A 230,686-nucleotide genomic window follows, 5' to 3' on the forward strand; every position below is an offset into this window, starting at 1 on the left:
AGTCAAAACGGCCATTCCAGATGCCGATGAACAAGTACAAATCACCATCCAGCAAGCGCTACTTCAGCATTATGCCCGTATTAATGGTGACAACAGCCGTTTATTTGATGACTTACCTGAACTGTTGTCTTTATTTGATGCCCAATCGATTCCTTATGGTGTCGTGACCAATAAGCCAGCTCGATTTGCCAGGCCATTAGTGGAAAAGCTTGGTTTAACTCATAAATTGAAAACCATGATCAGTGGTGATAGCACCCGCCACTCTAAACCTCATACCGCACCAATGCTGTTAGCAGCACAACAAATTGCCATTGCTCCTCAAAGTATCTTATATCTAGGCGATGCCGAACGCGACTTAGTCGCCGCCCATAATGCCAGTATGTTAGGCGGCGTTGCTTTATGGGGTTATTTATCTGCGACAGATAAACCTGACACATGGCCAGCAGGCAGACAATTTGAACATGGTGCCTCACTAAAGCATTTCTTCACTGAGTAATGACACTATTTGGGCATCAAGTTAGCGGGATATTTTGGGTAAATGAACAAAGCATGAGTGAAGTTTAACGGGTCTTATTCGGCTTAAATGAACAGTTAACCGCCGCCAATTTCCACCCGATCAAAACCAACAAAAGATCAACCAATAAACAGTGCATTTTTTTTGATCGCTGTTTATTTTAGCGATCAAATCTTTCTCATTTGATGGATTAAAAAATATCATTTATCAAAAACTCTTTATGAATTTGGGCTCTAGGGTTAGTTGTCACTAACCCTGCCGTTTATCCTCAAGTTATCCACAAGAAGTTAATGAAATTGTGGCTTGCAATAAACCTCAAACCTCACTATCTTGTATCTTAGATTTTAAATAACACCATATCTTGTGTGTGGCTAACAATCAAAACACTACTCCACGACGTTCCAAAGGATGTAGCTGCTAACTGAACGTACTGGTGTTTAACTACCACGTTGTGAGTACATCAGGTTGATTGTTTTAACATGGAATTGTTTTGTAACTGGTTCGGATCGAATCAAGCAGCACTGCATCCAACAACAGATCACATGATTAGATATAGAACCAAGGCCTCTCTTCAATGAATAGCAATATGACAGTCACTAAACGCAGTGGCGAACGTGAATCTATCGATTTAGATAAAATTCATCGCGTGATCACTTGGGCAGCCAAGGGATTAAAAAACGTCTCAGTATCTGAAGTAGAACTTCGATCTCATCTGCAGTTTTTTGATGGCATTCCAACAGAAGCCATTCATGAAACGATCATCAAAGCCGCTGCTGACTTGATCTCTCCTGAGTCACCTGATTACCAATTTGTGGCTGCCCGCTTAGCGGTGTTCCATTTACGTAAAAAAGCATTTGGTCAATTTGAGCCACCAACATTATATGACCATGTCACCAAGTTAGTTGAAATTGGTAAATATGACATGCATATCATGGCTGACTACAGCCGTGAAGAATTAGACATCCTCGACACTTATATCGATCACTGGCGTGACTTGAACTTCTCTTATGCCGCGGTAAAGCAACTTGAAGGTAAATACCTAGTTCAAAACCGTGTAACGCATGAAGTGTACGAAAGCGCCCAGTTTTTATATATTTTAGTGGCTGCATGTTTGTTTGCCCGTTACCCAAAAGAAATCCGTTTGAAGTACATTAAAGACTTCTATGACGCGACGTCTCTGTTTAAGATTTCTTTACCAACGCCAATCATGGCCGGTGTGCGTACACCTACACGTCAGTTCAGCTCATGTGTGTTGATTGAGTGTGATGACAGCTTGGATTCAATCAATGCGACGGCATCGTCTATCGTTAAATACGTTAGCCAACGTGCTGGTATTGGTATTAACGCTGGTCGTATTCGAGCCCTTGGTAGCCCTATTCGTGGCGGTGAAGCTTTCCACACTGGTTGTTTACCTTTTTATAAGTATTTCCAAACTGCGGTGAAGTCTTGTTCTCAAGGCGGCGTACGTGGCGGCGCAGCAACCCTTTTCTATCCTTTATGGCATCTAGAAGTTGAATCGCTACTAGTCCTTAAAAACAACCGTGGTGTTGACGACAACCGTGTACGTCATCTTGACTACGGTGTGCAGTTAAACAAATTAATGTACCAACGTTTGATTAAAGGCGAATACATCAGTTTATTCAGCCCATCAGACGTGCCAGGTCTTTACGATGCATTCTTTGAAGATCAAGCTGAGTTTGAACGTTTATACCTTCAGTATGAGCAAGACAGCAATATCCGCAAAAAACAAATTAAAGCGGTTGAACTGTTTTCATTGATGATGCAAGAACGTGCTTCTACTGGCCGTATCTACATTCAAAACGTCGATCACTGTAATACTCACAGCCCGTTTGACTCTAAAGTTGCGCCAATTAAGCAATCTAACTTATGTTTAGAAATTGCTTTGCCAACTAAGCCACTGACTAATATTGATGATCCTGACGGTGAAATCGCGTTATGTACCTTGTCAGCACTTAACTTAGGCGCAATTAAAGATTTATCTGAACTTGAGCCATTAGCTGATTTAGCCGTACGTGCCCTAGATAACTTACTTGATTACCAAGATTACCCAATCAAAGCCGCGCAAACGAGTTCAATGAACCGTCGTACCTTAGGTATTGGTGTGATTAACTTTGCTAACTACTTAGCTAAAAACGGTAAAAAGTATTCAGACGGTTCAGCCAATAACTTAACTCATAAGACCTTTGAAGCAATTCAGTTTTATTTACTGAAAGCGTCAATGAACTTAGCTAAAGAGCAAGGTGCATGTCCGTTATTCCACGAGACTACGTATTCGAAAGGTATTTTACCTATCGATACTTACAAGCGTGATTTAGACAAGATTTGTGACGAGCCATTGCACATGGATTGGGAAAGCTTGCGTAGCGACATTAAGCAGTACGGTTTACGTAACTCAACCTTGTCTGCGCTAATGCCGTCTGAAACCTCATCGCAAATTTCAAATGCGACCAATGGTATCGAGCCTCCACGCGGCTTAATCAGCGTTAAAGCCAGTAAAGATGGTCAGTTAAAGCAAGTCGTTCCTGATTTTGAATTGCTCAAAGATAAGTACGAACTACTGTGGAATATGCCAAACAACGATGGTTATATCCAACTTGTTGGTTTAATGCAGAAGTTTATCGACCAAGCTATTTCGGCCAACACCAATTATGATCCTAGCCGTTTTGAAGGCGGTCGTGTACCGATGCAAACGTTGTTAAAAGACTTGTTAAGCGTATACAAACTGGGCATTAAAACATTGTATTATCATAATACTCGCGACGGTGCTTCGGATCAGTTTGACGACATTATTGCTGTCGAAGAAGAAGACGATGGCTGTGGTGGCGGTGCGTGTAAGATATAATCATCACTTTATCTATATTTAGCGGGGGCCTTCCCCGCTTTTTGAAAAATGCGTTTTCAGGACACCTAAATAATGGCTTACTCAACATTTTGTCAAACACCTAACGATTCGACTAAAGAACCGATGTTTTTCGGTCAATCGGTTAATGTGGCACGCTACGATCAACAGAAATATGAAGTCTTTGAAAAACTAATTGAAAAGCAATTATCGTTTTTCTGGCGTCCAGAAGAAGTTGATGTCAGCCGTGACAAAATTGATTTCGGTAATTTACCTGAACATGAACAACATATTTTCTTATCAAATCTGAAATACCAAACCTTGCTAGACTCAATTCAAGGCCGCTCGCCGAATGTGGCATTTTTGCCTTTGGTATCGCTACCTGAATTGGAAACGTGGATTGAAACATGGTCGTTTTCTGAAACCATTCACTCGCGTTCGTACACTCACATTATTCGGAATATTGTTAATAATCCATCTTTAGTATTTGACGATATTGTACAAAATGACGAAATCTTAAAGCGTGCCGGTGATATTGCCGCTTATTACGATGACTTGATTAACCTCACCCAGATTAATAACTTGCTAGGTGAAGGAACGCACATTATTAACGGTAAAGAAATCACCGTTAATTCACGTATTCTTAAAAAGTCATTATATTTGTGCATGATGTCAGTTAATGCCTTAGAAGCGATTCGCTTCTATGTCAGTTTTGCTTGTTCGTTTGCCTTTGCAGAGCGCCGTGTTATGGAAGGTAATGCTAAAATTATTCGCTTAATTGCCCGTGATGAAGCATTACACCTCAATAGTACACAACACATTTTAGCTCTGATGCAGGGTGGTAAAGACGACCCAGAAATGGGAGAAATTGCTGCTGAGTGTAAGCAAGAAGCGTATGACTTATTCGTCAAAGCGGCGGAACAAGAAAAAGAATGGGCCAAGTACTTATTCAAAGACGGTTCGATGATTGGCTTAAATGAACAGATTTTATGCCAGTACGTTGAGTTTATTACTAACCAACGGATGAAGTCAGTTCACTTACCTCAACCTTATGATGAACAATCGAATCCACTACCGTGGATGAAAAACTGGTTAGAAAGTGATGCAGTACAAGTTGCCCCACAAGAAGTAGAAGTATCATCTTATCTTGTTGGTCAAATTGATTCTTCTGTTGATGGCGATGAGTTTTTAGATTTTGACCTATAAAAAACTTTTCAAAAAAGCCCCAATTGTAAGCTTGAAAGGACAGCCGGTTATTTTATTTGACGGCCAACATTCAAGCTTATTAGAAGCGCTTGAGTCGAAAAAAGTGAAAGTGTTTTCAGAGTGTCGTAATGGATTTTGCGGCGCGTGTAAAACCACAGTGATATCAGGAGAAGTTAAATACTTCTCCGAGCCACTAGCTGAACTTAAATCAGATGAATGTCTGCCCTGTTGTTGTGTGCCTGAGGGGGATTTAAATCTCAAACTATCAACTGAAGGTGTGCAAGTGGTGGCTAAACGTCAATATGCCTCAACCAATGACACTCATAAGCAAACAACTGCGTTAACCCAACAATTACAGACTAACAGCCCTAAACTTGCCCACGAACGTTAACTTATTGTCCCGTTAACACCCTTCTAGATATTCAAAGCAATACTTAACAACACGCGTTTACCCGTCTCAATCTTAGTCACGCTATGCTCATATTTATCTGGACGAAATAAATACACTCGCCCCCATAAGTTCATGATGCATTTCGCACACAGAAACACCCCACCGACTTTAGGTTGCACAAGGACAAAATTGAGTTTGTAATAGCGGCCTTGTTGTACCGGATCGATATGGGCCATCACTCGGTGATGAGTATGGTAAGTCACCAGGTTTATCGACAATATCCGACTGCTAAAAATGGCTTTATTGATTACCTTGGCCATGGTATCTCCAATGGGAACATCAGCAGCAAATTATACCTATTCGATATAAATTTGTGGGCATATTCACCAGCCAAAATCATATAATATAGACGACAAGATTCCATCATGTTAGCCATCGAGCTTATGTCGCAGAGGTATCGTTAGATAGGTTGTAAAAAATGAAGTCTATTGAAGAGCTTACAGGGCTAATAGTAAGGTATCGGGAGCAATTGTTTAGTCATTATTGACTAGAGCTAATAATGGCTATGACGAGTGTGGATAATGGCTAATGTTAAAATAACTAGCATAAATAATGATGAGTCAGCCGCCCATAACGAGTAAATGAATTCACTATTGTGTCTATTCATTCATTGTAATCATATTGTGTGAACTAGCCTCATTGACGCGTCAATGAGGCTAGTGAATTAAACGGCTACTGAATTTGCTGCTTATCACGAGTTAAGGTTAACTCTCAGACATGGTATCGCAAGATGAAACATAACGATCAAGCTCAATAACCCCTTGCAAAATCATCCCATGATAATGGGCTTTTACCAGTTGATAATTCATACTTGGTGCAAAGTAATACGTCACCTCTTCGGCCCCAGTTTGCTCTACCGGAATAAGCTGTATCTCCCCCCAAGAGCCGATAGTGGTAATTAATTTGTCCTTCACATAAAACTGATAAGGTTCAATTGCATCTGAAGCTTGCCTAATTAACGCAAATTGACGTCGGCCGCCCAGCAAGTTTTCGCGGATTTGAATCGCTAAGGTGTCTACATCCCTTAATGGAATTTGGCTTGAGGTATAATTCTCAATATCGCCATCAATATCCACGCGTGACTCAAGGCCATTATTGTAAAAAGTGGCTTGCATGTCTCGAGAACGAAAACCAGTTACCTGTTGATGAAAACTATCAGTTAACCATTCATTACTGTTATTTGACCACGATAACTCAGTACGTTGTTGATATTGAGTACCTATCCCTAAAATACTGGCTTCACTCTTAGAGATGATAACAGCAGACTTACCCTGCCAGTTCTCAGTACGACTCATCTCACCTGTGTGAAGTCCACTGAGATAAATAGAGTAATTGAAGCTTCGCTGGCAACTTTGTGGGATGTCATTGGCCAAGACTCTATTACTTTGCAATAAGCCACTAACCAGACATACACTTATCAGTATTCTCGGGACTAGGACACCAGCTATCGCCAACGACCTGTTGTTACGACACCCGGTCATCATAAGTCTTATTCGCGACGTTAATATATTCAATCGTATCGCCTTAAAAAACTTCATTCACATTCAGGTAGAAGTTAGTTTCATTTTCACCAACACCTACGTCAAAACGTAAATTAATATTGTCTTTTATTTTAAATCTAAACCCTGTGCCATAGGCGGTTAATAGCGTATCGGTTAGTTCACTCACTTTAGGTGCGACACTGCCAACAGCGCCCCAAAATACCATGCCATAACGTTGAAATACTGGTAAGCGATATTCAACTTGTCCCATCATCATTTGCTCATCACGATATCGGCCTCTAATGTAGCCTCGCATCGCGTCAGAGCCACCAAGATCAGGTAATAGATTCCAAGGTACATCGCCACTGGTTAGATGACCTTGTACTTGCCAAGCGATTAAACCCGGTGTCGAGCCTAAATCAATATAATTAGCTAATTCAATATTATAAGTAGAAAACGAATCGAACTGGTCATTTTGATATAATCCAGCATCAACTTGAAATAACCAGCCTTTTGTTGCGTTTAAACGGTAATCTCTTGAATCATAAATACTGGTTACCACAACACCTGAGCTAAAATTGTCTGGCAAAAGAGTATTTGAATCCATTGGTGCTTCTGTTGCGACTAATTCTAAGCTGTCGGCCGTAGTATAAATAAAGTCAGCACCCACACCAATAAAATAGTTACTGGCAATTTCGGTCATCCAACGCGGCTTAAAGCTATACAGTTGTTCTTTAAATTCATGATGATTAAGATCTTGATCGCCTTGTTCAATCCCTATTCCATAATAAACAGCAGCTTCATTATGCAGTTCTAAGTCAAGCAACAACCGCTGCTTACCTTGATTTAAAAACGTCATATTTTCTACTGTGACGCCATAAGAATTGTTCACAGAAGCAAATGAATTCAACACCAATGATGAAGGCTGTTGTTCACTTGATGCATTATCAGTTTTGTATAACCCCACCATAAGTAAACCCACACCAAACTTTTTCTCTGGGGTGTAATATGCTGTAGGTAAATAACTCATATCAATAGCTTTAGTGTCATCGAATTCACCATCCGCGCCAAAAACCGACAAAATGTCATCAATCCATGTAGGTTGCATATCTTTGGGGGTTTCAAATAAAGGTTCAACTGCAGTGGCTGCGTTAGAAAAAACAAATAGTGCTAAAAGTAAGGTCCGTTTCATAAAAACTCTATTAAAATGTTGAAAAACTAAGTACGCATGATGACTTCCATGCCAAATTTTGGAATTGCTGTTCAATGAGTTAACTCGATAGCATTCAGTATAAATAGTTGTTATCGATAATAATCGATTCACATAGCGATCGATTCATATAGGCATCAAATAACAACTAAATCAGAACAGATTATCTTATTCATCGCTCAATATTTGCTGAAGAAAAACTTAAGCCTTACTGAAGCTCAACGTCATTAAATACTAAATAATGAATACACTGGACCATATACTGAGTTACACGCTGACATTTATACCTGACGTTAACTTAGGTATACAATCAGCAATCTTTTTATCTAAAGACGCAACTGATATTATTACGCGAAATAACGGCCGCTAATATAGCACGTTTAGCCGCTCTTTTTGGTGCTAGCTCAACATTTATCCTATCAGTATCTTTCGGTAAAAGGACCAGAATCGACTATATTTAGCTGTATGGCTACAGCATTTTTATCTAATAAACAAGAGTCTACGAAGCACAAATTTAGTACTATTGAGCCTCATTTAATCAGTAGCCCATCAGCAAGTAAAAATTATTTCCTTAGATATATCATCCAGCGCGCAAGTAAGGTATAACGACGCTATGAAAACGCCTATACGATTACAACCACTGGTTGACGATGGTCTCGTCGATGAAGTGATAAGCCAACTCATGAGTGGCAAAGAAGCTACGGTCTATATGATCAGATGTGGCGATGCGATTCGCTGCGCCAAAGTGTATAAGGAAGCCACTAAACGCAGTTTTAAAAAAGCAGCACAATATCAAGAAGGTCGAAAAACTAAAAACAGTCGTCGTGGTAGAGCCATGGAAAAGGGTTCTAAATACGGTCGTGAAGAACAAGAAAAAGCTTGGCAGAATGCCGAGGTCGACGCGTTATATAAATGCGCCGCAGCTAAAATTAGAGTACCAGTGCCTTATGGCTGCTTTGATGGGGTGCTATTGATGGAGTTGATCACCAATGTTCATGGTGATGTAGCGCCTCGATTAAATGACGTCACCCAGATGAGCGTAGAACAAGCACAAACACAGCATTACGTCATGATGGGTTATGTTGTACGGATGTTATGTGCAGGTATTGTTCATGGCGATTTATCAGAATTTAACGTGCTTGTAGATCAGAATGGACCGGTGATCATTGACCTGCCCCAAGCTGTTGATGCATCAGCAAACAATAATGCCAAAGCGATGTTATTTCGTGATGTGAATAATATGACAGACTATTATTCTCAATTTGCCCCAGAATTAGCAGCAACAAAATATGCTAAAGAAATGTGGGCCTTGTATGAACAAGGTGAATTAACGCCGGAAACACAATTGACCGGTTTGTTTGAAGAAGACACGACCGCTGCTGATGTCGATTCGGTATTAGAAGAAATCAACGCTGCATTTGAAGAAGCGCAAGAAAGACGCGAGCGCATGAGTGATGCAAACAACGACGAGTATTAAATCGATCGTTTATATACTCATGTGAACACCTAGGGAGGCTTACCGACAAATTATCGAATACTTGATCGAATAAATTGTCGGTAAGTCCCCTATTCAATTAGCCTTCCCCCCTTAATTAACGCCAAGCCAACCCGAGTTGACGGCTAATTACCCCTAGCGAATACCAAATTAGTACCAAATTAAGACGCTCATCTCAACTAAGCAAGTTGGTTAACCATAACCGCTGGCCGCCTAAACACTGCACTTTTAAGCGACGCTTGTTAACGCTATCGTGTGCAAAAGCAATCTCATTACTGGCTAAACGTCAATTTGTTCCTTTTTCCACATAGCCATGAGTAAACCGTTATGTTTGCTAAAAAGTAATATGATCAATTTACACACGTTAAATAACCTTGTTTTTTGAATGGATAAATAGGCGTATAATGATATTGAAAACTTAACAAGGAGAATATTATGAGTAGCTATGTTCTATCGGTATTACTAGTTTGTCTTACTATTTCTATGTCAGCTAATGCTATCGGAAATGAAAATGGAATGATGAGAATGTCTCAGATGCCTGCATTTTCCGATTTTGATACTAATCAAGACAAATTGATATCTGAAGAAGAGTTTGAGCGCTTTCAAAAAGCCAGGCAAGCATTGCGTGAATCTGAAGGTCGTCTATTAAAAAACTCATCGAATTGTGATGAAATGTTTGAGCGTATCGATTTGGATCACAATAAATTTATTGATGCTGAAGAATTTCAATCTCATCGGGAAATGATGAGAAATTCTAAATAATCTCAGTTTGGGATATCTACATAATCTCTGCTCGGGGTAGTAATCAACATCGCCATAGAGAGGTAATCAGCATCACCTCTCTTTTAAATACGCTGTAGCATAGCAAGCGACTTAGTTGTATCTACACCTGCAAGGTATAGCGCCATTTTTCCACACCATCACTAAGATTCAAATTACACATTACTCCTGCGCAGCAATAAGCTTACTTTTAAATACGCCATAAAAAGCAATACAAGCACCCGCAAAACCTAAAAACGAGCATATTAAGCGATAATCAGTGTTGTCGATGAAGAAGTTAGCCACACTGAATACCAACAAAATAAATAAACCAATATTTTTGGTCATCATCATTTTAGGCTCGAACATCAACCATTGCTCACATTTAGGGCACTGTGTTTCAACCCCATGTTTACCTTTACGGACTTGTTTAAGCGCTTTACGGGCAAAGATACCCTTACAACGAGGACACTCCATTTAACATTACCTTCAATAATTTTTAATCAATATAATACAATGAATTAACTCTGCATCAAAGTTTTCCTTGAACGCCAATACAGCAGTTCAAGCTAATGCCATTTAATCGCTTGCATCATTTGGAACGTTCGCTCAAAATAATAATTGAACGAATGTTATAGTTAGTTTATAGTAACTCATGGCTCACATTATGAGCGCGCAAAATCACTACAGATAAAGCTTATCGACAAGTATATCAAATGACAAAGAGCTTAAGCACTTGGCTCACAACCCAAATGGAACAATGAACATGCAAAAAATGATTGGATTTGATGTTTACGGCACATTAGTGGATCCTGTGGATATGGGCCAGCATCTGCAACAATTGATTGGCGACAAGGCACAAGAATTTGGTCAATTATGGCACGATAAAAAAGTCGAATATGCATTTCGTCGTGGCTTAATGCAACAATATGAAGATTTCGGTGTGTGTACTCAACAAGCTCTGCAATATTGTTTATCTGTTTTCAACGTCACACTGTAAAACAGCGAACAACAAGATTTACTGGCTAAATTTAGTCAACTCAAGGCCTTTGATGATGTCATTCCTGGACTAGCATTACTGCGCAATCAAGGTCATACCTTGGCCGCTTTTTCCAATGGACCTGAAGTGGCAGTTCGTACACTTATGCAAAACTCGGGCGTTTTACCTCAACTACATGACGTTATCAGTGTCGATGATCTAAAGACATTTAAACCTAACCCTGCTGTTTACGATTATTTAATGACTCGTACTCAATCTGACCTCAATCATTGTTGGATGGTGTCGAGCAATCCATGGGATGTCATTGGTGCGAAAGCCGCCGGACTGAATACAGCTTGGATCCAAAGAGATAGTAAAAAAATATTTGATCCTTGGGGCATTGAGCCTGACATCACCGTCGGTAATTTAATCGAATTAAGTGAACAGCTCGATTCCCTGTAATAACTAACATGCTGCATTTAAACAATAAAAGCATAACTCATACGCGTTGATGCTAATACATTAAAACTTTACACGCTACACTAACAACATTGTGCTAAGCGCATTATCAATTTACTTAACCTGCTAACAGGTTGCACGAGGATATTTTATGACTAACCAATATACCCCACCTAAAGTTTGGCAAAATAATACCAATGGCGCGAATAAGTGGGCAAACATTAATAGCCCAGACTCAGGTGCAAGATTTGATAAAGAGCTGCCTGTTGGAAAGCATGCTTTGCAACTCTACTCCCTTGGCACACCAAACGGGCAAAAAGTGACTATTCTGTTAGAAGAGCTACTGGCCTTAGGCATTAAAGAAGCTGAATACGATGCCTATCTGATTAACATCGGGGAAAAGGATCAATTTTCGTCAGGGTTCGTTGCCGTCAATCCAAACTCAAAAATACCCGCTTTATTGGATAAGTCAGCTGGTGAAGACGAAACCGTATTTGAATCTGCCTCAATTTTGGTTCATCTAGCAGAGAAGTTTAACCAATTCCTACCTAAGGATGGCAAAGCCAGAACACAAACATTTAACTGGTTGTTCTGGGCTCAAGGGTCAGCGCCGTTCCTCGGTGGTGGCTTCGGTCATTTCTATGCTTATGCCGATGAAAAACAGGAATATCCAATTAATCGCTTTGCTATGGAAGTTAAACGTCAGTTAGATGTGTTAGATAAACAACTGGCAAAAAACACCTTTATTGCTGGTGAAGAATATAGCATTGCAGACATTGCTATTTGGCCTTGGTATGGCAACTTAGTCTTGGGCAATTTATACGATGCAGCCGAATTCCTGGAAGTAGAGTCATATACCAATGTTGTTCGTTGGGCTAAATTGCTTGAAACTCGTGAAGGGGTTCAACGCGGTCGTATCATCAATCGCTCTTGGGGCGAAGAATGGGAACAAGTTCCTGAGCGTCATTGCGCAGAAGATATTGATAAGGTGCTTAAGTTGCGTCCTAGCACAGTAAAATAAGTCAGCCGCTAAAGTTTGGCGCGCTTGTATCCTGACTTATTTTATTGGGATACTAAAAAGCCTTCTGCATTACAGAAGGCTTTTTATATTGACATATCAGAGGCCGAAACAACGCAAATTGTGAACGTTATTTCAAGCCAGACGTCTGTGACAATTAAATACTCATCGCAAGTTCTGCACCCTGGCGGATAGCGCGTTTAGCATCTAATTCAGCCGCCACATCTACTCCACCAATTAAATGTACAGGTAATCCGCTGGCTTTCATTTCATCAACCAAACTGCGATTCGACGTTTGTCCGGCACACAACACCACGTTATCTACAGCAAGAATTTCAGATTGTTCACCGATTTTAATGTGCAGGCCTTGTTCATCAAACTTTTCGTAGCTTACGCCAGTTTTCATATGAACTTGATGTTGCTTCAACACACTGCGATGGATCCAGCCAGTAGTTTTACCCAAACCTTTGCCCATTTTGGTGGTTTTACGTTGCAGTAAATACACTTCACGACCTGGAACATGTTCGGCTTCTACAGTTAACCCGCCAGCATTCTGATAGGTTTTATCAATGCCCCACTGTTTTAACCATTTATCGGGTTGCAAAGTGCTCGATTCTAATTCGCATAAGAAATGCGCCATATCAAAACCAATACCGCCAGCACCAATCAATGCTACCGTTTTACCTATTTCAACTTGGCCGGTTAATACTTGTTGGTAATCGACCACTTTAGGATTATCAAAACCTGGTAATTCCAACGCTCGTGGCACCACACCTGCGGCGATGACCACTTCATCAAATTTCTCATTAGCTAACACTGCCGCATCCAATTTAGTGTTTAGACGCAGTTCAACGTTATGTAGCTTAATTTGGTTAATGAAATATCGAATAGTTTCATTGAACTCTTCTTTACCCGGAATTTTACGCGCTAAATTGAACTGACCACCCACTTCTGACTTGGCTTCAAACAATACCACTTCATGACCACGGGATGCTGCATATACAGAGAACGCCATTCCCGCAGGACCGGCGCCCATAACAGCGATACGTTTTTTACTGGTTGTTGGGGTAAAATTAATTTCGGTTTCATAACAAGCACGGGGATTAACCAAACAGGTTGCCCGCTTCATCGAAAAGGTGTGGTCCAAACAAGCTTGATTACAACCAATACAGGTATTAATCAATTCAGGGGTATTAGCTGCCGCTTTATTCACAAACTCAGCGTCGGCAAGAAATGGCCGGGCCATCGACACCATGTCAGCTTGCCCTGATGCAATAATCGACTCGCCAATTTCTGGAGTATTAATCCGGTTTGTAGCAATTAACGGCACCTTGACTTCTTTTTTGAGTTTTTCGGTGACCCAAGAAAATGCCCCACGCGGTACACTGGTCGAAATCGTCGGTACACGGGCTTCATGCCAACCAATACCGGTATTAATAATACTTACACCAGCTTGCTCAAGCGATTTTGCCAGCTGTACGACTTCGTCCCACGTTGAACCATTATCGACTAAATCGAGCATCGATAAACGGAACACAATAATAAAGTCACTGCCGACCTTCTGGCGAATAGCATTAACGATTTCAATCGGGAATTTAACCCGATTTTCATAACTGCCGCCCCATTCATCGTTACGTTTATTGGTGCGCGAACTGATGAATTGATTGATCAAATAGCCTTCAGACCCCATGACTTCAACGCCATCATAGCCGGCTTTTTTCGCCAATGCTGCGCTGGTAGCGTAGTCTTTAATCGTCGAGCGTACTTGACGAGCAGACATCGCAGAGGGAGTGAACGGGGTAATGGGCGATTTTACTTTGCTCGGCGCTAGGCTAAAAGGATGATAACTATAACGGCCAGCGTGTAAGATTTGCATACAGATTTTACCGCCCGCTTCATGCACGGCATCGGTAACAATTTTATGTTTACCCACCTGCCAAGAAAAGCTTAATTGACAGGCATGTGGCGCTAAACGGCCGCGTAAATTAGGGGCGATACCGCCGGTAACAATTAACCCTACGCCACCTTGAGCACGTTCTTTATAAAATGCTGCCAGTTTCTCAAATCCGCCTTTTTCTTCTTCTAAACCTGTGTGCATGGAGCCCATCAACACGCGGTTTTTCAGCTGTGTAAAGCCTAGATCTAAAGGTTCTAATAAGTGTGGAAACGACATTCAAACATCCTTTTTAAACAAGTGATTTAAACCAGCATACCCCGACAGTAAAGTTTGCTCAATCATTTAAACGCTCGTTTGTTAAAAACCTTTACAATTGAATTTCACATTTTTATTGATTTTCAGTTAGGATGACTACATTAGACTGATAAAGGAGTGGCAAATGTCCGCTAAACCCTCGTTTTTAAAAAGGATGTTTTTACTGTTATGGAATACAGTAAACGGTATCCGTAAGTTCATCATCAACGTAATATTTTTTGGTTTGTTGGCTGTCATCGCTGTGGTAGTTCTCAACAGCGAAGATGAAATTGTCGTCGAAGATCAATCAGCATTAGTGCTGAATTTGTCTGGGAGCATAGTGGACCAAAAACATTATGTAGACCCAATAGAAATGGCACTTAGCCAAGGGCAAGCGAATGATCCAGAAGGTGAAATTCTATTAGCTGACGTACTTTATACGATTAATAATGCGACTCAAGACGCCCGCATTACCAGTATCGTATTGGACTTAGCTGATCTTCGTGATGCCGGCATTAGTAAAATGACCGCCATTGGTGAAGCATTAACTCAGTTTAAAGCCGCCAATAAGTCAGTTATCGCAATGGCCAATGGTTATGATCAAAATCAATATTTTTTAGCCAGCTTTGCAGACAAAATATACCTTAATAACCAAGGTATGGTAGCGCTTGATGGCTTAAGCCGTTACCGCTTATATTACAAAGCAGCACTCGAAAAACTCAAAATTACCACTCACGTATTTCGAGTGGGAACGTTTAAGTCAGCTGTAGAGCCCTTTATTCGTGACGATATGTCTGATGCCGACAAAGTCGCCAGCAAAGAATTGTTAAATGATATTTGGCAAAGCTACTCGACTATTGTTGCCAGCAACCGTCAAATCGGTCCTGATCAATTAGTGTTAAGTACAGATGAGTATCTCGCTCAGCTTGATAAAGCTGAAGGTGACAGTGCTCAAATGGCTGTAAACATGAAATGGGTTGACGAACTCGTTTCGGCCGATGCATTCCGTGTCGCTATGATTGAACGTGTAGGCAGTGATAAAGAAGGTAAAAACTTTAAGCAAATTAGCTTTAATGATTACCGAGCGTTAACCGCACCAATGCCTAAATTTGTTCAACAAGACGCAGTGGCCGTTATCGTTGCTAAAGGCACGATTCTTAACGGTAAACAACCTGCCGGACAAATTGGTGGCGAAAGTACCTCTGCATTACTCATGAAAGCACGCTTTGACGATAAAGTGAAAGCCGTCGTACTTCGTGTTGACAGCCCTGGTGGTAGTGCATTTGCATCAGAGCAAATTCGTCAAGAAGTGTTAGCGCTGAAAGCTGCAGGTAAGCCTGTGGTTGTTAGCATGGGTAGCCTTGCTGCATCTGGCGGATATTGGATATCAGCCAGTGCCGACTATATTGTGGCTACGCCAACAACCCTAACAGGTTCAATCGGTATTTTCGGTATGTTCGCTACGTTTGAGCAAGCACTTAATCATTTTGGTGTAACCTCTGATGGTGTAGCTACATCTGATTGGGCAGGTTTATCGCCTGCACGTGAATTAAACCCACAAGTTGCCGCGGTAGTACAACGTCATATTGAACGGGGTTACAATGAGTTTATTTCTCTGGTAGCAAAAGAGCGTCATATGACGCTAGAGCAAGTAGATAATATTGCTCAAGGCCGTGTATGGACAGGTAAACGCGCACTCACCTTAGGCCTAGTTGATGAACTGGGTGATATGGATGTGGCATTAGCCAAAGCTGCTGATTTAGCGAAAATGGACAAGTTCGATGTTAAAGTGATTGAGCAAGAGCTTAGCGCTGAACAACAACTGATGCAGCAAATCATGGGCGCTACTGTGGCTTATGTTCCAGACAGTGTTCGTCAAACCAGTTTCATTGAGCGCTTTGCCAAGCAGTGGGCTGGCGCATTTGAAACATTGTCGATGTTTGATGACCCTAATCATGTCTATATGTATTGCGAAAACTGTAATTACTAATCACTCAAATGACCGCAATATGAAGATTATTCAAAAAAAGCCTGCTTAGCAGGCTTTTTTATTGGGGATCGATAAATAAACTCGTATAATACCAATTTCATTAATTATGTGCTCAATCAGAGTAACTCAGGTTTTTCAGTTTGAGGCGCATTGTTGAAAGAATGGTTGTTCCCTTGTAAAACAATGCAACAAATAAATGGAAAGCCTGAGTGGCTCCCAAGGGCGGGTTTCTGCACCTTTTATGCTGCTCAATATGATTTTGACGTACGACTGCAAGGATGCAGGAGATAGAGCAACGCAGGAGCTGTTGCCGAGAACAACTATGTCGGCAATCCTATTACTTGCCTAAAAGGCGCAGAACTCCCGCTGAATGACCAGATAATTATTGGAATTGGTATATTTGCGCAATCTGCAATCGCTGTTAAAGAAGAGCCTACATACATGACAAAACGTTCAATTTACGTTGCCTATACTGGCGGTACCATCGGGATGCAAAAGACCGCTAATGGTTTTGTGCCAGTATCAGGGTTCTTAACCGATTGTGTTCAGTCAATGCCCGAGTTTTACCATACTGAAATGCCAGAGTTTGTCATTCATGAATACAGCCCATTAATTGACTCATCCAATATGGCGCCGACAGACTGGCAAATGATAGCTAATGATATTCAAGCCAACTATGAAAAATACGACGGTTTCGTCATTTTACATGGAACAGATACCATGGCTTATACCGCTTCTGCATTGTCATTTATGCTGCAAGGTTTATCCAAGCCAGTTATCGTAACAGGTTCACAAATTCCGTTGGCGCAGTTACGTTCAGACGGTCAAACCAACTTGCTCAATTCGCTTTATATTGCGGCCAACTACCCAGTTGCAGAAGTCTGTTTATTTTTTAATAACAAACTGTTTCGTGGTAATCGCTCAACCAAAGCCCATGCAGACGGATTCGATGCGTTTGCATCGCCTAACTTCCCGATGTTGCTAGAAGCCGGCATTAAAATTAACCTCAAAGCGGGTAAAATAACGCAGCCAACGGGTGCCCCGTTAGAGGTTGTTACCATCAGTCCGCAACCTGTAGGTGTGGTAACGCTTTACCCTGGGATCTCCACAGATATTTTCAATAATATTTTACAGCAACCAGTAAAGGCGCTAATTTTATTGACCTTCGGTGTGGGAAATGCTCCACAAGATAAGAAACTACTGGATACACTTAAACAAGCCGATGAACGCGGTATTATCTTGGTGAACTTAACCCAGTGTTTCCAGGGTAAAGTCAATATGGGCGGTTATGCTACAGGTAATGCTTTAGCTCAAGCTGGAGTAATAAGTGGTGCTGATATGACCATTGAAGCGGCATTAGCCAAATTGCATTATTTGTTGTCTATAGGATTAACTCCAGCGCAAATTAAGCAACGTATGCAGGAAAATCTGATTGGTGAACTGACGACGGACTAGATTACGTTATTGATATTTATGTGGTTATTATCTTAACCACATAAAAGCTAAATAAAAATGCGAGCTCATTAGCTCGCATTTTTTGTCTTATAATATCCATTACTGATAACACATATTATTCAATTTCAGATGATTATAAATCAGCTTCTTTAAACTCGGCGATAGGATCGCCTTTAAATTGTTTTTTCAGCTCAGATTTGGACAGCTCATTAATATTACCACCCGCTGCGATAGTAAAATGTTCAGTTTGATGTAACTTACGCGCTTGATACAACATCACCACTTGTAAGGTCGACTCACGCTGTGGTTCTGTTAATACTGTGCCGTCATCCCACTTACCAAGCTCCGTTGCAGACAACAAGCGTAGGTATACTTCTCCAGGCATTTCATCAATGACTTTATTGATATCGTTCATACTGATTTCCGTTTATGTAACACTATTCTAACTCTGGTAACAAGATAACCCGTAAAGCCAATAACAAAACTTGCAATCGCGATATAAGAAGTTAGCCCTTGTGCAGGCTCTCCTCCCCAAAACCACACCACAACCCCTGCTATAAACAATGTCAAAAAGATAAAGCTTTGGGTCATTAAGCTATTTGAACGCTCAATGTGACTGATAATCGTTAATGACTGAGTATTACCAGTCAAGTCGGTTTTACAATGCTCACATTGCTTAGCCAGACTTGAAATTCGCTTTTGACATTTAGGGCATGCAACTAAGGCCATAATTTATTCTACCTGCTTGATCATCTGAAGATAAAAATTACTGCTTACAGTCGCGATTATAAATTATCAACCACAGCTAACATCGCAACTAATGACGCTTCACCTAAATATACGCAACGCTCTGGAGACCAGCCCACAAATGGGTCGGCTAAATTAGCATTGTCTTTAAATGGCATTTCTAACGTGTTCGATAAACAACTGAACGTATTGGCTACCCAGTTAGAACCCACGGTTAAATTCGCTTTACCTGGCTCATCTTTATCGTAACCAAACTCTGTTTGGAAATCAGCGCTGGCAATGGTCAATGCACTGAGAAATTGCTGTTGTAATTGAGCCATTTTATCGTTGTAGCTTGGCACCCCTTCACAACCGGCAAGGAACACATAAGGAAGACCTTCATCGCCGTGCACATCGTAAAATAAATCAACACCAGTTTGATGCATTTTATTAACGACATAATACACTTCAGGGCTTTTCTCTAAGCTCGGTGTTTGCCATTCGCGATTTAAGTTAGTACCTACAGCATTAGTACGTAAATGGCCGCGTGCGCTGCCATCTGGATTCATGTTAGGCACAATATAGAAATTGGCTTTGTCTAATAAGGCTTTTGAAGTTGGACAATCACTATCGAGTAATTGATTTAGCAAGCCTTCGACTAACCATTCAGCCATGGTTTCGCCTGGGTGTTGACGTGCAGTGATCCAAATATTCTTTTTATCTGGGTTAGCATCACCAATTTTAAGCAAAGTCATGTCGCGACCATCAAGCGTTAACCCAAGATGTTCAAGACTCACTGCTGGATGTAATTGCACTTCACTGATTAAATCTAAATGACGTTCGTAGCTGTACGGTGCAAAATAAGCAATTTGAATGGCTTCACAATCGAGCTCGGCTTGGATGGTTAATTTGCCATCGACATACTGAGTAGGTAATCGGAACCATGTTTGGCGATCATAACTGGCAACGGCTTGATACTCTTCCCAACCTATTGGGTAAGATGCACTACCGGCATTGAGAATATTAAGGGTATATGTCTGACCGACTTCCCCTTCTAAACGAAAGTTAAACCATTGATAAAACTCACCACCAAAATCGGGACGAATGGCGAGTTGTATATCATCATGTTTGTCTAGATTAATGACGTCAATATTGCCGCCGTCAAAGTTTGCTGTAATCCGCATTAGATTATCCTTTATTGCTTGCGCTTATTTTGGGCTTAATAACGATTGGTATTAGCCTTATTTTATGCGCCATAGCTTATCAAATGCGGCAATTGGTGTGAACCATTAAAAGCTAAAGCTGTAACCTTGACCGCGAACGGTATTAATTAGTTCGCGTGGTAAATTACGTTTGACTAATTTACGGCGAGTATTACTGATATGCATGTCTAAATTACGGTCAAAACGTCCAAGTTCTTTATGCAGCACTCGAAGTTGTAATTCTTCTTTAGTAACCACCTCGCCTTGCCTATCAAATAAATATTTGAATAATCGATATTCTGTTTGCGTCAACACGAGCGACTTATCGGCAAAGCTAATGGTATAGGAGGTATCATCAAAACCAATGCTGCCATTAACAGCATCGTTAATCGGTGCTTGGGTGCGTCGATGGAGTACATTAAGACGTAACTGCAATTCGCGGATATTAATCGGTCTAGTGAGGTAATCGTCGGCGCCTAACTCTAACGCATTAATACGCTCAAGCTCGCTGTTACTTTCTGCTAATACAATAATGGGGGTTCGGCTTTGTCGTGCGACCAGCAACCAAAATGAATCCATTTTGGGAACCGAAAAATCTAATAATATGGCTTCAAGCTGCAGAGTCTCCATTTGGATCAACGCATCAAAAGCATTATTAACCCAATGAACACTGTAGCCCTGCTCATTTAACTGTCGACCTACGTCACTTTTATCGGAAAGGGTATGTTCAATGAATAGGATATTCTTCATGCTCAGCTACTTAATGATAACGATTACCATTAAGATTATCATATTGATTTACCCAAAACCAGATTTAATCCACCCTGTGACCCTTTTCATTAACAAAAAAGGCCTGAAACTTCAGGCCTTGAGACATTTGTCACAATTATGAGTGAGACGTCATAGGTCTATTTATCTGTCATCAACTGCTTAATGAACTTAACTGGCGCACTACCGTAACTTAAAAACTGTTCATGGAACTGTTTCAAATCAAAGCTCTCACCTTGTTTAGCTTTAAGTTGTTCGCGGAAATCATAAATCTCACGGTAACCGGCGTAATAACTCGTCAGTTGAACTTGACTTAACGTGGCTCTGCGCCACTTCCCTTCAGCTTCAGCACGTTGTTGGAATGCTTCATTCTCCAGCAAGTCAATCACCTCTTGCTCGCCCATTCCATTGACTTGAATGCTGTAATCTAAAATAGTGTTACAAATAACCCGTAAATTCCATTTGTAATACATCAGCCACATTTCAGGTTCAAAATTACCATACCCTTCTTCCAACATCATTCGTTCGGTATACACAGCCCAACCTTCAATCATGGCACCATTACCAAATAAGCTTTTCACTAAACTAGGAGATTGGTTAGAAAAGACTAATTGCGTGTAATGCCCTGGGATAGCCTCATGAATATTCAGAACCTGTAAAATCCAGTGATTGTATTCACGTAAATAGCTCTCTGCCGACTCATCACTCATGTCATCAAGGGGTGAAACGTTGTAGTAAGTATTACCGCCTTTGTCATAAGGTCCTGGTGCACTGATAGACGCTCCGGCAAAACCGCGCATGTATTCAGGCGTTTCACGAACAATTAACGGCTTTTTAGGATCAAGCGTGACCAGTTGTTTGTCATTGACAAACTTAATCAGCTCTGGAATTTGCTTTCGCACTTCGGCTACAAAGTTTTCTCGTTTAACATGTTTGGTTGATAACACATCAATCAACTGGCGAATTGCTTGTCTCTCATCGTCTGGTTTTGGGGTATCGATATATTTTGACCAAATGGTATCGGTGATCTTAGCCATTTCTTGCTGAACATGATTTTTATCTGCCACAGCTTTGTCATATAACTGTTTAGCCGTCATACCAGACTGAATATCAAAGGCGAACTTTTCTTCGTATAAGGTTTCACCAATACGGAAATCGCGGCCTCCATTTTCGGTTAGCTTAGTTTCAAGCGAGGTTAACCACTCAATGTGCTGTTTAATTGCTGCAGTAGCGGCATCAAAACGCTCAGCAAATAACGCTTTCTGCTCTGCGCTTAAGCCTGAATCAGTGACTTGCTGGGCTAACTCGGCAGACAATACCGAAAATGCGCCTTGATTCTGCATAATGGCTAATTGGGTATGCTCAAGTGTCGGCTCACTAATATTATTTCGCGCGGCCTCATAATAGGCTGGCACATTTTCAAGACGTGCAATCACAGAGGTTAAGCGTTCATCTAACGGCGCAAAGTCTTCATTGATAATTTGCGCAAAACCACCGGCAACATTGTAATTTGACGGGTCCCATTGCCAACCTTTAAAGCGTGTAATTTCCCATTGCATTGACTCCACTAAATTACTCAGTAATTTATAATCAATTAACTCGTTAGCCGTTAGTGACTGCGGATCAAATTGGGCTAGCGCCGTTTGCTGTTGTTTAACAAATGCCAACGTTTTGTCGCGGCTTGCTTGATTTGGGATATCTAAATAGCCATCATTAACATGTTTGCCACTGTACAGCGCCCAGGTTGGTGATAATGCCCACAGCTCATCAATAAACTGTTGTGAATATTCGTTAAAGTTTAATGCTGCCGCAGCACTAGTTGTGCTAGCCTCAGCAGTAACGGCCTTGGTTTGTGGACTTTGCTTAACCGAGTCATCGCTACAACCTACCAATCCAGCCAAGGCAAAAGAAACCGCCAAAGCAAGTAAAGATTTTTTCATTAGTTATCCCTTACATTGTTATTATTTTTTAGTGTATATAAACTTATTTTTTGATGCATATCGCTTTCGTGCACAAAGATTTTTGTTGCGAAGATACGAATAAAAATTCATCTTACGACAATTATAATGAGTTAATCATGTTCGTCATTGTTTTGCATCAAGCAGACATCTTTTGTGACAGAAAAATCGCGAATAGGCCAACGACTTGTGACTTAAAAAAGTATTTTTTGTCTGGTGACCGTTCCAAAATAACTAACAGAGAACTTAACGATGCCCTTAACACATATCCGACTACTGCTTAATGGTAAAAAGGCCTCCAATGTCGACATAAGACAATCGGTTATCGCTTTGCGCGAGCAGGGCCATACGATTGACGTGCGAGTCTCTTGGGAAAGCGCTGATATGTTGCGTTTTATAACAGAAGCCATAGCCGATAATGTCGGCAGAGTCGTGATTGGCGGCGGAGATGGCTCGCTTAATGAGGCAGTAAATGCCCTGATGCAACAACCACAACAGGATCATAAGCTCGAAATAGCCGTGCTGCCATTAGGCACAGCAAATGACTTCGCCACAGCGTGCGGTATTAGCAATATTATTCAATCCACTCTGGAACTGGCAATTCATGGTGACAGCTACCCTATTGATATCATCCGGGCCAACAATAATTATTTTATTAATGCAGCAGTCGCCGGGTTTGGCGCGCAAGTCACCGCAGAAACCCCAACAGAATTAAAAGACTTTCTTGGCGGTGGAGCTTATACCTTAGTCGGATTGGCTAAAGCATTAGGCTTTAAGCCTTATCAAGGCAGTATTACCACCGATAAAGGAACGTTCAATGGTGATATTGTGGTGGGGGCCATTTGCAATAATAAGCAGGCTGGCGGTGGGCAAATGCTGGCACCCAATGCATTAATTGATGACGGTTTGATGGATATTACCCTGTTGAAGTCATTTTCAACCTTTGATATCCCGGTGGTGTTAGATGAAATACAAGCCATGAGTCATGAAGCTAAGTTTTGTTATCACTTTCAAACCCGTTGGTTAGAAATTGATTTTCCTATCAAGTTACCGCTTAATTTAGATGGCGAACCTTATCCAACCAAAAAAATGCGTTTTGAAGTTCTCCCAAAAGCCATTCAGTTTGTATTGCCGCCAAACTGCCCTTGCCTTGAACAATCCACACAAAAAAGCGGAATATAAATTCCGCTTTAATCACCAATACGATAACTGAGTTAATCGTTTACCTAATCAACTTAAATGTTCCAGGGATTAGGTTTGTTACCCTTAGGCGTAGTTGACGCTTTAGATGGTTTGGTTTTTCTAAAATCAGCAGAAGCTGTTTTCGACTTGCCCAAACTCAGCGTTGGTCGGTCTGTCGCTGATGTTGATTTATGCTGACGATTTTTAGGAATAAAATTCAACACCGAAATAGGAATAGGCTTAGATGGTTCAAACCCCGCTATTTCTTTACGTTCAATTAAATGCCCTAAACGGCTTTCAATCATACACAGGTTTTTAAAGTCATCATTGGACACAAAAGAAATAGCAACACCAGCAGCGCCCGCACGACCGGTACGACCAATACGATGAATATAGTCATCGGCCGGATAAGGTAAGTCATAATTAACAACACGCGATAAATCGTCAATATCAATACCGCGCGCCGCAATGCCGGTAGCCACAAGGTATTTAATGTTACCCGATTTAAAATCAGCTAAAATTTGTTCACGCACCGGCTGGCTTCGGCCACTGTGAATACACTCTGCAGCAATATCACGCTTTTCAAGCTGACTCACCAATTTGGCGGCACCTTGTTTGGTTTCGATAAAGATGAGTGCTTGGTTCCACTCTTCAGTTTTAATTAAATGACTTAATAAAGCTGATTTTTTATCTTTATCAACCGTCGTTAACCACTGCTCGATTTTCGGTGCTGAATCGCGATCAGCAATCACTGAAATTTCTACAGGACGTTTAATGGCCGTTTTCGCTAACGCACGCACTTGGTTTGATAACGTCGCAGAAAATAATAAACTCTGACGTTCAGAAGGTAATTTGTCGATGATTTTATTAATGTCTTCGATAAAGCCCATGTCGAGCATTCTATCGGCTTCATCAAGCACCAACACTTCAACTTCATCAAAGTGCACGGCACGTTGAGTATATAAGTCGAGTAAACGTCCCGGTGTTGCCACCAAAATATCAACACCATCGATTAAGGCTTGTTTTTGCGGCTTCTCATCAACTCCACCATAAATGGCAATAGAGGTTAATGATAAATGCTTGGCGTACTGCACTACGTTGGCGTGAACTTGCACTGCGAGTTCGCGAGTTGGGGTTAAAATCAACGCTCGAATACGTTTTGCACGCTGGATTTCAGTGTCGGCTAAGCGTTCTAATATTGGTAATACAAAACTTGCGGTTTTACCGGTACCAGTTTGCGCAGCGGCGAGCAGGTTCTTACCCTTTAAAATAACCGGAATAGTCTGTTGTTGAATAGGTGTAGGCTGACTGTATCCCACTTCATGTAGGGCATTGACAATCGTGTCGCGTAATCCAAGTGTCGAAAAAGGCATGAAAGTGGGTCTCAGTAGTAGAACAAGAATAAAGCATTATAGAGGCTACGCATAACAAGCGCTAACACCTCGTTAATATAAAGTCATATTAGACAACGGCGAGACGAAGCATCACTCAAATTGTCAGTATTGTATTAAAACACAAATGAAAAAAGACGTCCGAAGACGTCTTTTTTCATAATATGGCGGTGAGCGAGAGATTCGAACTCTCGTTAGGGATAAACCTAAACACACTTTCCAGGCGTGCGCCTTCAGCCACTCAGCCAGCTCACCAATTTGTGACTGACTTTTTATCCATACCATTAAAAGTCATCAGATAAAAAGGCAGTACTTAATATTTGATTCTATTGAGTGGAATAATTACCTCTCAATAATACAAAACCACTTAATACTAACCGCGGCAGTGCTAATCGAGGCGTACTTTACGCAAATGATGATAGCGGGTCAAGCTAAATAACCCCACTATCAAGCGTTTGCACAAATGCACAGCAACTAACAAGCTAACTAACCTATTAAGGTAGGGAAAAGTCCTTTAACACCTGCGGCAATCACTTCGATGCCTAAAGACAACATCAGTAGACCCATTAGACGGGTAATAACGTTAATGCCAGTTTTACCTAATAGTTTAAACAACATTGGCGCCATACGAAATAAACCCCAACTAACAAGGCCTAAGGTAATAATGGTTAAAAACATACCAATGTAGTTGGTTATTTGGTGATGCTCCGCCGCAAACACAATCACCGCACTAATGGCACCAGGACCAGCCATTAATGGCAAAGCTAATGGCACAACTGCAACAGATTCCATCCCTGAAGACTCACGGTCTTCTTCTTGGTTGCGTTTCACTTCACTGATTTTACCTTGCAACATAGACATCGCAATAATACAAATCAAGCTACCACCGGCAATACGAAAAGCCGATAATGAAATACTGAACATACTAAGAATGTAATGACCTGCTATTGCCGTCACCAATAGAATGATCACTACGGCCATATTTGCATCACGATTAGTATTTTGGCGATCAGCTTCAGTTTGATGGCTGGTTAAGCTCACAAATACAGGTAATAACCCTACTGGGTTAATGATGGCTAACAGTCCTAAAAAGAACTTGATATAAAGCATAAAATCCACTAACTACACCCTCTTGATATTACCTGATTTGAAGCTCGATTCTGAGGGCGCTAATGTAGCTGAAACATTGCCATTCCCCAAATGAAATTTTTTATATTTGATAGACCGTTTTACCATACAAAAACTAATGTCACGTCTATTATTTATGTTTTGATATCATATTGACAGTTTACGTAAACACGCATTTTTAGTTATTTTATTTCACCAGGCTGTTCTAATTAGCATCAATATGATGATTTAACCTACAGCAGGACTTAAAATCTTGTTTTCCTGTGGTTAACCTACATATTAATCAACAAAATAAGAATAGCCTTATGATGAAAAATACTAACGATAGCGGATTTTTTATTTCTCACAAAAGTGCTCGCTTTACTGGTCAGTTTATTTTCAACAGAATGTAGTTTTATTTTTATGAGTAAACAGTGTAGATATTGACTTGAGTATCATCTTGATTAATGAATAACTCATTGCCTCTGGTAAAACTGCGATTGGCTTGAGCCACAATATCCGAAGCCACAATATCCGAAGCTACAATAGCTTAGGAACAAAAAAGAGATGTTGCCAGTAGCAACATCTCTTTTAATTAACTTGTGAAGGTAAATCTGTGTTGAGGACTACGCCATTTTTTTAGTACTGGCTTTAACATGTCTTCTACAGAGAAAGTACAAACACTATTGCGCTGTCCAACGATCCATCCAGCCTAATACATTCTTGTACCATAGCTGTAAGTTATCTTGATTTAAAATCCAGTGATTCTCATCAGGAAATACCAATAGCTCAGAAGGAATACCTTTACGCTGCATAAAGGTAAATGCAGCAAGGCCTTGACCATAAGGAACACGGTAGTCTTTTTCACCATGGATGACGAGCATTGGTGTTTTCCAGTTTTCAACATAGTTTACTGGGTTAAACTTTTCATATAGTTCTTTGTTTTGATCGTATGGGCCACCGAATTCATATTCAGGGAACCACAATTCCTCTGTGACGTAATACATAGAACGCATATCAAACAAACCAGCATGGTCGACTAGACACTTGAAGCCATCGTTCCATTTGCCTTGGAACCAGTTCATCATATAGCCACCGTAGGAACCGCCCAGTGCACATGCATTATTAGCATCTAACCAAGGTTGCTGTGTGGTAACCGCTGCCATCCCTTTTTTAAGATCTTCAAGCGGTTTTCCGCCCCAATCCTTGCCAATAGAGTCAGTAAACGCTTGGCCATAACCAGTAGAACCATGGAAGTCGACCATCACGACGCCATAGCCTGCACCAGCCCATAATTGAGCATTCCAGCGGCTGCTAAAACTGTTACCAAATGAGCCTTGTGGACCGCCGTGTACAAGGTAAGCAATTGGGTATTTTTTACCTTCTTCATAGTTAACGGGTTTGATCCAATAGCCATGAACGGTTTCGTCATTCCAACCTTTAAAGTTGAACTGTTCAAAATCACCAAACTTAATGTCAGCTAATTTTTCACTGTTGACGTTGGTTAGCTGTTTCAGTTGCTCACCTTCTAGTGACACACTGAATAAATCGCCAGGTTCAACTAATGATGATTTCTTGAAAATAAGACGATTACTGGTCACAGCCACTAGGCTGTTACTACCTTGGTTGTAAATAGGACGAACATCACCAAACTGTGTGTTCACTTCAAAAATGGTCACTTGCCCAAGATCTTGTGCTGTCACATACAAAGTACGGCCATCGGCACTAAAGTTCAATGAACTCGCACTGCGATCCCACAATGGTGCAACTTCTTTTTCTTGGCCAGTAACATTGTCTCGTAACATAATACGGTAACGATCAGCTTCGTAACCCGCCTTGCTCATGGCTAAATAGGCAAGATAACGGCCATCTGCAGAGAACGTTGGCTGGGCATCCCATGCTTGGTTATCTGGGGTTAAGTTAACCGTTTCACCGCCAGCTACAGGCACTTGCCATAAATCGTAATTAGTTGTCCAAGCTTGATCGCGGCTCGGCGCTTTAGCGCTATAAACAACGTACTTACCGTCTGCAGTAAAAGTGACCTCTTCCATACCAGAAAATGGCTTAGGCGGTGTTTCAGTGTCACGGCCAGCTGTAACGTTTGTCGCGGTGGTAATTTTGTTGCCATTAAGCGAGGCGACAAACAAATGGTTACGTGCGTGGTCTTCCCACGTGTCCCAATGGCGTACCATCAACTGCTTGTATTCGCGGCCAGTGCTTTTACGTTCAGCTTCGGCAGTAAACTTGTCTTTTGAACAGGCTAAGTCTTTACACTCTGGAAATACCCGCAACGTCATAACGACTTGCTTACCGTCGTTAGACAATTTGTAGCCATTGATATCTAACGGTAAATCAGTAACCGCAATAGCCTCTCCACCATCAAGGGCCAATTGATACAATTGACTGGTACCAGAACGACTGGCGAGGAAATAAATAGATTTTCCATCTGGCGAAAAGCTGACATCGTGTTCAGTGCCTGCAGCCGAAGTAAGTTGCTTTGGCTTAGCATTTTTATCGTTCAAGTCGAGAAGATAAAGATCTGAGTTGCCCTCGCCTTTATCATCAACCACTTTTACGCCGTATACCATGGTTTTACCATCATTTGATACGGCTGCTGAATGCAACTTATTTAAGTTAACCAGTTGTTGAACATTAAAAGCTGCGGGCTCAGCCGCAGACACTGATGTTGCCATGCCAGCAGCAATCAGTGCGAATAATACAGAAGACTTTTTCATTGTTATCATGTCTCAGTTATTTAAGTAAAACGTATTACGTTTAGGCCGCAAAAACAGCCAATATCAAACGTAATCATAAAATGTATATTGCAGACTAACCAAAGCAAAACGCTCAGGCAACAAGCCTTTTGTAAAAAGCTGTAAACCCGAGCGTTTAATCACATTGACACTTATCGCTTATGTGTAAGCACAATGTTATCGATGGCTTACTTGTTAGCTTTGCTGTTAGCGATATTAATTTTCCAAATCGCTGGGCCAGTTTCGTGTGCATTAACACCATTGGTATCAACCGCCACGGTCACTGGCATGTCTTGCACATCAAATTCGTAAATCGCTTCCATGCCTAGATCTTCAAATGCGACAACACGTGATTTCTTAATCGCTTTAGACACTAGGTATGCCGCGCCGCCAACAGCCATTAAATACACTGCTTTGTGCTTTTTAATTGAAGCAACCGTTTCAGGGCCTCGCTCAGACTTACCAATCATGCCCATTAGGCCTGTTTGGTCTAACATCATGTCAGTGAACTTATCCATACGAGTTGCCGTTGTTGGGCCTGCAGGGCCAACCACTTCATCACCGACTGGATCGACTGGGCCAACGTAATAAATAAACTTACCGGTAAAATCGACACCGGCTGGTAAACCTTCACCTGACTCAAGTAACATTTGAATCCGCTTATGAGCAGCATCACGGCCAGTCAGCATTTTACCGTTGAGTAATAAGGTATCACCACTCTTCCAGGTTTCGATTTCAGCTTGGGTGACCGTATCTAAATTCACACGGTGAGTGTTTTCACCTGCTTCACGAGTAATTTCAGGCCAATCAGATAACGATGGTGGTACTAAATCGACTGGACCAGTGCCATCTAAATGGAAATGCACATGGCGCGTTGCTGCGCAGTTAGGGATCATCACGACCGGTTTAGACGCTGCATGAGTCGGTACAGATTTAATTTTAACATCTAATACTGTGGTTAATCCGCCCAACCCTTGAGCGCCTATGCCTAAATTATTTGCTCGTTCAAAAATGTCTAAACGAAGCTTTTCTTCTGTGGTCTCTGCACCACGAGCCATCAACTCATGAATATCAACAGGGTCCATTAATGATTCTTTGGCTAATACAGCCGCTTTTTCAGCGGTGCCGCCAATACCGATGCCTAACATACCCGGTGGACACCAACCCGCGCCCATTGTCGGTAATGTTTTTTCTACCCAAGCTGCGATATCGTCAGACGGGTTAAGCATGGCCATTTTTGATTTGTTTTCCGACCCACCACCTTTAGCGGCAATCATCACTTCTATTTGATTGCCAGCAACCATGTCAATGTGAACAACTGATGGTGTGTTGTCTTTAGTATTTTTACGCGCACCGGCAGGATCTGACACTATTGATGCACGTAATGGATTATCTGGATTGGTGTAAGCACGGCGTACACCTTCATCAACCATTTCTTGAACCGTCATGTCAGTTTTATCCCACTGAACAGACATACCAATTTTAACAAAGGTGGTGACAATTCCAGTGTCTTGGCATAAAGGGCGTTTGCCTTCGGCTGACATGCGCGAGTTAATCAGAATCTGAGCAATGGCGTCTTTAGCCGCAGTGCTTTCTTCACGTTCGTAAGCTTTGGTCATCGCATCAACAAAGTCTTTGGGATGGTAATACGAAATGTATTGCAAAGAATCAGCAATACTTTCAATGAAGTCAGCTTGTTTAATCACGACAGCTTGACTAGACATTGTAGAATGAGTTGTAGAGTGAGATGGGGTATTCGTCGACATATGGGGCGCTCCAGCAGCCATTGCGGCCTAACATGGTTATCGTTTTTATTAGAATCGATTTAATATTAACTATTAAGACCAATATGATACTCTTTCCATCCTTTTTGGGCTACATCACATTTTAGATAAGGGTTATCGATGTCTGCGCGGGCAAAAAACGCACTATTTATGCAAAAACTGGACTGGAAAATAGACACAAAGCAGCTATTTTCACTGGTAAGCCACCAGCCATGGGCGATACTACTCGACTCAGCCAATGCTCCGCACCAAGATGCCAAATTCGATATTATCGGTTTTAATCCTATTGCAACGTTAACTAGCAGCGATGGCGTCTGTCAATTTAGTAGCAAAGATCCAGCCATCGAAACACTCAACATTAAAATAGATAGCCACGCCAACCCTTTTAATACATTAGCGGAACTGCATGCGCGGTTATACCCGGTAGCGCAAGACAGCCAGCATGCATTTAGTGTCGGAGCCCTAGGCGCATTTGGATATGACCTTGGTCGAAACATTGAAACTTTGCCACAAATTGCCATTAAAGATATTCATCTTGATGATATGAATATCGGGTTTTATGATTTTTCTCTGGTTTACAGCTATAGCGATAAGTCTTGGTATGCTTATCATTATCAAGGTAAAATCGCATTGAATACTGAATTGAATTTAATTGAATCCAAAATAGAAAAATCAGCCAGTGACGCGATAACATCAAAGCCGTTTAGATTAGCTACTGCTTGGATTAATCAGATAGATAATCAACAGTATCAACATAAGTTTAATCAAGTGCAGCAGTATTTATTGAGTGGTGATTGTTATCAAATCAATTTAACCCAACGATTTGAAGCTCAATACCAAGGGGATGAATGGCAAGCTTATTGTGCTTTATCTCTGGCTAACAAAGCACCTTTTTCGGCATTTATGCGGGTAGATAATCACTGTATGTTATCTATCTCGCCAGAACGTTTTATTAAACTTAACGATCAATATATCGAAACTAAACCCATTAAAGGCACCATGCCGCGCCATCATGATCCCATTTTGGATCAACAAGCCGCTAGCGCATTAATTTCTTCCGAGAAAGACCGCGCCGAAAATGTGATGATTGTTGACCTGCTAAGAAACGATATCGGTAAAGTCGCCGCCCCAGGCTCAGTTAAGGTGCCTAGGTTATTCGCCATTGAAAGCTTCCCTGCTGTGCATCATCTAGTTAGTACGGTTACCGCCACACTTGCACCACACAAAACAGCATTCGATTTACTTAACGCCGCCTTTCCTGGAGGGTCAATTACCGGTGCACCAAAAATCCGCGCTATGGAAATCATTGAAGAATTAGAACCATCCAGACGTAATCTTTATTGCGGCAGCATCGGCTATATAAGCCAAAACGGAAACATGGACACCAGTATAACCATTCGTACTTTGGTCACTGAAAAAAACCACATTTACTGCTGGGCAGGTGGTGGTATTGTTGCCGACTCTAATGGTGCGGCGGAATATCAAGAAAGCTTTGATAAGGTTAGTAAAATACTACCTTTGTTGACGAGTTTGAATCAGTAATAAACAGCTATCGATAGACATTAAGTAGACAGACAATCCCGATTTGCATGAATGACGGTTATTCTTGACTTATCGAATCGTCAAATTGTCAAAGTACGGGAATATAAATGACCCAAGGGTGCACATCGCAATGGCTTGATTAGTTTAAAAATGAACTCGTGTCTAGCAAGATACATAAGGCATAAAACTCCTTTCAATCGATGTATACCAAGATCAGCTGATGCTTGATTTCTCTGTACTCGTGAACTTGATAACGAATAATCTCGAAACCAAGTTTACGCCAATATTGATAACAACTGATGGTAACTAACATTATTCCTAAGGTATTTCCCTACTCGCCAAACCAGTATTAGCGTCAGTATTCATGTGAGTTTATTTACATCTGTTGGTTTTCTTAAAACCTAATTATCTTTCAATACACACCCTTTAATACTGACTGAGCGACTCATTATTTTTCAGGTGTAACTTTAGGTTTCAAGTCATTTTCATTACAAGTTTTAAACTATTACTCATGATATTCACTCAAACTACCTTCAACCATGAACGATCGCTCAAATACATATTGAGCATTCGTTCAAAACCTGCTTAAATACGCTTCTTACTTACTAAGGAGTTCACATGATTAAATTTTATTTCCATCCAGGCCCTAACCCAATGAAAATTGCCTTGTTCCTCGAAGAAACAGGCCTTGAGTTTGAACTCGTGCCTGTGGATACCTTAAAAGGTGAGCAACATAGCGCTGAATTCAAAGCGATTAACCCAAACAGCAAAACACCCGCTATTGAAGACAACGGCGTAAGGGTATTTGATTCTAATGCTATTCTTTTATACCTTGCTGACAAAACAGGTCAATTAGCTGCAACCCCAGAAAATCGTGGTGAGCTTCTGTCGTGGTTAATGTTTGTCGCCACTGGTTTAGGCCCTTATTCTGGTCAATGTGTTCATTTCACTCACCATGCACCTGAGAAAATAGATTACGCAACAAACCGTTATCTACGTGAAACTCAACGTCATTACCAAGTACTTGACGCACATCTTAATAACCGTGAATTTATCGTGGGTGATGAATTGAGCATTGTCGATATCGCTGCATGGGGTTGGGTTGATAAAGTCGGCTATGTATTAGGTCAAGATGCCCTTGCCACTTACCCGAATATTCAACGCTGGTTTAACAGCATCAACAACCGTCCTGCTGTTGAACGCGCCAGAGACATGGGTAAAAGTATTCAATTTAAAGCAGAATTTGATGAAGACGCAAAACGTGCGTTTTTCCCACAAAATTATGCTGTCTAAGCAAAAGATATTTTGAACGCGTTATTTTAATCGCGTTATAAAAGGCTTGTGGATGATATCCATAAGCCTTTTTTGTATTTGCGTGTATAGCCACACTTTTGCTGTGACGCCACTATGCACGCTATAGGTTTCTATCTATACAACGTTTTTAAGTTTATATATAAAAGCTTCAAAATTGATCTACACGGTTTATAGGTTTGATATTTAACTACAACTGATTTTTTATAGGCTAATGATCGCGTTTAAGCATGTAGATTAAGCGTATAAATCATGAATACAATTTGTTATTTTTATCCACTTTAAGACGAATTTACTTGTTCTTGCGGCGGTATTTTTCTACTGTTATTGAAAATGATTATCAATGAGGTTACTCATGAATACCCATCTTCAACATCAAATCAACCAATGGCTCAATAACGATCCCGATCCACACACCCGCTCACAACTGCAAACATTAATTGATAACGGCAATGAAACCGAGCTAGCGGCGCGCTTTGCGGGTCGTTTAGCGTTTGGCACTGCAGGGCTAAGAGGTGAAGTGGGCGTTGGCCCTATGGCGATGAACCGTTTGGTTATCCGCCAAACCACTGTCGGTCTGGGAGCTTACTTACTCGAGCAAATCGACAATGCTGCCGAACGTGGTGTAGTAATAGGTTACGATGGACGTCATGATTCCTTTACCTTTGCCCATGATGCCGCAAGTGTATTAACCGCTATGGGCATTAACGTGCATTTAACCTATAAGGTAGCCGCCACGCCGTTAGTCGCTTTTGGAGTAAAACATCTTAACGCTGCGGCTGGCATTGTGGTTACCGCAAGCCATAACCCACCACAATACAATGGCTATAAAGTCTATTGGGAAAATGGCGCGCAAATTATTCCTCCTCACGACACAGGCATAGCAGCCCAAATTACTCGGGCTGCCACTCAGGCGATTCCCTTTTTAGCCTTAGATGACGCAATATCACAAGATAAGCTTACTTGGTTACAAGACGATTTCTATCAAGCCTATCGCCAAGGAATACGTGAAGCTAAAGAGCTGCAATACCACAGCGGACAAGACAAAGTCAGTTTAGCTTACACCGCAATGCACGGTGTTGGTGCCGACATGGCTGAAACGGTATTAAATGATGCTGGTTTTACCCAAGTGTATTCAGTGGCGGCTCAACGTGAACCTGATGGCGACTTTCCTACGGTAAACTTTCCAAATCCTGAAGAAAAAGGCGCAATGGATTTGGTGATTGCTGAAGCCAAAAAGCACAATGCTACACTCGCTTGTGCCAACGACCCTGATGCTGACCGCTTTGCTGTTGCCGCTCGCACTGAAAATGGCGACTACCAAATGCTGACAGGCGACCAAGTTGGAGTGTTATTTGGTCACTACTTACTCAGCCATGCACCTAAAAATAAGCAACTTACTGGCACTACTATCGTGTCCTCAAGCCTGTTGTCTAAAATTGCCACTGAGTTTGGTACCCAAAGCTATACCACTCTTACTGGCTTTAAGTGGTTAATGAATGTCGGTATTGCCAAGCACCAAGCTGACAATCAGTTCTTATTCGCTTATGAAGAGGCACTCGGTTACACCATTGGTAACTTAGTGTGGGATAAAGATGGATTATCGGCATTAGTGGCCTTTGCCCAACTGACTGCAGAACTTGCAGATAATGGACAAACCATTTGGAATAAACTCGAGCAGATTTATCGCCAACACGGATTTCACCTTAATAAACAAGTGAGTATTGCCCTTAATGCTGACACGCCAAATATTGGTGCCTATTTACGCGAACATCCACCCGTGAAAATTGGTGAGTATGCGGTGATCTCGACCGACGATTTAAAAAGTCTACAGCGAACTGACGCCGATGGCAGCAAACAAGCCATTGATTTACCTAGCAGCGATGTGTTGATTTATGCCTTAGAAGGTGGCGCTCGAGTCATTGTTCGCCCGTCGGGTACTGAACCTAAAATTAAATGTTATTACGAAGTGGTTGAAACCATGACAAGCTCAGACACTTGGGGATCTGCACAAGCTCGTGCAGAAGATGCCATGGCGAGCTTCATTACATCTCACCAAACGAGCTTACCCAGCTAACAGCTCATCAAGCGATTAAGTCTCATTAACAAAAGAATGTTAAACGCCTGTTACTATTAACAGGCGTTTGTTTATGCTTATAAGCAATTGTAATCACAATGGATGAGTTATAGCGTTTTACTAGATCAGAGTGTCATGAGATATGCCTGATTGAACTAACCAAGCCTATATTAAAGCGACCTATGTACCAGCGAAAATGATCTATAATGTTACAAAATTAATCATAACGTTATCGCAGGATTGCTAATGTATAAAAGTCTCGTATCTTTGGCCGTTATTGCCAGTATTTCAGCCCCAGTAGCAATCGCTGCAGAAGAAGGTGAAAACCTAGAGCGCATTCAGGTTATTGGATCGCGTATTGCCCTTCGTACCGCCACAGACAGTGCAACCCCTGTCGATATTATTACCTCAGAACAACTTGAAGCAACAGGCATCACCGAAACTGCTAAGGCATTGCAGTTTGCTGCGCCCAGCTACAGCTTTCCATTCTCGTCAATTACCGATGGAAGCGACGCGGTTCGCCCTGCAAGCTTACGAGGCATGTCACCTGATCACACTTTAGTGTTGGTAAATGGTAAGCGTCGCCACGGTTCAGCATTGGTTCACTTAGCTGGCACGTTAGGCAAAGGTTCATCTAACGTTGACCTTAATGCCATTCCAATGACAGCAATCAAGCGGATTGAAATTTTACGTGACGGTGCGTCAGCGCTATACGGATCTGATGCGATTGCAGGTGTAATCAACGTCGTACTGAAAGACAGCGACGAAGGTGGCAGCATTGCCGCCCAGGTAGGCCAAACCTACGAAGGCGACGGTGAACAAGTACGCTTAGGCATTAATCAAGGTTTTAGTTTTAGCCAAGACGGCTTTGTGAATGTGTCTTTAGAAGCACACCAGAAAAATTCAACTAACCGTGCAGGTCTCGATCCACGTCAGCAATATCCGACGCTCGCAGATGGTAGTCTTGATCCACGTGAAGCCACATTCGATCGTAAAAATCATCATGTTGGCGACAGTGATTATGACAACTACGGTTTATTTTTAAATGCTCAGCAAGGATTAGATACCAACGGTAAGCTTTATGCCTTTGGTGGTATTAGCAAACGCAGCTCAACTTCAGGCGCTTTTTATCGTCGTGCGTTGGATTCTCGTAACGTTATTGAAGTGTATCCAGATGGCTTTTTACCACAAATAAGCCCAGAAATTATCGATTACTCTTTAGTCACCGGTTATGAGTTTGAGTTGGGCCAATGGGAAATTGATTCATCAGTTGGTTTTGGTAGCAACAGCTTTGAATACAATGTTGAAAACAGCATTAATGCTTCGCTTGGCCCTAACAGCCCAACAAACTTTGATGCTGGTACGTTATCAACCAGTGAGCTGAATCTAAACTTAGATGCTTCAACCTACTACGATTTTGCCAATGACTCAGACTTACTCGTAGCAATGGGCATCACATGGCGCGAAAGTGGCTATCAAATTGAAGCTGGCCAAGAAGAATCGTATATCCAAGGCGATTACCAAGATAAATCAGGTGGTAGTCAGGGATTTGGTGGTTTCACTAAAGAATCTGAAGTAGATGAAGACCGCACAAACCTTGGTTTGTACATCGAACTTGAAAACCAACTTACCGATGACTTTTATTGGGCGGCAGCCGTTCGTTATGAAGACTATTCAGATTTCGGTGGCAATACCAGTTGGAAATTGTCTGGTCGATATGAGCTAACAGACAGTGTGGCACTTCGTTTAACCACCGACACTGGTTTCCGCGCGCCAAGTGTACAGCAGCTTTATTTTACCAACGTATCAACTTTCTTTGATCCAGATCCGGTCACTGGTGAGTTTATTCCTAGAGAGTCAGGTACTTTTAACCAGTTATCACCGGTTAGAGCAGAGCTAGGAATTCCTGATCTTAAAGCTGAAGTATCACACTCTTATAGTGCAGGTATTGTTTACACAGGCGACAATGGCTTTGCAGTGACATTAGATGCTTATGAAATCAATGTTGATGACAGAATCATTTTGTCAGGCTCTATCGACAAAGAAAGCTCACCTGCCATTGCTGCCATTCTTGAAGGCACCAATGCCGACTCGGCTCGTTTCTTTATGAATGCGGTTGATACTAAAACTCAAGGTGTAGACTTAGTTATCACTCAAGGTTTTGACCTTGGTGAATACGGCGATTTAAAAGCAAACCTTGCTTACTCATACAAAGAAACTGAAATTGAGTCAATTTCTTTGCCTTCGATCCTCAACGGATTAGAAGACGAACTATTTGATAATATTGAAGTCGTTCGCATGACGGAAGCTAATCCGAAAAATACCGCTAACATCGGTTTAACTCATCAATATGATGACTTCACCACTAACTTACGTTTCAGTTATTTCGGTGAATATACCGTGGGTTATTCATCTAGTGAAGTGGAATATGGTGCAAGATGGACCACAGATTTAAGTACTCGCTACCGTGCAACAGATAATCTTGCTGTTACGTTAGGGGTACAAAACCTGTTTGATACTTATCCAGAGAAACGCCCTGAGGATAATAATTTTAACGGCATATTTGTATACCCACTGACTAATACTCCATTTGGTTTTAACGGTGGCTACTATTACTTAGATCTACGCTACACCTACTAAATAATCTTTATTAGTAAGCATTAATCAGCCGATAACCGCGCTGAAAATAAAAAAGCCAATCATGTTTGATTGGCTTTTTTATTACCTCAAGCTGAACAGAGAACGATTGGTTAATAACATTGGCTTGAGTTGTCTTGCTAACGGACTAATCCTTATTGATCGTGTTTACTGACGATGTTTAATGATCATTAGCATTCGTGACATAGAGCTTTGCAAGATATTGCTTCGCGACATCGTCCCAGCTAAATCGCTGTTTGGCGGCATTGTGCTTCACCTGTTGCCAAGTATCGCTGCCATATAACTCGAACACTTGATTAACACGTTCAACCAGAGCTTGCGCTTGCGCTGCTAGCGTTTCACCATTAAACACCCAACCACTGACATTATCTATAATAGTGTCGTTCAATCCGCCCACGCCATGAACCAAACAAGGCTGCCCTTCCCGCATTGCCAGCATTTGACTTATTCCGCATGGCTCAAATGAACTTGGCATTAAAAATAAACTGCCCGATTGATAAAGTTGCTCAGATAATGCTTCATCATAACCGTGTAAAAACACAAAGTTATCATAACGCGCCGCTGTAGCCTGCAGTGCCTTAGCAATATGCAGATCACCGCTACCAAGCAACATAAACACCCCACTCGGTTGATGTCGCTTAAGCGATTCTACTATCACATCTAACACGGTTTTTGTGGTGGTTTGACCTTCTGCATCAATAAATGGTTGTAATAAAATTAACATTTTTTGTTCGGTTAAACGTCCAACAAAAGTCAACAGAAAACGGTCTGTATCGGGAACAACCTGACTGTTTTTTAGCAACTGGGTGTTGGCCAATAGTGCATGTTTATATTGGCTAATACGGGTGAGCGCAATCGAATCTATCACGTTGACATTAGCAACCTTAGCTTGCCATTTAATAAGGGTATTTTCAGCTTTAAGTAATAATGCCGCATAATCATGATGATGAGGTTCATCGGTGTTATTAACCTCATCATAAACGCAACCATTAATGATCCCGACTAACTTGCCTTGCTGACATTTAGCATTTAAGTCGTTCTCTAAACCTTCTCCACCAAAAAAACCTTTAATATAGTCAGATGGTATTAGCACTTCTCGAGCATAGGTCGGTGACACCAAATGCACTTTGTCACTCAGTACAATCCCCATTCTCATGGGATTGATGCAATTGTCATAACGAGGATCAAACAAGCTGTTATCCGCAATTGGATTTAACTTACCCATATATTGGGGAAACCAATGGCCGAATGAAGAATCATCTCCGGTAAAGGGGCGGATCCCTTGTAATGCCAAGTTGTGAATCGTAAATACACAAGGTAAAGCCTTTAAGACTGCAAATTCATCAACACAACTGCGAAGCATTGCCACCATGGCGGTGTGCCAGTCGTGAAGGTGTAACACATCAACACGCGGTAATACTCCTTGCACTAAACTAGTGGCAACACAGAGTGAGAACAAGGCAAACTTTGTCGCGTCTTCGGCAAAAGGTCTGTCGGCGGAACCGTCACAATAGACTTTACCGTGATGGTTAAATAACGGATGATCAAATAAATAAATTTGCGCTATTGAATCGTCAGCATCAGTTTTGCTGACCGCTGCTATGTCATCTTTGTTTTGTGGCCTAGGCATTCGATACACAGCTACAGTGTGGTGTTCACCAGCAAAGCACACCTCAATATCAACCATATGCATAGCATGATATCGCTGGGCCAAAAAACCATAATTTGGCATAGCAACATCGGCTATCACTTCACATATGGCTAATGCAGGGGGCAAATCGCGGATAACATCCGCCATGCCACCCACCTTAACGCCGTGCAGTGCATCGTTTTCTGCTGCCACCAGCAGTACTCGCTTTACACTATCTTGAGTCATTTACAGTCCTTATTCGTAGCCAACAGGTAAACCCAACATTTTCCGTGTTACTAAAGTAACGCCTTTTTCGGATACCCTAAAACCCTTAGCCCTATCGTGATCATGATTATAACCAATCACCATTCCTTCAGGGATGATACAACCTCGATCTAAAATGGCATTTTGGATTTTACAGTTCTTCAATACCACCACATCGGGTAATAAAACCGAGTCTTTTACAAACGAATAAGAACATACCCTCACTTCATCAAACAATACACAACGTTTAACTTTAGCACCTGAAATAATACAGCCACCGGAAACAATAGAGTCCACAGCCATACCGCGCCTATCATCATCATCAAACACAAATTTAGCGGGTGGTAACTGCTCTTGATAGGTCCAAATTGGCCACTTTGCATCATAAAGGTTGAGTGGCGGTGTGGGTAATAACAGTTCCATGTTTGCTTGAAAAAACGAATCTAATGTCCCAACATCACGCCAATATGAAGGTTGTCCAGCAACCGCACTGGAAAATGGAAATGCAAACACTTTGTGATTTTCAATAATGGCTGGAATGATGTCTTTGCCAAAGTCACGATCTGATTTTTCGTTATTGGCATCTTTTTTTAACTGTTCAAATAAAAACTTAGTGTTGAATACATAGTTGCCCATAGAAGCTAAACACATTGTTGGATCGCTTGGTATCGATTTAGGCTCAGCTGGTTTTTCTTCAAAGCCAATCACCCGATGATCGCTATCAACTTCCATTACCCCAAAAGCTCCAGCGGCTTCATCAATAGGTGTTTCTAAACAGCACACCGTCATTTCAGCACCTGATTCTGCATGGGCAGCTAACAAGCCGGCATAGTCCATACGATATATATGGTCACCAGATAGGATCATCACATATTTCGGAATTTCCTGTCTAATAATATCAATATTTTGGAATACGGCATCTGCAGTACCTTGATACCAGTTACCTGATGTTTGTTGAGAAGCCGGTAGTATTTCAACCGACTCCCCTAGCTCTTTTTTAAAATGTCCCCAGCCACGAGTAACATGACGAATTAATGAATGCGACTTATATTGTGTCACCACCCCCACGCGGCGTATTCCGGAGTTAATACAGTTTGATAATGGAAAATCAATAATGCGATATTTCCCCCCAAAATATAGTGCGGGCTTAGCGCGCCAATCGGTTAATTCGTACAAGCGTGAACCACGTCCACCCGCTAAAATCAACGCATAGGTATCACGGGTTAAATTACTAATATAACGAATATTACTCATAAGCAGACTCCATTTTGCTATTTAATATAGCCATTAAAAAATAAACATTGATACATGATTTATCTTATTTGTGGCATCACATCACTTTCCCTGTTTTACTTTTTCATCCAAATTTCGTCGCGGTAGCCCGCTATGGTGTTGTCGCTTGAAAAACGCCCGCTTGCAGCGGTATTTTTAATACTCATTTCTTGCCAACTATCTTGATCAAGATAGGTTTTTGCCACCAGCGCTTGTGCTTGGCAATAACTGTCAAAATCAGCGGCCGTCATCCATTGATCATTAGGGTCGATAATCGAGGCAATAATGCTGTCGAAAATCCCCGGTTCGACCAAATTAAAATGACCACTTTCTAACATATTCATCACCCCTTGAAAGGCTGGCGAATGATCAATAATGTGTTGAGGTTGGTAATCCATACGAGCTTGCGTTACTTGGCTAGCATTTAAGCCAAATAAGAAGAAGTTTTCATGGCCAACCTCTTCAAGCATTTCAATATTGGCACCATCTAATGTGCCAATGGTCAAGGCACCATTCATCATGAATTTCATGTTGCCTGTACCTGAGGCTTCTTTACCAGCTGTTGATATTTGCTCAGATAAATCAGTGCCCGGACAAATTTTCTCCATCGCACTGACGTTGTAGTTAGGTATAAATGCCATGCGTAAATATGGCGTAACAAGAGGATCTGAATTCACCATATGGGCTACATTATTGGCCAATTTAATAATCTGTTTTGCCATGGCATACCCAGGGGCTGCTTTTCCACCAATTAACACGCAACGCGGCACCATATCCTGCGTGTCTCCATTAAGAATACGGCGATATAAATGGATAACATGTAGGATATTCATCAATTGGCGCTTGTATTCGTGAATACGCTTAACTTGCACATCAAACATCATCTTAGGATCAAATTCGACGCCACACTGCTGTCTCATAAATTGGGTTAATGATTGTTTATTCTCAAATTTTACCTGGGCCCATTCTTTAACAAATGCTTTGTCACTAATACAATCATTTAGCCCCTTAAGCCGTGACAAATCCTTAATCCAATCATTGCCTAAACGACTACAAATCAACGAAGATAATTTAGGGTTACAAAATGCTAGCCAACGTCTAGGAGTTACACCGTTAGTTTTGTTATTAAACTTGTTAGGCCATAATTGATAGAAGTTATTAAATAACCCCTCTTTGAGTAACTGAGTATGTAACCCTGCCACACCATTAACAGAGAAACTGGCAACGATGGCTAAGTAGGCCATACGAACTTGCTGTTCTCCGCCCTCTTCAATAATTGACATCTCAGTCAGCTTTTGAATGTCACCAGGCCAATGATGTGCCACTAACTCTAAATACCGTGCATTAATCTCAAATATGATTTCGACAATACGAGGAAGCATATTTTTCATCATAGGAACTGACCAACGCTCTAATGCCTCTGGCAATAAAGTATGATTGGTATATGCCATCGACTGACTTGTAATTGCCCACGCAGCGTCCCAACTTAAGCCATATTGATCAAGCAACAATCGCATCAATTCTGGCACCGCAATGCTAGGATGTGTATCGTTAAGCTGCATTACGTTAAGCTCACTGAAGTGGCTAAAATCTTCACCAAACTTGTTCACATAACGGATTAATAGGTCCTGTAAACTGGCTGAAGATAAAAAATATTGTTGCTTCAGCCGTAACTCTTTACCATTAACGCTAGCGTCATTGGGATACAACACCATGGTAATTTGTTCAGCCAAGTTTTTAGTCGCTACTGCTTCTGCATAATCACCTTCGTTAAACTCTGCTAAATCGAAGTCATCATTGGCTTCCGCTTTCCACAAACGTAAGGTGTTAATACGATTATTTTTATAACCAGGAATAGGCATATCATATGGAATAGCTAATACTTTTTGAGTGTTAACCAAAACATGATGCCGATGTCCCTGCTTAAAAGAATGGGTTTCGGTATGACCATAAAAAGGGACAGAAACAATATGATTAGAAATTCGGACTTCCCAAGGATTACCATTTCGTAACCAACGATCGGGTCGCTCTACCTGATAACCATCTATTATTTTTTGTACAAACATGCCGTATTGATATCGGATACCATAACCTGTAACGGGTAAATCCAAACTAGCACAACTGTCGAGAAAACAAGCCGCTAAGCGTCCAAGTCCACCATTTCCTAACCCTGCATCATGCTCAACTTGTTCAATATGCTCTAAATTAGTGGCGTACTCTGTGAGTACTTGTTGAGCATCCTCGGTAATGTCTAAACTTAATAATGCATTGCCTAATGCTCGGCCCATCAGAAACTCTAATGACAAATAGGCCACTTGTTTTTGTTGATATTGATTATCCTTGAGCCGTGTTTGTCGCCAGTCATCAAGCATTTGTTCCTTAACGCTTTGTGCTAAGGCATTAAACAATTCATGTTTATCGTGATCGTCTCTACATAACTCGTAGCGCATATGTCTTGCTAATAAGGCTTTTAAGCTATCGCAAGGTTCTTCGTGAGAACAATCTTGTTCGTCTATTAATATCTCGGCAGTGACTTCAACTTTACTATTGGTTTTACTGATATTAGCACTGGCGTTATCTTTCGCTGTGGTCATCAATTGCTCCTTGTAAACTCGGTATGGAATAACATTAAACTACGACTCATTAAACTGACTTGCTGATCCTCATCCACTGAAGGCTCACTTTCTTGGGTATGTAATAAACAATGCCAATATCGAAGATGGGGTAATTGTGGCAGAGTAAAGGTATGCGCTAACTCGTCTGTATTAATCATCAATAACAATGCTTCTGTACTCTCAGCGACAGCGCCAACATCAGCATGAGCTAAATTTCCCGTTAAGATGACACTCAAAGTCCGGATTTGATACTCACCCCAATGGCATTTGTTCATCACCTCACCCTGGCGGTTAAACCATGCTAGACCATTATCGAATAGTGCTTCAGGTTTATGAATAAATGCTTGATGGCATAACATAGGAAAGCGTTTACGTAAGGTGATCAACTGAGCGGTAAAATTCACCAATGACCAATCTATTTGCTGCCAGTCGAACCAACCAATAGGATTGTCTTGGCAATAGGCATTGTTATTACCTTGCTGAGTTTGGCTAGATTCATCGCCGGCCAACAACATTGGCACCCCCTGAGACAATAACAAACACGTTAATAAGTTACGTTTTTGTCGGCTGCGGATTGCATTAATATCGACATCGTCGCACTCACCTTCTATGCCGTAATTGCTGCTACAGTTTTCTTGATGACCATCGCGATTTTCTTCACCGTTGGCCAAGTTATGACGATCACGGTAACTGACCAAATCATGCAAACTAAAACCATCATGGCTAGTAATAAAATTGATGCTGGCGGCAGGGCCACGACCGTTATGTTCGAAAAAATCGCTTGAACCGTGGAACCGCTTGGCAAACTCAGGTGATAAACCACTGTCGCCACGCCAGAATTTGCGCATAGCATCTCTATAACGGTCATTCCACTCACTGAATGCCACTGGGTAATTGCCTAACTGATACCCCCCTGGGCCGATATCCCACGGCTCAGCAATCAATTTGACTTTGCACAACACAGGATCTTGAGTGATGGCATCAAAAAAGCCACTTCCACGATCAAATCCATAAGCTTCTCGTCCAAGGCAACTGGCTAAATCAAATCTAAACCCATCAACGCCCATCACTTCTACCCAGTAGCGCAGCGAATCCATGACCAGCATCAGTACTTGGGGATGATTAAGATTGAAGGTATTGCCGCAGCCAGTATCATTAATGTTGAAACGTTTTTCATTGGGTAATAATCGATAGTAGCTGGCATTATCGATACCACGAAAACTGAAAGTGGGTCCCAAATGGTTTCCTTCGGCGGTATGGTTAAAAACCACATCGAGGATCACTTCAATCCCAGCAAGATGAAGTGTAGAAACCATTCGTCTGAATTCGCCAATATCTCCCTCATCCGATAAATAAGCAGAATGTGGAGCCATAAAAGCAATGCTGTTGTAACCCCAGTAATTAGTCAGGCCTTTTTGCACCAAAAAGGGTTCATCAAAAAAGCCATGCACGGGTAACAACTCTATGCAGGTAATCCCTAAGTTTTGTAAATAGTCGATTATCGGTTGGCTAGCTAACCCAGCAAACGTCCCTTGTTGGGACAATTGAATATTGGGGTGCTGTTGAGTAAAACCCTTTACATGAGTCTCGAATATGATGCTTCTAGCGAGACTAATATTAAGGGGTGCAATTGGAATATCGTTTACAAATCGACTGTCTGACACCATACATTTGGGCATGTATGGTGCGCTGTCTTGAGTATCAAATGACAAATCTTCATTTAAGGCATCAATGTCATAACCATAAATCGCAGAGTGGTATGTCACTTCCCCGACTAATCTTTTGGCGTAAGGATCGAGCAGAAATTTATGATGATTAAAACGGTGCCCGAGTTCAGGCTGGTAAGGCCCAAAAACTCGATAGCCATAAAGCAGTCCCGCTTTAGCACCCGATAAGTGGCAATGCCAAATTTGTCGTGTTTGATGCTGCATAATGTATTGCGCTATTTCAACACAGCCTGTGGAGTCAAAAATACACAGCACTACTTTTGTTGCATGCGCCGAAAATAACGAAAAATTCACCCCGTTATCATCGAGTGTTGCCCCTAGTGGATAAGGATAACCGCTGGTCATATCCATAACATGCCCTTGTAAAGTTGAAACCATTATTTCGTCACCCACTTATTGCGTAGGCTGATCTTGTTCGTCTAGTTCTGGAACCCAAATACTGCAACCCAACGGTGGTACTGTGATAACAATACTGTGTGACATGCCCTGCCATGGAGTAGCCTGAGCTTCACAGGGATTATCATTGACGACATCACCGCCACCATAGTGGCGATGGTCGCTGTTAAGCAATTCGCGATAGTTTTGCGCCGTGGGTACACCCACTCTGAAGTCGTAATAAACCTGTGGAGACATGTTGACCACAATCACCACATGTTGTTGCTTGTCCATTCCAAAACGACAAAACACCAAAATGTTATTGTCAGCATTGTTGCAGTCGAGCCATTGGAAACCGTCGCTATGATGATCGCGTTGATATAATGCAGGATATTGTTGATAGCATTGATTGAGATCGCGCACCCAATCTTGCACACCTTGATGTGGTGCATAGGTTAATAAATGCCAGTCTAGGCTCTGGTTATGGTTCCATTCGTTGCGCTGGGCAAATTCGTTACCCATAAACAATAATTTTTTGCCCGGATGAGTCCACATAAAGCCATAATAAGCACGTAATGTGGCGAACTTCTGCCAGTCATCACCCGGAATTTTATGCAGTAACGACCCCTTGCCGTGAACTACTTCATCGTGACTGAGTGACAAAATAAATTGTTCCGTAAAGGCATACACCAAGCTAAAAGTAAGTTCACCATGGTGATAACGCCTAAAAAGGGGATCGCAACTGATATAACGCAGAGTGTCGTTCATCCAGCCCATATTCCACTTAAAACCGAATCCTAAGCCATTATTGCTGGTGGCTTGCGTCACACCTGGCCATGCGGTGGACTCTTCAGCAATCATGTTAATGCCTGGGAAGCATTGGTACATGCGCGCATTTAATTCTTGTAGAAAGCTGATAGCTTCAAGGTTTTCACGACCGCCAAATTTATTTGGGATCCATTGATCCGCTCTTCTGCTGTAATCGAGGTAGAGCATAGACGACACAGCATCAAGCCTTAAGCCATCAAAATGAAATTCATCTAACCAGTAATGGGCATTACTGTATAAAAAACTGCGTACTTCTGCGCGGCCATAATTATAAATTAGTGTGTCCCAATCCGGTTGTTCGCCTTTGCGGGGATCATCATGTTCATACAAGCAACTACCGTCAAATCGCACCAAGCCATGAGGATCGCGAGGAAAATGTGCTGGCACCCAATCGAGTAACACCGCAATGCCTTGCTGGTGGCATTCATCAATAAAAGCTCTAAGGCCATTGGCATCACCAAAGCGATACGTAGGGGCAAATAACCCTACGGGTTGATAACCCCAAGAGCCATCAAACGGATATTCACTGATTGGCATTAACTGTAAATGGGTAAAACCCATCTCTTTGATATAAGGCACTAACTCGGCAATTAACTGCGAGTAATCAGTATATTCCTGGCCGTCATCCCCCTTGCGTCGCCACGATGCTAATTGCACCTCATAGATAGACATAGGTTGTACGTGTGGCTGATGACTTGCCCGATCTGCTAACCATTGACTATCTTGCCAGTCATAACGTTCGACATGAGGGATTTTCGAGGCATTATGAGGTGATGGTTGCATGGCGACCGCGTAAGGATCGGACTTAATAACTTGATTGCCATGCATATCGCTAATGGCGTATTTATAGTGTTGTTCGGGCTCAACCTCAGCAATGAAAATATCCCACAGCCCACTGGCTGGATGGTGACGCAATATATGGCGCTTGTTGTCCCATAAATTAAAATCACCCATCACCGCAACTTGCTTAGCATTAGGCGCCCAAACACAAAAATGAACCCCTTTCACACCGTGATGCTCGCGCCAATTAGCCCCCTGAAAATGGTATGTTTGCAACTGGCTTCCTTCGCCAAATAAATACACGTCATCAGGGTTGAGTATGCTGTCAAATTGATATGGGTCGTTAATAAGTTGCTCACACAAGGGATATTGTACCCGTAATAAATAAGCGAAAGATTTCACTCTTCGGCCCATTTTACCGGCAAATAAACCGTGCTCGTTCACTTGCTCAAGTGTTGCCACTTTACGTCCATCCTTAGCGCTCAACACATCAACACTGATCGCACCAGGTATTAAGCAACGGACAACCAGCGCTTTACCATCATTAACACTGTGCATGCCAAGCAGTGAAAACACATCTGTGTACTCACCATTTAATAAGGCTATTTCACTACCTTGTTGAAAATACGGGGTCGCTACAGTCATATTCAATGATCCATTAATAGGCAAGTTTATCGGATGTCGATGTGTTTTCTGTATTTGTGTTTACTGTTCTTGTATTTACTGCACTTGTGTTAACTGCACTGGCTTGAGTTCGGGACTTTCGGGCTGATGCTATCGCTTCTAGACGTTGCTGCACTTTAGGGCTTTGGGACATTTGTTTGATTGAAAGGGGTAATCGACGCTGCCAATTAGGGAATGCTTTCCAGGTGCCGGGAATATTTACCCCGTGTTTATCGGCGACTAAATCACTTAATTGCACACTAAACAGTTGTGCATTGCCATTTGCGGCAACACGTATCCAGGCCAATAACACACTGTCAAAATCTAATTGTTCAACCGATGTAATGGAGGTTGGTAGTTCAAATTCCTGTTCGCGGATAAGCAAGTCAATCAATTGCAGTTTCTCTTGCTGACGCTGGTCTATGGCCTGTTGTAATTTGTCATCGGTTTCAATCAATTCGAGCTGACGTCGTAGAAGTAAGTCAGCACCAAACCACCACGCAGAAAGCGTTGGTACATCATGATTAGCCAGCATCATCAGGCTTTGACGCTTATAGTTTTGTGGTGATTTGAAGCGATTGTGGTCTTTACAAAAATAAAATAATTCATTGGATAAAATGCCGGCTTCCTGCAAACACGCCACAATTTCCGGTGGTACTATGCCTAAATCTTCGCCAATCACGATACAACGAGCGCGCTGACTTTCTAAACAAACAATGGCTAACAAGGTTTCTAACGGATAATAGACATAACAACCATTACCGAGTTCTTCATGTAGTGGCCACCACCACAAACGCAGTAATCCCATGACATGATCAATTCTCAATGCCCCGCAACTTTGCATATTACTGCGAACCAACTGGATAAAATGACTATAATCATGCTGTTTTAATTTAACCGGATCGAATGGGGTTAAACCCCAATTTTGGCCATGTTCAGCAAAAGGATCTGGCGGTGCACCAATACTGGCATTGTCACAAAACAAATCGGCATTGGCACTAATTTCGGCGCCATGACTCACCGCCCCGACAGCCAAATCACGGATAAGCCCAATACTCATACCACATTGTTTTGCATTCAACTGGCAAGCTTGTAATTGCTCATTAGCGACAAATTGTAGATACAAATAAAAGCCAACATCTTGAGTGAAATATTTAGATGCCAAGTCCACTTCAACGGTAACAAACTGCATCAGTGCAGCTTCATCTTGTGCTAAAAATGCCTTATAGGCTTTGTACCGTGGCGTTTCGAGCTTGACGTGGTGAGAACAAAATATTTGATACATTTTCTCGAAGGCTGCGTATTTCAGGCTATGCACTTCATCGTAATTTATAAGATGTGCTTGATTCAGCACTAACCTTTTTTGTTGCCACTTCTGTGATAAGAGTTCCCCATTGAGGGCCTTATATTCATCAACGGCTTCAATTTGTATATATAAAGGGTTTAATCGACGGCGGTCCGTTGGACTGTATGGACTAGGGTTATCTGGCTGGCTGATGTCTACAGCATGCAGTGGATTGAGAAGGATAAAATCCGCACCGGCATTGGCAGCATACTCTATAAGTTCAGCTAAATTGCCAAAATCACCAATGCCCCATTGCGCCTCATTACGTAAAGCATACAGTTGCGCATTAAGTCCCCATGATTCCTTATTGTTGTTAAATGGTTGCGCTGAACGACCTTGATAAGCCGTAGACGGTGCAACCATCAACTGTCCATGTAAGGTGTCTTTACGCTGAGGATCATGATTAAACGCTAAATCAACTTGGTGATAACCTAAATTCAATGTAGCGTTATCAAGCATTAAGCGATATTGGCAATAACGCTTATCATTAATATGATATTCGCCAGCAATAACACAATCACATACATTGGCACTCACCGAGATTGTGTCAATATTTTCACCGCTGATGGTCACCACAAACCCAGATACATAATTCTCTGGCAGATAGACATCAACATGAGGCTTATCAATAGTACACCATTGAAAAGTATGTAGCGGAAGCAACCAAGGCTGTACATCGAGTAGCTCTATTCGTGCGTCTATCCTTGGTTGTGATAATTGCTGCTGAGTAAAATCCTGTACATCAAATGATTGCGGGTCGGACTCATCATGAAGATGTTCATGTTGATGAAACGATGATTGCAATAACATCGTGGTTAAAATGCCCTGCCTGTCCCTAGCGGGTATGTGAACAAGATTACCGAAACAATCGATAAACTCTGCCCCAACGCCTTGCAAATATAGCAACTTCTCTAGTCCCATATTTGTCTCCCTCGCGATAATTAACTGCATTAATTCCAGCAGTTACCATGCCAGTTCATCATAACAAATTGAAGACAGATTAATGGCAATAAAATGACAACGATTACTAACTAAAAATCAGTTACTTACCAATCGATGTTGACATTCAAATGTTTACACACACAATCATTTTAGGACTATTAAATGCACGATAATCGGGCGCGCGTCACAAAATGGCGCAATTAAGCAATCAATGTCACTATTATTATTGTTACTCGGATTGTTGTGTAGACGGCTGATATCAAGTAGGAGCGGTTAATCGTGCAGCAAACAAATTACACAAACTATTGAGCATTCTGATAGGCTTATTAAATCGTTATGCTATGAGTTGCTGGGCGCTACCCATTGCAGGATATTTATACCAATTCGATTAACTATCAGGTCATTCAGTGGGAGTTCTGTGGCTTCTAGGTAAATAATAGGATTGTTAGGCATCGTTGTTCTGGGCAACTGCTGCTGCGTTGCTCTATCTCCTGCATCTGACCGCCATGGATGGTGGAAATGTCTTATTTTTTATGGCAAAAAATAGACCATGTAATCGTACGTCAAAAGCATATTAAGCAGCATAGAAGGTGCAGAACCCCGCCCTTGAGAGCCACAGAGGCTTTCCATTTCTTTGTTGCATTGTTTTACAAGGAAACAACCATTCTTTCAACAATGCGTTTCAAACTGAAAAACTGAGTGACTCTGATTGAGCACATAATTAATCGAATAGGTATGACACCGAATAGGCTATTAATTGGATTTAAAAACATCAATGAATAAACACGAATTTACCTTACGCTATAATTTACATCGTCTGGGTTCAATCATCCCTTCTGCGCCCCCATCATACCTTGGCCGCAAAGCTGCGGTGTTAATCCCTGTTATTGAAATAGAGCAACAATTACATCTAATTTTAACCCGACGCCCAATGCATTTACGTCACCATCCAGGGCAAATTAGTTTTCCTGGCGGCAAAGTTGAGCCTGATGATATTAATGCCATCCACACTGCGTTGCGCGAAGCTCACGAAGAAATTGGCTTATTGTCAGAAAATGTTGATGTTTTAGGCGTGTTTCCAGCCCATAAAACCTTTACCGGTTTTGAGATCACCCCTGTCGTGGCGATGGTAAAGCAGCCATTTGAATTGGTGCTCGACCCTGGTGAAGTGGATGATTGTTTCTCTGTACCATTGAATTTTTTTATTGAGCGAAGTAACCGTCACAAAATATTTCATTATCGCCACGGCGAACATTATCAAGTTCACTTTATGCCATTTGAAGACAAATTTATTTGGGGGGTAACGGCAGCCATTATCGATTTGCTGTGTCATCACATAGAAGATAATTAATCACACCACACGCATGATGTAATACCCAATTGATGATTGAGATTGATAGTTGAAATAATCAACTTTTATGTATTCAGCTCAGTTCTATTGTTACAAGCATCCACAGAGTGATGTTACACCACATAGCGAATATACAAACCTGCTGCGAGTGATACCAAAAACAACAACGGAATATTGACCCAAAAACCAATTCGAGTGGTGGCTTTTGCATAAAAGTTTACCAGCAGATTCAAAAAGCTAACCCCAGCACACCACCATATTAAATACTCTAATTTAATGGTTAACTCAGGATCCCAGTTTAATCGTACCGATGCACCTTTACTCAAAAAATAACCTACCGCGCGATCAGGTCTGGCTTCTCCAAAAATAATCAAAGCATAAATGGCTAAGCTCCAGCCTAATAACGACAAAACGGTCAATACAACCTGTATAATTCCTAAACGAGACATGGCCTTTCCTTGGTTTACGAGAGAATATAAAGGCTAATTAGCCATATATTTAACCGACTTACTCAAAAGTATCACATTAATCACCCTAGAATAGCGTTTTCAGCTTGAGAAAAGCCACCAGCAAGGTAAGATAAACCCCAATTTTATATTTATATTCGATACGTTGGAGAATAAAGCAACAATGAGCATTGCATCTGTCGCTTCTGTATTTAAAGGTGAACACGCCGTTGGTTCGCAAGTCACTGTCCGTGGCTGGGTAAGAACTCGTCGTGATTCAAAAGCGGGTATCTCTTTCTTGGCCGTGTATGACGGTTCATGTTTCGACCCTATTCAAGGTGTCTTGCCTAATAGCCTAGCCAATTACAATGACGATGTATTGAAATTGACTGCTGGCTGCTCTGTCGTAATGACGGGTGAAGTAGTTGCCTCTCCAGGCGCTGGTCAAGCATTTGAATTACAAGTCACTGAAATTGTGGTCACAGGTTTTGTTGACGATCCAGATACTTACCCAATGTCTGCCAAACGCCACTCTATTGAGCATTTACGTGAACTTGCCCATTTACGCCCACGTACCAACATTATTGGTGCCGTAGCTCGTGTTCGTAACTGTTTATCGCAAGCGATTCACCGCTTCTATCATCAAGAAGGTTTTATCTGGGTATCTACCCCGTTAATTACGGCTTCTGACTGTGAAGGAGCTGGCGAAATGTTCCGTGTGTCTACTTTAGACATGGAAAATCTACCTCGCACAGCTGAAGGTAAAGTCGATTACGATAAAGATTTCTTCGGTAAAGAATCATTCTTAACCGTGTCGGGTCAGTTAAACGCTGAAACGTATGCTTGTGCATTATCTAAAGTATATACCTTTGGCCCAACGTTTCGTGCTGAAAACTCGAACACCACTCGCCACCTTGCAGAATTCTGGATGGTTGAGCCTGAAGTGGCATTCGCAACGTTAGATGATGCGGCTGAGTTAGCGGAAAAAATGTTGAAATTCGCGTTTAGCGCAGTGCTTGAAGAACGCATGGATGATTTAAACTTCTTTAACGAACGTGTTGATAAAACCGTTATCGAACGTTTACAAGCATTCGTAAGCAGTGATTTTGCTCAAGTGGATTACACTGATGCAGTTGAAATCCTTAAAAACTGTGGTAAGAAGTTTGAATTCGCAGTTGAATGGGGTATTGATTTACAATCTGAGCATGAACGCTACTTAGCTGAAGAGCATTTTAAAGCGCCTGTTGTAGTTAAGAACTACCCGAAAGACATTAAAGCTTTCTACATGCGCTTAAACGATGATGGTAAGACCGTTGCCGCAATGGACGTGTTAGCACCAGGTATTGGTGAAATTATCGGTGGCGCACAGCGTGAAGAGCGTTTAGACGTGTTAGATGCACGTTTAGCTGAAATGGATTTAAGCCAAGAAGATTACTGGTGGTATCGTGACCTACGTCGTTATGGCACAGTACCTCATTCAGGTTTTGGTTTAGGTTTCGAGCGTTTAGTGTCGTATGTGACTGGCGTTAACAACATTCGTGATGTTATCCCATTCCCACGCGCCCCACGCTCGGCCAGTTTCTAATTATCTCCATAAAATAGAACCATATCAACGCGCCAATTGGCGCGTTTTTTATTATTAATTTATATTCAAATATAAATTAATAATATGCCTTCTACCAAAAAGTAACCTAAAGAAGCACCACATTGATACTTGGAGACTTCTTCTTTCCAAAATTCGGTTTTTAGCTCAGTCATATAAAGAAGCCGGTAACATCAGCGGGCTCCTTATTAGACATTATCTGGCGATTATCTCAACATTAAGATTAAGTCGCTGTCGTGAATACTCTTTTAATGTATTTACTAACTCATGCTTAAGCTTATTTTACACATTATAAGGTTGGTATTTTTTACTTTCAGCTGTTTTGCCATTCACTTTTTGTACTTGAAGATGAAGCACTCCATTTTTAAATGAGGCTTTTATATCAGCTTCATTTGGTTAGCTATCAAGGATAAAACTGCGCACATACTTACCAGAGCGACATTCTTTTCTGATCACACGCCCAATCTTTTTTCCTCATTATCTTCGGCTGTAGTTGCTTCGATTGTGAGCAAATCCCCATCAACCGTAACGTGAATATCTTTTTTTTATATACGCCAGGTAAATCTGCACTAATTTCATAGTGTTCAGACTTATCATTAATGTCTACTCTTGGACAAAAAATCCAAATCCCTTGTGCTTTTGCTTTCGGCGCTGGGAAAATAGAAGTTACCAAAATATCATGCATATCAAATAATGAATGTCTAGGAATTAAGTTCATAACAAAACCTCCTTTCAGAGGTAATCAATTCATTATGATGATTTCGTCTCGTCATCAACATGGCGAAATCTGGTGTTTCACCCATCAATTTTAGCGGTCAAATAATGTACTTATCATGGCACATGATCAATTATCTACCCTTAATGTGACATATATCCATATAATAGTTTATGTTGATTATTTCGTTCTCAATCACATTTAACCTTATAGCTCAACGCTTCATCAGCCAATAAGTTTGGTTAAATATTATGCTGGGTTAGGTGTGCACTTCAATAAAGGAATACAAGGATTTAAGTGAAAGTATGTCTCGCACCCATGAATTAGTTTTTACTGGATTAATGCATAGCTAAAGGACCAACAGGAAAAGATATCCTCATTTTTAAGATTAGAAAAATAGGCGGCAATTTGAAAATAAAAAAATGCCGCTCACCTTAGGTGAACGGCATTAAACAAATTGTTAGCATTTAGATTCATTAAAAATTAATTTTGAGTAATAGCCGCTGTATTACCTGCACCACCACTTTGTGTAATTGACGCACGGTCACTCATACCATTCTGGGTGATAGAGGCTACGTTATGAGCAAGAGCTGCACCGAAACCTGATTGCGTAATAATGCCATAGTTATCAGAGCCGTTTTGTGCAATAACTGCATCATTGTACTCACCACCAGACTGATTAACCCAACCTTCATTGTTTGCACCGGTTTGATCAATATCCGCAGTTCCAAAATCACCAAACTGGCTTACATCAGCAATGTTATCAGATGCTGTTTGATACACATCAGCCATGTTACCTTCACCGCCTTGATCTACTGTAGTACGTTGAGTCATACCATCTTGTAATATTGTCGCACTTCCACCAATTGAGCCAGTCTGTGTGACATTAGCCATCAACATAGAACCAGGACCTTGGTCAATATCAACCATTGAACCAGAAACAGCAGATTGCGCGACTATTGCGCTAGAATCTGCAGCTTGATTTTGAGCTACATTAACATCGCCTGATTGGCTGGCATCAAGTTGAGTAATTGTTACAACTGAGTTATCCGATTCATTTAATTGAGTCACTACAACTACGTTACTGTCACCATTTTGAGTTACGCTTGCTGCAGCTAGATAAGAGTCATCTTGGTTAATGTTAACATTATTCAAATTACCATCTGTAATAATAGTTGCAGAAGCCGGTTCATGGGCACCGAAACCGTACTGACGTATGGTTGATGTATTGCTATCACCAGTAACACTCACAGAGGCGGTACTATTGTTGACATGCTCCTGGTTTACTGTTGCGTTGTTAGTGTTACCATCTTGTGAAACCGTTAAACTAGTATCAAATACGTGCTCTTGGTAAGTAGTCACATCATTATTGCTACCATTTTGAGTAACTGTTGCTGAAGCATTACTACTAAAATCTGTTTGCGTGACCAAAGCAGTATTTAAACTACCGTTAGTTTGAGTTACCGAAGCAGTACCAACACTGAAACTGTTTTGAGCAATGGTTGCTTTTGAGTCGGCTGAATTATTCTGTTTAGCTGTAGCATCAGAGCCATCAGTAGTTTGTGTAATCCACACTTCTGAACGTTCAGAGCCATTCATTTGTTCAGCATCTGCCGTGTTGTTATTACCCGTTTGGACAATCGTGGAAAGCGCATCGGTAGAAGTATCTTGATCTGAACTCGCACCGTTACCATTCCCTGTTTGGGTAATGCTTGAACCGGCAGGATTATGAATACCAAAACCATACTGTCTGATGTCCGCATCATTACTATTGCCGTCTTGCTGTACAGTGGCAGAAGTATCATTTACGTGTTGCTGATCAACGTTTGCACTATTAGTTAAACCATTTTGGTTAACTTCAGCCGTTGTGTTAGTCATGTGTACTTGATTGATACTCGCAGTATTTGATTGTACCGTTTGGTTGATAATCGCACTTGAGCTAGTGACGCCACCTGTTTGAGTGATATCCGCAGTTTGTGCATCGCCTACTTGGTCGATAGATGCATTACTATTAGTACCAGTGTTAGTGGTAATATTTGCGGTGTGATTAGTGCCAGCCTGTACAGTTGTGGCTGTGTTACCAGAACCGCTCTGAATCGTCGTTGCTGAGCTGCCCGCTGCGTGAGCTGTACCGAATACCATTGCAATTGCAGCGGCTAGTGGAAGTAGTTTTGTCATCAGTAATATCCTTAAAAATAATGTAGAGATTTTACGAGCCATAAATAGACCGGTTAAATCATCCCAATGTAATGATGTTGTCCTGAGCAACATTCTTAATTCCAGAAAGAATAATGAATGCGCGATTACTAAATACTGGAGTTCTTTATCTTCACCTCTAACATAAAGATTGAACGCTCCAAACAACTTTCACCATGCAACTTCAATAAGCTATTTTGCACAGTGAACGGTTTCTTAATCCTGCTTAACAATAAATGGGTTAACTTGCGTTAACGTGGATGATTATGGGTTGATAACATCATTTCAACATCCAGCTAAGGTATTAAAGCTCACCCTCAACAGGCTAGTTTTCGATACATGCCCCCCCACTTAAGTATTAGTACCCATATAGCCCTTGCAAGTTCGATACGACTTAAGTCACTAATAATATTTATTTTTAATTAATTTAAAGCGATTAGTAATCAGCTTGTACCAAATATTTAGACTTATTGTCTAAGTAACTTTAATCCTGTAGTACCCTCAATAATGAGTTGCTTAAGATAATAAAATGATTCTCTCCATCATCAAGTCAAAGTATTAATAAATTACAAAAACTAAGTGATAAAAATTGCTATTTTTAATTAAATTTAAAGCTTTATAAATATCCTCCATAGCGGCTGCAACAAGTATGTATCAAATATCAGCCATACAATGTATCCATCTGATTTCTAGCAGAGTTAATAACTAAAAAGAATAAGTTTGATCATAACCAAAAGATAAGTATTAAATACTTCAAAACTTCTACATTGCGCTAAGTAACAGCTAACCGTAAATGGCAAAAATTTTACAGACCGTTATTCTGATAATGTCGTAAACCATAATAATTACACAAAGGGTATTTTTATGAGAACAGAGGTCTCGATTTAAAGAATGCTCTAAATTAGCATTATGTTAACGTTAGCTGCACTGACACTATTAGCTTGGACAATGAGTGTTCAACACGATTGTATTAATTTGGATATTAAACATTAATAACAACAAGTTAATGCAATGTTTATATTAAAAGACACTCGTTATTTTGTCGTTCAAATACAACAATTCTTAACCGATATTGGTGTAACTAAAAGCGATGAAGCCAAAACAGAAGCGCTTGATAGTATGGAAGGAGCTCTGCAACATCTCGATAAATTGATTAAATTTTATACTTAATTTAGTTCGCAAGCACAAAAAATTAAACGCCAAGTCAATTTATTACATGATTCAGGCATAAAAATAGCTAATGCTTATTTAGATCAAGGCACAGAAGCAGGTAATTTATTAATGAAAGGGTCTGGTGGTTTTGATGATGCCGCCGCAGATCTGGCAGAGAATTTAGACCAACTAGCTCAAGAACTGGATCAGCAGTTTATTACCACCGTAAAAGAAACACTCAATGCAACAACGACTTCTGCAAGAGTCCAATTATGGGTAAGTATTAGTATAGGATTGTTTATCGTAATTATTATGATGGTGTTGTATCAACATATTTTGACACTGTTAACAAAGCTTGATGACTCAATGCGCAATTTGGCCTCTGGTGCCAAGGATTTAACGTCAAGATTAGACTATTTCGGTAATAATGAAATAGCCAAAGTAGCCTCCAGTTTCAATGCATTTGTTGGTAATATTGGCGAGTTAATTACTGACTTTAATCAGAATAGCCAACAATTAGGTACAGCAAGCAATCAGTTAGCTTTGACCAGTAACAAAACCTTAAATGGTATGCAACGGCGACAAAGTGAAACTGAGCAAGTTGCTACCGCAATGAATCAAATGCAAGCAACCGTCATTGAAGTTGCCAATAATGCAGAGTTAGTGGCTCAAGCAGCTCAAGAATCTGATATCCATGCACTCCATGGTGACAATATTGTTAAAAACACCATGACTTTATTCGATCACCTTGCTAGAGGGATTGAGCAAGGCGCTATATCAATTGCAAAAAGATGCCGATCAAATAGGCACAATCTTAGAAGTCATTCGAGGAATTGCAGACCAAAGCAACTTACTGGCTCTGAATGCTGCAATTGAAGCTGCGCGTGCAGGAGAGCAAGGGCGTGGTTTTGCAGTTGTCGCTGATGAAGTACAAACTCAAGATTCAACGAACCAAATTCAACAAATGATCGGCCAATTAGAATCAGCCGTAAAAGGAGCTGTGGAAGTAATGGCAACGAGTCGTGAGTAAGCTATAAACAGTACAGTGCAAGCTGGTGATGTACTAACAAAAATTACTCAGTCTGTGGCGACAATCGCCAATATTTCCACACAAATAGTGACTGCAGCAGAAGAACAAACGGCAGTGAGCGATGAAATAAATCGAAACATTGTTAATATTAGTGATGAAACACGTTTTACCGTGACCAATGCCCAGCAATCAAATACTGCCAGTATCCAAGTCGGTCAGTTATCACAACAGTAACGAGCTCAAATTGGTCAATTCAAGATAAATTAGCTGACATTGTATTGTCATTTTAAATAACATTTTCGGCCAGTTTTTCATATTTTAATTGATAAACTGGCCATCTTTTTACCTTAAACTACACTTTTTCAGTCGGTTAACTATTTACAATGATCAGGTCGCGTAAATGTTTGACGTCATCACGCACTGCGGCAGCTTGCTCAAACTCTAGGTTTTTAGCATGTTCATGCATTTGTTTTTCCAGTTTATCAATTTGATGACTCAAGTCGGCAATACTGGTGTATTTCGCTCGCTCTTCTGCCACTTCAGCAAATTTAGAGTGATTTTTACGGGTACCTTTACTGAAGTTAGTATCACCCACATCCATTACATCGGTAATACTTTTCACTACTCCACGAGGCACAATACCCAGTTTAAGGTTGTGTTGATGCTGCTTTTCACGGCGACGCTCAGTTTCTCCCATGGCTTTAGCCATTGAGTTTGTTATTCGGTCCGCATACAGAATGACTTTACCGTTAACGTTACGAGCAGCGCGGCCGATGGTCTGAATAAGTGAGCGCTCTGAACGTAAAAAGCCTTCTTTGTCGGCATCTAAAATACACACTAATGACACTTCAGGTAGATCTAAACCTTCACGTAATAAGTTAATGCCAATCAGTACGTCAAAACGCCCCAAGCGTAAATCACGAATAATTTCTACGCGCTCAACAGTATCAATATCCGAATGTAAATAACGAACTTTAACCCCATGTTCATCAAGGTATTCACTCAGATCTTCAGACATCCGTTTGGTTAATGTGGTTACCAGCACACGTTCATTAACCGCCACGCGTTTGTGGATCTCAGACAACAAATCGTCAACTTGAATGCCCACGGGCCGAACTTCCAGCACAGGATCGAGTAACCCAGTTGGCCTTACCACCTGCTCTGCTATCTCGCCGGTACTTTTTTCAAGCTCATATAAGCTGGGTGTTGCTGAAACAAAAATAGTTTGCGGCATCAACCGTTCAAACTCCTCAAACATTAACGGCCGGTTATCCAATGCTGATGGTAATCGAAACCCATACTCCACTAAGTTCATTTTCCGGCTTCTATCGCCTTTGTACATCGCCCCTATTTGCGGCACTGTCACATGTGACTCATCAATAATCAGCAAACCATCGGCAGGTAAGTAATCTAATAATGTTGGTGGCCCATCTCCAGAGGATCTGCCTGATAAATATCGAGAGTAGTTTTCAATCCCTGAGCAATATCCTAGCTCGACCATCATTTCAATGTCGTATTGAACGCGCTCGGTGATCCGTTGAGCTTCAATTAATTTGTTGTTATCGAGTAAATATTGACGACGTTCTCTGAGTTCTTCTTTGATCTCTTCAGTTGCCGCTAATATTTTCTCTCTTGGCGTTACATAATGCGTTTTGGGATAAATGGTGGCGCGTGCTATTCGTTTGTTAATCTGCCCGGTCAAAGGATCAAATTCACTTAAGCGTTCTATTTCGTCGTCAAATAATTCTATTCGAATAGCTTCGCGTTCAGATTCTGCCGGAAAAATGTCTATCACTTCACCGCGAACACGATATGTTCCGCGTTGTAACTCAATATCATTACGTTTGTATTGTAATTCACTAAGCCGAATGAGGATGTCACGTTGGCCCATAAAATCACCTTGGCGCAAATGCAATAACATCTTCATATAAGAATCTGGATCGCCCAAACCATATATGGCTGACACTGAGGCAATAAGCACCACATCTTTACGCTCTAATAGCGCTTTAGTGGCCGATAAACGCATTTGTTCGATATGGGCATTCACCGATGCATCTTTTTCTATAAAGGTATTAGAAGCGGGTACATAAGCTTCTGGTTGATAGTAATCATAATAAGAAACAAAGTATTCAACCGCGTTATGCGGAAAAAATTCTTTCATCTCACCATAAAGTTGCGCAGCAAGTGTTTTGTTGGGCGCCATAATGATAGTTGGCCTGCCCATTTGCTTAATCACATTCGCGATAGTGTAAGTTTTACCTGACCCTGTTACGCCTAATAACGTTTGGCTAGCAACGCCAGATTCTAAGCCATCTACTAATTTTTTTATCGCTGTAGGTTGATCGCCGGCGGGTTCGAATTTGGACTCAAGGGAAAATACTGACTCTGACACAACATGGTTTCCTATTCTATTGAACCATTTATCATATACCTAAATACAGGTTAATGGCGATACATAATAGCACTGAACATCTTCTGACCTAGCTTAAAATAATGACTCTATCGGTGAAAAAAACACATCACATTTTTTAATTTCGACCGGCTTTATTCAGATCAATATCCGTCACTTAGTTCATCAATATGACAACAAAATGATCGTAATATGAAAGTTATCAACAAATCGATTAGATCAGTATAAAAGGCCATGAATGCACTAAAAACCGAGCTTAAACCACAATTTAATACACAATCGGCTATCCAAAGAGATTACAATTTTGCATTTGAGAGAACAGTGAATAAATAAAGTAGTTGATTTTAGTATCTAACTGATAATAAACAACTTAACTTATCGCTAAATAATTGTACCAATTTAAGTCCAACTCAAGCACTACAAGGGTTAGCAGCTCATTTACAGTAGAAGTCCACAAGTTTATCCACAGATTTAGTGGATAAGTCACTAAAGCCCAATACTACTGCGGGGTAGCGCCCGAGTGAGTTTCATAAAAACGTAAGAAAGTTGTGATGAAATTTAATTACATTTGCGCATTAATACGAAAGATAGCGACAATAGTTCAGCTATTATTTTAAAATTGTTGTCAGCTCATATTTTAGCAACGCATTGAAGACCGATCAACTTGGCGATCTGTGACCAATTACCCTACATATTCAACTCCCCCGTATCGCTAAACATCATTGACTAAGTACACACTGCATCTCATCGATAATATCCATACTCAAACCGTTATCTTTCAATCACAACTTCGTATGTAGTCGTAGCAGTACAATAGTATTCATCCAGTATGTGACGATAGATGAATAATATCACCAGTAATAGCCGTGTAATCTCATCAACACAAACAATGTAATACTCGGTGACGAAGCTTACTAGCTAAATGTATCCATTCCTTCACTGATTAAAATATCATTAACGTACCTTTCCTCAAGAAACCGTCGATAACATCTATCAAGCTTCATCAAATCAATCCCTGTTCAGGAAAATAAACAATTATCAAATATCAAGGTATGCGGCTATCAGTTTGCTTAAAATGACATTGTGTTGCAATAAGGCCCTTGCTCGCATTTAAATTCGGCTTAATAAGTACCAACAATTGGTAAGTTGATATTACTGACTAGTCATTAAACCGATTTACTCTATCTCCCTAGACCAAGTTGTACTGATAAAGTGTTAAGTTCCAAAATAAAATCACATCGAGCTACAGCGGATGAACCTACAAACGCAAAAATTGACACCAAAAACATGATATGCGCAAAATATTGCCGTTAAAATCATGAAAACGAATGTTGAGAGTAAGTGATTCATTTTGTTTTCATTGTTTAAAAATCGACACAAATGCCCAAAAGTCGTTCACGATGTGTGTTTGGTAACCAATTAGTCACATAAATGCGTTTTTTTTTATAACTCGAGTTGACTCAGTTACCAGAGCGTTTTACTATGCGCTCCGTTCTCAGCAATACATTGCTAAAAACGTTTCCCCAGTAGTTCAGTTGGTAGAACGGCGGACTGTTAATCCGTATGTCACTGGTTCGAGTCCAGTCTGGGGAGCCAATTTAGTGTTAAGAGTTGAGAAGTAAGCGTAATTCCCCAATAGTTCAGTTGGTAGAACGGCGGACTGTTAATCCGTATGTCACTGGTTCGAGTCCAGTTTGGGGAGCCAACGTTTACCGTTATCGAAATAATTCCCCAATAGTTCAGTTGGTAGAACGGCGGACTGTTAATCCGTATGTCACTGGTTCAAGTCCAGTTTGGGGAGCCATCGAGATAACACATTTGAAATATTACGCTTCCCCAATAGTTCAGTTGGTAGAACGGCGGACTGTTAATCCGTATGTCACTGGTTCGAGTCCAGTTTGGGGAGCCATTTCAACATAAGTGTCAATAGTAATAATACGTTTCCCCAGTAGTTCAGTTGGTAGAACGGCGGACTGTTAATCCGTATGTCACTGGTTCGAGTCCAGTCTGGGGAGCCATTATTAAACGCAACATTACCCACAAATATTCCGCAAACCCCCCTACTAAAGCACAAAACAGCCTAACCCACCCTATAATTTCAATATCTTAATCAATAGTTTAATTTACCGTCGCTGTAACCGTTAATTTAACGGTATTGATTAGTACTATATTGCTAGTTTTTCTATTATTAATAATACCTTAGATTAGTAATTATTTATTCTCATTTCTGCTATGATGATATTGGTTATTATATAAACTATTTAAAGCATTATTATTTAAAGCATTATATTATTGGCTAGACAACACGGTCGAACATCTATTGCACAATATTTGTGCAAGGCCGAGAAAGTTTAGCCACACACTCATGGGAATGGTTGTTTTATGGGCTTATCGAAATCCTTTCAGCTTGTCCTTTTTATCGTGTTCGGTTTATTAATTTACCGAATTTACACGGTGGAAAACAACGAAGTACAAGAACAAGGTGAAATAGCACGTGCTAATTACCAGCAATATGTGCAAGCCATAGATCAATGGCATGGTAGTGGAGAAGCGCTATACCAACGTATGTCTAAAGTGTTTTCTTTTCAATTTTTCCAATATATCCATAATACTGACAGCAATGAAAATTTTACTCATGGCAGCTTACTTCGTCCTGCTGACGATTTTGCCAGCGAGATTTTTAATGTTGAATTAGGTCATGTGCAAGATTTTCCTGACGGGCGCTTACAAGTTAGATTAGACACTGCGAGTGTGTTGTCACCTAGTTTTAATGACTTAGAACAAACGGCAACATTATTGATTACCGCTTATATCGCTTTGATGTTGTTATTTGCAGTGTTAATGCAATTACATCGTAAAAGAATTAACTATGCCGCCGAATACATTACTCATATTCCAGACTTATCATTCCTAGCCATTGAAAAATCTCGCTTCCCAGGGGTGCTACACCCCATCGGCAAAGCATTAGAAATATGTCGTAGTCAATTAAAACTCAGTCTAGATCGCGTACGCAAAGAAAATGAACAATTAACTAAAGCGGCTTATCAAGATCCCGTGAGTGGCTTTTCTACTCGACAACGTTTTACACAACATATTGAGGCCATTAGTAAAAGAGATAAAAAGCAGTATGGTGTCCTCGTTGTTATCAAGGCTGCTGAATTAGCTACAATCAATCAGCTACAGGGCCGTGCTGCTGGTGATGATTATTTGGCTAAACTGGCTACTTGTATTCGAAAATCAGCATCAAACCTTGGATTGAGTGAGTGTTTTCGGGTATCAAGCGGTGATTTTGCCGTGTTCATTGAAAGTATTACTCTTAAAGAGGGTGAACGATTTTTAGAGCAACTTAAGCGTCATCTTGATGAATATGCCCAAAGCACTAAAAGTGACTCTATTGCTCATGCGGGTATGGTGCCCTATGAACAAGGAAATGAACCATTAGCGTTGATGGCATTGGCCGATACAGCGGTTAGCGTGGCACAAACACTAGGACCCAATCGCTACTATCAATTGGAAAAATTATCCGCTAATGAGCAATTCGGTAATGACCATTGGAAAGTCACCATTGACGACTTGATTAGCCGTCGAAGCATCAAATTCTATCAACAACCTATTCAGCCCTGTAATAATGACACCGAAGTTTACCGTGAGCTATTGGCTCGATTTTATAACTCTGAAGGTAAACATTTACCCACAACCACAGTGATTGCAATGGCTGAACGTTATGGTATGAATGTAGATCTCGATAAAATGATTGTCACACAGACTATTAAAATATTAAGTGAGAATCCAAGTCTTTCTGGTCAAATGGGGGTGAATATTAGTGCTTCCTCTGCGCTGCAAGACAGTTTTACCGTGTGGTTGAAAGATATATTATCTAAACACCGTGGTACTGCTGCCCGCTTAGTGTTTGAACTCAATGAGTCTGGAATGCAGGCTAACTTAGAGTCTAGCCATAAATTTGTTACTGAGATCCATAAAGTTGGCGCTAAAGTCGCTGTCGAACGCTTTGGTTTAGGTTTTACCTCATTTAAATTTTTCCGCGAGGTCCGTCCTGACTTTATCAAATTGGACAGCAGTTATAGTGATAATATTGAACAGGATAACAACAATAAATTCTTTATACGGATGATTGTTGATATCGCTAAACGCATCAGTATTCGTGTCATTGCCACCGGAGTTGAAAAACAAGATGAAAAGCTTGTCCTAGAAAAACTCTTAGTGGATGGTCTACAAGGATATTATATTGCTAAACCTGAAGCATTGTTAATTAAACAGTAAAAAAGTCGTTAATAGACGGTAAAAATAGCCATTTTATTCCAAGGTTAAACATTTTATGTTTAACCTTATTTTTTATCCGTTGTTTATCGGCGCCAAACCTAAGATAATACTGGGATCTATTGGTCAAAAAATTGTAGCAATGTCAGAGTATCTTCTCCTGTTGATCGGCACAGTGCTGGTGAATAACTTCGTTCTGGTAAAATTCTTAGGTCTATGCCCTTTTATGGGGGTGTCGAGCAAATTGGCGTCAGCAATTGGCATGTCGATGGCAACCACGTTTGTGTTGACCCTAGCCTCTATTCTGAGTTATCTCACCAATGAATTTCTACTGCAACCATTTGACCTCAACTACTTACGTACAATGAGTTTTATTTTGGTTATTGCAGTTGTAGTGCAATTTACTGAGATGGTTGTCCAAAAAACCAGTGCATCTTTACATCGTGCTTTGGGCATTTACTTGCCGCTGATCACGACTAACTGCGCGGTATTAGGTGTAGCTTTACTTAACGTAAATGAAGACCATAACTTTATTCAATCTGCTATTTATGGTTTTGGTGCGGCGGTTGGATTCTCCTTAGTATTAATTTTATTTTCGGCCATGCGTGAGCGATTAGCCGCTGCAGATGTGCCCTTACCTTTTAAAGGTGGCGCTATTGCCATGATCACTGCCGGTTTAATGTCATTAGCCTTTATGGGATTTGCGGGGCTAGTTAACTAATGATATCGAGTATATTGATTGCTGTTGCTGTATTAAGCGTTTTAGCATTAGTGTTTGGCGTCATTTTGGGTTTTGCCTCAAAGAAATTCAAAGTTGAAGGAAATCCTATTATTGATCAAGTTGAAACCCTGTTACCGCAAACTCAATGCGGCCAGTGTGGTTACCCTGGTTGCCGCCCTTATGCTGAGGCAATAGCGAATGGCGATAAAATCAATAAATGCCCTCCAGGTGGTACTGCTACCATGGAAAAGATTGCTGAGCTTATGGGGGTTGAACCTGAAGCATTAGGCGAAGAGGCGCAAGCCAGTGTAAAAAAAGTCGCTTACATCCGTGAAGATGAATGTATTGGTTGTACCAAATGTATTCAAGCCTGTCCGGTTGATGCTATCTTAGGCGCCGGTAAATTAATGCACACCGTTATTGCCAAAGATTGTACTGGCTGTGACTTATGTGTTGAGCCTTGTCCTGTCGATTGTATTGATATGATCCCAGTTGAAACCACAATACAAAATTGGGATTGGAAGTTACGTGCTATCCCTGTCAACGTGATTAATCCTGAGCAAGAGGACAAACGGTGCTAACGTTATTAGAGCAATTAGATAAAGGTACTTTGTGGCGCTCTCCTGGCGGGATCCATCCACCTGAACTTAAATCACTTTCCAATCAAAGCACCATCGCATCTTTGCCACTGCAATCGCGATTTGTGATACCGGTTCCTCTTGTTGGTCAACAAGCGACCTTGAGTGTCAAGGTCGGCGACTCGGTCTTAAAAGGACAACCACTCACTGAAGGTGCTGGTTTTATTTATTTACCCGTTCATGCTCCTACTTCAGGGACCGTTGTCGCGATTGAGCAACATAGTAGCAACCATGCCTCATCATTGCCCGTGTTGAGTTGCATTATCGAAGCTGATGGTCTTGATACTTGGTGTGAACTTACCTCAAGTAAAATTGAACAACTGTCCAAAGCCGATATTTTAGTCAAAATAAAGCAAGCAGGTATTGCAGGAATGGGCGGTGCTGCGTTTCCAAGCCATGTCAAACTCAATCCAGCGAGTGAAATCGATTTAGTCATTATTAATGGAGTAGAGTGCGAACCCTACATTAGTGCTGACGATCGATTAATGCGTGAATTCAGTGATGAAATATTAACTGGTATTAGTATTATTCATCATTTGCTTAACCCACAGCGTATTATCATCGCTATTGAAGATAATAAACCTGAAGCGGCCCAAGCAATGGAGTCTGCAATTCGTCGCAGTTCATTGCCTAACGACATGATCCGCGTCACCGTAATTCCGACTAAGTACCCTTCTGGTGGCGAAAAACAACTTATTCAAATTATTACTGGCAAAGAAGTACCCAGTGGCGCCATTCCTGCTCAACTTGGTATTGTGGTGCATAACGTCGGCACAGCCTATGCCATTCAAGAAGCGGTATTACAAGGTAAACCACTCATTGAACGAGTGGTGACGTTAACCGGTGAATCCATCGGTAAACCCGGAAACTATTGGCTTAGAATAGGCACAACAGTTGAAGATGCCCTTAGTCAAGTCAGCTTCCAGCCAGAAAGTTCACAAAAAGTCATCGTTGGCGGCCCCATGATGGGATACGCATTAGCCGATCTTGATGTACCTATATTAAAAGGCACCAACTGTTTATTAACACCAAGCCAAGCAGAAATAGCCCCAGATCCAGATGAAAAAGCCTGCATTCGTTGTGGTGAGTGTGCAGTCGCTTGCCCCGCATTATTATTACCGCAACAACTATTCTGGCACGCAAAAGCCGAAGAATATGACAAAGCTGCTAGTTTCAATTTAAAAGATTGTATTGAATGCGGTTGTTGCAGCTACGTATGCCCAAGTGACATTCCTTTAGTTGAATATTATCGTGTCGCAAAATCAGCATTGAAAAATGCTGCTGAAGAAAAGCTACAAGCTGAACAAGCAAAAATTCGCTTCGAAACACGCTTGCAACGACTTGAAGATGAAAAAAATGCTCGCGAAGAAAAGTCAAAACAAGCAGCCGCTAAACGTCAAGCGAATATGAAATCCGGTGATAAAGATGCGGTAGCGGCTGCAATGGCACGCATCGCTGCTAAAAAAGCACAAGCAGCAGAAGGCATCACTGCTGATCCTGCGGCAACAACACCTGATACCACTACAACAAAAGCAGCAATAGACGCTACCAGCGCGAAGAAAACAGCGGTTAATGCTGCGATTGAACGCGCGAAAGCTAAAAAAGCCGCCTTGGCTACTCAGTCTCAGAAAGATAATCAAAGTGATGTTGCTACGGTAACAACTGATATGCCTGTCGACACCATCGATCGCGCCAATGACAAAAAAGCACAAATTGCAGCTGCCATTGCCAGAGCTAAAGCCAAGAAAGCGGCATTAGCTAATGAATCTGCCGAGAAAAATGACGTAGACGCCGAACAGCCTAACGATACCGTAAACGAAGTTAGTCCGGTAAATGAAACGGCTACAACAAGTGCAGTAGACCCGGCCGATGACAAAAAAGCTAAAATTGCTGCTGCCGTTGCCAAAGCGAAAGCCAGGAAAGCAGCATTCGCTGGTGATTCTACCGAGAAAAATGACGTAGACGGTGATCAGACTAGCGATACTATAAGTAAAGTTAATCCGGCAATCGAAGTTGATACAACTATTACAGCAACCTCAGTCGATGACAAAAAGGCTAGAATTGCTGCTGCCGTTGCCAAAGCGAAAGCCAAGAAAGCAGCATTAGTTGGTGATTCTACCGAGAAAAATGTCGTAGACGGCGATCAGCCTAGCGATACCATAAACAAAGTGAACCGAGCAATCGAAATTGATACAACAATTGCAGTAACACCTGTCGATGACAAAAAGGCTAGAATTGCTGCCGCTGTTGCTAAAGCGAAAGCCAAGAAAGCGGCATTAGCTAGTGATTCTAGCGCGACAAATGACGTAGACGGCGTTCAGACTCGCGATACGGTAAACGAAGTGAACCCAGCAATCGAAATTGATACAACAATTGCAGCAATCCCAGTTGATGACAAAAAGGCTAGAATTGCTGCCGCGGTTGCTAAAGCGAAAGCCAAGAAACTCGCTAACAGTGCTAAGCAAGAGGAACTATAACTATGGCATTTAAAATTGCCTCATCTCCACATGTCAGCACAACGTTACACACCAATACGGTAATGAAGCGTGTGGCGCTATGCCTTATTCCAGGAATTGCAGTACAAAGCTATTATTTTGGTTATGGCACGTTAGTTCAATTATTACTCGCAATTACGGTGGCTTATTTAGCGGAAGCGGCGGTAATGAAACTACGCAATAGAAATATTACCGCCACCTTAACGGATAACAGCGCATTGGTTACCGCAAGCTTACTTGCGGTTGCAATCCCGCCATTAGCGCCTTGGTGGTTAATTGTCATAGGAACATTATTTGCTATCGTTATTGTTAAACAACTTTACGGTGGGTTGGGTAATAATGTCTTTAATCCGGCTATGGCCGCTTACGTCCTGTTACTGATTTCATTTCCGGTACAAATGACGTCTTGGGTTGCCCCTCAAACCTTAACGGTCAATTACGCTGATATGTTGCATACCTTCAACAGTATTTTTCAATTAAATGCAGGTTATGCAGCAGATTTTTTCCATTTGGCGATTGATGGCACCACCATGGCAACGCCGCTAGACACATTAAAAACAGACCTTTCTATGGGGCTTACCACAACAGAAAGTATGACTAAAACCATCTTCTCTGGCAATGTCGGCGAAGGTTGGTTTTGGGTCAATATGGCCTATCTTGTGGGTGGCCTGGTGATGCTAAAGCTTAAGGTGATACGCTGGCACATTAGCGGCGCTATTGTGCTGACATTATTTGTCTGTGCCAGTATTGGTTTTTTGATCAGCCCAGATACCTTCGTTAGCCCGATAATGCATTTATTTTCGGGAGGAACCATGCTGGCGGCATTTTTCATAGCCACAGATCCCGTTACCGCTGCAACAAGCCCTAGAGGTCGACTTATTTTTGGTGCCATGATCGGCTTACTCATATACTTAATACGAACATTTGGTGGCTATCCTGATGCTGTCGCATTCGCGGTGTTATTAGCCAATATGTGCGCACCATTTATTGATTATTATGTGCGCCCACGCAGTTATGGTCATCGAGTAGGAAATTAATAATGTCTATTTTAACAACTAACCCGATGATTAAAAATGGTCTGTTACTGGGCCTGTTTGCCTTATGTTGCACAGGCCTAGTTGCATTAGTCAATGCGCTAACCAGTGACACCATATTATTGCAACAGCAAAAACAATTAACCTTAACGCTGAACCAAATTATTCCAACTGAATTACACGACAATGTACTCAGTGAGCAATGCATTTTGGTTAACTCTCCGGAGCTTTTAGGCACTAAAGCAGACTTACCGGCATATCTTGCCTATAAAAATGAACTGCCCGTAGCCATCGCGATAGAAGCTATTGCACCAGATGGTTATAACGGTGAAATAAAACTCATTGTTGGCGTGAATAATCAGGGAGAAATATTAGGTGTCCGTACCCTCTCCCATCAAGAAACACCAGGGCTTGGTGATAAAATTGATCTGCGAAAATCTGATTGGGTCACTCATTTCAGTGGTAAATTATTTAAAGACAACACCAACATGTGGAAAGTAAAAAAAGATGGTGGCCAATTCGATCAATTTACGGGTGCCACGATTACTCCGCGTGCTTATGTTAAAGCGATCGCCAATGCACTGACATTTGTCGAACAACATCGCCAAGCACTTTATCAAAGTCATTATGCCTGTGAGGCCAACCATGAGTAAATACAGTGAAATTGCAGCTCAGGGGCTATGGAAAAATAACCCCGGTTTAGTGCAACTATTAGGGTTGTGTCCGCTACTAGCTGTTACTGCTACCATCACCAATGCATTAGGTTTGGGCGTCGCTACATTGTTGGTATTAATTGGCTCCAATGTTTTGGTCTCTTTGGTTCGCGATTTTGTACCTAAAGAAATTCGTATACCAGTATTTGTCATGATCATTGCCGCACTTGTTACTTGCGTGCAATTACTGATCAACGCTTATGCCTATAATTTATATTTGTCATTAGGTATTTTCTTACCTTTGATTGTAACCAACTGCGTCATTATCGGCCGCGCAGAAGCATTTGCCTCGCGTAACTCATTAGCGCATTCGGCATTCGATGGATTAATGATGGGCTTAGGCTTTACCGCTGTACTGGTTGTTTTAGGTGCTAGCCGCGAATTGCTCGGCCAAGGAACGTTATTTGGCGGTGCAGATTTACTATTAGGTGATTGGGCAAGTGTGTTAACCATTCATGTATGGCATGTGGACACGCCATTTTTATTGGCTATGTTGCCGCCGGGAGCATTTATTGGCATGGGATTATTAATAGCCCTTAAAAATGTCATCGATAGCCGAGTTAGCGCCATGCAACCTAAAGTTGAAAGTGTTAGCGTAACGCGTGCGCGGATCACTAAAGTCAACTAACACGACTGCACAGTTAATCTGGAGCGGCCGTATACTTAACGATAAATGACCGATTATTATGAATAAAGATAAGCGATACCAGATACTTAGCAGATTAAGAGACAATAACCCTAAGCCTGAAACTGAATTGAACTTTTCGAGTCCATTTGAGCTACTCGTTGCGGTCACGCTATCAGCACAAGCAACCGATGTGAGTGTCAACAAAGCAACTGATAAGTTGTTTCCGGTTGCCAATACGCCTCAAGCAATATATGACTTAGGGATTGACGGGCTTAAGCAATACATCAAAACCATAGGCTTATACAATAACAAAGCTGTTAACGTGATTAACGCTTGTAAAATGTTGATTGATTTACATGCTGGTGAAGTACCAGAGAATCGTGAAGCATTAGAGGCTTTACCAGGCGTAGGACGTAAAACAGCAAATGTGGTCCTCAATACCGCCTTTGGCTGGCCAACTATTGCTGTCGATACTCATATTTTTAGGTTAGCGAATCGAACTAAGTTTGCCCCTGGCAAAAATGTCGACCAAGTTGAATTGAATATGCTTAAAGTGGTGCCGAGCGAGTTTAAAGTAGATGTGCATCATTGGTTTATTCTACACGGACGTTATACCTGTTTAGCACGAAAACCACGATGCGGCAGCTGTATAATCGAAGATTTATGCGAGTTTAAAGACAAGGTATACCCAGAAGATTAACCCCCAAAGCACCGAAGGCACTTTGGGGGTTTTGTATCAATATATTGGATATTAACTCATCAATTAATATCCAATACATCTTTCGTGATGGCGCAAATGGGACTATCTATTTTTTGCTGACGCTTAAAACAACGACACAAAAAATGCACTAAAACAAATCGCAATAACAACAGTTGTACCTAATGCCATTTTCAATTCTGTATTCATTGTCTTGCCTCCAAATGTGTATATGGCAACAATAACGCTTTTTAGCGTTTAACCCAAAAAATATCCTCACAAATGTGAGCTAAAGCAAAATTTTATTGGTATCAACCGCTAATATTTTCATTGTCATCCGAGCTTGTTAAACTTAGATAAATTTTTATAAGAGAGCATATCATGTCGCAATTACTTCATACGATGATCCGAGTAGGCAACCTAGAACGCAGCATTCAATTTTATACCCAAGTGATGGGCATGAAGCTACTGCGTCAATCTGAAAACTCAGAATATAAATACACCCTCGCCTTTGTTGGTTTTGGTGAAGAAACCACAGGCCAAGCCGTTATCGAATTAACCTATAACTGGGGTACCGATACATACGATTTAGGCAATGGTTTTGGACATTTGGCCATAGGCGAAGACGATATTTATGCACGCTGTGAAGCCATCGCTGCTGCTGGCGGTAAAATCACTCGAGCCCCAGGCCCAGTTGCTGGCGGTAAAACTGAAATAGCCTTTGTAGAAGACCCTGACGGTTACAAAATCGAATTAATTCAAAAGAAATCGGCGACCGAAGCACTTGGTTAATATTGCCTTGCTGCAGCATTAGTTTTACTTAAAGCACACTTTAGATACGCTAGATATAATAAAACCAGCATAAGCTGGTTTTATTATTTTGATGACCGAGATTTTGTACCAACACATCACTGTTAATGACGGTATACCTGAACGTCGTTAATGTATGGCTAAAATAGAAATAAACAGGTTAAGCTTTTTCAGGTCTAACCAAACTAAAATGATCATAGGCTCTTTGAGAAGCGATACGCCCTCTTGGCGTGCGTTGAATAAACCCTTGTTGAATTAAAAAAGGCTCCAATACATCTTCAATTGTTTCGCGGTCTTCACCGATGGCTGCCGCTAGATTGTCTAATCCAACAGGGCCACCCATAAATTTATCAATAATGGCCAATAATAATTTACGGTCTAAGTAATCAAAACCTTGGTCATCTACATCCAATAAATCCAATGCATATTCAGCCACTGTTTGAGACACTTTACCGTCATGTTTTACTTCGGCATAATCGCGTACTCGACGTAATAATCGATTGGCAATTCGCGGAGTTCCGCGTGAACGTTTAGCAATTTCAATAGCCCCTTGTTCATCAATCTCAAGATTCATTACGTTGGCTGAACGAGTTACAATTGTGGTTAAGTCTACGACGTTATAAAACTCTAAACGTAATGGAATACCAAAACGAGCCCGCAATGGCGAGGTTAATGCACCAGCACGAGTCGTGGCGCCGATAAGAGTAAATGGCGGTAAATCCAATTTAATTGAACGCGCGGCTGGACCATCACCAATCATAATATCCAGTTGGTAATCTTCCATTGCTGGATAAAGAATTTCTTCCACTACAGGGCTTAAGCGATGGATTTCATCGATAAACAGCACATCACCTTCTTCAAGATTGGTTAATAATGCCGCTAAATCACCCGCTTTTTCAAGCACAGGGCCAGAAGTGGATTTGATATTCACGCCCATTTCGTTAGCCACAATCATGGCTAACGTTGTTTTCCCCAAACCTGGAGGACCAAAAATCAGCATGTGGTCGAGCGCTTCACGACGATTTATCGCGGCTTGAATAAAAACCTTAAGCTGAGCTCGAGTATCATCTTGACCGGTATACTCATCCAACATTTTAGGGCGCATAGCACGATCAATCAGTTCATCTTGACCTTGTACCTGCGGTTGGATTAGTCGATCAGCTTCAATCATTTTTACGTACCCTGTTTATGCATATCATATTTATAGCATTGATTTTAATGCAGCTTTAATTAGCGTTTCTGAACTCATGCCTTCTTTAAAAGCCGCAGAAACTGACTTGCTGGCCTGAGCTGGTTTATAACCTAACGACAATAAAGCTGAAATGGCATCTTCTTCTGCACTATCAACAGCCGCTGCTGGAGTATAATTACTTTGCAGCATAAACTCGCGCTCTGAACCTGCAGAAGCTTCAAGCAAGCTTTTAAGCTTATCACGCATTTCAATCACCAAACGCTCTGCTGTTTTCTTACCAACGCCGGGCAGTTTTACTAAAGTCGCAATATCATCACGTTCAACACATGACACGAACTCAGACGCTGTCATACCCGACAAAATAGTTAATGCCAGTTTAGGCCCAACGCCATTGGTTTTAATCAATAAACGGAATAATGCACGTTCTTGTTTAGTGATAAAACCGTAAAGTAGCTGAGCATCTTCACGCACCACAAAATGAGTAAATAACATAGCAGCTTGGTTTAACGCTGGTAATTCATAAAAGCTGGTCATCGGCACTTGTAACTCATAACCGACGCCATTGACATCAAGCACCACTTCAGGCGCTTGTTTTTCTACTAATATTCCGCTTAGACGACCTATCATTTGTATCTTCCATATGTTCTGCTGCTAGCTTTACCGCCCATAGCGATAAGGCTTTGATAAGTATGAAAATGGCATATTGCTACCCCTAATGCATCAGCTGCGTCAGCTTGAGGTGAAGCAGGTAGTTTAAGTAATTGCTTAATCATATGTTGGACTTGCGTTTTTTGAGCTCGGCCTGTCCCCACTACAGCACTTTTAATCTGAGTTGCGCTATATTCCGCAACGGGCAGTCCAGCACACGTAGCAGCAACAATTGCCGCGCCTCTGGCTTGACCAAGCTTTAAGGCTGAATCAGCATTTTTAGCCATAAATACCCGCTCAATAGCAAACTCATCTGGTTTATATTGAGTAATGATTTCGCATAAGCCTGCATAAATTTGTTGTAATCGTTGTGGTAAATCATCAGCAGAGGTTCGAATACAGCCACTGCCGAGGTAAATCTGTTGACGGCCTTGGCATTGGATCACACCGTAGCCTGTAATGCGGGAGCCGGGATCGACTCCTAAAATAATGGCCATTCATGCCTCATGCGTTGTCTAACGCTTGCATAACGTCATCTGATATCTCAGCATTATGATATACCTCTTGTACATCATCATGGTCCTCTAAGATATCGATTAAACGTAAAAATTTTTCGGCGGTATCGGCATCAAGTTCAGCTTTTAATGATGCAACCATAGTCACTTCAGCATGAACAGATCCAAAACTAGCACTATCAAGTGCATCTTTGACTTTGCCAAAAGTCTCTGGAGTGGTGAATACATCGATTGAGCCATCATCATGAGTGATAACATCTTCGGCACCAGCGTCTAATGCACTGTCGATTAAGCTATCTTCATCAATATCGGTGTCATAAGAAATAATGCCAGATTTGGTAAACAAATACGCCACTGAACCATCGGTACCTAAGTTACCACCCGACTTATTAAAAGCATTGCGCACACCAGAAACGGTGCGATTTCGATTATCGGTCATCGTTTCAACCATGACCGCTGTACCACCAGGACCATAGCCTTCATAAATAATGGTTTCTAATTGCTGACCATCCATTTCACCGGCACCGCGTTTGATTGCACGTTCAACGGTGTCACGGGTCATATTATTGGATAAGGCTTTATCAACTGCAGCGCGTAATCTGGGGTTGGCATCAACATCTGAACCGCCTTCACGAGCGGCGACGGTAAGCTCTCGAATAAATTTGGTAAACAGCTTACCGCGTTTAGCATCTTGTGCGGCTTTACGATGTTTTATATTGGCCCATTTACTGTGTCCTGCCATCTTAAACTCCTGTTATCCAATTGGATCATTCAAGTAGAAAACCATACTTGTTAAAAACATACCGAGGCAGTAGCCTCGGTATGTGGTGCTCTTTTAAGAGCCTTTTACGCTGAACAATAATGTTTATTCTTCAGTTTTAACCTTTTCAATCACCGCTATACCCAATTCAGTTAACTGCACTGGGTTTGCAAAACCAGGAGCGTTAGTTAATGGACATGCTGCGGTAGTCGTTTTAGGGAATGCCATTACGTCACGAATTGAGCTTGCGCCGGTCATTAACATAATAATACGATCCAAACCAAATGCTAAACCAGCGTGTGGTGGTGTTCCGTAGCGTAACGCTTCAAGCAAGAAACCAAATTTTTCTTGTGCTTCTTCAGCTTCAATACCTAAAATACTGAATACAGTACTTTGCATTCCGGCGTTATGAATACGCACTGAACCGCCACCTAATTCACAACCATTCAATACCATATCGTAGGCATCTGAAATAGCTGCTGCTGGATCTGCTGCTAATTCTGCTGGGCTAATACCGCGAGGCGCAGTGAATGGATGATGAACCGCGTGGAATCCACCGTTAATTTTTTCAAACATCGGGAAGTCGACAACCCACATTGGGCGCCACTCACCTTCAAGTAACTTGAAATCTTCACCGGCTTTTAAGCGCAATGCGCCCAAAGCTTCTGCCACGACATTGGCTTTATCTGCGCCAAATAGAATGATATCGCCGGTTTGTGCACCTGTACGACTAATAATGTCGTTAACAATAGAGTCTGTTAAAAACTTAAGTACAGGCGACTGAATACCATCCATGCCTGCTGCTAAGTCATTTATTTTCATCCACGCTAAGCCTTTAGCGCCATAAATGCCGGCAAATTTAGTGTAATCGTCAATTTGCTTACGAGATAAAGATGCACCAGTTGGAATGCGAAGTGCCGCAACGCGACCTTCAACATCATTTGCTGGGCCATTAAATACTGCAAATTCAACATCTTTAACCAAATCAGCAATATCAACTAATTCAAGTGGATTACGTAAATCAGGTTTATCTGAACCATAACGCTTCATTGCTTCGGCGTAGGTCATGCGAGGAAAATCACCTAAATCTACATTCAATAAATCTTGAAATAAACCGCGCATCATTTGTTCAGTTTTTTCCATGACTTGTTCGGCAGACATGAATGAGGTTTCAATATCGATTTGAGTAAATTCAGGCTGACGGTCTGCACGTAAATCTTCATCACGGAAGCATTTAACGATTTGATAATAGCGATCAAAACCCGACATCATTAACAACTGTTTGAACAACTGTGGTGATTGAGGCAAAGCAAAAAATTGACCTTTATAAGTTCGACTTGGCACTAAATAGTCACGCGCACCTTCTGGAGTGGCTTTGGTCAAAATAGGCGTTTCGATATCTAAAAAGCCATTGGTGTCTAAGAAGCGACGAACAGAACTGGTAACCTTAGCGCGGAAGATAAGGCGCTCGGCCATTTCTGGACGACGTAAATCTAAATAACGGTATTTTAAACGTTGTTCTTCACTATTGTTTTGATAGTTATCCATGCTTAATGGTAAAGGAGCTGACGCATTAATAATGGTCAGTTGCTTACCCAAAATCTCAATTTCACCGGTTTTCATTTGTGAATTGATTTGGCTTTCTGGACGAGCGCGAACAACACCTTTTATTTGAACACAAAATTCACTGCGCAATGTGCTTGCCATTTCAAAAACATCTTTTAGATCTGGGTCATAAACAACTTGTACTAGCCCTTCTCTATCGCGTAAGTCTAAAAAAACAACTCCGCCTAAATCTCGACTACGGTTGACCCAACCGACTAAAGTAACTTCTTGACCTAGATGAGACTGATTAATGTCTCCACAATAATGACTGCGCATTGAACTCTATCCTTTATCCACAAAGCGGTATTTTGGAAATCGAAAACGATAAAAACGGCATTATATACCGTGACTCAAACTTATGCATTGAAGTATCAGGCAGATTGCATCAATTAACCAGACCTATAGCGAATAAACTGGATCAACTGACGGAAAAATCAGCAACTAAAATTAACTCATTTTATATTGATGACCGCCCACCTTTTTAGCTTGATACATTAACTGATCTGACTTTTTCAATAATGAAGCAGCGGTATCGGCATCATTAGGAAAAATAGCGATACCAATACTGGCTGAAATAGAGACATTAATATCATCGATTAATAACGGTTTCTTTAATCCTAATAAGATATTTTCAGCCACTTGACGGGCATTTTCTTTGGCTTCGATATGATTTAATAACACCACAAACTCATCGCCACCAAAGCGAGCAACCGTGTCAGATTCTCTTACATGCTTGCCTAATAACAGGGCGATACGCTGTAATAACTTATCCCCAACATGATGACCATATTGATCATTTATTGCTTTAAAACCATCTAAATCAATAAACAACAGTGCAAATTTTGATTTATCTCGATGATGAGTCAATGTGGCTTGCGCTAATCTATCGTCAAGTAAACTGCGATTTGGCAATGCGGTTAAATTATCATGATTGGCCATAAATCGAAGATTTTCTTCAGCTTTAAGGCGTTTTTGAATTTCGACATTTAGGCGCCGATTCGACATTAATATTACAATGGCTATTAGGGTGATAATTAACAAACCAATCACTAATATTTTCAACCACCGTTGATAGCGTAATGTGTCACTATTAAGATCTAGCGAGACCCATTTTTGGTACATGTTCTGTTGTTCGGTTTCATCGATAGTCGCAATGACTCTATCAATCAAAGGCACTAAATTTTTCACGCCTGGGAATAACCCTATGTGGCTGTGCTGCTCGGTTAACTCTGCTAATAAAGACATTTTCAAACTCGGATATTGGCCACCTTTTAACGTAGTCGCCAATGTTGCAACTTGTTCAACAAACATATCCGCGCTACCGGTGATAACGGCTTCCATACCTTGTTTAGTGTCTGCAACGGGCACTAATTTTATACCTGGGTATTGTTGGCGAAGCTGATCGACAATATGGTAACCGTCAACAACAGCCAGACGTTTACCTGTTACCTGTGAAATATTAAAAATGGGAGGTTGGCTTAGCGACGTGACTATCGCCCAAGGTGATGGCCAATATGCTAATGAAAATGCCAGTGTGTTTTCGCGCTCAACCGTTTTAGCCATACTGGCCACTAAATGAATTTCACCTTTAATTAGGTCATTCATCATGTTACCAAAATCATCGTAAGCCACTGGGATAATAGTTAAATTGAGTTGCTTGACTAGTAAGTTTTTAATGTCTGCATTCACCCCTAAAAACTCACCATTTTTGCCCTGGAATTCCATAGGGGCCCAATTTTTCAGGTAACCCATTTTAATGGCGCCTAAACTACTAACATATTGCTTTTGTTGCGTTGTTAATTTTATTTTATTGGCAGAATTCGCAAAAAAGCGGTCATCTGGATTAATTAACCATTTACGCTCAACCTGAACTTGTTCTTCAACAGAAATTAAATTAAATCCAGCTTGAATCCGATCGGCTAAACCACTGTCGTCAATACGGGTTAATACATACATATCTGTCGAAAATTCGATATCAGTATATTGACGAAATTCTGCCCACAACTTATTAGCCAATAAATAATGAGACGTCATTGCTGCAGATGAAACAAAACCGCTGATTTCATCGTTACGTGCGGCTTTAACCATGGCATCTAATGAATCATAAAAGCGTAATTGCGCCTTAGGAAAAGCTTTTTTAATATCACTGATATAAGGCGCGGTAGGATAAACGCCAATCCGCATCGCAATGTCTTCAATGTTATTTAATGTTAAGTTTGAGCTAAAAAAACGGCTTTTAACCGAAATAATATGCCACGCTTGTTTCAAACCTGTGCGCATATCTTGGCTTTCAGGGTAACCAATATGAACATCTGCGACACCACGTTTAACATCATCAATTGTACTGCTCATGTCACCAGCGACTAAATCAATATTGATACCGGTTTTTTCAGACCATAAAGTCCACAAATCCACCAACATTCCATGTGGTAATCCATCAGCACCGATATCCGCATAAGGTTCGACACCGTTTTGCATCGCGATAATCACCCCTGTAGTTTGTCGATGATAACCTAACCACCGCCGCTCTATTTGCTGAATAACTTTTGCAGGTATTAATTCAAAACCCTGGTTAATCTTGTTGAGAAGATCCAAATCCCCTTTTACCACCGCAGGGGCTAGGTTGATTTTTTTGATGAGAATACGCGATGAACTGTAAAAGTTGGCGGCTATGTCTTGTTCAAGCGCCAAATTGCGCTGATATCCTTCAATACCGGCAAAAACAAATAACTCACCTTTTACGGCGGCTTGTAATAATTGTTCACGATTTTGATAACGCTTAAAACTAAGCTTAGGTTCTAGCGCTAATAATGTTGCTTCATGGGATGATCCACTGACGATACCGACTTGATAGGGAACCAAATCGCTAATTTGTTTTTTACTACTCAGCGACTTATGAATGTATAAATAGGTATTTAATGAAGTAAATGGTTTTGCAAAATCGAACTTTTTTAACCGTGCTTGGTTTTGAGACATACCAATATGTATGTCAGCTTTTTTCTGTTCCAGCTGATCAAGTGACTGTTGCCAATGCCGAGACACAAATTGTACCTTGGTATCAGTAATGATGGACCACTCGCGCCATAAATCGACCAAAATCCCTGCTGGAGAGCCCTTCTCATCCAAATATTCAAATGGATAAGTATCTTCACCCATCACGATGACTAAGGGTACATGATCTACTGACAGTTCGGTTTTATCTGAATGTATTGCCTGCGCGGGTAATGATATCCACGCAAATAACATTGCTAATATCCAAGGTATAAATTTCAAGTTTTTTCCCTAATACTTTCACTTTTTATACTTATTTATTTAATAAGCTTAGTCATTGCCATTTTCAGGTGAATTTACTTACCCCTTAGGCACGATATGAATCATGAAGGAGCGTAAAATGCTTGAAAGGCATAGCAAACATCTTTTGTTGCTATTTTGTAACAAGGATAAATAATATCATTATTCAGTCTTGAGTCATGCTAATTTTATGAATAGAAATTAATAATCTGAAGCTTATGTACATAATACCAGCATTCATGAGCATTCAAAACCAGCCTCATTAACATGATTGTCAACAAATTGAAAAAAAACTCACAAATTACCAGCTAGATACTTGCTGCAGTTCACCATGATTAGCTAAAATACATTTCTAACTTTTCCACATTACAGCTGATGAACTCTCAACAAGATACGATATACGCTCATGTGACCGACCAAATTACAGATTTCCAATTTGATCAACGTGTTGCCGGTGTATTTAATGACATGATCCGTCGCTCCGTTCCTGGCTACGCACAAATCATCAATACCATTGGTGATTTTGCTAACCGTTTTGTCACACCCCAAAGCAATATATACGATCTCGGCAGTTCATTAGGCTCAGCTACGTTAAGCATTCGTCGCCAAATTGAAGGGCGCGGATGTCAAATTTATGCGGTAGACAACAGTCAGTCGATGATTGAACGTTGCACTGAAAATCTTGCAGCGTATGTCAGCGACATCAAAGTCAATTTATTGTGTGCTGATATCAGAGATATCGACATCAAGAATGCCTCTATGGTGGTGTTAAACTTTACCCTACAATTTCTACCCACTCATGATCGGGATGCTTTAATTAAACGTATTTACGATGGTATGTTACCGGGTGGAATTTTAGTCATTTCAGAAAAATTATTCTTTGAAGATAACCATATCCAACAATTACTAGATGAACAGCATTTAGATTTTAAGCGCGCAAATGGGTATAGTGAGCTCGAGATAAGTCAGAAACGCAGTGCATTAGAGAACGTTATGCGTCCAGACAGCTTAAATGTACACCAACAACGCTTAACCGAAAACGGCTTTAGTCACTTCTCAGTTTGGTTTCAATGTTTTAACTTTGCATCTATGGTAGCGATTAAATGATCAATTTTAGCTCTTTTTATAAAGACATTGCTGATTCGAACCTACAACACTGGTTAGAAACTTTACCGGCAATTTTAGGTAAATGGCAACGAGATCATAAACACGGTAATTTACCTAAATGGGAAAAAGTGCTCAATAAATTACATTATCCTCAACCGGATAATATCGATTTTAGTAGCAGTGTAACGATTGGAACAGGAGAACAACTCAGCCCCGGACAAGTTGAAAAACTCACTAATTTACTGGCGGTGTTTCAACCATGGCGTAAAGGTCCATTTTCCGTTCATGGTATTCAAATTGATACTGAATGGCGCAGTGATTGGAAATGGGATCGAGTCAAAAATTTTATTTCGCCATTAAAAAATCGCACTGTGTTAGATGTGGGTTGTGGTAGTGGCTACCACATGTGGCGGATGTTAGGTGATGGTGCAACTCGCGTTGTAGGCATTGATCCTTCACCGTTATTTTTATGCCAATTTGAAGCAATCAAACGAGTGGCCGGCAATCAGCACCCAGTATATTTGTTGCCTCTGGGCATAGAAGAATTACCTCCATTAGATGCCTTTGATACGGTGTTTTCTATGGGAGTGCTCTACCATCGTCGCTCACCGATAGACCATTTACTACAATTACGCGACCAATTAAGAGTCGGTGGTGAACTGGTACTTGAAACACTGGTGATTGATGGCGATGAAAATGCAGTACTTGTTCCACAAGATAGATATGGCAAAATGAACAACGTTTGGTTTATACCATCTGTTGCTGCCTTAATGTTATGGTTAAAGAAATGTGAGTTTATTGATATTCGTTGTGTTGACATCGATATCACCTCACTGGCAGAACAACGCAGCACCCACTGGATGAAAAATGAATCTCTAGTCGATTATCTCGATCCTAATGATGTGAGTTTAACCGTAGAAGGTTATCCCGCGCCCAAGAGGGCCATCATTATTGCAACAAAGAACCAACCGAATCACGATCTAGTATAAATATTACTATTCAACAGGAATTGACATGTTAAAGCAGGTAATTGCTCTATCCGTTGCAGCGGCCCTAATATCGGGTTGTACAACCATCCAAAAACCAATAACACCTCCGCTGACAAATGCTGACTTGAATAGCAGTTTGCAAGTTTCGCAAACCGTCATTATTGATGCCATTAATTCACAGAATAGTCAGCAAGCAAGCGACATAAGCGCTCTTTCTGAGGAAATGCGTAAATTGAAGACTCAGATAAGCACCGCGATGAGTCAAAAACCAAAAACCATCATTGTTCAACCACCAATGCCAAAACCAGTCTCGGTTCCACAACAATGTCCGGAAGCTATGATTGGCGAGAAGTTTTTACTTGGTGAAGTCGAGAGTGTATTTGTTGATGAAGTCAAAGCCAAGTTTGCGACTCGCATCGATACTGGTGCTGAGTCATCATCTTTAGATGCGCGCAATATCGTATTGTTTGAACGAGAAGGCGAACAATGGGTTCGCTATGACGTGATGACTAATGGAATAGACCAACCCGTCAATACATTTGAATCTAAAGTTGAGCGCTTTGTCCGTATAAAACAAGATGCTGATACAGGTGATGATCGCCGCCCAGTTATCCACGCCCATTTAAAAATAGGTAAATATGCAGCCGAAACGGATTTAAACCTTACGGATCGAAGCCACCTAGATTATCCTTTGTTACTAGGTCGTAAGTTTATGAAAGATATTGCCATTGTTGATGTAGGCCAAATCTACGTTCATGGTAAAGCCAAAAACCAAATTACCACGTTAATTAAGTAGGATCCGTAATGCATTCTCGTAAACCGTTTTACATATTCGTTGCGTTGCTATTTATCATTGGTATTAGCACCAGCATATATCGTGGTGTTGAACACAATGTGCCTTTTTTACCTGGTGAACAGGTACAAAGCTGGGCTGTGGATGCCAAAATCAGTTTTAATGGAACGAATCAACCTGCTGAGGTCAATTTCTCATTACCGAACGATCCTGCATTTGACATCTTAGTTGAAAATGCATCATCACCAGGTTATGGCTTAAATATTTCAGCTGATGCCCATAATCGTCGCGCAGTATGGTCAATACGTGATGCTTCTGGCTCACAAGCATTATATTACCGAGTGACTTTAGTACCGACAGGCAAGCTTAATATTGAAGCTGTCGAAGAACCTGCCACGCCAGAATTATATTCATGGCCTGCAACAGAAAAATCAGCAGCAGAGCAAGTCATTGAAGAAGTATGGGCTCGCAGTGCGACTAATCTATCGTTTGCTCAACAATTGATGAATTTGATTAACGATAACGATCAAAGCCAGAATATGGCGTTGTTATTATCTGCTAATACTTCAACCAATTTGTTTGTACGCATGTTGCATTCAAAAGGTGTCCCTGCACGTATCGTTAATGGTTTGCAACTTGAAGATCAGCGACGTCGTCAACAGCTTACATCATATGTTCAAGTTTATAATGATGGGTCATGGGAGCTTTTTGACGTTCCAAACAACAAAAAAGGCCGTGATAATACCCTAGTGCTATGGGAATATACTGGTCACTCTGTGCTTGATGTCATGGGAGGAAATAATTCATTAGTTAATTTCTCAATGCTACAAGATACTCGTTCAGCATTAGCAACATCTATCGACATGATGATGAATGACGATGCATGGGATTTCTCCCTATATCAGTTACCACTTGAAGAACAAAGCACCTTTAAAGGCATTCTATTAATCCCAATCGGCGTATTAGTCGTGGTGTTTTTACGTGTCATTGTTGGCATCAAAACATCAGGTACCTTTATGCCTGTTTTGATTGCGCTAGCGTTCATCCAAACTACCCTATTAACTGGCTTAATCGGTTTCTTATTGATTGTTGCCTTTGGTTTAATGATCCGTTCCTATCTGTCCACACTCAACTTACTGCTCATATCCCGAATATCGGCGGTCATTATCGTGGTGATTTTTATTATCGGCTTGTTTACCTTAATTTCATTCAAGTTAGGTTTAAGTGAAGGATTAACCATTACCTTCTTCCCGATGATCATTCTTGCCTGGACTATTGAACGTATGTCTATTCTGTGGGAAGAAGAAGGTCCTAAAAAAGTCTTTGTATCGGGTGGCGGTAGCTTATTTGTGGCGACATTGGCGTACTTAGCTATGGACAACCAATTAGTTCAACATTGGGTATTCAACTTCTTAGGCATTCATTTAGTGATTTTAGCCTTGGTATTAGTGATGGGACAGTACACTGGTTACCGTTTAACTGAGCTAAAACGCTTTAAACCATTAGTTGGAGAGCAATAATGAAGTACGCCTGGCCCTGGGAATTGAGCCGTAGCGGTGTACTCAACATGAACAGGCGCAATATTAGCTATATTGGTCGTTATAATCAGCGTAAGTTTTATAAACGCGTTGATGACAAACTAATTACTAAGCAACTTGCGCTTGCTAATGGCATTGCGGTTCCCGATTTAATTGGGGTTGTTCATGAACAACATAAAATCCAAGAAATTCCAGCTATGGTTCTTGACCGTAGCGGTTTTGTCATAAAACCGGCAAAAGGTTCTGGCGGTAAAGGCATTATGGTAATAACCAGAGTGAGCAATGGCTGTTATTACAAGCCCAATGGCCACGAAGTGACTCATAGTGAAATTTATCGTCATGTATCTAACATTTTAAGTGGTTTATTCTCACTCGGCGGTAAGCCTGATGTCGCGATTGTTGAAGGACTAATTGAATTTGATCCAGTCTTTGAAGGCTTAAGTTATGAAGGTGTCCCTGACATCCGCTTAATTGTGTTTAAAGGCTTTCCTGTCATGGGAATGTTACGTTTATCAACTGCTGCATCTGATGGTAAAGCAAATTTACACCAAGGCGCTGTAGGTGTGGGTTTGGATATCGCTACCGGTAGCAGTTTGCATGCTGTGCAATTTGATTTACCCGTTGATAAGCATCCTGATACTCATTTTCCACTGTCGAACATCAAAGTTCCTCATTGGGAAACCTTACTCCACACGGCATCGAGTGCCTACGAAATGTGCGAGTTAGGGTATTTAGGTACTGACATGGTGTTAGATAAAAACAAAGGCCCACTGCTACTTGAATTGAATGCCCGACCAGGTCTAACAATTCAAATTGCCAACGGTAGAGGGATTTTACCTCGACTTAAGCATGTCGAAGCGATGAAAAGCTCAACAATGTCAGTTGAGGAACGCGTGGCTTATGCTAAAAAGCATTTTTGTAGCAACCCTATTTTTTAATCTTTTGGCCACAGCAAGCGCTGTGGCTAATCCCTTAGCACTGTTCGTCGAACAGTGCTTACAATATCAACCTGATTTAGGACAAGACAAGCTTGTTTCTTTTCAGTCTGTTGAACAACAAGCTGTTGAATTTGAAAAACGCACACTTGCGTTAAATAATATCAACGACAGAATTCAATATTACCGCCCTTTCGCCAACGACAGCCTAAATAGACAAGGCTTATTATGGTGTCAATTACACCTTGCCGATGAACTTTATGCGCTAGCTACAGCAGCCAATACCCAACGCTTAATTGATCAGTTGCTACAGCTTCGACCACCTTATGATCAATTAGGACAAAGCTTAGTCGCCATAAGAAAATCGCAGTGGGAGTTAATCCAAAAGTCAAAACTGCACAGCGCCCAGGCAAGCAATAATCAAGCATTATCACAGCAGCAATTTACCATGCAGTTTAATCAGCCGGACTGTGCATTAACTAATGAACTGAATGCGGATAACAACAATACCAATATTGAGATTCGTATTGCCAAATATTTACTTAAACAGCCCAATGAACATTGTAGAAAACAGGCTTGGCTTGCCTATCAAATTCGTGCGAAAGACAAACAAGCTTCAGCGCTTGCATTAATTCATCGATTACAACAACAGCATGCTATTGCTCAAGACTATGATAATAGCGCACAGGCACAACTCTCATTACATGACCTAACGCCACAGTTGTTAACGCAATTCTTAGCAAGCCAAACAATTAACCTTGATATTGCGCCATGGAATATCGCCAATGCCCTTAGCCGAGTCAGTAATTCATCGACCATAAAGCCGATTGCTACGGATGCATTTTTACAGAAAATCTTCGAAAGCCTAAAAGCTTTAGATCTCAAGTTTGAATTCATCACAGTAGGTGATGCTAGAGTTGATCATTCTAAAATAGACAAAACGACGTCGCCTAGTGATAGTGATGGTCAACAAAACAGCCTTAGTGATACGCAACTCATCCGCGTTTGGCACCAACAGCGATTAATGGGAGAAATTTTTACATATACACAAGATGAACAACACGATCCTTTAAACGTAGATAGTCAATTGATAAAACAAACTGTTATAGGTCATCAATTCGGTCAATATTCGCTAAACTTTCCATCACAATTAACCCACGTAAAACAACAAAAAAAATTAATTAACGCATTAAGTCGAGCAATAGTATCCTTGGCGCAAGGTCGTCAGTTTTATTTCCTCACCAATAGAGCACAAAACACTGAGGCCCATGCGATTGCCACGCAATGGCTCGCATACTACCTTGAGCAGCAGCTAAACCTACCAAAATTGTCTAAACGTCATCAATTAGTGGCGCAATATCAACAACAATTATGGGTATTTAGAGCAAAGGTTTCGCTAGCTTTTTATCAATATAAAGGTGATTTCAAAGGTGCGCAGCAGGAGGTTTGGTTAAGCCATAATCAATCTCTGTCTACAGCTTTTGAACAAAGCTTTGGCTTACCATGGCCAAACGCAACGGATGCAATATTTAGTTATCAAGCTATTGCTAATCAAGGTATTAATCATTATCTTCCTTTATGGCAAACGGCATTGGCTCAATTAATCATTGCAAAGACACCAGCCCAAATATCGCCTAATGAGATATTTGATTTATTGGTTGTAAACGAAACACATTTAACCTTAAACGATCAACTTGAGCGGCTTATTGGCCTACCAATTGACCCACATTCACTTATCAGGAGATTTAAACATGCTGGAACTACGCAAGAGTAAAACACTCTCGTATTTACTATTGTCAGCTACGTTGTTTAGTAGTGTGGCGTTCGCTAAAGAGTCAGTTGAAAAAACATCGCATAATTTAACGGCTGATCAAGTTTATCAAGGCATTAAAACCAATTTAGAAACCAACCTTTATTCATTACCTCCGCGTGTGCAAGGGCATTATGCTATTCGTCAATTTCGTATGACGGGCGAAACCAAATACGCTAATGGCTCATTAATCGATTTACTAACCATTGCAGAGCGCCAAGCTTACTATTCTTGTAATCTTGATAAACCCGGTTTTATTAAAAGCGAATCACAAATTGAAGTGGATAAGTTAGGCAAAGGTCCTCGCGGTATCGCGCGTAAAGAAGCCATCGCCCCTTACCCGAATTTTATGTTATATAGCGATGTTTTATTACGTTACGCCAGTCGTGTAGACGAATTTGGTTTTACCGGACCGTGTCATGATTTAATGATTAAAACGTTAAAAAATGCCAACTTAGAACCCGCTTTAACAGATAAGAAGATGATCAGAGCTTGGGCGGCACAGCTAATTAACTATGTGTACTGGGCTAAGCAAGTTGGTGTCGGTGATTATTATGAAGCTTACAAAAAAGCCTTCATTAACACTTATCCTGACAGCAATGATGCTAAGCTCAAAAAGAGTCAATATAAAAACAAAGTTTATGGTATGACTCACTTTATTTTTTCAGCTAGTGAGTATTATCAACATTCGGTTGACCCAAAAGAATATCAGTGGATTTTAAATTACTTTGAAAAAAACATTGATCGCATTTTGACCGATACTACCGAAGATATTATTACTGAAGTAGGTATTAGTTTCTTAATTACCGGCAACGGTGATAACCCAGTGGTAGATAAAGTTAAAAAGCATGTGATTGCAGCTTACGATCCTAAACTGATGATGATCCCGTCACCACATGGAAAAGCTGAATTATCTTCTGGTGAACACAGAAACGTATTAGCAATGATGTTACTAGATTGGCCTGAAACCTTACATAAAGGACCATATTTAAATAATATTCCTAGCACTAAGAAATACTTACCAAAACTGGTTAAGCCTAAAGCGTCTATGAACGATGCCAAATCACACTAAATATTAGCAGTGATACGTTTGAGGCAAATGCAGTGCATTTGCCTTTTTTATTTCAAACAATGCTATGATTTTCCGTCATTTTTACTCAACAATAAAGAGAACACTTAATGAGCCGAGCTAAATCAACCTTAGAACAATGGCGAATTGTCCAAGCTGTCGTTGATTTTGGAGGCTATGCTCAGGCTGCAGAAAAACTCAATAAGAGTCAATCATCGCTAAACCATGCAGTGGCCAAACTGCAGCATCAACTGGGTATAAACTTACTCGAAGTCAAAGGTCGCAAAGCCTATTTAACCGAGCAAGGTGAAGTGTTATTGCGTCGTTCTCGTCATTTAACTCAATCGGTTGAAGAGCTTGAACAACTCGCCAATAATTTAGGTCAAGGCTGGGAACCTAACTTAACGATCGCCAGAGAAATCATTTATCCTATGGACACGCTAGTGGCAGCTCTAGACGAATTTTTACCACTAAGTCGTGGTACAAGGGTAACGATTATCGACTCGGTGATCACCGGTACTCATGAACTTGTGCTTAATAATGAAGTAGACATTGCTATTTGTGCTACACCACCTAAAGGTCATATTGCAGAGCCATTATGTGAATCAAATTTTGAACTTGTGTGCCATCCAGACCATCCGCTTGCGCAATTAGAACGCATAGATGATGACAAGCAATTAGCCCAACATTTACAAATTGTGATTAAAGATACGGGAATAAATGCAATCAATGATATTGGTTGGCTTAAAGCGGAACAACGTTGGACAGTATCAAACTTTCATGAAGCAAAATCCATTTTAGCGCGCAACATCGGTTTTTGTTGGATCCCGAACTTTGTTGTGCAGCAAGAATTGCAAAATAAACAACTCATCCGCCTGCATTTACGTGGAGGTAATAATCGAAAAGCAATATTGAATCTGGTTGTCCCTAATAGAGATCAGCAAGGCCCTGCCTGTAAATTATTAGAAAGCTTAATGTTAAAACAGCATAACTTACCTTTTAATGGTTAATTATCAGCAAAAAAAGTTTACTTAGATTTGGTGTTGTAGATATTTAATCAATATGGCGACTTATTCAAGTCAGCTTCTACATAACACATGATTTTTGTCATGTTCGTGAATCCTTCTCTTTCTGCACGTCTCTGTCAATCCCTGTGCCCTGCACTTCCAATTAAGCATCTTGTCATCCATATAAATTAGTTCATTTGGCAAAAAAGAACATGGGCCATTATGATTTGGTTTGCGCTACTAGGATGCTTTCAGCCAAGCTCTGCTTAACGACTTGATCAGAACTTGGAATAATAGGTGAGAAATATCAAAACGTAGTTATTAACCACTTTCAAACTGGGCATTTTACCCAAACCCGAATTCAGGCAAGACGAGTCGCTTACAAGCGAATAACAGAGTAAATAGATAACTAAATGACTGTTCTATTACAAGTCGATTCAATGCAGTCTGCAAGGCAAAGGGCTGTTTATTGGCGTTTGTTATCTTGAGTCAGATTATATAGCAGCGCTAAATTATCGAACTTAATCAGTGTTGTATGAATACTGTAGAGACATAGAAAATATTATACGTAGATTTCGATGGATTGATGTTGTTGTGAATAACGTTCTGGGGAAGGTAGAGATTGACTAGTTGAATCGTTAACTGCTGTTGTGTCGTTTGCAATAGTAGAATGACTCTGTTCTGTTGATACTGAATGATTAGGAGACAATAGACTTATGTTTGAATCATCGGCATTAAGGGGATCATTGGTTAAAGTTTGACTGTTTTGAGCTCTAGAATTATTCGTTTTTGAAGATGACACAGAATCTGCATTATTTGTTATTAACTCTTTCTTTGCTTCATTCATGTTTTGTAATGCTTGCGCCGCGACGCGAATATCCGCCATAGACGGTTGTACAGGAGCCATTGCTGCCGCATACACTTTCTGCATTTTAGTTAATGTCGCTTGGGCGTCACCATCAACAGTAGACACATCGATATTAACCTCACCATCCACAGCATAACGACGTCCATCTGGGCCTTTTTCATATTGATAACTCGGGCTTTGCGCTAAACTTCCACCTACTGCAGCATGTGCTTGCTCATGAGTTTTAACTTCGGTATCTCGCTGTGCAAGTTGATCAATCTGTTTAATTTCAGCTTGTTCTATTTGCTGTTGCTTGTCTTTTGCCTGTTGCTCAACTTGCTGCTCTGCTGAGTCATCCTGACTGTTTGACGTTTGAGGTTCTGTATTGACTGACGATTCATCTACGGATGAATTATGTTCCGTCCTATTTGTCGCTACAGCTGAAGTATTTGTTTCTGTCGCTGAAGCATCCGAGGGTTGATTAAAGATATTAACTATAGGCTGTTGAGCATTAACAACTTCACCGTTACTCGTTCTTGCGGGTTTAGCTGTACTCACAAATGTTCCAGCAGCGACATCAGTAGCCTGGGTTTGAATAGCTGAACGATTCAATACACCAGTAAGATTGAGCGGACCACTTTTCAAGCTGTAACTATTGAAGGGATCTGCAGCAACTATTTGTGGCGGCTTAACCCCATTTGTATTTGCAGAAACAGAATTTGACGGAGCGTTCTGATGAGTATCCGTACTTAAATTGGGTTTAAAGTCGACTGATGCTTTAAAAGCTGATGTGACTGTAGTTTGAATTGGGCTAGATTTGAGCGAACTGCTTTTTACTGAACTGTTTCTAACTTGATTTGAATGGATGATTTCAGGCTGAGCATCTATCACTTTAACAGATGCCGGTTGAGCTTGTGGTGCAGATAAAGAATTGCGGTGGTTAAGTTGGGCAGTATTATTAACTGACCCAGTGTTAGCAGAAACCATCGCCGCATTCATGATTACACTTCAATATCAATCAAGCTACCAACAGTCTCAGAAGCCACTTCAATCACTTTAGCAGATGCTTGAGCTTGGTTGGATGATTCAGTCGCAGACACTAAAGCAGAAGTGGTGTCAGTTTGCCCAACGGCACGAGAACTTAAGGTCACAGTATCTTGTGCCGATGTATTTGGCACCGCAGGTTTTTGTTGATCTGGAGTGGCAACAGATGTTGTTGCTTGCGCTAAACCTTGTTGAGCACTCTGCAATCCCTGCATACCTGACGCATAGGCTGATTGAACTTGCATAATACTGCTCCTGATTTTAAAAAAGTCGATTTATTATGGCCTAAACCGACTAATATGTACAGTTTTCAAACAAAAGTTAGCTGTTAACCCAACCCATCTCCCAATCTTTCCATACTGGATTAATTCCTCGTCGCTTCATTTGTTCAACAACTTGCTCTACTGGACGGTTATCACTGATTTCAAATTGATCAAGTTGGCTGTCTGGCGCCATATAACCGCCTGGTTGAGTTGAACTGCCTGCACTCATGTGGGTAATTCCTAAAGGGAGTAAATTATCCCTTAATGATGGTAACTCTCGCGTGGATAAACTGATTTCGAGCTGGGGGTTAAACAACCTAAATGCGCAGATCATTTGTACTAATCCTGCATCGGTTAATTCAACTTTCGGTGTAATGCCGCCAGTACATGGACGTAAACGAGGTAGTGAAATACTGTAGCGACTGCGCCAGTAGGTATTTTCCAAGTAATCTAGATGAAAGCCCATAAGTAATGCATCTAAGCGCCAATCATCTAACCCAAGTAATACCCCGAGGCCAATTTTATCGATACCCGCTTTTGCCACTCGATCAGGGGTATCTAAGCGATAGATAAAATCTTGTTTTTTACCGCGAGTATGATGCTGAACATAAGTATGAGCACGATAGGTTTCTTGGTATACCATAACGGCATCAACACCTAGTTTGCCAAGACGCTGATACTGATCCGTCTCCAATGGTTGAACTTCCATTGCCACGTAATTAAAAGCCCTGCTAACTAACGGTAGCACCGACTCAAAATACTCCATTCCAACTTTAGTTTCGTGTTCGCCAGACACCAATAATATCGAATCAAAACCACGTTGTTTAATGATCGCCATTTCAGCTGCTAGTTCATCACTATTAAGGGTTTTACGCTTGACCTTGTTACTCATACTAAAGCCGCAATAATCGCACTCGTTGGCACATAAGTTTGATAAATATAATGGTAAGAAAAGACCGATATTGGCACCAAATCGCTGCCGAGTCAGCTGAGCTGCTTGTTGGGCCATCGGTTCAATGTATGGCATTGCGGCAGGAGATAATAATGCCAACAAGCTATCAAGATTACCGCTTGGATTTTGCAAAGCCAGCTCAACATCTTTGGCAGTTGTTGAATACAACTTCATCGATAATGCTTCGGGGGCTAATTGCGAAAATACGCTTGAATACGTCATGCTAGCCCCCCTTACTATTCACAGACTTTGCAAGTGAATTGATTGTTGGTTCTGACAAGAATCCGGTCAAAGGACTGGTCGCGTGAGCATGATTGTTCACGACCCCTAATCCAGCAAGATAAGCTTGTCTTCCAGTGGCAACCGCATCAGCAAAACATGTAGCCATTTGCTGAGGATTGGCACTACTTGCAATCGCGGTATTCACCAATACTGCAGCTGCGCCCATTTCCATAGCTCTGCAAGCTTGTGAGGGTGCACCAATGCCGGCATCCACTATTACCGGGATATTAGCCTGTTCAATAATAATGCTTAAGAATGTTTCCGTTGCTAACCCTTGATTACTGCCTATTGGACTGCCGAGTGGCATCACCGCAGCGCAACCGACTTCTTCTAAGCGCATGCACAAGACTGGATCAGCATGCACATAAGGCATGACAATATAGCCTTTTTCGCATAAGTGTTGAGCCGCTATTAATGTTTCAATAGGATCGGGCATGAGGTATTTAGGATCGGGATGAATTTCAAGTTTAATCCATTTAGTGCCCAGCATTTCATAAGCGAGTTCAGCGGCAAAAATAGCTTCTTTGGCATTACGCGCACCAGCGGTATTAGGTAATAATTTAACCCCCATACTTTGCAAAGGACCGAGTAAATTGTCATGGCCGCGAGTCAAATCAATCCGCTTCATCGCTAAGGTGACTAACTGCGAACCAGAACTTGCTATCGCTTGTAACATTGTATTGTGATTTGAAAATTTTCCTGTTCCGGTGAGTAACCGAGACGAAAATTGATGATCGGCTATCGTTAACATTATTAACCTCCAGCAACGGCAGAAAAGACGGTTATATTGTCATCGGCTTGACACATTGCATGCATCCAACGACTTCGAGGCACAACAGTATCGTTGACCACAATGGCCACTCCTTGAGTGGGTAAATCGCTGAGTATCAGTAGTTCAGCCAAATTCAAATTGGCCCGAACATGTTGCTCGACACCATTAAGGTGCAGGGTTATTAGCTCGAGGGGATCAGTTTGTGTCATTAGACCGCTCCTGATGATCAGTTAATGGATATTGATGACATACTTCACATTGTGGGTCTTGACTCATGTTTGCATACTGCCAGCGTAAATCCTGAGCATTAAATCGATGTAAAACACCGTATTGCGTAAAGGTATTGCAGATGTGCTGCAGGCCCACCAGCGCTTGCATACTGGCTATAATGCCCACGGCGGGCCCAAACACGCCAGCTTGAGTACAATTTTGCATAATGGGTGTATCAAGTGGATATAAACAACAATAGCAACCGCTGTGTGAATGTGGGCTGGAAAAATCAATACAAAATAATTGCCCCTGATATGCACTGATAGCACCACTAACCAAGGTTAACTGATGCTGTACACACAGTTGGTTTATCAATTGCCTCGCCCTGACATTATCAGTGCAATCAAACACCACAGGTTTTACCGTAAATCGTTTAACAAGCTGATTAAAATGCGCTGATGTAACTCGTTGTGCTAACACGTCGATATTGATTTGAGGGTAAGCATCGCTCAATGCACTTTTTGCAATGTTGACTTTTGCTTGGCCAATATCAGATGCCCTGAACAGGAGTTGTCTTGGTAAGTTGGATAATTCCACCACATCATGATCAATTAACAGTATTTGCTGAACACCCGCAGCAGCTAAATAATGCGCTACTACATTTCCTAAGCCTCCTACACCGATGATCACTACAGGGCTATTCATAATGGCAAGCTGCCCTGCTTCTCCAATATTACTCAGTAGCATGGTGCGTGAATACTGAATGTAATCCTGACCAGATAGAGAATTCATACGCCCTCCTGAGGTGAACAGGCTTTTGCCAAAGGTCGCGTAAGCTGCAACCATTTATGATGTAAGGCTCGATACGCTTTCGCAGGATCGTCAGCCATAGCTACCGCTCTAACAACAGCAGCATCACCAACACCGGTATCCGCAATCAACTCAAGGTTATTGAGATCTATCCCGCCAATTGCAACAGTAGGATAATGGCGCGCAAATAAACTGGCATAACGTTTAAGTTTGCTGAGCCCTTGAGGCGCGGAAGGCATTTGCTTGGTCGTGGTAGCAAAAATATGCCCAAGCGCAATATATGAAGGCGAACATTGGTGGGCTAATAAGGCTTCAAAATAACTGTGACTCGATAACCCTAACGCCATTCCAGCAGCAGCTATCGCGCTTAAATCTGCAGTGGCCATATCCTCTTGGCCTAAATGAACCCCAAAAGCACCGTGCTTAATCGCCAGTTGCCAATGATCATTAATAAACAACTGCGCATGATATTCGCGGCCTAGTTTGATGGCCTCAATGATATTCGCTTCGAGTGTTAATCGTTGCCGATTATCGGTATTAGTCGCTAATTTGGCACGATATTGGACCGTCTTGCAGCCCGCTTTTAAGACAATTTTTAATATTCCAAGATCATCTAAAACAGGATAAACCCCCAAGGATTGATGCAACGCTTTAAAACCATTCAGCGGAGTTTGCTTCAACCTATCTTGAGTGCGATAGTCAGAAGAGACTAACTTGATCGATGGCATCATTCCTAAATCATCAGGCCAACCAGTACGGGCTAATACACCAGGTCCTTGACCAAGCCTTACGCCTAAAGTGAGTCCCTTATTGACGTAGGCTTTTGCCAGCACAATAGCATCATGGATCACGAACTCATGGGCAATAAAACACGCTATTGCAGATGATAATGTGCATCCACTGCCATGATTATTGGTGGTTGCTATTCGCGGGCTACTTAACATAAACACCGCATTACTGTGTGCAAGGCTGGCGCCTTTAACGCTTTTACTCACATATACATCTATCGCCTGCTGTTGCTGCCACTGAGCATCACCGCCTTTAGCGAGCACATGACATTTAAATGTATCGGATAACAATTTGGTATCGTGGATCATTTGCTGTTGCTGAGAACCATTGTTGCCGACATCAGCACGATCTTGCGCCAATGCAGACTGAGAACATAAACGTTTCAATTCGTGCTGATTAGGCGTTAGTAAATCAATTAAGCCAATGAGAGGGCTAAAATCGAGATCGATAGGATTAAAGTGCGCACCACTACTGGCGACCATGACAGGATCAAGCACCACAAAAGGTACTATCTTCTGAGTAGCGCGCATCTGAGTCAAACAGTCAGCCAATATGTCGACCTGTGCTTGGGATGTAAGCAGGCCAATTTTAATCGCCACTGGCGGCAAATCCGCGAGTAAGCTACTGAACTGAGCCAACAACATGGATTCAGAAACGGTTTCAACAAAGCTCACACTGACTGAGTTTTGTGCGGTTAATGTGGTTATCACGCTACACCCGTGACACGACAAGTCTTGCATAGTTAATAAATCAGCTTGAATCCCCGCCCCACCACCACTGTCTGAACCCGCTATGGTCCAGACAATGGGTGGGGTTTGAGTTATGGATTCACTGACAAATGTCGATGAATTCATGGCGATTATTCAACCTCAACCGTTAAGTCAGTATCAACTTGTACGACAGATTTGACGTCATGATAAAGCGCCGAGCCCGACGCTTTGAACTCTGCCGACTTTTGTGCCATCGCTTCCGCCGGATTTATGGCTTGAGCCGTATCTAGAGCTTGATAAGCACTAACGGAAGATACTTCAATCTTAAGTGCTTCAGCTTGTTCAAGATTCGCGGCATATTCACGCACTTCATGGGTTATTTTCATCGAACAAAATTTAGGCCCACACATTGAACAAAAATGAGCCACTTTGGCTGATTCTTGTGGTAACGATTCGTCGTGGTAAGCACGAGCCGTATCAGGATCAAGACCTAGGTTATATTGATCTTCCCAACGGAATTCAAAGCGGGCTTTTGATAATGCATTATCACGTACTTGTGCACCTGGATGACCTTTAGCGACATCAGCAGCATGAGCTGCAATCTTGTAGGCAATTAAGCCTTGTTTTACATCTTCTTTGTTAGGCAAACCTAAGTGTTCTTTAGGGGTGACGTAACACAACATCGCCACGCCGTACCAAGCCATCATGGCTGCACCGATACCTGAAGTGAAGTGATCATATCCAGGCGCTATATCGGTTGTTTGTGGGCCTAAGGTATAAAATGGCGCTTCATCACAAAGGGCCAATTGCTTTTCCATATTGACTTTAATCAATTGCATTGGCACATGGCCAGGGCCTTCGATGATGGTCTGTACATCGTATTCCCATGCAATTTTGACCAATTCACCTAAGGTTTCTAATTCCGCAAATTGCGCTTCATCATTGGCGTCAGCAATTGAACCTGGGCGCATACCATCCCCTAAAGACAACGACACATCGTATTGGGCGCAAATTTGGCAAATATCACGAAAATGTTCATATAAGAAACTTTCTTGATGATGACTTAAACACCACTTAGCCATAATTGAACCGCCACGCGACACAATACCGGTAAGGCGTTTTGCGGTCATGGGGACATAACGCAATAACACCCCTGCATGAATCGTAAAATAGTCTACGCCCTGCTCGGCTTGTTCAATCAATGTATCTCTAAATACCGCCCAACTGAGGTCTTCGGCAACGCCATTAACCTTTTCTAATGCTTGATAAATAGGCACGGTACCAATCGGCACAGGCGAATTACGGATAAGCCACTCACGCGTTTCATGAATATAACGTCCAGTCGACAAATCCATGACCGTATCGGCGCCCCAACGGGTAGACCACACCAGTTTTTCAACTTCTTCTTCAATCGAAGATGTCACCGCCGAATTACCAATATTGGCATTCACCTTCACCAAAAAATTACGCCCAATAATCATAGGTTCAGTTTCAGGATGGTTAATATTCAGCGGAATAATTGCTCGACCTCGGGCGACTTCATCGCGGACAAACTCAGGAGTGATAAGTTGCCCAATATGCGCGCCAAAAGCCTCTCCAGGCGCTTTTTGAGTCAACACGGTGTCGGTTACTTCAGCACGAGCCATGTTTTCACGAATAGCAATGTATTCCATTTCAGGGGTAATAATACCTTGGCGTGCATAATACATTTGGGTCACGCATTTGCCCTTCTTGGCACGTTTAGGCGCGACAAGGGCGTCAAATCGTAAATGATCGAGTCCATCGTCGGCCAGTCGTTGTTGGGTAAAACCCGAACTTGCACCCGTTAATTGCTCAGTATCTTGGCGCTCATCAATCCATGCTTGACGGATTTTAGGTAAGCCTTCACGCACATTAATATCGGCAAGGGGATCAGAATAAGCACCCGCGCAGTCATAAACCATGATCGGCGGATTGGCTTGTTTAATGGGTTTTGCATCGGTGCCGCCAATCACGGTTTCAGTTTGATTAACCTGACGCATTGCGACGTTGATATCAGCACGACTACCCGCTAAATAGACTTTTTCAGAATTAGGATGTTGTAACGGTTTAAGGGTATCAATAAATTGTTGAGCGTTAGCTCGAGTTTGACGACGGTTTGGATTTGACATTAGCAACCTCAATATTAAGAGTAGAGTTGCTTGTCTGGAGAGGTGTTGATAGCAGCAGTAAACAATAAAAATACTATTGCTTACGTCAATAATCACATAGAAAAATACTAAAGTAATAACGTAACTGGATATATAAACCGATAAAAAACTCGGAGGTAAACGTCCAATTACAATCGTGTTAATACGTTATTTATCTTCCCAATAATCATGATTATTACGCTTGTTTCCTTCGCAGGTTCTAGCCTGATCAGGTTCAACGGATCCCGAATAAACGGTCTCAGCCATAATGGCACTCCGACAAGATGTCATGCAGTATAAGCAAGCTTGTCGCTAAATAACAAGCACTAAAATAATCATTTCATACAAAAGTCATCAATCCACATGTCAGAAACTGATGCAGTGTCATTGATATCTCCATGGTTCATCCATCACCAAAGACAGGTATTTATCAAGGTGCGACACTATGTCGCATTCATCATATTTATTAGCAGGTTATAATTTAAAAAAACTGACAAACACCTTTGAAATATATTCATCAAAGGTTGATAAAAATAACAATAAAGGTGATGACGTTGGCAAATAAAGCAATCCAAACCATTAAATTAAATACAAATTACCCATGGGTTTACTCATCAATTTCATTGGCTGTAATGTTTGCTATTACACCTCAAGTAATGGCTGAGCAGTACGATAAGCAAAATAGTGAAGGCATTGAGCGGGTTGAAGTACATGGACAAAACACGACTAACAAAGACTTACTCGGCTCAGCCCAAAGCTTACTTGAAAAGCAAGGAGTAGACTTTTCTGAAGCAGGTGGCGTATCAGCATTACCGATTTTAAATGGCATGATGGGCGATCGCATTAAGGTGCTCATTGATGGCAGTGATATTACCTCATCATGTGCAAACCAGATGAACCCGCCACTTTCTTATGTGTCAGCAAATCACATTAGTTCGACCCAAGTGGTTGCTGGAGTCTCTCCGGTGAGCGCCGGTGGCGATAACATTGCAGGCGTAATTAACGTCACTAGCTTAACCCCTGTATTTAGCGATAGCGACACTGTGACATGGCAAAGTGGTAACATATCTAGCGGTTATCGAAGCACCAATGACGCCATTCTCGCAGGTGTAAATGCCACTGTAGCAAGTAAAACATTAAGCTTTAGTTACCAAGGATCATTTGAAGATGCAAATAGCTATACAGATGGCCATGGCGATAAAGTACTAGACACTTTATACCAATCACAAAATCATGCATTAACCGCTGCTTGGCAAGATGACATTCAACAAGTTGCTGTCAAACTGACTCATCTACATATCCCCTTTCAAGGTTTTGCAAACCAGTATATGGACATGACGAATAATGACAGTTATGGCGCATTAGTACGTTATCAACGAACACTTGAAAACGAAGGCGAATTCACAGCCCAAGCAAACTGGCACAATGTAGAGCATCAAATGGGCTTCTTTACCGATGAAAAAACCGGCATGATGCCAATGAAAACTAAGGGTAAAGATTACAGTTACCAACTGCATTGGCAGCTACCAATGAGCTCAGACAGCACCTTATTAATTGGCCAAGAATATTATATTTATCAACTTGATGATACATGGCCTGCGATTGAAGGTTCCGCCATGATGGGCCCCTATGACTATGTCAATATTAATGATGGCGAACGTCAACGTGTAGCTCTTTATGGCGAGTGGCAACAAACACTTAATACACGTTGGTGGCTGTCTGCAGGTGTTCGTTATGAATACGTATCAACCATCACAGGTGAGATTCAGCCTTATAACACCATGAGCATGATGGGCATGACCAATGTTAATACCATGGCCGCAGATGAATTTAATGGCCTCTATCGAAAGCGCAATGACAATAACATCGATGCCACCCTTCTTGCTCGCTATCAACTCAGCGATACTGAAGTGATAGAGCTTGGTTTAGCCCAAAAGAACCGCGCACCCAATTTATATGAGCGATACAGTTGGGGCCAAAGCACCATGGCGACGACTATGATTGGCTGGTATGGCGATGCAAACGGCTACATAGGCAACCCAGATCTTAGTGCAGAAACTGCACATACATTGAGTATGGCTTACAAGCGAGTACAAGATGATTTAGCATTTAGTGCAACAGCTTGGTACAGCAGCATTAACGATTTTATTGATGCCAATCTGGTCAGCAGCTTTAATCGCACCAGCATCGATAGCAATAGTCGTCATATTTTACAGTTTACAAATGTGAACGCTAACTTGTTTGGTGCACGCATTGATGCTGAATATCAACTAGCAGACAACGACACTGGTAAATGGCTCTTTAACGCTAACATCAACGCAACACGCGGCGAAAGAGATGACAACGACCAGCCGCTGTATCAAATAAAACCTTTGCAAACCGAGCTAGCTTTGCAACAACAGCTAGGGGATTGGCAAAATAGAATCAGTTGGCAATGGGTTGCAAATAAAGATCGCGTGGATGAACAGCGTTTAGAAAACACAACTGACAGTTACTCACTGCTTAATTTAAGCAGTAGTATTCAATGGCATGATGCCACAATGACAATTGCAGTGAAAAATCTACTGGATGAGTATTATCAACTGCCTCTAGGCGGTGTCAGTATTGCTGATTATAAAACTGACATCAGTAACGGTTTTCAACAAATAGCCGGTGCGGGCCGCTCACTAGAATTGAATGTAAGTTACGCGTTCTAGTTAATCAGCTATAAGTAATAAGCCGATGCCCTGTAATAATTATCATATTATTGGCTAAACTAAAACAGCAATTCTGCTGATGTTAAGACAGAAAAAAGCCTCAACATTGCTGTAGAGGCTTTCATCTTATTTGGCGGAGCGGACGCTGATGTTGAAACAGTGAACCCGCGACCTCCGGCGTGACAGACCGGTTTCCATTGAACTGCGATGGAATAACATTAATGCGCTTACATTTGATAATCTAGTAGGTATTGCATCCTAGTCTGAATCTCCAATTCTGTTAATTTTTGAACAGAAAAAAGCCCCTACATTGCTGTAGAGGCTTTCATCTTATTTGGCGAAGCGGACGCTAATGTTGAAACTGTGAACCCGCGACCTCCGGCGTGATTGGCCGGATTCTATTGAACTGCGATGGAATAACATTAATGCGCTGACATTTGATAATCTAGTAGGTATTGCATCCTAGTCTGAATCACCAATTCTGTTAATTTTTGAACAGAAAAAAGCCCCTACATTGCTGTAGAGGCTTTCATCTTATTTGGCGGAGCGGACGCTGATATTGAAACAGTGAACCCGCGACCTCCGGCGTGACAGGCCGGTTTCTATTGAACTGCGATGGAATAACATTAATGCGCTGACATTTGATAATCTAGTAGGTATTGCATCCTAGTCTGAATCACCAATTCTGTTAATTTTTGAACAGAAAAAAGCCCCTACATTACTGTAGAGGCTTTTTTCTTATTTGGCGGAGCGGACGGGACTCGAACCCGCGACCCCCGGCGTGACAGGCCGGTATTCTAACCAACTGAACTACCGCTCCAAAACGGTTTGTATACACTTAATAAAACTAACAATAGTATAAATATTATCTGTTTTATTAAGTGTAAACAGTCACTTGAATGGCGGAGCGGACGGGACTCGAACCCGCGACCCCCGGCGTGACAGGCCGGTATTCTAACCAACTGAACTACCGCTCCACACAAGTGCGATGAATAATAAAGTTGTGATAATTAATCGTCAACAGTTTTTTAATTGTTTTTGCTCATTTAGTTAAAAAACGTACAATTATCAAGTTTTAGTACAAAAAGCACTCACTTCAGTGGGTTAGTTTTTGTCATCAGGCATACTTAAATCAATATCATCTAGGTCGACGCTTTCTAGAATACTGTCTTTAGGTTTATCCTCATTAACGGGGTTTTGCTTTAACCTTTCTTCTGCCGCAGCCATCGCCTTTGCCAGCGTTTGTCTTTTACGCCAGATCACCAAACCGATAATACCAACAAAAAAGAGTACGCCATTAATGGTAATAATCCAGAACATTGCATCGTCTTTAGCTACTTTCTCTTCAATTTCTGCTTGAATGGCCGCTTTTTCAGCAAGTTCTTCAACTGATGGAGGTGGAGCTGGGGGCTCTACTAAATTAAAAAACATTTCAGGTAAATTGAGCACAATTTCTCGGCCATCAACCGTCGTAGAAACCGCACTGCCTTTAACACGATAACTGCCAAACTCAGTCACTTTAGGTAAGTATAAAATTTGATCTGCACTGGTCATGGTTTGCAAGGTGATAGGCAGCAACAATCCTGCAGGGCCGACTAAGTCAAACTCAAAATGCGTTTCTGCCAATTTCACCACAGATTCATCAACCGTTAATTGTATCTGCCATATGCCTTTTAATGGATCGCTATTGGGCACCATTTTGACGGTAATTGGTTGTGGCGATAGCTCAAACGGCATCACATATTCACGTTCAAATATATTATTTCGGGCGGTAACGTTGAGTACATAATGACCGGTAGGTTGTTGTAAATTATGGCTTCCGGTAAAGATGCCATCATCAGGTGCTTCGTCCAACAATTCACCATTGTCTTTATAAGCACCGACAATAATGGTGCCCGTTGCAAAGTTATCGTCAGTAGGAAGATGCTCACTGGTAAAACGAGCAGTCCATTCGACCATATACTCCAAACCCGGCATTCTCATGGTTAAACTATCACCCAAGAGTCTTGCTGTTACTTTCAACCTTTCACCCTGATAAAGTGGTTGCGGTAACGGTTGCACAGCAATGTCTAATGCAGATATTTTTTTTATTGTCGACCCTTCAACCACACTCCCCAATAACTGCCAAGGCCCTGGCATTGGTTTTTCGATATAAATCATATCAGCAGCAATACCGTCTACCCATTTTACCGTTTGAGGATGACGATTTGAGTACCATTTACTGCCATCGGGTAAAATGACCACGACAGGGGCGGAACCATAGCTTCGTTGGATAACCAACGTTAAATGATCGACCATGTGATCGATTCGAAAACGATTTTTAAGTTCTGCTGCTTGCGATGCATTGACCACTGCAGCCCGGGCATTAGGTTGCCACGCTAAGATAAGACTAAGCAACAATAAGCATGGAATAACAAGATAACCGGCGCGAGTAGCACTCATAAAGGTTGGTTTACCCTCTCCAGAGACATTTACCTGACTTCGCAATGAGGTCAAGTCGTTGTTCGTGTAATAGTATTTCATCGGCAGATGCACCAACGACTTTAAGATTAAACGCCGAAGGATCGATATTTTTAATTCCGCCACCTTCTTGACCCGCTTTTTCATTGGACAAATTAAACTTAATTTGTCCACCAGTCATGATTAAGTAAACATCAGCAAGAATTTCCGCATCGAGTAATGCGCCGTGATAAGTACGGCGGCCATTATCGATACCATAACGTCGACACAATGCATCTAGATTGTTTTTTTGGCCTGGATGCAGACGTTTGGCAATGGCCAAACTGTCGAGAATACTGCAAATTTCTTTGGTTTTAGGCCCAATTGGATTGAGTTTTGAAAACTCATGGTCCATAAAGCTCACGTCGAAGTTGGCGTTATGAGCGACAATTTCAGCACCATCGATAAAATCGATAAAATCTTTGGCTATTTGATGAAAACGCGGTTCGTTGGCCACACGGTCATTGGTAATACCGTGAACTTGAATTGCCTCTTCATCAATCGCTTGACCAGGATTAATATATTGGTGATACGTTCGACCTGTTAAGCGACGATTAATCACTTCAACACAACCAATTTCAATAATGCGATGGCCCACATAAATAGGTCCACCAGCTTGGTTCATACCGGTAGTTTCGGTATCGAGGATCACTTGACGACTTGCACTAGAAATAATGTTCATATTTTTTACTCATTCAGCCCTCGCCTTTGTATAAATTGAGTATACTGGCGCGAATATTTCGCTATGGTAACAACTTGATGGCCGAACTCAAACAGCTGTATATTTTTACTGATGGCTCTTGCTTAGGAAATCCAGGACCTGGCGGTTATGGCGTGGTAATGAAATATAAACATCAGCAACATGAAATCGCCGATGGATTCTCATTAACAACCAATAATCGTATGGAACTTTTAGCCCCAATTATCGCGTTAGAAACGTTATACGAACCCTGTAATATTATTTTAACCAGCGATAGCCAGTATATGCGCCAAGGTATTATGACTTGGATCCATGGTTGGAAGAAAAAAGGCTGGATAACCTCAACTAAACAACCGGTCAAAAACGTCGATTTATGGAAGCGTCTAGATGCGGTAAGTCAATTACACAAGATTGACTGGCACTGGGTAAAAGGCCATGCAGGCCATATTGAAAATGAACGATGCGACGTATTGGCACGCAAAGCAGCCGAAGCTAAACCTCAACAAGTTGATACTGGTTACAATCCTGAATAATTCGGTTTTAGTTATTTAACCTTCGCGCTGGATGATCACAGTTATCAAACTATTCTTTGCCATGCTAACAGGGTTGCACTGACCTGCAATAAGCTAGATATTGACTCGTCTATCAGCCCTGTTAAGACAAAATGGCATATTGATATGAAAATAATTCAAATATTCAGCTGTTGGCTTTCGGACTTCATATCTTAAACCGAGCGGAGGTTATTTTTATGATTTTGGACGGTTCAATGTCTGGATCTCAATACTCGGAGTATGAGTTAATCCGTTACGGCCAGCCGATGGCGCCGTTGACCAGTTGGGCGCTTTGACCTTCGACTTATCTTTAATCGGTGTAAGTGGAGTCGTCATTTTGCGAGCCACGATTAAGTAAACACTGCCAGTACTAGGTAGCCAGTTGGCGATACTTTTTTGCCACAATGGTGCTTGTTGAGGTTTGCTCGGTTGATTAGGCGTGCTGACCCCGCGGTGCCCTAATAACGAATGGTACATTAACCGTTCATCTGCTAGTACTTTATATCCCAGTAACCCAAGCCAATCTTTAACTCTTGATGGCATAAAAAACTGCCCGTTCCAAGGTAATTTAGTTTGATATTTTGGCAAGATTTTGCCTATAAAAGCTGGACTGATGGGATTAAAACCGACAATAAAAATATAACCACTGCTGATGAGCACTCGATCGAACTCTCGTAAAATTTGATAAGGATCAGATTCAAATTCTAATAGAAAACAACTTAACACCGCATCAATTGCACTTTGTTGTACGGGTAAATGATGCGGATCAGCCTGAATATTTGCATCTGAGCCGTCATAGACAGAAAAATGTCGTGCTATGTTGCAATGTAAACTGTTTAACTGGCTACTTAACGCCCCGGCTTTAAGAAAATGATAGCCAAATATTCGCGGCCACCAAGGGGCTAATTTAGCTTCAATCTCAGCTTGCAATAATTCACCAAAAGGCAAATCTTGCCAAATAAGGGGTTTTAACATGGAGCCCGCCAACTAATACTTTGCAAAAATGTCATATTCTCTCAACCCATCAACTTTACCATAGCTTGTTTGATGTTCAGCTAACCATCATTGATACTTTCAGAATAACTTCACTTGAAGTTATTTAACGATATCCGTTACCCTAACAGATAGTCAATCATCACTCGAGCCAGATTATGCTTAACGTTCACACCATTCCAGCTTTTAATGACAACTACCTTTGGTTAATTCATCAAACAAGTAGCCTTGATGCTTACGTAGTTGATCCAGGCTGTGGCAAAAGTGTTATCGATTATTTAGCCACCACAGAACTTAACTTAGTCGGCATTCTCATTACCCACCACCACAGCGACCACACTGGCGGTATAAAACAACTGCAACAGCACTTCAACAATAGTCTTATTGTTTATGGTCCGAGTAACGAACGTATCGATGGTTTAACCCACCCATTAACAGTTACATCGGATATAAATATTGAGATACCTCATTTAGGGCTTACTCAGGTGATAGCCGTACCAGGACATACTTTAGGTCATATTGCCTACTATATTGATGATAAATTATTTTGTGGCGATACCTTATTCAGTGGCGGATGTGGACGGTTATTCGAAGGCACTCCGACGCAAATGCTGCAATCGTTGACCGTGTTGGCAAACTTACCCGACCAAACCCAGGTTTTCTGTGCTCATGAATACACACAATCCAACCTTAATTTCGCCTTACATGTCACCCCCAATAATTTACAGTTGATTGATTATGCCAATAAAGTTAGTCAATTACGCTCACAAAACATACCAACCATCCCTAGCACAATCGCGACAGAAAAAGCCATAAACCCGTTCCTACGTTGTCATATAAATGAGACACAAGTCGCAATATCAACAGAATACAAAATAGCAAATATAGATGATATTCAGACATTTACATTATTAAGGCAATGGAAAAATCAATTTTAGATTAACATGAAAACACTTTAATAAGACATGCCAAATAATTTAATCTACAATGCCAAACTGAACTAAAGCATGTCCAAAAGAGTCTCATAGGCATTTGGTATGTTCGCCCTTTTTTTACGCCCTGAGAACTTGAGGAAGTGTATCTTCAAATGAAAGCAAACTTGATTATTATAGCTGGCAGTATGCTGGCTATAACGGGGTGCCAGACACTCCATACTGCAGAGCCAAGTTCTGATAGTACAACCCAGACTGTTACAGCTAACGCTAAAAACAAAAAATCAGCGACCGTAACCCTTGAGCAAATTGAAGAACAAGTTGCTCAAGTTAACGATTTATGGCTCAGGATCAGCAACCAAATGCGCTTTCCTGTTGCCGATAATGCTTTGGTTGCTCAGTACCGCCAATGGTACATCGATAATCCTATGCATTTAGAAATCGTGACTCAACGTGCTCAGCCATATCTGTATTACATTGTTGAACAGTTAAAAAAACGCAATTTACCTTTAGAGCTAGCATTACTGCCTATTGTTGAAAGTGGTTTTGACCCACTAGCCCATTCACCAAGTGATGCTTCGGGTTTATGGCAATTAACCTCACCAACGGCCATGTCGTTTGGCGTAAAGACAAATTGGTGGTATGACGGACGCCGTGATGTTGCCTCATCGACAAAAGCAGCTTTAGATTTAATGGAATACCTTTACGCCAAAATGGATCACAATTGGCTATATACCATTGCCGCTTATAACTCTGGTGAAGGTCGAATATTCAATGCCATAAAACATAACCAAGCCCGCGGAAAATCGACAGATTTCTGGTCATTATCGCTGCCAAGAGAAACCGCTCACTATGTCCCCCAGTTATTAGCATTGGCAGATGTCATTAAACATGCAGATAAGTACGGCATCAATTTAACGCCTATAGATAACTCACCTCAAATAGAGGTAGTCGATATTGAAAGCCAACTCGACATTAATTTAGCGGCTGATTTGGCTCAAATTGACATAAATGATTTAAAAGCGATTAATCCAGGTTTAAAGCGCTGGGCAACAGCCCCACAAGGTCCACATCAATTGATTGTGCCTAGTGATAAAGCGGTATCCTTTAAACGAGCATTAGCCACTATTGAACCAAACTCCCGTATTAACTGGGTTCGTTATAAAATTAAGTCTGGTGATAGCATCAGTGAAATTGCCGACCAATTTGAAACCACGGCTACATTAATAAGAAGCAGTAACGGTATTAAAGGCAATAATATTATTGCTGGTCGATTTTTAATTATTCCTGTTGCGGCAAAAGATCCAGATTTAGCCACCATGACCGCAGACCAAGTACTGGCACGCAAAACGGTGGTCAAATCAAGCCCAAACAAGCAAGCTTATATCATTAAATCTGGTGATTCATTATGGAAGATAGCGCAGTCACAGCAAGTGACTGTCGCACAATTAATGAAATGGAATACTCTTAAAAAACAATCCACGTTAGCCATCGGTAAATCATTAGTTATTTTTCCTAATGAAGTCGCCATTAACACTGCAAGCAATGATAAAACGGTTAGCTATCGCGTCCAATCAGGTGACTCTTTAGCGCGTATAGCACTTAAATATAAGGTTACCGTTGCAGAGTTAATCGAATGGAACAGTTTACAAAATAGTAAATTGATCCAACCTGGACAGATACTGAAACTGATTGTGACCAATAGCTAGTTAGCTTTGCCTATAAGGGACTGTTACTCAACAAAGGTTATTGGTATTGGAATCGCTATTGGTATGAATTAAATACTCAGTTAAATTCAGCCATAAAAAACGGACAAGTTATTACTTGTCCGTTTTTTATGGCATAACATTAATAAATCAACTGTTTCGCAGTGTTCAATAATTTGATTAGGCTAACCATACTGCCATTACAGCACATTACTATCCATTTTTAACCTAGTTAACCTCTACTGGGATAATAAACGTTTATCAAACAGTCCTTTGTCTCGCTAACTGTGTTGCATTGACTTGCAATAGGCTAGCTATTGACGTACCAATTTGCCTTATTAGCAAAACAAAAGACAAGTTTGATATAAAATAGGCCGAATATTGTCATTTCGACTCACATATCCCACTTCTTAACCCGAGTTGAGGTTAGTTAACTGCAAACCATATAGCAGTAACAAAAGCCGCTTTGGACAAGGCTGTAGTCCTCATATCGAATCATCTACAGCCTTTGTTATTAATGGATGATTTAAATTCCAAGCTTCTTAAACAATCCTTCTTTTAGCTTTTCTTTGGCTTTATCTGCTTCATCTTTAAATTGGCCTTCCAATAACGCTTTGGTATCAATGCCAAACTTAGGCTCTTGGAAAGTACCTTTAATAGTTAACGGAATGTCGATACCTTTAAGAGACTCATCAGCAGCTTCGCCTTGTCCTGATAATGACCCAACGACACTGGTTGTTAAGGTGTAATCTAACGCTTCAGTAGCAATGTTTGCCGTACCTTTACCATTTAAGCGAATTAACGGTGAAGCCATCGCTAAATCAGGGTTAGTTACAACAGCATCTTTCATGGTGAAACTTCCAGTTAAACTGGTAAAATCGGTTTTCAACTCTTCTTTCTTATCCGCCGATAAATCACCTTTCAGCTTTTGCTGTGCGCTACGGATCATCTGTGGAATGTTAACTCCATACAATGATCCATCTGCTACTTCAAACTTACCCACGGCATTAAGATTGTTTTTAAGATTATCGACAATCAAACTGGCACCACTACCTTTAACTTCAAAACTCGCTGTTCCAGAAAGCAAATCTACTTCAGCGGCATCGGTTAATAACGGACGAATTTGCACCCCAGTCAACTTTTTATCAAACACATAAGTTGGTACCGCTTTACGACCATCAAGCTTAGCGCTAAGTGCTAGCTTACCTTCATATAAATCGGCAGTCAGTGACGACAACGTTAATACGCCTTTATTAACGGCCATTTTCATTTGCCAATTTTGCGTTAGCATATTACTGACTTTAATTGATTTAGCGGTTAAGTTTAGGGTTAAATCGACACTCTTTAATGCCGACAAATCAGGTTCTTTGCTTGGTGCAGTTTCGGGAGTTGCCTCATTTTCTTTGGCATCGCCTTCTTGCTTTGGCAGTAATGCATCGACATCAATATCACCAACATCAAGATTCATCGCAATTTTAGGAATGCTATTACCATAGTTGATCTTAATATCGCCAGTGGCGGCTAAGTCCATAGCTGACATTTTAGTCAATTGCAGCTCAATGGTTTTTGCATCTAATGCCATCTTCATTTGTGTACTCAGCTCAGCGGTAATCGCTTTGCCTGGCAAACTATCGCCTTGGGCTTTATGCACCATGTCAAAATCATTAATCGTGACATTCTGTAATGCTTGGTCGACTTTAATTTTGCCTTGTCCAGATGACGCTAACTGCATATCAGGCAGTGTCGCTGAAAACTCGTAAGCAAAATCAGCGAATTGTCCTAGGCTGAACTGTCCTAAAGTAAAACTTTTTAGACTGAAAGTTTGAGTCGTATTGCTGGCCATATCAATAATATTGATATTCGTATTGGTAAGTTCAATACCGCCAATATCTAACGTCTGTAAAGACATTGCCTCTGAATTGCTTGAGGTTGATTGTGGTTTTTCTGCCGATGTTTCAGCAGTCAAACCATCAAAACTAGTCTTGCCGTCTTTTTGAGTGACTAAGTTAAGTGTTAAGCCATCTAGCTTTAATAAATCAACTTCAATTTGTTGGCTAAACAATGGCATCAACGCCACATTGGCCACGGCCTCATTAACATCAAGCATCGAAGCGGGCGTAAACCCATTTGGGTTCGATAACGAAATGCCCCCGAGCTTGATGCCTAAAGATGGAAACACGCTCCAGCTTAAATCTTGGCTGATTTGTAAGTCACGGCCAGTTTGTTTTTTTACCGCATCAACAATTTGCGGTTTAAAATTATTTAAATCGAAAAACATTGTGAGGTAGACGGTTATACCGACCACTATGGTTAGCACTATCGCTAACAACCACTTTACTACTTTCATTTTTGCTTCCTTGTCTGTCGCTACTTTAAGCTAAAATAGCTAAATCCAGTGCCTGCCTACTGACAGCAACACCATTTAAATCAGCGTAGATCATCATTCCAGGAGAAATACTGATGCCAGCAATCTCGATTGTGACATTGACCTCACCTACGTCTTTTTTGTCTGTTTTAATGGGATTAGTGCCTAAAGCTTGCACACCAATTAGCATAGTGTTGATGGTTCCAGCGTCGCGAATACAACCATTGATGATAATACCTTCCCAACCATTATCGCATGCATTTAAGGCTATCATGTCACCAAGCAATGCTCGTCTTGTTGAGCCACCACCGTCAACAACTAATACTTTACCGTGACCCTTTTTGGCTAATTCAGATTTTACTTTTGAATTGTCTTCAAAACATTTAACGGTCACGACTTCACCGTAGAATATCGATTTTGCACCAAATGCTTTCCATGGATTTGACAACAACGTCAATTGTTCAGGGTAGTGATCAAATAAGTCTGGCAATAGATCTAACATGACTCCTCCTTGTAGATCAAAATCTTAGGTTACCGAGAATGAGTATATTCAACAAGTATTGTTAACGATATATTATTACACTCAGAAAGTATCGTTAACTTAGTATATCAACACATCCACAAATCAAGTAAAAGAGTGACTTATTCAATAAAAATGAATATAATTTCTAAAAATAACGTAGAAAATCATACTTATGAGTGAAGATTTAAATTTACAGAAAATGATGGATGCGTTTGATGAGCTAGATTTCGAACAACGCACAACCACAAACCTTGAAAATGCCCGTAATAAGCAGCAAATGACAGCGTATATTGAGTCGTTAGATTTTAGCCTGCGCCGTTTATTAATTTTGCAAGACACGGTAAATACCATTGTTGAGCAAAAACAAGTAAACCTGCTTAAACAAGAGCATATTCAAACTTATAAAACTAAAATTATTAACCTCTCACGCCAGTACAATATCTCATATCAAGATGTCATCAATATAATGGTGCAAATATCACGTTAATAACGATTAACTAATTGAATCAACTTCGTAAAGAAAATGAATTTATTCTCATTCTGCAATATTAAACTTGTTATGTGATTTGCTCACAAGGTGTTTTCGCTTGGTGCTTGTCATACGAGTAACAGTCTTAATTTAACTAAAAATACTGTAGATAGTAAATGAGAGATTCAGTGAGATAGAGAACATTTAGACATCGTTGATTATCGCTAACGGAAGCTAGTCAGGCTAATTGAATTAATCAACCTGACTATCAGTGGGCTATTTTACTTTAAATTGATCCACAAGTTGATGTAACTGAATTGCACCTTGTTCGATACCTATACTGCCTTTATTAATGAGCTCATTCTGAGTTCGGTTTTCTAACGACATATCATTGATGCGAGTAATATTCATATTCAGTTCGCCAATAACAGTGCTTTGCTCGTCTGTGGCTGCTGCTATTTGAACATTCATTTGCGATATTTGCTCAATTGAAGACTTAATATTTTCAAGCGCAACTACAACTTGTTGAGTTTCATTGACCGTTTCAGATGATTTAACTTTAGCCCTAGCAACAGAAGCATTAACACTGTCAATGGCACTTCTGATTGCGTCGATGATAAGATTAATTTCACTTGTTGAAGCTTGAGTTCGGCTAGCAAGTGTTCGAACTTCATCAGCAACAACGGCAAAACCACGACCTGCCTCACCTGCTCTAGCGGCTTCGATGGCAGCATTCAACGCTAACAAATTAGTTTGATCTGCTATTCCCACAATCACATCAAGAATTTGACCAATCTTACTTGAACTGACTTGTAATCCTTTTGCAACTTCTTCTGTCGCAGCTAGCTCACTGGATAATTCAGATATTTTTTTCATTGCGTTATCGACAACGGAAGCTGATTTGTCTGCCTCTTTGTCTGCATGGTGCGTACTGTCTGCTGCCAGTTGTGCATTAGAAGCGACTTCTGATGCGGTCATCGACATTTCATTAATCGCGGTTGCCACATTCTCAGTTTCGGCTTGCACATTGGATGAAATTTGATTGGCCTGTTGTGCAATCGTCGACATGTTTTTAGCTAAGCGACTCGATTCATCAACCGAATGGCTGACAGAAATAATGACTTTCTGGATTTTATCAATGAAGGCATTGAAGTGATGAGCGATCTGTTTGAGTTCATCATTCCCCTCTTCAGACAAGCGTAAGGTCAAGTCACCCTCGCCCTTGGCAATGTTTTTAAATGCACTAATGGTTTCAATCATTGGGCCTGAAATACTGCGAATGATAAAAAACAGCAGTAAGATGACTGGTAGCCAAACCAGTGACAATAACAATAAGTATTGAGTAATGAAGTGGTTTTTATCATCTTGAATGTCATCGATATAGATACCCGTCCCGATGATCCAACCCCAAGGTCTAAAACGCTTTACCACTGACATTTTCGGGCTAGGTTGTTCATGTTTTGGTTTGTTCCACATGTAATCCACCCGTGCCGAATCTTGCTGCTCGGTACGTTGGATCATTTGTTCAAACAACTTAACGCCATTTGGATCTTGCATTGCTAATACCTTGGTATTCACTAATTGCTTAGCAAAAGCATGTTGGATCATCGTCCCTTGAGTATCAATACTGAAATAATACTCATTGCCTGAATAGCGTAATTTATCAATCGCCGCCAAAGTCATGATTTTGGCCTCAGCTTCACTTATGCTTCCAGACAGCGCATCTTGATAATATTTATCCGCTATAGTGGTCGCTATGTCCACCAAAGCATTCAGTTTGGCTTCTTTCTCATTAATTAACACGTTTTCAACTCGTGTTAATGAAAACCAGAACACGATAACAGTAGCAATGATCGCTAATGCCAACATTCCTAATAAACGGTTTGCAATTGTCGTTTTACGAAAAAACATATTAATTGGGTTCATACAGGCACCATGACATTATGATTATTATTAAAATGGTTATGAGATGAAAACTGACACGAACTCAGCAATGTTAGTTATAGTATAAAATATGATCAGTAATAGAGCTGTTTTATCACTTAGGTGTTTTGTTTAGGAGTTGTTAACGATAGTGCTTTACTACCGGTAAATATAGTAGACTTTGTTATAATTGTTAAAAATGGCCATTTAGTTTTTTCATGCTGAATCTATTGTAATAATGCAGCTTGATCCGGTTCAATATGCCAAGCGATATTTCTGCTCTATAGCATTCCTATGCCGTAATAAAGCTTATTACTTCGCAATAATAGCCTGCTCGATTTGTGCTCTTAACCAAACAAAAGCGGGATCCGTTTCAGTATTCATGTGCCAGTATAAATGAGTATCAATGTCCGGTAGTTCAAATGGCATAGTGCACACATGTAAATCTGGATGTATAAACTGCTCCGCTATAGAGCGCGGTAAGGTCAACATTAAAGGCGATCCGATGACAATTTTAGCAGCGGTTTGGTAACTCTGGCATCGGTATTTAATGTGCCGATTTACACCTTGTTGTTGTAACAATATATCTTCCATCACTCGACCAATAGGTCTGCTTGATACGGCTACATGTTCAGCATTAGCATAATCAGTCGGAGTCAATTTGATACTAGGCTCTAAATACATTGCATGTTGTCGACGGTCTATCAACACACAAAATGGATCTGACAATAGGGTTTTGTGAGCTAAAGGGGCATTCACCGCTCGCGCAACATCAATGGCTAAATCCACCTCCCCATTGGCTAACTGACGCGCTATATTTTCCCGAGATAATGACATACTGGCTATTTTCGCATGCGGAATTAACTTCACTACTTGCTTAATCAGCGTTGGCATTATTTGGCTTTCTAGCGCTTCATGAATGGCTATTTTAAAAGTTTGCTCCGTAGTAAGCGGGTCAAATTCACCACATTGCTGCAGTACTTGCCTTATTCGATTTAGCGCACTAATAAGTTGCGGAGCCATACGTTGACAAGCTGCTGTTGGTTGCATTTGCAGACCTTGGCGTACAAACAGCGGGTCGTTTAACACTAAACGTAATCGTTTTATCGCATGGCTCACTGCTGAAGGCGTTATAAACAACGACTTTGACGCTAAAGTCATATTTTGCTCCGAATAAAGAGCTTCAAATATTTTTAACAAATTAAGGTCAAGCTGCTGAATTGCTTTGGTATCTGCCATTTTGGTCTCTATTGTTAAATGAATTTGCAACACACAACTATGAATAGTATTCATTGCAACCTAACATGTTATTTCATTTTATTCACTTATATTACTGCGATATGCTAACTACACAAATAATAGCTCGGTCACGTAATCACAATAATTGTGGTTTACGTCACGCAGGATGCTTACATGAATATCTACGCTACAGAAAAATCACAACAATATTTAGCAAAAGTAACCTCATTTATTAATGACAAAATTTTACCCATTGAAGCAGAATTGTTTATCGAAAACAGACGCCTTAACCACAATAGCGATTGGACTCAATGGCAACTATTACCGCAAATAGAAGCGCTTAAAACGCAAGCAAAAGCAGAGGGGTTATGGAATTTATTTCTGCCTGATGCCGAATTAGCTAAAGGGTTAACCTGTGTTGAATATGCCCCTTTGGCTGAAGAAATGGGACGCTCAATTTTAGCACCCGAAATTTTTAACTGTAATGCACCCGATACCGGCAACATGGAGGTGCTTTATCACTTTGGTGATAAGCAACAGCAGCAACAATGGTTAACGCCGCTACTTGCTGGTGAAATACGCTCAGTATTTGCGATGACAGAACCTGATGTCGCCTCATCGGATGCCACTAATATGCAAGCTACCATCATTGAAGACGGTGATGATGTAGTGATTAATGGCCGTAAATGGTGGTCAACGGGCTTAGGTCATCCAAACTGTAGAGTAATGATCTTTATGGGCTTGTCACATAACGATGCACCAAAACATCAACGTCACAGTATGGTATTAGTGCCGATGAATACTCCCGGTGTCAGCATCACTCGGATGTTAACCGCTTATGGTGATTACGATGCGCCCTATGGCCATGGTGAAATGGAACTCGTTAATGTACGTGTACCTAAAAGTAATGTCATTATAGGACTAGGGAAAGGCTTTGAAATTGCACAAGGCCGATTAGGCCCCGGTCGTATTCATCATTGCATGCGGGCTATTGGCGCAGCAGAACGCGCCTTATCATTAGCGATTGAGCGCGGACAATCTAGAGTTGCCTTTGGTCAACCTATTATCAAGCTCGGTGGCAATCTTGAACGTATTGCCCAAGCGCGCATGGCAATAGAACAAGCACGATTACTGACACTGAATGCCGCATGGAAAATCGATAACTTAGGCGTCAAGCACGCCATGACCGATATTTCGGCAATTAAAGTGGTTGTCCCAAATATGCTGACCCAAGTCGTCGACATGGCGATTCAAATGTATGGTGGCGCAGGGATGAACCATGACACACCATTAGCAGGGTTTGCAACAATGGCCCGCAGTTTACGTTTAGCTGATGGACCGGATGAAGTGCATATGGCCATGGTGTCACGTCTTGAGTTAGCTAAGTACAAGTAATGGTGATGACTATGAAACCAATAACACAATCACAAAATGTAGTGATCACTGGCGCGGCATCGGGTTTAGGTAAAGCACTGGCACTAAAATGGGCGAGTCAGCACGCCGAAGTGTGCGTTGCAGATATTAATCAACCCGCTGGAGAACAGGTGTGTCAAGAAATCCAAGCGTTAGGAGGTAAGGCATTTTTCGTACCTTGCGATATTACCAACACAGACAGCATTACAGCGCTCGTAAAAGCACTGGACGAGCGTTGGCAACATATCGATGTGTTAATCAATAATGCCGGCGTAGCGTCAGCAGATAAAATTGAAGTTGAACCTATTTTACAATGGCGCTGGGTAATGGAAATCAACCTGTTTGGTATTGTGAATATGTGCCAACAGTTTGTTCCCATTTTTAAACAGCAAGGTATTGGCAGTATTGTCAATGTCGCTTCACAAGCTGGACTGACTCCAATCCCATTTATGTCTAGTTACAACGCATCAAAAGCGGCTGTGGTGTCGTTGTCAGAAACCTTGCGCTTAGAACTTGCCGATGACAATATCAATGTTAGCGTGTTATGCCCAGGCTTCTTTAAAACCAACCTAGGCAGCAGTCTGCGTACTCAACTGCCCACAATGGAAAAGCTGCTGGGTAAGCTATTTGATAAGTCACCCATAAATGCAACGCAAGTCGCCGACATTGCTTATCAAGGTGAAAGTAAAAAACAATTCCTCTTACTGACACATCAACAAGGCAAACGGCTTTATCAGTTAAAACGCTTATTGCCTTTGCATTGGTATTTTAAATTAGTATTGAAACAAACACATCGTCTTAGGCAATTGTTAAGGGAGGAATAAGCTTAATGAACCAACAATATCTGGATAAAGCCAAAGCGGTTCGTACCGGCGAGGAGCTTGATGTTGCGATTATTGACCTGTGGTTAAAACAACATATCGACAGGCTAGAGGGAAAATTAACCATAACCCAGTACACTGGCGGTGCATCCAATTGGACTTACTGCTTAAGTTACGCCAATCGCGAGCTTATTTTACGCCGCGCGCCCAAAGGCACTAAAGCTAAAGGTGCTCACGACATGGGGCGCGAGTATCGATTACAACAAGCACTTAAACCTGTTTACCCTTATGTACCAGCAATGCTGGCACATTGTGAAGATGACAATGTGTTAGGAACTGAGTTTTATGTCATGGAAAAGCTCAATGGCATTATCCCAAGACAAAACCTCCTTAAAGGCTTAAAAGTCGATAAGACGCAAGCCAGAACGCTTTGCACTAATGTAATTGATTGTTTAATCGAATTACATAAAGTGGATGTAGATGCCGCTAATCTTAACCATATCGGCAAAGGCGAAGGATATACGCAGCGCCAGATTGATGGCTGGAGCAAACGCTACACTCAAGCTAAAACCTGGAATGTGCCCTCTGGCAAAAAAGTGATGGCTTGGCTACAACAACATAAACCAGCACAAGAAAGCATTTGCCTAACCCACAATGACTTTCGGTTTGATAACGTAGTGTTAGATCCAAATGACATCAGTAAGGTCAATGGAATACTCGACTGGGAACTGGCGACGCTGGGGAACCCATTAATGGATTTGGGTAATACCCTCGCCTATTGGGTTGAAGCAGATGATGACTTTTTAGCACAAATGACTCGCCGCCAACCCACACACCTTGACGGTATGCTCACTCGACAACAAGTTGTTGAATATTATTGCGATAAAATGAATATCACCATTGATGATTTTCGTTTTTATGAGGTGTTCGGTTTATTCCGTTTAGCAGGCATAGTGCAGCAAATTTATTATCGCTATCACCATAAACAAACACGCAACCCTGCATTCAAACAATTTTGGATTTTTTCACATTATTTATTGTGGCGTTGTCATCAAACAATGAAGCAAAAAGGATAACCATGGCGAATATCTATTTAATCCGTCATGGGCAAGCCAGCTTTGGCGCTAATAACTATGACAACTTATCAAGTTTAGGCCATAGTCAAGCAAGGCATTTAGGTGAGTATTTTAACCTGCGCTTAATTCAACCTAGCCATGTTATTTGCGGCAACATGACTCGACATCAACAAACACGAGATGCCTGTTTATCGACGTTGTCACCGCCTTTATTGCATGAGTCATTACAGATAAGTCTCCCTTGGAATGAGTTTGATCATGAAAATGTGATTGCGGTTTATCGACCAGACTTGGCAACCCCAGATGCAATGAAGTACTACCTCCAACAACAAGCTTCACCCACAAGAGCCTTTATCGAATTATTTAGTCAAGCCATTCAACAATGGCAACAACAATCAAATTCCGCTAACGATAACAGTAACTACAACGAATCTTGGCAACACTTTACTCAACGAGTCAACCAAGGGTTACAGCAACTCATCGAGCAGACAAATGACAATGACACTGTGTTTGTATTCACTTCTGGTGGCGTCATTAGTGCCGCGATGATGCAAATATTAACAGTGCCAGAAGGTCAATTTTTTAATATCAATAAACAGCTAGTTAATTGCGGCGTGACCCAGTTACAGTTGAAACGGCAACGATTGAGTTTAATTACCTTAAATGAGCATAGCTTTTTTGATGGGTCACAACGCCATTTACACAGCTTAATTTAAGTTATATTCACTTTGTGAGTATCGTTAAGTGACGATGTTCAACACGTTTAGCAAAACAATTAAAACAAAAATAAAGAGCACATTATGAAACGGAAAAACATATTAATCACAGGGGCGAGTTCAGGTTTAGGCCGCGGTATGGCAATTGAGTTTGCTAAGCAAAATCATAATCTTGCTTTGTGCGCGAGACGAATAGACCGTCTTGAAGCATTAAAGCAAGAGTTACTAGTGATTAATCCCAATATCCAAGTATTGATTAAATCATTGGATGTTAATGACCATCCGCAAGTTTTCGACGTTTTCAGTCAATTCAAACAAGAGTTCGGTCAACTTGACCGCGTCATTGTCAACGCAGGCATGGGTAAAGGTGCCTCTATCGGTACTGGTTTTTTTGAAGCTAACTTACAAACGGCGCAAACCAATTTTATTGCTGCAATAGCCCAGTGTGAAGCAGCGATGGCTATTTTTCGTGAACAAAATAGTGGTCATTTAGTGACCATCTCATCCATTAGTGCCGTACGTGGGTTTAGACGTGCTATGACGGTTTATGCGGCGACTAAAGCCGCCTTAACGTCGTTATCTGAAGGTATCCGTATCGATGTGATGAACACACCAATAAAAGTGACCTGTATACACCCTGGCTTCATTCGCAGTGAGATTAATGAAAAAGTGAAAACGGTTCCGTTTATCGTCGACACCGAGACAGGTTGTAAAGCGATGGTGAAAGCGATTCAAAAAGAGAAAGCCAACGCCTTTGTACCTAGCTATCCTTGGGCGTTTTTACACTGGGTATTGCGTATCGCACCCATCAGCATTATTCGAAAAATGAGTTAACTCTGCGATAATAATTACACTCGTAATGAGTGATTAGCTGATTTATTCGTTACGGCATCTCACTCGCGAGTTATTATCACTGACAATAACTCGCAAAATGGAGACTCGCTCTACCCTTCAATAAATTCGCTTTTTACTATTTTGTATTTTGTTCGATGAGTAAAGCTTCGAAATCGCCAACAGAAAGTGGCTTTGCAAACAAATAACCTTGCCCAAAAGTACAGCCTGCATTAATGAGTAACTGCTTTTGTTGTTCGGTTTCTATCCCTTCAGCAATAACACTCATTTTCAGTTTACTGGCCATTACAATAATCGCTTCACACAGTGCGGTGTCTTTATTATTGGCTGACATGTTTTGCACAAACCGTTGATCGATTTTTAAGTAATCAAAATCAAAGTCTTTAAGGTATGCAAAAGAGCTATAGCCCGTACCAAAGTCGTCGATAGCGACAGACATCCCATGAAGACGAACTTTATCAAGAGCATCAACAGCTTCAAGTTGATTTTCCATTAATAAATGTTCAGTTATTTCAAGCGAAATAGCCTCACAAGGGATACCTCGCAGGAGAAGCGAATCTGCCCAAGCATTAATTTGTGCACCATTATTTTTATATTGTACAGGGGAAGTATTAATACTAATGGTTAACTCAGGGCAATAGGCTTTACGCCAAGTATTTACCTGTTGTGAAACTTCGTCAAAAATCCACTCACTCATTTCAACAATCAAGCCAATCTCTTCAGCGACATGAATAAAATCTAAAGGTGAGATCATCCCTTTTTGAGGATGTTTCCAACGAATTAACGCCTCAGCTTTGGTAATACGCGAAGTGGTTAAGTTAACGATAGGCTGGTAAACCATGTAAAACTGTTTTTGCTCAACAGCAATACGTAAATCACGCATGATCTCCATACGTTTAAGAAAATCTGTACTCATGTTCTCAGTAAAATAATGAATGCTGTTGCGACCGCGGGATTTAGCACGGTACATCGCTTGGTCTGCATTTCTGAGTAATTCTTCAATAGTTGATGCATCATTTGGGTAAAATGCCAAACCGATACTAGCAGTACAATAGACATTTTTATGATCAATGATATAGGGCTTAGCTAGTGTGCTTAAGAGTTTTTGACCTATTTTATCGATGTCCTCAGGGACCGTTGTACCAACAAAGGCAATAATAAACTCATCACCGCCTAAACGAGCCACAATATCATTTTTTCTAATGGTGCTTTTAATTCGATTTGCACACTCAATCAACACAGAATCTCCGGCACCATGCCCTAAAGAATCATTGACGTCTTTAAAGTTATCTAAATCTAGCATCGCGATCACTAATTGTTTTTTATCGCGCTCTGCATTGTCCACCGCATTGGTTAAATGCTCGTGTAATAAGTGTCTATTAGGTAAATTGGTTAAACTATCAAAATTAGCTTGATGCCAAATAATGTTATCAGCTTTGTCTCGCTCAATTGCAATTCGGGTTAGGTTGACAAATTGTTCAACCAAATTGATTTCAATGTCTGTCGGTTTTGATAGCCTATCAAAATATATCGCAATCGTGCCTAGCACGTTACCATGATGGCTAATAATAGGTTCAGACCAACATGAGACCAATTTAGCTTGGTTGGCTAAATGAGCTAAGGGCAACCAGTTAGGGTGGCTAGCAATATCCGCAACGATGATTCTTTTACCTAGTGCTACAGATTGAGTACAAGTACCGCTTGCGTCAGCAATATTGACCGTGTCAATTGCCTCATTATAAAAAGCTGGCAGGCTGGGCGCCGCGGCTAATCTTAACTGTTTACCAGTGTCATCTAATAATGAAATACTGCACATCGCCCGCGGCAACTCATTTTCAATCCCTTCTACAACCGCAGCCAACACTTTGGATAATTTGCTAGAACTGGCTATCAACTCCAGAATATTGTTACGGAGCTGACTTATTTTATCTTTTTCTAATAACTGGCGGTTTTTACGTTGCATAAATATTGAAAAAATTAGCGAAAAAATACCTGTTACTACCAAAGAGGCCATAATAAGCGGCAAAGAAAACTCATCAAATTGCTGATAGGTTAATACTCCGGCAATAGAAATGAGTAAGACATTGAGCAGGCAAGCAATAAACGTCGGTAATAAATAAAAACTGGCGATGATAATCGGAAACAACCAAAAAATTAAATCGTTACCAACGATGTAAATACCAAATAAAATATTCGCATGGGCAATAATGGCAAACAATCCACTAAAGAACTTAACCTTGCTAGTAAACCAAACACCAATAAAAATCACTGAAATCCCGCCCACGGCAACAAGATCGACAAGGGTCCGCAAATGATTATGTTGAAATACACTTTCAATCAAGAATGGCGATAAGATTAATATTGCAGCGGCTGTCACACCCAATAATATTTTTTCTTCAATTGTACGGTGATCCATTTTTACCGTCATAGTAGATGACTGTCCTATTCGTGTTGAGTCACTGGTAGCATTGAGACTATACTACTGTTTCAATTATGTACTTTAAACTTAAAATTGCAGAGGGCTAAAATTGCGGAGGGCTTTGGCACACTATTGTGCAATGGTTATAAGCTAACATACCGATAGAAGGGAGCATGCATCAACTTAACAGTATTCTATAAAGTAACGTAAAGTTATCAAGTTATACAAGCATTTCTGTGATTTTAGCCGATGATTTTGTTACACAAAATACTAAGGCATACGACATGATACAGGGTATTAACATAGCCTAAAAAATATATACGATGATAAGCAACTAAACCGATAATAGTCATCAGTGGCATGTCATAACATGAATGTGGGAATGGCTTTCTTACTGATGAACGAGTGTGAGTAACCGCATACTGGACTATGGCATTAAATAAATCGAAAAAGCGCTCATTGGAGCCTGTTATCTATTAAGCTGCCACGACTTGTCTGGCTTTACGTAATGGGTGCAAACGATTATGCATCACTTTAATGGTGTCGAATTGTACTAGCGACTTGCTATCTGATAACTGGCAGTATTGCGATAAAATCATCACTGTGGCAGCTTGTAAGCCATTATCAACGACTAATGCTAATACTTTTGAAGAGCCGCAATTAAGTTGAAATAATTTACCGACTTCGCAATAAACACATTCATCACTCACATCAAAAAACCAAGATTTCGGCATTTGTGATTGTAATAAAAAATGGGCTGCGGTGGCATTCAAAGCAGTTTGAACAATACCGGCATCAGAGATATGTAAAACCTTAGGAAGTGTTTCAAGCATTTTAATGTAGAATTTTGCGTGTTCAAGATTAAATTCAGTTGCGGTTAATGCATCTGGAATTAATAGTTTTGTCTTGTATGGGGTCAAGAACTCCATCTCGGAACCCAATGAAATACTTAGCTGCTTGCAAGTCTCATTGTATTCCCAATGCCAGTCCTTGTTTGGCATTAATAACATGGCAATTTGCACCTAAATGTTGAACACTTGTGCATAATAGTTTATTTTTCACCCAATATCAAAATTTAATTATAAATTATAACATAAATTTCATAGTGTTAGCGCGATCGAACGATCTAAAATTCGATCGCGGCATGATTTTTGATCGATAATAATATGTTTTAGTCGTTATTTTGCACAATAAGCTCTAGCGATCTGATCAACCAGTTTAGGTCCTTGGTAGATAAAACCAGAGTAAATCTGCACCATGGTTGAGCCAGCGTCAAATTTAGCCAAAGCATCAGCTGCACTATTGATCCCACCCACACCAATGATCGGGATCTTGCCTTGTAAGCAGATCGCTAATTGTTTGATCACTTGTGTTGATAAATCAGCCAATGGTTTGCCACTTAAGCCACCCATTTCTTCGGCATGTTTTAAACCAGTAACAGTATCTCGGCTTAAGGTGGTGTTGGTCGCGATAACACCATCAAACTGATTACTCATCAATGAGTCAGCTATCGCGCTGATTTCTTCTGAGGTTAAATCAGGCGCAATTTTTAGCGCAACAGGGACATATTTACCATGTTTAGCGGCTAATTCAGTTTGTTTGGCTTTAATTGAGCTAAGTAAGTCGTCAAGTAACTCACCGTATTGCATTGAACGTAAACCAGGAGTGTTAGGAGAGGAAATATTAACTGCAATATAGCTAGCATATTGATAAACCTTTTCCATACAAATTAGGTAGTCATCTTTGCCCTGCTCTACTGGAGTGTCTTTATTTTTACCTATGTTCACGCCAACCATAATGTCAGACTTTTTGGCCATTAAATTACGAACCAGATTATCGACACCTTTATTATTAAAGCCCATACGATTAATAATGCCTTTAGCAGGTTTTAATCGAAATAAACGAGGTTGATCGTTACCAGCTTGCGGGCGTGGTGTTACTGTTCCTACTTCAACATGGCCAAAACCCATCGCATGAAAAGCATCAATTGACTCGCCGTCTTTATCTAATCCTGCTGCTAAACCGACAGGATTGGGGAACGTCAGTCCCATACAGGTTACTGGGGAAGATTTAACCTGTTGACGGTAGAAACAATTTAACAGATTGTTTCCGGTTATTTTCAAACTGCCAATCGCGATATTGTGGGCTAACTCAGGGTCCATCTGAAACATTACTTTTTGCGCGAGTTTGTAAAACATGTTTTCTCCTAGACCTAAAAAAAACCCCGGCAATTGCCAGGGCTTATTCACATTATAAAAACTACTTCTGACCTTCGCAATGCAAAATCAGCAAGTTCAGTTCTCTTAAGGCGACTGAGAACTTAGCAAATTCATGGGTTTGAGAAACCTTGAAGTCCGCTAACATGTGATACCATCTTTCAAGCAATGGTTTATTTAATGTAATCCATTGATTGATAACACTATCTGCATCGCAAGTATCTGTACAAGTACGTAATACTGCAGAACTTAATGCACGTTGTTGCCAATCAAGTTCTTCTCTGAATGCAGCACGAGCCAGTGCTTGCCAATGGTTAGCTACAGGTTGAGCACTGATTTGTTCTAAGAACCAATGTAATTCAACTTTAGCACCGAGTTTGAAGTAAGTTTCTGATACTAGCTCAACTGACTTATTCTCGATTTGAGCAATTTGTGCAATATCTAACGCAGAGAATAATGTACTCATTTTAGCGACAACTTGTGCAACTGCTTTAGGGACATTCTCTTTCGTTAGTGCAGTAATTTCAGCAGAAATCACTTTCACTTCAGCAGCAATCATATACTGGTCAACATTGGCTTTAAGCTGTTCAAATACAGGCTTAAAGAATGCCACTGTTTGATCAATATCATGAGCACGATTGCGATGACGAATAAACCAACGACATGCTCGACGCATATTACGACGCAACTGATGTAGCATTTCACCCTGCACATGTGCCGGAGTAACACCGTTTAAGTCAGTAATAGAAGCGGTTAACTCATCAAGACCAAAGATTTCTCGGGCCATAGTATAACAAATAGCCGCTTCGGCAACTGTTGCACCGGTCTCATCTTGCATACGTTGTACAAAATTAAAGCCCATATCATTCACCAATTCATTGGCTAATGAGGTAGCAATAATTTCACCACGTAGAGGATGTGCGATCATTTTGTCAGCGTATTTTGCTTGTAACTTTTTAGGGAAATAAGCCACTAATAGCTTGCTTAAAAATGCATCTTCAGTGATTTCAGGTGTCACTAGTTGCTCTTTAAGCACCATTTTAGCGTAAGCAACTAATACCGATAGCTCTGGACGAGTTAATGCACGGCCGTTGGCTAAACGTTCTGCTAGATCGTCATCAGTTGGCAAGAACTCAAGTGCGCGGTCAAGTTTACCGTCTTTTTCAAGATACTGAATAAAACGAATTTGCTCTTTAAGTTGTGACACACCGTGTACTTGGGTAACCGAAATAGTACGGGTTTGGTCTTTACAATCTTTAATCACAATATCGCTGACTTCGTCAGTCATGTCTTCAAGTAAACGGTTACGCTGTTTAACCGTTAACTCACCTTCTGCCACTAACGTGTTTAAGAAGATTTTGATGTTAACTTCGTTGTCTGAACAATCAACACCGCCAACGTTATCGACGAAGTCAGTATTCATACGGCCACCATTAGCACAGTATTCAATACGGCCTAATTGTGTACAACCTAAGTTACCGCCTTCACCAATGATTTTGGCACGTACTTCTTTACCATTTACACGTAAGGTATCGTTTGCACGGTCACCTACTTCAGCATGCGATTCTTTGCTCGACTTAACGTAGGTACCAATACCACCATTCCAAATCAAGTCTACTGGCATTTTCAGTAGTTCTTTCATCAGTTCAGTTGGGTTCATGGTGTCTTTGTCAGTGTCTAGCATCTGCTTGATTTCTGGAGTCAATTTAATTGACTTAGCAGAACGTAAGAATATCCCGCCGCCTTTAGAAATCAGTTTGGCGTTATAGTCTTCCCAGCTTGAGCGTGGTAGTACAAATAAACGCTGACGCTCAGCATAGCTTTCGGCAATTTTTGGCGTAGGGTCAATAAAGATGTGCATATGGTTAAATGCAGCAACCAATTGAGTTTGCTCAGATAGCAGCATACCGTTACCAAATACGTCACCAGCCATGTCACCAATAGCCACACAACTGAATGGAGTGGTTTGACAATCAACACCAATTTCGCGGAAATGACGTTTAACAGACTCCCACGCACCACGGGCAGTAATGCCCATTTTTTTATGGTCATAGCCGTTACTACCACCAGAGGCAAATGCATCGCCTAACCAGAAGTTGTATTCAATCGCAATAGCGTTAGCAATGTCTGAGAATGTTGCCGTGCCTTTATCAGCTGCAACGACCAAATATGGATCGTCTTCATCATGACGTACAACATCTACGGGTGGAACCACTTCACCATTAACAATGTTGTCCGAAATATCTAATAACGCACGAATGAAGATACGGTAACATTCTTGTCCTTCCGTAAATAATGCCTCGCGGCCACCTTCTGTCGGCAGTTGTTTACACACAAAACCACCTTTTGCGCCCACAGGCACAATCACGGTGTTTTTAACTTGCTGTGCTTTTACTAAGCCTAATACTTCGGTACGGAAGTCTTCACGACGATCTGACCAACGTAAACCACCGCGAGCCACTTTACCGCCACGTAAATGCACACCTTCAACACGAGGCGAATACACGAATATTTCAAACTTCGGTAACGGCTTAGGCATTTCAGGAATTAAGCCCGGTGCAAACTTAAACGAGATATAGTCTTTCGCTTTTCCGCCAATGGCAGTTTGATAGAAGTTAGTTCGTAATGTGGCGTTAATTAAATCCAAGTAACGACGAATAATACGGTCATCATCTAAGCTTGAAACGTCATCAAGTTGTATGTTCACCTGTTCAAGGAACTTACTTAAGGTGCGCGTTTTTAGTTTAGGGTTAAACTTACGGATGAACATTTTCACCAATAAGTCCGCTAATTTAGGATAACGGCTAAACGTTTCTTCGATGTACGACTGACTGAATGTTGCATCAATTTGACGCATATACTTAGCATAAGCACGCAAAATAGACACTTCACGACCACTGAGGCCTGTTGACAGTACCATGCGGTTAAAGCCGTCATCTTCTAACTTCTTCTGCCACACTTGCAATAAAGCCGTTTGGAAACGGTCTTGGCTATCAGCTAAGTTTTCTGTCGCTGCACCCTGCACTGTCATTAAGAAATCTAAAATCCAGAATGTCGCGCCATCATTGGTTTTGACTTCGTATGGACGTTCATTAATCACACGTAAACCAAAGTTTTCAAGCATTGGTAGTACGTCAGACAAGTGAATAGGCTCGTCTTTATGGAACAGTTTCAGGCGGACTTTATTGTCATTCAACGCAGTTTCTTGCGGTTGATAAAACAACATACCTAATTTGTGTTCGTCATCCAATGCTTCAAGGTGCTGCATGTCAACAACAGCTGAACTTGGAAGCACATCATCTTTATAACTCGGTGGGAAAGCATTTAAATAACGTTTTGTCAGTCCCGTTCCAGCTTGCTCACCAACAGCATTGTTTAATGCTGTGTGCAGTTTGTCGTCCCATGAGCGAGCAGCTTCGATAAGATTTCTTTCAATGGCGGCCACATCAACATCCATATTGTTATTATCAACTTTGATAATATAGTGAGTTCGAGCCAATGTAGACTCTGAGAAGTACGTGGTGAACTCAACATCTTCTGTACTTTTAAAATGTTGTGCCAGAATGCGTTGAGTATCTTGACGTAATTTAGTGTTGTAGCGGTCTTTAGACACATAAACTAAACACGACAAGAAACGGCCATAACCGTCTTTACGCACAAATAACTTTAACTTGTCACGATCTTGCATTTCTAAAACACCGTGAGCGATGTTTGATAGCTCAGGATCTTTTGCTTGAATTAGCTCATCACGAGGTAAGTTCTCAAGAATATTCATTAACGCTTTATAATCATGAGAGCGCGGCGCTAGCCCTGAGTTATCAAGAATGCGCTGAACCTTTTCACCCAATAATGGGATTTCGCGTGGACTACGGTTATAAAGATTAGAAGCATATAAACCAATGAAACGATCTTCACCAATTACGTTGCCTTTTTTGTCAAAACGTTTAACACCAATATAATCTACATAAGCTGGACGATGTACACGGCTTTTAGCAGAGCTTTTGGTGAGAACGAGTAAGCTTTCATCTAACGCCTCTTTACGGGCTGAATCAGATAAACTTGAAAGTAATAAACCACGCTCACTATGGGAGGTTTTTGAACGGTTCATTAGCCCTAAGCTAGATTCAATGTTAGGAACAAGCTCAACATCACCTTCAACACGTTTTAGATCGTAATAACGATAGCCAAGCAAAGTGAAATGATGGTTGTTCAAGTAGTTTAAGAAATCAACTGACTCTTTCAGTTCCGTTTTATCACCCGGGAAAGGACGTGAAGGTAGTTGTTTAATAGTATCGGTTAATGTATCTGACATTAATTGCCAATCATTGACCGACGCAGAGACATCAGCAAGAACAGATTGAATTTCTTTTTCAATCGCCTTAATGTCAGCATCACTATTTTGCTTGTCAATTTCGACTAAAAATACAGCAACATTATTGCTGCTGTCTGTCGTGTCATTAACAAATGACACATCTGACACATTGTTGTTATTACCGCGAACTACGGCTAATGGCGTGTGCAACATCACATGAGCAGTGATGCCCATTCGATTTAACGCCATTGAGAGCGAGTCAACCAAGAAAGGCATATCAAGTTGGATAACCTCAATAATGCTGTGAGTTGACTGCCAGCCATGTTTTGCTTGGCTTGGATTAAATACACGGATGTGGGTTTGATCCTGGGCCGTTTTATTCAGCGCATTCCAAAGGCTCACTACAGCACCATATAAATCACTGTCATTACGAGCATTGAGATCGTCTTTTGACATATGGGCATAGAGGCAATTAGCAAATTGCTCAACTTGTTTGGCTTGAGAATTAGGGATTTTTGTGTGAATTAAATTGACTACATTTTCCAGTAGTACTGAAGGCATTGCATCTTTCAAGGCCATGTTGCAGATTCCTTAAGCGTCTATGGCAGCGCTCTTATCATTATATGGATGCTTCGGCTTGTTGATTCAGTCGGTCCGAGTCATTTTGTGTCTATCACGTAAATAACTGTTTTTCGTTTAACAATAGAAACTCATATTTGAGATCTGGTGCAAAGTTTATTACTAAATTGCTGCTATATCGAGGAAAATTTTAGTGGTACATCCTCTATAAATCCAGTAGACAGCATAGATTAGTGTTTAAAATGACATTTAAGTCGTTTGCATAGAGTAACTATGCAAAATAAAAAAGGGAGCTAAGCTCCCTTTTTTATTTAATTACATGTTTTAGTTACTTTTTTCGCCAAAACATCGCTGATAGTGCGGGTAGAATAATAATTGCTCCCAACATATTCACTAAAAACATAAATGTAAGCAAAATACCCATATCCATTTGGAATTTAAGATCTGAGAAGAACCAAGTACTCACCCCAATAGCTAACGTCAAGCCAGTGAAGATAACCGCACTACCGCGTTCAACCAAAGCTTCAAAATACGCTTGTTGAACCGGCATACCATTAGTGAGTTTATTAGACATCGTCGACAAGATATAAATACCGTAATCGACGCCAATACCTACACCCAATGCAATAACCGGTAAGGTACTCACCGCAAGTCCAATATCAAGCAGAGTCATTAATGCTTGCGCCAATGTCGATACCACATAAAGCGGTATAATGACGGCAATAGTCGCCTTCAGAGATTTAAAACTAATTAAACACAGTACAAACACTGCACCATAAACATATAACATCATTGGTAGCTGAGCTTCGCTCACGGCTTCATTTGTGGCTGCCATGACACCAACGGGACCTGAAGCTAACTTAAATTGCAGTGTGTCAGAGTTAAGTTGCGCAGCAACGGCTTTAACTTTATCGACAACCACCTCAATGGTTTCAGCTTTGTGATCCTTTAAGAACAAGTACACTGGCATCACTGAACAGTTACTATTGAGCAAACCTGACGTTGTCGGTACTTGACCAACGGCTTGTACTAAGCTGGCAGTGGTACGAGGTAAAATTTCCCATTTTGGGTTACCTTCGTTAAAACCGGCATTCACTTTTTTAGCAATAGATGCCAAGCTCGCCGTTGACTCTACACCAACGGTATTGGCCATCATCCATTCAAACTGATCTATTTGTGTTAGGACAGAATGATAAGTACAAGCTTCTGGTGTTGCTTCGACAATCACTGTCATCACATCGGTGGTAATAGAAAAGTGATCAGTAATAAAGAAGGTGTCTTGGTTATAACGAGAATCTTGGTGCAGTGCTGGTGCCCCACCTTGTAAATCACCTATTTGCATTTTTGAAGCTTGTTGAAAACCAACCATATAAAGAATTACTGTCGAAATTAATACTACAACGGCATATTTTGGCGTCGCAAACTTAGACAATGCTCGCCAAATATTTTCAATTTTTTGGCGTTTCTCAGGATTATCTTGCTTGTTGGGTAATTCAAAATATGAAATAACCAATGGTAGCAAAATAAGGTTAGTTAAAATAATGACTGCAACACCTAGCGATGCAGAAATTGCCAACTCACGAATAATACCAATATCAATGGCCAATAAGGTTAAAAAACCGACCGTATCAGACAATAAAGCAACACCACCGGGCACTAATAAACTGCGAAAAGCTGACGCTGCTGCGGCTTTAGTTGTTTGACCATCAAGCACCCGACGACGTACAGCATTGATCATCTGCACTCCGTGACTCACACCAATAGCAAACACCAAAAATGGCACTAAAATCGACATGGGGTCTAAACCAAATCCGACCACAGTTAATAGCCCTAACTGCCAAAAAACAGCAATCAAACTACACATTAATGGCAAGATAGTGAGCATTATCGATTTTGAAAATAAGTACACCATCACAGCAGTAATGGCTATGGCGATTAAAAAGAACAGCAATACGCCTTTAGCGCCTTCGGCAACATCGCCAGCCATTTTGGCAAAACCGATGATGTGAATTTTAATTTGATCGTTTTCAAATTTGCCGCGAAGCTCTTGTTCTAATTGATTTGCAAACGCAATAGTATCAATGGCCTCACCCGTTTGAGGGTCAAACTCCATTAACTGCGCAGACACCATGGCAGAGGTATAATCATTGCCGATAAGTCGGCCTACAATGCCCGCTTTTTCTATATTATCGCGAACTATTTTAAGTCCATAATCATCATTACGAAAATCAGCGGGGATCACAGGACCACCAGCAAAGCCATCCTCTACAACTTCGGTAAAACGTGTTGAAGGCGAAAATAACGACTTAACCTGAGAACGTTCTACACCTGGAATAAAAAATAATTGATCGTGAACATTTTTCAGCGCATCAAAAAATACCGGGTTAAATATATTGCCACTGGTATCTTCTACCGCCACCATAATACTGTTAGCACCACCAAAATCTTTTTGATGTTTGGTATACGTTTGCATGTACGAATGATTGAGTGGGATATTTTTACTAAAAGCGGCATCCATTTTTAATTGGCTGGCTTGATACCCTAAGAAAAAGGTAATAAAAATAAACGAAATGATGACCCATTTTCGATTACGGAATAAATGAGATTCAAATCCATTGACCAGTTTTTCTAACATCTTTTCGGCCCTATTATTGTTGTTTTAATTGTCCAATCTAACCTTAAGGTTAGTCAAGCTGGAACAGTCCCTTAGAACCGGCAAACCATAACTGGCCTTTACTGTCTTTAGCTATTGCCACTATATTCTCGCCTTGGCGTCTGGCCACAATTGTTGCTTTACCATCATCTACTGACAACACTATCCCAGCATTTCCGACTAGGTATAGCTCATTATTAGCGTTAATCAGTGCGCTATTAATTGATGATTGGACAGGTAAATCAACCTCTTGCCATGAAGATAGTGTTAAGTCTGATTTAAACACGTGACCGCGTAATCCCATGACATAAACATCTTCACCAACTTCAATGGCATTAAACATTGAACCATCGTAATCGAAGTTAGTTTTCGAGAATGTTTGGCCGTTATCACTTGATACCGCAACCATGCCAAGTTCACCCACAAGCAATAAGCGTCTATCCTTGAGGCGAATTAAGCGATTAAAATGGGGTAATAATGATGCTCGTTCAGACAAATATAATGCTTCATCTTCTGCTTTAAGTTCATTTAAATAGGCGATATCTTCTTCAAATAATAATTCTTGATGAAACTCTTGTTGCCATGTTTTTCCGCCATCTGCGGTGCGATAAAATAATCCATAAGCACCTACCGCAATACCATCGACAGGGCTATAAAAACGAATATCTAATAACGGTTTCTCAATTTCTGCAGATTGCATCTGCACAGACCACGTTAATCCACCATCTTGAGTATGGATAATGGTTGCATCATGGCCGACGGCCCAACCTTGCTTGTCATCGAAAAAAAACACTTTGGTTAATTGAGACAATACAGGAGTTGCAACTTGGTGCCATTGATTATCGTCTAATAGCAACACATTACCGCGTTGACCTACCGCGACAAGTTTGTCACCCGCATTAGCAATATCAAGCAATAAAGAGGATTGAGCTCGGGGTTGAATTTGAACAGAGAGTGGATCGAGTTGAGCATCTACTGAAGTAGTATATAAACATGCACTAATCCCAATCGCCACTACACTGCGAAGCATGCTAAACGTCATACAAACTTCCTTTAAAATTTATAGGGGCGCTACGGCGCCCCATTTTATCTATGGCTTATTAACGAATACCAGCACGTCTTAATGCGTCTGGGGTAAAGTTAGACTCTGAAAGTGATGCATCAAAATTATACATACGGCCTTCATTGTCTAGACCCATCGCTAAATAACGGCGTGATTGAAGATCATGGAACACTTCCAATGTACTCCAAAGCGCAGGCACTTCATAATAGTTGATAAGGTGAGCTACACCCACACGATAAAGCTCATCGCGGTTATCATATATATCAGTTACCGCAACTTGCCATGAATCTTCATCAATATAGAAAACACGACTTTTATAAGTATGACGCATGCCTTCTTTTAACGTCGCTTTGACTTCCCATACACGATGTTTTTCATAACGTGGATACTCAGGGTTAATATGACCAGGTTTTAAAATTTGGTCATACTTCAACGCATCTGAATGTAAACGATAATCATTGTAAGGAATGTAGATCTCTTTTTTACCAACTAATTCCCAGTTATAACGGATTGGAGAGCCGTTAAACATATCGAAATCATCTGTTGTTCTTAACCCATCAGATACAGTACCTGGAGTATCAAATGCTACGTTAGGAGCTTTACGAACGCGGCGCTGTCCAGTGTTGTAAGTCCAAGCTTGGCGTGGAAGCGCTTCTTGATCCATGGTTTCTTTTACAAGTAGTGCAGTACCTGCGAGTCGCGCTGGTTGAGTAACAACTTGTTTAAAGTAAAACAACGTATTTGTTTCTTTAAGCTTCTCTAAGGTCACCTCTGGACGAGAATATTCAAAACGAATTTCCTCAGCGTTTTCAACCAGAGTATAAGAACCATTTGACATAGGCGCGGCTTGGCTACGATATGTTTCTACATCGACACCTCGATAACGTAAAATATGATTCCAAATCACTTCTAAACCGTTAGCCGGAATTGGAAATGGCACACCAATGGTCGCCCCAGTAATACCGTTACCTTGTGAAACTAATTCAGCTCTAACAGCATTGGCTTTAGTCGCATCATAAACATATTGAGGTACAGCTGCAGTACGACGGCTTTCATAAACATTCATTTTGTAAGTATCTGGATATACTTCAAATAACTGTTTCTGACCCGGAGTTAAAAACTCAGCGTATTGGGCTTTATTTTCATTAGTAATGGTAAATAACACTTTATCAGTTGGGAATGGATCTGGATGATGCATACCCTTACTGTAGCCTGCAATAGGCTTGCTAATACCACCAGTCCAGGCTGGAATTGAACCATCGGCATTAGCCGCTTTTTCTGCACCCATAGGGGTTAATGTTGTACCCAATTTGTCTGCATCAGCTTGTGATACTTTCGCCAGCGCAGCAGGTGCACTCAGTGCTAGCATCACTGCTGCCGATAATATCGTCAGTTTCTTCATTATAATTATCCTTCTAAATCGAATACTTGACGTTGAAAGAGATGTAATCTCTGTCTGTCATCGCATTTGTTGTTCCTACACCACCAAAGAAGCTGTTGTAAGAAATGTCTGCGCCCCAGCGACTTTGATAATCAAAGTTCACACCTAAAGCCACAGATTTTCTGCCTTCGGTGAATAAGAACATTGGATCCGGTGTAATACCATCAACGTCGTGAGAGAAAATCACTCTTGGGTACATGTTCACACCAGCAAACACGTTGTTAAAGTCAGCTTTAGCCACTAAACGATAACCCCACGCAAAATCTGTTGGGAATGGATTGGTTTCTGGACCATTGTGCAGAGCGGCAATAATACCCGTCATTTCTGGGTTACCGCCAGAACGAGCGGTTCCTGGACCGTTTAGACGTAATTCGTCAAAACCAGGCATATCATGGATCCACACACCACCCACTTCAGCAAGCATGGTTAAGTTATCTAAACCAAGTGTTGGACCGAATAAATGAGTAAAGGTTACCTGTGCTTGAGTCGTATCGGTAAGTATATACCCCTCAGCGTTTGAGCCAGGTTCCACATTATCCATTTGTGAAATACCATCTAAATCAGGACGAAGTCCTGCATTTGCAAGCTGTTGAGGCATCGCTAAGAAAAGTAATTCAACGTCATCAATTTGCAATGGCTCATCAACACGGTGTGAAATTTCACCAGCAACAGATGTGTCACCCACTAATGTGTTAAAGCTAAAACCATATAACTGAATATCTTCAGGGTATACGATTTGCGACTTGGTGAAGGTTTCCATGCTTAACAACAGTTCACGGTCTATAACGCCACCACTTTGCGCCAAACGTCCATAATCACGACCTATAGCATCTGCGTTAAAGTTAGAGGCAGTACCACTGATGATTGGGCGACGGCTATGGTAATTCATGTAATAAAGACCGAACTCTGTTTCGCCTAGTTCTGGAGAGTAATAGCCTAATTTAACACCAAACTGGCCATCGTCACTAGGATCTGCAGCATCTTGAACTAAAGCAACCTTAGTTGAATAAGCAGTCATGTAAGCGGCATATGCCGGGTTAAACCCAGTAGCAGCTGCAGCTTCATATAAACGAGTGTATTCTGAAATTAGGAAGTCTTGGTTGATATCCGGATTTGAGTTGAAACCTAATTGTGCATTTTGGTTGTAACCACCATACCCAGCAAAATCATTGGTTGCAAAGTTAGAACCCGGTGTAGGGATCCAAATCGGTTGCCAATCATATTGATAAAATGCTTCAAGGTTTAGGTTTTCAGTTAACCCTAACGATGCCCAAACCATGCCTTGCGGACGAAATGCTTCTTTAAGCTCCGCACCTGGTGCATTAAGAATATTTAAATCTACAGCATTGATTTCGGCAATACCGTGAGAGATCAGGGTGCTTTCGCCCCATGAAACTACTTGGTTACCCACACGAACACTTAATGGATTAGCACCGTCATTTAAGTCCCAGTTACCGTAAACAAATGCATCTAATAAGCGAATGTCTTTACATTGCACTTCTGATGCTTTGTTATCTTCACAAGGATCGAATTCTTTTCCGGTTAATGGATCGTTAAAGCCATAATCACCGTCATTTAATTTGCGATCGTAAAAATACATGCCGCGTAAAAAGATACCGTAATTTTCGTACTTCAGTGATAACTCGTGAAGACCTTTAACAATCTCAGACGTCGTATCACCTTGCGCATACAACAAATTACTTAAATCATTGTTGCTTGAATATGAACCCGGCTGAGCCCAAATTTCTGCAGATGTATATTTGGTAGAGCCAAACGCGCCACCAAATGCAGAATAACCTGACCAATCAAATTGTGGTTGGTTCACCTTACCGATTTGGTTACTCCAATCACGGTCTGATACACGCCAACTCGCGCCTGCAGTCCATGTAGAGTCAAATGTACCTCGTACATCACCCCAATCAAAAGAAACTGCTGAGGCTGATGTGCTCATTCCCAAACACAATGCCGACACCACCCCCAAAGCGAGAGCCGACTTGTTAAATCTTTTTTTAACAATATTCATTTTAGTTCATCTCCGTAACCTGTTGGATTAGTTGTTATAGGAATTTAACCAACATCTTGTTAGCCCACAGGCAACACCATTGTTACAGCATTTAACTATATTGAGCAAGGTCAAAAAAAAGAAAATGTTCAAGAAAATTAACGATGTTTGGCTAAATATGACAAAATAAAACTAGCCTATATTTGAATTAACACAACCGATAAAATTACAACCATTTAACCATTAACGAAAAAAGTTTATTTTCATGGACTTATCAATCTTAACGGGTTGCTAGTTTACACATTACTAATCAATCAAACGTTTGAAGTAAATACTCTATAATTTATTGAGTGATTTGAAATTCCCTTCTCGGTTAAGGACTAATTTAAACTGTCCATGAATACCTTGAGGGGTTAAATAAGGTCTAAAATACTTACCATTTATGTGCAACACACGACCATGATGGTCCCTTACTTGCACTTTCTCTGCAAGTCCTTGGTAATATGGTAGAAATGCTTCATAGCTAACGTTGAGAGAAAATAATAACTCCATAATTTACTCCATAAAAAGGAGAGCAAGCTCTCCTTTTTAACATACTAAACAGTTTGACTATTCATACTAGATTGATAGTCATTTCCGTCATTATTCCGCCAATGATTTAGTGACTTTTTCGTATAAATCTTTCGATAAATCCGGTAAAGCTTTTAGTTCTAGTAAACATTGTTTCATTAATTGCTGACGATGTTGATCGAATTTTGAAAACTGAATTAAAGGTGTGATCATCCGTGATGCTATTTGTGGATTCGATTTATTCAATTTGACTAAAATTTTGGTCAAATAACGGTAACCTTCGCCATCAGCACGATGGAACTGATAAGTGTTTCCGGCGGCAAAAGCCCCAATCAATGAACGAACACGATTGGGGTTAGAAAAACTAAAACTACTGTGTTTTGTCAGCGTTTTAATTTGTTCTATAACTTCATCACTATTAACTAATGCTTGTAAGGTCAGCCATTTATCCATCACTAATGGCGTTGACTCCCACGTAGACTCAAAATCACTTAATAACATCGGTAAACAGGCTAATTTGGCTGTAGCTGCAGCTTTCAAAGCACCTAAACTGTCAGTCATATTTTTAGCTGAATAATATTGTTTTTCAACTAATGATTCATGAGTATCGGTCACTTGGCATAATAATGACAAGGCTATGTTTTTAAATGCACGCGCCTCTGCATTATCTACAAGTATAAGCTCCCTATAACGTACCAATAATTCATCTTCACAAGCGGATGCGAGTTCTTCAACAACAAACTCTCTGGCTTTTGCTAAAGCATCTAAATCAACACTATCTACCTGTTCAATTAAAGCTGAAGCTGTAGGAATAGACAGAATTTCAGCCACTAAAGCTTGGTCTATATTCTCATCTAAAATGACGCCTCTGAATGCTTCAACAACACGAGTATCAACCATCATGACTTGTTGCTTTTGTAACTGTGCAACGTTATTCCATATAGCTTGGCTGACTAACTGCACTGATGCTTCCCAACGGGCCACTTCACTTGAAGCATGACGCATAAGATGCACGAGTTGATCAATGCTAAAGTCGTAAACCAATTTAACGGGTGCAGAAAAATCTTGTAGCAAAGAAGCTATCGGCGCACTTTCTAGTCCATCAAACACAAAAGTTTGGTTGGCTTTGGTCACATCTAGGACTTTATTAACAATTGATTGCCCTGCACTGTCTAACAGCTCAACACTGAACGGTATATGCAGTGTTTGCCCCTTCACACCTTGTGACATCACTTGTTGAGTAATCGTTAAATGATACTCGCCTTTATCCGCATCAAAACTGTCTTTAACCGTTACAACGGGTGTGCCTGCTTGGCTATACCAACGACGGAATAAAGTTAAATCTTTACCGCTAGCATCTTGCATAGCGTTTACAAAATCATCGCAGGTTACCGCTTGCCCGTCATGACGTTCAAAATAGCACTTCATTCCAGCTTGAAAACCTTCTTCACCAAGAATGGTGTGCATCATACGGATAACTTCAGCACCTTTGTCATATACCGTCACGGTGTAGAAATTGTTCATTTCAATCACACTTTCTGGGCGTATAGGATGAGACATAGGTCCAGCATCTTCAGCAAACTGTTGGTTTTTCATCACTCGGATAGCATGAATTCGGTTAACCGCGCGAGACCCAACATCGGAACTAAATTCTTGGTCACGAAATACCGTTAAGCCTTCTTTTAAACTCAACTGAAACCAATCGCGGCATGTGACTCGGTTGCCTGTCCAGTTATGGAAGTATTCATGACCAACGACAGACTCAATACCATGATAATCTTCATCTGTTGCACTGGCTTTATCAGCTAACACGAATTTGGTATTAAAGACATTCAAGCCTTTATTTTCCATAGCACCCATGTTGAAAAAATCTACAGCAACAATCATATAAATATCTAGATCATATTCTAGACCAAAACGGGTTTCATCCCATTTCATAGACTTCTTCAACGATGCCATTGCGTGATCGGCTTTATGTAAGTTGCCTTTATCAACGAATACTTGCAGTTTTACTTCACGACCAGATTGAGTGGTAAAACTGTCATTAAGTAAATCAAAGTCACCGGCAACCAACGCAAATAAGTAACTCGGTTTAGGGAATGGGTCATGCCATTTCACAAAATGGCGGCCAGAACGAGGCATCTCACCTTTATCGATTAAATTGCCGTTACTTAACAAAAATGGAAATGCTTGTTTATCGGCTTCAACGCGCACGGAATAAATAGCGAGAACATCGGGTCTGTCTAAGAAATAAGTGATCCGGCGAAACCCTTCGGCTTCACATTGGGTACAATAAGCGCCGTCTGACATGTAAAGCCCTTCAAGACTCGAATTGGCCTCAGGATCAAGCAAGGTGACCACTTCTAATTCGAACTCATTTTGGTCCGTGCTAATTATCAATTGATTGTCATGTTGACGATAGTTAGCCGCGACACCATTAAGCTTTACAGTACTCAGCGAAAGTTGTTCACCATCGAGCACTAAATCATGCTGATGTTCACCATTACGGATCACCTTACTGACAGCTGTTACTTTAGTGTTTTTGCCATCTAGAATAACGTTCAAATCAACATGAGAAATGGTGAATGCAGGCTTGGTATAATCTTTTAGGTGTTTTTCTTGCGCTTGGTTCATACATGTTCCTCTTGAACGGTACTAATGCCAATATGATTAAATGCGTGTGAACTTTATCGAATTGGTACTATTTTTAGTTATTATGATTAAGAAAAAACGCGCCTAAGCGCGTTTTTTAACAGCAATGAAAAATTATTTTGAGTTAGTCTTAGCTATTTTTTCTGCGTCAGCCATATCTAGGGTGATATAAGCAGTTTCATCCAAAAAGGCATCAGGTAACTTGCTATCATCTGTTGTTTCAATATCGTCTAAAGACTTAACAACAGCTAAACCTTCATGAACTCGACGTGCATTTGCCCGATCTAAGGCACGTTTATCATCGTCTTCACGAGAGGCAATTCGTTCACTCTCCACAAGCGATATTGTTTTGTCTTTATGATGTTTTTTAAACTCATTAATATCTTGGTAAATATAACTGAACTCAACATCTTTGCTAATACGTTCTTTATGGTTAACATCAAGGCTGTTAATCAACATAGGGGTGATATTCCCCAAGGTATTGTACTGAGCAACAGGTACTTTATCCCATGGCAGAGCATTTTCTTCTTCCGACTCGCCATATTCACCAGGTTCTAAAGCACTCGGTAAACGCACATCTGGTGTAACACCTTTTAGCTGAGTACTGCCGCCATTAATGCGGTAAAATTTGGCAATAGTATACTGTACGTGACCAATTGGTTTTTCGTACATGTCATAAATCCGCCCCAAACTCTTATGTTGCTGAACAGTGCCTTTACCAAAGGTCGATTCACCAACAATAAGTGCGCGATCATAATCTTGTAAAGCCGCAGCAAAAATCTCTGAAGCCGATGCACTATAACGGTCAACCATCACAGTAAGTGGACCATTGTATGCGCTGGTACCATCATTATCACGATTTTGATTAACACCACCATTAGCATCACGAATTTGTACCACTGGCCCCATATCAATAAACAAGCCTGTGAGTAATGTGGCTTCGGTTAATGCTCCACCACCATTACCACGAAGGTCAATAATAATGCCTTCAACATTGTCTTTTTCAAGCTTAGTAATTTCTTTAGCCACATCTTGCGACAAATTCATGTAAAAACCAGGAATTTGTATTACCCCAACTTTACGATTGGCGTACTGGCCTTCTTTAGGCTCAACCACTTTTGAGGTTGCTGCGCGGTCTTCTAATCGAATTTTATCTCGAGTAATGACCACTTCAAAAGGTTTAGCATTCGCACCGCCTTTTTTCGGTAAAATCTGTAATACGACTTCGCTTCCTTTTGGCCCTTTGATCAAATCAACAACATCATCTAAACGCCAACCTATGACGTCAACAACTTCACCGTCTTTTTGACCAACACCAACAATTTTATCTTCTGGTGATAATTTCTCGCTATTGGCAGCAGGCCCTCCGGCCACTAAACTTTTGATGACGGTGTAGTCATCATCCATTTGCAACACAGCCCCGATACCCTCAAGACTTAAATTCATTTCCATTTGGAAACGTTCTGCATTACGAGGTGATAAATAACTTGTATGAGGTTCAACACTACGAGCAAACGCGTTCATTACTGTTTGAAACACGTCTTCGCTTTGTGTTTGGCTTAAACGCTTAATGGCATTGTTATAACGCTTCTCGAGCACTTCAACAATTTCAGGCCATTTTTTACCGGTTAATTTAAGATTTAACGCGTCATATTTAACGCGCTGACGCCAAAGTTCATTCACTTCGGCTTCATCTTTTGGCCATTGAGCATCTTTGCGATCGAATTCATACGCGTCGCCAGCTTGAGTAAAGTCAAATTCTTTATCAAGCAAAGACAAAGCATAAGCAAAACGCTCGTAACGACGTTTTTGTACTACGTCATACATAGTAAATGCAGGGCTAATATCACCTGAGGCTACCATGTTATCAAACTGGTTTTGATATTGGCTAAAGCTAGTAACGTCTGCCGCAGTCAGCACATTACGACGATAATCAAGCTGCTCAAGAAAGCGGGTATAGATTTGCTCAGAGAATGCATCATCAAGGTGAAAACGATGATAATGCGAGCGAGTAAACAAAGTCGTTACTCGCTTGCTAGCCACTTTATGTTGCGGCTCTTGTGCTAGTTTAGGTAACTCGCTGATTTGAATCGTTGGTGAAATTGCCCATGCCGAAAAGCCGACAAATAAACTGGCAATTGACGCGGCCAAGGTAAGTTTTCGCATCAACAAGTACTCCTTAAATTTCTATAATAGTATGTGCTCTGCACGTACTTTGATGGATAAGCCAGAATCTAATTGAACAAGCACATCCTCTTTATTAATATCAGTCACAACCCCTGGAACAGGTGTTGCACCTAATTTAACATTAACGCGTTGTTTTTGTTTTAAATCTTCTAGCTTAGCAGGCACAAGTTTTATCACTGGAGCGACTACGGGAGCAGGACGTTCCTTTTTAACTGCTGGAGCACGTTTAGGCGCTACTTTCTTTGCAGGCTTTTTAGGCGCAAGTGCTTGACGTTTTGCTTTGGCTTTATCTTGGCTTTCTTTAAGCGTCAAAATAGCATGGTCAATGTGCTCTTGTTCTAATTCAGCACATTCATTACCGTCAAGATCGATACGTTTAGCACCGGCTTTAACGCCTTTCAAATAGCGCCAGCTGCTTGTGTAACGACGAAGCGCTACACGTAATTGTGTTTTACTGACTTTAGAATCATCAGCTAACCGTTCAGCCAAATCTTGAAACAAACCAATTTTTAATGGCTTCGTTTCACCTTCTGCAATGAAGCATAAAGGAAAGGTTTCATATAAATACGCTAAAATTGCGTTGGTGTCGGTCAACTTGTCTGTTGATTCCATTTTTACTTCCACGTTAATAAAGGGACTGATTATGCGGCATAAAATTTGCCATGCAGTCGTTCATCTTTCGCTAAACCTTATCGTTAAGGCTCAACGTACAAAATATCACTATCCGCCAGTTTGCTAAAGTCATTGAAACAAACCTTAACAATTTAACCAAACTTACTCTCAGCTTAATCATCGCTCATCAGTAAATCCAGCACAATTGCGTATAGCGGCATATTATAAAGCCCGCGACAGCGAATGCGACCATGATTTAATCTAATTTGTTCGCTATTTAACCAAATAGGCAAGTTTCGAAACTTTTTACCATGTTTTCTAAACCAATTTGATCATCATGATCGAATCGATTCAGTAATGGGCTGTCAATATCTAACACTGCCACCACCTCATTTCCCTGTCTAACAGGGATCACAATTTCTGAATTACTGGCAGAATCGCATGCAATATGGCCATCAAATTGATGAACGTCTGCAACTCGCTGGGTTTTGTTTTCTGCTGCAGCGGTGCCACAAACACCCTTGCCCATATTGATACGGGTACAAGCCACTTTACCTTGAAATGGGCCAAGGACTAATTGTTCACCACGCTTGATATAAAAACCTGCCCAGTTTAGGCCTTCTAGGTTGTCATTTAGCAACGCTGAAAAATTAGCCATTGCCGCAATCAAATCATCTTCACCTGCAAGTAAAGCTTGTGCTTGACGATTTAATGTTTGGTAAAATTCGGTTTTCATTTCCATTCCTTAAGCTGACACCCACTCCAAGAATGAGTGATGAATAAGACTATTCTGCTGATGCACTTTTAGTCGAAGTCTTTTTAGTTTTCGCTGTAGGAGCGTTTTTAACCTGTACTAAGCCTTTTAGCAAGTTAGAAAGCTCATCTTTATTGTTTGCTAGATAAAATGCCAACTGTTCGCATTTAATTTCATCAAGTCCGAGATCTGCCTTAATAAGAAATGGCACTAGGTTATCGGAAATATCGAGCATCTTATCGTAGGCATCAGCCTCTTTCTTCGATATAAATGTCATCTTTTCCACCCCTTCTCTGACCACGACAAATTGGGTTATCACTGCCATGATGTAATCCTCACTGTTTTTATATACAGTGCATAGAATCTCACATAGTTAACTTATGATGCAAGTGTTCTGATTATTCTGATATTATCAAGCACAAGAAAATCGAGATTATTTAACAATTAACTCATTTTCTGCCAATATAAGGCAAAGCAAACGGCTTTGACTCTTTGCTACCCAATAATGCGCTTTACTATGGATTAGATTAATTCTTCATGCATGAATTTGATGATCATGATTCGATAATTTTATGCCAATCATGTGATTTGGCAGTGACAAAACGCGCTTTGCCTTCTAGCGCTCGCGCGCTTTGTCCTCGTTGCCACACGGCACTCTATGATTCACCTTATTGCTCCATTAATGGCATGCTAGCGTTATGCGTTGCGGCGTTAATTATTTTTATTCCCGCTAATTTATTGCCTGTACTCGAAATTCACTTTCTTGGCAGTGTACGGACCACAACCGTGCTGCAAGCGGCTTTTACGGTTTGGGCTGAAGGGTATTGGATAGTAGGCCTTGCGGTAATGGTTGCGGCAGTTATTGCGCCAGGATTATTGATATTGTCAATTATGGCCCAAGTTGTGATTGTGAAGTTAAAACTGCACAACTCATTTTGGCAAAGAACATATACTACATTATTAAAAAATCATGGTTTGATATCACAAATGACCATGTTAGAAATTTATGTGATCAGTTTTCTAGTGTCGGCATTCCAATTATCTGACTTTTCTGATGTGTATTTTGGTATGGGAACATTCAGCTTTACGATGTTGTTCATCATCATTTTATTTTTGCAACGTGAATATAACCTAGAACACATGTGGAGTTATGTTGATGCCTGATACTCCAATGACGACCTCCAATGAAGAAATAGTCGACAACACTGCGCAAGTTGGCAATATCAACAAAGAGATTACAACTAAGGTTTTGTCGCACGTTCAAGGCATAAAAATTGGCTTATGTTTATGCCCTGTTTGTCGAAAACTTAATGTGACCAGTAACAATCATTGTAAACGTTGTTTTAGCCAATTAAGCAGTCGTAATTATGCCAGTATCCAACAAAGTTGGGCTTTATTGGTGACTGCAACTATTTTACTTATTGTTGCCAATATCTATCCTATTACCTTGTTGACTAATCGTGGTGTGGTCACCAATGACACCATTTTTAGTGGTATTAGTCATTTAGTCAAAACAGGTATGTTCCCGATTGCTATCATTGTTTTCACTGCCAGTATTTTAGTACCTTGGCTTAAAATTATTGGCTTAGCGACCTATTTATCGGCTATTAGTTTTAACTTACCAATATCAAAAAGAAAATTAATGATTGGATTTCACATCATTGAATGGATTGGCCGTTGGTCAATGCTCGATTTATTCGTTATTTCATTAACAGTTGCCTTAGTTAATATGGGGCAATTATTAGACGCAAAACCTGCACCTGCCGCGACAGCATTTGCGTTAGTTATCTTGCTAACGCAACTTGCGGCAAAAGTGTTAGATACTCGATTACTCTGGGACCGCTTGGAAAACACTGATGACACAAATTGAATCACCTAAAATTGTGAAGAAAAAGTTATTCTCGCCAATATGGTTATTACCGGTTGTTGCTTTGATATTAGGAGCCTGGTTAGGGGTCAAAAGTATCAAAGAATCCGGCATCGAAATATTAATTCATTTCCCGAGTGCTACCGGTATTGATATTGGTAAGACATTAGTGAAATATCAAGGATTGACGGTCGGTAAAGTGACCGACATTGGTATTGACGATGATCTAAAAGGGGTTAACGTTAAAGTTGTTATGGATTACCGTGCCGACCCATTTCTCAATAAAAACACCCTCTTTTGGTTAGTAAAACCTAAAGCTAGTATTACCGGAGTTGAAGGACTAGATACATTATTTTCAGGTAATTACATTGCCCTGCAACCAGGCGATGGACGTTCAGCAACTGTATTTGAAGCACAACGTGAAGCACCTGCAATACTACCCGGCAGTGAAGGACTCATGATCGAATTAAAATCCCCTAAGCTGGGTTCGATTGATGTTGGCTCGCCGGTCTTTTATCGTCAAGCCCCTGTCGGAAGTATTATTAGTTATCGTCTAGATGGAAATAAACAAATTATTATTAGCGCATTTGTTCAAGAACAATATGCCCATTTAGTGAGTAAAGACTCCCATTTTTGGAATGTATCGGGCTTAAAAATTGATGCTTCTTTAGCAGGCATAAAAGTCAGCACTGAAAGTATCGCGTCTATTTTAGCCGGCGGGATCAGCTTTGATACCGGAAGTTACACTGAAAAAGCTCAAAATGGTGATGTTTATAACCTATACGAAGATGAACTCACCGCAATAGGAGGTGTTCATTTTAGTTTAACCGCACTTGGTAGTGATGAGGTTAATGAAGGCACTGCTATCACCTACCGCGGCATTGTTATCGGCGAAATAGAAAAAGTCAACTTAACTGATGCTGGGGTGCAGTTTATCGCTCGAGTAGAGCATCATTACAAAGCATTAATTACCAGTGATAGCCAATTTTGGATTAGTGGTGCCGAGTTATCATTAAAAGGTGTCAAAAATATCAGTAGACTGGTTACTGGCAGTGTTATTAATGTCTTACCAGGCACTCAAATAACCGAAGAGGCGATGCAGTTTGAATTGGCATCACATGCCCCAGATTTGCTCAATCAAGACAAACTTAAATTGACTGTAGTTGCCACTACCCACACAGGTGCCAGTAATGGTGCACAAGTGCGATATAAACAGTTGCCTATTGGGCAGATAACCAATATTGGTTTAAGTAAAGACTTTTCAACTGTTGAATATAATATTGAAATTCAACCCGAATTTAAGAGTTTGCTGACCAAGGGAAGTTTCTTTGTTCCTGAAAGTGCCCTAGCCATTAATGCTTCATTAGAGGGCATTAATGTTAAAACTCGCGACATCACTACCATGTTAGAAGGGGCTATTAGTTTAATTCCGGGTAACAGCGAAATACAGCTCGCGGCGAACAGCAGCTTAACACTACATGAATCAATAGAGTCGGCCCAAAGTCTTTACGCTCAACAACAGCTAACCCCCTTTACCTTAACCAGTATTGATGGTGCCGACTTAGCTGAAGGCTCGCCAATTTATTACAAAAAAATGCAAATTGGCTCAGTGAGTAAAGTCAATTGGTTGGCTAAAACAGATAAATTTAATATCGATATCAATATCGACAATAAATTTGTGCCATTAATAAAACCCACTACGGTTTTTTGGCGAAATGATGCTGTAGCCATCAATGCCAGTTTAGCCGGTGTCGATATCAATGTTGCTCCATTAAAAGGTGCAATAAATGGCAGTATTACGCTTGGACATATAGACGACAGAGTTGATACAGAAAGTAATCAACCTAATCTAAGACTATATGATACCAAGTCACTTGCACTTATGCAGGCTAAGGTCATTAACCTCACACTACCTGTGAGTACAAAAGTGTCAGAGAAAGCGGCTATTCGTTATCAAGGTCATAAAATTGGTGAAGTTTCGCAGGTTAAACTAAACCAAGATTTAAATACTCTTAACGCACAAGCTTATATTTATGGTCATTACGCGAATCATTTTAGTGCTAGCGATACGGAATACTTCATTGTCGACGCCCAAATCTCTTTAGCGGGTATTAATGCCCCAGAAACACTGTTAACGGGTCCTTATATTGGAGTTATTCCAGGTAACAGCACAGAGATTATCGATAATTTTGTTGCCCAACCTCACTCGAGCTTTGAGGCTACCGTACCTAAAGATGCGTTAGCATTCCAATTAGTCGATGACCAGCTAGGTTCAATTAAGGTCGGTACACCCTTGTTTTTCCGTGGAATTAAAGTCGGACAAATTGATGGGTATAGGTTGGATGACTCAGGTACAGAAATTACGTTGTTTGCCCATGTTAATGCTGAATATGGTCACTTAATTAACCAGACTAGCCAGTTTTGGGATGCATCTGGTATTAAGTTAGACGTTGGTTTATTTTCTGGTGCACAGTTAGAAACTGGCTCATTAGAAACAATACTCGCCGGTGGTATTGCATTTGCAACCCAAGATACCACATCAGACAGTAACCGTATCAACACCACCGACCGTTTCCCATTGCATGAGAACATGCAGGAAGAATGGTCACAATGGCGACCTACCCAAGCTAAGTAATTTCATCTAGCGATAATACAATTAGTACAAAAGCAAAGGCCGATAAATATATCGGCCTTTCTATTTATATTATGGTTAATCTCGATAATGATGATTAACCATAAAACCAATAACACACACCGATGGCGGCACTAATACCTGCAAAATCTGCTGCTAAACCACATCCCAGTGCATGACGTCCATTACGGATCCCCACTGAACCAAAGTACACAGCCAATACATAAAACGTTGTTTCGGTACTGCCTTGTAAAATAGCCGCTAGGCGGCCCGCAAAAGAATCAACTCCGTGATGGCTCATCGTTTCTAACATCATCGCACGCGCACCAGAGCCGCTAAAAGGTTTCATGAACGCGGTTGGCATCGCATCAATAAAGCGCGTATCTGCGCCTAATGCACTCACGCCACTCGCTAACAGCTGTAAGGCATAATCTAGCGCCCCTGAAGCCCTAAGAAATCCAATGGCTAATAACATCGCCAGCAAATAAGGGATTAGCTGAATTGCTTGGCTAAAGCCCTGTTTAGCGCCATCAACAAACTCGTCATACACGGCAGTTTTTCGATAACCCGCGACTAGAATAAAACTTAAAATCAGCAACAACAATATACCGTTACCTAACACCATAGACACTTGGCCTATCGCCTCGGCGGATAATGTCACCAAATAAGCGACCCCAGCCATGAATACACTCATAATGGTTGCAGCATAAGCCAAAATAACACTATTGATTAACGAGATTCGTTGCACTAACGCAACAACCAATAATCCCACAACGGTGGAGACACTAGTGGCTAATAAAATGGGTAAAAAGATATCCGCAGGATTAGCCGCACCTTGTTGGGCACGATAAAGAAATACTGTTACAGGAACTAAGGTAACTGATGAAGTATTTAACACTAAAAATAAAATTTGGGCGTTGGTTGCTACTGATTTTACAGGGTTAAGAGATTGCAGATCATGCATCGCTTTTAAGCCTAAAGGTGTTGCTGCATTGTCCAGTCCCAGCATGTTAGCTGTAAGATTCATGCTAATGCTGCCATAGGCGACATGTCCACGAGGAACTTCTGGCATCAACTTCGACAATAAAGGTTCAAATATGCGGGCAAACAACCCTACCACACCGGCCTTTTCACCGACTTGCATCAATCCCATCCATAACGCTAACACACCAATTAAGCCAAGTGATATGTCAGCGGCTAACTTAGCACTGGCAAACAATGCCGTCACCGATTCGCTTAATACATCGACATTGCCATTCACTAATTGAATCGTGATAGACAATGCTGCAATGATAAAAAATAATAACCACACTCTATTTAACACACACCACTCCATTAGCCAGTCGGTTTTATTAACGTCAATATACAGTAATCATTGCCGATCAGGGTGTACAATTCCGTGATATGATCGCTTCAATTACAGCAAAAATAACCTACCGTTTATTATTATGGCCCAATTAAATACAAACTTTATCAATCACATTGAGAAAGAGTTACCCGCTCACTTATCTTTACAAGAGTTTATTGCCTATTGCGATAAACCGCTTCGTAAATCCATTCGGGTGAATACGCTTAAAATCAGTACCGCACAATTTGTCCACATCATGACCAGCGCAGGCTGGAAAATGTCTCCAGTACCTTGGTGTGCTGACGGATTTTGGATTGAGGGTAAAGATGATATCCAACTGGGTAATGCTATTGAACATATTCAAGGGCTATTTTATATCCAAGAAGCCAGTTCCATGCTGCCGCCGACCGCATTATTTTCTAATGATAACACCGCTGAAATTGTCTTGGATGTCGCCTCAGCTCCAGGCTCCAAGACCACTCAAATAGCAGTCTTAATGAATAACAGTGGCTTATTAGTGGCTAATGAATATTCAGCCAGCCGCGTTAAAGTATTACACGCTAACGTATTGCGCATGGGAGCCAGCCACACCGCCCTAACCCATTTTGATGGTCGAGTTTTTGGTGAATATTTATATGAATCGTTTGATGCTATTTTATTAGATGCTCCTTGTGGCGGCGAAGGTACGGTTCGTAAAGATCCCTTGGCATTAAAACACTGGGATATTGATGATGTTACTGCGATTGGTGAAACCCAAAAAGATCTTATTGAATCTGCATTTTTAGCGTTAAAGCCAGGCGGAATTTTAGTCTATTCAACTTGTACTCTAAGCCAGTTAGAAAACCAACATATCTGTTATCACTTACAGCAAACTTACCCCGATGCAGTTGAGTTTGAGTCGCTGGCTGAATTATTCGATGGTGCAGACAAAGCGTGCACTGAAGAAGGTTTTTTACATGTATGGCCACAAATTTATGACAGTGAAGGTTTTTTTGTCGCCAAAATTCGTAAAAAAGCCTCGGTTGAACGAGTAAAAAAACAGCCTAAATTACAAAAAAACTTTCCTTTTAATCCCGCAAATGAAAAGCAAAAAGCGGAGTTAACACAATACTTTTATGACAGCTTCTGTCTCGAGTTACCTAGCGATGACGTAATCATGTTGCGTGACGATGAATATTGGTTGTTTCCAGCCCAATTTATGCCTTTTATCGGCAAAATGCGCTTTCAGCGTATTGGTATTAAGCTCGCTGATGCGATGAAAAAAGGCTACAAAGCTAAACATGAAGCCGTCATTGCTTTATCAGCAGCAACGCATAATCCAGCAAAAACTATGGAATTAAGTGCGGCGCAAGCACAAGATTTTTTAATGGGTCGTGATATTGCCACAAGTACTTTTGATCAACCGACACAGCAACAGTTAGCCATCATGCCGCAAGGCGAAATGTTAGTGAGTTATCATAAAGTCGTGCTTGGGGTCGTAAAACATTTAGGTCATAGACTGAAAAACAATTTACCGCGTGATTTGGTACGCGATAACGTTAACTTATATCTATAACACGCAACACTATTTCGATGAGCAAGAATAAAGAATATAAAACATTATTATCAATGAATTACTGTAAAACAGAGTGGAAAGCAGAGTGCTAAACCAATATTGTTGATCAAATTTTATGCACAACACAATTTGAGTGCCTATAATTAATCTATGTTCGATTCAGTATTTGGCATCCTAAGCTATCTTAAGATGCCACAACAGTAGCGCAAGGCTCTTAATCGAGCCCTTTCCCTAGGCCCAAAACAATTGGATAGTTTTGGGCCTTTTTTTATTATTTCAACCAACGGTACGCCCTAAAATGTGCTTAACTCATAGGTTCATGGTGGTATTTGAGTAACGTTAGCGCAATTATTTAAGCAACTGCGCTAACGTTATTTTGTTTGCCTGCACAGCAGGCATATCAGAACTTTATTGCCGCGAAGTAAGCCACAAATTAGATAATTTGCTGTTAGTCTCAGGATTGAACTAGCTGCAGATTTGATTTAGCGACCTACTAACTTAGCGGCATCTTTAAATAAATTAAAAAAGTTATCAGTGGTGTATTGAGCTAACTCTTCAAATTTTTCACCGCGCAGTTCTGCTACAAACTCGGCAACATCACGGACATAAGCAGGCTGATTTTCTTGGCCACGATGCGGTACCGGTGCTAAATAAGGTGAATCGGTTTCGACCAGTAATCTGTCTTTAGGTACTTGGCGAATAACACTGCGTAATTCACCTGCATTTTTAAACGTTACAATTCCTGAAACAGAAATATAAAAGCCTAAATCAATGGCGGCTTTGGCCATTTCCCAGTTTTCAGTAAAACAATGTAACACTCCGCCCACTTTGTCGGCGTGTCCAGCTTTTAGCATATTAATGGTATCTTCACGGGCATCACGAGTATGTACAATTAATGGTTTATTCACCTCAACAGCTAACGCAATTTGTTGTTCGAAACACTGCTGTTGCAAGGTTTTAGTATCATTTGAATAGAAGTAATCTAAGCCTGTCTCGCCAATGGCAACCACTCTAGGATCTTCTGCGAAACGTTTAATGTCTTCGATGTTCAAACCTTCTTGTACATCTAGAGGATGTACGCCAGAAGATAAAAAAACATTATTAAAGGCAGACATTTTATCTCGCATGGCTTCAAAGCCTTGCTGACGGACGTTAACGCACAATAGATAGTCAACGCCTTGAGCTTTGGCGTTGTCCATAATGGATTGTAAGCTGGCTGAGTCTGGGGCCGCTTTTAAGCGGTCAAGGTGGCAATGTGAATCAATTAGCATGGGAATTCTTTCGCAACTACATTAACAAATAAAACAGATGCGCAAGAATACCTAGCTACATAGTGCAGGTCAAATCGCTAGAGGCAAGTTCGCTTGATAATAATTTTTCAATATGATGTTTATGACTTTCAACATCAGTTTTAATTTTAATCCCAATACCTGCTGGGCGTCCACCAGATGCACCTAATGGATTAATCCATACCACTGTGCCTTTAAATTCATTTGTTTGGGTGGCATTAGGCAATCGATAAGCAATGGTAAGCTCTTGGCCTAAAAAATGACTTTCTGTAGTCGCAACGAATAAACCTGCAGGCTTAATAAAAGGCATATAAGCACGATAAAGTTTATGTAATGTATCGTAATTAACAACAAGATCGACCATAAATAATTATTTTCTTTCCATAAGCAGGTTAAAAATCAATATAAAAACGTTTTAATGGGTCAACTGTCTAAATGTGAGCACATATTGTTGACACAAGGCTGGCGCGTTCACACTCGGCATTGTTTCAAGTCTATGACACATGGTCATCACACGCCCAGCAAGTTCAATGACTTTTGATTGAACCAGTGGATTTAATGACTGACGACTCGTGTTTTCAGTTTTTAGCTTATTACTTTTTAACACATATTGGCGCAAGTACAAATACAAAACATTAAGTGCATCAACAATTTGTTGTTCAGACACCTTCAATAAACTGTTGCTTAAATGACCCGTTTGTAAACTTTGGGCCCAATCTTGGCGAAATGTCAGCAGTTGTTGATAATGCTGACTGGTTAAACTATTTGCTAACGCAAGAGGACCACCAACAACACTAAGACACCATGTAACATCATGGATTTTACCATCGGCGTTGGCTGGCGGTAACAACTGCTGCGCCGCTAACCACTGATGGATCTCGTTTTTAGTTGGCTCAACAAAATTAAGCGTTTGACAACGACTGGTAATGGTCGCTAGTAACTGGGCTGATGTATTGGTTTGCAAAATGAGTACAACATCATCGCCAGGTTCTTCAAGGGTTTTCAATAATGCATTAGCCGCTGCCAAATTTAAGCGTTCGGCATTAACGATTATAGCTACACGTGCGCCACCTTGCTGAGCCGTTTGGGTTAACGCTTGGCAGAGCTGACGAATTTGATCGACTTTAATTTGGTTGCCATCTGGTTCGATTATATATAAATCAGGATGATTACCTGCTGCCAATAACAAACAACTTTTACACTGGCCACAAGCACCAACCGGAGTGAGTTGCTGGCAAAGCACAGTTTGCGCTGCCGCCTTAGCGAGCTTATCGCCCCCTAATGCTTTATCGATGTTGAACAAATGTGCATGACTGCTCTTTCCACGATAATGCTGGTCAACAAAACGTTGATGTGGATCGGCTAACCAAGGTAGCTGGTCAATCTGATAATCACTCATGTCGGCACATTATCCTTTTTAATATCAATCACTGCTCACTCATAAGAGTGGATAAATGGCGTTGTAATTGTATACTAATATCATTATGCACTTGTTCCATGGATTGACTGGCATCAATCACCACAATGCTGTCATCTTCATGCGCTAATTGTAAGTAGGTTCGTCTGGCTCGCTCAAAAAAATCAATCGCTTGTTGCTCTATTCTATCAAGCTCGCCACGACTGGCTGCACGGCTTAAGCCTAACGTAGGATCAATATCCAAATATAAAGTGAGATCGGGTTTAAAACCACGTAAGCAAGCATCACTGACCGCTTTCACTAATGGCATTAACCCTCGACCACCACCTTGATAAGCTAATGATGACAGATTGTGTCTATCGCCAAGTACCCATTGACCCGCAGACAACGCTGGTTTAATAACATTGGCGATTAATTGTGTTCGCGCTGCATAAATGAGTAAGCATTCTGCTTCATCGCATAATGGATCTGTCTCATCGGCAATTTTAACTAAATCGCGCATTTTTTCTGCTAAAGGAGTCCCGCCCGGCTCACGTGTACACACAGGAGCCTGACCAATATGCTGCTTAATAATATCGTTAACGAGGGCTATCGCGCTTGATTTACCCGCGCCTTCTAATCCTTCGATTACAATAAACTTGCCTTGCTGTTGACTCATTTTCTTTTTCTCTGAAATTCGTTTACGGCATTATTATGGGCTTTCAACGTAGATGAAAACACATGACTGCCATCATTGCGTGAAACAAAGTACAAGTAATTTACTTTGGCTGGATTAGCGGCGGCAAATAATGATGCGCGACTTGGTGCAGCGATAGGCGTTGGCGGTAAACCATCAATCTTGTAGGTATTGAATGCCGTTGCTTCGCGTAAATCTTTACGAGTAATATTACCTTTATAACGTTCACCCATGCCATAAATTACCGTGGGGTCGGTCTGAAGACGCATGCCTTTTTTAAGTCTATTATTAAACACTGAAGACACCCAATCACGCTCTTCAGGTTTGCCCGTTTCTTTTTCAATAATAGACGCAATAATTAATAATTCGTAAGGTGATGATAAGGCTAAATCAGGATCGCGACCTTCCCATGCTTGCGCTAAGCTTAACTGCATCATGGTGTAACTGCGGTTTAAAATAGTCTGTAAGTTATCATCTGCATGATAATGGAATGTTTCTGGATAGAACTTACCCTCAGGCAAACCAGAGGTATCGCCATTTTGTAATAGCACTTGGTTAAAGTCGTCGGTATTGTTTGCTAAATGCTCGGTCGTGGTCAGTGCTTGCTGCCACTCGGCAATGGTTTTACCTTCGATTAAAGTGATGCTGAAAACCACTTGTTGGCCTAAGTACAGCCGTTTTAATAACGCTTCTAATGTATCGCCTGGGATCAATTGATACAAACCGGTTTTAATATGGGCAAACTTAGGTTCAAGTTTGACCAGATATTTAACTTTCCAGCTATCGGTAATCAATGATTGTTGCTCTAGTTGTTGCGCAAGCTTAATCAAACTAGTACCAGGTTCAACCATTAATGTTTGAATTTCAGTTAACTGTAATGGCTGTTTTTGGTAAGCGATTAAGCCAGATACAAGCCAATATCCTCCAAGACAAAATACTGTAAATAGAGGAATAAGACTGGCTAAAAAAAAGGTTTTTATGGTTTTAATCATGATGATAAATTTACACTCAAAATGTGCCTGAATCGCGGTGTTTGCGTCCAATGGCTAAATTGAAAATCGTCAATGGCAGTTACATCAACAATGCCAAATAAACTGTTCGTTATAAATATATTGTCCGCGGCCTGAATATCACCAAGTGTTAATTGTGTAGCCATAACTGAGAAACCCTGACAGAGCAGAGTATCAATTAATGTCTCACGCATCACACCACTTACGCCCGCATGGGTTATTGCTGGGGTAAACACATGACCATTTTTGACCACAAAAATATTGGCCATGGATGACTCTATCACATTACCGTCACAGTCAAACACTAACCAATCTTGATGAGTACTAGGCAGCGGCTGTGACTTTATGAGCACCTGTTCCAATCGATTAAGGTGTTTTATTCCAGCCAGAAGTGGTTGCCTGCCAAGACATATGGGTGATGATGCTAGCGAGATACCACTTTGCTGCCAATCAAGGTAATGCTCAGGAATGGGATGCACTGACACAACTTCTGTAACGTCTGCGCTCAAAGGAGCCTGATAACCACGGCCACCGACTCCACGCGTCAGCAATAGCTTTATACAATGTTGTGGGTATTGTTGGGCGAGTAGGATTAATTGTTGTATTAATAAGTCGCTTGGATGCCACTTAATACTTAGGCGCTCGCAACTTTGCTGCAAACGAGAAATATGCCCGTCAAGGAATAGGATCCCTGCGGGCATATCAGCTGATGCTGTGCGCATGGTTGCGAACACACCATCACCATAAGCAACACCACGATCAAATGGATTTATGAGTCCGTTTTCAACGTGATTAACCCAAACTGGTGCCATTATTTATCCTGGCTGATCCGGCTTGCCACAGCCTCTTGTTGATCTTTGTACTTCGAGCTTTTACGCGTGTTATATGGACGAGCAACCGCAGAGCTTAAGCGCTCAAAATTTAGCGCACCAATCGTCATACCAGGGCGAAGAGCCAACGGCAATTTGCCACTGTTAAAAAACTCAAGTACGATTTTACCTTGCCAACCTGGATCAATACGATGTGCGGTCACATGTACCATCAATCCTAAACGAGCAAGTGATGAGCGACCATCTAACCAACCCACTATATCAGCAGGTAAGGTTACACTTTCATAGGTAACGGCTAATGCTAATTCTCCAGGATGAAGGAAAAAAGCTTGATCATCAGCGATTTCAATTTTGTCGCTCATGATCCGATCAAGTGCTATTTGCATTTCTGCACTAGGACCACTTAAATCGATGTAAGGTGCAGTATGGTCTTTAAATACACGAAATTGGCTGCCTAAACGTACATCCACGCTCACTCCCGAAATGGCTTCAATACCAGGACGAGGATCGATAATAATGGTGCCATTATCTAAACATTGCTCAATTTCTATATCGGTTAAACGCATGCTGCACTCTCTTTTAGATAAGGCTACTTCGCCAATAAATGCTGAATTCTAGCTTTTAAAATATCAGTTGCGATGCGATTTTTACCGCCCCGGGGAACGATAATATCGGCATATTGTTTTGACGGTTCAATAAACTGCAAAAACATCGGGCGTACTGTTCGCTTATATTGTGAAATAACCGATTCCATTGTTCTGCCACGTTCAGCAACATCACGAGTTAACCGACGTAAAAAGCAAATATCTAATGGCGTATCCATAAACACACTGGCATCCATTAAATCACGTAATTTAGGATTGGTTAATAATAGAATGCCTTCTAAGATAATCACTTTTTTTGGTTGCATGGTCAACGTGTCGCTAATACGAGTATGCTCAGTATAGCTGTAACATGGAATGCTAGCTGGCTCACCTTGTTTAAGTTGAGTTAAATGAGACGCTAATAACTGATGGTCTAACGCTTTTGGATGGTCGTAATTAGTTTTGACACGATCTTCCATCGTCAAATGGCTTTGATCATGATAATAAGCATCCTCATTGATCACACCAATTTGATTTGTACCTAAATCACGACACAATTCTTCAAAAATTGTTTTAGCAATTAAACTTTTACCTGAAGCCGACGCACCGGCAATCCCAATAATGACACACTGCTGAGAATTCATCTCTTAACCTTACTCGTCTTCTGATATGCTAATTTTTACGGTTGATTGTACTTGTTGAAGTGCTAATTCTGCCCCAAGTTTGCGGGCAATTTCGCGATAGATCCCTGACACTTCACTTTCTGGTTCGCTCATCACGCTCGGCGTACCATTGTCCATTGATTCACGAATATTGATGTGTAATGGTAATGATCCTAATAATGGCACGTTATAACGTTCCGCTATTTGACTACCACCATGAGTACCAAATGGGTGTTCTTTATGACCACATTCAGGGCAAAGGTGAAAACTCATGTTCTCGATAATCCCAAGCACTGGAATGTTGACTTTGTTGAACATGGTGATGCCTTTCTTGGCATCAGCTAAAGCAATATCTTGCGGCGTTGTCACTATCACGGCACCGCTAACGGGTACTTTTTGCGATAATGTCAGTTGAATGTCACCGGTTCCAGGTGGCATATCGATAATTAAATAGTCTAATTCAGGCCACTGAGTTTCGTTAAGTAACTGTGCTAAAGCACCCGCAGCCATAGGGCCTCGCCACACCGCGGCTTCATCACCGCTTAGCATAAAGCCAATAGATTGCGCAGAAATACCATGCACTAAAGCCGGCGTCATGTGCTTGCCATCTGGCGATTGTGGACGAAAATTAGGAATTCCTAACATCAATGGAATAGACGGGCCATAAATGTCGGCATCTAAAATACCCACTTCGGCGCCTTCAGCTTTTAACGCTAATGCGAGGTTTACTGCGGTGGTTGATTTACCCACACCGCCTTTACCAGAAGCCACAGCAATAACTTGTTTTACGTTAGGAATAGGTGCAATTGCTGGCAGCGCGGAATAAACCCGTGGTTGGAAATCGATTTCACATTCCACTTCATCAATGGCGTCAAGTACAGCCAATTTATTGGTGATAGCCATCACGGTGTCGCGGTATTGTGTCATACATGGATACGGATAAACTAAGCCTAATTGTAGGCGTTTTCCTTCTATCGACAATGCTGTAACACATCCTGCACTGACTAAGCCTTTATGCAAATAAGGATCTTCAAATGCTTCTAAAATATCTAACACTGGTGACAATAATTCATCACTTAATTGATAATTTGTATGCGTATTGACCAAAACGGCAACTCCGAACCAGAAATTTGCACAAGTGTATCAGAACTTGGTAAAAAAATAGCGACTAATAAGCCTTTTTAAGTCATGTTTTGGTGAAAAAAGTCTGCTAATCAGTTAGTATCAGGCAATATTTTTGGTGTAATTTGATATCGAGACAAAATGACAAAATCACAGCGTAAAATACTGGTCACAAGTGCCCTTCCTTATGCCAATGGCCCAATCCATCTAGGCCACATGCTTGAATATATCCAAACGGATATTTGGTCACGTTTTCAAAAGTTACGTGGACATGAATGCCACTACATTTGTGCCGACGATGCTCACGGCACGCCGATTATGCTTAAAGCACAGCAAATGGGCATTACGCCAGAAGAAATGATTGCCCAAGTGCAAAAAGAGCACCAGCAAGATTTCGCTGACTTCAATATCCAGTTTGATAACTTTCACAGCACTCACAGCGAAGAAAACCGCATTTTAGCCAGTGATATTTATCTAAAACTCCGTGATGGTGGTTACATCAAAACCAAAACCATTTCACAATTATATGATCCTGAAAAGTTAATGTTCTTACCGGACCGTTTTGTTAAAGGCACCTGCCCAAAATGTAAGTCTGAAGATCAATACGGCGATAACTGTGACAACTGTGGTGCAACTTATAGTACGACCGATTTGATAAACCCTAAATCGGCAGTCTCTGGTGCGACACCAATAATGAAAGATACCGAACACTTCTTTTTTGACTTGCCAGCATTTGAAGGCATGTTAAAAGAGTGGATCCAATCTGGCTCTTTACAACAAGAAATGGCCAACAAGCTTAACGAATGGTTTGAGCAAGGGCTAAAACAATGGGACATCTCACGTGATGCACCCTACTTTGGTTTTGAAATCCCTGATGCTCCCGGTAAATTTTTCTATGTTTGGTTAGATGCGCCTATTGGTTATATGGGTTCATTTAAAAACCTATGTGACAAGCGTGATGATTTGAACTTTGACGATTTTTGGAGCCTAGACTCAACCGCAGAGGTTTATCACTTCATCGGTAAAGACATTGTTTATTTCCACAGTTTATTCTGGCCAGCAATGCTTGAAGGCGCAGGTATTCGTAAACCGACTAGTGTTTATGCTCACGGCTATGTCACCGTAAACGGTTCAAAAATGTCTAAGTCTAAAGGCACGTTTATTAAAGCGCGTACCTATTTAGATAATTTAGATCCGGAATACCTACGTTATTATTACGCGGCTAAATTAAACAGTCGTATTGATGATTTAGATTTAAATTTAGAAGATTTTGCTCAACGAGTTAACTCAGACTTGGTCGGTAAACTGGTAAACCTTGCATCGCGAACTGCTGGCTTTATCAGCAAACGCTTTGACGGCAAATTAGCCAAGGTAACAGACAGCAGCTTAACCGACATATTCTTAGCTAAAAGCGAAGTGATTGCCGAATTATATGAAACTCGCGAATTTGGCAAAGCGATGCGTGAAATTATGGCATTAGCTGATATTGCCAACGCCTATGTTGCCGACGCAGCACCTTGGCAACTGGTTAAGCAAGACGATAAACAAGATGAAGCACATCAGGTTTGCAGTAATGCATTAAACTTGTTCAGAATCTTGGTCACTTACCTTAAGCCTGTATTGCCTAAATTGGCCGAAAATGTTGAAGGTTTTTTACAGTTAACCTTAACGTGGGACAATTTAGGTCAAGATCTTGCTGGTCATGAAATCGCGACATTCAAAGCATTAATGCAGCGTATCGAACCTAAGAGCATTGAAGCTATCATCGATGCCTCTAAAGAGAACTTGCAAGCGACTAATACGGATGCACCTAAAACCGAAGCGCCGACACAAGCTGTTAATCAATTAGAACTCGATCCAATTAGCCCTGAAATAAGCTTTGAAGATTTTGCTAAAATTGATTTACGTATTGCTCGAATCAGCAAAGCGGAACATATTGAAAAAGCCAACAAATTACTGCGTCTTGAATTAGACTTAGGCGGCGAAACTAAACAAGTATTTGCGGGTATTAAATCAGCTTATGCGCCTGAAGATTTGGTTGGTAAACTCACCTTAATGGTGGCTAACCTTGCCCCACGCACGATGAAGTTTGGTGATTCAGAAGGTATGGTATTAGCTGCCGGTCCTGGCGGTAAAGATTTGTTTATACTAGAACCTCATGAAGGCGCACAGCCTGGCATGCGAGTTAAGTAATCCAGCATTAAAACCATAAAATAAGACCGCTTCGGCGGTCTTTTTATATCTATTGAGTTTTCAATCTAGCGGATTGCAAACAAACAAAGCGACTGAAATTTAAAACGTGGTTAGCCAGATGTGGTAAGTCGAGCATTAGCTCTGGATATCACTATTACTATCATTTGTTTGCTTTGCATTAGCGTCGTTTTGATTATCGATATCTTGTTGGTGAGCGGCATTATCTTCATCCATTGCTTGCTTTAATCGCTCTTCATACAACATAAACAGTTTAATAAAATCGTTACTAAAGCGTTCACCCGCTGATTCTTTCAACCAAAAATCATATAAACGTTTTGAAGCTTCTTTTTCAACCCGTTTATAGGTTGCCTTTCGTCTCAACACATATTCTTCTGAATGACCTAATAACTGTAACGATGACAAACTCAATTCCAGTGCTGAATGATGCGTTTCCGACTCAACCACGTCTGCCCCTGCTTCTTTTAATAAATGTCCATGGCCACGGTCAAATGCTCTGGCAACAATCTTAAGTTTGGGGTAGGTATTATGTAAGTATTTAACTAACTCCACACTACTTTCTCTATTATCGATGGCCACCACAAAAAGCGAGGCTTGTTCAATGCCAGCGGTTTTTAATAAATCTGGACGAGTGGCATCACCATAATAGGCCTTAGTATTAATACGCCTGATAGTGTCGACCTGTGACACCTGATAATCAAGCACTACCGTTTTAATATTATTCGAAATTAAAAAGCGATTAACCACTTGGCCAAAACGACCAATACCCGCAATAATCACCGTGCCTTCATCATCAATACTATCTTGTTCACGCTGGTTGGTTTTTACCTGAAAGCGTGGATAAATGACTTTATCAAATAAAATAAATAATCCTGGGGTTAAAAACATCGATAACGCGACCACGATTGATAACGTTTGCGCTAAATCAGTTGGAATAACATGCTGTTGAACACTAAAACTCAGCAGTACAAAACCAAACTCTCCCGCTTGAGCCAAACATAATGCAAACAGCCAACGATCGCTGCCCTTAATTCTAAAAATCAACGCTAATAAATACAGCACAAACGCTTTAATCAACATAACGCTTAAGGTGATAGCTATTATTTCAGCAAAATCAGCAAACAGTACCGTAAAGTCAATTCCGGCGCCGACAGTGATAAAAAACAATCCCAATAATAAACCTTTAAATGGACCAATATTGGCTTCAAGCTCATGCTTAAATTCACTGTTTGCCAATACAACGCCGGCTAAAAAGGTGCCTAATGCGGGTGATATACTCACTAAACTCATTAATGCTGCAATACCGATAACCAGCATAAGTGCTGCGGCGGTAGATATTTCACGCGCACCAGATTCGGCAACCATTTTAAATAAAGGTCTACTGAGATAATGCCCCCCTAATACAACAGCACCAATCGCTAATACCAGTACAATGGCATATGCCCAACCGGGTAATGAGGCCACGAGGCTTAACTGCTCGTGTTGCTCACTCATACTACTCACCGCAGCTTGGGCTTTATCAACTAATTCAGGTAAAGCTAATAACGGAATAAAGGCCAACATGGGAATAACAGCAATGTCTTGAAACAACAATACCGAAAATGCGTTTTGTCCGGCATGGGTTTTATTAAGGCGTTTTTCAGATAAGGTTTGTAACACGATTGCGGTAGACGAAAGGGAAAAAATTAATCCAATTGTTAATGCAATACTCAGTTGATACCCAGCATAAATGGCACAGGCCATCACAGCTACAACCGACCCCACTACTTGTAAGCCACCAAGCCCCAGTAAACGATTACGCATCGCCCACAACATTTTAGGTTCCAGCTCTAAGCCGACCAAAAATAGCATCATCACCACACCAAATTCGGCGAAGTGTTGAATGGTATTAGTTTCACTGCCCACTAAACCCACAATGGGGCCAATGACCACACCCGCAATCAAATACCCCAGCACGGAACCCAAGCCCAATTTATTCGCTAACGGAACAGCAATGACTGCCGCTGTGAGATAAATAAAAGCCTGTAAAAAGTACTCGGTCATTGGGGGTCCTTATCGGGTGAAAAAATTAATATCGACTTTTACACTGCAATTACAAGTGCAAGTGTACGCCAATGTTTAACGAGGCCTTTAATCCATTAAACTGGATTAACGATATCAATGAAATGATGGGTTAAATCAAACTTACTGGCTAAATGCTGCCCTAATGCCTGAATACCAAATTGTTCAGTAGCATGATGCCCTGCGGCAAAATAGTGCAGCCCTTGTTCCGTTGCTGCATGATAAGTACGTTCAGACACCTCACCACTTATAAACGCATCTACACCCATTTGGGCTGCATAATCAATATAATCTTGAGCACCACCAGTACACCAAGCAAGGGTTGAGATAGGCTTACTGTTATCGCCAATATGTAATGGTTCACGTTTAAGCACCTTAGTCAGTAATTGACTAAATTCGCTGGCGCTTAATGGATGTTCTAAATGACCATGCCACAGTAAATCTTGTGCGACTGGTTCATATACTCGAGGGCTAATAACACCTAATTGGTAAGCTAGTTGAGCATTGTTTCCAATTCCGTGATGGGCATCAAGTGGTAAGTGGTAGCCGAATAAACTCATATCATGGTCCATTAATGCTTTAATTCGGCGATACTTCATCCCGGTGATAATTTCTGGCTCATTTTTCCAAAAAAAACCATGATGAACAAGAATTGCATCGGCATTAACAGCCGCCGCTTGCTCAATTAATGCTTGGCATGCAGTTACACCCGTCACAATCGTGCGGATATCAGACTTACCTTCAACTTGTAATCCATTAGGAGCGTAGTCTTTAAAGGCTGACACATTTAAAAAACTGTCTAAATATGAGCTTAACGCTTGGCGAGTAATGGTAGAAGAGCCTTGATGATGTGTCGACATAGTATTTTCCTAACAAAAATGGATAAAAGCCTCTGAAACTAACTCAGGAAATAACGGACCGTTTATTACTTACAATCCGATGTTGAACTGCAAGCGAATTAACCACTGAGTTGAACGCTTTTTTAGGAGTTGATGCTCATCAACCTCAGATCTGGATTATAAACGGTATCGAGCTAATTTTAGCTTATTTATTCAATACCTTCACTAGAGATGAACTTAATAATTTAGGGTAACTCATGCTCAAAAATTTCAACAATAGCAGTCATAAATGCTGATAAATCGGTCTTTATGAGTGAGAAACCGACAATTTGCGCCACTAATTGGACTTTTGTAGCCTTAACACATTAAAATTAGTAACAACCTTAATTTAACATGATAACAAATAGGTTATTAACTATGACAACATTGACTAAAGAAGAGGTCATCGGCCAACTACAAATGGCTATTGAAAAGCAGTCTGGACAAGCAGTTTCTATTGAGCAAGCTGGTAGCTGGTACAAAATTGACGGCGGTAAATCAGTGCGCTTTAGCGAACTTGAATCCATGCATGCTGAACTAACTGCATCGTCAGTAAAAAAAGCACCTACTGCGAGCAAAGCAGTTATTAAGCCTGCAGCAAAGGCAACCGCAAAAACTGCACCAAATAAACAACCGAGTAAAAAAGCACAGTCAAACTCAGGCGGATTAACGCCTAAGCAGTTATGGCGTAAAAAACTCGAAAGCGCAGCGGGTAATCAAACTTTGCCTCGTGGTTTCTAATTAACGAGCACAGATCAAACTGTATTGTTAGCGAATATTGACCACAGTGTGTAAACAAAAGGAGCCTAGGCTCCTTTTGTTTTAGCTGTATAATCACACGGCGAATAATCTCACCGTAAATAATCACATCGCTAGGTCGACCCTGACATAACCGGTTAAGTAAACCACCCTAACCTCATCTCCGGCAGTAAAACTCATGCCTGGATCCGCATCTTGGATCACCATAACTTGGCTACCATCTTCTTGCTTTATCATTAGTTCAACTAACTTAGTTTCAAGATAATAGTGTTGGTTACCGTGCTGGCTGCCAATTCCACCGCCAATCAACGCCCCCAAGACTGTGGCAACATCTTGACCTGAACCTCCACCAAATTGATGACCGATAACACCACCAATTAAAGCACCGCCAAAGGTTTTCCAACCACTTCGACTGTCTTCTACTAGCTGTTTCTCTGTTACATGTTTCACAGATTCAATGTGTCCATATAACACTTTTTCAACTGGAACGGCTTGATTACGCTCGTAAGCAGCTTGGCTTTGACCACAAAACAAACAAATAGTCAGCAATACTGCAAAAATACTCTTCACACTTACAGTTATGATTTTAAACATGGCCATTTTCCGCTAAGTTAACGATAAGGTATTACAAATAATATACTCAATTGTGAACTCACTGTCTTATTTAAATCAATCCATCGGCTTCCCGCCGCCAGAGCAAGCTCTTACCGATCCGAATGGTTTATTAGCTATCGGAGGAGACCTACGTCCAGATCGCCTAGCACAAGCCTATTACCAAGGTATTTTTCCTTGGTTTAACGCTAATGACCCCATTTTATGGTGGTCACCCGATCCTCGAGCGGTGTTCACACCGAGCCATCCTTTTGGCAGTAAAAGCTTGATAAAATTTCTTAAAAAGTCTGCATGGCGTTTTACCATTAATCAGGCATTTTTAGATGTTGTTGCCGGTTGTGCTGGGCCCCGTAACACCCAAGATGGCACTTGGATTTCGGCCGAAATACAAATGGCCTACTATGAACTGCATCTTCAAGGGCATGCTCATTCTATTGAAGTATGGGATGGCGAACAGCTAGTGGGCGGATTGTATGGTATTCCGGTGGGCGGTATTTTTTGCGGTGAATCGATGTTTCACCGTCAAACAAATGCATCAAAAGCAGCCTTTGCTATACTGAATCAACACTTGGTGAAACACGATTTTCAATTGATTGATGCGCAAGTAATGAATCCTCATTTAGTGAGCCTTGGGGCTAAAGCCTTACCTAGAAGCGAGTTTTTAACGATACTTCATCAGTACAGAGATCGTGCAACTTCAGCGTCAATGTGGAACAAACAAGAGGTGTTTATTGAATTCTAAATCTGTCAGCGTAGGAATAAGCCAGCCTTTTGATTGCAATTATATTGAAGGTAATAAAGAGCAATTGCTGGTGATCCAAGAACCGCAAATAGACGCGGCGCTGTTTGAACAACTTCTAACGATGGGGTTTCGTCGTAACGGCAATGCTATTTACAAACCTCGTTGTCCGAGCTGCCAAGCTTGTCAGTCTATTAGATTGAATGTTAATGATTTTATATTATCAAAACGACAAAAACGAACCTTAAAAAACAATCAAGATTTGCATTGGAAAGTCACTCATACCTCACGGCCTGAGCACTATGATTTGTATCAACGTTATATCAATGAACGTCACAATGATGGGCCAATGTTTCCTGCATCGCCAACCCAATATGATGATTTTTTATTATCGGATTGGTTACCGCCCATGTTTATTGAGGTGTTTGATCAAGACCGATTAATTGGGGTTGCCGTAACCGATGAAATGATGAGCAGCTTCTCGGCAATTTACAGTTATTTTGATCCTGATTATTCCGACCGTTCATTAGGTTCGCTGATGATTTTAATCCAATGCCAATTAGCAAAATCATTGGGTAAACGTTTTTTATATTTGGGCTATCAAATTGATCAAAATCGGAAAATGAACTACAAACGCCAATATCGCCCATATCAAATTTTAACAGCACTCGGTTGGCAAGTTGGTGAAAATCTTACAGCTCTTTCTCGTTAACGCCCTTTACAGTTCAGTGTTTTTGGGGCATGATACGCCCGATTTTTTCATATTTGAAGGCTAATGGGATAACTAATTAATGGCGAAAGAAGACAACATTGAAATGCAGGGCACTATCCTTGAGACCTTGCCAAATACAATGTTCCGCGTAGAGCTTGAAAATGGACATGTGGTGATAGCCCACATCTCTGGCAAAATGCGCAAAAACTACATCCGTATTTTAACGGGTGACAAAGTCACTGTACAGTTGACTCCTTATGACCTATCAAAAGGTCGTATCGTCTTCCGCGCACGTTAATCGCTAGCCTCAACAATGTAAAAACCGACTGCCTGTCGGTTTTTTTGTTGTTATACCAAACTGCATAAATAAAGTGTATTCAACGTAAAGCAACACGCATCAAACAAAACGAATGTTCAACGTAATGGGTATCCCTTTATCAGAGCATTCAACCAAGCATCGCGATGGTTGTAATCCGTTTTGCAGAAGCACCTCATACGATCCACTACTATGTTTATTGATTTAAAAAGGGAATACCCATTTTGCTATCAATACCCATTGAATTGAACAGTAAGAAATGCTTTGTGTTGAAGGCTTATTTATAATTATTGGTAATTGGGCGCAATTAACAAACATAAAAAAAGATGACCCATGGGTCATCTTTTTTAATGGCATATTTTCAAGCATATGGATTGATTATTACGAGACTTTTTCTAACGACTCGCAATCAATATTGATCTCACCTTCTTTAACGTCAATATGCGCAATACCACCTCGTTCAAGCACACCAAACAGAATCTCATCTGCTAACGGACGTTTAATCAATTCCGTGACAACACGTGACATTGGGCGCGCGCCCATCGATTTGTCATAACCTTTCTCTGCAAGCAAGGTTCGTGCTTCATCACTGACATCCAGCGTGACATGTTTATCATCAAGTTGTGCCTGTAATTCAACTAAGAACTTATCAACCACTTTGGCGATAACGGTCATATCCAAATGATTAAACCATACGATCGAATCCAATCGATTGCGGAACTCAGGTGAAAAGACTTTATTGATTTCAGCTAAGGCATCTTGAGTGTGATCTTGCTGTCTAAAACCAATCGATTTACGAATAGTTTCTTGAACGCCAGCGTTGGTGGTCATCACTAAGGTGACATTTCTGAAATCTGCTTTGCGACCATTGTTGTCGGTCAATGTACCGTGATCCATAACTTGTAATAGCAAGTTGAATACATCTGGGTGCGCCTTTTCGATTTCATCAAGTAGCACCACACAATGTGGGTTTTTAATCACGGCATCGGTAAGCAAACCACCTTGGTCATAACCCACATAACCTGGAGGAGCACCGATTAAACGCGATACGGTGTGACGCTCCATATACTCAGACATATCAAAGCGAATGAGTTTGAGGTTGAGACAATTAGCCAATTGATTGGTTACTTCGGTTTTACCTACCCCAGTTGGGCCAGCAAACATAAAGCTACCAACAGGTTTCTTTTCTGAACCTAAACCACTGCGAGACAAGCGTATAGCCGCGCTAAGGCTCTCAATCGCCTTGTCCTGCCCAAACACCACCATCTTGAGGTTGCGTTCAAGGTTGCGTAACATATCCTTGTCAGTCGACGATACCGACTTCTCAGGGATACGAGCCAATTTAGCAATGATTGCTTCAATTTCAGCTTGGCCAATGGTTTTCTTGCGTTTACTTTGCGGCATCATCACCATTCGAGCACCCGCTTCATCAATCACATCAATCGCTTTGTCAGGTAAATGGCGATCATTAATGTGTTTTGCCGAAAGGCTGGCTGCACTGCTGATGGCAGCTTGGGTATAACGCACCCCATGGTATTCTTCGTACTTAGATTTAAGCCCCATTAAAATTTTGGTGGTTTCGGCAACTGAAGGTTCATTAATATCAATTTTTTGGAAGCGACGTGCTAAAGCACGGTCTTTCTCAAAAATGCTTTGATATTCTTGGAACGTGGTTGACCCCATGCAACGTAACTTACCACTCGATAGCAATGGCTTAAGCAAATTAGATGCATCCATCACACCGCCAGAAGCGGCACCAGCACCAATAATGGTATGAATTTCATCAATAAATAAAATGGCATGCTCATCAGCTGCGAGTTCTTTTAATAAGCTTTTAAAACGCTTTTCAAAATCACCACGGTATTTAGTGCCCGCTAATAATGAGCCTAAGTCTAACGAATACACCGTCGCGTTGGCCATAACATCAGGTACTTGCTTATTGACGATACGATAAGCCAAACCTTCTGCGATAGCCGTTTTCCCCACGCCAGCTTCACCCACAAGTAATGGGTTATTCTTACGTCGACGACACAAAGTTTGAATTGCGCGCTCAATTTCAGCATCACGACCAATTAATGGGTCGATACTGCCGTCTTGGGCTAATTGGTTTAAATTGGCAGCAAACTGCGCCAACATGCTGCGGTCTTCGGCATTTTCAGATTGATCGTCAATGCGCTCTTGATCTTGTGGTTCGCCAGAATCATCTTCTTTTGACATGCCATGAGAAATAAAATTAACCACATCTAAACGGGTAATATCACAACGACGCAGTAAATATACCGCTTGCGACTCTTGTTCACTAAAAATAGCAACGAGTACATTGGCACCAGAAACTTCGTTACGACCAGATGATTGCACATGGAACACGGCTCGTTGCAAAACACGTTGAAATCCCAAGGTGGGTTGGGTTTCACGTTCTTCGGTTGATTCTGCAATAATGGGCGTGGTTTGTTGAATGAAATTAGCCACTTCTTCTCGTAAACGATTAACATCCGCCCCACAAGCAATTAATGCTTCATAGGCCGAAGGATTATCAATCAGCGCTAATAATAAATGTTCTACCGTCATGTATTCATGACGTGAATCTCTAGCTTGCTGAAACGCTAGGTTCAAGGTGACTTCCAGGTCTTTGTTCAGCATAAGCACCCCCTAAATTTAACCACAGACTGTGAGATATCGATTTTATACTTTCTCTAAAGTACACAGTAACGGATGTTGGTTTTCTCTTGCAAACTGATTTACTTGAAAAACTTTTGTTTCTGCAATCCCAAATGGAAATACACCACACAATCCTTTGCCTTGGTTATGGATCGCTAACATAATATCGACAGCTTGCTGTTCATTTTTCTCAAAGAAACGTTGTAATACTTCTACCACAAAGTCCATCGGGGTGTAATCATCATTGTTTAGCACCACTTTATACATATGGGGTGGTTGTAGTTCAGATTCAACCTTTTCTTCAATATGTTCTACATTGCCTAATTTAGCCATTGTTTAATACTAGCCTCTCGTTTGGTTCCCGACCACTTGATATCATTAAATTAATTAAATGTTGGTTTTTTGTTAATTACTGCTTGACATATTTTCGTACAAATTTCATTCTGTTTGTTAGGCGGCGAATACTAGACCGCTGGATAATAAGTTTTACTATCTTACTGGTAAGTAGACAACAGAAGGAAGTGGAAGTATGGCAAACGGAACTGTTAAATGGTTCAACAACGCCAAAGGATTCGGGTTTATTTGCCCTGATCAGGGTGGCGAAGATGTATTTGCGCACTATTCAACTATCGAAATGGAAGGTTATCGTACCTTAAAAGCAGGTCAACCTGTGTGCTTCGAAGTTGAAGAAGGCCCTAAAGGAATGCATGCTTCAGCCATCTCGCCAACAATTTAATTGGTGAGACTATAAAACAAAAAGACAGGGATTTTAATCCCTGTCTTTTTTATTGCCTAAAAAAACATCAACTCAATCAATTTAATACACCTTCAATTGAAGATGTATTCATTAACAGAATAACTAACACCTAGTTAGGAGAGCTCTTGTGCAGATTAACCAATTACAAACTGGTTTAATGTTGCACTAGGGCGCATTGCTTGTTCGGCTTTAGCAGCATCTAAACGGTAATAACCGCCTAAATCAACTGCAGGGCCTTGAGCACCGTTCAATTCAGCAAGAATAACGGTTTCATTTGCAGCCAATGACTTAGCTAAAGGAGCAAAGTGTGCAGCAAGCTCTGGATCAGCCGTTTGCTCAGTTAATGCTTGTGCCCAATACATCGCTAGGTAAAAGTGACTACCGCGGTTATCGAGTTCACCTACACGACGAGACGGTGATTTATTGGTATCAAGAAACACACCAATAGCAACATCTAAGGTATCTGCTAATACTTGTGCTTTAGCATTGTTGGTCGTTTGGCTTAAATGCTCTAAAGACGCAGCAAGAGCTAAAAACTCACCTAATGAATCCCAACGTAAATGACCTTCTTTTTCGACTTGTTGCACGTGCTTAGGCGCTGAACCACCGGCACCTGTTTCAAATAAGCCGCCACCATTCATTAACGGCACGATAGACAACATTTTCGCACTTGTTCCCAGTTCAAGAATTGGGAATAAATCGGTTAAGTAGTCGCGTAACACGTTACCCGTTACCGAAATAGTGTCTTCACCTTTGATGATGCGCTCTAACGTAAAGCGAGTTGCATCTTCTGGTGACATCACTTGTATGTCTAAACCAGCAGTATCTTGTTCAGCTAAATATTGAGTGACTTTTTTAATTAACTCAGCATCGTGAGCACGGTTGGTATCTAACCAGAATACCGCAGGCGTATTGCTTAAACGTGAACGCTTAACCGCAAGTTTAACCCAGTCACGAATTGGTGCATCTTTGACTTGGCACATACGATAGATATCGCCAGCTTCAACGTTATGGCTCATTAACACATCGCCAGCTTGGTTAATCACGTTAACCGTACCAGCAGCTTTAATTTCAAACGTTTTATCGTGGCTACCGTATTCTTCTGCTTTTTGAGCCATTAAGCCCACGTTAGGCACGCTGCCCATAGTCGTTGGGTCAAATGCGCCGTGCTTTTTACAGAACGAAATGGTTTCTTGATAAACACCAGCGTAACAACGATCTGGGATCATCGCTTTAGTGTCTTGTAACTGGCCGTCAGGGCCCCACATTTTCCCCGAAGAACGAATTGCTGCTGGCATTGATGCATCAATAATAATGTCACTAGGTACGTGTAAGTTAGTGATACCTTTATCTGAGTCGACCATTGCAAGTGCTGGACGAGCAGCATAAACAGCAGCAATATCAGCTTCAATTTCGTTACGTTTAGCTTCTGGCAGCGTACTGATTTTGGCATAAACATCACCAAAGCCATTATTTACATCAACGCCTAGCTCAGCAAATAATTTACCGTGCTTATCGAACACATCTTTAAAGAACACTTTAACTGCAAGACCAAATAATATTGGGTCTGACACTTTCATCATGGTCGCTTTAAGGTGCAAAGATAATAAAACATCTTCAGATTTTGCCGCTTCAATTTCACGAGCATAAAAATCCACTAATGCTTTTTTGCTCATCACTGCTGAGTCAATAATTTCGTCAGCTAATAACGCTAAGCCACTTTTCAATACAACGTCTTTGCCGTCTTGTTGAGTCAACACGATATTGACTTTATCAGCTGCTGCTAGAGTGACAGACTGTTCACTACCGTAGAAGTCGCCTTCATTCATGTGAGCAACGTGAGACTTAGAGTCGCTGGCCCATTTACCCATTGAATGTGGGTTTTTCTTGGCGTAGTTTTTCACTGAAGTCGGTGCACGACGATCTGAGTTACCTTCACGTAATACTGGGTTTACCGCACTGCCTTTAATTTTGTCATAACGCGATTGAGCTTCAACTTCTGCGTCATTTTTAGGCTCATCAGGATAGTTAGGAATGTCATAACCTTTTGCTTGAAGTTCAGCAATACAGGCTTTTAACTGCGGAATTGACGCACTAACGTTAGGTAATTTAATGATGTTAGCTTCTGGCTTATTAGCCAATTCACCTAATTCGGTTAGCGCATCAGCAATTTTTTGCTCTGCTGTTAACTTTTCAGGGAAGTTAGCAATAACACGACCTGACAAAGAGATATCGCGCGTTTCAACTTTTACGCCAGCAGCGTTAGTAAAGGTACGGATAATCGGTAATAAAGACAGCGTGGCAAGTGCCGGTGCTTCGTCGGTTTCTGTGTATATGATCGTTGGAGTGTTATCTTTCATTTTGTTTCCTACATTATTGTAAATTTATAATTTATTAGAATAAATTGCGTAAGCATTTGACGGGCTTTGGTGGATAACACTCGCACAAGTTAACCGTGGTCAGCGACCATGGCACACTTTTTTATAAGCCAAGTATGTGAAATCCCCTATCCCTTTATTATTATATTTTGTTCTCAAACCTCTGAGATTTAGCGGTTAAAGCCGATATCTCAGAATGATAAATTAGGTACAGATCACAATTTTTAGGCGGACATCATAGATCATTCTTAGTAATTTTCAAATTCCACTAAGGGCGAATACGCAGTAAACTACCATAAATAGATTTATATTCGTTCACTTTTCACTCACTTGTATTAGCAAAGGATGTTAACCATACCTTTATGTCAAAAATCGGTAAATTCAGTCAATTTAAAAAAACATCTACTTACAGAACTGGCGCGTCTACAAAACCAGTTAATTCAGAGGCAACAAGTGCGACAGCCAATCGTGGCAGGGCAAAATCGCGACCGCCACAAAAACCACTGCCTGAAAATCCCGTCATCGTATTATTTAACAAGCCATTTGACGTGTTGTGCCAATTTACCGATGAAGCAGGCCGACAAACATTAAAAGACTTTATTCCGGTAGCCGATGTTTACGCAGCAGGACGTTTAGACCGTGATAGTGAAGGTTTGCTATTGCTTACCAACGACGGACAATTGCAGGCAAAGCTTACCCAGCCATCGCAAAAAACCTTTAAAACCTATTGGGTTCAAGTGGAAGGCGAACCGTCAGATGAGGCAATCAATGCCTTATGTAATGGGGTTGAATTAAAAGACGGCATGACATTACCGGCTAAAGTTTGCGTAATGACATCTCCTGATATTTGGCCAAGAACCCCGCCGGTGCGAGAACGTAAAGCCATTCCAACAACCTGGCTTGAAGTGCAAATTTGTGAAGGTCGAAATCGCCAAGTCAGAAGAATGACCGCACATGTGGGCCACCCAACCTTAAGATTAATCCGTTATAAAATAGGTCAATGGTGTCTAGATGATTTACCTAATGGTGAATACAAAGTGATCAGCACGGCAAAGTAATCGCTGGCAGATGCTTTATACAAGAGGGAAATATGACCGAACGTTATAAACCTAATACTACTGTAGCTTGCGTGATCCACTGCCAAGGTAAATTTTTATTGGTTGAAGAATGCATTAACGGTGCGGTTAAATTTAACCAACCAGCGGGGCATTTAGAGGCCAATGAATCGATTATTGCAGCATGCGCTCGTGAAATTGTTGAAGAAACAGGGCTTGAGCTGACACCACAAGCCTTAGTAGGGATCTATCAATTTCGGGCAGCTGCTGATTTAGCCTTTGTTCGTTATACATTTTGTATTGAGCTGGCCAAGCAACAACACGCCACACCTCGTGATAATGCCATTACAGCTATTCATTGGCTTAATCTTGCAGACATCACCGCCCTTGGCAACCAGCTTCGTAGCCCATTAGTGCTAAAAAGTATTGAAGATTTTTTACAACAAACGGATAAAAACCATTCCGCACAGCACACACCGTTATCGTTGCTCAATGTCGATTATTTTTAATGGCTTGTCTTAGGCTATTTGTATGCGCCTCAAGATAGCCCATTAAGTGAATGCGTGATAGAATACGGGCCGCACAAATGTCGTATTTATTGGCCGTTTACCAATTAATCTCTTCGATATGTGCAACTATAATCTCTGCGATATTCGCAATTAATAGTATTCAGATTCACTACTAGCAAAAATCTAGCACAATCGCCTTGAAACATCGGCATTGCGGCACAATATATACATTATCTTTCTTCAAGGTTTTTAGGATTTATGACATCACTCAGCCCTACTTCAAACGGTAAAAAAGTCATTGTCGGCATGTCCGGCGGTGTGGACTCTTCAGTATCAGCTTACTTGTTAATGCAGCAAGGCTACGAAGTTGAAGGTCTATTTATGAAGAACTGGGAAGAAGACGATACTGATGAATATTGCGCTGCAGCAGATGATTTAAAAGATGCTCAAGCGGTTTGCGACAAGCTAGGTATAAAAATGCACACCGTCAATTTTGCTGCCGAATACTGGGATAACGTATTCGAATATTTTTTAGCAGAATACAAGGCCGGTCGAACGCCCAACCCCGATATCATGTGTAATAAAGAAATCAAATTTAAAGCATTTCTTGAATTTGCCGACGACATTTTAGACGCCGACTATATCGCCATGGGCCATTATGTTCGTCGTCGTGATAATAGCGATGGCAGCGTTGAAATGCTCCGCGGGGTTGATGGCAATAAAGATCAAAGTTACTTCTTATACACGTTAAGCCACGAACAAGTTGCCCGTAGTTTGTTCCCTGTCGGTGAACTTGAAAAACATCAAGTACGCGAAATAGCCCAAAAATTGGGACTCATTACTCACGACAAAAAAGACAGCACCGGCATCTGTTTTATTGGTGAACGTAAGTTTACTGACTTCTTAGCAACTTATTTACCTGCTCAGCCTGGTGATATCGAAACATCAGAAGGTGAAGTAATTGGTACACATCAAGGGTTGATGTACCACACGCTTGGGCAACGCAAAGGCCTTGGCATTGGTGGACTGAAAAACAGCAATGAAGACCCATGGTATGTGGTCGAAAAAGATTTAGTCCGTAATGTGCTTATTGTGGCGCAAGGCGGTAATCACCCTCGCCTAATGTCAACAGGTATGACTGTCAATCAACTCCATTGGGTTGATCGTAAGGGGCCAGCCAATAACAGCACGATTACTGTAAAGACCCGTTATCGTCAACGTGATGTTGGATGTACCCTCACCTATGACGACGCAGACAATATTACGGTGATGTTTGATGAACCTGTTGCTGCTGTTACGCCTGGGCAATCAGCGGTGTTTTATGATGGTGACATCTGTTTAGGTGGCGGCATAATCGATACTTTAATTCGAGGGTAATCCGTGAGCCAAACTCCAGACAACATCTTGTTTGAACGCACTATGGCCTTCGCGGGTATTTTACAAGCGATTGGCCAAGTACAGTATTTAGCTCGCCACGGTGAAAGCGACAAAGACGCCCTAGCGGCTACGCTTAATACTATTTTAGTCACAGAGCCTGAATCAACAGCTGACGTATATCAAGATAAAGCCATTTTAGATAATGGTTATCAACTGATTCAAAATCAGCTCGGCGATGGCAGTAACAAAGATGTCGAAACCACTCGTTACTTAGTTGGCGTATTAGCGCTTGAACGTAAGCTTGCCCGCTCACCCAATGGTTTGGGTATGTTGGCAGAGCGCATCAATCAAGTGCATCGCCAACTGGCACATTTTGCGATTACCGATGAACAAGTACTTGCCAATTTTGCTAGTATTTACAGTGATATCATCAGTGAGTTAGGCCCTAAATTACAAATATCAGGTAATCCCGATTGCTTAAAGCAGCCTCAGGTGCAAAACAAAATTCGTGCGTTACTACTTGCTGCAATGCGCAGTGCGGTATTATGGCGCCAATTAGGTGGCAAACGCCGCCATTTAGTGTTTGCCCGTAAGGCCATATTTGATACAGCAAAACAAAGCCAAAATAACAATTAATCGAATCACCCTACAACAAAGTTCATCAAGGAGCTTCAAATGGATCTTTCCGCACTAACTGCTATCTCTCCGGTAGACGGTCGTTATGGTAGTAAAACCGCCTCATTAAGAGGGATTTTCAGCGAGTTCGGTCTTACTAAGTACCGTGTTCAAGTTGAAATCAACTGGTTAAAGCTATTATCTAGCTGCCCAGAGATTGAAGAAGTTCCCCCTTTTAGCGAAACTGCCCTTGCCGTGCTAGACAGCATTAAGGACAACTTTAGCGAACAAGACGCTCTACGCGTTAAAGCGATTGAAAGCACCACCAATCACGACGTTAAAGCGGTTGAGTACTTTATTAAAGAACAAATTGCCAATAATGCCGAGTTAGTCGCAATTGATGAATTTGTTCATTTTGCCTGTACCTCTGAAGACATTAACAACTTATCTCATGGCTTAATGTTAAAAGAAGCGCGTGAACAAGTGCTAGTGCCGCATTGTCAGCAAATTATTGATGCAATCAAAAAATTAGCGCATGACAATAAAAGCGTGCCATTAATGTCACGCACCCACGGCCAGCCAGCATCGCCATCAACGTTAGGCAAAGAAATGGCTAACGTTGCGGTACGTTTAGAGCGTCAATTAAACCAAATCAACGCTGTTGAGATTATGGGTAAAATTAACGGTGCAGTCGGTAACTACAACGCACACATTTCAGCATACCCAGAAGTAAACTGGCATGAGTTGTCACAGCGTTTTGTCACCAGCCTTGGTATTAATTGGAACGCATATACCACTCAGATTGAGCCGCATGATTACATTGCTGAATTGTTCGATGCCATTGCTCGTTTCAACACCATCCTAATCGATTTTGATCGTGATATTTGGGGTTATGTTGCACTAGGCCACTTTAAGCAGCGCACTATCGCTGGCGAAATTGGTTCATCAACGATGCCGCACAAAGTCAATCCAATTGATTTTGAAAACTCTGAAGGTAACTTAGGTATCGCTAACGCGCTAATGCAGCACTTAGCTGCTAAATTACCCGTTTCAAGATGGCAACGTGACCTAACTGACTCAACCGTATTGCGTAACTTAGGTGTCGGTATGGCTCACTCGTTAATTGCTTATCAAGCAACCTTGAAAGGCATTAGCAAGTTAGAAGTGAATGAAGCACAACTTTTAGCAGAACTAGACAAAAACTGGGAAGTATTGGCAGAGCCAGTGCAAACCGTAATGCGTCGTTACGGTATTGAAAAACCGTATGAGAAGTTAAAAGAACTGACGCGTGGCAAACGTATTGATGCAGCACAACTTGCAGTATTCATCGATGGTCTTGAATTACCAGAACACGTAAAAATTGAATTGAAAAAGATGACCCCAGCAAACTACATTGGCCGCGCAGAAGCCTTTGTTGATGAGCTAAAATAGTCTTATAAGCTTATACATAACATTAGCGGTCGCATATGTGGCCGCTTTTTTATTGTATTACCACTCGTTAATTATCTCGACCTGAGGTCAATGATGTACACATTAAATATTGATACCCAAGCCTTTATTAAACAGCATTGGCAGCAAAAACCACTTGTTATCAAACAGGCTTTTATCGACTTTGAAGATCCTATCGCCGCAGATGAACTTGCAGGCCTAGCCTGTGAAGAAGAAATATCATCACGCGTTGTGGTCACAAAAGGTGATGACTGGGACGTAGTCCAAGGTCCATTTGAAGACTACGACCAATTTGGTGAAGACAACTGGCAGCTATTAGTTCAAGCCGTAAACCATTGGTACCCTGACTCACAGGCTTTAGTCGAAGCATTTCGATTTTTACCAGACTGGCGCTTTGATGACTTAATGGCATCATTTGCCACGCCAGGTGGTGGTGTTGGGCCGCATATCGATAACTACGATGTGTTTATCATTCAAGGCGATGGCGAACGTCGTTGGAAAGTGGGCGACAAAGGTCAACATAAGCGTCGTGGTGATAACCCTAACTCACCGCTAGTTGACGACTTCGAACCTATCATCGATGTGGTATTACAAAAAGGCGATGTACTTTATATTCCACCAGGATACCCACACTGCGGCGAAACATTATCGTTAGCCTTGTCATATTCGATTGGTTTTAGAGCCCCTAGCCAGCAAGAATTATTAACTGAACTCGCGGATAGTTTAATCGACAGCAACCAAGGCCACAAACGCTTTAATTCTGTGGATGAGCCAGCCACTCCAGGATTGATTAGCCAATCACACCAGCAAGGTATTATGGATTTATTGACCCAATTGGCTCAAGATCCGGTCAGCTATCAAACCATGCTAGGTAAACTACTGAGTCAAAATCGTTTCGAACTTGATATCTGTGAAGGCGAAGAACCATTAACAGCCGATGAGTTATTGGAAGCGATTGAGCAAGGCGCGATAATTCAACGCATTGGTGGTTTGAAAGTATTGCAGTTAGAAAATGATAATGAGCAGCGTTTGTTTATCAATGGCGAAGTGTACACCTTTGCTAATCTCACAAATGACATGTTACAGCTATTGGCTAACCAGGTAAGGATCACGCCTGAAGAGGCAAGTGTATTCACAGCCAACGAAGCGGCATTGGATATTCTGACTGGATTACTCAATCAAGGGTTATTCTACTTAGCCGAAGACGATTGCGAATAATCGTTAGCATATAAGTCACTGAGCTTGATGGCCGCTTTCAACAAGATCTCATCAATATGATCCACCAAGCTCAAGATAACAAAAAAGGCACTGTGAGTGCCTTTTTTATGTTTATTACGTCAAGTTACTCACTGGCTTAGGGCATTACCCCCACAGCTTCTCATCTTGATTCATTTTATATAAGCTTTCTGCACGCGACACCAATAATTGCGCAAACTTAAGTTGAGTAGGATCTTTGGTGACACCCGACTTATGCAAGTTCTCAGCTTTAAGTTGCCACATCATAGAAAAATGTCTAATCGCATCACGAGCCGTCGCCGCGACTTTAACATCAACATAATCAGAAGGTAAATCACCTGACATTACCCAAAATGTTTGTTTTTTAGGTTGCTTCGATTCCATCTTCCAAATGGCTAAATAAGGAGCAAGATAACGGCTTTCGTCAGCAAGTACTTTGCTTGGGATCACCCCTTTCTCAGCCAAAAAACGGTTCGCCTTTTGAAATTGAGTACGAACCCACTCTTGTCTTAATGCCTCTGGATCTGGTGTTGGCTGTGCAACCGACTCTGCTACTTCTTCAGTCATAATACTTCCTATCTTATTGTTATATTGCAGGTTAGAACAAAAATGCAACCTGATATTCAATCTCAAAAACACTGATGCAACATACGTTACTTTACGTTTACGTAAAGTGGCAAGCTAAATTTCCACATCAATGACAAAAATAACTAAATCATGCTTTGTTGAGAGTATCGCTAAATGCTATCGTGCTGCAATAAATATAACAAGCAGTCGTTTGCGCCTTTTGTACTCAATTAACAGAAGGTGTGAGAACTTTACTTCAACAAGCTAGCAAGCGGAGATATCACGTGGCAGTTTTTAATCATGTTTCGTTCGATGAACACGAACAAGTGGTCTTTTGTCATGATAAACAAAGTGGTTTAAAAGCCATTATTGCGGTCCATAACACTAACCTAGGCCCTGCCGTAGGTGGTTGTCGTATGTGGAACTATCAATCGGATGATGAAGCCTTAACAGACGTATTACGTCTTTCTCGTGGAATGACTTATAAAAATGCGTTAGCGGGTCTCACCATGGGTGGCGGTAAAGCAGTGATCATCGCCGATCCTAAAACAACCGACCGCGAAGCGTTATTTCTTGCATTCGGACGCTTTGTGAACAGTTTAGGTGGCAAATATTATTCTGCTGAAGACGTTGGCGTATCGACATCAGACATTATGATAGCCAGCCGTGAAACTGAATTTGTTGCCGGTCTTGAAGGTAAATCAGGCGACCCATCGCCACTAACCGCCTTAGGCACTTATCTTGGTATTAAAGCTGCCGTAAAGCATCAACGTGGCATTGATAGCCTAAAGGGAATTAAAGTCTCTGTGCAAGGCGTGGGACACGTTGGTTATTACTTATGTAAGCATTTACATAATGCTGGCGCTGAACTGATTGTTACCGACATTCATCAAGCCTCGCTTGACCGAGTTGCAACCGAATTTGGCGCAACCGTTGTTGCTCCGCAAGATATCTATACCCAGGATGTTGATGTCTATGCACCTTGCGCATTAGGTGCAACACTTAACGACACAACCTTGCCATTATTAAAAGCCACCATCGTTGCCGGTTGTGCTAATAACCAGTTAGCTGAAGCTCGCCACGGAGAAAAACTCAAGCAAATGGGTATTCTGTATGCACCAGATTACGTCATTAATGCTGGCGGTATTATCAACGTGTCATTTGAGAAAAACTATGACGCTGCGGCTTCTACGGCCAAGGTTGAGCAGATTTACAACACCCTACTGACTATTTTTGAACGTGCTGATACCGAGAACCGCACTACTGGTTCTGTAGCCGATGAAATGGCTAAAGCAATTATTGAAGCCGCAAGATAGTTAATCAGCTTGATATTAAGGCTTTTGAATCCCTTAATATGACTTTATAAACATGCATTTATAAACATGAATTTATAAACATGAATTATAAAAAAAGCTAAAAAGGAAATGCCTATGCATTTCCTTTTTTATTACCCCTCTCTCCAGATATTGTTGATGACTGGTTCATCAAGTTGCAACAAATCGTTCACCTTATCGTCAAATAGCTGCCCTACTCTAAATCAACACTGACGCAATCTGTGTATTAGGGTGAATGACGGATGATCTCACACAGCAAAAAAAGCAATCAACAACGCCAACCTTTATCGCACTTAACTCACAGCGACAAAGTTCAGCATTTTCATGCCTTGTGGATATCGGATGTTCATCTAGGCAGCATTGATTGTAAAGCCGACTTTTTATTACATTTTCTCAATCACAGCCAATGCCAATACTTATATCTGGTCGGCGATATTGTTGATATATGGGCGTTGAAAAAACGTGTTTATTGGCCTGATAGCCACAATAAAGTCATACAAAAAATCCTCGAACTGGCCAGTAATGGCACCCAAGTATTTTATATACCAGGTAATCATGATGAGGCTTTCAAAGCTTATGCCGACAGCCATTTCAGAGGCATTACCCTTGCCAAGCAGCATATTCATCAATCCCTTAGCGGCAAAGGCTTTTTAATGCTACATGGCGATCAATTTGACTCACAAGTGTGTGTTAGCCGTACCTACGCAAAATTAGGTGACCATTTATATGATGTCTTACTGTGGTTAAACCGGCTATTGCATGTAGTAAGAAGCCGTCTTGGCTATCCGTACTGGTCATTAGCGAGCTACATCAAACTTCGCGTCAACAAAGCTCAGCAAGCCATAAACCAATACCGAGATGCTGTACTGCGCTATGCCATTAAAAAACAAGTCGACATGGTGATATGTGGCCATATCCATCAGCCAGAATTATCACAGCATACGATTAATGATCGCGTCATCACTTACGCTAATGATGGTGATTGGGTTGAAAATTGTACTCTCATTGCAGAAACAGAATCTGGAGATGTGCAGTTACTCAAATGGGATGAACAAACGTTACAAGCTACCGCAGTAAACACGATTGATTTTGGCAGTTCAGAGGCGACATCAATCATCACGCCCCAAAAACAGCACGTTGCATAAATAAGGCTAAAATATGATATTTACTGTCGATAATGTGGTTGAAAAAAACCTGCCAAATGTGCATAACAAGCCTTGGTTAGCCGTGCCGACTAAAGCCATGTTGCGCTACTTACTTCATGAAAAGCAGTGTAATGACATTGCGAACGAACACGCGCATTTATCCGGGGTCGATTTTGTTGAACAAATTCTTTCCTGTTTAAATTTCAGCTACAGCGTCCCCAATAACGAAATTGAAAATATACCCATTGAAGGCCGAGTGGTGATCTACGCTAATCACCCTATTGGTTCGCTTGATGCGCTGGCATTAATCAAACTGATTAGCCAAGTGAGACCAGACATAAAGGTCGTTGCCAATGAATTACTTATGGCCATTAAACCGCTTCACTCCATTTTATTGCCTGTACGTAACATGACTGGTGGAACACCGAAACAACATTTAAATGAAATTCATCATCACCTTAAACGTGAAGGTGCGGTATTGATTTTCCCCTCGGGTGAAGTGTCGCGTTTACGCCCTACTGGCGTCACAGATTTACATTGGCACAGCGGATTTTTAAAAATGGCTCGCGCCTGTAATGCGCCGCTTTTACCCATGTATGTGGATGCGAAGAACTCTGCCACATTTTATGGTGCTTCAATGATTTACAAACCATTAGCGACGTTATTGCTGGTCAAAGAAATGTTTAAACAAATGGATCATGTCATGCCAGTACGGATTGGCCAATTGATTGCAAAAGAAGTCGTCAGCACTCAAGATTTCCCACTTAAAACCAAAGTGAATCTGCTTAAAAATCATTTATACCGCATTGGTAAAAATCGCAGTCCGTTATTCATTACCCAAAATGCCATTGCTCATCCTGAAAAACGCAGTGAGCTACAACAAGCATTACAACAATGCGAATTGCTCGGTAAAACCCAAGACAATAAACAAATCTATTTATACAAGCATACCCACAGCAGTGCGATTATGCGTGAGATTGGCCGACTTCGTGAAATCGCATTCAGAGCCGTGGGTGAAGGTACCGGTAAACGTCGCGATACCGATAAATATGATAATCACTATTTTCATTTAGTGTTATGGGATAAAGATGAATTAGAAATTGTTGGTGCCTACCGTTTTGCCAGTGCAAAAATGATCCATGACACCGTTGGTGAAAATGCTTTATATAGCCAATCACTCTTTGAATATCGCGATGCGTTCGCCCCTTATTTTGATCAAGGCCTCGAACTTGGTCGCAGCTTTGTCCAACCTAAATATTGGGGTCGCCGAAGTTTAGAATATTTGTGGCAAGGTATTGGTGCGTTTTTGATTAAAAACCCGCAGTATCGTTACCTCTTTGGGCCCGTGTCGCTAAGCGATAGCCTGCCGGTACCAGCCAAAGAGATGTTAGTGTTTTTTTACCAACATCACTTCGCTACTAAACACGTTTTAGCGACTTCATTTAATTCATATCAATTCACCGACGAACGTCAGCATCAATTACACCAGTTATTCAATGGCAATGACTATGCTGATAATTTTAAAATACTCAAACGGACGCTATCGAATATGGGTGTATCAGTACCGACGTTATTTAAGCAGTATGGCGAATTGTGCGACAACAATGGCGTACAGTTTCTCGATTTTGGTATTGATGCAGAGTTTGGCGACTGTATCGATGGTTTAGTATTAGTCGACATTCATCAGTTAAAGCCGATTAAATATCAAAAATACTTGGCGGGACATTTACCCGAAAACAAAATTGCATCTTGACCAAATACAAGCTGCTAAGCTTAATAAGAGGTTGTCATTAGGCGTTAAATGATTGTTACACTGATGTTTATCTGATATAAAAGTATAAATACGTGGAGAATCGCTTATGACAACTTCTACTGAAATGTTAGCTGAGACATTACCTGATACCCCGACTAAACATCTCTGTGTCGCGGACATCATGACTACGCGAGTGGTTACCATTGAAATGGATGATCGGTTAATACTGGCAAAAGAAATTTTCGACAACGTCAGCTTCCATCATTTATTAGTGGTTGATAACGAGCAACTGAGTGGAATATTGTCTCATCGGGACTTTCTACGAGCGCTCAGTCCTAATATCGGTACCGCTGCTGAATTAATGCGAGACACTGAAACCCTGCAAAAAAGAGTTCATCAAGTCATGACTCACAATCCATTCACCATCGCCCCTCATTGCGATATCAATCAAGCAACCAAGCTTATTTTAGACCACGATATAGGATGTTTACCGGTATTAGACAACAATGTCATCGTGGGCATTATTACTTGGAAAGATCTATTGAATGCCTATTACGTTAAGTAAATGGTTAGCTTTTCATTTATGTAATCGTTAACAAAAAAACAACCTGTCTGTTACTACAGTATTTTTGAACGGCCCTTTTAAGCTGTCGTTTAGTTCGAATACTCATCGTATAAGTTCCGTATATTAACCGTATATTAACCGTATAATAACCGTATAATCTGACATTCAATCTGCTGCTTTATTTATCATCAACCGCTAATGTTGAAGTGCCGAAAAAACACATTTTGGCAATAGCCTTTTCAAAAAATAAATATTACTAAGCCTGCCAACTAGATAGCTTCATTTCGTAAATTGTTCATATTTATATGCTGGAAAATGTCACATTACTCTGCTTTTATTAGACACAGGGCTCGTGGCTATCATGTGATAAGGACAGCATTATGATTAAGTTTACATACCACCTCAATCAAGACAATATTGAGTTGCAAGCGAGTAATTGGTGCGGACTAGAACGGGTATTTATTAATGGTAAAGTGGTGTCACGCAAGTTCAATTTTGGTTTACAAAGCATGCATGATGTATTACTCAATAATGGTAAAAAGTGTCGTTTTCAATTAATTGTCGATCCACAAACAGAATTAGTCTCTTGCCGTATTTACAAACAAAACCAATTAGTGACTATTTTAAATCAAGGTAAAAAACAGCTACAAAAAAGCCAGTTCCTTATCGAAACTAGCTTCGTTGTTGCATGTGTCGGCATGCTCAGCTTGTTTTGGTTAAGTTAAACATAACCAATGAGATTGGTATAACACAAGCAGACTTGGGTATTAACCTATGGTGAAATCAAGCTGAACGGTAGACTTTGCTTCTGTTGGCTTACCATCAACAAATTTAGGTGCATAACGCCATTGACTGAGCGCTTCTATCGATTCTTTTTCAAACTGGGTGCCACCTTTAGAGTCAATGATCTCAGGTGATTTAACAAAACCATTTTCATCTACCGTAAACTCAACTTGCACCCAACCAGATTTTCTTCTTTGAGCATATGATTGCGGGTATTTTGGTGGTTTTCTAAATAACGGGGTTTGTTCTTGTTGGTCACTCCATGGCGTCATTTTACCAATCGCAATGCAATGCTCAGTGGCTTTATCGCCTAGGCCTTTTTGCTCATACAGTTTCACTAACAAGGCATGCGCACGAAGCTCATACGGATGGCTATAAGGTAATGCCCGATATTGTTTGATAACTTCAACTAAATTCGTAATAGCTTGAGTTGGCTTACCCATAGTCTCATATAACGCACCCACTAGATAAGTAGCATCAACTCGTTTAATGGCATCTTCTGGCAACTTACTGGTATAAATATCGTAAGCGTCAAACGCCAAAGTTCTCACGGTGCGAGTATAATACTCGGTGTGCGATAAACGATGAAACGTAATGAGTTTGACTTCGGCAACCGTTAACTCATTGTCAGAATTCTCAGCAATCTCTATTGCCTCAAATAATAACGTTTTCGCGTATTTATCATCTGTTGTCGATTCAGCTAATCCAATCAAAGGATCGATTAACTCGATAGCATTATCGGTCACGTTTTCACGGTATACAGCTAATGCAGAAGTAAATAATTGATGCGCCTTAAGCGTCGCATCATCTTCAATAACACGGCCTTGATTCTTTTTCTTAGGTTCAACCATTACCGCATTTGCATAATTAATGGCTAACTTAGCGCTATCAAAGCTGTCTTGACCGAATTTAATTTGACCTAACTCATAGGCTTGCTGCGCATATTTCAGCGTATCTTGGTTGTTGTTACTTTCAACAGAAGCATTGTACTGTTGATAAGCTTGTGAAAAATCCTCTACATCGGTTGGTTCAGCATAAGCTACGTGGCTAACAAAAGCCGCCGCTATCGATAAACGTAAGAGTGTTTTCATTGTTGTCTAAATCCTTTTTATTTTTATCCTTGACCCTTTCTTATGCGATGCAAAATACTGGTCGAATATATGTAGAACAATATGAGTCTCAGTTTAAATCATTTTCATGACTTACATCAACTTAATGATTTTTATTGTAAATAATATGTTGCGTAATCATCATCAAAGGCCAAACTGAATATAACTGCTTACGATGTTGTTAGCAGGCTATACAACAATGACAGCCATTGTCACCCACTACAGGAGCCAAGATGTCAGCCATCATCAAATTGCTCCAAGCGATGTTAAGTAGCTTCAAAGACCTTATTCCGATTATCTTAGTGGTCAGTTTTTTTGAAATATTTGTCCTTCATCAAGCGCCTGCACAACTTGGTTCTATTCTTGTGGGTGTGGTGTTTATTGTATTGGGACTGACCTTTTTTGTATTTGGTTTGGAAATGGGTTTATTTCCGATTGGCGAATCTCTGGCTGAAGCATTAGCACGCAAAGGTAGTGTATTTTGGTTAGTTATTTTCTCATTCTCGTTAGGTTTTGGCACCACATTAGCAGAACCAGCTCTTACGGCTGTTGCAAACGAAGCGGCACAGGTTGCCGCGAATGCTGGTGCGATCGAGTCAAACGAACAAGCCATGAGTTCTTATGCGATGGGCTTACGGTTAACCGTCGCGGTCTCGGTTGGCCTAGCCATTTTACTTGGGGTCATCCGTATTCTTAAGGGATGGCCAATCCACTACCTCATTATTGGCGGTTACGTGTTGGTAATGATCCTCACCAGCTTTGCACCTGCCAACATTATCGGCATTGCATATGATTCTGGTGGCGTCACCACATCGACCATTACTGTGCCTTTAGTGACAGCACTTGGGGTTGGCCTGGCAAGTGTGATTAAAGGCCGTAATCCGATGGTAGATGGCTTTGGATTAATTGCTTTTGCAAGCCTTAGTCCAATGATTTTTGTATTACTGTACGGCATGGTGTTTTTGCAGTGATCGCAATCGCGAACTATATGAGGAGTTGTTTTGCTCAATGAACTGATTAGCACTTTATTACTGACTGCTCGTGATGTCATACCTATCGCGATAATTTTGTTTGGCTTTCAGCTGGGCGTGCTTAAACGTCCAATAAACCAATGGCGTAAAGTATTACTCGGATTTGTTTATGTGATTATCGGACTCACTTTTTTTCTCGTCGGTTTGCAATTGGCGCTATTCCCTATCGGTGAGAGCATGGCAAATCAACTGACCACCAGCGAGTTTTTACACCCTGATGGTGGTAATGAGCCGTTTATTTGGCAAGACTACTTTTGGGTTTATGTGTTTGCCGCCGCAATCGGTTTTAGCACCACCATCGCAGAACCGTCATTAATTGCAGTGGCAATCAAAGCCAACCAAGTTTCGGGTGGCACCATTGGCATCCAAGGCCTACGAATGTCTGTGGCGTTTGGCGTGGCGATTGGGATTACGTTGGGTTGTTTTCGTATTGTGGTTGGCGATCCCATTCACTATTACATTATGGCCGGCTATGTGGTGGTGGTCATTCAAACTTTTTATGCCCCAAAAATGATTGTCCCTTTAGCCTATGACTCTGGTGGCGTAACCACCTCAACGGTAACAGTGCCATTAGTTGCGGCATTAGGACTTGGGCTTGCCACCAATGTTGAAGGCCGTAATCCATTAATTGATGGCTTTGGCTTGATTGCCTTTGCCAGTTTATTTCCGATGATCACTGTAATGGGTTACGCCCAAGCAGTTGACTATTTATCCAAACGAAAAGCCACTAAGGAGTAACCTATGCGCTTTAAATTAATTGTCGCTTTTGTCGATGATGACTGTACCGATAAGGTGCTTGATGCAGCGCGTATTGCAGGCGCAACGGGTGCCACGGTAATTAATCATGCTCGCGGGGAAGGCTTAGAAAAAAAGAAAACCTTTATGGGGCTTACCTTGGATGTTCAGCGAGATGTGATTTTATGGTTGGTAGAAGAACACATGAGCCGCAACATTCTCGAAACCATTTCTAACGTAGGTGAATTTGACACAAATTCAGGCAAAGGTATTGCGATTCAAATTGATGTTGAAGATGCCGTTGGTGTGGCCCATCAAGTTCAAAAATTGAGTAAAGACATTGAGGATCAAATATGAGTAGCACAACCCCTATTCGTAATCGCGACGTCATGAATAACCATTACGTCATGGTTGATGGAATGCACACTGTGGCCGAAGCGATCCAAGAAGCCATTAGCAATAACGTCAATATATTAGTCGTTAATAAACGCAATGATCATGACGAATTCGGCATGGTACTCATGAGCGATATTGCTCGTAAAATATTAGCCAAAGACAAGTCACCTGAGCGCACCAATATTTACGAAATCATGATAAAGCCAGTGCTTTCGGTGCCTTTAGATATGGACGTTCGCTACACAGCAAGGCTTTTTGAGCGCTTTAATATCAATAAAGCGCCGGTGATTGAAGCGGGTGAGATTTTAGGATTTGTCACTTATGACAATATTGTGCTTAAGGGCATGATAGCAAAGTCATAATATGCATCTACTTATTATGCACATGTGGTTATTCGAGCTGGCGAATAATAAAATCAATCAAAGTTCGTGTTTTTAATGGCAGATTTTTGTCTTTATATAATAAGTGTATTGGCATCGCATCTGGAGGTATTAATGCGCTGACATTTATTAACAATCCAGCTTTAATTGCCTCTTCCACCACAATCTGTGGCTGTAAAATTATACCCAATCCATCTATCGCGGCTTGGGTTAATACTAAGCCACTATTGGACAACAATCTAAAGCTGCGTTTACCAAACAACTGGCTATGGGCAACCGCTAATGAAGCACTTTTAGAATAGCTAAAGCCTAAACAATCATGATGAGGTAAATCGTCAATTGACGCTATTGGCGGGTGTTGAGCTAAATAGTGAGGTGAAGCACAAAATATCATTTCATAATTCATGATATGTCTGCCAATTAACGCAGAGTCATTAAGAGTGCCAATCCTAACCACTACATCAGCATGATCTACCATGGGATCGATAAGATTATTATCAAGTCGCAATTCCACATCAATTTGCGGATACTGCAGTAAAAATTGATTCACTATCGGTGCCAGCACAATATTGCCAAAGCTCACTGGAGCATTAATTCTAATGGTGCCTTTTGGCTTCGAACTCATCGACTGCAGCGTGTTTTCAGCTTGCTCAATAGCCATCAAGATTGGCTGGCATTCTTGGTAATAAACGAGGCCCGATTCCGTTAATTCTTGTTGACGAGTGGTACGGTTAATCAACTTAACCCCTAGGTAAGACTCTAACTGATTAATGTGCTTACTCACCATAGTTCGGCTGATGTTAAACCGATGAGCTGCTGCAACATAGTTGCCCTGCTCGGCCACATGACTAAACACCTTCATCGCGGTTAATTTATCCACCAAACGTCCTTAATGCATTATCAATTCAGTGTTAATTATAAACCTATAGTGTTTTCTGTAAACACCATTAAACCATTTAGGAACACGCTTAAGTGGTTTACGATGACGTGATATTAATTAGGAGTCGTTATGAACAACAAACTGAACCAACAAGGCGTGTTTATCACTGCCGAAATTCACATTAAAGATGAGGTGCCATTGGCACAAGGCATCGCAGCTGTCCGTCAATTCTGTGTGGATATGAATAGCGAACCAGGTTGTTCACTTGCAATGGCTCTGCAAAATAAAACCAATCCTAAGCAATTTGTGTTTTGGGAGCGTTATAACGACCAAGCTGCATTTGATGCACACTTTGCAGCGGATCATACTCAAGCATTTATCAAATCGGCGTTAACCGATCTAAAGCAAGCGTTTGACTATCAACTATTAACGACTGAGGGATAATCAATGTGTGGATCGATTAAATGGGCAATACTAGGCACCAGTTTTATCTCTGGGGTAATGGCTGATGCGATTAAAGCACAAGGTCAAAGTACAATTTATGGTGTTGCCGGACGCAACACCATAACATTGGCAGAGTTTGCCACTGAGTATCAAATTCCACATCAATTTACGGATTTTGATGCGTTAATCAACAGCCCTGAAGTCGATGTTATCTACATTGCTCTGCCAAATCACTTACATCATGAATACATAATCAAAGCGGCTAATGCTGGCAAAGCGATTTTATGTGAAAAATCATTGTCTGTAGATATGCCAAAAACCATCGAAAGTCTTGCTGCAGTAGAGCAAAACAAGGTGTTTTTCCTTGAAGGCTTAATGTATTTAGCTCACCCCTTTATGCAACAGCTAAGCAAAACATTAGCCACTGGTGTGATAGGTGAAATAAAAAATATTCGCGGCCAATATTGTGCAGCCATAAGCCAATTTGTTAACCCTACCAGCCTTGGGGCATTATTTAACTTGGGTTGCTACCCAGCATCGTTAATGCAGTTAGTCATGCAACAGCAATTTGGTACCGAGCAAAGCCAACAATACCAAATTGAAGCGACGGGTAGACGCGGCCAAGACGGTAATATTTGCGAATCAACCGCCATTGTCAGTTACAGCAACGGCGTGCAATGTCATCTGCATACCGCTGAAGACTATGGTCTGCACGCAGGCTTTACTATTCTAGGCAGCTTAGGAAGTATTGAGTTCACATCGAACCCTTGGTTGCCAGAATCTCAGGGTAATCAATTTACGGTGAGATTATATGAACAACAAGCTGAAGTTGTAGATGTTGAAGCTAAAGGCAATGGGTTTTACTATCAAGTAGAAGCTGTGCTTAACGCATTAAAAACTAAGCAATACACAGTACCTAGACCTTTGGTACAGCTCAGTGATTCTGTTGATATTATGCAAATGCTAACCACATGGCATAACGCCGCCTTAGAAAGCCGCGCTGCGAACCACACCACTGAACGCTAAACATTCGTTTACTCGCTGTTGCTGAATGTTAGATAATTCAGTAACAGCAACGAAAGCGTACTCGCTGTGTTCATCGCTTAAACGTATTGTCGCTCCTTGGGGTAACTCGCAACGAAAGATAAACACTTGCGATTGATACGCACTGTGAAAATACACCCCAGACAGATATTGCACATCCACCTCACAGCCAATCTCTTCTACGCATTCACGTTGTAATGCTTGATGAATCGTTTCATTAGGATCTAACCCGCCACCCGGCAAGCCCCATTGTTTGTCACCATAAGTGGCTTTTAACAGCAAGACTTCCCCTACTGTATTGGTTATGACCGCGTGAGAACTCAATCTAAATAAGTCATTAAATGCCATGATGGTTTCCTGTTATAAATAGAGGCTTGTTATTTGCTCTTTAAAAACTACCGCCATAACTGCTTTGTTCCAAGTAAATAGTAAATACCATAGATGCAACAAACTGTTGAGCTAACTAACCAAAAAGCCATAGAGTTTTGATGGATCTCGGGGGCTGACGTGAAAAAAGGCACAATTAACCCCGCCACACCACGAATTAGGTATACAGCAGTGATTAACACTAAACATGTTTTTAGAAACGGTAACTTAACAATTAAGCCCGCGCCCGAAAATGCATAAAGCCCCCAGACACAAAGAACAGCAGCGATAACCGATGTGACAATGGTGGGATATATATCACCGGCAGCAGCCATTTGAGCCATTTGTTCACCAGCACCAAAAAAGAGGTACCAGTCTGGGCCGCCAAATATACAACTGATGTGTAGTAAGGCTGCAAAGAGACTTAAGCAACCTGCAATAACGAGTAAACTATTCCTTTGCATTCAAAATCCTTTTGGCACCAGCTCCACTATGGAGTTAGTAATAGTGAGTTAGTTAAAATGTGTAGCAAATTGACAACGAGTTCCGCATTAGTTGCTTAATAGCGATGACTTTTTAAATTGTTTGTATAACTTGCCTTGATGGTAGCTCATTTGCCACCACTCATTATTCAGTGACCATATAGCACTACGCAGTGAAAATATCGGCGTTGGTTTAAGCTATGGCCTTCGGCCACTAATATCCTAATTGAACTTTTAATAAGTTTAACTGAGCACTAAGCGTTTGAGGCGTAATATGCATGAATTTTGATGCCTGAGCGGTACTGCCAAATGTTGCTATCGTATGAAAATACTGTAAGTGATGATAATTAAACTTACCATATGATTCCCTAATGTACTTTCTCTCATCTAATGTTTATTTTCTCAAAATACATTATCAATTTTTTATTGATGAAAAAAAAACTAAAATAGACTTTTAGTACTATGATTAATTGTATAAAGTTAAGTCATTAGAGAAAAAGGATTTATATGTCAAAAAGTAGTTTCCCCTTAATGGTTTTCGCTTTCTTGGCCGTTCAATTATTGTCAGTATCACCAGCTAAGGCTGTAGAGGTACTGACGGCTCAAGAACTTTCATCGCACTGCGCACTGTTTAACTCTGAACCAGAAAGTGTTGATGGTCAGTATTGTGTCCGCTATATTCAAGGCTTTATAGATGGTGCAATAGCGACCGATGCAAGAGTCATGCTAAATGCGGAAAGTGCCCTTGCAAGTAAAGAGACTTTCACGGAACGCGCGATTCGCACTCGTATGCCAAACCGTTTAGACCGTTCCAGAGCAGCAGGCCTAGCCGGTTTTTGCCTCGGAGATCCGCTGCCATTGCGCGATGTTGTTAACGTTATCGTCACCGATCTAGCAGCCCAAACAGATAACAGCGAAGAAAATGAACCGGCGATGGAAGTCGTCTATAAATCATTACTGAAAAACTATCCCTGCAAACTATGAGCTTAACTCTAACCCAGCATACGTTTCAACGCGGCGAAACAAGACTCTCGTCTGTTTTGCTACTTCTGCTTATTTTAGCAATATCTTGGCTTCTCTGGTCCGGACTCTACAAACCACTGGTCATGAGTTTGGGGGCTTTGTCCTGCTTGCTCAGCGTTTACTTGGCACATCGTATGGGCTTTTTCCGGCATCATACAAATTTGCTTAGACTTATGCCTCGCCTGCCTGGCTATTGGTTGTGGCTGTTGCGAGAGATTATTATTTCGAGTCTGGACGTAGCCAAGCTAATCCTGAAACCCTCTATGCCTATAAGCCCCACCGTGGTTGTACTTGAAGCGGAAGCCAAAACGGACGTGGGCCAAGTAATTCTTGGCAATTCCATTACCCTGTCTCCTGGAACCGTCACGTTGGATTTACACGAGGGGAAAATATTGATTCATTGCCTAACCAGTGAAAGCGCAAAAGAATTACAAAAAGGCGAAGCGAATCGTCGAGTAGCAGCTCTGGAGCCCCGCTAATTATGTATATTGTTGTCTCTATAGCCATTTTGGTGACTATGGTATTGGCCTTAGTGAGAGCACTTAAAGGGCCAAGCGTTTACGATCGCGTACTGGCAGTCAATGTGTTTGGTACCAAGACCGTATTGTTATTGTCCGTCATTGCATTTCTTTACGGTCGGCCTGATTTTCTTGATCTTGCGTTGGCCTACGCCCTGGTCAATATGGTCGGGATTCTTGCAGTATTAAATTTTTTCCAAAATCGTTCCCGAAGAAAATCTGACACCGAGGCAGAAAATGATTGATGTCGCGCTAGATATTCTGAGTTGGATTTTACTCGTTCTAGGTGGTGCCTGCGTGTTAATCGGCGGTATAGGCGGCCTGCGCCTGCCAAACTTTTACACCAGAATTCATGCCGCCAGTCTTACTGATACCATGGCGACTATCTTAATTTTTGTTGGTATGATCCTACAAGCAGGTTTGTCTCTAGCCGCTATTAAACTGTTTGCTATTATGCTGTTTTTGCTGCTGACTGGCCCAACTGCTACCTATGCGTTGGCCAATGCCGCGCTATTATCCGGTCTCAAGCCAGACGATGGAAGCGCTAGCGACGCACCCAAGGCTAACAACTTACCCAAAGAGGGGGCTGGAGAATGATCTTAATTTTTGCGCTATTCCTACTGACCCTTCTCGTCATTACCGCTATTGCTATAGTGCGCACCGACGACCTGTTTGTCGCGGTAATGCTGACATCTATTTTCAGTTTACTAATGGCGGCCAACTTTTTTATTTTGGACGCTGCTGATGTAGCACTAACAGAAGCCGCGGTGGGTGCTGGAGTGACAACGGTAATCTTCCTCTGTGCATTGGAGCTGACTGGTGACCGGGAAAAAGCGCGAGTTGGAGGTCGGTGGATAGCTCTAAGTACTGTGGGCGTTCTGGCATTGCTAATAATATACGCCACTTTCGACAAACCACGGCTCGGCGACCCTGATGCCCCAGTGCATCAGCATCTTGCGCCTTGGTATCTAGAAAAAACGCCTGAGTATATTGATATTCCCAATGTGGTCACCGCAATCCTTGGCAGCTTTCGAGGCTATGACACGCTGGGCGAAGTGTTTGTTGTTTTCGCTGCTTGTATCGGGGTTTTATTCATCCTTGGTGTGAGCCCTTCACGAAAAAATCAGCCAGTGATTAAAAAAAGTAGTGGTCTACGCCACCATCTGATCCCCCAAGTAGTCGGCCGACTGCTGATACCATTTATCGTGTTATTTGGTCTTTATGTACAATTCCATGGCGAATATGGCCCGGGCGGAGGATTCCAAGCTGGTGCAATTATTGCCACAGGCATAATCCTTTACGCGCTGCTCGAAGGCGAATCCGAAGCATTGCGCGCAATACCTCGTGGGGTGCTGTTGGGCATGGTTATAGGCGGTGCATTGCTATATGGCGGCGTGGGTGTGGCTTGCATGTTGATGGGAGGAACATTTCTAGATTATTCAGTACTAGCCGCTGACCCTGTGTTTGGGCAACAGCTGGGTATTTTAATTATCGAGGCTGGCGTTGGGATGGCGGTATGTGGTGCACTTCTGGCTATTTTCCATGCGTTCGCTGCCCGAGAGAGATTGTCATGAAACTATTAGAACTGCTGGGCTATTTCAATTATTGGGTATTCGCTATCATTTTAACGGTGGGACTGTATGCCGTGATTAGCAAAACCAATTTGATAAAAAAACTCATTGGATTATCCATATTTCAATCTGCTGTATTCCTTATGTATATTACTATGGACAAGGTAGAAGGCGGGACAGCCCCCATCATACAAAGCGGTGTAGAAGATCAAATATTTTCAAACCCAGTACCACAGGTACTGATACTAACAGCCATCGTTGTGGGAGTATCTACCCTCGCATTGGGACTGGCCATGGTTGTACGTATCAAAGAATGTTATGGCACGATCGAAGAAAACGAAATTTTGGATGCCGACTGACTACTATGGATTTATTAGCACACCTTCCTGCTTTGCAAGTTGTGATACCGATGTTGTCGGCACCACTTATCGTCATGCTACAACCGCGAGGTTTAGCTTGGGCCGGAGCAACTGCTTCTGCACTAGTTAGTTTTTCTATCGCCGTTGCGCTTACTTTGGCTGTTTTAGACGGACAAACCCTCCAATACGCGATGGGGGGCTGGCCGGCACCTTATGGCATAGCACTGTCGGTTGATACGTTTAGTGCCATTGTTTTGCTGGTGATCACGGGAGCCAGCACTGCTGCCTTACTCGCTGCCAAACCAAGTATTGATCAGCAAATAGAATTAGAACGCCAACCACTTTTCTATGCGGCCTGGCTTTTGGTTTTATCTGGACTGGTGGGTATTGTCGTATCAGCAGATGCCTTCAATATTTTTGTTTTCATGGAAATTTCATCTCTTGCCAGCTACATATTAATAGCTGGAGGTCCAGACCGTCGGGCTCTTCCAGCCGTTTTCAAATATCTAATGATGGGCACTATTGGCGCAACCTTTTATCTAATTGGTGTAGGTCTAATCTACATGATGACCGGCACGCTTAACTTAGCCGATATTCAAGATCGCCTCGGTGATGTGACCGATATAAATCCAGTTCTAGTTGCTGCTGGATTCATCACTATTGGGTTGGCCCTTAAAGCTGCTGTGTTTCCTTTGCATGTATGGGTTCCAAACGCTTATACACATGCTCCGCACATGGTGACCGTGTTTCTCGCTGCTTGCGCGACCAAGGTTGCACTGTATGTACTTATCCGATTTGACTATATGGTATTTCAAGCCACGCTTGAGGATCACGAAGTTCAGTTCGCATTGTTTGCGATGCCATTGTCAATTCTCGGAATACTTATTGCTTCTGCAGTTGCGATGTTCGAAGGACATCTTAAAAGGCGGCTTGCTTCATCATCTATAGCACAAATAGGCTATATTTTGCTTGGTGTTAGCTTTGTAAGCATGGCTGGACTAAGCGCCAGCGCAATGCATATGTTCAACCATGCACTAGCAAAAGGTGGGTTGTTCCTGGCAGTTGCTTGCCTAGCTTATCAGTATCGTGACTTGCGCCTAGATCAACTCGGTGGTGCTGCAGCTCGTATGCCCTGGACTTGTGCTGCTTTTGTTGTGTGTGGTTTGAGCTTAATCGGCGTGCCTGGTACTGCAGGGTTTATTAGTAAATGGCTCCTTATCACCGCAGCTTTGGAAAGCGGTCCTTGGGGGGGTGGGCTAGTAGCAATTATTCTAGTCAGTTCCTTGATGGCGGTGGTTTATGTTTGGCGCATCGTTGAGGCGCTTTACTTCCAAGCTCCTGTCGAAGGAGAAGGCCCAACATCTGAAGCACCAATACAAATGTTATTAGTTACCGGTTTTGTTGCACTACTCAATATATACTTCGGACTGTTTCCACAGGTTCCATTAGAACTCGCAAATAGTGCTGCAGCCCTTCTATTGGAGGGTTCAAAATGACACCAGAAACTACCATATTAGTCGCCATTGGTCTTCCAATAGTAGGAGCTCTGGCTATTTCTCTTGCTGGGCGAATAGGCCCTAATATTCGCGAAGCTGCAACGGCTATTACATCTGTTTCACTAATCTGGGTTGTTTGGGGGCTCATTCCTACTCTTATGGAAGGCGGAAGACCCTCAATAGAAGTAAGCGAGGTGATGCCAGGGCTAAGTATTGCATTTACTGTTGAACCTCTGGGCATGCTATTTGCAGCATTGGCATCTGGGCTTTGGCTTATCAACTCGATATATTCCGTTGGCTACATGCGCGGTAATAAAGAGAAAAACCAAACTCGATTTTTTGTATGCTTCGCGTTAGCTCTTTCAGCCACTGTTGGTGTTGCTTTCGCTGGCAATCTATTCACTCTATTTTTATGCTACGAATTATTAACACTCTCGACATACCCCCTAGTAGCACATAAAGGCGATGCAGCGACGATACGTTCGGCAAGGATTTATCTGGGTGTTTTACTGAGTACATCTATTGGTTTGTTCCTTCCTGCTATCATCTGGACTTATACAGTGGCAGGTACAGGTGATTTTACTACCGGCGGGATCCTCGCTGGTAAGTTGAATGACCCAGAAATAGGGTTGCTTCTGGCACTATTTGTATTTGGTATCGGTAAAGCGGCTGTCATGCCGATGCATAAATGGCTACCCGCGGCTATGGTAGCCCCCACCCCAGTGAGTGCCTTACTACATGCCGTTGCGGTAGTTAAATCCGGTGTTTTTGCTATCACTAAGATAATCATTTATATATTTGGGATTGAATATCTATTTGAATCACCCAGCTCAGAATGGCTTTTATATGTTGCGGTATTTACCATCATTGTTGCTAGTCTTGTTGCGATGCGCCAAACCAATATCAAACGCCTGCTAGCCTACTCCACTATTGCCCAGTTATCTTATGTAGTCATGGCCACAGCCATTCTTAAACCACTCGCAGAGGTTGGCGCCGCCTTACATATGGTCGCTCATGCTTTTGGTAAGATCACATTGTTCTTTGCTGCTGGCGCAATTTATGTTGCCTCTAAAAAGACCGAAATCCATCAATTACGTGGTATTGGTAGACGTATGCCATGGACAATGGCGGCGTTTACAATTGGTGCATTAAGTATGATTGGTGTCCCTCCCACTGCGGGGTTCGTCTCCAAATGGTACATTTTGGCCGGAGCTTTCGAAGCTAACAATCTAGTGGCAGTATTCACCATAATTGTCAGTACCCTTCTTAATGCAGCTTACTTTTTGCCTATTTTATACATAGTTTGGTTTGAGCACGAAAAAGAAGGTGACAAGGAACACGGCGAAGCACCGTTTTTAGCTGTGTTGGCATTGACTCTGACCGCCATACTGACACTCGCTTTCTTTTTGTTTAACGGTCCAGTAATTGAATTGGCAAGCCAAGTAGTTAAGGGGCTCAGTTAAAATGAATGACGAAAAACAATTACACTGGTTAGTACGGCCGTCAACTATTCGTAAACTCTGGATTGGTTTCAGTGTTGTACTGACCTTGGTGGTTCTTGCGCAGACAGTAATATACGTTAAGGGTTATTTCGGCTTTGATGCCTGGTTTGGGTTCGGTGCCGTTTACGGATTTGTCAGTTGTCTGGTGATGGTATTAATAGCGAAATTATTAGGTCTGTTTCTAAAACGTCCACTGGATTATTATGATGAACCAGAGCAAATAAAAACCTCAGAACCTAGTCATGACAAGGTAAAGGAGAATAGCAATGGGGTTTGAATTTTTCTCTCCAGCATTTATCCTGCTAATTGCTGCTGTACTGATATGTTTTGTTAAAGGGCACGCACGAACAGCAGTTATATTAATCGCCCCAATTATTACCCTGTTGGCCATATGGCAGATCCCTGACGGAGTCCAGAGTACGGTAAAATTTCTTTCGTACAACATTGAACCTGTCGAAGGTAGTCCGCTAAGGCGATTGTTTGCGACTATTTTTACAATAATGGTCTTTGTTGGAGGTCTCTTTTCTTTTCGTATAGCACGTTGGTATGAACTTGCCGCAGCCTTTACATACGCTGCAGGTGCTATAGGAGTCTGTTTTGCCGGCGATCTTATTACCATGTTCGTCTACTGGGAACTAATGGCGATATTCTCTACTATTGTGGTTTGGTGTGGTGGTACGCCCGATTCACGCGCAGCTGGAATACGGTATGCCATAATGCATTTTCTCGGTGGCGTAATACTTAAAGTTGGAATTGTAGGTGTTGTACTTGGGACTGGTTCTATCCAAATCCAACCTATGCTGGCAACAGATTTCAGTACATGGATGATACTTATTGGCATATTGATAAACGCCGCGGCACCACCAGTGTCAGCTTGGCTAGCCGATGCATACCCAGAAACCACACCCACTGGTTCAGTATTTCTGTCGGCATTTACAACTAAAACAGCTGTATTGGCACTGATATTATTATTCCCAGGCGAACCTGTGCTGATTGGCATAGGTCTGTTTATGGTTATGTACGGTATTATTTTCGCATTATTGGAAAATGATGTGCGACGTATCCTTTCCTACTCCGTGGTTAACCAAGTCGGTTTTATGGTTGTTGCCGTAGGTATTGGTACCGAAATGGCACTTAATGGGGCTACGGCTCATGCTTTTGCACATATTATATATAAAGCGCTACTGTTTATGAGTGCTGGGGTTGTTATATACCGCACTGGGAAAAATAAATGTATGGAGCTGGGTGGTCTATTTCGCACCATGCCACTTACCTGCGTCTGCGGTATTATTGGCGCGCTAGCAATTTCAGGTTTTCCACTGACGTCAGGTTTTACCACAAAGAGCATGATTTCCCAGGCCGCTGTCGATGGGGATTTAGTTTGGGTTTACATGGCGTTAACCGCCGCGTCGGCCGGTGTATTTCTTCATGCTGGCATCAAATTCCCATGGTTTGTGTTTTTCCAAAAAGACTCAGGTTTAAGGCCAAAAGATGCGCCATGGAATATGGGGTTGGCGATGATCATTTTTGCTAGCATGTGCATTTTACTGGGTGTATTCCCAGAAATGCTTTATGCCCTATTACCCTACCCTGTTGACTACCAACCATACTCTATTGGTAAAGTGCTGTTCTACCTGCAGTTGCTACTATTTTCAGGATTGGCTTTCTTCGTATTATTGCCACTAATGAAACGTACCATGACGATAAGCCTCGACACAGATTGGCTTTGGCGACGTGCGGCCTTTTCATTGGTTAAGTTGATCGAACGAGCACTTAGCTCACTAGGTGACATGGTTACGCAACAACGAAACCGCTTGCAGAAATTCTTACAACGTATGGCAGTGCGTTATCTAGGCCAACCGCATACAGCAGATAGCCAAGAGCGCGGCGTGTTCGCGCGCTCTTGGCCCGTGGGCACTACTGTGCTTTGGATCGCTGGGTTGCTATCAGCCTACGTGTTGTTGTACTACTTGTAGCTGCACTGGGAACAAATTTTTCACTTGACTCCATTTAGCATAGTTATTTTTCAGATCAGATAGTGACTCTTACACGCGTTGAAGATAGATATTGTGAGGGCAGAAGGCTAGGGTCTGTTGATCTTTGCAGGTTAAATTTTGTTCGAGATAAAAACGTTTTAATCGAGGCGAGCGGATTGCTGCCTAGCAATCTAAGCACCACTTGATTTACAAAGAATCGCTCAACAAAGAGTAAAACGTTTTTAGCCGAACCCTTCGGGCAGCGTTTGTTGGTCATTTTTACTGCGTTATCGACTTTTTATGTAGAATAACTACACCACAAAGTCTCTGCCGCGCAGTTATAAATGTGAGAAATGACCCACAATTCGCTGCAAAAACAACCTTGAAAGATCAACAGGCCCTAGGGTTAAACATGCCATTACTAACATTTCTGTGTTTTCATAACGATAAACTTAGGCGAAGTTTTAGCACAAATTAATTTATAACAGTACAAATAAACATAACACTCTATGGGAAGGTTTTATGGTGCTGAAACGTAGAAAAAGATACCATTTGCTAACGACTAACTCAAAATGAACTAGCCACTTATATCCGCTTTACCTTTGGTACTAACCTTACTTTATAAGCTAAGTAAGGTTAGCCATTTCTTTAGATTCATTCTTGTAAATTAATTGATATTGAAACCAATCCCATTGCTAGCATGAGTAAATTTATGGCTAACTGATATAAGTATATTGTGAATGAATAGTCGCTCTAAATTGCTTTGAGGCAGATCTTGGCTAGCCATGCCAGCGAGCAGAGAGATGGAAAAAAGTGTGTTTGAGGTATTGATTAACCCAGCTTACTTGGTATTGGTTTAGCTTGATTTATAACGTAGCTTCATTTGAACTTATTGCGTGCAGCATGTGAGCTACAGGACGTTGTAAATGTAGCGATCACAGGGAAAAGCTCAAATCTAATTAGTTGACATATTTTGGACAAATTCAATATTTAAATTGAGGCCGTTGAAGAAAATAGAAAAATGTTGCAGGGCGGCTGGGCCAATTTTTTTAGAAGAGTTAAGAGGAAACATCCGTTGAGTTCCTCTTGTTCTGGTGTGGCAAAGCGCCACGACGTTAGTGGCCGCAGGCCATCGCGGTAACGCACTATCCATATATAACACTATGCGTAAATAACACCACGGCGCATTAACCATTTTTCAATCTCGACGGCAAACAAAATAAGTGAAGACAACAACAGACAGACAATAAGATCGACCATTGGCAGAGGCTGTGTATGGAAAATGGTGTTTAACGCAGGTGTATAAATCACGACCATCTGAAATAACAACGTTAACAGAAAAGCCCCTAACATCGGTAAATTACTGAACAAACCAATACGCAATAATGAAGCACTCTCACTGCGAACCGCTAGGGCATGAAACAACTGCGATACCGTTAATACCGTAAACACCATTGTCTGCCAGTAAACAACGTCACGAGAAATAGCCCACGCCATAGTCGCAATGGATATTCCACCAATAAACAATCCTACCCAGAGAATATGTTGCCACATACCATGAGAAAAAATACTTTCCTTTGGAGGGCTGGGCGCACGACTCATTATATTCGGTTCGGCTGGCTCAGTGGTTAATGCAAGACCCGGCAGGCCATCGGTCACTAGGTTAATCCACAGGATATGAATCGGCAGTAAAGGAATAGGCAACCCGAGAAACGGTGCAAGGAACAAGGTCCAGATTTCACCAGCATTGGAACTCAAAGTATATTTAATAAATTTGCGAATATTATCGAAAGTGCGTCGACCCGACCGTATCGCTCGCACGATTGAAGAAAAGTCATCGTCCAATAACACCATATCCGCAGCTTCGCGAGCCACATCGGTTCCCTTCTGGCCCATGGCGACACCAATACTGGCACGCTTCAATGCCGGCGCATCGTTGACGCCATCTCCAGTCATAGCGACAAATTCGCCTTTGTCCTGCAACGCTTTGACGATACGTAATTTTTGTTCCGGTGTCACCCTTGCATACACCCGTATTGAGTCAACTAGGCGGGAGAATTCTTCATCGGATATTTTAGCGAGTTGATCACCACTTAGCATCGCCCTATCGTTATCTATAATGCCCAAACGTTGTGCTATCGCAAACGCGGTACCCGGATGATCGCCAGTGATCATTACCGGAATAATTCCCGCTGTGAGACAATCTTTTACGGCCTGAGGCACTTCGGGTCGCGGCGGATCGATCAACGCCACCAGCCCCAAAAAGGTGAGCTCTCGCTCCACCACTTTAGCGTCCAACGGATCTGGCAAACAGCTAAATTCACGTTTTGCAAATGCCAGTACACGGTAACCTTTATTCGCTAACTGTGCTGCTTCAGCCAGTATGGCCGTCGCTTCAAATACTGCAACCCCATCATTACTTAATCCCTGAATACATTGTTGTAGCACCTGCTCCGGCGCGCCTTTGATGTACGCAGTTATAACATCGGATGTTTGATGCAAGGTTGTCATCTGTTTTCGTTCGCTATCAAACGCAATAACGGCTATACGAGGCTTTGCCTGCTCTAAGATGGACTTATCAAAACCGACCATGTGAGCGGCTTCGAAAAGTGCTAGCTCGGTCGGCTCACCTGCAGGTTTGCCGTCTTTATCCATGATGTCATTGTTTAGTGCCATGGCTTGGCCAAGCTCTGTCCATGGAATACTGGCTTCTGACTCAGGCATTGATTGTCGCAGTTCTCCAGCGACAAAAAATAACTCCGCTGTCATGAGATTTTGTGTCAGGGTACCGGTCTTGTCTGTACATATATAGGTAACTGAACCTAGGGTTTCGACAGAGGGTAAGTTACGCACGAGCACATTATGTCGGATCAGCTTACGTGCACCCAAAGCAAGTGAAATGGTCACCACCGCAGGGAGTGCTTCCGGTATCGCAGCTACACCCAAGCTCACCGAGGTTAAAAACATCAATAATATTGACTGTCCTTGCAGCAAGCCGACAACAAACACCACTATACATATTGCCAGTACAGTCAAGGCAAGGTATCGACCAAAACGAGACAATCGTGTTTGCAAGGGGGTTTTTACACTCGTTTCATCTTGTAGCAGTCCAGCTATTTGGCCTATCTCGGTTTCCATGCCGCTGGCAACTACCACACCTTTACCACGTCCACGAATAATCATGCTGTTCTTAAAGACTAGATTCAAACGATCACCAATGGCTAACTCTTTATCCGCTAGCTGTTCTGTTTGCTTTTCTATTGCATGTGATTCACCAGTCAGGGTTGATTCATCGACCAGCAGTTCTTCCTCTTCCAGTAAGCGCACATCAGCAGGCACAATATTTCCGGCTGCAAGCATAACAATATCACCCGGCACTAATGCTGTTGCGTCAATAGTCACTTCAAGTGCATCGCGAAATACATAAGCATCTGGCGCTGCCATTTTTCGCAGTGCCGCCACAGCGCGCTCTGCCCTAAATTCCTGTACTGTGCCGATAATTGCATTAAGTAATACGATCACCATAATAGCAATGGTATCTTGTGGCTCACCAAGAAAACCCGAAATCACGGCTGCTACCAACAACACAACTATCATGAAATCAGAAAACTGCCCGAGTAAAATGAACAGCAAGGTACGTCGTGGTTTTTGGATAATAGTATTATGACCATATTCAATCAGGCGTTTTTTTGCTTGTTCTGTAGTCAGGCCCGTTAGCGAAGAATCAAGCCGCTGTAGAACATCTGCAGATTGTAAACTGTGCCACTTTGCTGAGGACATTCTAGTTTCCGACAAAGAAGTAAATAAGCGAGGCGGTTATTACCGCAACTAGCGAAGCTTGTATGCCACTGCGTAACCATGTGACCCCTGATATCCGGCCAAGAAATACCCCCAATAAAAAAGTGAGTAGCAGTGCCACTAAGATGGCAGCATAAAGAGGTGGAACAGGAAGGTTGATGCCGGCAATAGATAGCCATAGTGGTGACAATATTAACAGTGAAATGACCAGCGGGGCTAAGCCATTCACCAATGCAATCAACAAGGGTACCCACCGCGAGGCGACGCCATGCGCACTATTATGGAGATCACTAATCATTGCCTTCTCCAGCTCCCCCAAAGCATACTTTCGCTCGGCAGATTCACTGATGTAAGCACTGCTAATACCACTCATGCTTAGCGCAATCGCCGCCCCCAGACAGACACCAACAACCATTGATAAATCCGTGGGTGCACTGACAATAAAACCCATTATCAGCCCTAGCATGGTAAGTGCACCATCAAAACCGTTGACCACAAAATAACGACGCACAATACCCCGAGTACGAGTGATATCTAACAAAAAATTGGCCTGCGTTAACAGACTCATAATATATTAACCAGCAACCGTTTCATTATGTACTTCAACCTCATCAATACTGTGAAGAGACCCTCCCATATTGGTAATGGCAGATTGAATGGTATTAAAATCGATTTCGCTCCCAAACAGCTGTATTTGAACCGTTTCGGTATTTTCATCTATCTCAAGAACAATCAGTTTAACTCGATAATCGACACCTGTTTCTGCAATGGTTCGTGCAAAATCAAGTGCATTAGGTTGATGAGGTTTAAGCACATCCAGAACAATCCTTTTGACGTTAACCATAATAAATAGTCCTATAATCTTTTGTCTTGATAAGTATAGTAAAACCCTCATCAATTTGTGGTGAGATGTCTACTATTTCTGGGTAATTTGGCAACCTAATACCTTGGGCAATATTTGAAGCCATACTGTTTAATATGCTCCCATTTAACTAGCAGTACTAGGGTAGTCAATATAGAAACCTGCAGCCTAGATGACATAAGCTTTTTATGATGATTTTAGGCCGAAAAGATAGATTTTAATAAGTAATGACTTTTAAGAAGTTTATTTTTAATCAATAAGATTCATTCAGTACAACATGCATCAGCGCAAGCGTTAGCATTTTAACGCTTTACAAATAAGGTGACCCGAGGATATTAAAAATGAGGGTAAAAGTGCTAGCTAATTCCATCGCGAAACTTTCGTATCTGTTGTTTAAGTAACGAGGGGGAATGTTGCCGAAATGGTTGGGACTCCGAGGGGGATAACGTCCCTTTTGATCTGTACATCAAATGTAGCAAGGGCCAAGACGTTAATGGTCGTAGGCTATAAACAATAAAAAGCGGCTACAGCCCTGAGATATGATTAACTCAACTGATTAATTAACCTTATCGACTCTATTTATTGGCTAAACTGATTTACTTTATTCAACAAACGCATAAATTCATCTTGCTCACTGACTGTTAATGCGGCTAAAAAGTGTTGGTTAACCCACTCGGCCTCATGAATTAAGTCTTGCTCTAAGGCTTTACCATTATCAGTTAAAAAGATTTGAAATGCGCGGCGGTTGTCAGCTTCTTGATGACGGGTAATAAACCCTTGAACTTGTAAGTTATCCAGCAGCCGCGTCATGGTGTAGTTGGCCACATCACAACGCTTAGACAACTCAGTTTGGCTTAAGCCTTCCTCTTGCCACAAGGTAAATAGCACCGGCCAAAGTTTACTGTCTAACTCGTAGCGCTTTAAACGCACATCAAGCTGTTGCTGCAAGGCAATATTAAGATGGGAAATCAGGTAACTTAAACTTTCAAAGCGTTTCAAATGATACCTCCTACATCGTCATCCGTATGCTCACTTTCGGTTAAAGACTTTACTGACTAAACAGTGACAGCATCAACACGAAGTCAAACACACCTGAACATGAATTAGATTACCATCTCTATACGTTAATAGAAGCTATTTTAATCTTAACTCGAGATAAGAGATGGGAAATACGAACTTAAACCAATGTATTTAGAACATTTCATATCAAACTTGTCATTTGTTTTGCTAACTAGGCGCATTGATGCGTCAATAAACGGCTGTTTGATAAACGTTTATTATTTTGAGCTAAGGTTAACCGAATCAAAAGATAAGTACTCGTTTATGTAGCGGTAATAACAGGCTCGGTTTAATTGCCCTACCAAGCCTCTGATTAATGGTGCGTATATACCATCGTCTGTGACAATAATATCTGCGATATTAATGGCAGGAAGCTGAGTCCCTATACTGCTGAAAAATATCAACTGACTATCATTTGACTGAGCTTCCGTTGATGCAGCTTGATGATAGTCCACCAGTAATAATGGATAGGCTTCAACGGTGACTTTGACTTTCTCGACTGGTGTAATTAACAAATACTCATTGTCGATACAGTGCAAAATACTACTGAACAAAGCCGCAAATTTTGCTGGCAACGGACTGTCTAGATACAGCCAATCGCCATTGGCTTGAATATGAAACAGAACATCATCACTGCACAGTGCCACACCATCAGGTTGAGTAAATGTACTTAATGTCGCTGTTTCATCTGTCATTATACTTACCTACTCGAGTAATTTAAGTAACGCTTCAATAGGATGTTGCGGCTTAAAACCTGCAAAACGTTTTACTTGGCTACGACATGAATAACCCGACACCAACACTTGGCTATTTTCAGCAATTTTTTCAATGCTTGGTTGCCAAGACATTTCAAATAACTGTTCTGAACGCTCGAGGTTTTCAAGTTCATGCCCATAGGTGCCGGCCATACCACAACAGCCTAAATTAACGCTGTTGAGTTTAGCACCAAAATGGCTGAATATTGCTTTCCATTCGTTGGCCGTATTAGGTTTGGCGGTCGATTCAGTACAATGACTAAACCAAGTAAACTGTGGTGCATCACTATCAACGACTGGCGCATCATTGCGGCTTGCCACAACATCGGTTAACCATTCATTAGCCAATAGCACCTCAAATGGACCACGACGTTGACCTAAGACCTCTTTGTATTCGTCGCGATAACATAACACTAATGCAGGGTCTAACCCCACCATCGGCATACCTAGCGCATGAACTCGGTTTAAGAAATCAGCACTGTTTTGCGCTGTTTTGGCAAACTTGTCTAAAAAGCCTTTAATATGAGTCGGTTTACCGTTTGGTTTAAAGGGCAGTAATACCGGTTTAAAGCCTAGCTTTTCGATTAATTGAATAAAACGATAAACCAAACCTGCATCGTAAAAGCTGTTAAATGGATCTTGTACTACTAATACATATTGGCTGCGCTGCGCTTGTGGGATCGCGCATAGCGCATCTAAGTCATAACCACGGCTAGCATGACCATCTAAACGCTGTTTTAGCGTAGGTACAGATAATTTAGGCGCATCTACATAACCAATGGCTTTTTTAATAACCCACTGGCTCAGCGGATTTTGCGAGGCCAAATTGGTTAATTTAGGCATTGCGGCCATCAGTGGTAGTGAGTCTTCGATACCTGCAACTAAATAGTCTTTGGCTGGGCGTAAATAGCGTTTGTAATAAATATTAAAGAACTGGGCTCTAAACTTAGGCACATCGACTTTAACCGGGCACTGACCCGAACAGGCTTTACAGGCTAAACAGCCTTTAAGTGATTCCATGACTTCATGCGAATAATCATAGTCACGCTGGTTATTGAGGGTATTTTGAGTACGCTGCATCCACCCTAGTGGTTTAGATTTTGCTAACGCGTCAACATCAACACCTTCGGCTTCAAGTAATCGCAACCATTCGCGCATTAACCCAGCACGGCCTTTAGGTGATTGCACTCTATCGCCAGTGACTTTAAATGACGGACACATGGGTGAATAACTACTGTAATTAAAACATAACCCATTACCGTTACAGTTCATCACATCAGGGAAAGCATCACGCACTTGAACAGGGATTTGTCTGTCGAAACTGCCGCGTTTTGCGCTGTCGACATTAAACATTAATGGACCAGATTTAGGTGGCGCCACTAATTTGCCTGGATTAAGACGGTTATCTGGGTCAAATAACCCTTTAATTTGCTCAAGCACGGCATAAAGCTCATCACCAAATACCGCAGGCCCGTATTCACCACGAACCCCTTTACCGTGTTCTCCCCACATTAAGCCGCCATACTTAAGCGTTAATGCGGCAACTTGATCTGATATCACTTTCAGTAATTGCTCGTCGGCAACATCACACATATCTAATGCGGGTCGCACGTGCAACACACCAGCATCCACATGACCAAACATACCGTATTGCAAATTATGGCTATCGAGCAGCGCACGAAACTCCATAATATAGTCGGCTAGGTTTTCTGGTGGTACGGCGGTATCTTCGGCAAACGCTAACGGTTTACGGCTGCCTTTTGTTGCGCCCAATAAACCCACGGCCTTTTTGCGCATGGCATAGATACTGTCAATATCCGTTCTGTCGGTAATAACTTGAAAACCCACTAAACCAAATTGTTGTTGGCTTAGCTGCTCACTGAGCATCTCCTCAAGCAGAGCGACTTTATGTTTAACATCGTCATCTTCGCCAGCGAATTCAACCATATTAAGACCTTCGATGATCTTATTAGGTACCGCTTTAATTTGATCGGCAACCGAATGCCAAATAATGTCTTCGCGAGCAAGGTTAAGTACTTTTGAGTCAACGGTTTCAACTACCGTTGCTTTAGCCTGTACCAATGACGGAGCATGACGTAACGCGGATTCAAATGAATCATATTTGATGTTGACCATCATGCGGGTTTTCGGCAATGGGGTCAGGTTTAGCTTGGTTTCGGTGATCACCGCAAGCGTACCTTCTGAGCCCGTTAAAATACGCGATAAATCAAACTGGCTTAAATCATCATTCCACACATGCTTTAAATCATAGCCCGTGAGAAAACGATTCAACTTCGGAAAACGCTCAATGATGGTGTCACGCTTTACGCGGCAAACTTCTGCTATTTGGCTGGCAATGATATTGCCGAGTGAGTTGTCACCAAAAGGTTGCTCGGCCAACTTGTCTTGGTCAATTGGTGTGGTGGTTAATACGCTGCCATCAATCAGTACACTGGTTATGCCTAATACGTGATCGGAGGTTTTACCGTAAACTAATGAACCGGCACCAGATGCATCGGTATTGACCATACCACCAACGGTTGCACGGTTTGAGGTTGATAAGTCTGGACTGAAAAAGAATCCATGTGGACGTAAGGCATCATTTAACGCATCTTTCACTACACCGGCTTGCACCCTCGCCCAACCTTCCTCGGCATTAATTTCTAGCACTTGGTTTAAGTGGCGTGATACATCTAAAATTAATCCGTGGGTAAGCGATTGGCCATTAGTCCCTGTTCCGCCGCCACGCGCACTAAAGGTCACTTGTTTATATTGTGGTTGTGCTGCTAACGATAATACCAACTCAACATCTTGTTGATGTAGAGGGTATATCACCGCTTGAGGCAAAAATTGATACACCGAATTGTCGGTTGCCTGAATAAGCCGCGCACTGTAACGCTTGTCTATTTCACCTTCAAACTCGCTTTGTTCAAGCGCGTCAAGATACTCAAGATAGATAGGTTCTAATGTTTGTTTATGTGATAGCAAAGGTAACATAGAGGACTTATTATTTATTGGCATATTGCAGCCATTATAAACAAAAAAAAGCCGCTAAAAAGCGGCTTTTATTACAACTTGATAAAAATGCAGGTTGGAAAATAAATCTACCTGCAAATTTTACTCTTATTTAGCCATGTGCTTCAGCTAAATATAACCAAGTGTCAATTACGGTATCAGGATTAAGTGATACAGAATCAATACCTTGCTCAACTAACCATGCAGCAAAGTCGGAATGGTCTGATGGGCCTTGGCCACAAATCCCCACATAAGCACCTTTTGCTTTAGCCGCTTTAATAGCCATTGAAAGCAATGCTTTTACTGCATCATTACGCTCATCAAACAAGTGACTGATGATTCCTGAGTCTCGATCAAGCCCTAATGTTAACTGAGTTAAGTCATTTGAGCCGATAGAGAAACCATCAAAATGCTCAAGGAACTGGTCAGCTAGCAAGGCATTTGAAGGTAGTTCACACATCATGATAACGCGTAAGCCATCTTTACCGCGCTCTAAACCTTGCTCTTTCAGTAACTCAATCACTTGAGATGCTTCGTTTACAGTACGAACAAATGGAATCATCACTTCAACGTTGGTTAAGCCCATTTGATTACGAACACGTTTAATCGCTTCACATTCAAGCGCGAAACAATCGCGGAATGCTTCAGAAATATAACGGCTAGCACCACGGAAGCCCAACATTGGGTTTTCTTCATCTGGCTCGTAACGGTCACCGCCGACTAAGTTTGCGTACTCGTTCGACTTAAAGTCAGACATACGTACGATAACTTTCTTCGGATAGAAAGCCGATGCAATAGTGGCAATACCTTCAACTAAACGCGCAACATAAAACTCAACAGGCGAATCATAACCCGCTATCATTTCGTTGATTTCATTTTGCAGTTCAGCAGTTTGACCGTTGAAATCAAGCAAAGCTTTAGGGTGAATACCAATCATGCGGTTAATGATGAACTCTAAACGCGCTAAACCGACACCTTCGTTAGGCAAACGTGCAAAATCAAATGCGCGATCTGGGTTACCCACGTTCATCATAATTTTCATTGGCAAAGGAGGTAATGTATCAACACGGTTAGTGATGATTTCAAAATCTTGTTTACCTGAATAAATTAAACCGGTGTCGCCTTCTGCACAAGATACTGTGACGATGTCGCCCGTTTTGATGCGGTCAGTCACATCACCACAACCTACAACAGCCGGTACACCTAATTCACGTGCAATAATTGCAGCATGGCAAGTACGACCACCACGGTTGGTCACAATCGCACTAGCACGTTTCATGATAGGTTCCCAATCTGGGTCTGTCATGTCGGTCACTAACACGTCACCTGGTTCAATTTGGTCCATTTGATCAATCGAGGTTAATACCTTCGCGATACCGGTACCAATTTTATGACCAATTGCACGACCTTCACAGATCACGTCACCCTTCGTTTTTAAGTGATAACGTTCAATTAACTGGACATCTTCACGACTACGAACTGTTTCTGGACGAGCTTGAACAATATACAACTTACCGTCGTTACCGTCTTTTGCCCATTCGATGTCCATCGCACGGCCATAATGCTTTTCAATCACCATTGCTTGCTTAGCAAGTTCCATGACTTCGTCATCGTTAATAGAGAAAATACGACGCTGTTCAGCAGAAACATCTTCAATTTTAACTTGCTTGCCATGGCCAGCATCATCAGAGTAAACCATCTGAATCAACTTACTGCCGATATTTCGGCGCACAACAGCTTTATGCCCTTGCGCTAAAATCGGTTTGTGCACATAGAATTCGTCAGGGTTAACCGCGCCTTGTACAACCATTTCACCTAAACCAAAAGATGAAGTGATAAAGACAACGTCATTGTTTCCTGACTCAGTGTCCATGGTAAACATCACACCAGAAGCTGCTTTGTCTGAACGTACCATACGTTGTACGCCAGCAGATAAAGCCACACCTTGATGTTCGTAACCTTGATGAACACGATAAGAAATTGCACGGTCGTTAAATAGTGAGGCGTATACATGCTTAATTGCTAGCATGACCGCATCAAAACCTTTAACGTTTAGGAATGTTTCTTGTTGGCCTGCAAAAGATGCATCTGGCATGTCTTCAGCGGTAGCTGATGAACGCACTGCAAATGACGCTTCTTGAGTTTCATTCGACAACTGCTCGTAAGCTTCACGAATAGCGTCTTCTAATGCCGGCTGGAATGGGGTTTCAATAACCCACTGTCTGATCTGCGCACCTACTTTTGCCAGTTCATTGACATCATCAACATCCAATGTCGCCAGAATGTCAAAAATCTTCTGGTTAACTCCACTTTGTTCAAGGAACTCATTGAACGCATGCGAGGTCGTTGCAAAACCGCCAGGAACTTGAACCCCTGCATTAGCCAGATTGCTGATCATCTCTCCAAGGGATGCGTTTTTACCGCCAACCTTGTTTACATCGCCCATGCCTAATTCTTGATACCAGAGTACGTATTGCTGCACAGTTTTATCTCCGCAAGTTTTTATTTCAGTGGCCACTTCACACGAGGGCAAGAGCATCTTACACTCCCATACAACAAGCGTAAATCTATAATTTTATTTGTAATTTTATTACTACAAGAGGTCAGAATGACACCAAAAGTATTCTATATTTCAGATGGGACCGCGATCACAGCGGAGGTTTTTGGACATGCGGTACTTTCGCAATTTCCTATAGAATTTGAAGCACTTACGATTCCGTTTGTCGAAACCATTCAAAAAGCTCAAAAAGTTAAGCAACAAATAAATGATTGTTTTATTACAACAGGTGAAAGACCACTTGTGTTCCACTCGATCATTAATCCTGAGATCCGCAATGTGATTTTTTCGAGTGAATGTGTTGATTATGACTTTTTGAACACCTTTGTTGCGCCACTAGAACAACACTTAGGTGTACAAGCTAAGCCTTTATTACACCGAACCCATGGTAAAAGTAACCATGGTTATGAAACCCGTATCGATGCGATTAACTACACCATGGAGAATGATGACGGCCAAACCATGAAACACATGGATAAAGCCGACATTATTTTATTAGGCGTGTCTCGTTGCGGTAAAACACCATCAAGTTTATATCTGTCAATGCAGTTTGGTATAAAGGCCGCAAACTACCCGTTTACTGAAGAAGACATGGATAACCTCAAGTTACCTGAAGCATTGAAACGCAATAAATCAAAGCTCTTTGGCTTAACCATCGATCCACATCGTTTGCATGAGATACGTCAAAGCCGCATGGAAAATAGCCGCTACTCTTCATTAAGACAGTGCCGACTTGAGGTAAAAGAAGTCGAAATGCTGTACAAAAAAGAACGTATACCCTTTGTAAATACCACTAACCATTCGGTTGAAGAAATTGCCACCAAAATTCTTGATATCACCGGTCTAGAGCGTCATATGTTCTAATTCATAAACAATCATTATTTGCATGAAAGAGAATGAAAAACCAGCAAAAGACGAACTTAACTCAGGTTGATTCGTCTTTGCCTTTTACGGCAATCTATTTTTTAACCGTTAGAATCCGAGGCTAAGCCTCGCATCTTGAACTTCTTTGGGTATATAATCCCGTTCAATATGATGCAGATGCATCTCACGATTTCTCGGTAATATGCATGACAATTAAAACAGATGAACTCAGAACAACCTTATTAAGCAAAGTTATTTCTCCTGCTCAGTTGGCTTCAGAATATCCATTAACGCAAAATGCTGCAGACTACTTGGTCGCACAACGTCGTGAAGTAGAAGCAATTATTGCCGGTGAAGATCAACGTTTGCTGGTCATTATTGGCCCTTGCTCAATTCATGACACTAAAGCAGCACTCGAATATGCAGAACGTTTGTCAGCCTTACATCACGAACTAAAAGATGACTTGTGCATATTAATGCGGGTGTACTTTGAAAAGCCTCGTACCATTGTCGGTTGGAAAGGCTTAATTTCAGATCCTGATTTGGACGGCAGCTTTAGCCCGAATAAAGGCTTGCGTATGGCGCGTCAGTTATTACAACAAATCACTGAACTCAAGTTACCTATCGCCACTGAGTTTTTAGACATGGTGAACGGCCAGTACATCGCAGACCTTATTACCTGGGGTGCTATTGGCGCACGAACCACTGAAAGCCAAATTCACCGCGAAATGGCTTCTGCATTGTCTTGCCCTGTTGGCTTTAAAAATGGTACTGACGGTAACATTAATATTGCTGTTGATGCTGTACGTGCAGCTCAAGCTCCGCATATTTTTTACTCTCCAGATAAAGATGGCGCAATGGCGGTTTACCGTACCCACGGCAACCCATTTGGACACATTATTTTGCGTGGCGGTAAAACGCCAAATTATTCAGCTGAAGATATTGAAGTTGCACGTGCACAGCTTGAACAAGTGGGTGTAACTCAACGTATGGTGGTTGATTTCAGCCATGGTAACAGTGAGAAACAACATAGAAACCAGCTAAATGTTGCCGATAGTATTATGGCGCAGCTGCGCAGTGGTAGTACCGCAATTGCCGGTATTATGGCAGAGAGCTTTATGATTGAAGGTAATCAGAAAGTGGTTAAAGACGAACCATTAGTGTATGGCCAAAGTATTACTGATGCGTGTTTGCATTGGGCTGATTCTGAAAAGCTGTTACGTGATTTAGCTCAAGCTTCGAAAGAACGCAAAGCGTTACTAGCACAGTAACCGCCCTGCTACGGGTTAATAGCTAGCACACCAAAGCTAACTCAATCCTGTTTATATATTGGCTGATATCGACACTGTATAATATTGTTTCATAATGCCAGTCCCCAGGACTGGCATTATTGTATATACCCTTTCATCAAAGGATTAATCCTCTTCGAGTAAAGATGCTTTTGACAGCACTGCAAATTGCTCACTAATGACCATAAAGCTATCGACCAATTTGGGGTCAAAGTGTTTGCCTTTTCCTTCAAGAATTAACGCCATCGCTTCTTCATGACTAAAAGGCCTTTTGTAACATCGTGGTGATGTTAATGCATCGTACACATCGACTAAGGCTACAATTCTGGCTGATAAAGGGATAGATTCTCCTGCCAACGCATTAGGATAACCACTGCCATCCCACTTTTCATGGTGAGCACCAGCAATGTCGCGTCCCATTCGTATAAATGTACACTGAGGGGCATACGCTAATAAACTGTTAAGCACTTTTTCCCCAATCACTGGATGAGCCTTAATTTGTTCAAATTCTTCTACCGATAAGCGCCCTGGTTTTAACAAAATATGATCGGCGATACCCACTTTACCAATATCATGCAAAATGGCTGATAGGCTAATTTCTTGAATAAAAGCGTCAGTTAACTCTTCTGGAACATGTTCATCAGTTAATCTTTGTTTTGCTAAAATATTGGCATACTGCTGCATTCTAATCAGATGCGCACCGGTTTCATTATCACGATACTCTGCCAATTTAGCTAAGCCCATAACCGTTGCCGTACGAGAGGCTAAAGTGGACTCTAATGAGTGAGTTAACTTACCCAATAAATAAGAGGTCGACTGAGTCACTATTGCATTAGTGACGAGAAAGTTAATCGCCACTACATACCAAATCAAGGTCGAAAAGCCGCTGATGTCGGGCCAATGAACCAGTTGGTAATGGTAAGCGATACCGATTAATAATAACGATATACCATTCGTCACCTGGGCCCATACCGCCATTTTGTCGCCAAGAAGAATACTGCTTAGAGGAGGGAAAACAAATAACCAGAAAAAACCTGCCCCAGAAGGGCCAATAGCGAGTAAAAAGCCGATGCCGATACCAAATGCAAGATAACACCCTATGGTAAATTTTTGTGTATCGCTAATTCGTGGATAAAACAAAATGAATAATAATACCCCGTAAGCCACGGTATCAAATATTGCCATGCCCCAAAGATTTTGAACAATACACAAATATACGCTGGTGATATAAATCGGGATACACAACAAAGCCAACACACTAAACAGTCGCGTGAAAATGATCCGACGCCATACTGGTAAGCCATCATCAAAACCATTTTGAATAAGCTGTGCTGTTAAGCGAGATGACATATAAATTCCTTTTAAAACGATGTTAATCTAACAGCATTAAAGTCTATTAAATGCGTAAACAGACTTATTTAGATGACCGATCCGTATAAATGGCAGAGCAATTTAAATAACAACACGAGTCAGTAATATGCCAACTTAAGTATTGTTGCTAGACAAGCATTAAGCAAAACTAGGATTAAAAATAATCCATAAAACCAATATTCAACTCATATTCGATTATGATTGTCATTAATTTTGGAGCTTATCATTGCCGATAATCCATAATGTTAGCGAAAAGATTGACGTTTCTTGACTGTGTGATGCGGCAATTAACACCCTAGAACAAAAATAATGTTAGCCATAAAGCCAACGTTACATCATCACTCCCCACCTATAATAAGGATGTTGTTATGCAAAGTTCGTCTCGTAGTGCTGCTATTTTCGGAATATTAATTGCTTTGGGCTTAGGCGCATTAGGCGTATTACTCAAACAAGCCATTGTTGAGTACAAGTTACTCGACCGCAGCGTCACGGTAAAAGGCCTGGCAGAAAATGAATATCCTGCCGACATCGTCATTTGGCCTATCCAATTTACAGCTGCCAATAATAATCTCGATGAACTGTACAAACAGCTCGAAGCACAAAATAACCAAGTGGTTAACTTTTTAGCCGAACAAAATATCGATCCCAAAGAGATCACTCTCGCCGCCCCCACTATTACTGATAAATTGGCGCAACAGTATGGTGGAAATCAACCAGTAGAATTGCGCTATACGGCGTCGCAAACTATTACGGTATATTCTAATGACATAGATAAAGTTCGCGGTGCTATGCCTCAATTAACTGAGCTAGGTAAAATGGGAATTGTTTTCTCGCAAAATAACTATGATGCCCAAGTCGAATATATTTTCAGCCGATTAAATGACGTTAAACCGAAAATGATCGAAGAGTCGACCACTAATGCACGTTCAGTTGCTGAAAAATTTGCTACCGATTCACAAAGCCGATTAGGTAAGATAAAAAAAGCGACTCAAGGACAATTCAGCATTAACAATAGAGATAAAAACACGCCATATATTAAACAGGTACGGGTCGTATCTACCATCGAATATTATTTAGCGGATTAACACCATGAAACAATTAATCATTAGAGTCGTTTTCGGCTGTATCAGTTTAATCAGCGCATCACTAATGGCACAAACGCCAATCGTTGCTCCGATTGCGCTTAACAATACCGCCGTAGACAGCAATAACAATACCAAGAGCAATCAAGTTATTTTTATTGTCAGACATGCCGAAAAACTTGCAGGTAAAGACCCTAGCTTATCCGCACAAGGACAATTAAGAGCTCTACGTTTAGCTAAAGTACTATCTAGTACGCATTTAGATAAAGTGTACACAACGGATTATAATCGCACCCGTGAAACGGCCACCGCCGTAACGCAAGATCAACAACTGGATTTAAGTGTTTACGATCCACGTGATATGGCTGCATTTACCCAATATCTATTAACTCAACAGGGTAGTATTTTAGTGGTCGGACACAGTAATACTTCGACAGATTTAGTAGAAGGTCTCGGGGCAGAAAAACAAATACCCATTGCAGATGCAAGTGAGTTTGATCGCTTATACATAGTGACCCTCAATGCCAACAAGCAAATGGTTTCTACTGTATTGTTACGCTATTAACGGGTCATTGAAAGTGAGTAAATGATAGCTGGTAAATGATTGTTAATGAGTGATGGTTTTTAGCAAGATATAGAGCAGACAAATGGGATACTGACATGAATCCAATTAAATGTGAGATTTACGATTACATCGAGATCATCTGTTTGTATCGCTATAGGGTCAAACTGACATTAACAGATGGAACCCATATACAAGGTCAATTTGATCGAACATTGTATGTGAGTCGCAATCAACAAAAACACGAAGCTATTGCGGGTATTGATCAACAACAGCAAGCGATTGAAGTGATATTAACCGATATCACTTCAATTGATGTTCTCAGCCAAAATGCCTCATTTAGCCATATATCGTTAATCGAATAGTATAACCCATCCAATTTATGAGAATATTTCCCCCAAGGGCCCCGCGAATGCTGGCCCTTGGGGGTACTAAACAGGCACTACAACATCGACAGAGATCAACGCAATACAGTATAATGCGCGGCTTTTTTCGCTTAATTCTTTGTTGATCTGCATAACATTAGGTAGTTGTATGTCCCTTGCTCAAAACCCTGCTCAAACTCAAAACCATTTCCCTGATGACATTGCTGCACGTATTGCTCAATCAGAAGCGCGCGTTATAAAGGCTATTTTCCCGTCTAATACCAATCACCATAACACCTTATTTGGTGGTGATGCTTTAGCATGGATGGATGAAACAGCATTTATCGCCGCCACCCGTTTTTGTCGTAAGTCATTAGTGACCGTCAGTTCTGACCGTATCGATTTTAAAAAAGCGATACCCGCAGGCAGCTTAGCAGAGCTGATTGCTAATGTGATTCATGTTGGTAATACATCACTCAAAGTTGAAGTGAACATTTATGTCGAAGATATGTACCACGATCATCGAGAACATGCGATACGCGGAGTATTTACTTTTGTTGCGGTAGATGAAAACAGAAACCCAACCCAAGTGTGGCCACACAATTAACATATGCCATTGCTAATGTAGCCAGATAGATGGCTGCATTAGCACTTTATCTACTCGACTAAAGTCTAAAATTTTACGGTTTTTATTCAAATCAATCACAATGTGACATAAAGCAATAGAATACTCGATTACTTTTCTGTTACATTGAGTTATCTTCACGTGCAACATAGAATAAAAAACGCCATGAAGCTCGAAAATTTAAACATCATCATCGCAGATGATCACCCATTATTCCGTAACGCCTTAAGGCTAGCGTTGAGTAATGCATTTGAAAAAACGCAATGGTTTGAGGCCGATAGTGCCGAAGCATTGCAAGGGGTTCTTGATCAAAAAGAGACCCCATTTGACTTAATCCTGCTAGACCTACAAATGCCAGGATCACACGGTTACTCAACCCTGATCCACCTCAGAACTCATTATCCAGATATCCCCGTTGTGGTGATATCTGCCCATGAAGACATCAATACAATTAGCCGTGCAATACATTATGGCAGTAGCGGATTCATCCCTAAATCTGCATCAATGGAAGTGTTGGCCGAAGCATTAAATGCGGTGTTATACGGTGATATTTGGTTACCAAAAGGCACACAAATTGTGCCGGTTTCTGACGACCCGACCGACAAAATGGCCAACCGATTATCAGATTTAACCCCGCAACAATATCGCGTGTTACAGATGTTTGCAGAAGGGTTACTCAACAAACAAATTGCTTATGATTTTGGGGTATCAGAAGCAACTATCAAAGCACATGCCACAGCGATATTTCGTAAACTGGGTGTTCGCAATCGCACTCAAGCGGTGATAGCATTGCAACAATTAGAAATGGATAGAATTGATATCTAGTAATGCCTCAATCATTATCGCTACAACAACTGCCTTTTTCACAAGCGTGTGAAAATAATAAACAGCCTATCTTAACCCTATTGGCAAAGTGGTTTGTCAATAGGCAACATGTACTCGAAATAGGCAGTGGTACAGGCCAACACAGCGTCTATTTCGCTGAAAACCTTGCCCATGCTCGCTGGCAACCAAGCGATCAGCAACATTATTTGCCTACCCTACAAGCTCGACTCGATTTGCAAACATTACCAAACTTACAACAGGCTATTAGCCTTGATGTCACCCAACCATGGCCCCTACTTTTATCAGATGTAGATGCAATATTCAGTGCTAACACCTTGCACATTATGAGTAAGCCAATGGTGGAAGCATTCTTTACTGGTATTGGTAGTGTATTGGTTAATTCAGGTTCATTAGTCGTTTATGGTCCCTTTAATTATCAAGGCCAATTTACCAGTGACAGTAATCAACAATTCAATTCGTGGCTGCAACACAACAATCCTGATAGCGGTATCCGCGATATTGAATGGATCGGCCTGTTAGCACAACAACAGGGGCTAACACTTCAAGAAGACATCACCATGCCAGCCAATAACCGTCTGTTACATTTCACTAAATAATCTCAACTTTACATTAGAGGTGAGCTGAATTGATACTGGGTGGTTATTTCAAATCAGCAATATCAAAACGCGTTATTTTGCTCACGAGGCGAATTAAACTCGTAATAGCCTATCGATGACAAGTGATGCAACACTTAATGCTGAACCAATAGCGGTTTGATGTTTACTTATTAACTAAAGTTGATCGCTAACACCCGTAAATCATCCAAACGATTAGTGACTTACTTGCCAAAAACCTTGTAAGCTATCTACTAGGGTCAAAATACACAAGGACACACACTATGGGTTCGGTTACCACTAAAAGACATCCCAATGGTCTTGATTATGTTGCTGTTGACACAGCACTTTGCCAAGCACGTATTTTTATGCAAGGTGCACAAATAGATCAATTTATACCTGTAGGTAAAGCACCACTATTATGGGTTTCAAGTGCAGATGATTACCAACCTGGTAATGGTATCAGAGGAGGAATCCCCATTTGTTGGCCTTGGTTTGGTATGAGCGACACTCCAGGGTTTCCGCAGCATGGTTTTGCTCGAAACAAAACCTGGTCGCTTGAATCAGTCAAAATGCGTAACCAATTAGTAGATTTAGTTTTCACCCTGCCCGCCAGTGAAATGGATAAACAATATTGGCCCCATAATACCCAAGTAAAGGTGTTATTCACCTTAGGCGAAACCTTATCAGTCAGCTTGGTGAATACTAATAATGGAAATGATAACGTGAAGCTTTCCCAAGCATTGCATAGCTACTTTCCTATTGAAGATATTCATCAATTGAAAGTGAGTGGCTTTACTGGGTCGCAATACATTGAGTTTGGTGAAGGGCCGTTTAAACAAGTCGATGATATCGTCAAGTTTGAACGAGAAACCGACCGGGTTTACACCCAATTAGGTGATACTCAGGAGCTACATACACAAAGTGGTACCATTGTAGTCAGTCGCGAAAACAGCCAATCCGCTGTACTTTGGAACCCTTGGATAGACAAGTCGATGCGACTTTCACGCTTTAATGCCGATGATTACCTAACCATGGTGTGCTTAGAAGCCGCTAATGTTCTGGACGACACTGTGACTTTAGCGCCAGGGCAAAGCCATACGTTAACCACTCATATTAGCTGGAAATAAAACAGCTAAATGAGTGAGGTAAACAGCGATAATTGTAACCATTAAAAGAACGTCATAGCTTTATAATAACAAAGGCAACCTAGGTTGCCTTTGTTACTTTCAAATATCCACTTACGATTTCAATACTTTGAGTAATATCATCATAGGAAATTCAACAAGCAATCTCTGATAACCGATAACCGTGTAGGTTAATATTAACTAATGCTTCTATTTTTAGATTTTTTAAACAAGCCAAACCAAAAGGCTGATTCAAGCAATCCACCAGCTACAAAAAAAGTGACCGCTCCCGTTTGGCTACCGGCTAAATAACACGTTAGTGCAAGCACGATTAAAGTGACTAACAACAATAATCTGTAGATACCTTTCATATTAATTTATCTCAACCCTATACATGCACTGTTCAATAATAATAACAAAACCTATTGATTACATTACCGCTTTACTAAATTACGAGTCAACTAAACTATCGCCAATAAAAAAGGCAGCCGAAGCTGCCTTTGTTGCAATCTAGCCTTAGCTCGGAATAATAAATGGGTACCCCATCTATTAACCTAAACTGAGTTTAATTAGTTTGCAGTAACTTCACAACCTAGTGGGCTGTTTGAGTTTTCATAAACAATGTCACCCATTGGCGCATAATCTGCTGCAACAATAGTGCCTTTGTCTTTGAAGAAAGTGTACAGCACTTCTGCATCAACATAGCCTGTTTGTACTGGGCTAAGTTTTGGATAACCGTCACCGCCAGCAGCGTTAAAGCTTGGTACTGTAAAGCTATAAGAATCAGTGGCACTGTAATCTTTACCATTGATTTCACTGATAGCGACTGTTTGAGCAGTACAATCTACCGTCATTTTCACACCAGTGATTTGTGCATAAGCACCTGAACCACGTTGGAAAGATGCTACTGTGTTTAAGTATTCAGTGACTTCAGCACCAGTCTTAGTGCTTAGCGTTACCATGTTGCCAAAAGGCTGCACAGTTAGTACGTCACGGTAAGAAATATTACCAGCTTGAATAGAAGCACGTACTCCACCAGAGTTCATCACGCCAATGTCAGCACCCACTTTAGTACGCTGTGCATCTGCAAGTAAACGGCCTAAATTAGTTTGCATGTTACGTACAATTGCACGCTCACCATCTAGCAATCCATCAGTGGTGGCAATCACTTCGCCTAGCTTAGCACTACCTTGATCTTGATAGTATTTTAGCAATTCTTTTAAAGCTGCATCTTCTTCGATTGCATCAGCAATCAATACTTTAGTTTTAACACCTGCAGCATCGGTTACTGATTTTTTCAAATTAACAGGTATTAGCTTGTAGCTTACTAAATGCATTTCACCGTTGAAGTATTCAAAGTCTGCACGGCCTACGTACTTACCCCATTCGTGAGCTTGCATAATGTAAGTGCCATTTTGCATATCAGGTGTACATTCGCTGCCTGGTTCAAATGTTTCGCTATATGCGTTAGTACCTGGCTCCATACACACTGGGTTTTGTGAGTGACCACCGATAACAGCTTGTAAGTCTCCTTTTGCTAATGCACGAGCCATGGCGACATCACCCGGCGCGTTGCTTCCATTCGCAGCATCAGCATAGTGACCCATGTGAGTCGTTGCGAAGATTAAATCTGCAGATTTTGCTTCTTTAATTTCTGCGATCACCTTAGCAATTTCAACTTTTGGATCTCTAAAATCTAAATCACCGATAAATTCTGGGTTACCAATTTTAGCGGTATCTTCGGTGGTTAGACCGATAACAGCAATTTTAACGCCATTAACATCAAATACTTTGTAGGCATCAAAATAACGAGTACCGTCTGCTTTATAAATGTTTGCAGCAAGCATTGGAAAATTAGCAATTGAACGTTGTGAATCTAATACTGCTAATGGGTTATCAAACTCATGGTTACCCACTGCCATAGCATCATAACCAATTTCGTTCATACCAATAAAATCAGGCACAGCATCTTGTAAATCAGACTCTGGAACACCTGTGTTGATGTCACCACCAGATAGCAATAACGTTTCGCCACCATTTGAACTGACTTCTGCACGAATTTGGTCGATCAACGTCTTGCGCGCTGACATACCATATTCGCCATCACTGTTAGACCAGAAACGGCCATGGTTGTCGTTGGTGTGTAATACTGTAAATACTTTACAATCTGCACCTGCTTCGGCACATGTTGTTGGTGCTACGACTACTGTATTGTCGTCGTCACTGCCACAACCGGTTAATGCTGCTAGTACAGCCGTTGCGACTAATCCTTTAATTAACATATTTGTCATGATTTACCCCGATGTTATAATTTATATTTTTAAATCCGTGAATTATCCTATTCACGGCCAGAATGATAACAAAGATTGACGGATTTGGATGTCACTTTTATGACAGAATGTGATTTTAAATACACTATTTAACAATAACTTACACTTTAACAATTCCCTGAGAGAAACAGTTGCTATGTTAACAGGCTTGTTAATGCCAAGTAAAAAAATGGCTTAAGCATTTTTACTGCTAAGCCACTTAAATAAATTGATTTTTTAAACCCTACGCAATACTATCGATTGTTTCCCAACAAGAACAATGCCGAATCACATTATTTCAAAACTTGCTGTAACCATTGACCAATATCAATAAGTTGATTAGGTAATACGCTGTGAGCCATAGGATAGGTTTTCCAAACACTCTGATAACCTGCTGCGATCAGAGCATCATGAGCCATTTTGCCGGCAAACATAGGGACAACATCATCTTGCTCACCATGGTTTTGGAAGATAGGTGTATGCATATTGGCGTCAGCAAGTTGCTCTGGCAATGTTTCCCCACCAGGTAAATAACAAGATAACGCCATAATACCTGCCAGTTTTTGTTCAAAACGCAGACCCGTAAACAAACTCATGACTCCGCCTTGACTAAAACCTGCTAAAACTATTTTTTCGGCCGGTATGCCGCTATTGATTTGATCGACTATCAGCTTACGTATTGCTTGCTCAGACGCCATAACTCCTTGGATATCTGCACGGTCATGCAAATCCATACTTTTGATGTCGTACCATGAACGCATCACAAACCCGCCATTTATCGTCACAGCTTGCTCTGGTGCATGAGGAAAAATAAAACGAATACTATGCTGACTATTTAAGCCTAATACTGGTACCACTGGTGCAAAACCAGCACCAGAATCACCTAAGCCATGTAACCAAATGACACAAGATGTTGCAGGTGATTGCGGTTCAATCACGATTTTATCTAACTGAGCAGACATATTTATTAATCCTATCAATACAGTAACAATATTGGTGGCTATCTTACGTTAATTGATTTTTAACATCGAACGATTCGCAAATAAATATCATAAATAATCGAGTCTATTCAGATAAATTTATGACTAATGGTTATTGTGCATGGATCCCGGTGTGATTAAGTAACGCCTCTAATTGCGCTGGATTATCGAGTTTAAGACTCCACCGCACCGTCCCCGCATCCGCGACAATCACTAAGCCTTGATGAAAACAGCTAATATCATCTACTGACGCAGCAAGCACCAGTTGACTATCATGAAACCGGCACTGAATTTCATGCACAGTGACAATAATTTTACCCAAAGAAAAATCAATAACCATAATAACTCACTGTAAAAACAAAAATCCCAAGCCTTCACTTGGGATTTATAAAAGAATTAAGTTGCTGTTAAATTAGGAATTAACAGCAAATCAATCTCATTAGTGGTGATGACCACCAGCACCATGGGCGTGGCCATGAGCAATTTCTTCGTCTGAAGCATCACGAGCACCGACGATTTCAATGTCGAATGTTAATTCACGGCCAGACAGTGGATGATTGACATCTACAGTTGCCATAAATTTACCCACTTTAATGATGGTAACTTGACGTTGGCCTTGTTCAGTGTTCACCACTGCAGCCATGCCAGGTTTCCATACTTTTGCGCCGACAAGATGTTTAACTGATACACGCTGCTCTGAATCTTCTTGGCGTTCACCATAAGTGTCAGCGGCTGGCGGAGTAATGGTAAACTTCTCACCAATTTCTTTACCATTAATAGCAGCTTCGATACCAGGCATCATGTTGTCATGCCCATGCAGATATGCAATCGGCTCACGACCTTCATTTGATTCAAGCACATCGCCTTTTTCATCACGTAGCGTGTAATTAAACTGCACTACCATATCGTCTTTAATGCTCATTATCGTTCCTTAACTCAAAAATTTGCCGAAGCTTAGCAAAAGCGTGCTAATGCATCCACAAAAAAGTGGCCATTTAGGTGGCCATTATAATTTGATGCCTAATGCGTTAAATGTTTGTACGTCAGGAAACCCATCCGCAATCAGCCCTTTTTGCTGTTGAAAGGCTTGCAAACCTAGCACTGAATTACGCCCTAAAATACCATCAGGCTTACCCACATCAAATCCAGCATCATTCAGTTTTTGTTGTAACTGCTTTACTGTTTCTCGGCTTAACCTTGGCTGTTTAGGTACTGAACGAGTTAACATCGCACTGCCATTAATTCTGTCGGCTAAATGACCTACTGCAATGGCATAAAATTCAGAGCGATTCCAACGCATAATCACATTAAAGTTGTCATAGCCCAAGAAAGCTGGACCCGTATGCCCAGCGGGTAAATATAAAGCAGCTTGCATATCGGGTGTCGACAACGGCTGACCATTAGCTTGCTTAATATTCAGCTCTTGCCATTTTACTAATGGTAAAGGGTGTTTACCGCCCAAGTAAGCAAACGGGTAATCTACAGGCAACAGTACTTCCCTTCCCCATCGCTCATCGGCCTTCCAACCTAGATGTTGTAAAAAATTAGCTGCTGAAGTTAATGCATCCACTTCACTATTCCATAAATCGGCAATACCATCACCGTCGCCATCTACGGCATACTTACGATAATTAGTTGGCATAAATTGGGTGTGCCCCATCGCACCGGCCCACGAGCCAACCATTTTGCTATCTGCGAAATTATATTGCTGCTTTAACTTCAACGCTTGTAATAACTCGCCAGTGAAATAATCGCTACGCCTTGGATCGCATGCTAGCGTTGCCAATGAATCGAGCACTGGCATACTACCTTTGTAACTGCCAAAGTTGGTTTCTAAGCCCCAAAAAGCAACAATATATTGCCCAGGCACGCCATACTCTTTTGTTAGTTTAGCTAATAATGGCCCGTGTTTAGCCATCATTTTTGTACCTTGTTCAACCCGCCAAGGTGTTACGCGTTTATCGAAGTAATCACCAAAGCTAGTGGTAAATTCTGGCTGCTGATTATCTAATTCAATCACCCTAGGGACAAACTTTAAATTTGCCACCGTTGTATCAATAATCTGTTGTGAAATCCCTGCTGTTTTTGCCTTTTGCTGTAAATTAATCACACAAGTAGCAAAATCAGGATGCTCTTGAACTGGAGTAACATCGGCGACCGGATCGGGAGATGCTGACACTGCACAGGCACTTAATAAAGTGCTAGATACAAACATTGAAGCAATAAACACAGAAAAACGTCTTTTATGAGCCATGAACAACACTTAATTTACGTAAAATGAATATTGAATATCGTGACGCATCGGCTTTCAGTAAACAAGAGCTGTTAACATTAAACCCTGTTTATTTATGCTAAATTCAAGTGAAACTTGACAACACCGATGACAAGATGAGCAATAATGAAGCTGGTACTCAACGCCACAGATACTCGTGTTAAAAGCGGTACTTGATTTGAGTGATACAGACTGCTTAATAAAATAAGCGGGTTAATAAATTTAAGACTTCCGTTACTTCTAGTATTTATTGAATGACCTAACAAACAACCACAAAGTACAGTTACAACATTGACGCATCGAGTCGTGTTAGTGACTAATATCAGGCTAACTGCCCGATTTTCGTCTAGATTCTGTGTCAATTTAGTAGCTAAATGACCACCAAGGATCCTCATAAACAAAATTGTCATTAATTAAGCCTTTTCCTTATTCAATGAGTCCGTATAATGATGTTAATTCTCACTCATTTAAGCGATTTATCATGACAGAACAGACAGCAGCACTAACAAGCTTTATCGAAAGCGTAAAACAACATCAAGTCTTATGGGGCTTACAAGATGAAACAGGTGAAGGTTGGGTTGTATGTGACTCATCAGAATTTGAAGAAACTGATGTTATGCCACTTTGGTCAAGCGAAGCTGCTGCAAAAAGCCATTGCACTGATGAGTGGGCAGACTACAACCCAGTGACTATTACGCTGACTGAGTTTTTAGAATACTGGGTAAGTGATTTAAATGATGATGGTGTATTAATTGGTGTTGATTGGGAAGCTGAACAAGAGTGCCTAGAAATTGACCCTATCGTACTGGCTAAAGAGTTAGTTGATTTTGAAAAAGAATAATCATTAATTGATTTGATCTTACTACCCAAGCTGTTCAGCCATTGAACAGCTTTTTGATATTATTATGCCCATGCCTACACTGATTGATATTCCTTTTGACAAACGCCACACCTGTTGGTTTTGCAACGAACCCAGTAATCATATATTTGATTACTATAGAATGACTCATACTCCCCATCCCTCTCTAGCCATTCCAGCTTGTAAAGAATGCCATATGTTAGCCAAGAAAAACCTGCTGACCTCTATTTGGGATTGTCGAGATGCGGTTAAAGATAATTTAATGCATCTATATAGCAAAGACTTGGCGATTGGCATTAATTGGACTGAGCAAGAACTCGAAGAATCAGATTTTGATTGTATGATTTTTGGTGGTTTTAAAAAAAGTGCCTGGATGATGTATCAAATAGCCCAAAGTCGCATGAATGCACGGGGCTGGCCATTAAGTCTGGACGGAGTATTACTTGAAGGCGAAATAGCGGGTGACAGTAGTCAATATCATACCGGTTTCGAATTTGACGATATAATGTTTACCTCTTTAACAAAAGCCATCAGCCACTATAGCAAGACCTTATCTTTAGACAGTGGTTTTTTACAACAACTGGTGACTTTACTTGGTAAAGCCCAATTTGGCCATGCTGTCAAAATAGCGAGGCTGAATATTGGTATCACCCCGGGGCATCAACGTCGTATTCTTGATGAGTTAATCGAAGATATGGATCAATAAAACCACGTAATCATTCAATGGTGGTCTAACCAAGAATACTCCGTAAACGATCTTGAACAACGCTAACTAATAAGTCGGGCTGGAATTTAGAGATAAACTTATTACAGCCCACTTTTTCTACCATCGCTTGGTTAAAACTGCCACTCAAAGAAGTATTAAGAGTAATAAATAGTGCCGCCATTCGAGGATCATTTCGCACCTCAAAGGTCAACTTATAACCATCCATTTCGGGCATTTCGGCATCGGTAATCATCATTAGCAATTCATCGGCAACCTGTCTGCCTTCATCAGCCCACGATTGTAATAATTGCAAAGCTTGTAATCCATCTGAAGCTTCAATAATCTCTATACCAAGTTGATTGAGCGTGTCTCTTACTTGTTTGCGCGCCGTTGACGAATCATCCACAATTAATATCTTACGACCAGGCATATAAGAAACGAGCGCTTCATCTAACACACCGTCAGATAACTTCACGTCGTAATCAATAATCTCAGCTAATACCTTCTCAACATCAATAATAGACACTAATCGTAAGTGTCCTTGGTCTTCTATTTTTGTTATTGCTGTTAAGTAATTATGTCCGCCAGTGGTTTTGGGTGGCGGCATAATATCACTCCAGCTCATGTTAACGATATTCTCGACTTTACCGACTAAAAAGGCCTGCACACTGCGGTTATACTCGGTAATAATCAAGTTACAATCGTCATTTACGGGCATCGGCGAGAAACCAATCGCTTCTCGTAAATTAATCACCGGGATAGACATGCCTCTAAAGTTAGCGACGCCATAAACATTATGATTACTGCCGGGTAAATTATTTAAGGGTGGTAACTTAACCACTTCTTTGATTTTAAATACATTAATGGCAAACAACTGGGTTGAGTTAATGCGAAATAACAACAATTCTAAACGGTTTTCGCCAACTAACTTAGTTCTTTGATCTACCGTATCTAGCACTTTTCTCATTAACAGTTCCCACCTAAAAACATACAAACAACATCAAAGATGCATTATCATTAATAAGCATAATTATACTTAAAAAATATTATTAAACAGTGTTGGATCAGGATTTATCCCACAAAAATAAAAAA

At 41.2% G+C, this 230,686-nt stretch carries 192 protein-coding genes, 8 tRNA genes and 1 riboswitch (1 of these 201 running past the window's edge); of the genes, 102 read left to right on the forward strand and 98 right to left on the reverse strand.

Annotated elements, in window-relative coordinates:
- The 4 genes from H5181_RS00455 to yfaE all read left to right on the forward strand — a co-directional run.
- Window positions 1–496: the 3' portion of an HAD family hydrolase gene (locus tag H5181_RS00455; RefSeq protein ID WP_102035937.1), read on the forward strand. Its footprint begins 167 nt before the window's first position; the window shows 496 of its 663 coding nt (coding positions 168–663); its start codon lies off the left edge, out of view; its stop codon occupies window positions 494–496.
- 592 nt (window positions 497–1,088) lie between these two features.
- Complete coding sequence (gene nrdA, locus H5181_RS00460; protein ID WP_011637589.1) at window positions 1,089–3,377, forward strand: class 1a ribonucleoside-diphosphate reductase subunit alpha; 2,289 nt, start codon at window positions 1,089–1,091, stop codon at window positions 3,375–3,377.
- A 72-nt stretch (window positions 3,378–3,449) separates the two neighbouring features.
- Window positions 3,450–4,580 carry a class Ia ribonucleoside-diphosphate reductase subunit beta gene (nrdB, locus tag H5181_RS00465; protein WP_011637590.1) on the forward strand — a complete coding sequence of 377 codons (1,131 nt, stop codon included), beginning with the start codon at window positions 3,450–3,452 and terminating at the stop codon, window positions 4,578–4,580.
- Entirely contained in the window at window positions 4,570–4,971 is a 402-nt protein-coding gene (yfaE, locus tag H5181_RS00470) for a class I ribonucleotide reductase maintenance protein YfaE (RefSeq protein WP_102035938.1), read from the forward strand. The genes nrdB and yfaE overlap by 11 nt, the downstream gene beginning before the upstream one ends.
- A 23-nt stretch (window positions 4,972–4,994) precedes the next feature.
- Here yfaE and H5181_RS00475 read toward each other — a convergent pair whose 3' ends face one another.
- From H5181_RS00475 to H5181_RS00485, 3 genes are all read right to left on the reverse strand, one after another.
- The gene (locus H5181_RS00475) at window positions 4,995–5,291 is read right to left on the reverse strand and encodes a hypothetical protein (protein ID WP_102035939.1); all 297 of its coding nucleotides are present in this window, start codon (window positions 5,289–5,291) and stop codon (window positions 4,995–4,997) included.
- Between the two features lie 444 nt (window positions 5,292–5,735).
- On the reverse strand, window positions 5,736–6,569 hold the full coding sequence (locus H5181_RS00480) for a hypothetical protein (protein WP_259396906.1): 834 nt from the start codon (window positions 6,567–6,569) through the stop codon (window positions 5,736–5,738).
- Window positions 6,556–7,704 carry a BamA/TamA family outer membrane protein gene (locus H5181_RS00485; protein WP_059743657.1) on the reverse strand — a complete coding sequence of 383 codons (1,149 nt, stop codon included), beginning with the start codon at window positions 7,702–7,704 and terminating at the stop codon, window positions 6,556–6,558. The genes H5181_RS00480 and H5181_RS00485 overlap by 14 nt, the downstream gene beginning before the upstream one ends.
- 631 nt (window positions 7,705–8,335) lie before the next feature.
- Between H5181_RS00485 and H5181_RS00490 the strand changes: the two genes are divergently transcribed.
- Both H5181_RS00490 and H5181_RS00495 read left to right on the forward strand, forming a co-directional pair.
- A complete protein-coding gene (locus H5181_RS00490) occupies window positions 8,336–9,199 on the forward strand; it encodes a PA4780 family RIO1-like protein kinase (protein WP_011637595.1) in 864 nt (287 codons plus the stop codon).
- 453 nt (window positions 9,200–9,652) lie between these two features.
- Window positions 9,653–9,979, forward strand: coding sequence for an EF-hand domain-containing protein (locus tag H5181_RS00495; protein ID WP_123883218.1), 327 nt, complete (start codon window positions 9,653–9,655; stop codon window positions 9,977–9,979).
- 180 nt (window positions 9,980–10,159) lie between these two features.
- Here H5181_RS00495 and H5181_RS00500 read toward each other — a convergent pair whose 3' ends face one another.
- Window positions 10,160–10,453 (reverse strand): hypothetical protein, encoded by a 294-nt coding sequence (locus tag H5181_RS00500; RefSeq protein ID WP_011637597.1) that lies wholly within the window; start codon window positions 10,451–10,453, stop codon window positions 10,160–10,162.
- Between the two features lie 289 nt (window positions 10,454–10,742).
- Here H5181_RS00500 and H5181_RS20590 point away from each other — a divergent pair, with 289 nt between their 5' ends.
- The 3 genes from H5181_RS20590 to yghU all read left to right on the forward strand — a co-directional run bounded on the left by H5181_RS20590 (window position 10,743) and on the right by yghU (window position 12,435).
- Window positions 10,743–10,976 (forward strand): hypothetical protein, encoded by a 234-nt coding sequence (locus H5181_RS20590; RefSeq protein WP_220491613.1) that lies wholly within the window; start codon window positions 10,743–10,745, stop codon window positions 10,974–10,976.
- A 21-nt stretch (window positions 10,977–10,997) separates the two neighbouring features.
- Complete coding sequence (locus H5181_RS20595) at window positions 10,998–11,417, forward strand: HAD-IA family hydrolase (protein ID WP_220491622.1); 420 nt, start codon at window positions 10,998–11,000, stop codon at window positions 11,415–11,417.
- Window positions 11,418–11,565: 148 nt separating this feature from the next.
- Window positions 11,566–12,435, forward strand: coding sequence for a glutathione-dependent disulfide-bond oxidoreductase (gene yghU, locus H5181_RS00510; protein WP_102036500.1), 870 nt, complete (start codon window positions 11,566–11,568; stop codon window positions 12,433–12,435).
- A gap of 154 nt (window positions 12,436–12,589) precedes the next feature.
- On the opposite strand, the gene H5181_RS00515 is transcribed toward yghU, so the two are convergent.
- Complete coding sequence (locus tag H5181_RS00515) at window positions 12,590–14,605, reverse strand: FAD-dependent oxidoreductase (protein ID WP_182749798.1); 2,016 nt, start codon at window positions 14,603–14,605, stop codon at window positions 12,590–12,592.
- A 163-nt stretch (window positions 14,606–14,768) separates the two neighbouring features.
- Between H5181_RS00515 and sppA the strand changes: the two genes are divergently transcribed.
- Together sppA and ansA are read left to right on the forward strand one after the other, a co-directional pair.
- Complete coding sequence (gene sppA, locus H5181_RS00520; protein ID WP_182749800.1) at window positions 14,769–16,613, forward strand: signal peptide peptidase SppA; 1,845 nt, start codon at window positions 14,769–14,771, stop codon at window positions 16,611–16,613.
- A 441-nt stretch (window positions 16,614–17,054) separates the two neighbouring features.
- A complete protein-coding gene (gene ansA, locus H5181_RS00525) occupies window positions 17,055–18,068 on the forward strand; it encodes an asparaginase (RefSeq protein WP_059743669.1) in 1,014 nt (337 codons plus the stop codon).
- Between the two features lie 133 nt (window positions 18,069–18,201).
- Here the strand turns inward: ansA and H5181_RS00530 are convergent, their stop codons facing one another.
- The 5 genes from H5181_RS00530 to H5181_RS00550 all read right to left on the reverse strand — a co-directional run bounded on the left by H5181_RS00530 (window position 18,202) and on the right by H5181_RS00550 (window position 22,704).
- On the reverse strand, window positions 18,202–18,483 hold the full coding sequence (locus H5181_RS00530) for a YeaC family protein (protein ID WP_182749802.1): 282 nt from the start codon (window positions 18,481–18,483) through the stop codon (window positions 18,202–18,204).
- Complete coding sequence (locus tag H5181_RS00535) at window positions 18,480–18,797, reverse strand: zinc ribbon domain-containing protein (protein WP_182749804.1); 318 nt, start codon at window positions 18,795–18,797, stop codon at window positions 18,480–18,482. Before H5181_RS00535 ends, H5181_RS00530 begins: the two co-directional genes overlap by 4 nt.
- A 56-nt stretch (window positions 18,798–18,853) precedes the next feature.
- The gene (locus tag H5181_RS00540) at window positions 18,854–19,978 is read right to left on the reverse strand and encodes a M14-type cytosolic carboxypeptidase (RefSeq protein WP_102037779.1); all 1,125 of its coding nucleotides are present in this window, start codon (window positions 19,976–19,978) and stop codon (window positions 18,854–18,856) included.
- A 105-nt stretch (window positions 19,979–20,083) separates the two neighbouring features.
- Complete coding sequence (locus H5181_RS00545; protein ID WP_123883223.1) at window positions 20,084–20,746, reverse strand: response regulator transcription factor; 663 nt, start codon at window positions 20,744–20,746, stop codon at window positions 20,084–20,086.
- A 158-nt stretch (window positions 20,747–20,904) separates the two neighbouring features.
- Window positions 20,905–22,704 carry a DUF885 domain-containing protein gene (locus H5181_RS00550; protein WP_182749806.1) on the reverse strand — a complete coding sequence of 600 codons (1,800 nt, stop codon included), beginning with the start codon at window positions 22,702–22,704 and terminating at the stop codon, window positions 20,905–20,907.
- Window positions 22,705–22,974: 270 nt separating this feature from the next.
- Between H5181_RS00550 and yegS the strand changes: the two genes are divergently transcribed.
- The gene (yegS, locus tag H5181_RS00555) at window positions 22,975–23,904 is read left to right on the forward strand and encodes a lipid kinase YegS (RefSeq protein ID WP_182749808.1); all 930 of its coding nucleotides are present in this window, start codon (window positions 22,975–22,977) and stop codon (window positions 23,902–23,904) included.
- A gap of 53 nt (window positions 23,905–23,957) precedes the next feature.
- Here yegS and H5181_RS00560 read toward each other — a convergent pair whose 3' ends face one another.
- The 5 genes from H5181_RS00560 to H5181_RS00580 form a co-directional block, all read right to left on the reverse strand.
- Window positions 23,958–25,277: a DEAD/DEAH box helicase gene (locus H5181_RS00560; RefSeq protein ID WP_059743683.1), complete on the reverse strand. Its 1,320-nt coding sequence runs from the start codon at window positions 25,275–25,277 to the stop codon at window positions 23,958–23,960.
- A gap of 183 nt (window positions 25,278–25,460) precedes the next feature.
- A tRNA-Ser gene (locus H5181_RS00565) sits at window positions 25,461–25,550 on the reverse strand.
- Window positions 25,551–25,781: 231 nt separating this feature from the next.
- Window positions 25,782–26,405 (reverse strand): YchE family NAAT transporter, encoded by a 624-nt coding sequence (locus tag H5181_RS00570; RefSeq protein WP_220491623.1) that lies wholly within the window; start codon window positions 26,403–26,405, stop codon window positions 25,782–25,784.
- A gap of 680 nt (window positions 26,406–27,085) precedes the next feature.
- Window positions 27,086–29,146: a prolyl oligopeptidase family serine peptidase gene (locus tag H5181_RS00575; RefSeq protein WP_404948475.1), complete on the reverse strand. Its 2,061-nt coding sequence runs from the start codon at window positions 29,144–29,146 to the stop codon at window positions 27,086–27,088.
- A 197-nt stretch (window positions 29,147–29,343) separates the two neighbouring features.
- Window positions 29,344–30,921, reverse strand: coding sequence for a fumarate hydratase (locus tag H5181_RS00580; protein WP_404948476.1), 1,578 nt, complete (start codon window positions 30,919–30,921; stop codon window positions 29,344–29,346).
- 138 nt (window positions 30,922–31,059) lie between these two features.
- On the opposite strand from H5181_RS00580, the gene pabB reads away from it, so the two are divergent.
- The 4 genes from pabB to H5181_RS00600 all read left to right on the forward strand — a co-directional run bounded on the left by pabB (window position 31,060) and on the right by H5181_RS00600 (window position 38,509).
- On the forward strand, window positions 31,060–32,481 hold the full coding sequence (pabB, locus tag H5181_RS00585) for an aminodeoxychorismate synthase component I (RefSeq protein ID WP_182749812.1): 1,422 nt from the start codon (window positions 31,060–31,062) through the stop codon (window positions 32,479–32,481).
- 618 nt (window positions 32,482–33,099) lie between these two features.
- Window positions 33,100–33,774: a glutathione S-transferase family protein gene (locus tag H5181_RS00590; protein ID WP_182749814.1), complete on the forward strand. Its 675-nt coding sequence runs from the start codon at window positions 33,100–33,102 to the stop codon at window positions 33,772–33,774.
- 373 nt (window positions 33,775–34,147) lie between these two features.
- Window positions 34,148–35,869: a phospho-sugar mutase gene (locus H5181_RS00595; RefSeq protein ID WP_182749816.1), complete on the forward strand. Its 1,722-nt coding sequence runs from the start codon at window positions 34,148–34,150 to the stop codon at window positions 35,867–35,869.
- A gap of 246 nt (window positions 35,870–36,115) precedes the next feature.
- A complete protein-coding gene (locus tag H5181_RS00600) occupies window positions 36,116–38,509 on the forward strand; it encodes a TonB-dependent siderophore receptor (protein ID WP_182749818.1) in 2,394 nt (797 codons plus the stop codon).
- A 178-nt stretch (window positions 38,510–38,687) separates the two neighbouring features.
- On the opposite strand, the gene H5181_RS00605 is transcribed toward H5181_RS00600, so the two are convergent.
- The 6 genes from H5181_RS00605 to malQ all read right to left on the reverse strand — a co-directional run bounded on the left by H5181_RS00605 (window position 38,688) and on the right by malQ (window position 50,947).
- Window positions 38,688–40,403, reverse strand: a complete 1,716-nt coding sequence (locus H5181_RS00605) for a glycogen synthase (RefSeq protein WP_182749820.1) — start codon at window positions 40,401–40,403, stop codon at window positions 38,688–38,690.
- 9 nt (window positions 40,404–40,412) lie between these two features.
- Window positions 40,413–41,675: a glucose-1-phosphate adenylyltransferase gene (gene glgC / locus H5181_RS00610; protein WP_059743697.1), complete on the reverse strand. Its 1,263-nt coding sequence runs from the start codon at window positions 41,673–41,675 to the stop codon at window positions 40,413–40,415.
- A gap of 95 nt (window positions 41,676–41,770) precedes the next feature.
- Window positions 41,771–44,287 carry a glycogen/starch/alpha-glucan phosphorylase gene (locus H5181_RS00615; RefSeq protein WP_182749822.1) on the reverse strand — a complete coding sequence of 839 codons (2,517 nt, stop codon included), beginning with the start codon at window positions 44,285–44,287 and terminating at the stop codon, window positions 41,771–41,773.
- Window positions 44,287–46,386, reverse strand: coding sequence for a glycogen debranching protein GlgX (gene glgX / locus H5181_RS00620; RefSeq protein ID WP_259396907.1), 2,100 nt, complete (start codon window positions 46,384–46,386; stop codon window positions 44,287–44,289). The genes H5181_RS00615 and glgX overlap by 1 nt, the downstream gene beginning before the upstream one ends.
- Before the next feature lie 42 nt (window positions 46,387–46,428).
- Entirely contained in the window at window positions 46,429–48,663 is a 2,235-nt protein-coding gene (gene glgB, locus H5181_RS00625; RefSeq protein ID WP_182749826.1) for a 1,4-alpha-glucan branching protein GlgB, read from the reverse strand.
- Between the two features lie 13 nt (window positions 48,664–48,676).
- Window positions 48,677–50,947 carry a 4-alpha-glucanotransferase gene (gene malQ / locus H5181_RS00630; protein WP_182749828.1) on the reverse strand — a complete coding sequence of 757 codons (2,271 nt, stop codon included), beginning with the start codon at window positions 50,945–50,947 and terminating at the stop codon, window positions 48,677–48,679.
- Window positions 50,948–51,743: 796 nt separating this feature from the next.
- On the opposite strand from malQ, the gene H5181_RS00635 reads away from it, so the two are divergent.
- Entirely contained in the window at window positions 51,744–52,319 is a 576-nt protein-coding gene (locus tag H5181_RS00635) for a CoA pyrophosphatase (protein WP_011637623.1), read from the forward strand.
- A 113-nt stretch (window positions 52,320–52,432) separates the two neighbouring features.
- On the opposite strand, the gene H5181_RS00640 is transcribed toward H5181_RS00635, so the two are convergent.
- Window positions 52,433–52,768, reverse strand: coding sequence for a hypothetical protein (locus H5181_RS00640; protein WP_011637624.1), 336 nt, complete (start codon window positions 52,766–52,768; stop codon window positions 52,433–52,435).
- 181 nt (window positions 52,769–52,949) lie between these two features.
- On the opposite strand from H5181_RS00640, the gene asnS reads away from it, so the two are divergent.
- Window positions 52,950–54,350, forward strand: a complete 1,401-nt coding sequence (gene asnS, locus H5181_RS00645; protein ID WP_011637625.1) for an asparagine--tRNA ligase — start codon at window positions 52,950–52,952, stop codon at window positions 54,348–54,350.
- Window positions 54,351–54,795: 445 nt separating this feature from the next.
- On the opposite strand, the gene H5181_RS00650 is transcribed toward asnS, so the two are convergent.
- Both H5181_RS00650 and H5181_RS00655 read right to left on the reverse strand, forming a co-directional pair.
- Window positions 54,796–55,086: a hypothetical protein gene (locus H5181_RS00650; protein ID WP_182749830.1), complete on the reverse strand. Its 291-nt coding sequence runs from the start codon at window positions 55,084–55,086 to the stop codon at window positions 54,796–54,798.
- A gap of 480 nt (window positions 55,087–55,566) precedes the next feature.
- Window positions 55,567–57,261 carry a hypothetical protein gene (locus tag H5181_RS00655; RefSeq protein ID WP_182749832.1) on the reverse strand — a complete coding sequence of 565 codons (1,695 nt, stop codon included), beginning with the start codon at window positions 57,259–57,261 and terminating at the stop codon, window positions 55,567–55,569.
- 1,029 nt (window positions 57,262–58,290) lie between these two features.
- Between H5181_RS00655 and H5181_RS00660 the strand changes: the two genes are divergently transcribed.
- From H5181_RS00660 to H5181_RS00675, 4 genes are all read left to right on the forward strand, one after another.
- Window positions 58,291–58,449, forward strand: a complete 159-nt coding sequence (locus tag H5181_RS00660; RefSeq protein ID WP_182749834.1) for a hypothetical protein — start codon at window positions 58,291–58,293, stop codon at window positions 58,447–58,449.
- Between the two features lie 111 nt (window positions 58,450–58,560).
- Window positions 58,561–59,307 (forward strand): methyl-accepting chemotaxis protein, encoded by a 747-nt coding sequence (locus H5181_RS20635; RefSeq protein WP_182749836.1) that lies wholly within the window; start codon window positions 58,561–58,563, stop codon window positions 59,305–59,307.
- Window positions 59,213–59,461, forward strand: coding sequence for a methyl-accepting chemotaxis protein (locus H5181_RS20955; RefSeq protein WP_182749838.1), 249 nt, complete (start codon window positions 59,213–59,215; stop codon window positions 59,459–59,461). Before H5181_RS20635 ends, H5181_RS20955 begins: the two co-directional genes overlap by 95 nt.
- 15 nt (window positions 59,462–59,476) lie before the next feature.
- On the forward strand, window positions 59,477–59,695 hold the full coding sequence (locus H5181_RS00675; protein ID WP_102037174.1) for a hypothetical protein: 219 nt from the start codon (window positions 59,477–59,479) through the stop codon (window positions 59,693–59,695).
- A 136-nt stretch (window positions 59,696–59,831) separates the two neighbouring features.
- Here the strand turns inward: H5181_RS00675 and uvrB are convergent, their stop codons facing one another.
- Window positions 59,832–61,853: an excinuclease ABC subunit UvrB gene (uvrB, locus tag H5181_RS00680; protein ID WP_011637626.1), complete on the reverse strand. Its 2,022-nt coding sequence runs from the start codon at window positions 61,851–61,853 to the stop codon at window positions 59,832–59,834.
- A 1,538-nt stretch (window positions 61,854–63,391) separates the two neighbouring features.
- Here uvrB and H5181_RS00685 point away from each other — a divergent pair.
- From H5181_RS00685 to gloA, 14 genes are all read left to right on the forward strand, one after another.
- Window positions 63,392–63,467, forward strand: a tRNA-Asn gene (locus H5181_RS00685).
- Between the two features lie 33 nt (window positions 63,468–63,500).
- Window positions 63,501–63,576 (forward strand) — tRNA-Asn (locus tag H5181_RS00690).
- A 23-nt stretch (window positions 63,577–63,599) separates the two neighbouring features.
- Window positions 63,600–63,675, forward strand: a tRNA-Asn gene (locus tag H5181_RS00695).
- Window positions 63,676–63,704: 29 nt separating this feature from the next.
- Window positions 63,705–63,780: transfer RNA gene (locus H5181_RS00700), tRNA-Asn, on the forward strand.
- A gap of 33 nt (window positions 63,781–63,813) precedes the next feature.
- A tRNA-Asn gene (locus H5181_RS00705) sits at window positions 63,814–63,889 on the forward strand.
- 364 nt (window positions 63,890–64,253) lie between these two features.
- Complete coding sequence (locus H5181_RS00710; RefSeq protein WP_182749840.1) at window positions 64,254–66,152, forward strand: EAL domain-containing protein; 1,899 nt, start codon at window positions 64,254–64,256, stop codon at window positions 66,150–66,152.
- Between the two features lie 139 nt (window positions 66,153–66,291).
- A complete protein-coding gene (gene rsxA / locus H5181_RS00715; RefSeq protein WP_041413578.1) occupies window positions 66,292–66,870 on the forward strand; it encodes an electron transport complex subunit RsxA in 579 nt (192 codons plus the stop codon).
- A 2-nt stretch (window positions 66,871–66,872) separates the two neighbouring features.
- Window positions 66,873–67,451, forward strand: coding sequence for an electron transport complex subunit RsxB (gene rsxB, locus H5181_RS00720; RefSeq protein ID WP_041413579.1), 579 nt, complete (start codon window positions 66,873–66,875; stop codon window positions 67,449–67,451).
- Window positions 67,445–69,985 (forward strand): electron transport complex subunit RsxC, encoded by a 2,541-nt coding sequence (rsxC, locus tag H5181_RS00725; RefSeq protein WP_182749842.1) that lies wholly within the window; start codon window positions 67,445–67,447, stop codon window positions 69,983–69,985. Before rsxB ends, rsxC begins: the two co-directional genes overlap by 7 nt.
- Before the next feature lie 2 nt (window positions 69,986–69,987).
- The gene (gene rsxD, locus H5181_RS00730) at window positions 69,988–71,040 is read left to right on the forward strand and encodes an electron transport complex subunit RsxD (RefSeq protein WP_182749844.1); all 1,053 of its coding nucleotides are present in this window, start codon (window positions 69,988–69,990) and stop codon (window positions 71,038–71,040) included.
- Between the two features lie 26 nt (window positions 71,041–71,066).
- On the forward strand, window positions 71,067–71,690 hold the full coding sequence (rsxG, locus tag H5181_RS00735) for an electron transport complex subunit RsxG (protein WP_041413580.1): 624 nt from the start codon (window positions 71,067–71,069) through the stop codon (window positions 71,688–71,690).
- The gene (locus tag H5181_RS00740) at window positions 71,683–72,378 is read left to right on the forward strand and encodes an electron transport complex subunit E (RefSeq protein ID WP_123883241.1); all 696 of its coding nucleotides are present in this window, start codon (window positions 71,683–71,685) and stop codon (window positions 72,376–72,378) included. The genes rsxG and H5181_RS00740 overlap by 8 nt, the downstream gene beginning before the upstream one ends.
- Before the next feature lie 58 nt (window positions 72,379–72,436).
- Window positions 72,437–73,078, forward strand: a complete 642-nt coding sequence (nth, locus tag H5181_RS00745; RefSeq protein WP_123883242.1) for an endonuclease III — start codon at window positions 72,437–72,439, stop codon at window positions 73,076–73,078.
- 378 nt (window positions 73,079–73,456) lie between these two features.
- Window positions 73,457–73,867, forward strand: a complete 411-nt coding sequence (gloA, locus tag H5181_RS00750; protein WP_059743767.1) for a lactoylglutathione lyase — start codon at window positions 73,457–73,459, stop codon at window positions 73,865–73,867.
- A gap of 178 nt (window positions 73,868–74,045) precedes the next feature.
- Here gloA and ruvB read toward each other — a convergent pair whose 3' ends face one another.
- The 6 genes from ruvB to H5181_RS00780 all read right to left on the reverse strand — a co-directional run bounded on the left by ruvB (window position 74,046) and on the right by H5181_RS00780 (window position 81,878).
- Window positions 74,046–75,056 (reverse strand): Holliday junction branch migration DNA helicase RuvB, encoded by a 1,011-nt coding sequence (gene ruvB, locus H5181_RS00755; protein ID WP_102036714.1) that lies wholly within the window; start codon window positions 75,054–75,056, stop codon window positions 74,046–74,048.
- A 30-nt stretch (window positions 75,057–75,086) separates the two neighbouring features.
- The gene (gene ruvA / locus H5181_RS00760) at window positions 75,087–75,704 is read right to left on the reverse strand and encodes a Holliday junction branch migration protein RuvA (RefSeq protein ID WP_011637637.1); all 618 of its coding nucleotides are present in this window, start codon (window positions 75,702–75,704) and stop codon (window positions 75,087–75,089) included.
- Window positions 75,701–76,222 carry a crossover junction endodeoxyribonuclease RuvC gene (gene ruvC, locus H5181_RS00765; protein ID WP_011637638.1) on the reverse strand — a complete coding sequence of 174 codons (522 nt, stop codon included), beginning with the start codon at window positions 76,220–76,222 and terminating at the stop codon, window positions 75,701–75,703. Before ruvC ends, ruvA begins: the two co-directional genes overlap by 4 nt.
- Window positions 76,223–76,229: 7 nt before the next feature.
- Window positions 76,230–76,982 (reverse strand): YebC/PmpR family DNA-binding transcriptional regulator, encoded by a 753-nt coding sequence (locus H5181_RS00770; protein ID WP_059743773.1) that lies wholly within the window; start codon window positions 76,980–76,982, stop codon window positions 76,230–76,232.
- A gap of 123 nt (window positions 76,983–77,105) precedes the next feature.
- Window positions 77,106–78,881 (reverse strand): aspartate--tRNA ligase, encoded by a 1,776-nt coding sequence (aspS, locus tag H5181_RS00775; protein WP_182749846.1) that lies wholly within the window; start codon window positions 78,879–78,881, stop codon window positions 77,106–77,108.
- 171 nt (window positions 78,882–79,052) lie between these two features.
- Entirely contained in the window at window positions 79,053–81,878 is a 2,826-nt protein-coding gene (locus tag H5181_RS00780; protein ID WP_182749848.1) for a diguanylate cyclase domain-containing protein, read from the reverse strand.
- Window positions 81,879–82,271: 393 nt separating this feature from the next.
- Here H5181_RS00780 and cmoA point away from each other — a divergent pair, with 393 nt between their 5' ends.
- From cmoA to H5181_RS00820, 8 genes are all read left to right on the forward strand, one after another.
- Window positions 82,272–83,003 (forward strand): carboxy-S-adenosyl-L-methionine synthase CmoA, encoded by a 732-nt coding sequence (gene cmoA / locus H5181_RS00785; protein ID WP_011637642.1) that lies wholly within the window; start codon window positions 82,272–82,274, stop codon window positions 83,001–83,003.
- The gene (cmoB, locus tag H5181_RS00790; RefSeq protein ID WP_059743780.1) at window positions 83,000–83,992 is read left to right on the forward strand and encodes a tRNA 5-methoxyuridine(34)/uridine 5-oxyacetic acid(34) synthase CmoB; all 993 of its coding nucleotides are present in this window, start codon (window positions 83,000–83,002) and stop codon (window positions 83,990–83,992) included. Before cmoA ends, cmoB begins: the two co-directional genes overlap by 4 nt.
- 25 nt (window positions 83,993–84,017) lie before the next feature.
- On the forward strand, window positions 84,018–84,788 hold the full coding sequence (locus H5181_RS00795) for an ATP-dependent zinc protease (RefSeq protein WP_011637644.1): 771 nt from the start codon (window positions 84,018–84,020) through the stop codon (window positions 84,786–84,788).
- 8 nt (window positions 84,789–84,796) lie between these two features.
- A complete protein-coding gene (locus H5181_RS00800; protein ID WP_182749850.1) occupies window positions 84,797–86,305 on the forward strand; it encodes a UUP1 family membrane protein in 1,509 nt (502 codons plus the stop codon).
- The gene (locus H5181_RS00805; protein ID WP_011637646.1) at window positions 86,305–87,261 is read left to right on the forward strand and encodes an alpha-L-glutamate ligase-like protein; all 957 of its coding nucleotides are present in this window, start codon (window positions 86,305–86,307) and stop codon (window positions 87,259–87,261) included. The genes H5181_RS00800 and H5181_RS00805 overlap by 1 nt, the downstream gene beginning before the upstream one ends.
- Entirely contained in the window at window positions 87,224–89,032 is a 1,809-nt protein-coding gene (locus tag H5181_RS00810; RefSeq protein WP_182749852.1) for a hypothetical protein, read from the forward strand. The genes H5181_RS00805 and H5181_RS00810 overlap by 38 nt, the downstream gene beginning before the upstream one ends.
- A complete protein-coding gene (locus H5181_RS00815; protein WP_123777620.1) occupies window positions 89,010–90,140 on the forward strand; it encodes a DUF3541 domain-containing protein in 1,131 nt (376 codons plus the stop codon). The genes H5181_RS00810 and H5181_RS00815 overlap by 23 nt, the downstream gene beginning before the upstream one ends.
- Window positions 90,141–90,247: 107 nt before the next feature.
- On the forward strand, window positions 90,248–91,147 hold the full coding sequence (locus H5181_RS00820) for a LysR family transcriptional regulator (RefSeq protein WP_011637649.1): 900 nt from the start codon (window positions 90,248–90,250) through the stop codon (window positions 91,145–91,147).
- A gap of 559 nt (window positions 91,148–91,706) precedes the next feature.
- On the opposite strand, the gene H5181_RS00825 is transcribed toward H5181_RS00820, so the two are convergent.
- From H5181_RS00825 to thiC, 8 genes are all read right to left on the reverse strand, one after another.
- Window positions 91,707–92,990, reverse strand: coding sequence for a putative metalloprotease CJM1_0395 family protein (locus tag H5181_RS00825; RefSeq protein ID WP_182749854.1), 1,284 nt, complete (start codon window positions 92,988–92,990; stop codon window positions 91,707–91,709).
- 2 nt (window positions 92,991–92,992) lie between these two features.
- Window positions 92,993–93,280, reverse strand: coding sequence for a hypothetical protein (locus H5181_RS00830; RefSeq protein WP_011637651.1), 288 nt, complete (start codon window positions 93,278–93,280; stop codon window positions 92,993–92,995).
- A gap of 76 nt (window positions 93,281–93,356) precedes the next feature.
- Window positions 93,357–94,472, reverse strand: a complete 1,116-nt coding sequence (thiH, locus tag H5181_RS00835; protein WP_182749856.1) for a 2-iminoacetate synthase ThiH — start codon at window positions 94,470–94,472, stop codon at window positions 93,357–93,359.
- A gap of 1 nt (window position 94,473) precedes the next feature.
- The gene (locus tag H5181_RS00840; RefSeq protein ID WP_182749858.1) at window positions 94,474–95,283 is read right to left on the reverse strand and encodes a thiazole synthase; all 810 of its coding nucleotides are present in this window, start codon (window positions 95,281–95,283) and stop codon (window positions 94,474–94,476) included.
- 2 nt (window positions 95,284–95,285) lie between these two features.
- Window positions 95,286–95,513, reverse strand: coding sequence for a sulfur carrier protein ThiS (gene thiS / locus H5181_RS00845; protein ID WP_182749860.1), 228 nt, complete (start codon window positions 95,511–95,513; stop codon window positions 95,286–95,288).
- On the reverse strand, window positions 95,500–96,306 hold the full coding sequence (locus H5181_RS00850) for a HesA/MoeB/ThiF family protein (RefSeq protein ID WP_182749862.1): 807 nt from the start codon (window positions 96,304–96,306) through the stop codon (window positions 95,500–95,502). Before H5181_RS00850 ends, thiS begins: the two co-directional genes overlap by 14 nt.
- Window positions 96,303–97,967: a thiamine phosphate synthase gene (gene thiE / locus H5181_RS00855; protein ID WP_182749864.1), complete on the reverse strand. Its 1,665-nt coding sequence runs from the start codon at window positions 97,965–97,967 to the stop codon at window positions 96,303–96,305. Before thiE ends, H5181_RS00850 begins: the two co-directional genes overlap by 4 nt.
- A gap of 5 nt (window positions 97,968–97,972) precedes the next feature.
- Window positions 97,973–99,973, reverse strand: a complete 2,001-nt coding sequence (gene thiC / locus H5181_RS00860; RefSeq protein WP_182749866.1) for a phosphomethylpyrimidine synthase ThiC — start codon at window positions 99,971–99,973, stop codon at window positions 97,973–97,975.
- Between the two features lie 207 nt (window positions 99,974–100,180).
- A riboswitch (TPP riboswitch) is annotated at window positions 100,181–100,280 on the reverse strand.
- A 259-nt stretch (window positions 100,281–100,539) separates the two neighbouring features.
- On the opposite strand from thiC, the gene H5181_RS00865 reads away from it, so the two are divergent.
- Window positions 100,540–102,687: a TonB-dependent siderophore receptor gene (locus H5181_RS00865; protein WP_182749868.1), complete on the forward strand. Its 2,148-nt coding sequence runs from the start codon at window positions 100,540–100,542 to the stop codon at window positions 102,685–102,687.
- 743 nt (window positions 102,688–103,430) lie between these two features.
- Here H5181_RS00865 and H5181_RS00870 read toward each other — a convergent pair.
- The 4 genes from H5181_RS00870 to dnaQ form a co-directional block, all read right to left on the reverse strand.
- Window positions 103,431–103,507, reverse strand: a tRNA-Asp gene (locus H5181_RS00870).
- Between the two features lie 80 nt (window positions 103,508–103,587).
- Window positions 103,588–103,664: transfer RNA gene (locus tag H5181_RS00875), tRNA-Asp, on the reverse strand.
- 127 nt (window positions 103,665–103,791) lie between these two features.
- A complete protein-coding gene (locus tag H5181_RS00880; protein WP_182749870.1) occupies window positions 103,792–105,129 on the reverse strand; it encodes a TIGR03503 family protein in 1,338 nt (445 codons plus the stop codon).
- Between the two features lie 10 nt (window positions 105,130–105,139).
- The gene (gene dnaQ / locus H5181_RS00885; RefSeq protein WP_059743812.1) at window positions 105,140–105,868 is read right to left on the reverse strand and encodes a DNA polymerase III subunit epsilon; all 729 of its coding nucleotides are present in this window, start codon (window positions 105,866–105,868) and stop codon (window positions 105,140–105,142) included.
- 77 nt (window positions 105,869–105,945) lie between these two features.
- Here dnaQ and rnhA point away from each other — a divergent pair, with 77 nt between their 5' ends.
- The gene (gene rnhA, locus H5181_RS00890; RefSeq protein WP_011637661.1) at window positions 105,946–106,419 is read left to right on the forward strand and encodes a ribonuclease HI; all 474 of its coding nucleotides are present in this window, start codon (window positions 105,946–105,948) and stop codon (window positions 106,417–106,419) included.
- A gap of 213 nt (window positions 106,420–106,632) precedes the next feature.
- Here rnhA and H5181_RS00895 read toward each other — a convergent pair whose 3' ends face one another.
- A complete protein-coding gene (locus H5181_RS00895; protein ID WP_182749873.1) occupies window positions 106,633–107,412 on the reverse strand; it encodes a methyltransferase domain-containing protein in 780 nt (259 codons plus the stop codon).
- A gap of 176 nt (window positions 107,413–107,588) precedes the next feature.
- On the opposite strand from H5181_RS00895, the gene gloB reads away from it, so the two are divergent.
- Window positions 107,589–108,368, forward strand: coding sequence for a hydroxyacylglutathione hydrolase (gloB, locus tag H5181_RS00900; RefSeq protein WP_182749875.1), 780 nt, complete (start codon window positions 107,589–107,591; stop codon window positions 108,366–108,368).
- A gap of 149 nt (window positions 108,369–108,517) precedes the next feature.
- A complete protein-coding gene (locus tag H5181_RS00905; RefSeq protein ID WP_182749877.1) occupies window positions 108,518–110,071 on the forward strand; it encodes a LysM peptidoglycan-binding domain-containing protein in 1,554 nt (517 codons plus the stop codon).
- A gap of 523 nt (window positions 110,072–110,594) precedes the next feature.
- Here H5181_RS00905 and H5181_RS00910 read toward each other — a convergent pair.
- Together H5181_RS00910 and H5181_RS00915 are read right to left on the reverse strand one after the other, a co-directional pair.
- On the reverse strand, window positions 110,595–112,415 hold the full coding sequence (locus H5181_RS00910) for an AsmA family protein (RefSeq protein WP_182749879.1): 1,821 nt from the start codon (window positions 112,413–112,415) through the stop codon (window positions 110,595–110,597).
- A gap of 25 nt (window positions 112,416–112,440) precedes the next feature.
- On the reverse strand, window positions 112,441–112,935 hold the full coding sequence (locus H5181_RS00915; protein ID WP_102035705.1) for a putative 4-hydroxy-4-methyl-2-oxoglutarate aldolase: 495 nt from the start codon (window positions 112,933–112,935) through the stop codon (window positions 112,441–112,443).
- A 193-nt stretch (window positions 112,936–113,128) separates the two neighbouring features.
- On the opposite strand from H5181_RS00915, the gene H5181_RS00920 reads away from it, so the two are divergent.
- Window positions 113,129–113,443: a hypothetical protein gene (locus tag H5181_RS00920; RefSeq protein ID WP_011637667.1), complete on the forward strand. Its 315-nt coding sequence runs from the start codon at window positions 113,129–113,131 to the stop codon at window positions 113,441–113,443.
- A 258-nt stretch (window positions 113,444–113,701) separates the two neighbouring features.
- Here H5181_RS00920 and H5181_RS00925 read toward each other — a convergent pair whose 3' ends face one another.
- On the reverse strand, window positions 113,702–115,351 hold the full coding sequence (locus H5181_RS00925; protein WP_182749881.1) for a methyl-accepting chemotaxis protein: 1,650 nt from the start codon (window positions 115,349–115,351) through the stop codon (window positions 113,702–113,704).
- Window positions 115,352–115,660: 309 nt separating this feature from the next.
- On the reverse strand, window positions 115,661–116,587 hold the full coding sequence (locus tag H5181_RS00930; protein WP_182749883.1) for a LysR family transcriptional regulator: 927 nt from the start codon (window positions 116,585–116,587) through the stop codon (window positions 115,661–115,663).
- 174 nt (window positions 116,588–116,761) lie between these two features.
- Between H5181_RS00930 and H5181_RS00935 the strand changes: the two genes are divergently transcribed.
- The 5 genes from H5181_RS00935 to H5181_RS00955 all read left to right on the forward strand — a co-directional run bounded on the left by H5181_RS00935 (window position 116,762) and on the right by H5181_RS00955 (window position 121,447).
- On the forward strand, window positions 116,762–117,982 hold the full coding sequence (locus H5181_RS00935; protein WP_182749885.1) for an acyl-CoA dehydrogenase family protein: 1,221 nt from the start codon (window positions 116,762–116,764) through the stop codon (window positions 117,980–117,982).
- A gap of 11 nt (window positions 117,983–117,993) precedes the next feature.
- On the forward strand, window positions 117,994–118,824 hold the full coding sequence (locus tag H5181_RS00940) for an SDR family oxidoreductase (protein ID WP_182749887.1): 831 nt from the start codon (window positions 117,994–117,996) through the stop codon (window positions 118,822–118,824).
- Window positions 118,825–118,829: 5 nt separating this feature from the next.
- A complete protein-coding gene (locus tag H5181_RS00945) occupies window positions 118,830–119,897 on the forward strand; it encodes a phosphotransferase family protein (RefSeq protein WP_182749889.1) in 1,068 nt (355 codons plus the stop codon).
- A gap of 2 nt (window positions 119,898–119,899) precedes the next feature.
- On the forward strand, window positions 119,900–120,613 hold the full coding sequence (locus H5181_RS00950; RefSeq protein ID WP_182749891.1) for a histidine phosphatase family protein: 714 nt from the start codon (window positions 119,900–119,902) through the stop codon (window positions 120,611–120,613).
- Window positions 120,614–120,697: 84 nt separating this feature from the next.
- Complete coding sequence (locus tag H5181_RS00955) at window positions 120,698–121,447, forward strand: SDR family oxidoreductase (protein ID WP_182749892.1); 750 nt, start codon at window positions 120,698–120,700, stop codon at window positions 121,445–121,447.
- Window positions 121,448–121,583: 136 nt separating this feature from the next.
- On the opposite strand, the gene H5181_RS00960 is transcribed toward H5181_RS00955, so the two are convergent.
- The 14 genes from H5181_RS00960 to H5181_RS01025 form a co-directional block, all read right to left on the reverse strand.
- Window positions 121,584–123,881 (reverse strand): bifunctional diguanylate cyclase/phosphodiesterase, encoded by a 2,298-nt coding sequence (locus tag H5181_RS00960; protein WP_182749894.1) that lies wholly within the window; start codon window positions 123,879–123,881, stop codon window positions 121,584–121,586.
- Window positions 123,882–124,360: 479 nt separating this feature from the next.
- Window positions 124,361–124,894 (reverse strand): cell division protein ZapC, encoded by a 534-nt coding sequence (locus H5181_RS00965; protein WP_182749896.1) that lies wholly within the window; start codon window positions 124,892–124,894, stop codon window positions 124,361–124,363.
- A gap of 168 nt (window positions 124,895–125,062) precedes the next feature.
- On the reverse strand, window positions 125,063–126,082 hold the full coding sequence (pyrD, locus tag H5181_RS00970; RefSeq protein WP_059743833.1) for a quinone-dependent dihydroorotate dehydrogenase: 1,020 nt from the start codon (window positions 126,080–126,082) through the stop codon (window positions 125,063–125,065).
- A 61-nt stretch (window positions 126,083–126,143) separates the two neighbouring features.
- A complete protein-coding gene (locus tag H5181_RS00975) occupies window positions 126,144–130,991 on the reverse strand; it encodes an NAD-glutamate dehydrogenase (protein WP_182749898.1) in 4,848 nt (1,615 codons plus the stop codon).
- Window positions 130,992–131,319: 328 nt separating this feature from the next.
- Entirely contained in the window at window positions 131,320–133,626 is a 2,307-nt protein-coding gene (locus tag H5181_RS00980; RefSeq protein WP_182749900.1) for an RND family transporter, read from the reverse strand.
- A 49-nt stretch (window positions 133,627–133,675) separates the two neighbouring features.
- Entirely contained in the window at window positions 133,676–134,686 is a 1,011-nt protein-coding gene (locus H5181_RS00985; protein WP_011637679.1) for a YCF48-related protein, read from the reverse strand.
- A 58-nt stretch (window positions 134,687–134,744) separates the two neighbouring features.
- Window positions 134,745–136,109, reverse strand: coding sequence for a DUF1329 domain-containing protein (locus H5181_RS00990; RefSeq protein WP_011637680.1), 1,365 nt, complete (start codon window positions 136,107–136,109; stop codon window positions 134,745–134,747).
- A gap of 13 nt (window positions 136,110–136,122) precedes the next feature.
- Window positions 136,123–138,171, reverse strand: coding sequence for a DUF1302 domain-containing protein (locus H5181_RS00995; protein ID WP_011637681.1), 2,049 nt, complete (start codon window positions 138,169–138,171; stop codon window positions 136,123–136,125).
- A gap of 315 nt (window positions 138,172–138,486) precedes the next feature.
- Complete coding sequence (locus H5181_RS01000; protein ID WP_182749902.1) at window positions 138,487–138,702, reverse strand: DUF2835 domain-containing protein; 216 nt, start codon at window positions 138,700–138,702, stop codon at window positions 138,487–138,489.
- A gap of 90 nt (window positions 138,703–138,792) precedes the next feature.
- On the reverse strand, window positions 138,793–141,354 hold the full coding sequence (gene pepN / locus H5181_RS01005) for an aminopeptidase N (RefSeq protein WP_182749904.1): 2,562 nt from the start codon (window positions 141,352–141,354) through the stop codon (window positions 138,793–138,795).
- Window positions 141,355–141,486: 132 nt separating this feature from the next.
- Entirely contained in the window at window positions 141,487–143,538 is a 2,052-nt protein-coding gene (prc, locus tag H5181_RS01010) for a carboxy terminal-processing peptidase (RefSeq protein WP_182749906.1), read from the reverse strand.
- Window positions 143,539–143,559: 21 nt separating this feature from the next.
- The gene (proQ, locus tag H5181_RS01015; protein ID WP_182749908.1) at window positions 143,560–144,171 is read right to left on the reverse strand and encodes an RNA chaperone ProQ; all 612 of its coding nucleotides are present in this window, start codon (window positions 144,169–144,171) and stop codon (window positions 143,560–143,562) included.
- 277 nt (window positions 144,172–144,448) lie between these two features.
- The gene (locus H5181_RS01020; protein ID WP_182749910.1) at window positions 144,449–144,907 is read right to left on the reverse strand and encodes a GAF domain-containing protein; all 459 of its coding nucleotides are present in this window, start codon (window positions 144,905–144,907) and stop codon (window positions 144,449–144,451) included.
- 49 nt (window positions 144,908–144,956) lie between these two features.
- The gene (locus tag H5181_RS01025) at window positions 144,957–145,250 is read right to left on the reverse strand and encodes a YebG family protein (RefSeq protein ID WP_182749912.1); all 294 of its coding nucleotides are present in this window, start codon (window positions 145,248–145,250) and stop codon (window positions 144,957–144,959) included.
- Between the two features lie 212 nt (window positions 145,251–145,462).
- Here H5181_RS01025 and H5181_RS01030 point away from each other — a divergent pair, with 212 nt between their 5' ends.
- From H5181_RS01030 to H5181_RS01040, 3 genes are read left to right on the forward strand one after another with little or no spacing between them, the layout of a single operon-like run.
- A complete protein-coding gene (locus tag H5181_RS01030; protein ID WP_182749914.1) occupies window positions 145,463–146,089 on the forward strand; it encodes a paraquat-inducible protein A in 627 nt (208 codons plus the stop codon).
- Entirely contained in the window at window positions 146,082–146,795 is a 714-nt protein-coding gene (locus H5181_RS01035; RefSeq protein WP_259396908.1) for a paraquat-inducible protein A, read from the forward strand. Before H5181_RS01030 ends, H5181_RS01035 begins: the two co-directional genes overlap by 8 nt.
- Complete coding sequence (locus H5181_RS01040; RefSeq protein WP_182749916.1) at window positions 146,782–149,427, forward strand: PqiB family protein; 2,646 nt, start codon at window positions 146,782–146,784, stop codon at window positions 149,425–149,427. The genes H5181_RS01035 and H5181_RS01040 overlap by 14 nt, the downstream gene beginning before the upstream one ends.
- A gap of 94 nt (window positions 149,428–149,521) precedes the next feature.
- Here H5181_RS01040 and H5181_RS01045 read toward each other — a convergent pair whose 3' ends face one another.
- The gene (locus H5181_RS01045; RefSeq protein WP_182749918.1) at window positions 149,522–150,748 is read right to left on the reverse strand and encodes a nucleoside recognition domain-containing protein; all 1,227 of its coding nucleotides are present in this window, start codon (window positions 150,746–150,748) and stop codon (window positions 149,522–149,524) included.
- A gap of 124 nt (window positions 150,749–150,872) precedes the next feature.
- Between H5181_RS01045 and rsmF the strand changes: the two genes are divergently transcribed.
- Window positions 150,873–152,327, forward strand: a complete 1,455-nt coding sequence (gene rsmF, locus H5181_RS01050) for a 16S rRNA (cytosine(1407)-C(5))-methyltransferase RsmF (protein WP_182749920.1) — start codon at window positions 150,873–150,875, stop codon at window positions 152,325–152,327.
- Window positions 152,328–152,809: 482 nt separating this feature from the next.
- Here the strand turns inward: rsmF and H5181_RS01055 are convergent, their stop codons facing one another.
- The 9 genes from H5181_RS01055 to apbC are packed head-to-tail and all read right to left on the reverse strand — an operon-like array spanning window position 152,810 to window position 159,902.
- Window positions 152,810–153,598 carry a TatD family hydrolase gene (locus H5181_RS01055; protein WP_182749922.1) on the reverse strand — a complete coding sequence of 263 codons (789 nt, stop codon included), beginning with the start codon at window positions 153,596–153,598 and terminating at the stop codon, window positions 152,810–152,812.
- 55 nt (window positions 153,599–153,653) lie between these two features.
- The gene (locus H5181_RS01060; RefSeq protein ID WP_182749924.1) at window positions 153,654–153,980 is read right to left on the reverse strand and encodes a PilZ domain-containing protein; all 327 of its coding nucleotides are present in this window, start codon (window positions 153,978–153,980) and stop codon (window positions 153,654–153,656) included.
- Between the two features lie 51 nt (window positions 153,981–154,031).
- A complete protein-coding gene (gene holB, locus H5181_RS01065; protein WP_059743857.1) occupies window positions 154,032–155,015 on the reverse strand; it encodes a DNA polymerase III subunit delta' in 984 nt (327 codons plus the stop codon).
- 28 nt (window positions 155,016–155,043) lie between these two features.
- Window positions 155,044–155,691, reverse strand: coding sequence for a dTMP kinase (tmk, locus tag H5181_RS01070; protein WP_182749926.1), 648 nt, complete (start codon window positions 155,689–155,691; stop codon window positions 155,044–155,046).
- Window positions 155,688–156,698 (reverse strand): endolytic transglycosylase MltG, encoded by a 1,011-nt coding sequence (gene mltG / locus H5181_RS01075; RefSeq protein WP_404948478.1) that lies wholly within the window; start codon window positions 156,696–156,698, stop codon window positions 155,688–155,690. Before mltG ends, tmk begins: the two co-directional genes overlap by 4 nt.
- Window positions 156,698–157,531 carry an aminodeoxychorismate lyase gene (gene pabC / locus H5181_RS01080; RefSeq protein ID WP_182749930.1) on the reverse strand — a complete coding sequence of 278 codons (834 nt, stop codon included), beginning with the start codon at window positions 157,529–157,531 and terminating at the stop codon, window positions 156,698–156,700. Before pabC ends, mltG begins: the two co-directional genes overlap by 1 nt.
- On the reverse strand, window positions 157,531–158,115 hold the full coding sequence (gene dcd / locus H5181_RS01085; protein WP_011637699.1) for a dCTP deaminase: 585 nt from the start codon (window positions 158,113–158,115) through the stop codon (window positions 157,531–157,533). The genes pabC and dcd overlap by 1 nt, the downstream gene beginning before the upstream one ends.
- Window positions 158,116–158,138: 23 nt before the next feature.
- A complete protein-coding gene (gene udk / locus H5181_RS01090) occupies window positions 158,139–158,777 on the reverse strand; it encodes a uridine kinase (protein ID WP_059743863.1) in 639 nt (212 codons plus the stop codon).
- A gap of 9 nt (window positions 158,778–158,786) precedes the next feature.
- Window positions 158,787–159,902, reverse strand: coding sequence for an iron-sulfur cluster carrier protein ApbC (gene apbC, locus H5181_RS01095; RefSeq protein ID WP_011637701.1), 1,116 nt, complete (start codon window positions 159,900–159,902; stop codon window positions 158,787–158,789).
- 156 nt (window positions 159,903–160,058) lie between these two features.
- Between apbC and metG the strand changes: the two genes are divergently transcribed.
- On the forward strand, window positions 160,059–162,110 hold the full coding sequence (metG, locus tag H5181_RS01100; protein WP_182749932.1) for a methionine--tRNA ligase: 2,052 nt from the start codon (window positions 160,059–160,061) through the stop codon (window positions 162,108–162,110).
- Window positions 162,111–162,245: 135 nt separating this feature from the next.
- Here the strand turns inward: metG and H5181_RS01105 are convergent, their stop codons facing one another.
- On the reverse strand, window positions 162,246–164,171 hold the full coding sequence (locus tag H5181_RS01105) for a monovalent cation:proton antiporter-2 (CPA2) family protein (protein ID WP_182749935.1): 1,926 nt from the start codon (window positions 164,169–164,171) through the stop codon (window positions 162,246–162,248).
- A 95-nt stretch (window positions 164,172–164,266) separates the two neighbouring features.
- Window positions 164,267–165,019 carry a Nif3-like dinuclear metal center hexameric protein gene (locus tag H5181_RS01110; RefSeq protein ID WP_041413588.1) on the reverse strand — a complete coding sequence of 251 codons (753 nt, stop codon included), beginning with the start codon at window positions 165,017–165,019 and terminating at the stop codon, window positions 164,267–164,269.
- A gap of 426 nt (window positions 165,020–165,445) precedes the next feature.
- Between H5181_RS01110 and H5181_RS01115 the strand changes: the two genes are divergently transcribed.
- Window positions 165,446–165,808, forward strand: a complete 363-nt coding sequence (locus H5181_RS01115; protein WP_011637705.1) for a hypothetical protein — start codon at window positions 165,446–165,448, stop codon at window positions 165,806–165,808.
- Window positions 165,809–165,931: 123 nt separating this feature from the next.
- Here H5181_RS01115 and H5181_RS01120 read toward each other — a convergent pair whose 3' ends face one another.
- Window positions 165,932–166,420 (reverse strand): glycine zipper 2TM domain-containing protein, encoded by a 489-nt coding sequence (locus tag H5181_RS01120; protein WP_404948477.1) that lies wholly within the window; start codon window positions 166,418–166,420, stop codon window positions 165,932–165,934.
- 52 nt (window positions 166,421–166,472) lie between these two features.
- Between H5181_RS01120 and aat the strand changes: the two genes are divergently transcribed.
- The 3 genes from aat to infA all read left to right on the forward strand — a co-directional run bounded on the left by aat (window position 166,473) and on the right by infA (window position 168,187).
- Complete coding sequence (aat, locus tag H5181_RS01125; protein WP_011637707.1) at window positions 166,473–167,180, forward strand: leucyl/phenylalanyl-tRNA--protein transferase; 708 nt, start codon at window positions 166,473–166,475, stop codon at window positions 167,178–167,180.
- Window positions 167,170–167,889: an arginyltransferase gene (locus H5181_RS01130; RefSeq protein ID WP_182749937.1), complete on the forward strand. Its 720-nt coding sequence runs from the start codon at window positions 167,170–167,172 to the stop codon at window positions 167,887–167,889. Before aat ends, H5181_RS01130 begins: the two co-directional genes overlap by 11 nt.
- Window positions 167,890–167,968: 79 nt before the next feature.
- A complete protein-coding gene (gene infA, locus H5181_RS01135; protein WP_011496276.1) occupies window positions 167,969–168,187 on the forward strand; it encodes a translation initiation factor IF-1 in 219 nt (72 codons plus the stop codon).
- 399 nt (window positions 168,188–168,586) lie between these two features.
- Here the strand turns inward: infA and clpA are convergent, their stop codons facing one another.
- Window positions 168,587–170,845 carry an ATP-dependent Clp protease ATP-binding subunit ClpA gene (clpA, locus tag H5181_RS01140; protein ID WP_011637709.1) on the reverse strand — a complete coding sequence of 753 codons (2,259 nt, stop codon included), beginning with the start codon at window positions 170,843–170,845 and terminating at the stop codon, window positions 168,587–168,589.
- Window positions 170,846–170,887: 42 nt separating this feature from the next.
- A complete protein-coding gene (clpS, locus tag H5181_RS01145; RefSeq protein WP_011637710.1) occupies window positions 170,888–171,196 on the reverse strand; it encodes an ATP-dependent Clp protease adapter ClpS in 309 nt (102 codons plus the stop codon).
- Between the two features lie 196 nt (window positions 171,197–171,392).
- On the opposite strand from clpS, the gene cspD reads away from it, so the two are divergent.
- On the forward strand, window positions 171,393–171,599 hold the full coding sequence (cspD, locus tag H5181_RS01150) for a cold shock domain-containing protein CspD (RefSeq protein WP_011637711.1): 207 nt from the start codon (window positions 171,393–171,395) through the stop codon (window positions 171,597–171,599).
- 155 nt (window positions 171,600–171,754) lie between these two features.
- Here cspD and H5181_RS01155 read toward each other — a convergent pair whose 3' ends face one another.
- Window positions 171,755–173,980, reverse strand: coding sequence for an NADP-dependent isocitrate dehydrogenase (locus H5181_RS01155; protein ID WP_182749939.1), 2,226 nt, complete (start codon window positions 173,978–173,980; stop codon window positions 171,755–171,757).
- Between the two features lie 380 nt (window positions 173,981–174,360).
- Between H5181_RS01155 and H5181_RS01160 the strand changes: the two genes are divergently transcribed.
- The 6 genes from H5181_RS01160 (at window position 174,361) to H5181_RS01185 (ending at window position 180,221) form a co-directional block, all read left to right on the forward strand.
- Window positions 174,361–175,056 (forward strand): pseudouridine synthase, encoded by a 696-nt coding sequence (locus H5181_RS01160; RefSeq protein WP_182749941.1) that lies wholly within the window; start codon window positions 174,361–174,363, stop codon window positions 175,054–175,056.
- 32 nt (window positions 175,057–175,088) lie between these two features.
- Window positions 175,089–175,562, forward strand: a complete 474-nt coding sequence (locus tag H5181_RS01165; protein WP_182749943.1) for an NUDIX hydrolase — start codon at window positions 175,089–175,091, stop codon at window positions 175,560–175,562.
- A gap of 258 nt (window positions 175,563–175,820) precedes the next feature.
- The gene (gene mnmA, locus H5181_RS01170; protein WP_059743881.1) at window positions 175,821–176,939 is read left to right on the forward strand and encodes a tRNA 2-thiouridine(34) synthase MnmA; all 1,119 of its coding nucleotides are present in this window, start codon (window positions 175,821–175,823) and stop codon (window positions 176,937–176,939) included.
- Window positions 176,940–176,942: 3 nt separating this feature from the next.
- On the forward strand, window positions 176,943–177,575 hold the full coding sequence (gene hflD, locus H5181_RS01175; RefSeq protein ID WP_268793695.1) for a high frequency lysogenization protein HflD: 633 nt from the start codon (window positions 176,943–176,945) through the stop codon (window positions 177,573–177,575).
- 39 nt (window positions 177,576–177,614) lie between these two features.
- Window positions 177,615–178,985: an adenylosuccinate lyase gene (gene purB, locus H5181_RS01180; protein ID WP_182749945.1), complete on the forward strand. Its 1,371-nt coding sequence runs from the start codon at window positions 177,615–177,617 to the stop codon at window positions 178,983–178,985.
- A gap of 93 nt (window positions 178,986–179,078) precedes the next feature.
- Window positions 179,079–180,221, forward strand: coding sequence for a cupin domain-containing protein (locus H5181_RS01185; protein WP_182750017.1), 1,143 nt, complete (start codon window positions 179,079–179,081; stop codon window positions 180,219–180,221).
- Window positions 180,222–180,365: 144 nt separating this feature from the next.
- On the opposite strand, the gene H5181_RS01190 is transcribed toward H5181_RS01185, so the two are convergent.
- Window positions 180,366–180,806: a DUF4826 family protein gene (locus tag H5181_RS01190; RefSeq protein ID WP_011637719.1), complete on the reverse strand. Its 441-nt coding sequence runs from the start codon at window positions 180,804–180,806 to the stop codon at window positions 180,366–180,368.
- Between the two features lie 284 nt (window positions 180,807–181,090).
- On the opposite strand from H5181_RS01190, the gene H5181_RS01195 reads away from it, so the two are divergent.
- The 5 genes from H5181_RS01195 (at window position 181,091) to H5181_RS01215 (ending at window position 186,328) form a co-directional block, all read left to right on the forward strand.
- Entirely contained in the window at window positions 181,091–182,122 is a 1,032-nt protein-coding gene (locus H5181_RS01195) for a Glu/Leu/Phe/Val dehydrogenase (protein ID WP_182749948.1), read from the forward strand.
- A 260-nt stretch (window positions 182,123–182,382) separates the two neighbouring features.
- Window positions 182,383–183,285, forward strand: a complete 903-nt coding sequence (locus H5181_RS01200) for a UDP-2,3-diacylglucosamine diphosphatase (protein WP_182749950.1) — start codon at window positions 182,383–182,385, stop codon at window positions 183,283–183,285.
- Window positions 183,286–183,298: 13 nt separating this feature from the next.
- The gene (locus H5181_RS01205; protein ID WP_182749952.1) at window positions 183,299–185,038 is read left to right on the forward strand and encodes a lysophospholipid acyltransferase family protein; all 1,740 of its coding nucleotides are present in this window, start codon (window positions 183,299–183,301) and stop codon (window positions 185,036–185,038) included.
- Between the two features lie 106 nt (window positions 185,039–185,144).
- The gene (locus H5181_RS01210) at window positions 185,145–185,603 is read left to right on the forward strand and encodes a CBS domain-containing protein (RefSeq protein ID WP_011637723.1); all 459 of its coding nucleotides are present in this window, start codon (window positions 185,145–185,147) and stop codon (window positions 185,601–185,603) included.
- Between the two features lie 380 nt (window positions 185,604–185,983).
- Window positions 185,984–186,328, forward strand: a complete 345-nt coding sequence (locus H5181_RS01215; RefSeq protein WP_182749954.1) for a hypothetical protein — start codon at window positions 185,984–185,986, stop codon at window positions 186,326–186,328.
- A 42-nt stretch (window positions 186,329–186,370) separates the two neighbouring features.
- On the opposite strand, the gene H5181_RS01220 is transcribed toward H5181_RS01215, so the two are convergent.
- On the reverse strand, window positions 186,371–187,477 hold the full coding sequence (locus tag H5181_RS01220; protein ID WP_182749956.1) for an energy transducer TonB: 1,107 nt from the start codon (window positions 187,475–187,477) through the stop codon (window positions 186,371–186,373).
- A gap of 251 nt (window positions 187,478–187,728) precedes the next feature.
- Here H5181_RS01220 and H5181_RS01225 point away from each other — a divergent pair, with 251 nt between their 5' ends.
- From H5181_RS01225 to H5181_RS01240, 4 genes are read left to right on the forward strand one after another with little or no spacing between them, the layout of a single operon-like run.
- Window positions 187,729–188,466: a DUF1538 domain-containing protein gene (locus H5181_RS01225; protein WP_182749958.1), complete on the forward strand. Its 738-nt coding sequence runs from the start codon at window positions 187,729–187,731 to the stop codon at window positions 188,464–188,466.
- Between the two features lie 30 nt (window positions 188,467–188,496).
- A complete protein-coding gene (locus H5181_RS01230) occupies window positions 188,497–189,264 on the forward strand; it encodes a DUF1538 domain-containing protein (RefSeq protein WP_102036690.1) in 768 nt (255 codons plus the stop codon).
- A gap of 3 nt (window positions 189,265–189,267) precedes the next feature.
- Window positions 189,268–189,618: a P-II family nitrogen regulator gene (locus H5181_RS01235; RefSeq protein WP_059743897.1), complete on the forward strand. Its 351-nt coding sequence runs from the start codon at window positions 189,268–189,270 to the stop codon at window positions 189,616–189,618.
- Complete coding sequence (locus tag H5181_RS01240; protein WP_182749960.1) at window positions 189,615–190,019, forward strand: CBS domain-containing protein; 405 nt, start codon at window positions 189,615–189,617, stop codon at window positions 190,017–190,019. Before H5181_RS01235 ends, H5181_RS01240 begins: the two co-directional genes overlap by 4 nt.
- 28 nt (window positions 190,020–190,047) lie before the next feature.
- Here the strand turns inward: H5181_RS01240 and H5181_RS01245 are convergent, their stop codons facing one another.
- Entirely contained in the window at window positions 190,048–190,917 is an 870-nt protein-coding gene (locus H5181_RS01245; RefSeq protein ID WP_182749962.1) for a LysR family transcriptional regulator, read from the reverse strand.
- 129 nt (window positions 190,918–191,046) lie between these two features.
- On the opposite strand from H5181_RS01245, the gene H5181_RS01250 reads away from it, so the two are divergent.
- Both H5181_RS01250 and H5181_RS01255 read left to right on the forward strand, forming a co-directional pair.
- A complete protein-coding gene (locus H5181_RS01250; RefSeq protein ID WP_259396910.1) occupies window positions 191,047–191,361 on the forward strand; it encodes a putative quinol monooxygenase in 315 nt (104 codons plus the stop codon).
- 3 nt (window positions 191,362–191,364) lie between these two features.
- Complete coding sequence (locus H5181_RS01255) at window positions 191,365–192,387, forward strand: Gfo/Idh/MocA family protein (protein WP_220491616.1); 1,023 nt, start codon at window positions 191,365–191,367, stop codon at window positions 192,385–192,387.
- Here the strand turns inward: H5181_RS01255 and H5181_RS01260 are convergent.
- The 3 genes from H5181_RS01260 to H5181_RS20960 all read right to left on the reverse strand — a co-directional run bounded on the left by H5181_RS01260 (window position 192,349) and on the right by H5181_RS20960 (window position 193,626).
- On the reverse strand, window positions 192,349–192,753 hold the full coding sequence (locus H5181_RS01260) for an NUDIX hydrolase (RefSeq protein ID WP_182749964.1): 405 nt from the start codon (window positions 192,751–192,753) through the stop codon (window positions 192,349–192,351). The genes H5181_RS01255 and H5181_RS01260 overlap by 39 nt on opposite strands.
- Before the next feature lie 47 nt (window positions 192,754–192,800).
- Window positions 192,801–193,235, reverse strand: coding sequence for a hypothetical protein (locus H5181_RS01265; RefSeq protein ID WP_182749966.1), 435 nt, complete (start codon window positions 193,233–193,235; stop codon window positions 192,801–192,803).
- A gap of 232 nt (window positions 193,236–193,467) precedes the next feature.
- The gene (locus H5181_RS20960) at window positions 193,468–193,626 is read right to left on the reverse strand and encodes a LysR family transcriptional regulator (RefSeq protein WP_182750020.1); all 159 of its coding nucleotides are present in this window, start codon (window positions 193,624–193,626) and stop codon (window positions 193,468–193,470) included.
- A 134-nt stretch (window positions 193,627–193,760) separates the two neighbouring features.
- Between H5181_RS20960 and H5181_RS01275 the strand changes: the two genes are divergently transcribed.
- Genes H5181_RS01275 through H5181_RS01320 form a run of 10 tightly spaced genes read left to right on the forward strand, consistent with a single transcriptional unit; the run spans window position 193,761 to window position 201,698 of the window.
- Window positions 193,761–194,237, forward strand: a complete 477-nt coding sequence (locus H5181_RS01275) for a Rap1a/Tai family immunity protein (RefSeq protein WP_182749968.1) — start codon at window positions 193,761–193,763, stop codon at window positions 194,235–194,237.
- The gene (locus H5181_RS01280; protein WP_011637736.1) at window positions 194,234–194,755 is read left to right on the forward strand and encodes a Na+/H+ antiporter subunit E; all 522 of its coding nucleotides are present in this window, start codon (window positions 194,234–194,236) and stop codon (window positions 194,753–194,755) included. The genes H5181_RS01275 and H5181_RS01280 overlap by 4 nt, the downstream gene beginning before the upstream one ends.
- 2 nt (window positions 194,756–194,757) lie before the next feature.
- The gene (locus tag H5181_RS01285) at window positions 194,758–195,039 is read left to right on the forward strand and encodes a monovalent cation/H+ antiporter complex subunit F (protein ID WP_259396911.1); all 282 of its coding nucleotides are present in this window, start codon (window positions 194,758–194,760) and stop codon (window positions 195,037–195,039) included.
- Window positions 195,032–195,391 carry a monovalent cation/H(+) antiporter subunit G gene (mnhG, locus tag H5181_RS01290; RefSeq protein WP_011637738.1) on the forward strand — a complete coding sequence of 120 codons (360 nt, stop codon included), beginning with the start codon at window positions 195,032–195,034 and terminating at the stop codon, window positions 195,389–195,391. The genes H5181_RS01285 and mnhG overlap by 8 nt, the downstream gene beginning before the upstream one ends.
- A complete protein-coding gene (locus tag H5181_RS01295) occupies window positions 195,388–196,368 on the forward strand; it encodes a DUF4040 domain-containing protein (RefSeq protein ID WP_182749970.1) in 981 nt (326 codons plus the stop codon). The genes mnhG and H5181_RS01295 overlap by 4 nt, the downstream gene beginning before the upstream one ends.
- Window positions 196,365–196,724 carry a cation:proton antiporter subunit C gene (locus H5181_RS01300; protein ID WP_011637740.1) on the forward strand — a complete coding sequence of 120 codons (360 nt, stop codon included), beginning with the start codon at window positions 196,365–196,367 and terminating at the stop codon, window positions 196,722–196,724. The genes H5181_RS01295 and H5181_RS01300 overlap by 4 nt, the downstream gene beginning before the upstream one ends.
- Window positions 196,725–196,729: 5 nt before the next feature.
- Complete coding sequence (locus H5181_RS01305; protein ID WP_182749973.1) at window positions 196,730–198,220, forward strand: monovalent cation/H+ antiporter subunit D family protein; 1,491 nt, start codon at window positions 196,730–196,732, stop codon at window positions 198,218–198,220.
- Entirely contained in the window at window positions 198,217–199,683 is a 1,467-nt protein-coding gene (locus H5181_RS01310; protein ID WP_182749975.1) for a monovalent cation/H+ antiporter subunit D family protein, read from the forward strand. Before H5181_RS01305 ends, H5181_RS01310 begins: the two co-directional genes overlap by 4 nt.
- A gap of 1 nt (window position 199,684) precedes the next feature.
- Window positions 199,685–199,999, forward strand: coding sequence for a hypothetical protein (locus tag H5181_RS01315; RefSeq protein WP_059743912.1), 315 nt, complete (start codon window positions 199,685–199,687; stop codon window positions 199,997–199,999).
- Entirely contained in the window at window positions 199,989–201,698 is a 1,710-nt protein-coding gene (locus tag H5181_RS01320; protein WP_182749977.1) for a Na(+)/H(+) antiporter subunit D, read from the forward strand. The genes H5181_RS01315 and H5181_RS01320 overlap by 11 nt, the downstream gene beginning before the upstream one ends.
- A gap of 1,161 nt (window positions 201,699–202,859) precedes the next feature.
- On the opposite strand, the gene H5181_RS01325 is transcribed toward H5181_RS01320, so the two are convergent.
- From H5181_RS01325 to ppsA, 7 genes are all read right to left on the reverse strand, one after another.
- The gene (locus H5181_RS01325; protein WP_182749979.1) at window positions 202,860–205,478 is read right to left on the reverse strand and encodes a cation-translocating P-type ATPase; all 2,619 of its coding nucleotides are present in this window, start codon (window positions 205,476–205,478) and stop codon (window positions 202,860–202,862) included.
- Between the two features lies 1 nt (window position 205,479).
- Window positions 205,480–206,064 (reverse strand): hypothetical protein, encoded by a 585-nt coding sequence (locus H5181_RS01330; RefSeq protein ID WP_123777685.1) that lies wholly within the window; start codon window positions 206,062–206,064, stop codon window positions 205,480–205,482.
- A 6-nt stretch (window positions 206,065–206,070) separates the two neighbouring features.
- On the reverse strand, window positions 206,071–206,340 hold the full coding sequence (locus H5181_RS01335) for a DUF211 domain-containing protein (protein ID WP_011637748.1): 270 nt from the start codon (window positions 206,338–206,340) through the stop codon (window positions 206,071–206,073).
- Between the two features lie 597 nt (window positions 206,341–206,937).
- The gene (locus H5181_RS01340) at window positions 206,938–207,357 is read right to left on the reverse strand and encodes a MarR family winged helix-turn-helix transcriptional regulator (RefSeq protein WP_011637749.1); all 420 of its coding nucleotides are present in this window, start codon (window positions 207,355–207,357) and stop codon (window positions 206,938–206,940) included.
- Between the two features lie 278 nt (window positions 207,358–207,635).
- Window positions 207,636–208,112 carry a DUF1285 domain-containing protein gene (locus tag H5181_RS01345; protein ID WP_182749982.1) on the reverse strand — a complete coding sequence of 159 codons (477 nt, stop codon included), beginning with the start codon at window positions 208,110–208,112 and terminating at the stop codon, window positions 207,636–207,638.
- Between the two features lie 9 nt (window positions 208,113–208,121).
- Complete coding sequence (locus H5181_RS01350; protein WP_182750022.1) at window positions 208,122–211,169, reverse strand: FAD-binding and (Fe-S)-binding domain-containing protein; 3,048 nt, start codon at window positions 211,167–211,169, stop codon at window positions 208,122–208,124.
- Window positions 211,170–211,299: 130 nt separating this feature from the next.
- The gene (gene ppsA / locus H5181_RS01355; RefSeq protein WP_182750023.1) at window positions 211,300–213,669 is read right to left on the reverse strand and encodes a phosphoenolpyruvate synthase; all 2,370 of its coding nucleotides are present in this window, start codon (window positions 213,667–213,669) and stop codon (window positions 211,300–211,302) included.
- A 126-nt stretch (window positions 213,670–213,795) separates the two neighbouring features.
- On the opposite strand from ppsA, the gene H5181_RS01360 reads away from it, so the two are divergent.
- Together H5181_RS01360 and H5181_RS01365 are read left to right on the forward strand one after the other, a co-directional pair.
- Complete coding sequence (locus H5181_RS01360; protein ID WP_011637753.1) at window positions 213,796–214,608, forward strand: pyruvate, water dikinase regulatory protein; 813 nt, start codon at window positions 213,796–213,798, stop codon at window positions 214,606–214,608.
- Between the two features lie 206 nt (window positions 214,609–214,814).
- Window positions 214,815–215,879 carry a 3-deoxy-7-phosphoheptulonate synthase gene (locus tag H5181_RS01365; RefSeq protein WP_059743922.1) on the forward strand — a complete coding sequence of 355 codons (1,065 nt, stop codon included), beginning with the start codon at window positions 214,815–214,817 and terminating at the stop codon, window positions 215,877–215,879.
- 144 nt (window positions 215,880–216,023) lie between these two features.
- Here the strand turns inward: H5181_RS01365 and H5181_RS01370 are convergent, their stop codons facing one another.
- On the reverse strand, window positions 216,024–217,247 hold the full coding sequence (locus tag H5181_RS01370) for an HD-GYP domain-containing protein (RefSeq protein ID WP_182749984.1): 1,224 nt from the start codon (window positions 217,245–217,247) through the stop codon (window positions 216,024–216,026).
- Window positions 217,248–217,636: 389 nt separating this feature from the next.
- On the opposite strand from H5181_RS01370, the gene H5181_RS01375 reads away from it, so the two are divergent.
- The 7 genes from H5181_RS01375 to H5181_RS01405 all read left to right on the forward strand — a co-directional run bounded on the left by H5181_RS01375 (window position 217,637) and on the right by H5181_RS01405 (window position 222,471).
- Complete coding sequence (locus H5181_RS01375) at window positions 217,637–218,353, forward strand: SIMPL domain-containing protein (RefSeq protein WP_182749986.1); 717 nt, start codon at window positions 217,637–217,639, stop codon at window positions 218,351–218,353.
- Window positions 218,354–218,357: 4 nt separating this feature from the next.
- The gene (locus H5181_RS01380; protein WP_182749988.1) at window positions 218,358–218,915 is read left to right on the forward strand and encodes a histidine phosphatase family protein; all 558 of its coding nucleotides are present in this window, start codon (window positions 218,358–218,360) and stop codon (window positions 218,913–218,915) included.
- Between the two features lie 95 nt (window positions 218,916–219,010).
- Window positions 219,011–219,277 (forward strand): Rho-binding antiterminator, encoded by a 267-nt coding sequence (locus tag H5181_RS01385; protein WP_182749990.1) that lies wholly within the window; start codon window positions 219,011–219,013, stop codon window positions 219,275–219,277.
- A 169-nt stretch (window positions 219,278–219,446) separates the two neighbouring features.
- On the forward strand, window positions 219,447–219,884 hold the full coding sequence (locus H5181_RS01390; protein ID WP_011637759.1) for an acyl-CoA thioesterase: 438 nt from the start codon (window positions 219,447–219,449) through the stop codon (window positions 219,882–219,884).
- A gap of 183 nt (window positions 219,885–220,067) precedes the next feature.
- Window positions 220,068–220,727: a response regulator transcription factor gene (locus H5181_RS01395; RefSeq protein ID WP_182749992.1), complete on the forward strand. Its 660-nt coding sequence runs from the start codon at window positions 220,068–220,070 to the stop codon at window positions 220,725–220,727.
- A 2-nt stretch (window positions 220,728–220,729) separates the two neighbouring features.
- Window positions 220,730–221,344, forward strand: a complete 615-nt coding sequence (locus H5181_RS01400) for a DUF938 domain-containing protein (protein ID WP_182749994.1) — start codon at window positions 220,730–220,732, stop codon at window positions 221,342–221,344.
- Between the two features lie 281 nt (window positions 221,345–221,625).
- A complete protein-coding gene (locus H5181_RS01405) occupies window positions 221,626–222,471 on the forward strand; it encodes a D-hexose-6-phosphate mutarotase (protein ID WP_182749996.1) in 846 nt (281 codons plus the stop codon).
- A gap of 566 nt (window positions 222,472–223,037) precedes the next feature.
- On the opposite strand, the gene ushA is transcribed toward H5181_RS01405, so the two are convergent.
- The 5 genes from ushA to H5181_RS01430 form a co-directional block, all read right to left on the reverse strand.
- The gene (gene ushA / locus H5181_RS01410; RefSeq protein ID WP_182749998.1) at window positions 223,038–224,759 is read right to left on the reverse strand and encodes a bifunctional UDP-sugar hydrolase/5'-nucleotidase UshA; all 1,722 of its coding nucleotides are present in this window, start codon (window positions 224,757–224,759) and stop codon (window positions 223,038–223,040) included.
- 311 nt (window positions 224,760–225,070) lie between these two features.
- Window positions 225,071–225,739 (reverse strand): alpha/beta hydrolase, encoded by a 669-nt coding sequence (locus H5181_RS01415; RefSeq protein ID WP_182750000.1) that lies wholly within the window; start codon window positions 225,737–225,739, stop codon window positions 225,071–225,073.
- Window positions 225,740–225,869: 130 nt separating this feature from the next.
- A complete protein-coding gene (locus H5181_RS01420; RefSeq protein WP_059743945.1) occupies window positions 225,870–226,097 on the reverse strand; it encodes a DUF3389 domain-containing protein in 228 nt (75 codons plus the stop codon).
- Between the two features lie 99 nt (window positions 226,098–226,196).
- Complete coding sequence (locus H5181_RS01425; RefSeq protein ID WP_059743947.1) at window positions 226,197–226,679, reverse strand: peptidylprolyl isomerase; 483 nt, start codon at window positions 226,677–226,679, stop codon at window positions 226,197–226,199.
- An 84-nt stretch (window positions 226,680–226,763) separates the two neighbouring features.
- Window positions 226,764–228,011: a lytic murein transglycosylase gene (locus tag H5181_RS01430; RefSeq protein ID WP_123777696.1), complete on the reverse strand. Its 1,248-nt coding sequence runs from the start codon at window positions 228,009–228,011 to the stop codon at window positions 226,764–226,766.
- 499 nt (window positions 228,012–228,510) lie between these two features.
- On the opposite strand from H5181_RS01430, the gene H5181_RS01435 reads away from it, so the two are divergent.
- Window positions 228,511–228,870, forward strand: a complete 360-nt coding sequence (locus H5181_RS01435) for a DUF2750 domain-containing protein (RefSeq protein WP_182750002.1) — start codon at window positions 228,511–228,513, stop codon at window positions 228,868–228,870.
- 64 nt (window positions 228,871–228,934) lie between these two features.
- Window positions 228,935–229,594 (forward strand): hypothetical protein, encoded by a 660-nt coding sequence (locus H5181_RS01440; RefSeq protein WP_011637770.1) that lies wholly within the window; start codon window positions 228,935–228,937, stop codon window positions 229,592–229,594.
- A 25-nt stretch (window positions 229,595–229,619) separates the two neighbouring features.
- Here the strand turns inward: H5181_RS01440 and H5181_RS01445 are convergent, their stop codons facing one another.
- Window positions 229,620–230,561: a chemotaxis protein CheV gene (locus tag H5181_RS01445; protein ID WP_011637771.1), complete on the reverse strand. Its 942-nt coding sequence runs from the start codon at window positions 230,559–230,561 to the stop codon at window positions 229,620–229,622.
- Window positions 230,562–230,686 lie beyond the last annotated feature (125 nt).

It is taken from the genome of Shewanella sp. SG44-2, from assembly GCF_014164215.1.
GTDB classification, from domain to species: Bacteria; Pseudomonadota; Gammaproteobacteria; order Enterobacterales; family Shewanellaceae; genus Shewanella; species Shewanella frigidimarina.

Bases quoted from the DNA above. Each gene is read 5' to 3' on its own strand.
- nrdA (WP_011637589.1), top strand. From the start codon at position 1,089: ATGAATAGCAATATGACAGTCACTAAACGCAGTGGCGAACGTGAATCT.
- nrdB (WP_011637590.1), top strand. From the start codon at position 3,450: ATGGCTTACTCAACATTTTGTCAAACACCTAACGATTCGACTAAAGAA.
- H5181_RS00475 (WP_102035939.1), bottom strand. From the start codon at position 5,291: ATGGCCAAGGTAATCAATAAAGCCATTTTTAGCAGTCGGATATTGTCG.
- H5181_RS00480 (WP_259396906.1), bottom strand. From the start codon at position 6,569: ATGAAGTTTTTTAAGGCGATACGATTGAATATATTAACGTCGCGAATA.
- H5181_RS00485 (WP_059743657.1), bottom strand. From the start codon at position 7,704: ATGAAACGGACCTTACTTTTAGCACTATTTGTTTTTTCTAACGCAGCC.
- H5181_RS00490 (WP_011637595.1), top strand. From the start codon at position 8,336: ATGAAAACGCCTATACGATTACAACCACTGGTTGACGATGGTCTCGTC.
- H5181_RS00495 (WP_123883218.1), top strand. From the start codon at position 9,653: ATGAGTAGCTATGTTCTATCGGTATTACTAGTTTGTCTTACTATTTCT.
- H5181_RS00500 (WP_011637597.1), bottom strand. From the start codon at position 10,453: ATGGAGTGTCCTCGTTGTAAGGGTATCTTTGCCCGTAAAGCGCTTAAA.
- H5181_RS20590 (WP_220491613.1), top strand. From the start codon at position 10,743: ATGCAAAAAATGATTGGATTTGATGTTTACGGCACATTAGTGGATCCT.
- yghU (WP_102036500.1), top strand. From the start codon at position 11,566: ATGACTAACCAATATACCCCACCTAAAGTTTGGCAAAATAATACCAAT.
- H5181_RS00515 (WP_182749798.1), bottom strand. From the start codon at position 14,605: ATGTCGTTTCCACACTTATTAGAACCTTTAGATCTAGGCTTTACACAG.
- sppA (WP_182749800.1), top strand. From the start codon at position 14,769: ATGTCCGCTAAACCCTCGTTTTTAAAAAGGATGTTTTTACTGTTATGG.
- ansA (WP_059743669.1), top strand. From the start codon at position 17,055: ATGACAAAACGTTCAATTTACGTTGCCTATACTGGCGGTACCATCGGG.
- H5181_RS00530 (WP_182749802.1), bottom strand. From the start codon at position 18,483: ATGAACGATATCAATAAAGTCATTGATGAAATGCCTGGAGAAGTATAC.
- H5181_RS00535 (WP_182749804.1), bottom strand. From the start codon at position 18,797: ATGGCCTTAGTTGCATGCCCTAAATGTCAAAAGCGAATTTCAAGTCTG.
- H5181_RS00540 (WP_102037779.1), bottom strand. From the start codon at position 19,978: ATGCGGATTACAGCAAACTTTGACGGCGGCAATATTGACGTCATTAAT.
- H5181_RS00545 (WP_123883223.1), bottom strand. From the start codon at position 20,746: ATGAAGAATATCCTATTCATTGAACATACCCTTTCCGATAAAAGTGAC.
- H5181_RS00550 (WP_182749806.1), bottom strand. From the start codon at position 22,704: ATGAAAAAATCTTTACTTGCTTTGGCGGTTTCTTTTGCCTTGGCTGGA.
- yegS (WP_182749808.1), top strand. From the start codon at position 22,975: ATGCCCTTAACACATATCCGACTACTGCTTAATGGTAAAAAGGCCTCC.
- H5181_RS00560 (WP_059743683.1), bottom strand. From the start codon at position 25,277: ATGCCTTTTTCGACACTTGGATTACGCGACACGATTGTCAATGCCCTA.
- H5181_RS00570 (WP_220491623.1), bottom strand. From the start codon at position 26,405: ATGCTTTATATCAAGTTCTTTTTAGGACTGTTAGCCATCATTAACCCA.
- H5181_RS00575 (WP_404948475.1), bottom strand. From the start codon at position 29,146: ATGATAACAATGAAAAAGTCTTCTGTATTATTCGCACTGATTGCTGCT.
- H5181_RS00580 (WP_404948476.1), bottom strand. From the start codon at position 30,921: ATGTCGACGAATACCCCATCTCACTCTACAACTCATTCTACAATGTCT.
- pabB (WP_182749812.1), top strand. From the start codon at position 31,060: ATGTCTGCGCGGGCAAAAAACGCACTATTTATGCAAAAACTGGACTGG.
- H5181_RS00590 (WP_182749814.1), top strand. From the start codon at position 33,100: ATGATTAAATTTTATTTCCATCCAGGCCCTAACCCAATGAAAATTGCC.
- H5181_RS00595 (WP_182749816.1), top strand. From the start codon at position 34,148: ATGAATACCCATCTTCAACATCAAATCAACCAATGGCTCAATAACGAT.
- H5181_RS00600 (WP_182749818.1), top strand. From the start codon at position 36,116: ATGTATAAAAGTCTCGTATCTTTGGCCGTTATTGCCAGTATTTCAGCC.
- H5181_RS00605 (WP_182749820.1), bottom strand. From the start codon at position 40,403: ATGACTCAAGATAGTGTAAAGCGAGTACTGCTGGTGGCAGCAGAAAAC.
- glgC (WP_059743697.1), bottom strand. From the start codon at position 41,675: ATGAGTAATATTCGTTATATTAGTAATTTAACCCGTGATACCTATGCG.
- H5181_RS00615 (WP_182749822.1), bottom strand. From the start codon at position 44,287: ATGACCACAGCGAAAGATAACGCCAGTGCTAATATCAGTAAAACCAAT.
- glgX (WP_259396907.1), bottom strand. From the start codon at position 46,386: ATGGATATGACCAGCGGTTATCCTTATCCACTAGGGGCAACACTCGAT.
- glgB (WP_182749826.1), bottom strand. From the start codon at position 48,663: ATGACTGTAGCGACCCCGTATTTTCAACAAGGTAGTGAAATAGCCTTA.
- malQ (WP_182749828.1), bottom strand. From the start codon at position 50,947: ATGGGACTAGAGAAGTTGCTATATTTGCAAGGCGTTGGGGCAGAGTTT.
- H5181_RS00635 (WP_011637623.1), top strand. From the start codon at position 51,744: ATGAATAAACACGAATTTACCTTACGCTATAATTTACATCGTCTGGGT.
- H5181_RS00640 (WP_011637624.1), bottom strand. From the start codon at position 52,768: ATGTCTCGTTTAGGAATTATACAGGTTGTATTGACCGTTTTGTCGTTA.
- asnS (WP_011637625.1), top strand. From the start codon at position 52,950: ATGAGCATTGCATCTGTCGCTTCTGTATTTAAAGGTGAACACGCCGTT.
- H5181_RS00650 (WP_182749830.1), bottom strand. From the start codon at position 55,086: ATGAACTTAATTCCTAGACATTCATTATTTGATATGCATGATATTTTG.
- H5181_RS00655 (WP_182749832.1), bottom strand. From the start codon at position 57,261: ATGACAAAACTACTTCCACTAGCCGCTGCAATTGCAATGGTATTCGGT.
- H5181_RS00660 (WP_182749834.1), top strand. From the start codon at position 58,291: ATGTTTATATTAAAAGACACTCGTTATTTTGTCGTTCAAATACAACAA.
- H5181_RS20635 (WP_182749836.1), top strand. From the start codon at position 58,561: ATGAAAGGGTCTGGTGGTTTTGATGATGCCGCCGCAGATCTGGCAGAG.
- H5181_RS00710 (WP_182749840.1), top strand. From the start codon at position 64,254: ATGGGCTTATCGAAATCCTTTCAGCTTGTCCTTTTTATCGTGTTCGGT.
- rsxA (WP_041413578.1), top strand. From the start codon at position 66,292: ATGTCAGAGTATCTTCTCCTGTTGATCGGCACAGTGCTGGTGAATAAC.
- rsxD (WP_182749844.1), top strand. From the start codon at position 69,988: ATGGCATTTAAAATTGCCTCATCTCCACATGTCAGCACAACGTTACAC.
- rsxG (WP_041413580.1), top strand. From the start codon at position 71,067: ATGATTAAAAATGGTCTGTTACTGGGCCTGTTTGCCTTATGTTGCACA.
- H5181_RS00740 (WP_123883241.1), top strand. From the start codon at position 71,683: ATGAGTAAATACAGTGAAATTGCAGCTCAGGGGCTATGGAAAAATAAC.
- nth (WP_123883242.1), top strand. From the start codon at position 72,437: ATGAATAAAGATAAGCGATACCAGATACTTAGCAGATTAAGAGACAAT.
- gloA (WP_059743767.1), top strand. From the start codon at position 73,457: ATGTCGCAATTACTTCATACGATGATCCGAGTAGGCAACCTAGAACGC.
- ruvB (WP_102036714.1), bottom strand. From the start codon at position 75,056: ATGATTGAAGCTGATCGACTAATCCAACCGCAGGTACAAGGTCAAGAT.
- ruvA (WP_011637637.1), bottom strand. From the start codon at position 75,704: ATGATAGGTCGTCTAAGCGGAATATTAGTAGAAAAACAAGCGCCTGAA.
- ruvC (WP_011637638.1), bottom strand. From the start codon at position 76,222: ATGGCCATTATTTTAGGAGTCGATCCCGGCTCCCGCATTACAGGCTAC.
- H5181_RS00770 (WP_059743773.1), bottom strand. From the start codon at position 76,982: ATGGCAGGACACAGTAAATGGGCCAATATAAAACATCGTAAAGCCGCA.
- aspS (WP_182749846.1), bottom strand. From the start codon at position 78,881: ATGCGCAGTCATTATTGTGGAGACATTAATCAGTCTCATCTAGGTCAA.
- cmoA (WP_011637642.1), top strand. From the start codon at position 82,272: ATGAACTCTCAACAAGATACGATATACGCTCATGTGACCGACCAAATT.
- cmoB (WP_059743780.1), top strand. From the start codon at position 83,000: ATGATCAATTTTAGCTCTTTTTATAAAGACATTGCTGATTCGAACCTA.
- H5181_RS00795 (WP_011637644.1), top strand. From the start codon at position 84,018: ATGTTAAAGCAGGTAATTGCTCTATCCGTTGCAGCGGCCCTAATATCG.
- H5181_RS00800 (WP_182749850.1), top strand. From the start codon at position 84,797: ATGCATTCTCGTAAACCGTTTTACATATTCGTTGCGTTGCTATTTATC.
- H5181_RS00805 (WP_011637646.1), top strand. From the start codon at position 86,305: ATGAAGTACGCCTGGCCCTGGGAATTGAGCCGTAGCGGTGTACTCAAC.
- H5181_RS00810 (WP_182749852.1), top strand. From the start codon at position 87,224: ATGCTAAAAAGCATTTTTGTAGCAACCCTATTTTTTAATCTTTTGGCC.
- H5181_RS00815 (WP_123777620.1), top strand. From the start codon at position 89,010: ATGCTGGAACTACGCAAGAGTAAAACACTCTCGTATTTACTATTGTCA.
- H5181_RS00820 (WP_011637649.1), top strand. From the start codon at position 90,248: ATGAGCCGAGCTAAATCAACCTTAGAACAATGGCGAATTGTCCAAGCT.
- H5181_RS00825 (WP_182749854.1), bottom strand. From the start codon at position 92,990: ATGAATGCGGCGATGGTTTCTGCTAACACTGGGTCAGTTAATAATACT.
- H5181_RS00830 (WP_011637651.1), bottom strand. From the start codon at position 93,280: ATGCAAGTTCAATCAGCCTATGCGTCAGGTATGCAGGGATTGCAGAGT.
- thiH (WP_182749856.1), bottom strand. From the start codon at position 94,472: ATGACGTATTCAAGCGTATTTTCGCAATTAGCCCCCGAAGCATTATCG.
- H5181_RS00840 (WP_182749858.1), bottom strand. From the start codon at position 95,283: ATGTTAACGATAGCCGATCATCAATTTTCGTCTCGGTTACTCACCGGA.
- thiS (WP_182749860.1), bottom strand. From the start codon at position 95,513: ATGACACAAACTGATCCCCTCGAGCTAATAACCCTGCACCTTAATGGT.
- H5181_RS00850 (WP_182749862.1), bottom strand. From the start codon at position 96,306: ATGAATTCTCTATCTGGTCAGGATTACATTCAGTATTCACGCACCATG.
- thiE (WP_182749864.1), bottom strand. From the start codon at position 97,967: ATGAATTCATCGACATTTGTCAGTGAATCCATAACTCAAACCCCACCC.
- thiC (WP_182749866.1), bottom strand. From the start codon at position 99,973: ATGTCAAATCCAAACCGTCGTCAAACTCGAGCTAACGCTCAACAATTT.
- H5181_RS00865 (WP_182749868.1), top strand. From the start codon at position 100,540: ATGACGTTGGCAAATAAAGCAATCCAAACCATTAAATTAAATACAAAT.
- H5181_RS00880 (WP_182749870.1), bottom strand. From the start codon at position 105,129: ATGAGTGCTACTCGCGCCGGTTATCTTGTTATTCCATGCTTATTGTTG.
- dnaQ (WP_059743812.1), bottom strand. From the start codon at position 105,868: ATGAACATTATTTCTAGTGCAAGTCGTCAAGTGATCCTCGATACCGAA.
- rnhA (WP_011637661.1), top strand. From the start codon at position 105,946: ATGGCCGAACTCAAACAGCTGTATATTTTTACTGATGGCTCTTGCTTA.
- H5181_RS00895 (WP_182749873.1), bottom strand. From the start codon at position 107,412: ATGTTAAAACCCCTTATTTGGCAAGATTTGCCTTTTGGTGAATTATTG.
- gloB (WP_182749875.1), top strand. From the start codon at position 107,589: ATGCTTAACGTTCACACCATTCCAGCTTTTAATGACAACTACCTTTGG.
- H5181_RS00905 (WP_182749877.1), top strand. From the start codon at position 108,518: ATGAAAGCAAACTTGATTATTATAGCTGGCAGTATGCTGGCTATAACG.
- H5181_RS00910 (WP_182749879.1), bottom strand. From the start codon at position 112,415: ATGAAAGTAGTAAAGTGGTTGTTAGCGATAGTGCTAACCATAGTGGTC.
- H5181_RS00915 (WP_102035705.1), bottom strand. From the start codon at position 112,935: ATGTTAGATCTATTGCCAGACTTATTTGATCACTACCCTGAACAATTG.
- H5181_RS00920 (WP_011637667.1), top strand. From the start codon at position 113,129: ATGAGTGAAGATTTAAATTTACAGAAAATGATGGATGCGTTTGATGAG.
- H5181_RS00925 (WP_182749881.1), bottom strand. From the start codon at position 115,351: ATGAACCCAATTAATATGTTTTTTCGTAAAACGACAATTGCAAACCGT.
- H5181_RS00930 (WP_182749883.1), bottom strand. From the start codon at position 116,587: ATGGCAGATACCAAAGCAATTCAGCAGCTTGACCTTAATTTGTTAAAA.
- H5181_RS00935 (WP_182749885.1), top strand. From the start codon at position 116,762: ATGAATATCTACGCTACAGAAAAATCACAACAATATTTAGCAAAAGTA.
- H5181_RS00940 (WP_182749887.1), top strand. From the start codon at position 117,994: ATGAAACCAATAACACAATCACAAAATGTAGTGATCACTGGCGCGGCA.
- H5181_RS00945 (WP_182749889.1), top strand. From the start codon at position 118,830: ATGAACCAACAATATCTGGATAAAGCCAAAGCGGTTCGTACCGGCGAG.
- H5181_RS00950 (WP_182749891.1), top strand. From the start codon at position 119,900: ATGGCGAATATCTATTTAATCCGTCATGGGCAAGCCAGCTTTGGCGCT.
- H5181_RS00955 (WP_182749892.1), top strand. From the start codon at position 120,698: ATGAAACGGAAAAACATATTAATCACAGGGGCGAGTTCAGGTTTAGGC.
- H5181_RS00960 (WP_182749894.1), bottom strand. From the start codon at position 123,881: ATGGATCACCGTACAATTGAAGAAAAAATATTATTGGGTGTGACAGCC.
- H5181_RS00965 (WP_182749896.1), bottom strand. From the start codon at position 124,894: ATGTTATTAATGCCAAACAAGGACTGGCATTGGGAATACAATGAGACT.
- pyrD (WP_059743833.1), bottom strand. From the start codon at position 126,082: ATGTTTTACAAACTCGCGCAAAAAGTAATGTTTCAGATGGACCCTGAG.
- H5181_RS00975 (WP_182749898.1), bottom strand. From the start codon at position 130,991: ATGGCCTTGAAAGATGCAATGCCTTCAGTACTACTGGAAAATGTAGTC.
- H5181_RS00980 (WP_182749900.1), bottom strand. From the start codon at position 133,626: ATGTTAGAAAAACTGGTCAATGGATTTGAATCTCATTTATTCCGTAAT.
- H5181_RS00985 (WP_011637679.1), bottom strand. From the start codon at position 134,686: ATGACGTTTAGCATGCTTCGCAGTGTAGTGGCGATTGGGATTAGTGCA.
- H5181_RS00990 (WP_011637680.1), bottom strand. From the start codon at position 136,109: ATGAAGAAACTGACGATATTATCGGCAGCAGTGATGCTAGCACTGAGT.
- H5181_RS00995 (WP_011637681.1), bottom strand. From the start codon at position 138,171: ATGAATATTGTTAAAAAAAGATTTAACAAGTCGGCTCTCGCTTTGGGG.
- H5181_RS01000 (WP_182749902.1), bottom strand. From the start codon at position 138,702: ATGGAGTTATTATTTTCTCTCAACGTTAGCTATGAAGCATTTCTACCA.
- pepN (WP_182749904.1), bottom strand. From the start codon at position 141,354: ATGAACCAAGCGCAAGAAAAACACCTAAAAGATTATACCAAGCCTGCA.
- prc (WP_182749906.1), bottom strand. From the start codon at position 143,538: ATGCGAAAACTTACCTTGGCCGCGTCAATTGCCAGTTTATTTGTCGGC.
- proQ (WP_182749908.1), bottom strand. From the start codon at position 144,171: ATGGAATCAACAGACAAGTTGACCGACACCAACGCAATTTTAGCGTAT.
- H5181_RS01020 (WP_182749910.1), bottom strand. From the start codon at position 144,907: ATGAAAACCGAATTTTACCAAACATTAAATCGTCAAGCACAAGCTTTA.
- H5181_RS01025 (WP_182749912.1), bottom strand. From the start codon at position 145,250: ATGGCAGTGATAACCCAATTTGTCGTGGTCAGAGAAGGGGTGGAAAAG.
- H5181_RS01030 (WP_182749914.1), top strand. From the start codon at position 145,463: ATGCATGAATTTGATGATCATGATTCGATAATTTTATGCCAATCATGT.
- H5181_RS01035 (WP_259396908.1), top strand. From the start codon at position 146,082: ATGCCTGATACTCCAATGACGACCTCCAATGAAGAAATAGTCGACAAC.
- H5181_RS01040 (WP_182749916.1), top strand. From the start codon at position 146,782: ATGACACAAATTGAATCACCTAAAATTGTGAAGAAAAAGTTATTCTCG.
- rsmF (WP_182749920.1), top strand. From the start codon at position 150,873: ATGGCCCAATTAAATACAAACTTTATCAATCACATTGAGAAAGAGTTA.
- H5181_RS01055 (WP_182749922.1), bottom strand. From the start codon at position 153,598: ATGCTAATTGATTCACATTGCCACCTTGACCGCTTAAAAGCGGCCCCA.
- H5181_RS01060 (WP_182749924.1), bottom strand. From the start codon at position 153,980: ATGGTCGATCTTGTTGTTAATTACGATACATTACATAAACTTTATCGT.
- holB (WP_059743857.1), bottom strand. From the start codon at position 155,015: ATGAGTGATTATCAGATTGACCAGCTACCTTGGTTAGCCGATCCACAT.
- tmk (WP_182749926.1), bottom strand. From the start codon at position 155,691: ATGAGTCAACAGCAAGGCAAGTTTATTGTAATCGAAGGATTAGAAGGC.
- pabC (WP_182749930.1), bottom strand. From the start codon at position 157,531: ATGGCACCAGTTTGGGTTAATCACGTTGAAAACGGACTCATAAATCCA.
- dcd (WP_011637699.1), bottom strand. From the start codon at position 158,115: ATGCGTTTAACCGATATAGAAATTGAGCAATGTTTAGATAATGGCACC.
- udk (WP_059743863.1), bottom strand. From the start codon at position 158,777: ATGAATTCTCAGCAGTGTGTCATTATTGGGATTGCCGGTGCGTCGGCT.
- metG (WP_182749932.1), top strand. From the start codon at position 160,059: ATGACAAAATCACAGCGTAAAATACTGGTCACAAGTGCCCTTCCTTAT.
- H5181_RS01105 (WP_182749935.1), bottom strand. From the start codon at position 164,171: ATGACCGAGTACTTTTTACAGGCTTTTATTTATCTCACAGCGGCAGTC.
- H5181_RS01115 (WP_011637705.1), top strand. From the start codon at position 165,446: ATGACAACATTGACTAAAGAAGAGGTCATCGGCCAACTACAAATGGCT.
- H5181_RS01120 (WP_404948477.1), bottom strand. From the start codon at position 166,420: ATGTTTAAAATCATAACTGTAAGTGTGAAGAGTATTTTTGCAGTATTG.
- infA (WP_011496276.1), top strand. From the start codon at position 167,969: ATGGCGAAAGAAGACAACATTGAAATGCAGGGCACTATCCTTGAGACC.
- clpA (WP_011637709.1), bottom strand. From the start codon at position 170,845: ATGCTGAACAAAGACCTGGAAGTCACCTTGAACCTAGCGTTTCAGCAA.
- clpS (WP_011637710.1), bottom strand. From the start codon at position 171,196: ATGGCTAAATTAGGCAATGTAGAACATATTGAAGAAAAGGTTGAATCT.
- cspD (WP_011637711.1), top strand. From the start codon at position 171,393: ATGGCAAACGGAACTGTTAAATGGTTCAACAACGCCAAAGGATTCGGG.
- H5181_RS01155 (WP_182749939.1), bottom strand. From the start codon at position 173,980: ATGAAAGATAACACTCCAACGATCATATACACAGAAACCGACGAAGCA.
- H5181_RS01160 (WP_182749941.1), top strand. From the start codon at position 174,361: ATGTCAAAAATCGGTAAATTCAGTCAATTTAAAAAAACATCTACTTAC.
- H5181_RS01165 (WP_182749943.1), top strand. From the start codon at position 175,089: ATGACCGAACGTTATAAACCTAATACTACTGTAGCTTGCGTGATCCAC.
- mnmA (WP_059743881.1), top strand. From the start codon at position 175,821: ATGACATCACTCAGCCCTACTTCAAACGGTAAAAAAGTCATTGTCGGC.
- purB (WP_182749945.1), top strand. From the start codon at position 177,615: ATGGATCTTTCCGCACTAACTGCTATCTCTCCGGTAGACGGTCGTTAT.
- H5181_RS01185 (WP_182750017.1), top strand. From the start codon at position 179,079: ATGTACACATTAAATATTGATACCCAAGCCTTTATTAAACAGCATTGG.
- H5181_RS01190 (WP_011637719.1), bottom strand. From the start codon at position 180,806: ATGACTGAAGAAGTAGCAGAGTCGGTTGCACAGCCAACACCAGATCCA.
- H5181_RS01200 (WP_182749950.1), top strand. From the start codon at position 182,383: ATGATCTCACACAGCAAAAAAAGCAATCAACAACGCCAACCTTTATCG.
- H5181_RS01205 (WP_182749952.1), top strand. From the start codon at position 183,299: ATGATATTTACTGTCGATAATGTGGTTGAAAAAAACCTGCCAAATGTG.
- H5181_RS01210 (WP_011637723.1), top strand. From the start codon at position 185,145: ATGACAACTTCTACTGAAATGTTAGCTGAGACATTACCTGATACCCCG.
- H5181_RS01215 (WP_182749954.1), top strand. From the start codon at position 185,984: ATGATTAAGTTTACATACCACCTCAATCAAGACAATATTGAGTTGCAA.
- H5181_RS01220 (WP_182749956.1), bottom strand. From the start codon at position 187,477: ATGAAAACACTCTTACGTTTATCGATAGCGGCGGCTTTTGTTAGCCAC.
- H5181_RS01225 (WP_182749958.1), top strand. From the start codon at position 187,729: ATGTCAGCCATCATCAAATTGCTCCAAGCGATGTTAAGTAGCTTCAAA.
- H5181_RS01235 (WP_059743897.1), top strand. From the start codon at position 189,268: ATGCGCTTTAAATTAATTGTCGCTTTTGTCGATGATGACTGTACCGAT.
- H5181_RS01240 (WP_182749960.1), top strand. From the start codon at position 189,615: ATGAGTAGCACAACCCCTATTCGTAATCGCGACGTCATGAATAACCAT.
- H5181_RS01250 (WP_259396910.1), top strand. From the start codon at position 191,047: ATGAACAACAAACTGAACCAACAAGGCGTGTTTATCACTGCCGAAATT.
- H5181_RS01255 (WP_220491616.1), top strand. From the start codon at position 191,365: ATGTGTGGATCGATTAAATGGGCAATACTAGGCACCAGTTTTATCTCT.
- H5181_RS01260 (WP_182749964.1), bottom strand. From the start codon at position 192,753: ATGGCATTTAATGACTTATTTAGATTGAGTTCTCACGCGGTCATAACC.
- H5181_RS01265 (WP_182749966.1), bottom strand. From the start codon at position 193,235: ATGCAAAGGAATAGTTTACTCGTTATTGCAGGTTGCTTAAGTCTCTTT.
- H5181_RS01275 (WP_182749968.1), top strand. From the start codon at position 193,761: ATGTCAAAAAGTAGTTTCCCCTTAATGGTTTTCGCTTTCTTGGCCGTT.
- H5181_RS01280 (WP_011637736.1), top strand. From the start codon at position 194,234: ATGAGCTTAACTCTAACCCAGCATACGTTTCAACGCGGCGAAACAAGA.
- H5181_RS01285 (WP_259396911.1), top strand. From the start codon at position 194,758: ATGTATATTGTTGTCTCTATAGCCATTTTGGTGACTATGGTATTGGCC.
- mnhG (WP_011637738.1), top strand. From the start codon at position 195,032: ATGATTGATGTCGCGCTAGATATTCTGAGTTGGATTTTACTCGTTCTA.
- H5181_RS01295 (WP_182749970.1), top strand. From the start codon at position 195,388: ATGATCTTAATTTTTGCGCTATTCCTACTGACCCTTCTCGTCATTACC.
- H5181_RS01300 (WP_011637740.1), top strand. From the start codon at position 196,365: ATGAAACTATTAGAACTGCTGGGCTATTTCAATTATTGGGTATTCGCT.
- H5181_RS01305 (WP_182749973.1), top strand. From the start codon at position 196,730: ATGGATTTATTAGCACACCTTCCTGCTTTGCAAGTTGTGATACCGATG.
- H5181_RS01310 (WP_182749975.1), top strand. From the start codon at position 198,217: ATGACACCAGAAACTACCATATTAGTCGCCATTGGTCTTCCAATAGTA.
- H5181_RS01315 (WP_059743912.1), top strand. From the start codon at position 199,685: ATGAATGACGAAAAACAATTACACTGGTTAGTACGGCCGTCAACTATT.
- H5181_RS01320 (WP_182749977.1), top strand. From the start codon at position 199,989: ATGGGGTTTGAATTTTTCTCTCCAGCATTTATCCTGCTAATTGCTGCT.
- H5181_RS01325 (WP_182749979.1), bottom strand. From the start codon at position 205,478: ATGTCCTCAGCAAAGTGGCACAGTTTACAATCTGCAGATGTTCTACAG.
- H5181_RS01330 (WP_123777685.1), bottom strand. From the start codon at position 206,064: ATGAGTCTGTTAACGCAGGCCAATTTTTTGTTAGATATCACTCGTACT.
- H5181_RS01335 (WP_011637748.1), bottom strand. From the start codon at position 206,340: ATGGTTAACGTCAAAAGGATTGTTCTGGATGTGCTTAAACCTCATCAA.
- H5181_RS01345 (WP_182749982.1), bottom strand. From the start codon at position 208,112: ATGACAGATGAAACAGCGACATTAAGTACATTTACTCAACCTGATGGT.
- H5181_RS01350 (WP_182750022.1), bottom strand. From the start codon at position 211,169: ATGTTACCTTTGCTATCACATAAACAAACATTAGAACCTATCTATCTT.
- H5181_RS01360 (WP_011637753.1), top strand. From the start codon at position 213,796: ATGACACCAAAAGTATTCTATATTTCAGATGGGACCGCGATCACAGCG.
- H5181_RS01365 (WP_059743922.1), top strand. From the start codon at position 214,815: ATGACAATTAAAACAGATGAACTCAGAACAACCTTATTAAGCAAAGTT.
- H5181_RS01370 (WP_182749984.1), bottom strand. From the start codon at position 217,247: ATGTCATCTCGCTTAACAGCACAGCTTATTCAAAATGGTTTTGATGAT.
- H5181_RS01375 (WP_182749986.1), top strand. From the start codon at position 217,637: ATGCAAAGTTCGTCTCGTAGTGCTGCTATTTTCGGAATATTAATTGCT.
- H5181_RS01380 (WP_182749988.1), top strand. From the start codon at position 218,358: ATGAAACAATTAATCATTAGAGTCGTTTTCGGCTGTATCAGTTTAATC.
- H5181_RS01385 (WP_182749990.1), top strand. From the start codon at position 219,011: ATGAATCCAATTAAATGTGAGATTTACGATTACATCGAGATCATCTGT.
- H5181_RS01390 (WP_011637759.1), top strand. From the start codon at position 219,447: ATGTCCCTTGCTCAAAACCCTGCTCAAACTCAAAACCATTTCCCTGAT.
- H5181_RS01395 (WP_182749992.1), top strand. From the start codon at position 220,068: ATGAAGCTCGAAAATTTAAACATCATCATCGCAGATGATCACCCATTA.
- H5181_RS01400 (WP_182749994.1), top strand. From the start codon at position 220,730: ATGCCTCAATCATTATCGCTACAACAACTGCCTTTTTCACAAGCGTGT.
- H5181_RS01405 (WP_182749996.1), top strand. From the start codon at position 221,626: ATGGGTTCGGTTACCACTAAAAGACATCCCAATGGTCTTGATTATGTT.
- ushA (WP_182749998.1), bottom strand. From the start codon at position 224,759: ATGACAAATATGTTAATTAAAGGATTAGTCGCAACGGCTGTACTAGCA.
- H5181_RS01415 (WP_182750000.1), bottom strand. From the start codon at position 225,739: ATGTCTGCTCAGTTAGATAAAATCGTGATTGAACCGCAATCACCTGCA.
- H5181_RS01420 (WP_059743945.1), bottom strand. From the start codon at position 226,097: ATGGTTATTGATTTTTCTTTGGGTAAAATTATTGTCACTGTGCATGAA.
- H5181_RS01425 (WP_059743947.1), bottom strand. From the start codon at position 226,679: ATGAGCATTAAAGACGATATGGTAGTGCAGTTTAATTACACGCTACGT.
- H5181_RS01430 (WP_123777696.1), bottom strand. From the start codon at position 228,011: ATGGCTCATAAAAGACGTTTTTCTGTGTTTATTGCTTCAATGTTTGTA.
- H5181_RS01435 (WP_182750002.1), top strand. From the start codon at position 228,511: ATGACAGAACAGACAGCAGCACTAACAAGCTTTATCGAAAGCGTAAAA.
- H5181_RS01440 (WP_011637770.1), top strand. From the start codon at position 228,935: ATGCCCATGCCTACACTGATTGATATTCCTTTTGACAAACGCCACACC.
- H5181_RS01445 (WP_011637771.1), bottom strand. From the start codon at position 230,561: ATGAGAAAAGTGCTAGATACGGTAGATCAAAGAACTAAGTTAGTTGGC.